The sequence below is a fragment of the Pseudomonas sp. MS15a(2019) genome, assembly GCF_013277805.1.
Taxonomy (GTDB): Bacteria; Pseudomonadota; Gammaproteobacteria; order Pseudomonadales; family Pseudomonadaceae; genus Chryseomonas; species Chryseomonas benzopyrenica.
Map to the genome: position 1 here is coordinate 1 of NZ_VBTN01000010.1, position 225,813 is coordinate 225,813.

Here is a 225,813-nt window from a genome sequence, read left to right on the forward strand (position 1 = left end):
CGGCATCGAGTGCTCAGGTTGGGCAGGTGCTTAGCCGGCTCCGGGTAATGAGGTAGCTAATCCCATTACCCGGGAGAGATACAAGGTTGGGCTGAGACAGCCTCACCGTCGAAGCCCAACACAGGCGGTCGCCGGACAACGCCTGTTGGGCTTCGCTAATGCTCAACCCAACCTACGAAAAGCCCTCACGCTGCCAGGGTCGCGCCGCCGTCCACCACGATGTCCTGCATGGTGATATGGCTGGCCAGGTCCGAGGCGAGGAACAGCACGGTGTTGGCGATCTCGTCGGGCTGAGCGATCTTGCGCAGCGGGATGCCCAGCTTGAAGTCTTCCGGCAGGCCGTCCACCAGGCGCTGATAGCCCTCGGGCGAGCCGAGCATGCCGGCCAGCATGGGGGTCGCCGTGGAACCCGGTGAGACCACGTTGCAGCGCACGCCCGAGCCCGCCAGTTCCAGGGCCACGCAGTGGCTCAACGACACCAGCGCCGCCTTGGAGGTGCAGTAGCCGGCCATTTGCAGGCGCGGCACATGGGCGGCGTTGGAGGCGATGTTGACGATGGCGCCCTGGCCCTGGGCCTTGAACAGCGGCACCAGCTGGCGGAACAGGTAGAAGGGCCCGGAGACGTTAACGTCCAGCAGTGCCTGCCAGTCGTCCAGGCTCAGGCTGTCGCTGGTGCCCAGACGCAGCACGCCAGCGCCATTGACCAGCACGTCCAGCCGGCGCTCCTCGGCCAGCAGGGACTGGCAAACAGTCTCGACCTGAGCCGCGTCGGCGACATCCAGCAGCTGGGTGCGGAACGGATAGCTGCTCTCGGCGAAGTGCCGGTCGAGGCCGACCACCTCGGCGCCCGCTGCCTGGAAGCGCCGCGCCACCTGCAAGCCGATGCCCTGCCCGGCGCCGGTCACCCAGACGCGCTTGCCAGTGAAATCCAGTTGCGTCATCAGAGGCTCCCTAGGCGCGAGCGCGCAACAGATCCAGCCAGCCCTGCAGGGTCGGCTGGGCGGCGAGATCGGCGAAGGTGACCGGCAGGCCGCGCTTCTGCCATTCCCCCACCAGGGTCATGACCTGCACCGAATCCAGACCGAAATCGGTCAGATTGTCGTCCAGCGCCGGCTCCTCGTCGTCGGCATCCAGCAGCGGCTGGACCTGGGCGCGCAGCCAGGCTTCGTCCAGCACGACCGCGCCCGCGCCGGTGACCTGGGTGGTGCTCAGGGTGCTGCCACAGCGAGTGGCCACGTAGCGTAGCGCCATGCGGTGCTCTTCTTCGCTGAAGTCGGCCACGGCGTCGCCGATCAGGAAGGCCTGGATGTCTCTCATGAAGGCGTCGGTACAGGTGGTCAGGCAGCCGATGTGGGCATAGACGCCGCAGACGATCAGCTGGTCGCGCCGCCACTCGGTCATCAGGTCCTGCAGGTTGGAGCGGTGGAAGGCGCTGTAACGCCACTTGGTCAGCACCACGTCACCGTCCTTGGGTGCCAGTTCGTCCACCACCTGCTGCAGTGCGGGATCGGCCTGGGTCAGACCCGGACCCCACATGTCGTTGAGCAGAGCGCGATCGGCCGGCGGCTGGTCGGTGGGCTGGGCGGTATAGACCACCGGCACGCCCTGGGCGTCGGCCCAGGCGCGCAGGGCGGCGATGTTGGCCACCACCTGGTCGATCAGCGGGCTGCTGTCGCCATAGAACTCGACGAAATAGCGCTGCATGTCGTGGATCAGCAGCACGGCGCGGTCGGCCGCGGGCGTCCAGTCGACCTTATTGGCAGGAAAGCCGTCGGGCTGGGGCAAGGGATAGGAGGCAAGACGGGGAATAGCCATGGGAAACCTTAGAGACGCTCGGTGGAAGGGGTCTGCAGCTGCTCGCGCAGGCGGCGCTTGTCGATCTTGCCGACGGCGGTGAGCGGCAGCTGGTCGAGGAACTGGAAACGGTCGGGCAACTTGTATTCGGCCACGCCCTGCTCGCGCAGATAGCGGCGCAGGGCCACCGGCTTGAGCGCCGGATCGCTAACCACCAGGCAGGCACAGCTCTTCTCGCCCATCAACTCGTCGGCGATGGCCACCAGGGCCGCGTGAGTGATACCGGGATGGCGCAGCAGCAGGCCCTCGATCTCGGCCGCGGCGATCTTCTCGCCCCCGCGGTTGATCTGGTCCTTCACCCGGCCGACCACCTTGAGGTAACCGGCGGCATCGCGCTGGACCACGTCCCCGGAAAAGTAGAAACCCTCGGCATCAAACACCTGGGCATTGTGCTCGGGGCTGCGGTAGTAACCGCGGAAGGTGTAGGGACCGCGGGTGGACAGCAGACCAGGTTGGCCATCGGGCACCGGCTGGCCGTCTTCGTCGGTGATGCGCACCTCGTCATCCGGACTCATGGGCCGGCCCTGGGTGGTGAAGAGACGCTCGGGTTCGTCGTCCAAACGGGTGTAGTTGACCAGGCCCTCGGCCATGCCGAACACCTGCTGCAGCTGGCAACCCAGTTCGGTGGGCACCCGCCGGGCCTGGGCCTCGGCGAAGCTGGCGCCGCCCACCTGCACCATGCGCAGGCTGGCCAGTCGCGCGCGTTGCTCAGGCGCCGCCGCGGCCTGCAACCAGAGCGCCACCGCCGGCGGCACCAGGGCCACCCAGTCCACCTGATGGCGCTCGATCAGCGCGAAGCAGCGCAGCGGCTCGGGATCGCGGGCCATGACCACGCAGCCGCCGGCGATGAAGACGCCCAGGGCGCCGGGCGAGCTGAGGGTGTAGTTGTGCCCTGCCGGCAAGGCGCAGAGAAAGCGCGTCGCCGGGGTCAGCTGACAGATCTCGACGCTGCGTCTGAGGCTGTAGTAGTAGTCGTTGTGGGTGCGCGGGATCAGCTTGGGTGTACCGGTGCTGCCACCGGAAAGCTGGAAGAAGGCCACCTCGCCACCCGCGGTGGGCGTCAGTTGATAACCCTCCAGGGGGGTATCCAGGCGCTGCTGCAGGCTGCGTGCATCCTGCGCGCCGTCCAGCAGCACTTCGCTCAGCCCGGGCGCCACGTCACGCAACTCGGCGACAAAGGTATCGTCACGGAACAGGTTGTGCTCGGTGGAAGCGATCAACAGCCGCGGCTGGATCTGCCGCGCATAGGCCAGCAGCTCCAGCTTCTGGTGACTGAACAGCGCATTGACCGGGGCGATGCCGGCCTTGAGTAGGGCAAAGAACACCACATAGAACTCGGCCACGTTGGGCAGCTGCACCAGCGCCGTGTCGTGGCGGCGCAGACCGGCGGCCTGCAGGTGGGCGGCCAGGCGGCTGGAGCGCTCGTCCAGCTCGGCATAGCTCAGCTGGCGCTCGCCACAGAGGATCGCCGGGGCGTCCGGCAGGGCCGCGCGACTGCGGGCCAGGATCTCGGTCATCGGCAGGTCGGACCAGTAGCCGAGGGCGCGATAGCGGGCGGCCAGGTCTTCCGGCCAGGGGGTGAATTCCAGACTCACGTGGGGTTCTCCTCGTCGAGCAAGCCACAGGCGGCGCGCATGGTGCCCAGTTTGGCGGTGACCTCGGCCCATTCCGCCGCGGGGTCGGAGGCCTCGACGATACCGGCGCCGGCGAACAGCCGCAGCCAGTCGCCCTGCACCGTGCCACAGCGGATGGTGACCACCCACTCGCCGTTGCCCTGGGCATCGCACCAGCCGACCATGCCGGTGAACAGGCCACGGTCGAAGGGCTCGATGCGCTCGATCAGCTGGCGCGCGGCCACCGTCGGAAAGCCGCAGACCGCCGGGGTCGGGTGCAGCCGGCAGGCCAGTTGCAGCGCCGAGGTGCGGCTGTCGGCCAGTTCGCCGTCGATGGCGGTGGACAGGTGCCACATGGCGTTGGTGCTGAGCAGCGACGGCGCCTCGGGCACGTCCAGGCGGCTGCACAGGGGCGCCAGCTGCTGGCGGATGTCCTCGATCACCAGGCGGTGCTCGTAATGGTCCTTGCTGGACTCCAGCAGTTCGCGGGCCACCCGCTGGTCGTCCAGGGGATCAGCGCGGCGCTTGGCCGAACCGGCCAGGGGATTGGTATGGACGAGCGCGCCCTGCTTGCGCACCAGCAACTCGGGGCTGACCCCGACCAGCTCGCCGCCCTCGGCGGTAGGGATGCGGAATTGATAGCCGGTGGGATTCTGCCGCGCCAGATTGGCGAGGATGGCCTCCACGTCGGCGGGCTCGGCCAGCTGGATTTCCTGGATGCGTGACAGCACCGCCTTGCTCAGCTCACCGCGGCGGAAGGCCTCGATGGCCTCCTCCACCGCCAGGCAGAAGCCGTCCGCGCTGGGCAGGTTGCGCACCTCGCGCACCTGCGCCGGGGTCACCGGTGCGCTGCTGACCGGTGCCGGGCGCGCCATCCAGGCATGCTCGCGGGGCACATAGAGGCAGGAGGGCTTGGTGGTATCGAAGGGAATGGCGCCCATGATCACCGGCTCGGCGATGCCGGCCTGACGGGCACGAGCGAAGGCCTCTTCCACGGCATGCAAAAACAGACTGTCCCGGTGCGCGCCGCCGCTGGCTGGCGTCTCGACCCGGGCACAGATGCCGCGTCCGCGCAGGACACGGTCACCCGACTGGAACAGGAAGGCGGCCTGCTCCTGCTGCTCGGTGGCGATCTGCCCGACCACGTCAGCCCTTTTACTCGACATTGCTACGGACCTCTACACAAATGATAATGCTTATCAATAAGCAGAAATTAACTTTTGTATCAGCGGAAGTCAATTCGTTAGCTGCCAAACGGTTTCCCTCTACAGCACGCAACCCTTTGATCTGGTCGGCAAATCGCCACTGGGCAGAACATCGGCAAGACTGTCGGACCGCTCTGGCCTTCCGCTTTGCGCGCGCTCGCCCCTGGCCGCCATCGGCAGCCCTTGCTGTAGCGAGGTGCATCTTTGAAAATGAGAGTGATTATCTTACAACCGGAAGGCGTCCATGTTCAGCTCGTCGTCAGTGTTTCGCATTCTCACCCCGCTGATCCTCGCCATTCTGGCGCTGGGCGGTACCGCCCGCGCGGCGGACTGGCCCCGACAGATCAGCGCCGACGGCAATCAGGTGACCCTGCCGGCCAAGCCGCAACGCATCGTTTCCACCAGCGTCACCCTCACCGGCGCCCTGCTCGCCATCGGCGCGCCGGTGGTGGCCAGCGGCGCCACCTCGCCCAACAACAGATTCGCCGATGACCAGGGGTTCCTGCGCCAGTGGGGGCAGGTCGCCAAGCAACACGAGGTGAAGCGGCTGTACATCGGCGAGGCCAATGCGGAGGCGGTGGCCGCCGAGGCGCCGGACCTGATCCTGGTCAGTGCCGCCGGTAACGACTCGGCGCTGCGCCTGGTCGATCAGCTCAAGGCCATCGCCCCGGTACTGGTGGTGGGCTACGACAATCGCAGCTGGCAACAGGTGGTGGAACTGCTCGGCCAGGCCACCGGTCGCGAGGACGCTGCTGCCAAGGTAGTCGCAGATTTCGACCGGCGGGTCTCCGACCTCAAGGCGCGCCTGCAGCTACCGCCGCAACCGGTGTCCGCCTTCGTCTACAACCCGGCGACGCGCCAGGCCAATCTCTGGACCGCGGCCTCGTCCCAGGGCCAGTTGCTGGAAAGCCTGGGCTTCACCCTGGCGACGCTGCCGGCCGGGCTGACCACGGGACACAGCCAGGGCCAGCGCCACGACATCCTGCAGCTGGCCGGCGAAAACGTCGCCACCGGCCTCACCGGCCAGACCTTTCTGCTGTTCGCCGCGGACACCAAGGAAGCCGAAGCGGTACGCGGCAATCCGCTGCTGGCGCACCTGCCGGCGGTCAAGGACAACCGCGTGGAAGCCCTGGGCGCCGAGACCTTCCGCCTCGACCCCTACAGCGCCAACCTGCTGCTGGATCGCCTGGAACAGCGCTACGCCAAGCCTTGAACCGAGAAATCGTGGAAAACGCTACGCGGTTTTCCACACTACGCAAGACGCACCGGAGCGGATCAGGCGCCGAGGCTTTCCGCCCGGCGCAGGCCGCGGGCCAGCGCCCAGCAGAGGGCGGCCACCCCGGTGGCGACCAGACCAAAGACGTAGGCCGCCTGCGCCGGCAGCAGCAGGCTGGCCAGGCCGCCGAACAGCGCTGCGCCGATGGCCTCGCCGCCGATGTTCTGCGCCGTCCACAGCGCATTGATGCGCCCCAGCAGGCGATCCGGGGTCAGGCACTGGATCAGCGCGTACTGCACCAGGGAATTGAGCGCACCCAGGTAGCCGAACAGCACCAGGCACAGCGCTGACAGCCAGAAGCCGGGCAACAGGGCGAACACCGCCACCGCCAGAAAGGTGGCCACCGCGGTCATCAGCAGGGTACGGCCGGGGCGTGGTGCCTGGTTCAGTCGACCACTGGTGAGGGCGCCGATGGCCGCGCCCAGGGGTGCGGCGGCATAGAGCCAGCCCAGGTGTCCGGTATCCAGCCCCCAACTCTCGCCCAGCGACGGATAGAGCACCCGCACCGCATTGGCCATGGTCACCAGGGCGCCGACCAGGGCGACCGCGCCCAGCAGGCGATTCTCGAAGAGGAAGGCGATGCCGCCTCCCAGGGCCTGCCAGGGCGTTTCGCGCGGCTGTTCCGGCGGGGGCAGCGGCGGCAGGCGCAGTAGCACCAGCAGGGTGATGAGGGTGCCGCCGGCGGTCAGCATGTAGTTCCAGGCCACGCCGCTCTGGGCGATCAGCAAGGTGCCCAACGGCGGCGCGACGATGGCCGCCACCCGCACGCTGAGCATATTCAGGGCGCCGGCCTGCACCATGGACTCCCGACCGACCAGGATCGGCGTCACCGCCAGCAACGCGGTGACGCCCAGGGCACCAAAGAAGCCATCCCACAGCGCCAGCAGGTAGATGGCCGTCAGCGATGGCTCGGGCAGGCTGGCGTTGACCGCCAGGCCGATGAAGCCCAGGCCGCAGATGGAGCGGGCGGCGAGGATCAGCCGGCGCCGCTCCAGGCGATCGGCCAGCACCCCGCCGGTGAGCAGGCCGACGAACATGCCGATGCCGGCCATGCTCAGCGCCAGGCCCACCTTGAGCGGCGAGTCGGTCAGGGCCTGGACCTGAATGGGTATCGCCACGGCCAGCAGGCCGAGGGACAGCACGGACACCAGACGGGCGATGAACAGGGTACGAAAGGCGGCGTGGGACCTGAGCAGGCCGAAGTCGAGCAGAAAGGACGTCTTGGACATGAATCACCGGAAAAACACAGGGGACGCTATCGAGCCGCCGAGGCAAGGCTGTTAGCATGTAATACAGACTATCATGTGTTAATACGCCTTGTTCTCATCCACTCCCCTTCCTGTCGGTCGTCCCGGATGACCAGGCGCCGCCTCTTCATCCTCGGCTGCGCCGCCCTCCTGCTGCTCCTGGTGATGGCTGCCAGCCTGGCGCTCGGCTCCACCGCCATACCGCTGGCCGACGTCTGGCAGGCGCTGGGCCACGGTTGCAGCGATCCGGCCTGTCTGATCGTGCGCGAGGCACGGCTGCCACGGACCCTCGCCGGTCTGCTCGCCGGCGCGGCCCTGGGCGTGGCCGGCACCCTGATGCAGGCGCTGACGCGCAATCCCCTCGCCGATCCGGGCATTCTCGGCGTCAACGCCGGTGCCAGCTTCGCCGTGGTGCTGGGCATCGCCCTGTTCGGCGCCAGCGGTCCCGAGCACTACCTGGGCTATGCCTTCGCTGGCGCCCTGCTCGCCAGCCTGGTGGTGCTGCTGGCCGGTATCGCCGGTGGCGGCGGCTTCAATCCCATGCGTCTGGTGCTGGTGGGGGTGGCCCTGGGGGCCATGCTCGAAGGTGTCAGCTCGGGCATCGCCCTGCTCGATCCCCAGGTCTACGATCAGCTGCGATTCTGGCAATTCGGCTCGCTGGACGTGCGTCAGCTGGAGCTGCTGCGCAGCGCCAGCCCGCCGGTACTGGGCGGGGTGGCTATCGCCCTGCTGCTGGCTCCGGCACTGAATGCCCTGAGCCTGGGCACCGACCTGGCCGTGGCCCTCGGCACCCGGGTCCGTCAGACCCAGTTGCTCGGCCTGCTGGCCATCACCCTGCTCTGTGGCGCCGCTGCCGCGGCGGTCGGACCCATCGCCTTCGTCGGTCTGATGGTGCCGCACCTGGGCCGCTGGGCCATCGGCGAGGACCATCGCTGGCTGCTGCCCTTCGTGCTGCTGTTCACCCCCAGCCTGCTCCTCACCGCCGACATCGTCGGCCGCCTGCTGGTCACCAACGAGCTGCGCGTCTCGGTGGTGACCGCCTTCCTTGGCGCACCCCTGCTGATCTGGCTGGCGCGCCGTCAGCGCCAGGGAGGTCGAGCATGAACCGCCCCGGTCGCCTGCGCCTACCCGCCGTGCTGCTGGCCCTGCTCGGCGGCGCGCTGCTGCTGGCGGTGTTCGCCCTGGGTAGCGGCAGCCTGGCCCTGAGCCCTGCCCAGGTAGTGGCCGCCCTGCTCGGCGAGGCGCCGCGCGGCATCGAACTGGTGGTCACCCAGTGGCGCCTGCCGCGGGTGGCCCTGGCCCTGCTGATCGGCGCCGCCCTGGGCCTGAGCGGGGCGCTGTTCCAGTCGCTGCTGCGCAATCCTCTCGGCAGCCCGGATATCATGGGGTTCAACACCGGCGCCTACAGCGGCGTGCTGGTCGCCCTGGTGCTGTTCCAGGCCAGCATCCTCTGGAGCACCACCGCCGCCCTGATCGGCGGCCTGCTCAGCGCGGCGCTGGTCTATGCCCTGACCTGGCGCGGCAGCGGTGTGGATACCCTCAGACTCATCATCGTCGGCATCGGCGTGCGCGCCCTGTTGATGGCGCTCAATACCTGGCTGATCGTCCACGCCTCCCTGGAAGCCGCCTTCAGCGCCGGCCTGTGGAGTGCCGGTTCGCTCAACGGTATCACCTGGGCCAAGGCCTGGCCGGCGGTGGTCTTCATCCTGCTGGCGGGTGCGGCCAGCCTGGCGCTGAGTCGCCGGCTGTTCCTGCTGGAGATGGGCGACGACACCGCCTGCGCCCTGGGCGTGCCGGTGGAGCGCACCCGGCTGTCGCTGCTGGGCCTGGGCGTGGTGCTCACCGCCGCCGGCACCGCGGTGGCCGGCCCCATCTCCTTCATCGCCCTGGCCGCGCCGCAGATCGCCCGCCGCCTGACCGGCACCCAGCGTCTGGCGCTGCCCGCCGCCGCCCTCACCGGCGCGGTCCTGCTGCTGGGCGCGGATCTCATCGCCCAGCGCCTGTTCCTGCCCTATGTCCTGCCGGTGGGCCTGGTCACGGTGAGCCTGGGCGGGCTCTACCTGATCGGCCTGCTCATCTGGGAGTCCCGCCGCTCATGAACGACGCCCCTTCCTCGCGCCTGCACGCCGAGCGCCTGACCCTGGGCTACGGCCGCAAGCTGATCGCCGAGGACCTCTCGCTGACCATTCCCGATGGCGAACTGACGGTCATCATCGGCCCCAACGGCTGCGGCAAGTCGACCCTGCTGCGCACCCTGAGCCGGCTGCTGGCGCCCAGCCAGGGCCAGGTCTGGCTCGACGGCCAGGCGATCCAGAGCTATCGCACCAAGGAGGTGGCCCGCCGTCTGGGCCTGCTGCCGCAGAGCTCTCAGGCCCCGGGCGATATCTCGGTGCGCGATCTGGTGGCCCGCGGACGCTATCCGCACCAGACCCTGTTCGGCGGCGTGCGCGCCGACGACGAGCGTGCGGTGACCCACGCCATGCAGGCCACCGGCGTCTTCGAACTGGCCGACCGGGCGGTGGACACCCTCTCCGGCGGCCAACGCCAGCGGGTATGGATCGCCATGGCCCTGGCCCAGGAAACACCCCTGCTGCTGCTGGACGAACCCACGACCTGGCTCGACATCACCCACCAGATCGACCTGCTGGAATTGCTGGAAGACCTCAATCGCCAGCAGGGCCATACCTTGGTGATGGTGCTGCACGACCTCAACCACGCCTGCCGCTACGCCACCCACCTGGTGGCCATGCGCGGCGGCAAGGTACTGGCCACCGGCCGCCCGCGCGACGTGGTCACCCCCGAATTGATCAAGGCGGTCTACGACCTGGACTGCCTGATCATCGACGACCCGGTGGCCGGGACACCCATGGTGGTGCCCCTGGCACGGCGCTCGGCTGGCTAGAGTCCTTTCAGCGCCCGATTCAGCACCGGACCGATCTGCGCCAGCTGGGCCGGGGCGATGATGTCGACATGGGCGCAATCCACCTCATGGGCCTGCAGGCGGGTGATCCAGGGCGCCCAGGTGGCCTTGACGTCCATTCCCGCGGGCAGGGTGCGGCGGGCAACGAACATCAGCGCTTCGCCGTCGAAGCGAGCGCTGCGCGCCGTGGCCAGCAGCCGAACCGAATCGGCGTAGTTGCCCTCGATGGTGGCGAACAGCTGCGCCCCCTCCCCCAGCGCCGGATCGGCCAGCCCCTGCTGGGCGGCGAGAAAGGCCTCGCGCTCGCGATTCACTTCGGCCAGCACCTCCGGATCCAGCTCGCGCTGGCCCTCGCGCTCCTGCCAGTTCTGGGTTTCCGGCGGATAGGTATCGAGCAGGCCAAGGAAGGCGACCTGCTCCCCGGCCGCCTGCAACCGCGCCGCCAGGCCCTGGGCCAGGGTACCGCCCAGGGAATAGCCGAGCAGATGATAGGGACCCTGCGGCTGCACCTCGCGCAGGGTGCGCAGATGGCGCTGGATGACGGCTTCCAGATCGGCGCCCTGGGCCAGGGGGCCGTCCGGACGCGGCGACTGGATACCGAGCAACGACCAGCGCGGATCCAGGTGCCGAGCCAGCACGCTGAATTGCCAGGCGAAGCCCGAGGCCGGATGGAAACAGAACAGCGTGGGACCGTCGCCCGGGCGCAGCGGCAGCAGGGTCTCGAAGCCGGCACGGGTTTCGCGGGCCGCGTCCTGCTCCAGCTGGCGCGCCAGGCGGGCGACACTGGAGGCCACCATGATCTGGCCGATGGACACCGGCTGCCCCAGCCGCCGCCGCAGATTGGCCGCCAGGGTCATGGCCAGCAACGAATGACCGCCCAGGGCGAAGAAGTCATCGTCCGCGCCACCGATGGCGCAGCCGAGCACCTCGGAAAAGGCCGCCGCCAATTCACTCTCCAGCCCCGGCGCCAGGGGTCGGCTCGCGGCCCTGGCCACGCCCTGGGGCGCCGGCAGAGCCTTGCGATCCAGCTTGCCGGTGGCCCCCAGAGGCAGGGTGTCCAGCTCCACCAGGGCCACTGGCACCAGATGCGGCGGCAGGCTTTCGCCCAGGCGCGTGCGCAGGCGCTCCAGGTCCAGTGCGGCGCCCGGCTGGGCGATCAGATAACCCACCAGTTGGCGCGCATCGCCACCCGCGCTGTTGGCCGCCTCGCCCAGCACCCGGGCATGGGTGACCGCCTGGGCCACGCCTGGCAGCGCCAGCAGGGCATGGTCGATTTCCGCCAGTTCGATGCGCTGCCCGCGCAGCTTGACCTGGTCGTCGCTGCGCCCGAGGTACTCGACGACGCCCTCCGGCAGCCAGCGCGCCACGTCGCCGGTGCGATACAGCCGCTCGCCCTGCCCGTCCGGCGCGGCGATGAAGCGTGCGGCGGTCAGCTCCGGTCGGCCCAGGTAGCCATCGGCGAGTTGCACCCCGCTCAGATAGAGCTCCCCCGCCACACCCGGCGGCACTGGACGCAGGCGTTCATCAAGGATGTGCAGCCCGGTGTTCCACACCGGCTTGCCGATGGGCACGCTGCTGCCGGTAACAGCCGCCAGGGCGGCGCCATGGGCCGGATGGTAGGAGACGTCCACCGCGGCCTCGGTGGGGCCATAGAGATTGTGCAGGGGCGCGCCGACCCGGCGCTCCCAGGTACGGGCCAGCTCGGCGGGCAGGGCTTCACCGCTGCAGAACACCTGACGCAGGCTGGCGCAGCGGGCCACCGCGGCCGGCTCGTCCAGGCTGGCGACGAAGGCCGCCAGCATCGACGGCACGAAGTGCACCGTGGTCACCCGCTCGCGAGCGAACAGCTCCTGCAGCGCCGCGGGATCGCGATGGGCCTCGGGCGGCGCCAGGTACAGCCGGGCGCCCACTAGCAGCGGCCAGAAGAACTCCCAGACCGAGACATCGAAACTGCTCGGTGTCTTCTGCAAGACGGTGTCGCCGGCGCCGATGGGATAGCTGTCCTGCATCCACAGCAGGCGATTGACGATGGCGGCATGGCCGACCACCACGCCCTTGGGGCGACCGGTGGAGCCGGAGGTATAGAGCAGATAGGCCGGATCGCCGGGGCGCGGCCCTTCGAACACCGGATCCTGGTCCAACCCCTTCAGGGGCGCATCCAGAATCAGCACCTGGCTATCGTCCAACCCCGGGAAACGCCCGCGCTGGCTGGCATCGGTCACCAGCACCCGTGGCCGGGCGTCGTCGAACATCAGTTGCAGGCGCTCGTCAGGATAGCCGCTGTCCAGCGGCAGGTAGGCGGCGCCCAGTTCGATCGTGGCCAGCAGCGCCAGGGACAGGAACACCGAACGCGGTAGGGCCACGGCAACGATATCGCCCCGCCCTACCCCGGCCGCGCTCAGCCGTTGGGCCAGGGCCAGCACCTGCTGGCGCGTTTCCCGATAGCTGAAGGCGTGCTGCAGATCGGCCAGCGCGGGCGCCGACGGCGTGCGCGCTGCCTGGTCGGCCAACAGGGTCACCAGGGTGGTCGCCGGTAGCGCGCGCTCAGTGGCGTTGATCGCGGCCAGCCAGTTCCGGTCTGCCGGGGCCAACAGGTCTGCTTCACCCAGGGTAAGGCCAGGGTGATCGGCGAATTGCTCCGCCAGCAGGCCAAAGCGCGCGGCGTGTCCCTGCAGCAGCTCGGCGGCATAGCGCTCGGCATTGCCCAGCAGCTTGATGTCCAGGGCACCGCTCGCCTCCAGGTAGAGGGCGATCTCCAGGTCGCGCACCGGCCCCGAGGCCAGTTCGTGGGTGATGCCCGGCACCCCGGCGAAATCCAGGGCGAAATCGAACAGCTTGAGGTTGATGACTGGTCCGGTCAGCGGCTCGGCATCGCCCGGCCGGCCGAGATCGCGGGCGATCTGCTCGGCGTCGTAACGCTGGTGGCGACGCACCTTCTTGAGCTCGGCGGCCAACCCGGCAGCCAGCTCCGGCAGCCTCTGGGTCGAGTCGGTACGCACGCCCAGCGGCAGGACGTTGAGGGTCGCGCCACCGGATTTGAGCGCCACCGACCCCATGCGCCGCATGAAGATGAAGCCGGCGCTGAAGGCCGGTTGCCCGCTGAGACGGGCGAACCAGGTGGCGGCCAGGGCCACAGCCAGATCCGCTGGCGTCACCCCTTGGGCCTTGCCCTGTTCGGCCAGTCTGGCGAAGACCTCGGCAGGTACCCGGGCGCGCGCCTCCACCACCCGCGGCGTGGGCACCTGTCCCGACAGGCCACCCGGCGCCAGGGAGGCCGCCGGCGGCAAGGTCGCACCGCGTTCGCGCCAGAAGGCTTCGTCGCGCTCGCGGACGGCCGACTGCTGATAGTCCTGATACTCGCGCACCACCTCGGCGAAGGAGACGAAGGGCGAGGCCTCGGCCGTCTCGTTCCGCATCGCGGCGCTGTACAGGGCGGCCACCCGCTTGGCCAGGGCGGCGAAGCCATAGCCGTCGATCAGCAGGTGATGATAACGCTGGTACCAGAACAGGTGATCGTCGCCCAGCTGGTAGATCCGGTTGAGCCACAGCGGACCGCCACTGGTGGCCCGCAGGTCGCCGTCGAGATCGGCGCGGATGGCCGTTCGCGCCGCATGCTCGGGATCCGCCGCATCGCGCAGATCCAGCCACTCGGGCGCAGTGATCACCGCAGTGTGGTCGATCCACTGCACCAGTTCGCCCTCACGCTCGGCGAACCTGAGCTGCAGGCTGTCCAGTTCGCCGAGGCCCTGGACGATGGCCGCCAGCAGCGCCTGGGCGTCGAGCGGCCCGCGCAACTCGACCAGATGGGCCACGGCGAAGGCATTGGCATGGGGCGACAGCTGATCGGCCATCCAGATACCGGGCTGGGCGGCGACCAGGGGCAGCTCGGGAAAGACGCAAGAGGGCGTAGAGGACACAGGAACTCCAGTCAGGAAAGCAGAGAGGCGACCGGGCGGATATCGCGCCAGTGGCTGGCCAGCCAGTCGTCGCAGGCCGCGCGCGGCGCGGGCCCGAACACCGGCGCCCAGCCGGCGGGAACGGCCATAGCCTCCGGCCAGAGGCTGCACTGGCCCCGGGCATTGCGCAGGATCAGCAGCACCTGCGCGGGATCGTCGAAGGGATTGAGAGCGTCCATCGGACCTCCTGGCAGTAGGGATTAGCGGTGGGCGTCGGCGGCGACCAGGGGTTGCCAGAGCCGGACCAGGCCGTCGAGCAGGCCCCCGCGCCACCAGAGGGCATCATGGCCCCCATCGATCTCGCGATAGTCGAGCGCGTGGCCCTGCTCGCGCAGGCGCGGGACCAGGGCCCGGGAGGCTTCGAGGATGGCCGGCTCGCGCAGCCCCGCCTCGATAAACAGCCGCAAGGGATGCCCCCTCCCCTGCCCGCTTTCCAGCGCCTCGAACAGTCGGCCTGGTTTGCCGCGTTGCGGCCACCAGAAGGAACCGGACTGGCTCAGCGCGCAGCCGAAGCGCTCCGGCCAGTGCAAGGCGGCATAGAGCGCCGCCAACCCGCCAAAGCTCTGCCCGGCGACCACGGTCGAGGTGGCCGACTGGGCATGGGCCGCCCAGTCGCGCACCTGGGGTAGCAGCTCTTCCTGCAGCGCCAGCCAGAACTCGGGATTGCAGGGCAACTCGCTACCACGCAGGGCGCGATCGCTGTGGTCGATCAGCAGATAGACCGCTTCCGGCAACTGGCCGGCATCCGTGAGCTCTTGCAACGGCACGCCGATGGGCATCGTCTGGGCCCAGAATTGCCCATCCAGCAGAATGGCCAGCGGCCGTTCCATAGGGGTGGTATTACCGGTAGCGAAGAGCCACACCGGGCGGCTGTTGCCCAGTCTGGCGCTGTCCCACTGGAATTGCTGCAGGCTCGGCCATGCCGCGGGAGACAAGGTGCGATCGGTGTCGAAGGCCGCCCAGGCCGGTTGCGCAGGCGCATCCGGCAGATGCACGCCCGACACCGCCAACCCGCGGCCACCCTGCCAGGCGCGGCGGGGATTGAGCCGGTCGGCCCGGGCCAGGGGAAAGACGCTGCGCCACCAGAGGCGGATGCCCTGCAGATCAGGCTGGGCTTCGCCTTCGAAGGGCGCCGGCTCCCCGCTGGGGATCAGGCAGTAGCTGCCCCGCCAGCGGCCATCCAGTTCGGTCTCCCAGGTCCAGACATCGGTGCCTGGCAGACGCCGCAGGCTCTGCGGCAGGCCCGGTTGATGGTGGTCGGTGACCCCGGTGATATTGAGCCAGACCCGCTGGGTACCGGAGCGCTCGGCCAAACCCTCGGGATCGCGCCAGACAAAGGTCAGGCGATAGCGCCCGGCCACAGTGGGTTCGATCAGCGGCGTGCCGCGGCAGGCGACGGCCTGCCACCAGGACTCGCTGCCCACATCGTCCCGCTGGAAGAGTGAATCTTTCATCGCATCTCAGTGCATCGTGGAAGAGATCGTCATGGCCTGCATCGCGCCGACCGACCCGAGCCTGGCCCGGGTCGGCCTGGACATCAGAAGTCGTAACGCGCGCCGACCATCACGCTACGCGAGGGGCCCTGGAAGTTGAAGGTGGAGACCGAACCTACGCGCGACCAGTATTCCTTGTCGAGAAGGTTGTTCACGTCCAGGGTCGCGGTGAGTTGCTTAGTGACCGGATAGGAGAACTTGGCATCCACGGTGGCATAGCCGGGGGCGGACACGGTGACTCCAGAGGTCTGGTTGGTCTGGGAGAAATCGCTCATCGCGGTCACCCCGCCGCCGATGCTCAGACCGGTCAGCGGACCGCCCGCCAGGGTGTACTTGGTCCACAGCGAGGCCATGTGCTTGGGCATGGCTTCGAACAGGGTATTGCCATCGCCGCTGAGGTTCTGGGTATCCATGTAGGTGTAGCCGGCGAGCATCTCCCACTGCTCGGTGAGCTTGCCGCTGACCTCGATCTCGGCGCCCTTCACCCGGGTCTTGCCGGAGCTGTCGGAATAGGTGGTGATGGCCACGCCGTTGGCGTCGAAGGGCCGGGCCGCCCGGTTCTCGTCGGTCAGCTGGAAGATCGACAGCCGTGCATTCATATCGCCGTTGAAGTAGCTGCCCTTGATCCCGACCTCGTACTGGTCACCCTCGCGCGGATCCAGCGCCTTGCCCTGGCCATCCAGCTCGCTCTGCGGCTTGTAGACCTTGGAGTAGCTGGCGTAGAGGGAATGGTAGTCGTCCAGGTCGTAGACGGTGCCCAGATAGGGGGTGACGAAGCCACTGTGCTTCTGGCTTTCCCCCGCCTCGGCGCCGCTGGCCAGGGTGGTGGTGTAGGCCTCGCCCCTGTACCAGGAAACGCGGGCGCCGCCGATCAGCGCCAGGCGCTCGATGGGCCGGAAGGTCACCTTGGAATAGAGGCCGAACTCGCGATCCTCACTATTGAAGTCGGTCTGGTAGGCGCGCGCCGGCTTGGCGAAGCGGGTTGGCGAATAGCTGTTCACATTGACCGTACCCAGGACGCTGTTGCCATTCTGGTAATCGGTGTCGTAGTGCTTGTAGTCGGTACCCACGACGAATTCGCTGACCTGCCCCAGCGCCTCGAAGGGCTGGCTGTAGCTGGCATCGAGGGAATAGGCGTCCTGCTCGAAGTCCCGGGTGCTGGCGCGGATGCTGGTGTTGCCATTGGCCTGCACCGCCCCGCCGGTGAAGGCATAGAGGTAATCCGCCTCCCGGTGCGATGCCCGGGCGGCGATGCGTCCGTAGCCGCCGTTATCGAACCTGTGGGTCAGCTCGAAGATGCCGTCGGTGGTCTTGCCGTCGAAGTAGTTCCAGTCCGCCCCCAGGAAGCGCGACTGGCTGAAATCCAGCAGATTGCCCTGGGCGTCGGTGGGATAGCCGTTGTGCGGCGTGAGGTTCTTGACCTGATGGATCAGGCCGAAGGAGATCTGGGTGGCGTCGGACAGGTCAATGTCCAGATCGCCGTAGTAACTCTGGTCGGTATTGGCGTTGTAATCCACCTCGCCATTGCTGTCGGCGCGGGAGGCGACGAAGCGGCCACGGACGTTCTTGCTCGCGGTGAGCGGACCGGCCAGGTCGATTTCCTGGTAATTGGTGTCCCAGGAGCCGTAGCGCCCGGTGATATGCCCCTGGAATTCGTCGGTGCCGCGCTTGCGCACCATGTTGACGATGCCGCCCAGCTCGCTGGTGCTGTTGAACAGCCCCGAGGGCCCGCGCATGATCTCGACCCGGTCGAAGGGCGAGAGGATGGGCACGGTGCCGAAGATGCTGGTCATGGGCGCCGGCAGGCCGTCGATGTTGTATTCGTCGTATTCGTAGCCACGCGAATAGATGGAGGAGCGCCCGCTGTCGTTGGTCAGCACCCGCAGGCCGGCGGTGGACTTGGCCAGCTCGTCCAGGGTGTTGAAGTTGCGATCCTTGATGTAGTCGCTGGTATAGGAGGTGATCGACTGGGGGATGTCGCGCAGGGCCGCCGGCGTCTTGGTGCCCACGGTCGCCGAATCCACGGTATAGCCGCCGGTCTGTTCCGAGGGCGCCATGTCGTAGAGGCGATTGCCTTCGATGGTCAGGGTGTCCAGTTCCGTGGCGTTCTGCTCGGCCACCGTGGCGGCCAGGGCCGTCAGCGGAAAGGGAATCAGCGCGCCGATCAGGAGCAACTGACGAAGGGCCGCGCGAGGAAGGCGGATGGGCTGGCAGAGGGTTCCTTGGGTGTTCATGGTGATCCTTGTGACCGTGGCGTTGCAGCCGACGCCGTGCACTTGAAGGCTGCTCTTCGCGGCATCGCGCGAGGGCCAGCACTTTAAATGATAAAAACTCTCATTATCAAATGTTACGTTAAGTAATAGCTGTTTGCATTGCGGCGAACAGGCAGCCGTGATCCACGCCTGGTACTGCGGGCGCAATGAAGAAGAAAGGAGGGAGAAAGCCGCGGTCGGACGTGCACGGTCCGACCGCAGGGGATCAGGCCTGGCTTGAGCAGGCCCCAGAGAAGCCGGCGAAGTCGTTAGAGACCGGACACCGCGGGGGTCTTGGCCGCCACCTGACCGATCACCGGGCTGGGCAGCCGGCAAACGATCTCACCGATGGCATTCATGCGTGCCAGACCACCATCGCCCTTGCAGGCGTGATAGTCGGCAAGGTGTTCGGAAGGCGAGTTGCGCAGCCCCTGATCGAGCGCAACCACCAGAGCGATGACGCCCAGCCCCAGGACGACGAGTTCGAGCGTGCTACGGGCACGATACCAGTGGATCGGTCGCGAAGGGCTCATGGCGGCTCCAGGAAGAGGCGAGTGATGGCGAAGTGACTTCCTACTCTAATCCTCCTAGCCCGGATGTAAACAGCCGTTGCTCGCCTGGGCGATAGCGGTCATCCGCTCGCCCAGGGGTATTGTCCTGCGCCTGGGCAAGGCCTTGCCATGGCCTTCTTACTTCATCCCCTGGGCACTCCGACTCGCGAGGCGCCAGGAGCAGCCCCCGCGATCAGTGACAGCAGCCGCTGTGCCCGCCCGTATCGCGCTCACCTCCCCTCCTCTGCTACCGGCCCGAAACCGACAGCGGACCGAGGACGAGACTCAGGGATTTTCCTTGCTGGGCGTCTTGATGTAGCCGGGCACGGCGGAATCGGGAGGCGAGTGGCGCCCTTCGCTGGCTGCGGCGTCATTGGCCTGGGCACGGTCTTCCTGGGCCTTGGTCTGCTCCTGGGCAGCCCGGTCGACCTTGCCTTCGGCAGCCTTTTCCTCGGCCTTCTGGCTATGGACCTGAGCCTCCCGGGCATGGTCTTCGGAAGTCTTGTCGCACGCCGCCAGGGTTGCGGCGGTAGCCAGTACGAGGGAGCACAGCAGAACTTTCGACATCGGGTATTCCTGTGAAAAGAGACCCTTCAAGGACCTGGGGATGCAGGGGTTGGTTTCTGGCCGGCCGTGTTCGCTTTGCAACCTGAGGTGTCCGTCGCACGGTGGGCGTGGCGGAACCCGCATGCCTGCCCAGCGAGCTGATAGTCGTCGAGCGCCTGAACCGCACTGCCAGGCTCTAGCGCGCGCATCTGATCATTATCGACAACAGCTGGTCGCCCGGCGAAGGCCGCACGTCCGCAGACGATGCGGAAAGGTCGGGTGATACGACTAGGCTGCGGAGCTGTTGGCCATGGACAGGCATCGAGACGCGCCATGACGTCTGCCGCCGTTGGCCTCCTGCCTCAACATCGCCAACAAAGCAGGGAACAACCATGACGCTTCTTCAACGGGTAGTCGGCGGCATCGCTCTCCTGGTGTTTCTGCTGCTGGGCATCGTCGCCGTGAGTTTCAACAGTACCCAGTCCATCCATGAACGGCTGACGGTCATCACTGAGCAGTCCGCCCCGCTCGGCCAGGCGGTCGGCGAAATCAACGTGCAGCTGCTGAGCGCCAACCAAGCCCTGCTCGGTCTGCTAGCCGAGTCCGATACCGCCCAGATCGCCACGCGCGAACAACAATTCCACCAGCAATTCGCCAACTACCTGCAGCTGCACCAGCGCCTGCCGGCGCTGTTGCGCGACCACGAGCAACTGGTCCAGGCACTCGATCAAGAGCAGAAACTGGGCAATGCCTACGGCCAGCAGGCGAAAATCCTCATCGACAGCTACCGCCAGCTGGTCACCGTGCGCCGTGAAACCCGGACCCTGCAGGGCTATGCCACGCCCGAGGCCAATCGACTGTCCAGCTACCTGCAGGCCTACAGCGCACAACGGAAGGCGGAAGGCGCCACTTCGGCGGTCCGCGCCGCCCAGTTGCTGCTGATCGAAACGGACAAGACCTACGCCGCCTTCGCCGCCCAGGCGGCACGCGTGGATCTGTCGAGCCTGGCCATGGCGCTCAACCAGCAGCAGGATGTCATCACCGACCGGCTGCGCGATCTGGCCGCCCTCGACGAGCGCAACGCGCGTATCGTGGGCGTGATGGTCACGCGCCTGCTGCACGAGATGACCGCGCCCGATGGGCTGCGCCTGGCCTACGAGCGGCAGGCTGCGGCCGAAGCCCAGTTCGACGACCAACGCCAGCGTACCAGCACGGCGCTGCAGGCGACCCTGGATGCCCTGCGCACCCTCAGCGGCGGGGCCGTCGCCGTGGCGCAGCAAGCCAAGAACGATACCGATGCCAGCGTGGCCACCAGTCGCCAGGTACTCTTCATCGTCGCCCTGCTGGCGATCTGCGCCGCCGTGCTCATCGGCCTGTGGGTCGCGCGCGGCCTGCGGCGTCCGCTGCAGGCGTTCCGCGAATCGCTGCGCCAGGTCACGGCTGGCGATCTGCGGGTCCAGTTCGATGTGAGTCGCAAAGACGAATTCAGCGAGCTGGGCAGCTATCTCAACGAACTGATCCGCTCGCTGCAAACCACGGTGACCACCCTTACCCAGTCGGCCGACGACCTCCGTCGTACCGCCCAGGCCAATGCCGACATCAGCGCCAGCACCACCCGCGCCGTGGAGGAGCAGACCGAACGCCTCGGGTCCGCCGCCTCGGCGATGACTCAGATGGAAAGCACCGTGGCCGAGGTAGCCCAGCGCGCGCTCGACACCAAGGATGCCGTGGACCACACCTTCGAGCTGAGCACCACGACCGGCACCACCGTCGCCGAGACCATCGACAGCATCCAGCGCCAGGCCCAGCAGATCCAGGTCGCCGCCCAGGCCACCGATGAACTGCAGGGCTATGGCCAGAGCATCGACGGCATCGTCGATGCCATCCGCAATATCGCCGAGCAGACCAACCTGCTGGCGCTCAATGCCGCCATCGAAGCCGCCCGCGCCGGTGAACAGGGGCGCGGCTTCGCTGTGGTCGCCGACGAGGTACGCTCCCTCGCCAGTCGCACCCAGAGCTCCACCAGCGAGATCCAGCAGCAGATCGAACAGATGCAGCAGAAGATCCACTCGGTAGTGGACATCATGGGGGTGAGTCGCGCCCACTCCGGGGAGTGCGTGCAACTGGCCTCCTCCACCCGCGAAGCCCTGCAGAACATGAGCCAGGCGGTCGGCACCATCCGCGAGATGAACACCCAGATCGCCGCCGCGACCGAAGAGCAGAGCGTCACCGTGCAGCAAACCAGCCGCATGATGGTGCAGATCAACGACGCCGCGCTCCGGGCTGCAGAAGGCGCCGAGCGTGCCGCGCACAGCAGCGAGGACCTTTCGCTCATGGCCAGCCGGCAGCGCGAGCTGCTGCAACGTTTCAGTGTCTGATCGGGGATCGACTCATGTTCAAGCCAACGCTTCGTCTCCTCGCCGGTTTCATGCTGGCCGCCACCTGCGTCAACGTGGCCCAGGCCAGTGCCCCGTTGATCGGCGTTTTGACCTCCAAGCGCGACAACTTCCGTACCGCGCTGATCAATAATGTCGAGGAACGCGCCCGTACCCTGGACGCCGATCTGTTCCTGGAAAACGCCAGTAGCGACAGCGCCTTGCAGCTACGCCAGTACCGCAACCTGATCGCCGCCCGGGTCGATGCGGTCATCGTCAATCTCATCGATGACAGCAACACCCAGGAGATGCTGTCCCTGGCGATGAGCAGCAAGGTGCCGCTGGTGTTCATCAACTATCGCCCCAACGTCTCGCCGTTGCCGGCCTATGCGGGCTTCGTCGGTTCGGACGAGGTGGAAGCCGCGACGATGCAGATGGAGGAGCTGGCCCGCCGCGCCGGCTACAAGGGCAAGGTGGCGATCCTGATGGGCGAATCGCACCACCCGGCGACCAAGCTGCGTACCGAAAGCGTCGAGAAGGTGGTGGCCAAGTACCCGGACATGCAGGTCGTGGTTAAGGCCTCGGCCAACTGGCAGCGCAGCGAGGCTACCGATCTCGTCATGCAGTGGGTCAACAAGGGCGTGGCCTTCGACATCGTCGCCGCCAACAACGACGAGATGGCCATCGGTGCGATCCGGGGTCTGGAAAAGGCCGGCAAGCCACTGGCGCAATACCTGGTGGGCGGCATCGACGGCACGCCCGACGGGTTGCAGGAAATGCGCGCGGGCAAGCTGGCGGTCAGCGTCCTGCAGGATGCCAAGGGCCAGGGCGAAGGCGCGGTGGACATGGCGCTGCGCCTGGCCAATGGCCCCACCAGCAACACGCTCACCCAGGTGCCCTTCCAGCTGATCACCCCGGACAACCTGGCGTCTTTCTAGCCCTTGGCCGCAGCGGGGTCGTCCTTCTTCGGCGGCCTCGCCTCGCGCTTAACTGCGCGCCCTGCCCGTTCCGGCACTTGGCACGCCCCGTTCAGAATCGCCAGCTGAGTCGAGCCTTGAGGTCCTGGGCCTTGGTCCGGCCACTTAGTTGCCCGTCATAGCCCAGGCCTAGCGACACCGTCTCGCTCAGCGCCATGTCCAGCGCGCCCTGCATCACGGCGGACTCACGCGCGATGGGCGCCCCCATCAGTTTGAGATCCGGCCCACCGGCGAAGGCCGCCTCGTGCTCGGGCGTGGTATCACCATAGGCATGGCGCCAGCCCAGGGTGGCGCTCGGCACCACCTTCCAGTCACCTAGCGGTTTGCTCGCCAGGCGCAGACCGAGGGTGCTGAAGGTCACGTCGGTGTTCTGCCGCGGATTGTCCAGCGCCAAGGCACCACTGCGCTCGTGGAAGCCGTCGGTCCGCAGGTGCACCTGGGCCAGGTTGGCGAAGGGCGAGAGGTTCAGGCTGCCCGCGTCGATCCGATAGGCCAGTTCGCCAAAGGCCTGGGTGGTGTCGGCGTCATAGTCCGGCGCCAGGTGCTGATTGCTGCCGAGGACCGCCAGGTCGCGCTGCGCCGCCACCGAATGCCAGCTGTGGGCCAGGCCCAGCTTGAGACTAAAGGCATCCCAATGCTGGCCGGCATAGAGCCCCAGGTGGTAGTTGGTGCTGTCGAGCGAGCCGGATTCGTCGCGCAGATCCAGATCGGTATGACCCAAGCCCACCAGCCCCCCGACGCGCCAGCCGTTGTCCAGCGGGATGTCACTGCCAATCAGCAAGCCATGGCTGTGGCTGTCCAGGCTGCTGGCGTCGTGACTGCCGTCGTTGCGGCCCCAGGCACCGAGCGCCTGGGTCCAGACCAGGCCGCGCTCGGGGCTGCCGGCCAAGCCCTGGATGCCGGAACCGGACGGAGCGTCGTCCTGGGCGTCGTGCAGACGCTCGGCCATGGCGTTGCGTACCAGGCGGCTGTCCTCCACCAGCACCGTCTTGGTCGAGGCATGTAGTTCGTTGCCCAGGCTCTGGAAGGTCGAGCGAGCACCAGTGGCATTGGTCGCGACGACCTGATTCCACAGCGCATTGCCGGCGCCGGCCTTATCCAGCCCCTCTGCAGCGGACCGGGCATTGCGGCCATCGGCCAGGTCGGCGAAGGCCACGCCATTGCGTGGCAGGCTTAGGATCGCCTGGTTAGCGCTGTAGCTCAGCGTCGGGGTGAGGAAGGCGAAATCGGATTGGATCTGCCCAAAGCGACCGCTCAGGCGGTTACCGGCGCTGAGTAGCTGATAGCTGCCCAGGGGCTGCCAGTAGGGGCTGGAAACCAGTGCCAGGGTGGCGCCGTTGACGGCGATGCTGCCCGTGGCGACCAGGCGATCGGCGCGGTTGCTGGCACCGGTCTCGACCTGATAGATCGAGCCTTGGTCGAGGGTGGCGTTGCCGTTGACGTCGAGCTGCCCTACCGAGTTGCCGGGAGCGAGAATGCCGCCCTGGGCGACGTGAAGACTGGCCAGACTGCCGTTACCGCCCAGGGTGGCGCCGGTATTGACGGTGACCGCCGAGTTGCCGAGGTTGCCATTGATGGCCAGGCGACCCTGATCGATGCGGGTGGTACCGGCGAAATCGCTATTGCCGGTCAAGCTCAGGGAGCCGACCCCGGTCTTCACCAGGCTGCCAGTGCCATGCAGTCTGTTGGCTAGGCTGTCGTTGACCGACTGCTCCAGTATCAGGGTGGCGTTGTCGGTGATGTCGCCGCTGCCGAAGGCCTGGGCATGGCCACGCAGGGTACCGCCATTGATCAGCGTGCCACCGCTGTAGGTGTTGAGACCAGTGAGGGTGAGTTCGCCACTGCCATTCTTGGTCAGGCTGCCGCTGCCACCGATGTTGTTGCGCCAGGCATCGAGGACGTTGAAGCCACCCTGGCTCGCATCCATGTTGACGCTGACGTTGCCGTTAAAGGCGCCGTAGCCATCGGCCGCAGCCATCAGGTTGAGCCGACCGTAGCCGTTGGATTCGTCGATGACCACATAGCCCGAGGACAACTCGGTGCTAGCCAGGATGTCGCGGCGCTGGCTGGCGCTGAGATAAGGGAAGCGCGTTTCCAGCAACACCTCGGCATTGACCGGTACCACCGGCGCCAGATTGGTCGGGCCAACGGGGGCGAAGCCGTAGGTCATGCGGGCGGTGTACAGCGCCCGGTCCCGCGCGTGCTGCGACTGCTGGTCGGTAGCCGGATCGACTTGAGCCACGCAGTTGTTGATGTCGCCGCCACACTGCTGAGCGAAGTAGGCCTGGGCCTGGGCGAAGGCATCGCTGCGCAACTGGGCGTTGTTGACCAGGTTGTCGATGGCGAAATAGGTAGCGGTGATGCGCCCACCGATCACGTCCAGCGGCGAGTGCATGCCGGCGACGATGCGATTGTTGCCCAGCTCAGAGGCGCGGAAGAGTTCCTCTCCCAGGCGCTGAGGCACGGCGTAGCCGTAGCCGATGCTGGCCAGATAGGCCGCATTGGTATGGCCGCTGGGAAAGCCGCCATCGCTCGCGGGCGTTTGGCTGCGCGCCGGACGCAGGGACGGCGCCACGATGTCTTCGCTGGTTTGCCTCCAGGGCCGAGGATACTGATAGAAGTTCTTCGCCGAACTGGTGGAGGCGTCGTCGCGAATCGCCTTGACCAGTTGGGCGACCTTGCCCAGGCGCGAATGGATGTCGCCCGAGCCATTGCCCTGGTCTTCGTACTTGACCGTCTGGGTCGAGGCGTCGAATTGGGGAATGGTGGTGAAGGCTCCCGCGCCGACTCGATAGGCCTCGGCCAAGGGACCCAGGCCACTGATCAGGCTGTAGCTCTGGTCACGACGGTCGTCGTAATAGGCAGCCACTTCCTGGTCGTGGGTACGGGTGTGGGACAGATCGATCACATACTGCACGTTGCGCTGCAGGATGGGCGCGCCCAGGGCGGTCGGGGATCCAGTATTCCAGGTAGCGCCCGGCGTCCAGAGCTTATTGTATCCCGACAGCAGATCGACCCCATTGGTGGCATTGCTACCCGAGCGGCTAGCGGCCTGCACCGACACCGCCAGCAGTGATGCCGTCAACACGGCCGTGATTACCGCGGGTTTATTGCCTGAACGTTTCACCGACTCTTCCCCTTAGCCTCTTTGATACAACTTGTTACAAGTTGTCTGGGGCGGCGAGCCTAGAGGGCAGATGTGACGCTATGACAATTCTTTCGAGGCGGTTTTACGACATCTTATAGAGTACAGAACGGCGACCCAGGGTCGAGGCAGGAAAGGCATGCCCCGGGTCGCTGCCGATAGTGCTGCTGGCTGAAAGCCCTGATCCTGGCCCGGTCCCGGTCACGCAGTCCAGCGCCTGAGCGCTAGCGGCGCCTCAGGGTGTCCAGATCACACCAGAGGTGCAGCTTGGTGACAAAGGTATTGCCCACAGCGACTGCCAGCGGCTCGCGGCCAAAGACCGTGAAGCCCGCCTGTTCATAGAGCGCCTGAGCGGCATGGTTGCCTTCGGTGACCGTGAGCTGAATGCCCCTGAGCCTGGACAGCTCCTGCGCATGGGCCAGCAGCTCGTCCAGCAAGGCCTTCGCTATGCCCAGGCGCCGGTACTGGATGGGCACGTACATCCCGAACAGAATCGCCTTGTGCCGGCCCTTTTCCCGCGTCTCGAGGCCAAGGCCGACAACGCCCAGCAGATCCGCGCCATGGGTCGCACCCCAGACCCGCTCGCCCGCCTGGGCGCCTTCCTGCAGACGACCCTCCCACCAACTGAGCGGCAGACTCTCCCGCTCCTGCGGGCTCGAAGTGAAGGCCTCCGGATGTGCGGTGTAAGCCTCCAACATCAGCTGCCGATAGGCCGGAGCCCAGGCCGTTCCCAAGCGCTGGATGTCCATCCTGATCTCCTTCCAAGCGACGATCCCTGAAATGGCATCTAAGCCAGCCCTACTGCACGGCCGTGACGTCGCCAGCTCTCGACCTGCGACAATGTCACGATCCGGCACGTCGTGCGACGCCTGTCCGGCGCTGTCGGCCGCGCCTTCGCTCAGTAGTCGTCGTAGCTGACCCTCCAGAACAGGTCGATGCTACCGTCATCGCGATGGGCCACGATCAGGCCTTCGGTCTCGCCAAAGGCTTCCAGCAACAGTGCCCAGTCCTCACGGCTCGCCGCCAGACGCTCCACGTGCACGTGCTTGTCGATGATCCCGCGCGCATTGTTGACCAGCCGCGACACTCGCATCGTCAGGCGCTCATAGGAGGTCGGCTGGGGCGGCTGGCTATGAGCCATGGGCACAGGCTCCATAACTGTCTATTTACACAGTAGCCCTCGATCCAGGCGACTGGCAAGTTTCCGGACACCAGCAGAACCGGTGGTGCGGGCAGAGGTGCCCAGCGCCGAACGGCAATTGCCTAACAAGCGTTCTCCTGCACTGACGCCAGACGAACGCTCCAGGCCAAGCACCTCGATTTGCTGACGGCCCTGAGTCAAGGTCATGGATCCTACTCCGCCTGCGTTCGGCTGATCAGCCCCGAGCCATCAGCCAGAATGGCAATAAGCCGTCTATCCAGAGATAACCACCAGCCATCCCCCCAAAAGCTGTGACATGGATCACTTTTTCACTCTTAAGGTCAGACTAACTCGCAACATTTAGGTTGTCCGTAAAGACGCGCGCCACTGGGCTCATCACTGCACAGATCTGGTAAGCGGCTGGTAGCAAAAAATCACACTCCATCGCGCTAGCTATTCCAGGTGCCCTCTTACACCGATAGGTATTGCGATAACAAAAAATGTATGTCCGGCTGAGGCTCACTCAACCCCGCCCCCTATCCAGGTAGTCACCATGCAGCACAATGGCTGGAATCTTCTCAGCAACATCAGCGTTCGGGCCAAGCTGACGCTTGGTTTCTCCCTACTCATTGGCATGATCCTGCTGGTGGCCTATACCGGATGGCAGGCCACGGACGCTCTGCGCGACCGCAGTGAAAGGATCAGTGATATCTCCGGATTCAGTACCCTGGCGCGCGACATGCGCATCGAGCGGCTCGTCTATATCGTCAAGGCCGACGATACCCAGGCGGCCAAATGGCTGGCCGCGCTCGACAAGATCGAGGCTCAGTTGCAGAGCGTCACGCCCAACTTCAATTCGAAGGCCAACGAAGCCCTGCTGAGCGAAGCCAAGGCCGCCCTCAAGCGCTATCGGGACTTCTACAACCAGGTGGTGACGGCAACCCGCGAACGCGCGGCCGTCCAGCAGGCTGCCACCGCCACGGCGGAAGCGGCCAACACCTATCTGCTGGCCCTAGCCACAGCAGCCAATGCCCAGGAGGGGCGTTTCGAAGACCGCCAGCAGGTGGCGGCCCTCTTCATCGATTTGCAGCAGATGCGCATTGCCCTGCGCAGCTATGCCACCACGCCCGGCAAGGAAAACGAGAGCGCTGCCCACCGCGCCTTGGATGAGATTCAGGCAAAGGTCAAGCTGCTCGGCACGACCAGCGGCCTGCCGACCGAGGCCCTGCAGACACTTGGCAATGAAATCGCGGGCTACCAGCAACGCCTGCAGCAACTGATCACCACCCAGGTACAGGTGGATCAGGGTCAGGCCGGTATCACCACGACCATCACGTCGCTGCTGTCGATTGCCGACAAGCTCACCGCGATCCAGAAGGAATTGCAGCTGACGGATGTAAGCGGTGCACGTCAGCTGTTGCTGGTATGGCTGGCCATCGCGATCGCCCTGGGCCTCATCGGCGCCTGGCTGATCACGCGGTCCATCGTCCACCCTCTGAAGGACACCGTCCTCCTGGCGCAAACGGTCGCCAACGGCGATTTTACCCGTCAGTTGGAAGTGACCCGCAAGGACGAACTGGGCGCGCTACAGATCAGCATGCAGCAGATGACCACCAACCTGCGTGGGCTGATCGGCGAGATGAAGGACGGCGTCGTCCAGGTTGCCAGTGCCGCCGAACAGCTCTCGGCGGTTACCGAACAGACCAGCGCCGGCGTGCAATCCCAGAAGAGCGAAACCGATCAGATCGCCACCGCGATGCAGGAAATGACGGCGACTACCCACGAGGTGGCGCGCAATGCCGGGGCAGCCGCCCGCTCGGCGCTGGAAGCCAGTCAGCAGGCTCAGCAGGGCGACCAGGCCGTCAGCAAGGCCGTCGCCCAGATTGAGCTGCTGGCCAGCGAGATGGTGTCGACCAAGATCGCCATGACCACCTTGCGCGGCCACGCCGACAGCATTGGCGGCGTGCTCGACGTGATCAAGGCCGTGGCCGAACAGACCAATCTGCTGGCGCTCAATGCCGCCATCGAAGCCGCCCGCGCAGGCGAGGCGGGACGCGGCTTCGCCGTGGTCGCCGACGAGGTCCGCGGTCTGGCCCAGCGTACCCGCTCCTCGACGGACGAGATCGCCCAGCTCATCACCGGTCTGCACCAGAGCACCGACCGCATGGCGACGGTGCTCGACCATAACGTGCAGTTGACCGACAGCAGCGTCGGCCTGTCCCGCGAGGCGGGCGAGATGCTCAAGCGGATCACCCAGTCGGTCAAGGACATCGAGTCGATGAACGGCCAGATCGCCTGCGCCGCGGAACAGCAGGGTGCGGCGGGCGAAGAGATCAGCCGCAGCGTCACCACTGTCCGCGACATCTCCGAACAGACCGCTGCGGCCAGCGAAGAGACGGCTTCGTCAAGCCTGGAACTGGCACGTATCGGGGTGCGGCTGCAGGAGACGACCGCTCGCTTCAAGGTCTGAAAAGACCCTAGCCTCCTCCGCGGTGCGGAGGGGGCGAGCCGTCAGGTTCTCCAACTCAACCGCCGGTCATGTGGGCTGAATCTCTAACCGAGAGGCCGGTCACAAAGTGCCATCATATTGCCACCAAACGTCAGCCTTCGGACCTTGCTATTCACCCTGTCAGCCCGGACCCCCTATGAAAACCTCTCCAGAGCTTGGTCGGCTCGTCGATCAGACGCTTGCCGTGCCCGTGGGGCCCTTTTCCTTCGCGCCGGTGCTGGAGCGCTTGTTTCATCAGGACATCCATGAACAGCGTAGCCGCCATCTCACGCGCTGCCTCCTCATCGGGACCCTGAGCTACAACAGCTTCCTGCTCTGGTGGTGGCTGCTGATGGAAGATGCCCTGCCGTGGGCAGCCGGCCAGATGCTGGGAATAGCCACCCCCTTCACACTGCTAGTCATCTGCCTGCTGCGGGTAGTCCCCGTTCGTTGGCGTGAAGCTCTGGCCTTGCTACCGTTCTACGTCGGTCTGCTGGTGGTCTACAACTTGGTGATCAATGGCCCGGCCGGCAAGGAAATGAACCAGACGCTGTTCATTTTCACCTGGCCGCTGATGCTCACCTTCGTCAACACCTGCATGAAGAGCGCTCTGCCGCCTGCCCTTGCGTTCAACGGCTTCGCGCTAACCGTCATCTGCATCGCCGTTCACGAAGCCTCCGTATCGGCCATCGTGGGCGGTTTGATGATCACCAATGCCGTCGTGATGGCGTTCTTTTCCCTTCTGGCCAGTTACTGGCTCAATGTCGAGGGTCGTCGCACCTATCTGTACAAGTTGCGCGAAGAAGTCCGCCTGGCGTCCTTGAATTCGGCCAATCAGGACCTGCAGATCCTCTCGGAAACGGATTCGCTCACCGGCCTCGCCAATCGCCGTCAGTTGCGTCCGCTGCTCGAAGCCTTCTGGCAATCGCGCCTGGCAGGTGAGCAAGGCGCCGTGCTCCTGATCGACGTGGATCATTTCAAGCGCTACAACGATCACTATGGCCACCTCGCCGGAGACGAATGCCTACGCACCGTGGCTACCACCCTGGCAGTAGGCCTAGGCGCTGGCGACCTGGTTGGCCGTTACGGAGGCGAAGAGTTTGTCGTCATCCTAAGGCACGTCGGTCCGGCTCAGGCACTCGCTGCGGCGGAAACCATCCTGCAACGCATTCGTGACCTGCAGATTCCGCATCAGGGGCGTCAAGACGACAAGACCTATGTCACCGTCAGCATAGGCATCGCGCGTAGCGGCATCGTCGGCTTGAGTACCGCGGACGATCTGCTGGATTGCGCGGATCGAGCCCTCTACCGCGCCAAACGCGATGGCCGTGATCGGGTGTTCGAAGGTGGTGTCGAGGCCGTCCTGGGTGCGCCTCTTGAGCATGCGGCATTGCTCACGCCGGACGATGTCCGCAAGGGACTCGCCAGTAATGAATTCCTTCTGCACTACCAACCCATCTATCGCGTTCAGCCGCAGCAGGTGATCGGCTATGAGGCGCTGCTGCGCTGGAACCACCCCACCCTCGGCATGGTATCGCCGGACATCTTCATTCCGCTGGCCGAACAGGGCAACTTCATCATCGCCCTGGGCGAATGGGTAGTGAAGGAGGCCTGCCTGGCAGCCAGCCAGTGGTCGCCTCACCTGAGCGTTTCCATCAATCTTTCACCGCTGCAGTTCGCCGACCCCATGCTGCACGAGCGGGTGTCCGCGGCCCTCAGACTCTCGCGCCTGGCGCCCAATCGCCTGGTGCTGGAAGTCACCGAAGGGGTGGAACTGGTCATAGATACCCGCACCCGCCAGTCCTTCGCCCTCCTCCAGTTGCTGGGCATTCGCATGGCCCTGGATGATTTCGGCAGTGGCTATGCTGGATTGGGCCCCATCCTGGAGCTGCCCTTTCAGCTGATCAAACTTGATCGCCGGATTCTGGCGATCAAGGATGAAGAACAGCGCGGCCAGGTCCTGACTTCCCTGCTGTTGCTCGGCGAGGCCATGAAACTGGAAGTGCTCTGCGAGGGTGTGGAAACTGCTGATCAGTTGGCGCAGCTGCGACACCTGGGCGTGCGGCTCGCCCAGGGCTATCTGCTGGGCAGACCCGAGGCAGATCCGGATGGCCAGGAGCGGCAGCTTACGGCGTCTCTGGAAGCCTGACGCGCAATAACCAGCCACTGCCCTCGACTCGTTCCGAGCGGCGACCACGACGCCCCACCACAGACTGCCTAGGTTTTGTACGAAAAATGCCTACGCTCGGTGACGCTTCGTTGAAACAGGCTTCGGAATGCTCATTTACCGCTCGTAAACTCCGCTTCCTCAGCCTTTTTCGCCTCGCCTGACCTTCGCTCGGCGATTTTTCTTACAGAACCTAGAAGATCGCCATTCCGTCCAGCACCGCCGTGTAGAGCGCGGTTCCGTAGGTCACCACACCGAGAGGCACCCCGACGGCAGCGCCCAGGATCAGTGTGCAAACCAGCAGCGCCAGCAATGGGATTCCGAACACTGGCTGCGCGAGGAAAGAGCCATGACTGCCCTGCTCCACCGTCTTCGCCTGGGGCGTACCGGTCGGGCTGTCGGCTGCGGAACGGGAGCGCTTGGAAGGGTCAGGTTGCTGCCGCCCAGGCCTGGCCTTGCCCTCCATCTCGATAAGATCGGCGATATCGGCGAGCGTGCCGTTGTTGCGGGTGATCTGCTCGTGGGCAGCGCGGAGCGAATCGGGCTTGGCGGTGCGGCCCGCGCCGCGGGGAGGTCTTCGTGAGGCAGTCATACGTACGAGAAAAGGCTGAGAAGGTACTAAGAATGACACAGGTCGATGTTAAGGTTATTAACCTTACCTGTCAGAGTAGCCAATTGCCACTACGTCCTTTTTTGCAGCGAGACTTCGTTGGATACGCCATTCGCTCAATGCCTGCCGGACAGTCAGGCGCTCCTGGCTCCGTTGCCAATCCTCCGCAGGGTGTGAGGACCTACCATCTTGGCTAAAGGCTGATCAAGGCAGCTTTACGAGAACCCTTAGCGCTTGGACCTGGGAGGCAGCCCCTGGTAACTCGCTCCGCTAGCCTCCTCATCAGCTGCGAGCTCCGCCATGGCCAGGCGCGTGGCTTCAATCAGATCTTCTTCGGAGTAATCCGCGAACTCCTCCTCCGGCAGATCCAGTCGCTGCTCATGCTCATCGAACGGATGCAATTCAAGGCCTTCGGCGAGACCCTCTTCAAGATGCCGAATCAGCGTATCCATAGCGCCTTCCTCATTCGCTCCGGCAAGGCAAATGGTCTTGTTCATGCACGCTTGGGGCAAGGAGTCGTAGGCAAGGGTCTGCTCATAAACAGGTACCGCTTCCCCACTGCCCTCGGCGTTGAGGGTCAGCGAAGCCATATCACGCACCAGTTCAAGGGTGTCCACTTCACCAGTTCGGTAAAGCTTCAACAACCGGGCATCTGCGTACCCTAGCAGGAGGAAACCCTCTGTCACTTCGCTGCTATCTGGGCTCATTGCCGTGCTCCGTGATGGTGTGAAGAAAGTGCACCCTGAGGTGGCGGGTCGGTTAAGTAGAACGCACCCAGATCGTAAGATCTTGCGGTATGCAAGCCTTCTTCTCGACTCACGGCCTGACACGGCAAGGATCGTCACGCCTCTGCCACATCATTCAGTGGGCAAGCGGCAGTGTAACCAGGGATCAAACGTACCGATCGCGGCCTTTCAAACACCCTGAAACGCAAAAACCCTCCTTGCGGAGGGTTTCTGGTGAAGATGGTGGGTCGTGTGGGATTCGAACCTACGACCAATTGGTTAAAAGCCAACTGCTCTACCGACTGAGCTAACGACCCGTTAGTGGCCGCCATTCTAGCGATTTTCTCAGGAGAATCAACACCCTAGATGAAATTTTTTTACTGGTAGCGGGTGGGGTCGGAAATCTTGGCCGCCTTGAAGCCTTCGGCGCGCAGGCGGCAGCTGTCGCAACGGCCGCAGGCCTCGCCTTCGCCGTTGGCCTGATAGCAGGACACGGTCAGACCGTAGTCCACGCCCAGCCGGGTACCGGTCTCGACGATCTGCGCCTTGGACAGATACTGCAGCGGGGCTTCGATCCTGAAGGTATCCCCTTCCACACCCGCCTTGGTGGCGAGATTGGCCAGGCGCTCGAAGGCCTCGACGAACTCCGGCCGGCAATCCGGATAGCCGGAGTAATCCACCGCGTTCACCCCGATGAAGAGATGGCGAGCGCCGATCACCTCGGCCCAACCCAGGGCTAGCGACAGGAACACGGTGTTGCGCGCCGGCACATAGGTAACGGGGATGCCCTCGCCCGGCGTCTCCGGCACGGCGATGTCCGGGTCGGTGAGGGCCGAGCCACCGATTCCGTTGAGATCCAGGCCGATCACCTTATGCTCGACGACACCCAGCTGACGCGCTACGCGCTCGGCAGCCTGCAGCTCGGCGCGATGGCGCTGGCCGTAGTCGAAACTCATGGTGTAGCAGGCGAAGCCCTGGGCCTTGGCCATGGCAACGATGGTGGCGGAATCCAGGCCGCCGGAAAGAAGGATGACCGCTTTAGGCTGACTCATGCTCAATGTCCCGGCTCGTCGTTCCAGAGAATCTTGTGCAGCTGCAACTGGAAACGCACCGGCAGATTGTCGGCCACGATCCATTCCGCCAGCTCACGCGGCACCACCTGGCCATGGCTGGGCGAGAACCACACCTCCCCCGCCCGCTGATCCAGGCGATATTCGATCAGCTTGGAAACCGCCCAGTCGTAGTCTTCACGCGAGCAGATGACGAACTTGACCTGATCGTTCGGTGTGAGATGAGCGATGTTGGCGTAAAGGTTGCGCCCCATTTCCCCGGATCCAGGGGTCTTGAGGTCGACGACCTTGCTGACGCGCACGTCCACGCCACTGACATCCAGAGCACCGCTGGTTTCCAGGGATACCTCGTAGCCAGCATCACACAGCTGCTCGAGCAGCTTGAGGCAATTGGGCTGCGCCAGCGGTTCGCCACCGGTCACACAGACATGGCGTGGCCGGTAGCTGGCGACCTGCTCCAGGATGGCATCGAGATGATGGATCTCACCACCGGTGAAGGCATAGGCCGTATCGCAATACTGGCAGCGCAGGGGGCAGCCGGTGAGCCGGACGAAGACGGTGGGAAGACCGACGGTGCGGGCCTCACCCTGGAGCGAATAGAAGATTTCGGTAAGACGTAGGGTATCTTTTTGCATAGAAGCCACGGGCGTGACGGCTAAACAGGCCATCCGCCTCCGTTGCGGGAGATAGAAGAAAAAAGCCTGCGCTAGGGCAGGCTTTTCAGATCCCGCTGCGCCAGCTGCGCAGCGGAGGTTCCGGGATATTGGCTGATGACCTGCTGGTACATGCCCTTGGCCCGATCGGTGCGGCCGAGCTTCTGCTCGACGCCACCCAGTTTGTACAGCGAATCCGGCACCTTGTTGCTGGTGGGATAGGCCTGGCTGACCTTGGCGAATGCCTGGCCAGCGGCCTGCAGATCGCCCTTGGCCAGATTCACTTCACCTAGCCAGTACTGGGCGTTGCCCGCATACTGGCTGTTGGGATACTTGCGCAGAAAGGCGTTGAACGCCTGACTGGCCTTGTCGAAATCCTTGGCCTTGATCAGATCGAAGGCAGCGTCGTAGTACAGCTTTTCCTTCGCCGGATCACCCGGTTCGCTACTGGCGGCCGGTGCCCCCGCGGAAGCAGGCGGAGTCGGCGCGTTGTTTGCCGCGATGGCGCCACCCTGGGCGGCACCGGCAGCGGCTCCGGCACCTGCGTTGGCAGGAGCGGAAGAAAGCTGGGAGAGTCGACCATCCAGATCCTGGTAACGATCCAATCCTTCCTGCTTGAGCTGGCGGATCTCGTTTTCCTGAACCTCGACCTGGCCACGCAGGCGAGCGATGTCATCCTGCATCTGTTGCAACTGCATGAACAGTTGACCCATGCCGGAAACGGGAGCCCCGTTTCCGGCACTGGCCGCGCCTGCGTTGCCATAGCCTTGCCCAGCGGACTGGGCAACACCATAACTACCATCCTGTACGGGAACCTGAGCCGCGGCGACAACCGGTACACCAAGGGTCAGGGCGATCAAGAACTGCAGGCGCTTGGACATCGTTTATTACTTCTTCAGCTCGACGCGACGGTTCTGAGCCCAGGAAGACTCGTCGTGACCGACGGCAACCGGACGCTCTTTACCGTAGGACACCAGCTCCAGCTGAGCCGGGGATACGCCCTGCAGCACCAGGTAGCGCTGAACGGCCTTGGCACGACGCTCGCCCAGCGCCAGGTTGTACTCGCGGGTACCGCGTTCGTCGGTGTGACCTTCCAGAACGACGCGCTGGCCGCTGGCCTTCAGGTCGCGAGCGTGAACGTCCAGAGCGCGCATGGCTTCCGGCTTCAGGTCGGAGCTGTCGTACTCGAAGTAGAAGGTGGTGATGGCGCGCAGAGCGGCTTCATCGCCCATGCTGCCGTCAACGGCACCGGCGTTGGCACCGTAGCCAGCGTTCGGGTCGACAGCACCGGCGCCAGCGCCAGCACCAGCGCCTTCACCGGAGGCGTCGCCGCCCTTGGAGGAACAGCCCACGGCGACAGCCATGGCCAGAGCCAGTGCAGCGAACTTGCCGAATTTCAGCATTTCCATCATGTAACTCCTAAAAGAACCGCAATGTTGGTGTTTCTAAGGACTTTTCTAATTAGCCGTCAGTTCAGGTAAGGAGACCAGGAAGGCTCGCGCACGTCACCCTGGGCGGTGGGAAGAGGAATCCGGACGCGACCATTGATGGAGACAAGCATCAGTACGCCTCGGTCCTGCTGGCGGGTGGCGTAGATTAGCATGGTGCCATTGGGCGCAACAGTGGGCGAATCGTTGAGGCTGGTGTTGGAAAGTACCCGCACAGAGCCGCGCTGGAGGTCTTGTGCAGCGATCTGGAAATTGGTGAAACCTTCCTGGCGATGCACCATGACCAGCGTCTTTTCATCCGCCGAAAGTTTCGGGTTGGCGTTGTAGTTGCCAACGAAAGTCACGCGCTCAGCACCCCCGCCACTGACGCTGGCCTTGTAGATCTGCGGCTTGCCGGAGCGATCGGAGGTGAAGTAAATGGTCTGACCATCCTTGCCCCAGAACGGCTCGGTATCGATGGAGGAGTCATTCGTCACACGACGAATGGCACGGGAGCCCAGGTCCATCACATAGATCTCGGGGTTGCCGTCCTTGGACAGCACGAAGGCCAGACGATTGCCATCGGGCGAGAACGCCGGAGCGCCATTCAGACCTTCGAAGTTGGTCAGCTGCTCGCGACGACCGGTATCGATGTACTGCAGGAAGATGCGCGGACGCTGTTGCTCGAAGGAGACGTAGGCGATGCGCTTGCCGTCCGGCGCGAAACGCGGCGACAGGATGGGTTCTCGCGATTGCAGCAGGGTTACCGAGCGGGCACCGTCATAGTCGGCGCGCTGCAGGGTATAGCGGGTGTTGGTCGCGGAGAAGCGCTCGGCGGTCACATAGAGGATGCGCGTGGAGAAGGCACCTTTCACCCCGGTCAGCTTTTCATAGGCCTGGTCGGAGATGAAGTGCGCCATGTCGCGCAGCTGATCGGTGCTGCCGCCGACATTGCCGGTCAGGACCTGCTGTTCGGTGGACACGTTGAACAGGGCGTAGCTGATCTGCAGTCGACCACCGTTGGGCACGACGTTGCCCACCAGCACATAGTTGGCGCCCAGGGCTTTCCAGTCGCGGAAGATCACTTCGCTGGCCTGGCTCGGCTGGCTCAGCATGTTCTGGCGCGGAATCGGCGAGAACACCCCGGAATTGCGCATGTCGTCGCTGACGATGTTGGCCAGATCTTCCGGCAGTGGCTGACCACCCTGCCACCCGAAGGGCACGACGGCGATCGGGATGGCGCGATCACTACCGCTGGAAATCACCAGCGGATCGGCCGCCTGGGCGGAGCCCACCACCAGGACCAGGCCCAGCAGAATGTAACGGATCAGGGTGTTCACAGACTCAGGTCCTCCGGTTTGAAGATCATGCGGCGCTGACGGTACAGCTGATCGAAGGTCTTGCGATCCAGCTGTTGCAGCTCACGGATACGACCGACGTTACGCACGGCCGATACCGCTGAATTATCGAATTCCTTGTTGCCACTGGAACGGGTCACCGTCGCGCTGGTGATGGTCCCATCCGGCAGCATGTTGATCTGCACTTCGACGCTCATGCCGTTGCGCGCCGATTGCGGACGCGTCCACTGCTCGCTGACCAGACGCACGATCAGGTCATCGAAGCTCGATGCCACCTCGTCGCCCTGCTCTTCGGCCAGGGCCTGCTGCCGCTGGGTATCATCGGACAACAGCTCCGCCAGCGCCTGGGCCTTCTTGTCTTCTGCCGCCTTGCGTGCAGCTGCCTGGGCAGCCTTCTTCTTGGCGTCGTCAGCCGCTTTCTTCTTCGCCGCTTCCGCTGCCGCATCCTTCTTGGCAGCCTCGGCTGCGGCCTTCTGCTTGGCTTCTTCCGCCGATTTCTGCTTGGCCGCTTCTGCCGCCGCTTTCTTGGCCGCTTCGTCGGCCGCCTTCTGCTTGGCGGCTTCGTCGGCTTTCTTCTTGGCGATGTCCGCCTGCTTCTTCTGCTCGGCAGCCTGCTTGGCTTCCGCAGCCGCCTTGGCGGCCTCGGACTGTTTCTCAGCCTCAGCCTTGGCCTCGGCGGCCTTGGCCGCCGCTTCCGCTTGCTGCGCCTTTCGAGCGTCGTCGGCTTTCTTTTGTTCCGCGGCCTGGTGCTGGGCTTCCTTCTGTTGCTGAGCCGCCTTGGCCGCCGCCGCTTCACGCTGGGCTTCCTGCTGCTCGCGACGCTGCTCCAGCTGCTCCTGCTCGTACTGTTTGGCCGCGGTCTTCTTCGCCTCCCCTGCCAACTTTTGCTCGGTCTGGACCTGCGCCGAGCTCTTCGACTTGAGCTGGACCAGGGTCGCTTGAACCACCGGGCGCGACTGGGGCAGTTCAGGGGTAAAGGCGAAGCTGACAAACAGCAGGCCGAAAATCAGCACATGCAGGGCGACTGCCCAGATGACCGGCCAGAAATAACTTTCGGACGACGAACGCTCGCGGTGTCGCATCAAGGCGCCTCGGTAATCAACCCGACGTTGGGCACGCCGGCCTGTTGCAAGGCACCCATGGCACCGGCGACGACACCATAGTTGGCGGCCTTGTCACCGCGGATGAACACCTGGGTGTCAGCACGCTGACGCATGATGGCACCGACCTGCTGACTCAGTTGCGGCAGCGACACGGCGGTCTCGGACTTGGCCTTCTGATCGGTATCCACCTCGGACCCGACGTTCCAGTAGTAGGTACCGTCGGACTTCACCGAGACGGTGAGGATCTGCTTGTCGTTGTCTTGCGGCAGGGCCTGACTGTCGACCTTGGGCAGGTCGACCTTGACGCCCTGATTGAGCATGGGCGCCGTCACCATGAAGATGACGAGGAGCACCAACATCACGTCGATGTAGGGCACCACGTTCATCTCGGCGACGGGCTTGCGTTTCTGGCGGCGAGGAACCATGGGATACCTCTTTATTCGTCGCTGGCGTGGACTTTGCGGTGCAGGATGGCCTGGAACTCGTCCGCAAAGGTGTAGTAGCGGTTGATCAGCATTTCCGAACGGGCGGCGAAGCGGTTGTAGGCCACGACGGCGGGAATGGCGGCGAACAGACCGATGGCGGTGGCGATCAGGGCCTCGGCGATGCCGGGCGCCACGGTGGCCAGGGTCGCCTGCTGCGCCGTGGACAGGCCACGGAAGGAGTTCATGATGCCCCAGACGGTACCGAACAGACCCACGTAGGGGCTGGTGGAACCGACGGTGGCCAGGAACGGCAGGGCCTGCTCGAGCTTCTCTTCCTCACGGGAGATGGCGACGCGCATGGCGCGCGAGACGCCTTCCATCACCGCATCGGGATCCACGCCGGGCTGCTGACGCAGGCGGGAGAACTCCTTGAAGCCGGCGCGGAAGATCTGCTCGACGCCGGAGTCCGGGTCGGGGTTGCTGCCGGCCTGGCGATACAGCTTGGACAGATCGATGCCCGACCAGAATTTTTCTTCGAAGGCATCCAGGGAACGCTTGGCGGCACGCATGGCATTGCCGCGCTGGATGATCATGATCCAGGACGTGACAGAGGCTGCGACCAGGATGAGCATCACCAGTTGCACCACCAGACTGGCATTGGCGACGAGGCTCCACATGGACATATGGTCGACGTTGGGTTGCACGCTTAATCTCCTGATTGAATTGACGCCGGATTTCCGGCAAGAACCGTTCGCATGGCCGTCGGGATCGCCCGGGGCCTGAAGCTGTCAGCACGCACGCAGGCGACCGTCACCCACCCTTCACAGAGCAGGACCTCGTCTTCTGCCCGCCGCACCTCTTGGTAAAACCTGAGGCTGGCGCGCTTCGCCTCGACCACCTCGGCGCCGATCAGCAGTTCGTCATCCAGGCGCGCGGGCGCATGGTAGCGCGCTTCGCTGCTGTGGACGACAAAGAGCAGACCGTCCCGGGCGAGTTCGGACTGGGCATAGCCCAGCGCGCGCAGTCGCTCGGTGCGGGCGCGTTCCATGAACTTGAGGTAGTTGACGTAGTAGACGATGCCGCCGGCATCGGTATCTTCGTAGTAGACACGACACCTGAGGACGGACGGCGACGGGCTCCGCGATTGCGCGTGCATACTCTAGAACCTAGCCTCGCCGTTGCCAATCAGAAATGTTCGCAACTGCATTTAGTTACCATTGACCTCGAACAGATCGGGCGTACCGCCCTGGGCCAGACGCGTCGGCAGGTTGAGTCCGAAGTGCAGATAGGCATGCCGGGTCACCACCCGCCCGCGCGGCGTGCGCATGATATAGCCTTGCTGGATCAAATAGGGTTCCAGCACATCTTCGATGGTGTGACGCTCTTCGCTGATGGCTGCCGCCAGGCTATCCACCCCCACCGGGCCGCCATCGAACTTGTCGATCATGGTCAGCAGCAGACGGCGATCCTGGTGATCGAAGCCCTGGGCATCGACGTCCAGCAGGTCGAGGGCACGACTGGCGATGTCGTGGCTGATATGGCCCTGCCCGCGGACCTCGGCGAAGTCCCGTACCCGCCGCAGCAGGCGGTTGGCGATCCGCGGCGTGCCCCGTGCCCGGCGGGCGATCTCCATCGCCCCTTCGGCTTCGATGGCAAGGCCCAGGATGCCGGCCGAACGCGTGACGATGGTGGCCAGGTCCGCGGTGCCGTAAAACTCCAGGCGCTGGACGATCCCGAAGCGGTCACGCAGCGGATTGGTCAGCATGCCGGCGCGGGTGGTCGCCCCGACCAGGGTGAAGGGCGGCAGATCCAGCTTGATGGAGCGCGCCGCCGGACCCTCGCCGATCATGATGTCGAGCTGGTAGTCCTCCATCGCCGGATAGAGCACCTCCTCGACGATGGGCGAGAGCCGATGGATCTCGTCGATGAAGAGCACATCGCCCGCTTCCAGGTTGGTCAGCAGCGCCGCGAGATCGCCCGGGCGCTCCAGCACGGGGCCTGAGGTGCTCTTGAGGGAAACCTGCATTTCCTGGGCGATGATGTTGGCCAGGGTGGTCTTGCCCAGGCCGGGTGGGCCGAAGATCAGCGTGTGGTCGAGGGCCTCGCCTCGGCCCTTGGCCGCCTGGATGAACAGGCCCATCTGGTCGCGCACTACCGGCTGGCCGATGTAGTCGGCCAGGCGCACCGGACGGATGGCGCGATCCTGGAATTCCTCTCGGTCGCGGCCACCGGCCGAGATCAGGCGATCGGTTTCTATCATGGGATCAGACCATGCCCTTCAGGGCGCGACGGATGAGTTCCTCGCTGGAAAGGTCTTCCCCTTCCACGGCAGCGACGGCGCGACTGGCTTCCTGGGGCTTGAAGCCCAAGGCGACCAGGGCGCTGACCGCATCGGCCTCGGCGCTGGCGGCGCCGGCGGCCTGGTTCGGCAGAACCAGAGGCGCGATGGTCGGCAGATTTTCCCAGGCCTTGAAGCGGTCCTTGAGCTCGACCAGCAGGCGCTCGGCGGTCTTCTTGCCCACTCCCGGCACCTTGACCAGGACAGAGGTGTCCTGGGCCTGAACACAGCGAACCAATTCATCCACCTCGAGACTGGACATCAACGCCAGGGCCAGCTTGGGGCCGACACCATTGAGCCGGATCAGCTCGCGAAACAGCTCTCGCTCGCGTTTTTCGCCAAACCCGTACAGCAGGTGCGCATCTTCCCGTACCACGAGGTGGGTATGCAATGTGACGACCTCGCCCTGGGCCGGCAGCCGATAAAGGGTCGTCATGGGCACTTCGACCTCATAGCCGACTCCGCCCACGTCGAGCAGGAGATGGGGCGGCTGCTTTTCCGCCAGGGTGCCACGTAGACGACCGATCACAGGGATACCTTCCTACTTCTGGAGCGAGATGTTTGAGCGGATGAAACTAGAGACGCAGCCGGCCGCCGCGGCGGCGAGTCGCCAGCAGGCCATGGGGGACCAGGCTCTGCCGGGTATGGGCATGGCACAAGGCAATGGCGAGGGCGTCGGAGGCGTCGATCTGGGGCTTTTCGGTCAGCCGCAGCAGGTGCATGACCATCAGCATCACCTGCTGCTTGTCCGCTCCGCCGTTGCCGACCACGGCCTGCTTGACCTGACTCGCGGTGTATTCGGAGATCTCCAGGCCACCCTCGGCGCCAGCGACGATGGCCGCGCCCCGAGCCTGACCCAGCTTGAGCGCCGAGTCGGCGTTGCGCGCCATGAACACCTGCTCGATGCCCATGGTGACCGGCCCGTATTGGGCGATGACGTCGCGCACACCGCGATAGACGATCTGCAACCGTTCCGGCAACGGACCGTTACCGGTACGGATGCAGCCGGAGGCCACGTACTCGCAGCCCCGTCCAGTGTCTCGCACCACGCCGAAGCCGGTCAGCCGCGAGCCCGGGTCGATGCCCAGCACCAGGGTGCCGGGCGCATCGGGCGGCAGGCGCTCGTAGAGGGACATCAGCCGAGCTGCGCCATGACGTCGTCGGGGATGTCGGCATTGGAATAGACGTTCTGCACGTCGTCCAGGTCTTCGAGCATGTCGATCAGCTTGAGTACCTTCTGCGCGGTATCCAGATCCAGAGTCGCGGAGGTCGAGGGGATCATGGTCACCTCGGCTTCGTCGGCCTTGTAGCCGGCGGCGGTCAGGGCTTCGTTGACGGCGATGAAGTCGGCGAAGCTGGTGAAGACGTCGATGGAGCCATCGTCGTTGGCCACCACGTCATCGGCACCCGCTTCCAGCGCGGCTTCCATCAGGGCGTCTTCGTCCAGGCCAGGGGCGTAGCTGATCTGGCCCTTGCGCTCGAACAGATAGGCGACCGAGCCGTCGGTACCCAGGTTGCCACCGCACTTGTTGAAGGCATGGCGGACTTCGGCCGCGGTACGGTTGCGGTTGTCGGTCATGGCTTCGACGATGATGGCGACGCCGCTCGGGGCGTAGCCTTCATAGGTCAGTTCCTCGACGTTCTCGCCTTCGCCGGCGCCCACGCCACGGGCGATGGCCCGGTCGATGGTGTCGCGGGTCATGTTGGCGGTGAGCGCCTTGTCCACCGCCAGGCGCAGACGGGGGTTGTCGGCTGGAACGCCGCCGCCCTGGCGCGCGGCCACGGTCAGCTCACGGATGATCTTGGTGAAGATCTTGCCTTTCTTGGCATCCTGGCGTTCTTTGCGATGCTTGATGTTGGCCCATTTGGAATGACCGGCCATAAGCTACTCCAATGTCTTGACGAAGACTGCGCCGGCCGCGAGGGCCGCGACGCAATGAAAAAGGGAAACGGAGGGCGCCGACTTGGGCGCCCTCCTCCGGTAAGGCTTATTCCGCCTTGGCCTGCTCGCGCAGGCGGATGTGCAGCTCGCGCAGGGCCTTGGCGTCGACGGCGCCGGGCGCTTGGGTCATGACGTCGGCCGCGCTCTGGGTCTTCGGGAAGGCGATGACTTCGCGAATCGACGAGGCGCCGGTCATCAGCATCACCAGACGATCCAGGCCGAAGGCCAGGCCGCCATGGGGCGGTGCGCCGAACTTCAGGGCGTCCAGCAGGAAGCCGAACTTCTCTTCCTGTTCCGCTTCGCTGATCCCCAGCACCTCGAAGACGGCTTGCTGCATCTTCTTGTCGTGGATACGAATGGAACCGCCGCCCAGCTCGGTGCCGTTGAGCACCATGTCGTAGGCGCGCGACAGCGCGGCACCGGGGTTGGCCTTGAGCTCTTGCGGGCTGCACTTGGGCGAGGTGAAGGGGTGGTGCATGGCGGTCAGGCTGCCATCGTCGTTTTCCTCGAACATCGGGAAGTCGACCACCCACAGCGGCGCCCACTGGCAGGTCAGCAGGTTCAGGTCGTGACCGAGCTTGATGCGCAGCGCGCCCAGAGCCTCGGAGACAACCTTGGTCTTGTCCGCGCCAAAGAACACGATGTCGCCATCCACCGCGCCGACGCGGTCGAGGATGACGTTGATGTTGTCCAGCGGGATGTTCTTGACGATGGGCGACTGCAGACCCTCGACGCCGGCGGCGCGCTCGTTGACCTTGATGTAGGCCAGGCCCTTGGCGCCGTAGATGCCGACGAACTTGGTGTAATCGTCGATCTGCTTGCGCGGCATGCTCGCCCCGCCCGGTACCCGCAGCGCGGCGACGCGGCACTTGGGATCGTTGGCCGGACCGGCGAAGACCTTGAAGTCGACGTCCTTGAGCTGGTCTTCCACGTCCACCAGTTCCAGCGGAATGCGCAGGTCCGGCTTGTCGGAACCGAAGCGACGCATGGCTTCGGCCAGGGTCATGTGCGGAAGCGTACCGAACTCGACGTCCAGCACTTCCTTGAACAGGTTGCGCACCATGGTCTCGGTGATGTCCATGATGTCTTTTTCATCGAGGAAGCTGGTCTCGATGTCGATCTGAGTGAATTCCGGCTGGCGGTCGGCGCGCAGGTCTTCGTCACGGAAGCACTTGGCGATCTGATAGTAGCGGTCGAAGCCGGCGACCATCAGCAGCTGCTTGAACAGCTGGGGCGACTGCGGCAGGGCGAAGAAGCTGCCGGGATGGGTGCGGCTGGGCACCAGGTAGTCGCGGGCACCCTCGGGGGTGGCGCGGGTCAGGATCGGGGTTTCCACGTCGAGGAAACCGTTTTCGTCCAGGTAGCGGCGGATGCTGGAGGTGATGCGCGAGCGCAGCTTGAGCTTCTCGGCCATCTCCGGACGACGCAGGTCGATGAAGCGATAGCGCAGGCGGGTCTCTTCACCGACGTCGGTGTACTCGTTGAGCGGGAACGGCGGGGTCTCCGCTTCGTTGAGCACTTCCAGCTCGTAGCCCAGCACCTCGATGGCGCCGGAGGCCATGTTGGCATTGCGCGCGCCTTCGGGACGCAGGCGCACCTTGCCGGTGAGCCTGACGACATATTCGCTGCGCACGCGGTCGGCCTTGGCGAAGGTTTCGGCGCGATCCGGATCGAACACCACCTGGGCCAAGCCTTCGCGATCGCGGATGTCGAGGAAGATGACCCCGCCGTGGTCACGGCGGCGGTGGACCCAACCGCAGAGGGTGATTTCCTGGCCGTCCAGGCTCTCGTTCAACTGGCCGCAATAGTGGCTGCGCATCATGGTCGTGGTTTCGCTTCTCTAGAACAGGCTGAATGCGTGGAGGCACCGGGCCGCCAGGGCCGGGTGCTCGACTGAACGGGAGATTCTATATCATCCGTCACGATTTTACCGTAGCCGGGCGCGCAGCTCGACACGCGAACACTGGCTAAACGGCCAGCAGTTCTGTGATAGCCTCGGAGCCCTTCGCAACCGACGCACAGGAGCCGTCAGCATGGAAATCAACATCGGAATCGCCGAACAGGATCGTGCCCAGATCGCCGAGGGCCTGTCGCGCCTGCTGGCCGACACCTACACCCTCTATCTGAAGACCCATAACTTCCACTGGAACGTGACCGGGCCGATGTTCAACACCCTGCACCTCATGTTCGAGACGCAGTACACCGAACTGGCCGTGGCGGTGGACGACATCGCCGAGCGCATCCGCGCCCTGGGCTTCCCGGCACCGGGCACCTACGCCGCCTATGCGCGCCTGTCGAGCATCAAGGAAGAGGAAGGCGTACCGGACGCCGAGGCGATGATCCGCCTGCTGGTGCAGGGTCAGGAAGCCGTGGTGCGCACCGCGCGGGGCATCTTCCCGCTGCTGGACAAGGTCAACGACGAGCCCACCGCCGATCTGCTGACCCAGCGCATGCAGACCCACGAGAAGACCGCCTGGATGCTGCGCAGCCTGCTCGCCGCCTGAGTCCGGGCACCGTCGCAGGCGCGGACCTGCGACGGTGCCACGATTGAGTGGCCTTCACCTTTTGGGTTTAATAAGGACGCGCACCTAGCGCCGGGTCACGCCGCTGTCGAGCACTGTTTCGGCAGTTTCGGCAGACCCGTGTTCTCTATCCCAAGGTGATTTCACATTGAACACGTTATCTACTGTCCATGTCGTGGTGGGCGCTGCTGCGCTCCTGTTATCGGCAATTCCCGGACTGCAGTCCGACACCTCGTCCTTCGATCAACCCGAGTCCATCCATCTGGCCCTGCTGGGTCTTGCCACCCTCCTCTTCACGCCTTTCTCCCGTAGCCGCAGCAGCGGTGCCCAGAAACTCGCCAGCGCCCTGCTGGTGATCGCCGTCGTGGCCCAGACCTTTATCCTGCTGGCGCCCCTCGAGCAGATCGGCGGCCTGCCGGCCGAATTGCTGCCGCTGGGGCTGACCCTGGTCGCCGCTCTGGCCAGCCTGCCGGAAAAGTTTCGCCCCACGGCAGGCAACGCCGCGGTGGCCGACAGCGAGATTCGTCCGCGGCAGGCCGCGCGTCCCGCCCCTGCCGCCGCCGCTCCGGCCCGTCCGCTGGCCGATGACCGCGAGCGCGGCACGGTGAAATGGTTCAACACCTCCAAGGGCTTCGGCTTCATCTCCCGCGACACCGGCGACGACATCTTCGTGCACTTCCGCGCGATCCGTGGCGAAGGTCATAGAGTGCTGATGGAAGGCCAGCGCGTGGAATTCTCGGTGATCCAGCGCGACAAGGGCCTGCAGGCCGAAGACGTGGTCATCGCGGCCTGATCGCTGCCGGCAAAAAAGAAAGGCCGCCCTCGGGCGGCCTTTTTCATGGACGACGAGACTACTGCCGCTGAGCCTCGGCAGCCTTGCTGTCGGTCATGCCGGTGGTATTACCCAGCAGGCTGGCGGTCGCGGTCTGGATAAAGGCCTCCAGGCGCTTCTGCAGCTCGGGCGCACTGGCGTCGCCCTTGAGCACCTCGCCACCGGCCTGGGTGCCCAGGTGATAGCGATAGAGCACGGCGTCGCGGTCGCGCGGCTTGACCAGGATGCGATCGCCGGTGACCAGGGCCACGGTCTGGTCGCTGCCCGAGGGCTTGATCACGGCCACGCCCTGATCGCCCTGGGGTAAGCTCAGCAGGTCACGGCCCCAGCACTGGTGCTGAGTCGGCTTGCCGAAGCGCGCCAGCACGGTGGGCACCACGTCGATCTGACTGCCCACAGTATCGCGACGGGCGCCAAAGGTGTCCTGCACGCCCGGACCGATCAGCAGCAGCGGCACGTTGAAGCGCGACAGGTCCATCTCGGTGATCTGCTCGTTGTTGCCGAAGCCATGGTCGCCGAGGATGACGAACAGGGTGTCCTGGTACCAGGGCTCGTGCTGGACCTTGGCGAAGAACTGACCCAACGACCAGTCGGCGTAGCGCATGGCGGTCAGGTGCTCGTCGAGCGAGCCGTGGCCAGTGACCGGCGCGACCGGCAGGTCCTTGGGCAGCGCATAAGGGGTGTGGTTGGACAGGGTCTGCAAGAGCGCATAGAAGGGCTTGCCGTCCGGCGCCTTGGCCAGCTTGTCCAGTTCCTGCACCGAGCGGTCGAACATGTCCTGGTCGGAGACGCCCCAGGTCGGATCCATGAACACCGGATCGACGAAGTCCTCGCGCCCGACGAAGCGGGTCATGCCCTGGTTGCTGAAGAAGCCGGACTGGTTGTCCCACTGGAAGTTGCCGTTGTAGACGTAGACGTCGTCGAAGCCACGGGTACTGAGCAGCTGCGGCAGGCCGGAGAACTGGTGCGCGCCCTCGGGCATGCGCATCAGGTACTCGAAGGCCGGCAGATTGGGGAAGCAGGCCATGGTCGCGAACATGCCCTGGTGGGTATGGGTGCCGTTGGAGAAGAAGCGGGTGAACAGGGTGCCCTGCTTGGCCAGGGCGTCGAAGTTCGGCGTGATGCCGTCTTCATTGCCCAGGGCGCCGATGTAGCGACCGGCCATGCTTTCCATGAGGATCACCACCACGTTGCGCACCTTGGGCAGCTGGCCGTCGGCGGGCGGGGTATAGATCCGGCGGACGGCGGCCTTGTCGGCGTCGATCAGCTCATCGCGCGGAGTCAGCAGCAGCTGCCGGGTGGTGGCCAGGGCCTCGGCGGCCGGCATGGTGGCCTTCCAGCTGTTGTCGCGGTGATCGGAAAAACTGTTCTCGGCGGCGTCGATCAGGGTCAGGGTACCGTTCAGGCCGAGGTGGTTGGCGAACATCGAATCGGTGGTATAGGCGTCGCCCCAGCGCAGCGGCGGCCCGGATCTCAGGGTGCCACGGGCGGCGATGACGGCCACCACCAGGCAGAGCATGAACACCGCACCCCGGCGGTACCAGGCGGCCGGTCGCAGCGCGGCATGGCGCCGGGTGGCTCGTTCGATGCCAAAGAACACCAGGCCCAGCAGCAGGGTCGCCACCGCCCAGGCCAGCAGCAGGCGCACCACCGGGAAACCGTTCCAGATCATGCTGGTGACGGTGTGCAGGTCTTCCTGCAGGTACTGGAACACCAGGCTGTTCAGCCGCTGGTGGAATTCCCGATAGAAGTTCAGCTCGGCGACGCCCAGCAACAGGCAAAGGCTGGCGGCCAGGGTGAACCAGCCGGCTTGCAGCCGGCGCGCGGCCATGGCCCTCAGGCTGAACAGGCAGAACAGCGAGGGGGCGCAGATATAGACCACCAGGCGCAGGTCGAAGCGCGCGCCATTGAAGAAGGCCTCGGCGAAGGTGGCGAAGGGCGACGCGCCGATCAGGTCGGTGTTGTAGCCCAGCAGCGCCAGACGCAGCAGGGTGAACATGACCAGCAGCGCCAGGCCGCAGCCCAGGACGAAGCTCAGGTGGCTGCCCAGCGTCGGCAGCGGGCGAGCGCCCGCGGCGCGCGGGGTTTGGGGGACTTCCGTTTGCGACATGAAAACACCTTGTCAAAAGCAGCAGGGATTCGCGGCGGGTGGCCAGCGGCTCGGGATCGGCCACGCAGAGGCCTCGGGCGCGGTCGGTAGGCGTGGGAGTTTAACCATCCAGCGGTAGCACGCCAGTCTTGCCGCACCGCGCCATGCCGAAGCGAGACCTCTGCCGCGTCGACAGTCGCCCAGCCTGATCAGGAGCACGTCAAAATTTCGTCAAGGGCTGCTCTGGACGCGACGTCAGCGCAGGCATGGGCGGCAGCCGCCGCTTGCAGTAAAATCCAGCACCCTTGACCGCTCCAGCGCCGTATTCAGGATGCCCCATGGCTCATCGTGACGCTCTGCAGGTGCTTCGCACCTACCTGACCAGCCAGATCCTCGGCCAGGAAACCCTAGTGGAGCGCCTGCTCATCGCGGTCCTGGCGGATGGTCACCTGCTGGTGGAAGGCGCCCCGGGGCTGGCCAAGACCAAGGCCATCAAGGACCTGGCGGAAGGCCTGGAAGCAGACTTCCACCGCATCCAGTTCACCCCCGACCTGCTGCCGGCCGACATCACCGGCACCGAGATCTATCGTCCCGACACGGCGAGCTTCTCCTTCCAGCAGGGACCGATCTTCCACAACCTGGTCCTGGCCGACGAGATCAACCGGGCGCCGGCCAAGGTGCAGTCGGCGCTGCTGGAAGCCATGGCCGAGCGCCAGGTGAGCATCGGCCGCACCTCCTATCCCCTGCCTGACCTGTTCCTGGTGATGGCCACCCAGAACCCCATCGAGCAGGAAGGTACCTATCCGCTGCCCGAGGCCCAGCTCGACCGCTTCCTGATGCACGTCAAGATCGGCTATCCCGACGCCTCGGTGGAGCGCCGCATCCTGGCCCAGGCCCGTGGCGAAGCCCTGGACGGCGAGACCCTGCCGACCGAGCGCGTCACCCAGGCGGCCATCAACGCCGCGCGCCGCGAGGTGCTCGGTCTGTACATGGCCGACGCCGTGGAGGAGTACCTGGTCCAGCTGATCATGGCGACCCGTACCCCGGGCCGTTTCGACCAGGACTTGGCGCACTGGATCACCTATGGCGCCAGTCCGCGCGGCTCCATCGCCCTGGATCGCTGCGCCCGCGCCCATGCCTGGCTGGCCGGGCGGGACTTCGTCAGCCCGGAGGACATCCAGGCGGTCGTGTTCGACGTCCTCCGTCATCGCGTCATCCTGTCCTTCGAGGCGGAGGCCGCCGGCATCGACCATGACCGGGTGGTGCAACGCATCCTCGATCTGGTAGCCGTGGCCTGAGATGCCCGAGCGCGACGGCGTGACCCTGGGCCTGGCCGAGCTCATCGAGATGCGCCACCGGGTGGTCGAGGTGCAGCTGTTTTCCGCCGCCGGACGGCGCAGCCCGCTGATCGGCCTGCACCATTCGCGCCTGCGCGGTCGCGGCGTGGACTTCGACCAGGTACGGGCCTATCAGCCCGGTGACGACGTACGGGCCATCGACTGGCGCGTCACCGCCCGCACCCGGGAACCCCATACCAAGCTTTTCCACGAAGAGCGCGAGCGGCCGGTCTATCTGCTGCTGGAGCAGAGTCCGCGCACCTTCTTCGGCACCCGCCGGCAATTCAAGTCGGTGCTGGCCGGACGCCTGGCCGCGCTGATCGGCTGGGCGGTGCTGGAGCACAACGACCGCATCGGCGGCATGATCTTTGGCGGCGAACGCCTGCACGAGGTCCGCCCACGGCGCAGCAAGCAGAATCTGCTGCGCTTCTTCGATCACCTGATCAACGCCAATCGGGCGCTGCAGGATCCGGCCCTGGCCCAGGTGCCGCGCATTACCTTCAACCAGGTGCTGCGCCGCGCCCGTGAGGTGCTGCGCCCCGGCAGCCTGGCGCTGGTGATCTGCGACGAGCGCAGCCTGGACGTGGCCACCGAGCAGCATCTCACCCTGCTCTCGCGGCACAGTGACCTGGTCCTGCTGCCGCTTTCCGATCCTCTGGATCACGAACTACCCCAGGCCGGTCTGCTGCGCTTCGCCAGTGGCCAGGCGGAAGTGGAATTGGATACCGACCGCGCCGACGTCCGCCAGGGCTATGCCGAGCAGGCCGCCCAGCGCCGCGAACGCTGGACGGAACTCAGTCTGCGGCTGGGCATTCCGCTGCTGCCGCTGTCCACCGCGGACGACCTGATCGAGCAGTTGCGGCATCTCTTGCGCCAGCACCGTCCGGGGTACACCTCGTGACGCCCGGGCTGCCAAGTCTGGAGCCGCTACGGCTGCCGCCGGAACCGGCCTTCTGGCCACCGGCGCCGGGCTGGTGGCTGCTGGTATTGGTCGTGGTAGCGCTGGGCTTCTTTCTGCGTCACCGCCATGGTCGGCGGCCCCTGGTCAGCGCGCCCCTCGTCGAGCCGACTACCGAAGAGGACCTGCGCACCACCGCCCTGGCCGAGCTGGCGCGGCTGCCGCGCCCCTATGGTGCTCCGGCCGGGCCCTGGTTGCAGGCCCTGAACGCCCTGCTCAAGCGCCTTTGCCGGGCCAGCTATCCGGATCAGCTCAGCCAGACCCTGAGCGGGCGCGACTGGCTGGCCTTTCTCGATTCGCGCTGTCCGGCGGCCGGTCTGACGCGCTACATGATCCTGGTCGATGGCGGCTATCGCCCGGATTGCCGGCTGGACGACCGCGCCATCGACGGCCTGCAGGACGCCGTCGCCACCTGGATCCGCAAGCATGTTTGAATTTGCCTGGCCCTGGTTGTGGCTGCTGCTGCCGCTGCCCTGGCTGCTGCGCATACTCCTGCCGGCGGCCGACAGCGGCCAGGCGGCCCTGCGTGTGGAATTCCTCGGTGAACTCGAACACCTCGGCGGGCGCACCCGCCATACCGGCGGCCTGGGCGGCGCCCGCCGTCTGCTGCCCTTTCTGCTGGGCTGGCTGCTGATCCTGGGCGCGGCGGCCCGGCCGCAATGGGTGGGACCGCCCCAGCCGCTGGACGTGAGCGGTCGCGACCTGCTGCTGGCGGTGGATGTCTCCGGCTCGATGGACACCCCGGACATGCAGCTGGGCGACGAGAGCGTCAGCCGCCTGAGCCTGGTCAAGCAATTGCTTGGCCGCTTCATCGACAGCCGCCAGGGCGATCGCGTCGGGCTGATCCTGTTCGGTTCCCAGGCCTATCTGCAGGCGCCCCTGACCGCCGACCGGCGCACGGTGCATGCCCTCCTCGAAGAAGCCCAGATCGGACTCGCGGGGCGCAACACGGCGGTGGGCGACGCCGTGGGCCTGGCGGTCAAGCACCTGCGTAAGCGCCCGGACAACAGCCGCACCCTGATCCTGGTCACCGACGGGGCCAGCAACGGCGGCGTGCTGACGCCCGCGGTGGCAGCCAGCCTGGCGGCCAGCGAGCGGGTGCGCGTCTATACCCTGGGCATCGGCGCCGACCCGGATACCCTGGGTGCCGGCACGACGCCCAGCGACCTTGACGAACCCATGCTGCGGCACCTCGCCGAGGTCACCAACGGCGCCTACTTCCGGGTGAGATCCAGCGCCGAACTGGCCGCCGTGTCGCACCAGCTCGACCGTCTCGAACCCATCCGCCAGCAGCCGGACCAGGCCCGTCCCACCCGCGAGCTCTATGCCTGGCCGCTGGCCGGGGCGTTGCTGCTCGGCCTGGCCCTGGCCCTTGGCCGCCTGCCGTGGCCACGGCGCTGGCGGCGCGGAGGCAAGGCCACATGAACGACTGGCTGCCGCTGTTCCTGCGTCCCTGGTGGCTGCTGGCGCTGCTGCCGGTCGCTCTGGTGATGTGGTCACTTCGCCAGCGCCGCCATCGCCACGGGCGTTGGCAGGCCCTGCTGCCGCCGGCGCTGCAACCCTGGCTGCTCAGCGACAGCGAGCGCCAGCGCTCGCCCCTCGGCCTGATGCTGCTGGGTCTGACCGGCCTGCTGGCCTGCCTGGCCCTGGCCGGCCCCAGCTGGCAGCAGGGCGAACAGCAGAACTTTCGCCGCAACGATCCGCTGGTGGTGGTGCTGGCGCTGACGCCCGACCTGCTCGCCACCGACGTCACCCCCAATCGCCTGCTGGCGGTGCAGCGCAAGTTGCAGGACCTGCTCAAGGCGCGCCAGGACGGCGAGACCGCCTTCGTCGTCTATGCCGGCAGCGCTCACACCCTGGTACCCCTGACCGACGATCTGCCGACCATGGACAATTTGCTCAAGGCGCTGCGGCCGTCGATCATGCCGGTGCCAGGCCAGCGCGCCGATCTGGGCATCGCCCAGGCCCTGGAGTTGCTCGGCCCGGCCCCCAGTGCCAGCGCCCGACTGCTGCTCATCGCCAGCGACCTGGATGACCGCGAACGGCAGGGGATCGAGCGTCAGTTGCAGGGTCGGCTGCGCCAGCTGGCGATCCTCGGTCCAGGTACGCCTCAGGGCGCCCCGGTGGCCGCCGAGACCGGCAACTACCTGAGCGACGCCGCCGGCGGCATCCGCATCGCTCGACTGGACGAAGGCCACCTGCAAGGCGTCGCCCGCGAGCTGGGCGGGCGCTATCAACGTCTGCAGCGCGACGACAGCGACCTGCGTCGCCTTGGTCTGCTGGAACGCCCCGACGCTGTGCGGGCCAGCGATGGCCAGGGCCCCTCGGACTGGCGCGACCAGGGCTACCTGCTGCTTCTGCCCCTACTGCTTCTGGTCGCCTGCGGCGCGCGCCGCGGCTGGTTGCTGTGCCTGCCCTTCTGCCTGTTGCTGACGCCGCCTCCCGCCCAGGCCGGCAGCTGGGACGACCTCTGGTTGCGCCGCGATCAGCAGGCCCTGCAGCTGCTGGCCGACGACCAGCCCGCGGCGGCCGCCGACCTCTTCACCGACGAGCGCTGGCGCGGCGTGGCACGCTATCGCGCGGGCGACTTCAGCGGCGCCGCCGCGGCCTTCGCCCGGGATCCGTCGGCGGACGGCCACTACAATCGCGGCAATGCTCTGGCCATGGCCGGACGCCTGGAAGAGGCTCTGCGCGCCTACCGGGCGGCGCTGGTGTTGCGCCCCGATCTGACCGCTGCCCTGCGTAATCGCAACCGTCTCGAACGCCTGCTCGCCCAGCGCGCCGCGGCCCAGGCCGAGGCCGCCGCCCGCAGTCGCAAGGCGCAGAACGCCAGCCAGAGCAGCGCCCAGGCGGACGAGCCGGCCAGCAGCAGTACCTCGCCGTCCACGGCGACCGCCGCGGCCAGTCCGCAGCAGCAGGCCCAGGCCGGCGCGGATTGGCTCGTCGCGCCGGCCTATGCCGAAGATCCCCTGGCGGAAGAACAGCGTCAGGCCGTCGAGCAATGGCTGCGAGAGATTCCCGACAACCCGGCCGAGCTGCTGCGCCGCAAATTCTGGTACCAGCAACAACAACGCGAGGAGAACGCGCTGCAATGAAGTCCCATCCGTTGCTGCTACCCCTCATGCTGCTCGCGCCCCTGGTCCAGGCGGCGGATCTCAGTGCGCGCCTGGAGCGTAGTCAGCTCAGTCAGAACGAGACCCTGGAACTCATTCTCGAGACCACCGATCCCGCCCAGTTCGGCAAGCCTGATCTCGGTCCGCTGGACCAGGACTTCCGGGTACTCGGGGTGCGACAGAACAGCCTGCCGCCCGGCGAGCGGGTGACCACCCGCTGGAACGTGACCCTGCAACCCAAGGCCAGCGGCGCCCTGACCATTCCCGCCCTGACCCTGGACGGCGCCCGCAGCCAGCCGCTGACCGTCACCGTGGAGGCCACTGCCGCCAAGCGCCAAGCCCGCGAACCGGTCTATCTGGAAGCCGCAGTGGAGCGCACCCGGCTCTATGTGCAAGCGGAAACCATCCTGACCATCCGCCTCTACCACGCCGTGGCGCTCTATGACGACCATGTGCTCACCCCGCCCAACCCCAGCGAGGCGCGCGTGGATCTGCTGGGCACCCCGCAGGTCTACGAGCGCGACGTCGAGGGGGTACGGCATGGCGTGATCGAATGGCGCTACGCCATCCATCCGCTGCAGAGCGGCACCCTGGTGCTGCCGCCCCAGACCTTCAGCGCCACCCTGGCCGGCGGTCTCGACGACAGCTCCCGTGCCGGTCAGCCGATCCAGTTACGCACCCCCGCGCTGACCCTGGAAGTCCTGCCGCAGCCGGCCAGCTATCCGCCGCAGACCCCCTGGGTGCCGGCGCGCAGCCTGACCCTGACGCAGCAATGGAATCCCGCGCCGGCAGACGCCCGCGAAGGCAGCGCCCTGACCCGCACCCTGCAGCTGCGTGCCGAAGGCCTGGCGCCCGGTCAGCTGCCCCCGCTGGTATTGCCCGATATCGAGGGCGTGAAGCGCTATGCCGAGCAGCCGCGGCTGTCCCTGCAGACCCAGGCGCGCGGCCTAGTCGGACAGCGCGAGGAACGGGTCGCCCTGATACCCACGTCCACGGGGGACAAGGTCCTGCCGCCGGTGGAGGTGGTCTGGTGGAACACCGAGACCGATACCCTCGAACGCGCCACCCTGCCCGCTCAGCCGCTGGTGGTCGCCGAGGATCCGACCCTGCAGCCCGTAGCGGCTCCGGTCGCTCCCCAGGCCAGCGTCAATGCCAAGGGACTCTGGCGCTGGCAGTTGGCGACGGCCTTCTTCGCCTTGACCACGCTGCTCGGCTTCGGCCTCTGGTGGCGCGCCCGCCGCCAGCCAGCGGTCCTGCCGACGGCCCCCGATCTCGACAGTCGCCTGCAGCGCGAAGAGCTGCGCCGTGCCTGCCAGAGCAACGATCCCCATGTGACCCGCCACGCCCTGGACGCCTGGGCGCGGCAGCAGCCGGAAACCCTGGCGGCCATGGGCGCGCGATTCGAGCCCCTGGCCGCTGCCCTCGACGATCTCAATGGGGCGCTTTACAGCGAAGCCGGTCAGCGCTGGCAGGGCGAGACGCTGTGGCAGGCGATCAATGCCCTGCCGCCGCTTACACCCGCGGCCGTGCACGATACCCTGCCGCCGCTCTATCCGCGCTGAGTGGCCTCCTCCAGCCGCGCCAGGCGCTCTTCCAGGGCGACGACCCGGGCTTCCAATGCCTCCAGTCGGCCTTCGCGTCCTCCTGCGGACGGGCTGCCTTCGGCGGCGCTGCCGAGCTGGGCGACCTGGGCATCGCGTTCCGCCACATGGCCGAACAGATGCAGATAGCGCTCTTCACGCTGACCGGGTTGCCGACCCAGGCCGGTGGCCAGACCGCGAGCGATCAGGCGCTCCAGGTGGTGGCGCACCTGCTCGGTATCGTCGAAGGCATGCATCCGACCGCTGCGGGCAAGGAGCTCACCCAGGGTCTGGGGGCCCCGCAGGAACAGCAGCGCGCAGAGCACCCACTGGGGCGGCGGTAGCTCCAGGGCCTTGTCCAACCGCTGCTCCCAGCGATCCGCACGGCTGCCCATGACCAGGCGCGCCAGGCCGCGCTCTTCCAGACGCCGCAACCCCTGCCCCACTTCGCCCGGGGTGAGGTTGAGCACCGGCTCGCGGCTGGTCTTCTGGTTGCAGGCCAGCACCAGGGCATTGAGGGTCAGGGGATAGCTTTCCGGCGTGGTCAGCTGCTTTTCGATGAGGCTGCCGAGGACGCGGATCTCGCTGGCTTCGAGCGGCTCTTCGGCAAAGGCGGGGGTGACTGCTTGGCTCATGGCGGACTCCGCTGGGATGACGCGCCAGCCTAGCCTGCCCTCTGAGCCTGTTCAACGTCTCGCGAGCTAGAGCCAAGCAAGGCGAAAATGGCTGAGGAAGCGGAGTTTACGAGCGGTAAATGAGCATTCCGACGGGGCTGGCCTTCCAGGCCTTTTCAACGCAGTTTGGCCGACGCGCAGCAGACTTTGATCAGGCTCTCAGCGCCGTCGCCACTGCGGCAGCCCGATCAGCACCACCGCGCCGACGATGACCAGCATGGCCAGCATTTCCGCCGGACCGATCCGCTCACCGGCGAACAGGGTGCCCAGCAGCACCGCTACCACCGGATTGACGTAGGCGTAGCTGGTGGCGGCGGCCGGACGTACCCGCCCCAGCAGATAGAGATAGGCGCTGAAGGCGATCAGCGAACCGAACACCACCAGATAGCCCAGCGCCAGCCAGCCGCCCAGAGCCGGCCAGTGCTGCAGGCGCTCGCCGCTAAGGTAGCTGGCGCCGAGCAGCACCGCACCGGCCACCAGCATCTCCACCGCGCTGGCCATGGCCCCGCGTGGCAACGGCAGATAGCGACTCCAGATGGAGCCGAAGGCCCAGGCCGCCGCCGCGAGCAGGATTACCGCGGCCCCCAGCGGCGTGGCGCTCATGGTATCGCCCAGGTTGAGCAAGGCGATCCCCACCAGGCCCAGAGCAATACCGGCCCACTCCAGCAGGGTATTGCGCTGCCCCCAGAGCAGGCCGAACAGCAGGGTGAACAGTGGGACCGTGGCGATCGACAGGGCGGCGATACCGGAGGTCACGCCCCAGTGCTCGGCCAGGGTCACGCCGCCGTTGCCCACGCCCAGCAGCAGGATGCCGATCACCGCGGCCGCCGCAGTCTCACGCGCCCTGGGCCAGGGCACCCCGCGCAGGCGCAGCCAGCCCAGCAGCAGACTCCCCGCGATCAGGAACCTCAGCCCCGCCATCAGCAGCGGCGGCCAGTGGGCCACGCCGATGCGGATCACCAAATAGGTGGAACCCCAGACCACATAGAGCGCGAAAAAGGCCGCCAGCAAGGGCAGCCAGGTGGGTAGGCGCGGCGCGAGGCAGGGCGAGGCGGAGGTATCCATGCGCGAGAGATTCCTGATGGGTCAGGCTGACATTGTAGGAGCGCACGACCGGACGGCTAAGATACAGTCGAGACAGAAAGGGCCTAACCAGCCTTTGATTCAGCAGACTTTAAGGACAGTGACCTTCGATTCGAAGGCAGGAAACGGAAATGGACCATATTGATCGCCGCCTCATCGACCTGCTGCTGGTAGAGGGGCGCGCCAGCTACGCCGACCTGAGTCGCCGGCTGGGTCTTTCCGCGCCGGCCATCGCCGAGCGCATCGCCAAACTCGAGGACGCCGGCATCATCACCGGCTATGGCGCCCGCATCGATCGCCGCGCCCTGGGCTACGGCACTGAATGCCTGATCTCCCTGCGTCTGCACAGCACCAGCCAGGGACCGTTGTTGAAGAAACTGGAAGCCCTCCCCCAGCTTCTCGCCTGCCACCGGGTCACCGGCGAGGACTGTCTGATGCTACGCGCCGCCGTGCGCGACATGAGCGAACTTGAGGCCCTCATCGATACCCTCACCCAATTCGGCATGAGCCGTACCGTGGTGGTGCTGTCAACACCCTTCGAACGCCCGCTGCCGCTTGCCTCCAGCTGAAAGCGCCGACAAAGAAGCCCTGGGGCCTCATGGCACCAGGGCTGGCTCGACACGACAGGCTAGATGAAGGAATCGTCGTCGCCACTGTCGTCGAGGAAACCGCCGCCGGTATCGCCATAGTCGGCCGCATCCTGGAAGCCGCCGTTATCCTGGTAGCCGGCATCCTGGAAACCACCACCGTTGTCGTAGCTGGCGTTGTCCGACCAGCCACCCTGGGCGCCGGCATCGGCCAGGCCCTGATCGGCGGCTGGGGTCTCGTTGATGACGTTGACGATCTCCTCGGGTTGCGAATGATGGAACAGACCCGAGATGGCCTGGGCCGCCAGCACGCCACCGGCGACCCCGGCCGCGGTCTGCAGCGCGCCGCCCATGAAGCCGCCCATGCGCGAGGGCGCCGCCTGGGGCGCGCCATAGCCCGGGGCAGGCTGGCCATAGCCGGGGTTGGGCTGGGCATAGCCCGGAGTGCCAGGACGTGAGGCGGCCGGACCAGGATCGTTCCAGCCCCGCGACGGCGCGGCATTGACCGGTGCCTGACCACCCGCGGGCTGATTGCTACCGCCGCCGAACAGGCTGGAGAGAAAGCCGCCGCTGCTTGGACGATTCTGCTGGACCTGGGCCATCTGGCTTTCCAGTTCCTTGACGCGCTGGTCCAGGCGCTTGATGGCGGCCTCCTGGATCAGCATCGCCTGGGCCATGTAATAGGGCGCTGCGGGCTGCTCGCGCAGGCGCTGCTGGATCAATGCCTCGGCTTCCCGGTCACGGGGCGCCGTCTGGGCTTCCGTGGTCTTGAGACGGTCGAACAGACCTTCGATCAGCTGGCTTTCTTCGCGTTGCATGATGACCCTCCCGCAGACGGTCTATTGGTGGCCTTCCCCTGGGAATGGCCTGGATGTCGAAAGGCGCAAGGTTGCGCGCCGTTATGCCAGATAAAGGCGCAGCGGTCGCTTTTCAAGTTGAGTCCACACGGCATTCAGCAGGGGTTCAGCCAGTGACCCGTGGATGCCCTTTCCATCTGAAGAGCCGCCTTAATAGGTAGTTCCGGGTGGGCATCCATGACTGGACAACCGGCCGGGGCTGCGGGAATCTGAGCCTTTGTCAGCGAGGCCTCCCATGCCGCCCCTGCTCATCCTGATCGACCAGCAACAGGGGATCCGCGCCCCGCACCTGGGGCCGCGCAACCATCCCGATGCCGAACGGTGCATGGCCGATCTGCTGGCGGCCTGGCGTCAGGCCCGAGCGCCCCTGCTGCATGTCCGGCACCTGTCGCGCAATCCGAGTTCGGTGTTCTGGCCGGGCCAGCCCGGGGTGGAATTCCAGCCAGCTCTGGCGCCCCTGCCCGGCGAGCCGGTGTTCGACAAGCAGGTCCCCGACGCCTTCGCCAACAGTGGTCTGGAGCGCTGGTTGCACCAGCGCGGCATCGCGTCGCTGCTGATCTGCGGCGTAGCCAGCGAGAATTCGGTGGAAGCCACGGCGCGCAGCGCCGGCAATCTGGATTTCACCACCTGGGTCGCCGAAGATGCCTGCTACACCTTCGCCAAGCGCGACTTCGCCGGGCAGCCGCGCAGTGCCGAAGAAGTCCATGCGATGGCCATGGCCAATCTGCACGGCGAGTACGCCACCGTCACCTCCAGCGCGGCCATGCTCGAACGCCTGCGGGCGACCGGGTCACCCTGCTAGACTGCCCTCCTGCCCGTCTGGAAGAGCTGCATGAACCCTGTCGATATCCTGCGCGACTCGCTGTCTTTCTTTGCTCGCAATCTGCGGCCCCTGGCTGTCCTCACCCTCCCCTGGCTGCTGCTCGAGGCTCTGTTGCGCTATCAGGTGCTGGAACGCTTCGGCGTCGACGGCGGGCTGTGGGACATGCTGGTCAGCCTGCTCTGCTATCCGCTGTACACCGCCGCGCTGCTGATCTTTCTGGAAGCACGCACCCAGGGCACCACACCACGCCTGAGCGGCGCCTGGGCCGCCGCCCTGCTGCTCTGGCCACGCTTCGCCCTCCTCGCGGCCCTGACCTCGGGGCTGGTGATGCTGGGCTTTTCGCTGTTGATCGTGCCGGGCTTCCTGATCATGGCCAAGCTGGCCTTCGCCGAGAATCTGCTGGTCCTTGAAGGACGGGCACCGCTGGACGCCCTGCGCGGCAGTCTGCGTCTGAGCCGCGGGCACTTCTTCACCCTGCTGGCCTGCATCCTGGCTACGGTGCTGCCGGCCTGGCTGCTCGACGCCTGGATCACCCGGCAGTTCGCCGAGGCCGCGGTGCCGGAGATCATGCTGCAAACCCTGTCGGGCTTTCTGCAGCTGATCCCCAGCATCGCCGTCTATCGCATCTATATGCTGGTCAGACAGAACGCCTGACCCGCCGCCTTACCACATCAGGTCGTCCGGCACCTGATAGGCCGCGTAGGGATCGTCCGGATCCGGCTCGCCGCTCTGCACGTTGAGCAGCACCACGCGCTTGGGATCGCGTTCCTGGATGCGTTCGGCGGTAGCCCGCGGCACCACCTCGTAGCGGCCTTCGTAGCGCACGATGGCCAGGCTGCCCTTGCTGAGCTTGTCCCTCATCATGACGTTGACCGACAGGCGCTTGACCTTCTTGTCATCGACGAAGTTGTAGTAGTCCTCGGTGCTCAGCTTGGGCAGGCGGCTGGTCTCGATCAGCTGCTTGATCTGCGCCTGCTCGGCCTTGCGCTTCTTCTTCTCTTCCTGGGCACGGTTGAGTTCCTGGTCCTTGGCCAGTTTTTCCGCCTGAGCCTGCTGGACGGCCAGCTCTTGGGAGCGGTCCTTTTCCGTCTGCCCACGATGCTCCATGCGGGTCTGCTTCTGCTTTTGCTTGACGGCCTGCTTGGCCTGCTTTTCATTGACCAAGCCGGCTTTCAGCAGTTGGTCGCGTAGGGACATGCTCATCGATACGACTCGTCTAGATCATCCAAGGGGGCGCGGCTCGGAAGCGGCCGCGCGCCAGGGTGTCCATCCTGCGCAGCCGACGAAGCGAGTGCAAGCCTTTCTCTGGGGTGAAATAATGCAGTCATTACCTATCCGCCCCTGGTTCGGGCGCTGCCGATCACCATTCGCCCATGATTACCTTCGCGATCGTCCTGCTCTTCGTCGCCAGCGTGCTCTTCGTCCATCTTCGCGGACGCGCTCGCCTGCCCTTCCTGCGCCAACTGGTCAACCACTCCGCGGTGTTCGCGCCCTACAACGCCTTGATGTACCTGTTCTCCAGCGTGCCCTCCAAACCCTACCTGGATCGCAGCCGCTTTCCCGAGCTGGACGTGCTCAAGGACAACTGGCAGGAGATTCGCATCGAAGCCCTACGGCTGTTCGACGAGGGCTATATCCGCGCCGCGGAAAAGGACAATGACGCCGGCTTCGGTTCCTTCTTCAAGAAGGGCTGGAAGCGCTTTTACCTGACCTGGTACGGCGAACCGCTGCCCTCCGCCCAGACCCTCTGCCCGCGCACCGTCGAACTGGTGCGGCAGATTCCCAACGTCAAGGGCGCCATGTTCGCCCTGCTGCCGGGCGGCAGTCATCTGAATCCCCATCGCGATCCCTTCGGCGGCTCGCTGCGTTACCACCTGGGTCTGGCCACGCCCAACTCGGACGCCTGCCGCATCTATGTCGACGGCGAGCCCTATGCCTGGCGTGACGGCGAGGACGTGATGTTCGACGAGACCTATGTGCATTGGGTCAAGAACGAGACCGACCAGACCCGGGTCATCCTCTTCTGCGACGTGGAGCGCCCTCTGCGCAATCGTCTGCTGACCCGCGTCAACCAGGCGGTCAGCCGCTTCCTGGGCAGCGCCACGGCGCCGCAGAATGTCGAAGGCGAACGCGTCGGCGGCATCAACCAGGCCTATGCCTTCAGCAAGAGATTCGGGGATCGTATCGGCGGCGGTGTGAAGAAATTCAAGCGGCGCCACCCCAAGGCCTATCGCGTCGCCAAGCCGGTGCTGGCGGTGCTGGTGGTGATCGCGCTCTATCACTGGATAGTCAGCTAAGGCGGCGATCCTGCGGCGGCGGCGGTCAGCCGGAACGCTGCTGGCGCTGCCGATGCAAACGGGCCACCAGCTCGGCTTCGGCCTGGGACAGGCCGCAGGCCTGGGTGAGATCATCAGCGCTGGCGCCCAGTCCAACCAGACGCGCGGCCTGGGAAAACGACAGACTGGTGGGGTCGCTCTGCTCGATCTGGGTCAACCGATCGGGCAAGGGTGCCACCACCTTGGCCAGCCCCTGCACCTGCTCACCCATGCGCACCTGCCCGGCCTGGTAGGTTTCTAGACGCTTGAGCAGGATCTGCATGCGCTTGTCGACCAGGGCCTCCCGCTCGGCCAGCTTGGCCGCCTGCTGCTGCTGGCGTTGCCAGAGCAGCCAGCAGCAGCCACCGAGGCCGGCACAGGCCAGCCCCAGGGCGACGCTGAGCAGGATCAGCCCGACGAGCATCAGATGCTTTCCAGCTCCGACCACTCTTCTTCGGTCATCAGCTTGTCGAGCTCGACCAGGATCAGCAGCTCGCCGTTCTTGTTGCACACGCCCTGGATGAACTTGGCGGATTCGTCATTGCCAACGTTGGGCGCGGTCTCGATCTCCGACTGCCGCAGGTAGACCACCTCGGCCACGCTGTCGACCAGGATACCGACGACCTGCTTGTCGGCCTCGATAATGACGATACGGGTGTTGTCGGTCACTTCGGTGGGCAACAGACCGAAGCGCTGACGGGTGTCGATCACCGTCACCACGTTGCCGCGCAGGTTGATGATGCCCAGCACGTAGCTCGGCGCACCGGGGACCGGAGCGATTTCGGTGTAGCGCAGGACTTCCTGGACCTGCATCACGTTGATGCCATAGGTCTCGTTATCCAGGCGGAAGGTGACCCATTGCAGGACCGGATCTTCGGAACCCTGTGCGGACGTTTTTTTCATGTTCCCTAGCCTCGTCAAATACCGCACGTGCGGCGAAGCGGGCGAACCCGCTGGTTAGTTGCAGCGAGCAGCCCTAGCGACGGCCACCCACCACCTGTTCAGCGAGCGCCGCCACATCCAGCAGCGCACACATCTGATCGATCACCGTACCGGCCAGCCACGGGCGAGTGGCCCGCTGATTCCGCCATTTGACCTCGGCAGGATCCAGCCGTACCGAATGGCTGACGCCATGCACGGCCAGCCCCCAATCCAGGCCTTGCAGCGATATCACGAATTTCAGCCCTTCGCGATAGTCGTCACGATAGCGTTCGGGCATTACCCAACGTGCGGCGTCGAGCACGCGCAGGTTACCAGCCTGGCAGGGTAGCAGGCCCAGAAACCAGTCTGGCTGACCGAACAGCGGCGTCAACTCTTCGGCGGCGAGCGGATAGATGGAGCCCAGGCAGACCAGGGGAGCGGCCAGGGTCAGGCCGGCGACGTCGAACAGCAGGCATTCGAAGGGCTCTTCACCCCACTCGGGTCGACCTTCCAGATATACGGCGCTGGGCGGTACGCCAGCCGCCACTACCGGCTGCACCGCCGGAGTCCCCACGGCAATGCCCTCCACCACCGGACGCACCGGCTCGGCGACTGGCGTCAGTTCGGGGACGCGCCAGTCCAGCTCGATGTCGGTTTCCGGCGCCAGCAGCGCCTGGGGCTCAGGCAGCAGCACCTCGGGCGGGGCGATCCCGGCACGGCGGGTGGCCAGCGGCACGACTCGGGGCTGCCACGCGGCATCCCGTTCGAGCTCCTCACGCACCGCAGCGGCGAATTCGTCTTCGCTCACGCTGACGATCGGCGCGGCCGCAGCCACCACGGGAGCCTCCACTGGGGTGGCCTCGGCGGTGGGCAGTTCCAGGAACGCATCCAGCAACAGGGCATCGAGATAGCCCTGGAGGACACGCTGAGGACGATTGTCGAGGGACGTCGGTTGGCTCATGGCGTTCTACGTGGGTGAGTTGTCCAGCCTATCGGCCGGAGGGGTGGAAAACTTGAATCAGGCCACCTGGCTGCTGGGCGCGCCTTCGAGCAGATGCCGCAGCAACGCCCGGTAGGCGATGACGCCGCGGCTGTTGGCCTCGTAGCGCGATGGCACCTGGCCGGAGCGACTGGCATCGCGCAACCGGGTATCGATGGGAATGAAGGCCTGCCACAGCTGGGCCGGATAGGTGTTGCGCAAGACCTTGAGGGTACCGATGGAAGCCTGGGTCCGGCGGTCGAACAGGGTCGGCACTATGGTGTAGGGCAGTGCCTGCTTGCGCGAGCGGTTGATCATGGTCAGGGTGTTGACCATGCGTTCGAGCCCCTTGAGCGCGAGGAATTCGGTCTGGGTGGGAATCACCAGATGCTGGCTGGCCGCCAGGGCATTGACCATGAGTACGCCGAGCAGCGGCGGACTGTCGATCAACACATGATCGAAGTCGTTCCACAGCTGAGCCAGGCTCTTAGAGATCACCAGGCCCAGGCCGCTCTGACCCGGCGACTGACGTTCCTGGGTAGCCAGCGCGGTGCTGGACGGCAGCATCGACAGCTGTGGATGGCTGGTGGGCAGCAGCAGCCGCTTCGGCAGGCCTTCCGGCACCTGGCCACCGTGCTGGAACAAGTCGAACGCGCTGTGTTCGAGACTGTCCGGATCCTGACCGAAATAACTGGTCAGGGAACCGTGGGGATCGAGATCCACCAACAGGACGCGCTTGCCCTCATCGCCGAGCAACCCGGCGAGGGCAACGGTGGTGGTGGTCTTGCCCACCCCACCCTTCTGATTGGCGACAGCCCAGACTCTCATGTGCAGACTTCCTCCCGACGACACGACCAGCCGGGTCAAGGTGCCGGCGTAGCAGCCGGCGACGAAGATTTGACAGGCGCCACCTTGGGCGCCGGTTCTCCAGGCGATGCTGCAGATTGTGTGCCAGTCGACGAATTTTGCAAGGTGCTCTGCGGCCGGAACAGGTCGAGATTGCGCGAGATCAGCAGGACGACCCGCCGATTACGGGCTCGATTGACGTCACTGGTGTTGTCGACCACCGGCTGATAGGCGCCATAGCCCACCACGGCCAAGCGTTGCGGGGCGATGCCATTGCCGATCAGCAGCCGCACGATACTGGCGGCTCGGGCCGCCGACAGTTCCCAATTAGTGGGGTACAGCGCTGTGCTGATGGGGCGGTCGTCCGTGTAGCCCTGTACCTGGATCGGATTCTTGAACGGCGCCAGAATCTTGGCCACCTTCTCCATGAGACCGAAGGCGGGATTGCTCGGCAGCGAATCGCCACTGGCGAAGAGCAGATTGGAGCTGAGCTCGATTTCCAGCCACATTTCACTGGCCTTGATGTTCAGCTGGTCACCGGCGATGAGATCGCCGAAGGTGGCTCGCACGCTGTCGGCGATCTGCTGCAGCGGATCGCTGGGGGTGCCCTTGGCCGGTTGAGCGGCGCTCGCATCCATCACCGTCGGCGTCACGCCCGCCGGACGCTGGTCGCCGAGGGGGATGGGTTTGAGCGAGCGCTCTGGCTGGCTGAAGATGCCCGAGAGGCTGTCCGAGAGCACCTTGTACTTGCTCTCATTCAGCGAGGAGATGGAATACATGACCACGAAGAAAGCGAACAGCAGGGTGATGAAGTCGGCGTAGGAGACCAGCCAGCGTTCGTGGTTCTCGTGTTCTTCGGGACGGCGACGACGACGAGGCATGCGGCGTCCTCTAGTGTGGTGTATCAGGAGTTCGCACAAGAATTGGCGAGTGATTTTTTGATCTGGGCCAGGCGCCGCGACGAGTCATAGCAGGGCTATGGCGAGGAGTGGCAACACCGCCCAGGCCAAAAAAGCGCCGCCAAAATTGTGTATATAACTTCTGATACACCGCACTAGTCCAGAAAACCTTGCAGCTTCATTTCGATGGAGCGGGGATTCTCGCCCTCGCCAATGGACATCAGGCCTTCCAGCAACATTTCCCGATAGCGGGACTGTTGCTGAGCCAGCGCCTTAAGCTTGTTGCCGACGGGCAGCAACAGCAGGTTGGCGAAGCCGACGCCATAGATGGTGGCGACGAAGGCCACGGCGATGCCGCTGCCCAGTTGCGAGGGATCGGCCAGATTCTGCATGACGTGGATCAGGCCCATCACCGCACCGATGATGCCTACCGTGGGCGCATAGCCCCCCATGGCCTCGTAGACCTTGGCGGCGGCGATGTCACGGTCTTCCTGGCCGTAGAGGTCCACTTCGAGAATGCTGCGCAGGGCTTCCGGTTCGGTGCCGTCCACCAGCAACTGCAGGCCTTTGGCGGCATAGGGATCGGCTTCGCGGGCGACCAGGGGTTCGAGGCCCAGCAGGCCTTCCTTGCGCGCCACGTTGCTCCAGTTGACCACCTTGCGGATGCCGCCGACGAGGTCCAGCCGTGGCGGCACGAACACCCAGGCCAGCATGGTCAGGGCGCGGCGCAGCACCGGCAGGCGGGTCTGCAGCAGGACGGCGCCCAGGGTGCCGCCGACCACGATCAGCGCGGCCGGTCCATTGGCCAGGGCGGTAAAGGAACCGCCCTCCAGCAGGTTGCCACCCATGATGGCGGTAAAGGCCAGCAGGATGCCGATGAGACTGAGCACGTCCACGCTCAATGCCCTTCCGGCCGGTGAACGTCTGGCGTCACGAACAGGCCTCGGTCAGGTGTCTGCCGATGTCGTCCAGGCCATAGATGGCATCGGCCAGATTGGCCTTGGCGATGGCCATGGGCATGCCGTAGATGACGCAACTGGCTTCGTCCTGGGCCCATACCTGGCTGCCGACCTGCTTGAGCATCCGCGCGCCTTCGCGACCGTCGGCGCCCATGCCGGTCAGGACCACTGCCAGCACCTTGTCGGCATAGGCCTTGGCCGCGGAGCCAAAAGTCACGTCGACGCAAGGCTTGTAGTTGAGGCGCTCGTCGCCGGGCAGGATCTTCACCATCCCGCGACCGTCCACCATCATCTGCTTGCCGCCGGGTGCCAGCAAGGCCAGCCCCGGACGCAACTGGTCGCCATCCTCGGCTTCCTTGACGCTGATGCGGCAGAGCTTGTCCAGACGCTCGGCGAAGGCCTTGGTGAAGGCCGCGGGCATGTGTTGGATCAGCACCAGCGGCGCCGGGAAATTGGCTGGCAGCTGGGTGAGCACCCGCTGCAGGGCCACCGGGCCACCGGTGGAAGTGCCGATCGCCACCAGGCGATAGTGCTTGCGCTTGGGCGGCGGCGAAGCCGGAGCCACGGGCGCATGCGCGGACTGGGCGCCGCTGGGCGCCGCCGGACGTGGTGCCGGGCGGGCAGCAGCAGGCGCGGCCGAGGCACCAGTGGGCACCGCCGGCGCGACGCTGGGGGCCACGGCGAAGCGCCGGTTGGAACGGGCGATATGGTGGATCTTCTCGCACAGCAGCTTTTGCACGCTGGCCGGATTGCGCGAGATGTCCTCGAAATTCTTCGGCAGGTAGTCCACCGCGCCGGCATCCAGGGCATCCAGGGTGACCCGGGCGCCTTCATGGGTGAGCGAGGAGAACATCAGCACCGGGGTCGGGCACTTCTGCATGATGTGGCGGACCGCGGTGATGCCGTCCATCATCGGCATCTCGTAGTCCATGGTGATGACATCGGGTCGCAGCGCCAGGGCCTGATCGACCCCTTCGCGCCCGTTGCTGGCCGTGCCCACCACCGAGATGTTGGGATCGGCCGCCAGGATTTCCTTGAGCCGACGCCGGAAGAAGCCGGAATCGTCCACCACCAGTACTTTTACCGGCATACGTTGAAACTCCTAACCTGGGGCGGCGCAGGCCACCCAATGGCGCCGAGAACGGGCCCGACGCCGCTCGTACCTGGCCGACTCAGAGCCCGCGACGGGCGTAGCGCTTGAGCATGCTGGGCACATCGAGGATGAGCGCGATGCGCCCGTCGCCGGTGATGGTAGCCCCGGACATGCCGGGCGTGCCCTGCAGCATCTTGCCGAGGGGCTTGATGACCACCTCTTCCTGGCCCACCAGCTGATCGACCACGAAGCCGATGCGCTGGGTGCCTACCGAGAGGATCACCACATGCCCTTCCCCCTGCTCGACATGGGCTGCATTGGGCACCAGCCAGCGCTTGAGGTAGAACAGCGGCAGCGCCTTGTCGCGCACCACCACCACTTCCTGGCCGTCCACCACGTTGGTGCGGGACAGGTCGAGGTGGAAGATCTCGTTGACGTTGACCAGCGGGAAGGCGAAGGCCTGGTTGCCCAGCATCACCATCAGCGTCGGCATGATCGCCAGGGTCAGGGGCACCTTGATGACGATCTTGGAGCCCTGGCCCTTGGTCGAGTAGACGTTCAGGGTACCGTTGAGCTGGCTGATCTTGGTCTTGACCACGTCCATGCCCACGCCGCGGCCGGAGATGTCGGAGATCTCGGCCTTGGTGGAGAAACCTGGAGCGAAGATCAGGTTGAAGCACTCGGTCTCGGTCAGACGATCGGCCGCGTCGCGGTCGAGCAGGCCCTTCTCCACTGCCTTGTTGCGCAGCAGATCCGCGTCCATGCCCTTGCCGTCGTCGGAGATCGACAGGAGGATGTGGTCGCCTTCCTGCTCGGCGGAGAGCACCACCCGTCCGGCGCGGGACTTGCCGTTCTCTTCGCGCTCGGCAGGGCCTTCGATGCCGTGGTCGACCGCGTTGCGCACCAGGTGCACCAGCGGATCGGCCAGGGCCTCGACCAGGTTCTTGTCCAGGTCGGTTTCTTCGCCCACCAGCTCCAGGTTGATCTCTTTCTTCAGACTGCGCGCCAGATCGCGGACCAGGCGCGGGAAACGGCCAAAGACCTTCTTGATCGGCTGCATCCGGGTCTTCATGACCGAGGTCTGCAGGTCGGCGGTGACCACGTCGAGGTTGGACACGGCCTTGGCCATGGCCTCGTCGCCGCTGTTCAGGCCCAGGCGGACCAGGCGGTTACGCACCAGCACCAGTTCACCGACCATGTTCATGATCTCGTCCAGGCGCGCGGTATCGACCCGCACGGTGGTCTCCGCCTCGCTGGTGGGACGCTCGGCAGGCGCTGCCGCCACCGCAGGCTTGGGCGCCGCGGCCTCGGCGACTGGCGTCGGCTTCGGTGCAGGTGCCGGCGCGGGCTGAGGCGCGGCGACGGGCGCCGGCGCTGCCGCAACGGGCGCAGCCACGGACTCGGCGGCTACCGCAGGACCGCTGAACTTGCCCTTGCCGTGCAATTCGTCGAGTAGGGATTCGAATTCGTCGTCGGTGATCTCGTCACCGCCCGTCGCGGCGGCTGGAGCCGCCGCAGCAGGCGCTGCTGCAACCGGTGCCGCGGCCTCGTCCGCGACGAACTTGCCCTTGCCGTGCAATTCGTCGAGCAGAGCCTCGAATTCGTCGTCGGTGATGTCGTCGCCACCAGCCGCAGCCACGGCAGGAGCCGCAGCGACAACCGGCGCGGTGGCCGGTGCCTCGTTGAACTTGCCCTTGCCATGCAACTGATCGAGCAGGGCCTCGAATTCGTCATCGGTGATGTCGTCGCCACTGGCGGCCGCAGGCGTTGCCGCTGCCGCGCTCGGCTCGCTGCCCAGGGCATCGAGCAAATTCTGGAAATCGGCATCGCTCAGCTCCGGCTCGGCGGCCGCCGGGGCGGTCGGCGCGGGCGCTGCGGCCACGACCGGGGTGGCAGTCACGGGCGCAGCCGGGACCGGCGCCGGCTCGCTGCCAGCGGGCTCGGCCAGGCGGGCCAGGGCCGCCAGCAATTCAGGCGAGGCCGGGGTCGGCTCTTCTCGTTCACGGACTTGACCGAACATCTCGTTGACGGAATCCAGTGCCTGCAGCACCACATCCATCAGCTCGGCATCCACGCGGCGTTCGCCCTTGCGCAGGATGTCGAATACGTTTTCCGCGATATGGCAGCACTCGACCAGGGTATGGAGCTGCAGGAAACCGGCACCGCCCTTTACGGTATGGAAGCCACGGAAAATGGCGTTCAGCAGATCCATGTCATCCGGGCGGCTTTCCAGCTCGACCAATTGTTCGGACAACTGTTCGAGAATCTCGCCGGCCTCTACCAGGAAATCCTGGAGGATTTCTTCATCGGCGTCGAAGCTCATTCCTGCACTCCCCAAGAGGGTCTGGGTCAGAAGCCCAGACTGGATAGAAGATCGTCGACGTCGACCTGAGCGGCCACGACGTCTTCACGCTTATCGGCATGAATCTGCGGACCTTCACCCTTCATCGTCTTTTCTTTTCGATTCTGTTCGATCAGCGCGGTGTGATCGTGACTGAAGCCGGTATAACGATCGACCTGGCTGGCCATCATCACCAGCTTGACGAGGTCTTTCTCGATCTGCCCGACGAGGTTGACCACGCGTTTGATCACCTGACCGGTGAGGTCCTGGTAATCCTGCGCCAGGAGGATGTCGTTGAGCTTGGACGACAGTTGTTCGGCGCTGCTCTCGCTGTGGCTGAGAAAGGCATCGACGCGCTTGGCCAACTCGCGGAATTCGTCCGCGCCCATTTCCCGGCGCATGAACTTCTTCCAGTCGGCATGCACGGCACGGGCTTCGTCACCGAAGTTACCTACCAGCGGGGCACTCTCCTCCACCAGATCCATGGTCCGGTTGGCGGCGTTCTCGGTCATCTTCACCACGTAGGAGAGACGATCGGTGGCATCGCTGATCTGGGAGACCTCTTCGCCGGCCATGCCGCGCGGATCGATCTCGAAGTTGACGATGGCGTTGTGCAGCTCGCGGGTCAGCTTGCCGACTTCCTGGTAGAGCCCCCGGTCACGCAGTTGATTGAGCTCGTTGATGACATGCACGGCCTGGGTGAAATCGCCGCTTTCCAGGCATTTCACCAACTCTTGGGCGTGCTGTTTGAGATTCGACTCGAAGTCGCTGAAGCTGGTGGAGCCAAGCTGATCCATAACGTCCCCGCGGCTTTCTTCAGCCGTTCACCCGCTCGAAGATCTTGTCGATCTTTTCTTTCAGCACCTGGGCGGTGAAAGGCTTGACCACATAGCCGTTCACGCCGGCCTGAGCGGCCTCGATGATCTGCTCGCGCTTGGCTTCGGCGGTCACCATCAGCACCGGCAAGGTCTTCAGCCGCGCGTCGGCGCGGACCTGACGCAGCAGGTCGATGCCGGTCATGCCAGGCATGTTCCAGTCGGTGACGAGAAAATCGAAGTTGCCGCTCTGCAACATCGGCAGTGCGGTGTTGCCGTCGTCTGCTTCGGCGGTATTGGTGAATCCCAGATCGCGCAGCAAATTCTTGATGATGCGTCTCATCGTGGAAAAATCGTCCACGATGAGGATTTTCATGTTCTTGTCCAAGTCGACCTCCGTCCTAATCCGCACACACGCCACGAGGCGCGTCTAAGCAATCGTAGTAGCCTGAGTACCATCCGGTTAACGCGAACGCCATTCCGCCAGCCGCGCCCGCAGGCGTGCCGCGCATTGACTGTGAAGCTGGCAGACGCGTGACTCGCTCACGCCCAGCACCTCGCCGATTTCCTTGAGGTTGAGTTCCTCGTCGTAATACAGCGAGAGCACCAGACGTTCACGCTCCGGAAGATTGGCGATGGCGTCGGCCAGGGCCTTGCGGAAGCGCTGATCTTCCAGACCGCGACCGGGTTCGAGTTCATGCGAACCGCTCTCCTCGAGCCCATGCTCACCACCCTCCATGAGGTCGTCGAAACTGAACAGGCGACTCCCCATGGTGTCGCCAAGGATGCCGTAGTACTCATCCAGACTCAATTTAAGTTCGGCCGCGACCTCGGAATCTTTAGCGTCGCGACCCGTCCGCGCTTCCACGGCGCGAATGGCGTCGGTGACCATACGCGTGTTGCGATGCACGGAGCGTGGCGCCCAGTCACCCTTGCGCACTTCGTCGAGCATGGCGCCGCGGATGCGGATGCCAGCGTAGGTCTCGAAGCTGGCGCCCTTGCCGGCGTCATATTTGCGTGAGGCCTCAAGCAGCCCGATCATGCCGGCCTGCATCAGGTCCTCGACCTGCACGCTGGCCGGCAGACGCGCCAGGAGGTGGTAGGCGATGCGTTTCACCAACGGCGCATAGCGGTTGATGAGTTGCTCCTGCTGGGTACGTTCCGAGGTTTTGCTGTACATGCGAAGCCCGCTGGATGCTGTCATGCGTGGGTACCGATGGCTGGTTGCACAAGGCGCTCGACAAAGAACTCGAGATGGCCGCGCGGATTGGCGGGCAGCGGCCAGCCATCGACTTTCTGGGCCACCGCACGAAAGGCCAGCGAGGCCTTGGCACGCGGAAAGGCTTCAAACACGGGGCGCTGCTTCTGCACGGCTTTGCGCACCGCCTCATCGAACGGAATGGCGCCCACGTATTGCAGGGCGACATCCAGGAATCTGTCGGTCACCTTGGTCAGCTTAGCAAAGAGATTGCGACCTTCCTGGGGCGTCAGCGCCATGTTCGCCAGAACCCGGAACCGGGTGACGCCATGATCGCGATTGAGCAGCTTGATCAGCGCGTAGGCGTCGGTGATGGAAGTGGGTTCGTCGCACACCACCACCAGGACTTCCTGGGCGGCGCGAACGAAGCTGACCACCTGATCGCCGATGCCGGCAGCGGTATCGACGATGAGCACGTCGAGGTTCTCGCTGATGTCGCTGAAGGCCTGGATCAGACCGGCGTGCTGGGCCGGCGTCAGATTGACCATCGCCTGGGTGCCCGAGGCCGCCGGGACGATGCGGATGCCGCCCGGGCCGTGCAGCAACACGTCGCGCAGCTCGCACTCGCCGGAGATGACGTCGGCCAGGGTGCGCTTGGGCGACAGGCCGAGCAGAACGTCGATGTTGGCAAGGCCCAGGTCGGCGTCGAGCAGCATGACGCGCCGCCCGATATCGGCCAGGGCCAAGGCCAGGTTGACCGACACGTTGGTCTTGCCGACACCGCCTTTACCGCCCGTGACCGCTATGACTTGGACGGGATGCATGCTACCCATTGCCTGATACCTTTGATTGAAATCCGTCACACTTTAGACCAAGTGCATTTGGCGTGCCCAGGCATGCGATGCACCACTACCGTTCGTCTGCGCTAACCGGCGCGGCGGGCATTGCTCTGATACAGGCCGGCCAGCATGCCAGCCATGGTTTCTTCGCTCGGCTCCTCGGGTGCCTGCAGGCTCACGGCGCGGCTTACCAACTGGTGGCTGCGCGCCGGATGCAGGTCGTCCGGGATGCGCGGGCCGTCGGCGATGTAGGCCACCGGCAGGCGCTGGCTGATGGCCAAGCCCAGGGCTTCGCCGAGGCTGGCGGCTTCGTCCAGCTTGGTCAGCACGCAGCCGCTCAGGCCGCAGCGCCGATAGCTGTGGTAGGCCGCCTTGAGCACCTGGCTCTGGCTGGTGACGCCCAGCACCAGGTAGTTGCGAATCTTCAGCTGGCGGTTGGCCAGGGCTTCGAGCTGCGCCTTGAGCGCCGGATCGTTGGCGGGCATGCCCGCGGTGTCGATCAGCACCAGGCGCTTGCGCGCCAGGGGGGCCAGGGCCTGTGCCAGGGACTGGCCAGGATCGACCAGGGTGACGGGCACGTCGAGGATGCGGCCCAGGGTCTTGATCTGCTCCTGGGCACCGATGCGGAAGCTGTCCATGCTGACCAGCGCCAGGCTCTGGGGGCCGTACTTGAGCACGTAATTGGCGGCGAGCTTGGCCAGGGTGGTGGTCTTGCCCATGCCGGCCGGGCCGACGAAGGCGACGACACCGCCCTCCTCCAGGATCTTGGCGTCGGTGGTCTTGGCCAGCTGGGCGAAGTTGGCCAGCAGCATGCGCCAGGCATGGCGCGGATCCTGGATCTTGGCCACGCTGTCGAGCAGGTGCCGGGCCAGATCGGCCGGCAGGCCCATGCGCTGCAGGCGACGCCAGAGGCCAGCCTGCTGCGGACGGGTGGACTGTACCTGGGTCCAGGCCATGGAGCCGAGCTGGACTTCCAGCAGTTCACGCAGGCCGCTGAGCTCGCTGCGCATGGCTTCCAGGGCACGCCGGTCTTCCGGCGCGGCACTGGCGGCAGGCGCGGCGGCGGCCGGCTCGGGGGCACGCGGCGGCGCGATCACCGGCTCGCGGCGGCTGTCGGCGGCGCTGATGGCGCCGAGCAGTTGCTTGTCCTTCGGCGCGGCCGAGGGGACGCCCGGCGCACGGATACTGAGGTCGGCATGGGCCTGGGCGATCTTCGCATGGGTCTTGCGCAACTCCGCCTGCAGCTCCGCGTTGGGCGCGGCCGGTGCCGGAGCCTGGTAGTCCAGCGCCGCGGTCAGCTCGACCCCGCCGGCGACCCGGCGGTTGCTGAGGATGGCAGCGTCCGGGCCCAGCTCGTCGCGTACCAGCTTCATGGCTTGACGCATATCGGCGGCGAAGAAACGTTTGACTTGCATGATCTAGACCTCAGCCATTCTGGCCAACGGTAGCGACGATGGTGACCTGCTTGTTGTCCGGAATTTCCTGGTAGGCCAGCACACTCATGTTCGGTGCCGCCATCCGGGCGAAGCGGGACATCATCCCGCGGATCGCACCGGCTACCAGCAGCACCACTGGCTTACCCATCATTTCCTGACGCTGCGCCGCCTCGACGAGGGAACGCTGCAGTTTTTCGGCCATGCCAGGTTCGAGGAACATGCCGTCCTCGGCGCCTTGACCGGCCTTCTGCATACTACTTAGCAACATCTGTTCCAACCTTGGTTCAAGGGTGATAACAGGCAGCTCAGGCTCCATTCCTACGATGTTCTGGACGATTGCGCGGGACAGGGCGACGCGCACGGCACCGGCGATGGCGGCGGGATCTTGACTCCGCGGCCCGACATTGGCGATGGCTTCGGCGATGGTACGGATGTCACGGACCGGTACCTGCTCCTGCAACAGCTGCTGGAGGATCTTGAGCAGGGTCGACAGGGAGACGATGCCGGGCACCAGTTCTTCGGCCAGCTTGGGCGAGCTCTTGGCCAGCACCTGCAGCAATTGCTGGACTTCCTCGTGGCCGATCAGCTCGTGGGCGTGCTTGAAGAGCACCTGGTTGAGGTGGGTGGCGACCACGGTACTGGCGTCGACCACGGTGTAACCGAGGGACTGAGCCTGGTCGCGCTGGGTGACGTCGATCCAGACGGCCTCCAGACCGAATGCCGGATCCTTGGCGGCGACGCCATTGAGGGTGCCATAGACCTGGCCGGGGTTGATGGCCAGCTCACGATCGGGATAGATCTCGGCTTCGGCCACGCTCACCCCCATAAGAGTCAGACGATAGGCGTTGGGCAGCAGGTCCAGGTTGTCGCGGATGTGCACCGAAGGCATGAGGAAACCGAGGTCCTGGGACAGCTTCTTGCGCACGCCCTTGATCCGCGCCAGCAGCTGGCCACCCTGGTTGCGATCGACCATGGGGATCAGGCGGTAGCCGACTTCCAGACCGACCATGTCCACCGGGGTCACGTCGTCCCAGCCCAGCTCCTTGGCCTCGGCCGGGCGCTGCACGGGGGCCAGGTCCTGTTGCTTCTTGGCTTCGACCTCGGCGGTCTGCTTGGCCTGACGCTGGCGCTTGTGGATCAGCCAGGCACCGGCGGCGGCGGCGCCGCCCAGGCCGAGGAACGGCAGGTGCGGCATGCCCGGGACCAGGCCCATGGCGATGATGATGAAGGCCGAGACCGCCAGCGCCTTGGGCGAGGCGAACATCTGACGATTGACCTGCTGGCCCATGTCTTCCGACGAGGACACCCGGGTCACCATGATGGCGGCAGCGACCGACAGCAGCAGCGAGGGAACCTGGGCGACCAGACCGTCACCGATGGTCAGCAGGGCGTAGATGCGCGCCGCTTCGCCGAACGGCAGACCGTGCTGGGCCATGCCGATGGCCATGCCGCCGATGAGGTTGATGAAGAGGATCAGCAGGCCGGCGACGGCGTCACCGCGGACGAACTTGCTGGCACCGTCCATGGAGCCGTAGAAGTCGGCTTCCTGGCCCACTTCGGTCCGGCGCTTCTTGGCTTCGGCCTGGTCGATGATGCCGGCATTGAGGTCGGCGTCGATGGCCATCTGCTTGCCGGGCATGGCGTCGAGGGTGAAGCGCGCCGACACCTCGGAGATGCGGCCGGCACCCTTGGTCACCACCACGAAGTTGATGATCATGAGGATGGCGAACACCACCGCACCGACCACGTAGTTACCGCCGACCACCACCTCGCCGAAGGCCTGGATGACCTTGCCCGCGGCGTCGTGGCCGTCCTGGCCATGCAGCAGCACCACGCGGCTCGAGGCCACGTTCAGCGCCAGGCGCAGCAGGGTCGAAACCAGCAGAATGGTCGGGAAGACCGCGAAATCCAGCGGCCGTAGGGCATAGACGCTGACGAGCAGGACCACGATCGACAGGGCGATGTTGAAGGTGAACAGCACGTCCAGCAGGAACGGCGGCATCGGCAGGGTCATCATGGCGAGCATCGCCAAGACGGCCAGCGGCACGCCCAGGTTGCCGCGCGCCAGACCACGCATGTTGCCCATCATCAGGGATTTGTCGACTTTCACACCCATTCCTCGCTTGCCGGTGCCGGCGTCACGGAAAGTTGACGCAGCGCACTGTTCGCAGGGGCTTGAGCAAGCTCCGGGCCAACTGCTCAAGACCTTGAATCAGCGAGGTTTTCCCGCGGGTGATACAGGACTGGTTACGGATCGCCTGAGCCGCTGGCTGAACCGCGGGCACAGGCCATGAGTCTGTCTAGGGACCCGCGCTAGCGCGCCTATCCGAGGAACATCACCATGAAAATCTGGACCGCGACGCTGTTGGCCACCTGCCTGGTCGGTACCGCCCAGGCGGCCGAATCCCTGACGATCCCGCTGAACAAGGTCACCACCGACGGTGTAGGCGAAAGCGTCGGCAGCGTGCAGGTGACCCGTTCCAAGTACGGTCTGGTCTTTACCCCCGACCTCAAGGGCCTGGAGCCCGGCATCCACGGCTTCCATGTCCATACCAAGCCCAACTGCGGCGCGGCCGAGGTGAACGGCACCCTGACCGCCGGGGGCGCCGCGGGCGGCCACCTGGATCCACGCAATACCGGCAAGCACAGCGCGCCCTGGTCGGACGACGGTCACCTGGGCGAATTGCCGGCGCTCTATGTGACCGCCGACGGCCAGGCCACCCAGCCGGTACTGGCGCCGCGGCTGAAACGTCTGGAAGAGATCAAGGGGCATGCGTTGATGGTGCATGCCGGTGGCGACAACTACTCCGACCAGCCCAAACCCCTGGGCGGTGGCGGCGCCCGTGTCGCCTGCGGCGTCATCAAGTAGGCGCCTTCCCCTCCTCATCCCGCCGCAAATCTGGCGGGATGGGCAGATCGGACAGCTTGGGCTTGCGCCCGCGCCCCGCACGGAACTGCCGGAGCTGATAGACATAGGCCAGGACCTGAGCCACGGCGACGTAGAGACCGGCCGGGATCTCCTGATCCACCTCGGTTGAGAAATACACCGCCCGCGCCAGTCCCGGCGACTCCAGCAGCGAGACCTGGTGCTCCTGGGCGATCTCGCGGATCTTCAGCGCGGTGAAGTCGCTGCCCTTGGCCACCAGTACGGGCGCCCCGCCCTTGGCCGCGTCGTACTTGAGCGCCACGGCGAAGTGGGTCGGGTTGGTGATGACCACATCGGCATTGGGTACCTCGGCCATCATCCGCCGCTGCGCCATCTCCCGCTGCATCTGGCGGATCTTGCCCTTGACCTCCGGCTTGCCCTCGCTGTCCTTGTACTCGTCCTTGATCTCCTGCTTGGTCATCATCAGCTTCTTGCGATTGCTGAAGATCTGAAAGGGTACGTCCACGGCGGCGATGATCAGCAATCCCAGGGCCAGCAGCAGGGTGGCATGCCCCACCACCTGCATGCTGTGCAGCAGCGCCTGCTCGGTCGGCAGCTTGGCGATCTGCAACAGCGCCGTGCGCTCGCTCATCAGCACCAGTACCGACACGCCGAGGATGATGAAGAACTTGCCCAGGGCCTTGAGCAATTCCACCAGGGAATTCTTGGAAAACATCCGGGCGATGCCGGACATGGGATTCATCCGGCTCGGCTTGGGCGCGAGCATCTTGCCGGAAAACAGGAAGCCGCCCAGGGCGATATGACCGATGATGGCGGCGATCACCACCAGGACGATCATCGGCAGCATCCCGATCATCGCCGCCTTGCCCGAGGCCAGCAGGAAGGTGCCCATGAAGCGCTCGTCCATGACCTCTTCGCGCCGCAGTGAGAAGTTGCTGCGCATCACCTCCAGCAGCTTGCCGCCCAGAAAGGCGCCATACATCAGCAGGCCGCCGACTCCCGAGAGCATGACCGCCACCGTACCGAGTTCGCGTGATCGCGGGAGCTGACCCTCCTCCCGGGAATCACGCTTGCGTTTCTCCGTGGGGTCTTCTGTGCGGTCTTCGCCATCGGATTCAGCCATGTGGCGTATCTCCTAGCGGGCTCGGGCGAGTTCGCGCAGCCATCGCAGCGCCTCGCTGGCGAGACTTTCATAATGAGAGAGGATATCGGCGGTACCGAGCCAGACAATGACCATGCCCAGCACCACGATCAGCGGCATGCCGACGGAAAAGATGTTCAGCTGCGGTGCGGCGCGGGTCATGATGCCGAAGGCGATATTGACCACCAGCAACGCGGTGATGGCCGGCAGCACCAGCAGGACGCCGGCGCCTAGGACCCAGCCCAGTCGTCCGGCGATCTGCCAGAAGTGCTCGACGCTCAGGGTATCGCCCACCGGCAGGGTGACGAAGCTTTCCGCGAGGATCTCGAACACCACCAGATGACCGTTCATGGCCAGGAACAGCAGCGTCACCAGCATGGTGAAGAACTGCCCCATGACCGGGGCCGAGGCGCCGTTGACCGGATCGATCATGGACGCGAAGCTCAGGCCCGCCTGAGTGGAAATGATCTGCCCCGCCACCACGAAGACATGGAAGAACAGCTGCAGGCTGAACCCCATCACCGCGCCGATGAGGATCTGCTCGACGATCAGCGGCAGGGCCTGGGGACTGATGGCGTCCACCTGCGGCATCGGCGGCAGGGTCGGCACCAGCACCAGGCTCAGGGCCAGGGCCAGGTACATCCGCACCCGCACCGGGACCAGGGTGGTGCCGATGATCGGCATGGTCATCAGCAGCGCGGCGATGCGGAACAGCGGAAACAGGAAGCTGCCGACCCAGCCGCCGATCTGCGCGTCGCTGAGGGCCAGCATGGCCTAGCCGATCAGCCGCGGGATGTTGGCGACCGAGGTTTGGATGAATTCCATCAACTGCCTGATCATCCAGGGTCCCAGGACGATCAGCGTCAACAGGGTGACGATCAGGCGTGGCAGAAAGCTCAGGGTCTGTTCGTTGATCTGGGTCGCGGCCTGGAAGACCGCCACGATCAAACCGACGATCAGACTCGGCACCACCAGCACCGTTACCAGCAGCGCGGTGAGCCAGAGACCCTGGCGGAACAGGTCGACGGCGACTTCAGGGGTCATTTCGCTTCTCCACGCAAAGGGGGCACCGCTAGACGGTGCCGAAGCTGCTGGCCAGGGTGCCCATGATCAATGCCCAGCCATCCACCAGCACGAACAGCATCAGCTTGAACGGCAGGGAGATGATCATCGGCGACAGCATCATCATGCCCATGGCCATCAGCACGCTGGCGATCACCAGATCGATGACCAGGAAGGGAATGAAGATCATGAAGCCGATCTGGAAGGCGGTCTTGAGTTCGGAGGTGACGAAGGCCGGCACCAGGATCGACAGCGGTGCCTGATCGGCGCTGGGGATGTCGGTGCGCTTGGACAGCCGCATGAACAGCTCCAGGTCCGATTGCCGGGTCTGTCCCAGCATGAAGTCCTTCATCGGCACCTGGGCCCGGGCGATGGCGTCCTGGGCACTGAGCTGCTCGTTGAGATAGGGCTGCACGGCGGTGGTGTTGATACGGTCGAACACCGGCGCCATGATGAACAGCGAGAGAAACAGCGCCATGCCCACCAGCACCTGGTTGGACGGCGTGGTCTGTAGCCCCAGCGCCTGGCGCAGGATGGCGAAGACGATGACGATGCGGGTAAAGCTGGTCATCAGCATGACGAACGCCGGGATAAAGCTCAGCGCCGTCATGATCAGCAGGATCTGCAGGCTGACCGAATACTCCTGCTGCCCCTCGCCATTGGTACTCAGGGTGATGGCGGGAATCGACAGCGGATTGGCCTGCCCGGCCTGCTGCGCCAGCGCCAGGGGCGCGAACAGCAGCACGGCCAGTCCCAGCAACCAGCCCAGGGTACGTCCCAAGGCGGCCGGTAGACGCAAAGGGGTCATGGTTTCGCCTTGGGATCGCGGCTGATGAGTTCCAGCAGGCGCTGGGCGAATTCCGGGGCCGGCGCTTCCGTCTCGCCGAGCCGCACCGGCTCGCGCAGACTGTGCAACGGCGTGATGCGCCCCCCGGCGACGCCGATCAGCAACTGCTCCTGACCGACCTGCACCAGTACCAGCCGCTCGCGCGGCCCCAGGTGCTGGGTGGAGATCACCTTGATCAGCTGCTGGCCGCGTGGCCCCTGCTGCTGTACCCGGCGCACCAGCCAGGCCAGACCGAGAATCAGCGCGATCACCAGCAGCAGGCCGAGCAGCAGCTGGCCGAGCTGGGCCCCCACATCCAGCCCCGGTGAACTGGCTTCGGCAGCACGCGCGGTCAGGGGCAGGAGACCCAGCGGCAGGAGCAGACTCTTCATGGATCACCGCAGCTTCTTGATACGTTCCGTGGGGCTGATGACGTCGGTCAGGCGGATCCCGAATTTCTCGTTCACCACCACCACCTCACCATGGGCGATCAGCGTACCATTCACCAGCACGTCCAGCGGTTCGCCAGCCAGACGGTCGAGCTCGATGACCGAGCCCTGATTGAGTTGCAGCAGGTTGCGGATGGAGATATCGGTGTGGCCGACCTCCATGGAGATGGTCACCGGGATGTCCAGGATCACATCCAGGTTGGGACCTTCCATGCCGCTCACCGCCAACCCCCCACTGCTCTGACCAAATTCTTCCACCGGCGCCTTGGGCGGCTTGGGGGTTTCGACCTGGGTACCCTGGGCCATCAGGGCATCGATGTCGTCCTGGCTGGCGTCGCCGGCCTCGACCAGGGCCGCAGCCCACTCATCCGCCAGGGCTTGTTCTTCGGGGTTGTCTGCCATCGTCTGGGTCTCGTGCTACGCCGGGCCTCGGCCCGGACAAGAAAACGGTTGTCGCTCAGCGGCCGCGGCTGACCGGTTCGAGAATCTGCAGGGCCAGGTTGCCCTTGCGTGCGCCCATCTTGACTTTGAAGGTGGGCATGCCGTTGGCTCGCATGAGCATTTCCTCCGGCATTTCTACCGGAATCACGTCGCCGGGCTGCATGTTGAGGATATCGCGGAGTTTGAGTTGGCGCCGGACAACCGTCGCCTCCAGCGGCACGCGCACATCGAGCAGGTCCTCGCGCAGGGCCTTGACCCAGCGTTCGTCCTGGTCGTCCACGTCCGACTGGAAACCGGCGTCGAGCATTTCGCGGATCGGCTCGATCATCGAATAGGGCATGGTCACGTGCAGTTCGCCGCCACCGCCATCCAGTTCGATGTTGAAGGTGCTCACCACCACCACTTCGCTGGGGCTGACGATGTTGGCCAGCGCCGGGTTGACCTCGGAGTTCATGTACTCGAACTGGCAGTCGAGCATGGCGCCCCAGGCTTCCTTGAGGTCGACGAAGCACTGGTCGAGCACCATGCGCACCACGCGCAGTTCGGTGGGGGTGAATTCCCGGCCTTCGATCTTGGCGTGGCGGCCGTCACCGCCAAAGAAGTTGTCTACCAGCTTGAATACCAGCCGGGCATCAAGGATGAACAGCGCGGTGCCGCGCAGTGGCTTCATCTTGACCATGTTGAGGCTGGTGGGGACGTATAGCGAATGGATGTACTCGCCAAACTTGGTAACCTGCACCCCACCCACGGAGACGTCCGCCGAACGCCGCAGCAGGTTGAACATGCTGACCCGGGTGTAGCGGGCGAAGCGTTCGTTGATCATTTCCAGAGTCGGCATGCGTCCGCGGACGATGCGATCCTGGCTGGTGAGGTCATAGCCCTTGATGGTGCCCGGCTCGGCATCGGTCTCGGTCTCGACGATGCCATCGTCGACCCCGTGCAGCAGGGCATCGATTTCATCCTGAGAGAGCAGATCTTGCACGGCCATGGTGTTACCTATTGCAGGACGAGATTGGTGAACAATACCTGTTCGATGGCAGTCTGGCCGGTCAGTTTCTTCGCCAGCTCCTGAACCTTGCTGGTGGCCTGCTGGCGCAGCATCTCTTTGCCCACCGGGGTAAGGAGGCTGTTGAAGTCCTGGCCGGAAAACAGCATCACCAGCTGGTTGCGGACCTGCGGCAATTGCGCCTTGAGCGCATCCATCTGCCCCTGGTCGCGTCCCATCAGGGTGACCGTGACCTGCATGTAGCGCTGACGACCCTCAGCGTTGTAGTTGACCACGAAGGCTGGCACCAGCGCCTGGTAGACCGCGGCGAGATGCACCGGTGCCGCCGGCGCGGCCGGCGCCGCGTGCTCGGGCTCGGCGCTCTTCTTGCCGAGCAGGAACCAGGTCGCGCCCACCGAGGCCCCGATGACCAGCAGCAGGGCCACGACGATGATGATGATGAGTTTGAGCTTGCCCTTGCCCTTGCCTTCTGCGGCTGCACCCTCTGCCGCAGGGGCCTGCTTCTTCGCCATAAGTACTCGACCGAATCCTGTGCTGCCCGTCACCCTTGCCGAGTGACGCAGCTAACCTATTGATACGAAGGGGATATAGCAGGTGCGGCCGAGGCTGTCACCTGGCAGCCGGCGGCCTGTCACGCGTAGTAGTCGACCAGACTGCGCGCCGCGAGCGTGGCCGAGCCGCGCGTTTCGGCGACGTTCGCCACCGCTTCTTCCTCGCCACCACCTGCCACACCGCCTCGACCCCGACGCGAGCCGTCGTCCTGGCCGCCCTGCTGCGACTGCTGCCAGGCCTGACCGGACGACTGGTCGGAGACGTTGACGTTGGCCAGGTTCATGCCCTGCTGAGCGAAGAGTTCGCGCAGCCGCTGGCTGCCATTGTCCAGGGCCTCGCGCACGTCGGCGTGGGGGCTGGCGAAGGTGACCTGGGTCTGGTCCTGGGTCATGTCGATGCGCACCTCCAGCTTGCCCAGTTGCGCCGGTTCCATCTGGATGTCGGCGGTCTTGAGATTCTGGCTGGACATCCACATGACCTTGTCGACCACCGCCTCGCTGAAGTTGCCGGCCTGCGGACTGAGCGGCTGGCCAGGCACAGTGGCGGTGACCGGGCGAGCCGTCGCCGCGGGCGTACTGAGCGCTTGCGATAGGGAGGTGAGTTTATCGGCAAAGGCCTCGGCCTTGCTCGGTACCGCCGCGTCCTGGCCATCCCCCTGATCCAAGACCGCGACCAGCGCAGCGCTGGCCGCCTGATCCGCTGCGGGGGCGGGCGTACCATCCCCTGGCAACAGCCCCTGCAGCTGCGTTGCTGCCAGGTTGTTGGCGTTGGTGGCGGCCTTGTTGGCATCACCCTGAGCCTGAGGCAGCTGACCCAGCAGTTGCGCCAAGCCGGCATCCGGCGCCTGCTGCTCGCCGGTCTTGGTCGCGGTGGCCGTTGCGCCAGCCGCCACTCCCGTGGCGGTTCCCGGAATGGCAGAGGCCAAGGCGCCGCCCAGCACCGCTGTCGGATCAGGGGTCTCGGTAGCGGTGGCGGTGGTGGTCGCTTCGGCGGTCGTCCCGGTCGGGGCCTGGGCGGTCGCCACCGGCACGGCTACCGGCTGCGGGAGCTGACCGGTCATACCGAACATGAACAGCGGATCCAGTACCGCATCGAGCGGCGCCTTGGCGTCTTCGTCCTTGGCCACCGGCAAGGCCTTGCCGCTGTCGTCGGTGGCGGCTGCCGATTGCTCGCCGCTCTTGGCGGTGCTGTCGGCCTGGGGCTTGGCGTCCGCCGTGCGGTCGTCATCAGCAGCGCGTGGCGTCTGGTCATCGGCATCCCGGGCACGCCCGGATTCGCTCTTGCGCGCCTGGCTGGGCGCCTTGCTATCGCTGGTATCGCGCGGCTTTTCGCTGCGCGCCGGCTCCCGCGGCTGCTCCTGGGCAAAGACGTCGGCGAACCGCTCCTGCGCCGCCGGGCGATCCTGGGAAGGGGTCTTGGCCGCTGCCCTGCCGGTAGCGGCTGGAGAGGTGGCGGTATTCAGAAGGAAATCGGGCACGACTGCCATGGAAAGCTCCGAACGACGGGTTTTCGGATACCTAGCAAGTTACGCGCCAGCCGCAAACGCCAGCGCTTTGACGAGTCAGCCGGCGTAGCGTTGCCGCTCGACCTTGAACAGGATGCGGACAATGGCGAATTCGCGCTCCATGGCGGAGATGCCCATGGCCAGCTCGGCGGTGGAGGCCCGCCGCCGAGCGCCCTCCTCCACCTCCCGACACAGCTGCGCCAGAGGCGCTGCGCCCATGTTGCCGGCACTGCCCTTGAAGCTGTGTGCCAGCTGACGAACCTGCTCAGCATCAGCACCGATCACGCTACGCTTGAGCTCGGCGATACGCTCTTCGCAATCGACCAGAAAGGTTTCGATGAGGTCGACGTACTCCTCCTCCATGCAGTCGCGCAGGGCGGCGAGCGTTTCCGGATCGAGGTGGGAGGAAAACATCGGCATTCTCACTGGCTAAGACAAGGGACGAGGGGCAAGGCCCGGCCTATATATAGGTCGAACGGGCCCGCTGGGCGTACTCGTCCATCTGTTTCTGCTCGCGCTTGTCCTCGACCAGGCGCTGCTCCTGGCGATAGCGCTCGACCAGCTTGCGCAGGCCTTCGAGACGAGCATAACGCTCCTGCCACTGGGTGCGCGCCTTGGCCACCACGTCGCGGTGCCATTGGGCGTTTCGCTCCTGCTGGCCGATCGCCTCTTCCAGCTGGCTGAGAAAGCGCTGATAGCCGATCAGCCACTGCCCGGTGACACCACGGCTGCCATTGACCACCAGCCGTTGCTGGTAATCCTCGCGATAGCGCTGCAATTCCCCCAGCTTGAACTCGGCCTGGGCCAGTTGCTGCTGGCATTGCCCCAGGCGCTGAGCGGCGTCGCGCTCGTCGCGTTCGCTCATCTCCACCACCGGCCCCAGACGTTCGGCTCTGCCTTTCATGATCTATCAGCCTCCCAATACGGCTTGGAGATTGGCGGCGCTCTGCTCCAGCGATTCGCTCTCGCGCAGGCCCTGGCGCAGGAACTGCTGCATGGGCGCATAGCGGGCGATCGCCAGATCGGTTTCGGCATTTCCGCCGGGCACATAGGCACCGACGCTGAGCAGGTCCTTGGCCTGCTGATAGAGCGACCAGAGCTGCTTGACGCGCTGCGCGTTGCGCAGATGCTCCGGACTCACCACCTGGGGCATGACCCGGCTGATGGACGCCTCGATGTCGATCGCCGGATAGTGCCCTTCCTCGGCCAGCCGCCGCGACAGCACGAAGTGACCATCCAGCACGCCACGCGCCGAGTCGGCGATGGGATCCTGCTGATCGTCGCCTTCCGAGAGCACAGTATAAAACGCCGTGATCGAACCCCCACCTTTTTCTGCGTTGCCGGCCCGCTCCACCAGGCGCGGCAGCTTGGCGAACACCGACGGAGGGTAGCCCTTGGTCGCCGGCGGCTCGCCGATGGCCAGGGCGATCTCCCGCTGCGCCTGGGCATAGCGGGTTAGGGAATCCATCAGCAGGAGCACGTTCTTGCCCTTGTCGCGGAAGTATTCGGCGATGCGGGTGCAATACATGGCCGCGCGCAGGCGCAGCAGGGGCGCATCGTCCGCCGGCGAAGCCACGACCACGGCCCGCTTGATGCCTTCCTCGCCAAGGATGTGCTCGATGAATTCCTTCACTTCGCGGCCCCGCTCGCCGATCAGCCCGACCACGATGATCTCGGCCTTGGTCAGCCGGGTCATCATGCCGAGCAGCACGCTCTTGCCCACGCCGGTACCGGCGAACAGACCGAGACGCTGGCCGCGACCCACCGTCAACAAACCGTTGATGCTGCGGATGCCGACATCCAGGGGCTCGCTGATGGGCTCACGCTTGAGCGGGTTGATGGTGGGACCATCCATCGGCACCCAGTCTTCGGCACGCATGCGGCCCTTGCCGTCCAGGGCATTGCCCAGGCCATCCAGTACGCGGCCGAGCATGGACATCCCCATGGGCAGGCGGCCGGTATCCGGCACGGGCACCACCCGGGCGCCGGGGGCGATGCCGGCCAGGCTGCCCACCGGCATGAGAAAGGTCTTGTTGCCGTTGAAGCCCATCACTTCGGCCTCGACTTCCACCGGCTGGTAGCCACCGCCATTGATCAACCGGCAACGACTGCCAACGGCGGCGCGCAGGCCTTCGGCCTCCAGGGTGAGACCGACCATGCGCAACAGGCGGCCTTCGATCACCGGCTGCTGTTCGACCCGGATGGCTTCATCGTAACCGCTGAGGCGGCGTTCGAAACTCAGACGCTCAAGACGCATGGGAGGCATCCTCGATGTCGATGTGCAGATCGGCTTCCTGGGGCTGGGTCGCCTGGTGGCGCTGCTGTTCGGCCAGCTGGGTCAGGGCCTGGGTCAGACGAGTCTCGATGCTGGCATCGATGACACTACTCTCGGTCTCGATCCGACAGCCGCCGGGCATCAGGGTCTCGTCTTCGAGGATGCGCCATTTTTCCTCGTGGCGATCGCGCAGGGCCTTCATCAATTCAAAGTCCTGGGGGCTGACCTGGATACGGATGTTCTCGGCCCCCATGGGCAGCAGCTTCAGCGCCGTGCGCACCACCTGAACCAATTGACTGGAGTCTAGCGTGAGTTCGCGCTGGATGACCTCGCGGGTGATGTGCCGGACCAGCTGCACCATGCCGGCTTCCAGGGCCTGGTCCTGCTCGCCGATGGGATCGAGCAGATGACTCATCAGGGTTTCCAGGCTGGCCAGCCGGGCAGCCAGCGCGGCCTCGGCTTCCTGGCGCGCCCTGAGCTGGCCAGCGTGGTAGCCGTCGCGCTCGCCGGTGGCGAAGCCCTCGTTGTAGGCCTCCTGACGGATCGCCTCCAGCTCTTCGAGGGTGATCGGCTGGACCTCTTCGGCCGGTACCTCTTCGATCTGGGGTTCCGGCTGGGCCTCGGGCTCGGCAGCGGTGGGCGCTGGGATCACCTCGGGCTCGTCGAAGCTGTCGAAGGCTGGCAGGCGCCAGACATCGAAGGCTTCCAGATCCCGCGCTCTGATCAGTTCGCTCGCCGCTTCTTTGCTCATTACCTGTCCGTCAGAAAACCGCTACTGACCAGACCTTAGCAAAGCACAGGCCAATCCTTGCAAGCCGTCAGACCATTTCCTCGCCACCCTTGCCACCGAGGACGATCTCGCCGGCGTCGGCCATGCGGCGGGCCACGGCGAGCACCTCCTTCTGCGCCCCCTCCACCTCGGAGAGCCGCACAGGGCCCTTGGCCTCCAGATCGTCGCGCAGCAGTTCCGCCGCGCGCTTGGACATGTTGCGGAAGAACTTCTCCTTGATGCCGTCGTCGGCGCCCTTGAGCGCCAGCACCAGCACATCGGAAGACACCTCGCGCAAGAGCGCCTGGATGCCTCGATCGTCGACGTCGGCCAGATTGTCGAAGACGAACATCAGGTCCTCAATCTGCCCCGACAGATCCTGGTCCGCGTCGCGGATCGCCTCCATCAGCGGGCCTTCGACCGAGCTGTCCAGGTAGTTCATGATGTCGGCGGCGCGTTTCACGCCACCCAGGGCGGTACGGGTGGTGCTGGCGCTGCCGGAGAACTGCTTCTCCAGGATAAGGTTGAGTTCCTTGAGCGCCGCCGGTTGCACGGTGTTCAGCGAGGAGACGCGCAGGACGATGTCCAGGCGCACCTTGTGATCGAAGTGGCCAAGGACTTCGGCCGCCTGGTCGGGATCCAGGTAGGCCACCACTATGGCCTGGATCTGCGGGTGCTCGTAGCGAATCACGTCCGCCACCGCCCGCGGCTCCATCCACTTCAGGCTGTCCAGACCGCTGGTGTTGCCACCCAGCAGGATGCGGTCGATCAGGCCGCTGGCCTTGTCCTCGCCCAGGGCCTGGGTGAGCATCTTGCGGATGTAGCCGTCGGCGCCCACGCCCAGACTGGTCTGGTCGCCCACCACCTCGATGAAGTCGCCCAGCACCCGCTCGACCTGCTCGCGGTTGACGTTGCGCATCTGGGCCATGGCGGTACCGACCTTCTGCACCTCCTTGGGCCCCATGTGGCGCAGGATCTGCGCGGCATCGGCTTCGCCCAGCGACAGGAGGAAGATGGCGGCCTTCTCTACCTTGGAAAGTTGCGCTTCATTCGTCGCCATTGATCCAATCCTTCACTACCTGGGCGACACGGCCCGGATCATCGTTGACCAGCTGCTTGATGGCGGTCAGTTGAGCGTCATAGCCCTCGCTCGGGCTCGGCAGCAACAGCGGTGCCGGACCGGCCAGGCTCACCTTGTCGTCGGCCAGATCGTCCGACAGGCCATCCAGACCACCGGCACCCAGGGCCCCGGCACCACCGGCAGCGGCCAGGGCGGCGGCGTCCTTGGTGTTGCCGCCGGACAGATTCTTCAGCACCGGACGCAGTACCCCAAAGACTAGCACCAGGATGAAGAGGACGCCGAGGGCCTGCTTGATCACCCCCCAGAACCAGGGCTGCTGGTAGAAGGGAATGCTCTCGATCTCTTCCTGCTGCACCGGGGCGAAGGGTGCGTTGATCACGCTCACGCTGTCGCCACGGCTGGCGTCGAAACCCACGGCATCCTGCACCAGGCGGGTGAAGCGAGCCAGGTCTTCGGGGGTCCAGGGCTGATGGCTGACCTTGCCAGTGGCATCGACCTTGACCTGATCGTCCAGCACCACCGCGACGGAAAGCCGACGCAGACGACCCTGCTGCTGACGGGTATAGCTGATGCTGCGGTCCAGCTCGTAGTTACGGGTGTTCTGCTCACGCTTGTCGGTCGGGTACGGCAGGGTCGCCGGCAGGCTGGTCTTGCTGTCGTAGATGTACTGGTCATTGGCGTCGCGCAGCGGCTGACCCGGCGCGATGTAGTTGGCGCCGCCACCCTGGGCACCGGCCTTTTCCGGGGTCGAGGACGGACCGGGTGGCTGGTTGGACAGGGCACCGGGCACGCCCTGGGCGCCGCCGCCGGAAGTCTGACGCTGCTCGCTGTTCTGCTGCTCGCTGCGCAGCGCCGGCTGATCCGGGTTGAACTGCTCGGAGGTCGACTCCACGGCATTGAAGTCCACATCGGCAGCCACTTCGGCCTTGAAGCGACCGTTGCCCACCACCGGCTGCATGATGTTCTGCACGCGCTGAGTCAGGGAGCCTTCCATCTTGCGGGTGTAGTCCAGCTGCTTGCCGGCGATCGACAGCTCGGAAAGATTCTGCTGATCGGACAGCAATTGCCCCTTCTGGTCGACGATGGTGACCTGGGACTTGTCCAGTTCCGGCACGCTGGTGGCGACCAGATTGATGATGGCCATGACCTGACCGGCATCCAGGGTACGGCCGGGATACATCTCGACCAGCACAGAAGCGCTCGGCTTGCGCTCGTCGCGGACGAACACCGAACTCTTCGGGATCGCCAGGTGTACCCGGGCGCCCTTGATGCCGTTGAGACTGGAGATGGTCCGGGCCAGTTCGCCTTCCAGGCTGCGACGATAGTTGGCCGCCTCCATGAACTGGCTGGTGCCCAGCGGCTGCTCCTTGTCCAGCAGCTCGAAGCCGACATTGCCATCGGAGGGGGTGATGCCGGCTGCGGCCATCTTCATGCGCGCGCGGCCAATGTCATCGGACTTGACCAGCAGGGCGCCGGAATTCGGATCGACCTTGTAGCCGATGTCGGCCGCGCCCAGGGCCTGCAGCACCTGATTGGCGTCGAGACCATTCATGCTGGTGTACAGCGGCCGATAATCCGGCTGCTGGGTCCAGAGCACCACGGCGAAACCCAGGGCGACGCTGGCGGCCAGGCCGATCAGCAGCCCCATCTGCCGCAGCAGCGGCATGTCGGCCAGGTTGTCGAGAAAGCTGAGACCCAGCAGCGACTTCTTGGGCTTGTCTTCAGCCTCGGGCTTGGTCGTGGGGACGGGGGCGTTGGTAAGAGCGTCAGCCATTTTCTAGACCGTCCTCAAATCGACATTTGCATGATGTCTTGGTACGCCTGCACGAACTTGTTGCGTACCTGGGTCAAGGCCTGCACGGAGACGCTGGCCTTCTGCGAAGCGATCATGACTTGAGTGAGGTCGACGCCACCCTGACCCAGCTCGAAGGCCTTGGCCATCTCGCTGGCGGTCTGCTGGGTCTCGTTGACGGAGCCCACGGCCTTGCTGAGCATGTCGGCGAAGCTCGGACCCTGGACCTGTTCCGCGCCGGCAGCAGGCGCTGCGACGGCTTTCGACCGGGCCATGGCTTCGGTCTGCATGGAGCGCATTTCCAGCATCAACCGATTGAACTCGACACCTTGAACCATTTTGCTCTGCTCCTCTGGCACGGGAAATTGACGCCGTACCCACTCGTGTCAGAGATAGAGCAATGCCTGTGCCAGATCCTAAAAATCTAGCTAAAACAATGGCTTGGTAAAAAGGTGCCGAGAACCGGTTAAAGTTTGCCGAAAATCAGTCGACGCTGAGGAGTTCGCGGTTACGCTGCAGCAGGGCCTTGCCGATGCCCTTGACCTCGAGCAGCTCGTCCACGGAGGCAAAGGCGCCATGGGCTTGGCGATGGTCGACGATGGCTTGTGCCTTGACCGCCCCGATACCCCGCAGCCGTTGCAGCGCGGTGGCGTCGGCGACATTGATGTTCAGCGGCGCCGGATCGGCAGATTTGGTCGCGGCAATCGCGCTGGGCTCGCAAGCACCCGCCCAGGGACTGAGCAGGGCCAGCAACGTCACTATCCAGATGAATCTCATAGAGGAACCTCCTTGTTCCGCTGTTTGATTCGAGGAGCTTAACGCAAAGGATCAGGCGGTCAACTCACCAGCGACCGTGCCTGGGCGCGCTCGGTCCTGAGCGCCAGCAGGGTCTGGCGCACACCCTGGCGCCAGTCGCTGGGCGGGATAGCGAAATGCTGCTCCAGGGCGCTGGAATCCAGCATGGAATAGGCTGGGCGCTTGGCCAGGGTGGGAAACTCGGAGGTGGCGATGCCAGTGATCAGCGGCGCACGCTCCAGCATGCCCAGCTCCTGGCCGGCATCGATGATGTAGCGCGCGAAGTCGCACCAGCTCAGGCCGCTGTCGCCACCGAAGTGATAGAGCCCGTAGGCCACCTGCTCGGGCTGAGCCTTAGCCTGGACGGCGATCTGCAACAGGGCGTCGGCGATATGGCCAGCATAGGTCGGGCAACCCACCTGATCGCTGACCACGCGCAACTCGTCGCGATCGGCGGCAAGTCGCAGCATGGTCTTGAGAAAGTTGTTGCAGTGTTCGCTGAATACCCAGGCTGTTCTCAGCACCACCGAGCGCGGGCAAGCGGAGAACACCCGATTCTCCCCTTCCAGCTTGGTCATGCCGTAGACCCCGGAGGGGCTGACTGGATCCTCGACCTGGTAGGGCTCGGTCGCCGTACCGTCGAAGACATAGTCGGTGGACAGATGCAGCAGCGCGATACCGGCAGCGCCGCAGGCCTGGGCCAGAACTGCGGGACCTTCGATATTGCCACGGGCGGCGATCTCCGGCTCCTGCTCGGCCTTGTCGACCGCCGTGTAGGCGGCCGCATTGATCACGACGTCCGGCGCGAATCGCTCGAGATGGCTGGTTACCGAGCCTTCGTCAGCGATATCCAGAGTGGCACGTCCATGGGCCTCCCATGCCAGTTCTGAACGCTGAAGCCGATCGGTCAGACAACGTCCGACCTGACCGTTCGCGCCGGTAACCAGTATCTTCATCTATACAGCTCCGCCAATCGAAGACCTTGTGCATCTTTGGCGGACAGGATGGGATCCGTTACCCGCCAGTCGATATTCAGATCCGGATCATTCCAGATCAAAGACCCTTCATCAGAGGGATCGTAATAATCTGTGCACTTGTATTCAAAATCAGCGGTTTCCGATAGCACCACGAAGCCGTGGGCGAGGCCCGGCGGTATCCAGAGCTGGCGCTTGTTGTCTTCCGAGAGGATCTCGGCGACCACGTTGCCGAAGGTCGACGAACCGCGACGGATGTCGACGGCCACGTCCAGCACCTCGCCGCGCACGACGCGCACCAGCTTGCCTTGCGGCTTGCTGCGCTGGAAATGCAGACCGCGCAGCACATTGCGGGCGGAACGCGAGTGGTTGTCCTGGACGAAGGCCAGGGTGATCCCCGCCTGCTGGGCATAGCGCTCCGCCTGGAAGGACTCCAGGAAGAAGCCGCGGTCGTCACCGAAGACCTTGGGTTCGATCAGCTTGACGTCCGGGATCGCAGTGTCGAAGACCTGCATCAGTCCTGCTCCTTGCACAAACGGGCCAGGTACTGGCCGTAGCCGGTCTTGCTCAGGGCTTCGGCCTGCAATGCCATCTGCTCGCAGGTGATCCAGCCTTTCTGGAAGGCGATCTCTTCGAGGCAGGCGACCTTCAGGCCCTGGCGTTTCTCGATGGTCTGAACGAAGTGGCCGGCTTCCAGCAGGGCATCGTGGGTACCGGTATCCAGCCAGGCGAAACCACGACCCAGCAGGGAAACGTTCAGCGAGCCACGGCGCAGGTACTCGTTGTTGACGTCGGTGATTTCCAGCTCGCCGCGGGGCGACGGCTTGATGTTGGCAGCGATGTCCAGCACGTCGTTGTCGTAGAAATACAGACCGGTGACGGCGTAGTTGGATTTCGGCTTCTTGGGCTTCTCTTCGATGCTCAGGGCCTTGCCCTGCTCGTCGAACTCGACCACACCGAAACGCTCGGGGTCGGCCACGTAGTAGCCGAAGACGGTGGCGCCCTTCTCCACGCTCGCCGCCTTGAGCAGCGTCTCGCTGAAGCGCTGACCGTAGAAGATGTTGTCGCCCAGGACCAGACAGACGTTGTCATCGCCGACGAATTCGCGACCGATGATGAAGGCCTGAGCCAGGCCGTCCGGACTGGGCTGCTCGGCATAGCTCAGCTGCATGCCGAAGTGGCTGCCGTCACCGAGCATGCGCTGGAAGCCGGGCAGGTCGGCCGGCGTCGAGATGATCAGGACTTCCTGAATACCGGCCAGCATCAGCACGGACAGCGGATAGTAGATCATGGGCTTGTCGTAGATCGGCAGCGACTGTTTGGACACGCCCAGGGTAATGGGGTGCAAACGGGTACCGGAGCCACCGGCCAGCAGAATTCCCTTGTATTTGCTCATGGCAATCGTCCTCTGAAAATTGACTGTTGCTGTCGGTCGGACACGCCTGCAGGCGTGCCCGCGATAGGATCGTTAAACGGCGTCGCCGAGACGTTCGAGGCGATAGGCGCCGGACAGTACCCGCTGCCACCACTCACGATTATTCAGGTACCAGGTTACGGTCTTGCGCATGCCGGTCTCGAAGGTCTCTTCCGGCGTCCAGCCCAGTTCGCGACCGATCTTGCTGGCGTCGATGGCGTATCTCATGTCGTGACCGGGACGGTCCTTGACGAAGGTGATCAGGTCGCGATAGCGCTCGACGCCTTCGGGCTTCTGCGGAGCCAGCTCTTCGAGCAGGTCGCAGATGGTCTCGACGACCTGCAGGTTGCGCTTCTCGTTGTGACCGCCAATGTTGTAGGTCTCACCGATCTCGCCCTGAGTCACCACGGTGTAGAGGGCGCGAGCATGGTCTTCGACGAACAGCCAGTCACGCACCTGGGAGCCGTCGCCATAGACCGGCAGCGGCTTGCCGTGGATGGCATTGAGGATGACGTGGGGAATCAGCTTCTCGGGGAAGTGATAGGGGCCGTAGTTGTTCGAGCAGTTGGTCACCAGCACCGGCAGACCGTAGGTCCGGCCCCAGGCACGCACCAGGTGGTCGCTGCCGGCCTTGCTGGCCGAATAGGGCGAACTCGGCGCATAGGGGGTGGTCTCGGTGAAGAGGTCATCGGTACCGTGCAGGTCGCCGTAGACCTCGTCGGTGGAGATGTGGTGGAAACGGAAGGCGGCCTTGGCTTCCGGCGCCAACTCGTTCCAGTAGGCGCGGGTCACTTCCAGGATGACACCGGTGCCGACCACATTGGTCTGGATGAAGGCGGCAGGGCCCTCGATGGAGCGGTCCACGTGGGACTCGGCAGCCAGGTGCATGACGACATCGGGCTGGAAGGACACGAAGACCTGCTGCAGGGCGGCGAAGTCGCAGATGTCCACCTGGTGGAATTCGTAGCGGTCGGAGTCGGCGACTTCGGCCAGGGAGTCCACGTTACCGGCGTACGTCAGCTTGTCGACGTTGGCAACCTTGCATTGGGTTTCGTTGATAAGAAAACGTACCACGGCGGAACCAATGAAACCCGCGCCACCTGTTACCAGTACCTTCATCCTGAATCCTGCCTATATCGATTTGTACATCATCGCGCCCGGCGCTGCGGACGAGACATCGGAGGACGGCGCAGCCATCCCTGGCTCGGGTCACAGCCACAGCCATGCACCCAAAGACCTGAGTTAAACAGTGGCAGGAAAAGAAAGTTCAGCCTAGCGCTGGGAGGCTGCCGCTTCTGTGCTCGGCTTCAAATCCAGGCCGAGGGAAAGCGTGGACGGGATCACTCGATGGATCTCTTGCCGTGCAGCCAGTCGACGATGTCTCCCTCTGGCGAATAGCCGGCGACGGTGTCGCGCAACAGCTGCCGGACGCGAAGGTAATCACCCGCCTCGATCGCGCGATTGAGCTCGACGAGGGCGGTGCGAAAGGCATCCCAGGCCAGGAAATCTTCACTGGCGCGCATGATCTTCGGATGGGAGGTCGGACTGACATCGTCACCGATGAGCAACTCTTCATAGAGCTTTTCACCGGGTCGCAGCCCGGTGAACTCGATGGCGACATCACCATGGGGATTGGTGGGCGAGCGTACGCTCAGGCCCGACAGCTTGATCATCTGCTCGGCCAGTTCGACGATGCGCACCGGCTCGCCCATGTCGAGCACGAAGACATCTCCCCCCTCGCCCATGGCGCCCGCCTGGATGACCAGTTGGGCGGCCTCGGTGATGGTCATGAAGAAGCGCGTGATCTTGGGATGGGTGACGGTGACCGGCCCGCCCTTGCGGATCTGGGTCCGGAACAGCGGGATGACCGAACCGGACGAACCTAGCACGTTGCCGAATCTCACCATGGTGAAGCGGGTGCGATTGACCTGGTGGATGCCGTCGGCCTGACCATGCAGCACAGGCGCCGCTTCACGGCTGAGCGCCTGCAGGATCATCTCGGCCAGGCGCTTGGTACTGCCCATGATGTTGGTAGGCCGTACCGCCTTGTCGGTGGAGATCAACACGAAGCTGGTCACGCCGGCCTGGATGGCCGCCTGGGCGGCATTGAGGGTACCCAGCACGTTGTTGCCGAAACCCTCGGCGATGTTGTGCTCGACCATGGGCACGTGCTTGTAGGCGGCCGCGTGGTAAAGCGTGGCGACCTTCCAGTGTCGCATCACCTGCAGGAGCAGCGGCGCGTTGCGGATGGAACCCAGCACCGGCACCAGGGTGACCGGCAGGGCTTCGCGCTGGATATAGGCCTCCAGCTCGCGGTGGATGCTGTAGAGATTGAATTCGGCATGGTCGAGCAGGATCAGGGTGCGCGGCTTCTGGCCGATGATCTGCCGGCACAGCTCGGAGCCGATGGAGCCCCCTGCCCCGGTCACCATGACCACCTGACCGGTGATGCAGCGCGCGAAGAGTTCGGGCCGGGGGGTAACGGGATCCCGACCCAGCAAATCGGCGATGTCGACCTCCTGGAGATCGTCTACCTGCACCTTGCCGCAGGCCAGGTCGCTGATCCGCGGCACGGTTCTGACGTGCAGCGGATAGGGTTCCAGCAGCCCAAGTACTTCGCGCCGGCGTGCACGCGTAGCGGAGGGTATCGCCAAGAGGATCTCCTCGGCGCCCGTCTCGTCGATCATCTGCTGGATGTGTTTGGGAGTGTAGACCTTGAGCCCGGCGATGATGCGATTGGCGATGCTCTTGTCATCGTCGATGAAAGCTACCGGACGCATGGCCCGGCCCATGCGCAGCGCCGCGACCAGTTGGTTGCCCGCCGAGCCGGCGCCGTAGATGGCGACACGGGGCAACTCGTCCGGCTGCTTGATGAAGGGCACTGTGATAGCGCGATACCAGTCGCCCAGGAAGTACTGGCGCAGCGCGAGACGCAGGCCGCCGATCAGGATCAGGCTGACGATCCAGTAGTTGAAGATCATCGAACGCGGGACGATCTCGGGTAGATCGCGATACCAGTAAATGACTACCGATAGCAGCAGCGTCGACAACGTCACCGCCTTGGCGATGGCGATCAGAGCGTCGTTGCCTAGGTAGCGCATGACCGCGCGGTACATGCCGAAGCGGATGAACAGGGGAATGGCGATGGCCGGCGCAGTGATGAACAGCCAGGCATGCCCGCTGAAGGGCTCGATCATCTGCACGGAACCCAGGCGCAGATAGAAGGCCAACCAGAGCGAGAGCCAGATCAGCAACAGGTCGACCGCGACCTGAATGACTCGTTTTGTACGCCGGTTCAGCTTGACCAGGTGGTCACGCAACATGTCAGTGTCCCTAATCCCTGAATCCGGTGGACTGCGCAGCCATGGCTACCTCATCGGTCCCAGCATGGTATCGAAGGGCCAGGCAAAGCAAAGGCCCATAGGCAAGCAAGAGCCCCAGTATGGCACTTAAAAGCCCCAGCCCCACCAGCAAAGCGATAGGCAGCAACCAGAACAGGTTGATGGCGAGCACCGCCAGGGTCACCGGGCGATGGGCCCCGTGCCGGCGCGACGCCCACTGGTAGGCGTGGGTGCGGTGGGCTTCATAGGGCTTCTTGCCCCGGCTCAGCCGCCGCAACAGGGTCCAGGTCGCATCCACTACGAAGACGCCGAGCAGGATCAGCCAGGCCCAGAACAGCGCCAGGTCGGCCAGTGCCGCCTGCAACGACAGCATGCCGAGGATCAGACCGAGAAAACCACTGCCGACATCGCCCATGAAGATGCGCGCGGGCGGAAAATTCCAGCATAGGAAGCCACCCACGGCCGCCGCCAGCAGCAGCGGTGCGCCCAGCAAGGCGCCATGGCCGGTCATGGCATAGATCAGCGCCATGCCCAGACAGACGACGAGCGCCTCGACGCCGGCGATACCATCGATGCCGTCCATGAAGTTGTAGAGATTCAGCATCCAGACCAGATAGAGGACGCCAAGGGGCATCACCAGCCAGCCGGGCAGCCCCAGAACAGCGGACAGCTGCGCAGGAAGCGCGCCATAGCCGCCCAGCCACAGCAGGACAGCGACCGCCGCCAGGAAGTGACCCAGCAGACGCCAGCCGGCGCCCACGTGCCGATGATCGTCGACGAAGCCGAGCACCGCCACCAGCAATCCCGCCCCGATCAGTACCCCGGAAGAAGCCGCATCGAGTTGCCCCAGCAGCTGCAGCACCACACAGCCGAGCACGAACACCACGACGATCGCCAGACCGCCACCGCGCGGGGTCGGAACCTGGTGCGAACTGCGGGCATTGGGTTCATCCAGCAGGCCACCGGACAGGGCATAGCGGCGGAGCGCCGCCGTGCCTAGCCAGCTGCAGCCGCCGGCCAGGAGCAATAGGAGCAATAGGAGCAGCATCATTTCCGGCCCTCCGCACCGACCCGTTGCGCGCCCAGCGCACGCAAGGCGGCGCGTGCCGACAGCGGGGGCTGCCAGCCCAGCAAGGCCTTGGTGGGCTGGATGTCGACCTGCAGCGACCCACAGAGACGCTGCGCCACCGCACTCCGCCCCAGCAATCTGGCGCCCCATTCGAGCCAGGCAGACGGAACGGCGATCAGCCGGGGTTTCCGGCCCAGGCCTTCACCGAGGGCTTCGAGCAACTCGGCGGTGGAAAGATCGTCATCGTCGCTGACCAGCAGGATGGCACCTGCTGCCTTGGGCTCCGCGATGCACAGGATCAACAGATCGAGCAGATTCTCCAATGCGAGCAGGCTACGCCTGTTGTGCCGAATGCCTCCCAAAGGAAGCGGCACTCCCCGCGCCAGGGTGTCCAGCAGGCGGGCCACATTGGCCTTTACCCCAAGCCCGTAGATCAGCGGTGGACGCACGATGACCACTTCCAGCCCGGTCTCGGCCATCAGCGCCAACAGCTGCTGTTCGGCAGCGGCCTTGGAACGCGCGTAGGCATCGGTGGGTGCGGGAAGATCGTCAGCGCGAAAGGGCTTGCCGGGAAGGGTCCAGTCACCATTGACCTTGATGCTGCTGACGAAGATGAAGCGACGGACGCCGGCAGCCTGGGCATCCCGGGCCAACTTGAGAGTTGCCGCCCGATTCACCTCGTCGTAGCGCGCCTCGCTGGCTGCGCCGGGCTGCTCGCCCAATTGGTGGACGCGGGCGGCGAGGTGGATGACGGTATCCACCCCTGTCAGAGGCGCGGACCAATCGGTAGCGGCGGACAACTCGCGAATCACCGGAGTGACCTTGCCGTCGTCGGAGGCAGCTGCCACCTGACGTTGCGCCGCGACCACCGAATAGCCCTTGGCCTGTAGTTGCCGGACCAGGGCCGCGCCAACGAAGCCCCCCGCCCCTGTCACCAGAATCTTGCGTTCCATCAAGGTGTTGCGCCGTGCAGTCAGCCAGGAAAGGGCGCTTATGGTAAGACATTGCCCCGCAGGGGCCTAGCGACGCAAAACGCAGGCATAAAAAAGCCCGCCGAACCTGAGCGCGGCGGGCCGAAAAAACTTAAGAACCTTAGAAGGTCTTGGCGGAAGTCTGGACTTCAACGGCCTGGAAGCGCGCGGCCGGCTGGGCGACATAGTGACGCGAGAAGCTCTCGACACGCTGAGCGGGCTGCAGGAACAGCGCAACCATCCAGCTACCGGCCAGAGCGGCTACTGCCAGGAAAGGGTGGCCGAAGTGCATGCTGGTGAAGCAGGCGGCGATACCGATCCAGATGAAAAGATAGTGGCGCATGACAACTTCCTCACTCGGCGTGGACTACGAGGTCACCCAAGACCTTATGTGAAGGAAGTCTCATACAAAAATCGGAACCCGTCTACAAAAATATCAAAACGTCTTGACTTTTTTTGTAAACGTCAAAATACCGATAAAGACCTTATCGATAACGCTTTTTTGACAGCTTTGAGGAAAGCAAAAAAGACAGGAAAATCAAAACTTTGGCGAGAGACGAAGAAAAGGCGGGAAACCAGCGACGGCTTTATGGCTCCAGCTCGTTGACCCTGTCCCTCAACTCCTTACCCGGCTTGAAGTGCGGAACGAACTTGCCGTCCAGCAAGACCGACTCGCCAGTCTTGGGATTGCGCCCGGTACGCGGAGCCCGATAGTGCAGAGAGAAGCTGCCGAAACCTCGGATCTCGATACGGTCCCCGGTGGAAAGCGCCTGGGCCATCTGCTCCAGCATGGTCTTGATCGCCAGCTCGACGTCCCTGGACGACAGCTGCCCCTGATAGGAAACGATGCGCTCGATCAACTCCGACTTGGTCATGGATTTTTCCTTCGTTATCAAGCGGCTAGATCACCTTCAAGGACTTTTAGCACGCTGGCCGATTTTTGAAAAGTCAAGCTGGCGGCTTTGGCCTCCACAACTTTTTACGGGTCGTGACCACCCTGCCCGCTTTCTTCCAGACAAAAAAAAGCGACCCCGAAGGGCCGCCTTTTATTCAAGCTCGAACTTAGTTCTGGCTTTCCATCTGCGCCTTGATCAGGTCGCCGATGGTGGTGGGGCCAGCAGCAGGCTCTTGCTTGCTACGCAGGGAGCTCATGGCTTCCTTCTCGTCGTCGACGTCCTTGGACTTGACGGAGAGGCTGATCACGCGGCTCTTGCGATCGATGCTGATGATCTTGGCTTCGACTTCGTCGCCTTCCTTCAGCACGTTACGGGCGTCTTCAACGCGATCACGGCTGATTTCGGACGCCTTCAAGACGCCTTCGATCTCGTTGCCCAGGGTGATGACAGCGCCCTTGGCATCGACTTCCTTGACGGTACCGCGCACGATGGTGCCTTTCTCGTTCAGGGAGGCGTAGTTGGAGAACGGATCGTCTTCCAGCTGCTTGATGCCCAGGGAGATGCGCTCGCGCTCCGGATCAACGGACAGGATCACAGTGTCCAGCTCGTCACCCTTCTTGAAGCGACGCACGGCTTCTTCGCCGGTTTCGTTCCAGGAGATGTCGGACAGGTGTACCAGGCCATCGATGCCGCCTTCCAGACCAATGAAGATACCGAAATCGGTGATCGACTTGATGGTGCCGGAGATGCGGTCGCCCTTGTTGAACTGACCCGAGAACTCTTCCCACGGGTTAGCGCGGCACTGCTTGATGCCCAGGGAGATACGACGACGCTCTTCGTCGATATCCAGAACCATGACTTCCACTTCGTCGCCGACCTGAACGACCTTGGACGGGTGGATGTTCTTGTTGGTCCAATCCATTTCGGAAACGTGCACCAGGCCTTCCACGCCCTCTTCCAGCTCGGCGAAGCAGCCGTAGTCGGTGAGGTTGGTGACGCGCGCCTGAACGCGGGTGCCTTCCGGGTAACGGGCCTTGATGGCGACCCACGGATCTTCGCCCAGCTGCTTCAGACCCAGGGAGACGCGGTTGCGCTCGCGGTCGAACTTCAGCACCTTGACGTCGATCTCGTCGCCGACATTGACGATTTCCGACGGATGCTTGATACGCTTCCAGGCCATGTCGGTGATGTGCAGCAGGCCGTCTACGCCGCCCAGGTCGACGAACGCACCGTAGTCGGTGAGGTTCTTGACGATACCCTTGACTTGCTGGCCTTCCTGCAGGGATTCCAGCAGAGCTTCACGCTCGGCGCTGTTCTCGGCTTCCAGGACGCTACGACGGGAAACGACAACGTTGTTGCGCTTCTGGTCCAGCTTGATGACCTTGAACTCGAGTTCCTTGCCTTCCAGGTGAGTGGTGTCACGCACCGGACGGACATCGACCAGGGAGCCCGGCAGGAACGCGCGGATGCCGCTGACGTCGACGGTGAAACCGCCCTTGACCTTGCCGTTGATGACACCCTTGACCACTTCGTCGGCGCTGAACGCGGCTTCCAGGACCAGCCAGGACTCGGCGCGCTTGGCCTTTTCGCGAGACACTTTGGTTTCGCCGAAACCGTCTTCGACGGCATCCAGGGCTACGTGGACTTCGTCACCCACGTTGATGGTCAGCTCGCCTTGTTCGTTGTAGAACTGCTCGAGCGGAACCAGGCCTTCGGATTTCAGGCCGGTATCGACCACAACCCAGTCGCCATCGATCGACACCACGGTGCCGACGATGATGGCGCCCGGCTGCATGTCGAGGGATTTCAGACTTTCTTCAAAGAGTTCTGCGAAGCTTTCGCTCATGTTTATACCTGTTGTATGGATACCCGATGTATCCGGCTACCGCATGACCAGCCCATGCGGGGTGAGTGGTTACCATCCGGCTGCCGGGATGCGACTGGTTCCCGGCAGCTTTCACCGACGACTCGGATGAGTCTCGGCCTTCATCCCGCCAGGTCGCGTTCGGCGGCCAGGGTCAGGATGCGTTCCAATACCTGTTGTATGGAGAGATGCGTGGAATCCAGCTCGACGGCATCGTCGGCCGGCTTGAGCGGAGCAACGCTACGCTGACTATCGCGGGCGTCCCGCTCACGGATCTCTTCCAGGAGGGCAGGCAAGCTAACATTTTCGCCCTTCTGCTTCAACTGAAGATAACGCCTCTGTGCCCGTTCCTCGGCACCGGCGGTCAGAAAGATCTTCAGCTCGGCGTCCGGGAACACCACGGTGCCCATGTCGCGACCGTCGGCGACCAGACCGGGCGCTTCGCGGAACGCCTGCTGGCGCTGCAGCAGGGCATCGCGCACGGCCGGCAGGGTGGCGACCTGGGAGGCACCGGCGCCGACTTCCTCGGTCCGGATGACATCGGTGACGTCCTCGCCTTCGAGAATGATGCGCTGGCCGTGTTCATGGCCGGCGAGGAACTGGACGTCCAGATGGGCCGCCAGCAGCTTGAGCGACTCCTCGTTGGTGTAGTCCACGCCATGGTTGCGCGCAGCGAAGGCCAGCAGGCGATAGAGCGCGCCGGAATCCAGCAGATTCCAGCCGAGCTGCCGGGCGACCAGCGCCGCGAGGGTGCCTTTCCCCGAACCGCCGGGACCATCGAGGGTGATGACGGGTGCGGTACTGCTCATGAGTGCCCCTCCGTAAGAGAATGATGGGCGGCGACCTGGGCGCCAGCCTGGGTACGACTGGCGAGGATGCGCCCGAAGTATTCGCGCGCGCCGCGCGCATGGGTCAGCACCTCCATGAGGAACTGACCATCGCCGGCCTGGATGGCGCCGCGCAGTTCGTCGAGATCGGTGCGATAGGTGTCCAGCGCCTGCAGCACGGCTTCGCGGTTGGCGATGAAGATGTCGTGCCACATGGTCGGATCGCTGCCGGCGATGCGGGTGAAATCGCGAAAGCCACCAGCGGCGTAGTGGAAGATTTCGCGGTTCTCGCTGCGCTTGGCCAGGGAGTCCACCAGATTGAAGGCAAGTAGATGGGGCAGATGGCTGGTGGCGGCGAGAACCTGGTCGTGGTGCTCGACGGTCATGTGCTCGACATCGGCCCCTATGGCGCGCCAGAGCCGATCGACCTTGTCCAGATCGGTCGGCAGGGTTTCTTCCAGGGGCGTCAGGATGACCTTGTGGCGATTGAACAGCGCCGCATTGGCCGCCGTGACGCCACTGCGCTCGGAGCCGGCGATGGGATGACCCGGCACGAAGCGCAGCGACTGGCCGGCGAAGGCCCGCCGCGCAGCGCGTACCACATTGCCCTTGGCGCTGCCGACGTCGGTGAGGATGGCGCCCTGCAGTGGCAGGGCCGCAAGATCGGCCAGCACCCGCTCCATGGCGAGAATCGGTACGGCGAGCTGGATGACGTCGGCACCCGGGCAGGCCTCGGCCAGCTCGGCGACGCAGCGGTCGACGACGCCCAGTTCGACCGCCAGCCGGCGAGTCTCCGGATCCCGGTCGACCCCGACCACCTCACGGCAGAGGCCGCTGGCGCGGGCGCCCTTGGCGAAGGAGCCGCCGATCAGGCCCAGGCCGACAACGACGAGACGTTCGATCAGGGGGGTGGCCACTTCAGCCACGACCCAGGACCTTGCTCAGCGCCGCCAGGAAACGAGCATTTTCCGCTTCGGTGCCGATGGAGACGCGCAGGAAGGTAGGCATGCCATAGCCGGCGACGGGCCGCACGATGACGCCCTCCTGCAGCAGCCCCTGGTTGATCGGCGCGGCCTCGCGCCCCAGGTCCACGGCAATGAAATTGCCGCGGGAGGGGATCCACTTGAGGTCGAGATCGCGGAAACCGGCTTCCAGCTGGGCCATGCCGGCATCGTTGAGGGCGCGGCTGCGGGCCAGGTAATCGCTATCGGCCAAAGCCGCACAGGCCGCCGCCTGGGCCAGGCTGTTGACGTTGAACGGCTGGCGCACCCGGTTGAGGACATCGGCCACGGTCGGCGAGGAGAAGGCATAGCCGACGCGCAGGGCAGCCAGGCCATAGGCCTTGGAAAAGGTCCGCGAGACGATGAGGTTGGGATACTGGGCCAGGAACGCCAGGCCGTCCGGCAGTTCATCACCTTCGGCGTATTCGATGTAGGCCTCGTCCAGTACCACCAGGACGTGCTCGGGTACGCGGGCGAGGAAGCGCGCCAGGGCCTCGCTGTCGAACCAGGTGCCGGTGGGATTGTTGGGGTTGGCGACGAAGACCACCCGGGTGTCGGCATCGACGGCGGCGAGCATGGCCTCGAGGTCATGCCCGTAGTCCTTGGCCAGGACGCTACGGCCTTCCGCACCGATGGCCAGGGTCACCAGGGGATAGACGGCGAAGGCATGCTCGCTGAACACGGCGTTGTAGCCGGGTGCCAGGTAGGCGCGGGCGACCAGTTCGAGGATGTCGTTGGAGCCGTTGCCCAGGGTGATGCCAGTGGCGGCCACGCCGAAACGCTCGCTCAGGGCCTGCTTGAGGTCGAAGGCGTTGCCATCGGGATAGCGGGTCAGCTCGGCCAGTTCGGCGCGGATGGCGTCGAGGGCCTTGGCGCTGGGCCCGAGGGGGTTCTCGTTGCTGGCGAGCTTGACGATGCTGGCCGGCGCCATACCCAGCTCGCGGGCCAGTTCATCGACGGGCTTGCCGGGCACGTAGGGCGAAAGTTTCTGTACGCCGGGAAGGGCTTGTGCCAGGAAATCGCAGCTCATGGAGACCTCTTCAACTTGCGATGACGACGGTCGGGCCGCCGAAAATGGGCGCCATCTTAAAGCCAAGGCGGGTCGCGGACCAATCGAAGTTGCGCCTGCGCGACGGAAAGCCCCTCGCTGATGGCGCTGTAACGACCCGGTCACGGGTTGATCGTCAGGGTCAGATCGAGGATCGCGCGCCGGTCGGCAATCCGGCCTGGCGATGGAGATTGACCGCCAGGGCGATCATCCGCGTCGCGTTGAGCAAGGCCAGCACGTGTTCCGGCACAGTGTGCCGCTGGGAGGTCATGGGTCCGTCCTGGCGCAAGCGAGAGGCCGACCCCAGGGCGGGTCGGCCGGAAGCCGGTTAGCCGAGTTCGGCCAGCAGCTTCTCCCACTCCTTGGTTTCCTTCTTGGAAGGCGCACCCAGCAACTCGACCGCCTGGCGCAGGCGGAAGCGGGTGAGGTCCGGCCCGAGGATTTCCATGGCATCCAGCACCGAGACCGAACTGGCCTGGCCGGTGATGGCGGCGAACAGCAGCGGCATGACGTCGCGCAGCTTGAGCTGCTGGTGCTCGGCGACGGCCTGGATCACCGCGGTGATGCGCTCCTTGTCCCACTGGCGCAGGGCTTCGAGCTTCCACAGCAGCAGCTGCATGACCAGGCGGACCTGGTCGGCGGACAGCTTCTTGTGCTGGAACAGCGCCGGATCCAGATTCAGGGCGCCACTGAAGAAGAAGCCGGCCAGTGGGGCGATCTGGCTGAAGGTCTCGACGCGCTGCTGCACCAGGGGGGCGATCTTGAGCAGGTACTCGGGATTGAGCGCCCATTGCTGCACCTCGGCGGCGAAGCGCTCGGGGCTCAGCTCGCGCAGCCACTGGCCGTTGAGCCAAGAGAGCTTCTCGACGTCGAAGATCGGACCGCCCAGGGACACGCGCTGGAGGTCGAAATGCTCGACCATCTCGTCTAGGGTGAACTTCTCGCGCTCGTCGGGCATGGACCAGCCCATGCGGCCGAGGTAGTTGAGCATGGCCTCGGGCAGGTAGCCCATGCGCTGGTAGAAGGTCACCGAGGTGGGATTCTTGCGCTTGGAAAGCTTGCTCTTGTCCGGATTGCGCAGCAGCGGCATGTAGCAGAGTTGGGGCTGTTCCCAGCCGAAGTACTCGTAGAGCTTGATCAGCTTGGGCGCCGAGGGCAGCCACTCCTCGCCACGCAGGACGTGGGTGATGCCCATCAGGTGGTCGTCGACCACGTTGGCCAGGAAATAGGTGGGCAGGCCGTCGGCCTTCATCAGCACCTGCATGTCCATGCGATCCCAGGGGATCTCGACATCACCACGCAGCAGGTCGGGAACGACGCAGACGCCCTCCTCCGGCACCTTCATGCGGATCACATAGGGCTGGCCGGCGTCCAGGCGCTGTTGCACCTCGTCCTGGCTCAGGCGCAGGCCGCGACCGTCGTAGCGCGGGGTCTCGCCGCGCGCCTGCTGCTCGGCACGCATCTGGTCGAGTTCTTCGGGCGTGGCGAAGCAGTAGAAGGCATGGCCCTTCTCCACCAGCTCACGAGCGTACTTCCAGTAGATCTCACCGCGTTCGCTCTGCCGATAGGGGCCATGGGGGCCACCGACGTCCGGGCCCTCGTCCCACTCGATGCCCAGCCAGCGCAGAGCATCGTAGATCTGTTGTTCGGATTCGCGGGTCGAACGGACCTGGTCGGTATCCTCGATGCGCAGAATGAACTGCCCCCCGTGCTGACGGGCGAAGCAGAGGTTGAACAGGGCGATATAGGCGGTACCGACATGCGGGTCGCCGGTGGGCGACGGCGCGATGCGCGTGCGAACGGTAGTCATCGGCTTTCTCGAAAAACGCGAAGGGACAAAGGCGGAATGGTAGCAGCGCCGGGGTCGGCGCTGCCAGTTGGAGCAGGCTTACACCTGGACCAGGCGCTCGCGCAGCGCCTGGATCTCGTCACGCAGCTGGGCAGCGGACTCGAACTGCAGGTCGCGCGCCAGTTGCAGCATCTTTTCTTCGAGCTGACGGATGCGCTTGCCGATCTCGCTCGGCGAGCGCAGTTCGGCGGCGTACTCACCCTGATCCTCGGCGGCCTTGGCCACGCGCCGCTTGCCCTTGGCACCCGGGGCCGCGGCGCCTTCCATGATGTCGCGAATGTCCTTCTTGATGCCCTGGGGCACGATGCCGTGCTCTTCGTTGAAGGCTAGCTGCTTGTTGCGCCGGCGTTCGGTCTCGTCGATGGCCCGCTGCATGGAGCCGGTCATGTTGTCAGCATAGAGGATGGCCTTGCCGTTGAGGTTACGTGCCGCCCGGCCAATGGTCTGGATCAGCGAGCGCTCGGAACGCAGGAAGCCTTCCTTGTCGGCGTCGAGCACCGCCACCAGGGAGACCTCGGGCATGTCCAGGCCTTCGCGCAAGAGGTTGATGCCCACCAGGACGTCGAAGGTGCCCAGGCGCAGGTCGCGGATGATCTCCACCCGCTCCACGGTGTCGATGTCCGAGTGCAGGTAGCGCACCCGTACGTCGTGGTCGGCCAGGTAGTCGGTGAGGTCCTCGGCCATGCGCTTGGTCAGGGTGGTACAAAGCACCCGCTCCTCCTGGGCCACGCGCAGGCGGATCTCGGAGAGCAGATCGTCCACCTGGGTGGTGGCCGGGCGGATCTCGATGATGGGGTCGACCAGGCCGGTAGGTCGCACCACCTGCTCGACCACGCGGCCGGCGTGTTCTTCCTCATAGGGACCGGGGGTCGCCGAGACGAAGATGGTCTGGGGCGCACCGGCTTCCCACTCCTCGAACTTGAGCGGCCGGTTGTCCAGCGCCGAGGGCAGGCGGAAGCCGTATTCCACCAGGGTTTCCTTGCGCGAGCGGTCGCCCTTGAACATGGCGCCGATCTGCGGAACGGTGACGTGGGATTCGTCGATTACCAGCAGGGCATTGCTCGGCAGATAGTCATAGAGGGTGGGGGGCGGCTCGCCCGGACCACGCCCAGACAGGTAGCGGCTGTAGTTCTCGATGCCGTTGCAATAGCCCAGTTCGAGGATCATCTCCAGGTCGAAGCGAGTGCGCTGCTCCAGCCGCTGGGCTTCGAGCAGACGATTCTGGCTGCGCAGCCATTCGAGGCGGTCGGCGAGCTCCAGCTTGATGTTCTCGATGGCGCCCAGCAGGGTTTCGCGCGGCGTGGCGTAGTGGGTCTTGGGATAGAAGGTGAAGCGCGGCAACTTGCGGATCACTTCGCCGGTCAGCGGATCGAAGGCCGACAGACTCTCCACCTCGTCGTCGAACAGCTCGATGCGCACCGCTTCCAGATCGGATTCCGCGGGGAAGATGTCGATGACGTCGCCGCGTACCCGGAAGGTGGCGCGGGCGAATTCCATGTCGTTGCGGCTGTACTGCAACTCGGCCAGCCGGCGCAGGATGGTGCGCTGGTCGATGCGGTCGCCGCGATCCAGGTGCAAGACCATCTTCAGGTAGGCCTCGGGACTGCCCAGGCCGTAGATGGAGGATACCGAGGCGACGATGATGGCGTCCTTGCGCTCCAGCAAGGCCTTGGTGGCGGACAGGCGCATCTGCTCGATGTGATCGTTGATGGACGAGTCCTTCTCGATGAAGGTGTCCGACGAGGGCACATAGGCTTCCGGCTGGTAGTAGTCGTAGTAGGAGACGAAGTACTCCACCGAGTTGTTCGGGAAGAAGGCCTTGAATTCGCCATAGAGCTGGGCGGCCAGGGTCTTGTTCGGCGCCAGCACCATGGTCGGGCGCTGCACCTGGGCGATGACGTTGGCGATGCTGAAGGTCTTGCCCGAGCCGGTCACGCCGAGCAGGGTCTGATGCGACAGGCCCGCCTCCAGGCCTTCCACCATCTGGCGAATGGCTTCGGGCTGGTCGCCGGCCGGGGTGTAGCGGGTGGAGAGCTGGAATGCGGACATGGCTGCCTCAGTAGCGCGGAAATGCACGGACACCACCGCGCTGACGCAAGGCCAGGGCGGTGTGGGCGAGGAAAAAGCTGGAAGCCCCTAGATGAGGTCGCATGCGCCCCTTTGCAATCCGCCCGCAGCGCCGCACGTCAGGAAATCTCCTACCGAGGTCGGGTCGCGATGGTGCCTGCAGGGGGCTATACTCCTGGTTCCTAAGCGTTCCGCCCTTCCCTTCACCCCTCATTCGAGCCCCTGCCCCATGAGTTTGTTCTCCGCCGTCGAAATGGCACCCCGCGACCCCATCCTTGGCCTGAACGAGGCCTATAACGCCGACGCCCGTCCGCACAAGGTCAATCTGGGCGTGGGGGTCTACTACGACGAGCAGGGCCGCATTCCGCTGCTGCGCGCCGTGGCCGAGGCCGAGCGCCAGCGCGTGGCCGCTCAGGCGCCGCGTGGCTACCTGCCCATCGAGGGCATCGCCGCCTACGACCAAGCCGTGCAGCACCTGCTGTTCGGCGCCGAGTCGAGCCTGGTGCGCGAAGGTCGCGCCATCACCGTCCAGGCCGTCGGCGGCACCGGCGCCTTGAAGATCGGTGCCGACTTCCTCAAGCGGCTGCTGCCGGATGCCGTGGTCGCCATCAGTGACCCGAGCTGGGAAAACCACCGCGCGCTGTTCGAGGGCGCCGGTTTTCCCGTGCAGAACTATCGCTACTACGACGCCGCCAGCAATGGCCTGAACCGCGCCGGTTTCCTGGCCGACCTCCAGGCATTGCCGGAGCGCTCAGTGGTAGTGCTGCACGCCTGCTGCCACAACCCCACCGGCGTGGATCTGCAACCGGCCGATTGGCAAGCGGTGCTGGACGTGGTCAAGGCTCGCAACCTGGTGCCCTTCCTCGACATCGCCTACCAGGGCTTTGGCGACGGCATCGAGGAAGACGCCCAGGCCGTACGCCTGTTCGCCGATTCCGGTCTGACCTTCCTGGTCTCCAGCTCCTTCTCCAAGTCCTTCTCCCTGTACGGCGAGCGGGTCGGCGCCTTGACCCTGGTCAGCGAAAGCCGCGAGGAAAGCGCCCGGGTGCTGTCCCAGATCAAACGGGTCATTCGCACCAACTACTCCAACCCGCCGACCCATGGCGCCACCATCGTCGCCAGCGTGCTGAGCAATCCCGAGCTGCGCGCCCTGTGGGAAGCCGAGCTGGGGGAAATGCGCCAGCGCATTCGCACCATGCGCAACGCCCTGGTGGAAGGCTTGGCCGCGGCTGGCGCTACCCGCGACTTCGCCTTCGTCAACGCCCAGCGCGGCATGTTCTCCTACTCCGGCCTCACCGCCGAGCAGGTCGAGCGGCTGAAGAGCGAATTCGGCATCTATGCGGTCAGTACCGGACGCATCTGTGTGGCCGCGTTGAACGAGCGCAATCTGCCGCCCACCATCCAGGCCATCGCCGCGGTATTGCAGGGCTGACGACGAGCGTTCGGCGGCCCGTTTTTCTGGTGCCACCGAGGCTTGACTTCCCGTTATCTATCAGTAAGATACGCCCCGTTGTTCCGCGATAGCTCAGTCGGTAGAGCAAATGACTGTTAATCATTGGGTCCCTGGTTCGAGTCCAGGTCGCGGAGCCAAAATCTGAAAAAGCCCGTAGCGGGCGACCGCTACGGGCTTTTTCATGGGCGCGATTTGGTCAGCGCCACAGCTGTCGAGTGCTTAGACAGGATTCATTTGAGCACCGGGCGCTGGGCAACTGCGGTGCAACGCCTCCAGATCCCAGGGTTTGGGCAGAAAGGTCGCCCGCGCCGCGCGAGCAGGGTTGTCGTCGCAATAGCCCGAGGTGATGACGATGGGCAGGTGGGCCTGACGGCCACGCGCCTGGAGTGCCAGATCCACACCACTCAGAAGACCCGGCATCCGCACATCGGTAAAGAGCAGATCCAGCTTGGGCTGCGCTTCCTGCAAGAAGGCGCAGGCGGCATCCGCGCTGCCAAAGGCATACACCTGATAACCCCAGCCTTCGAAGAGTTCCTGCAACAGCTCGCGCAGAACAGGCTCATCCTCGGCGACTAGCACACGCTGGCGATTCATGAGCGGATCCTGTGATTGAAAGGTTGCAATCGTTTGACCATAGCAATCCACTAGCGTCCTGAGCTGTACGACCAAGGGCACTGTTGTACAAGAAACATACCTGACCGATTAACGAGCGGGGGAAACGGCCGAGGCGGTCCAACTCTTGTACAGGCTGCCGCCGTCGGACCGGGCAAAGCCACCTTTGGTGCGCTCATCCCCCTAAGCGAGACCGCTATGCGTTAAGCTTGCGCCGCCGTTGTCTACCCCACAGGTTAGAGCCTTGGATCCGTCGTCTCGTCGTCATTGGATCAGCGATCTCAGCAGCAGGATCCGCGCTCGCCCGGTACTGGCCTACGGCCTCGCGCTGCTGGCGTTCGCCCTGGCCCTGGCGGCACGCTTCGCCCTGGTGGACGTCCTGCTGCAGGGCTTTCCCTACCTCACCTTCTTTCCCGCCGTCATCCTGACCACCTTCTTCTGCGGCAGCCGCGCCGGCACCCTGTGCGCCGTGCTGTCCGGGTTGGCCGCCTGGTACTTCTTCATTCCTCCGGGCTGGACCTTCGATGTCGGCGCCCAGGGCTTTCTGGCCCTGGCCTTCTACGTGGTCATCGTCGGGGTGGACATCGCCCTGATCCACTACATGCATAGAGCAAGCGCCCGACTGCGCGCCGAGCAGCAGGTGATCCACGACCTCTACGACGTCCAGACGACGATGTTCCAGGAGTTGCAGCACCGGGTAGCCAACAACATCCAGTTCATCGCCTCGTTGCTCATGCTGCAGCAACTCAAGTTGCCCGGCGACAGCCAGGCGTCCCAAGCCCTGGAAGAGGCGCGTTCGCGACTGGAGAGCATTTCGCGCATCCACCGGCGACTGCACGATCCGGCCGACGCCGCGCAGCCAGTGGCCCATCACCTGCAGCTGCTGACCAATGACCTGCTGGCCGCCGCGGGACAGGCCAACGTCTCCTGCGCCATCACTGCCGAGCCGCTAAATTTCGACCTTCCCCGCCTGACCACCCTGTCGATGCTGGTGGCCGAGGTGGTGACCAACTCCCTCAAGCACGCCTTTGACGCCAGCCAGCGTGGGTTGATCAGCATCAGCCTGCAACGCGACGACGATCAGCGACTGCTGTTGCGCATCGCCGACAATGGTCGGGGCATGCCGCAGCAGTTCAATCCGCGCACCAGCCAGCGCCTGGGCTTCAAGATCATCAACAGCCTGGCCGAACAGCTCGGCGGCGAAGCCCGCTATCGCAATGACAATGGCACCGTGGTCGAGGTGCAGCTGGCCGCCTAGTGCAACGGCCTCACAGACACCCAGGTGCGGCTAAAACCCTATACAATGCGCGGCTTTTCCAGCCAGGTGTCCTTCGCCATGACCGCTCTGCCGCCCTGCCCCCTCTGTGCTTCCGAATACACCTACGCCGACGGCGCTCAGCTGATCTGTCCGGAGTGCGCCCACGAATGGACGCCCGGTGACACTGGCGCCACGGATGAAGCCAAGGTGATCCGCGATGCGGTCGGCAATACCCTGCAGGACGGCGACACCGTCAGCGTGATCAAGGATCTCAAGGTCAAGGGCTCGTCCCTGGTGGTCAAGGTCGGCACCAAGGTCAAGAACATCCGCCTGGTCGATGGCGATCACGACATCGACTGCAAGATCGAGGGCATAGGTGCGATGAAGCTCAAATCCGAGTTCGTCAAAAAGGTCTGATCGTCGTGCCGGGGTGTTCCCTGGCGGAGCGATGGCCTACCCTTGAAGCTCTTTTCCTTCTGCCAAGGACTCTCCATGTCTCAGCGCTTTCTCCGCCCGGCCCTGTTCCTCGCGCCCCTGCTGCTCGCCGGCCAGGCCTTCGCCCAGTCGGCGCCTGCCAACGCCCAGGAACCCCAGCCGTCGGTCACGGAGAAGTATGGCGACTGGCAGGTGATCTGCCGCATCGCCCGTAATGCGGACCGTTCCGTGCAGCTGTGCGCCATCACCCAGCAGAAGGACAGCGCCAAGGGCCAGCGCATGCTGGTCACCGAGCTGCGCCCCAATCGCGAAGGCGTGGACGGCATCCTGGTGCTGCCCTTCGGCGTGGCGGTGACCAAGCCGATCTCGCTGCAGATCGACAAGCGCAGCCTGGAGAATCGGCCCTTCCATACCTGCATCCCCCAGGGCTGCGTGGTGCCGGTGGAATTCGTCGGTGACGTCTTCAAGCAGCTGCAGCGCGGTGGGCGCCTGACCGTGACCACCCCGGTCGCCAACGGCGAGACCGCCAGCGAAAGCCTGTCGCTCAAGGGCTTCTCCAAGGCCTATGACCGCGCCAAGGAACTGACCAAGCCGCTGTGATCGCTACTGCACCGGCAGGAAGTTGATGAACAGCAGGCTCTGGGCGTAGTTGACGCCGATGCGCCGATAGCGCTCGTCCAGCAACTGGGCGAGCAGGTCCAGGCGAGCGACGATCTTGCCGAACTCGGTGGCGAAGCTGAGGTTGCTGCCCTCCTCCGAGATCTCGTTGGCGAACAGCAGCGGTTCGCCCTCGGCGTTCTTGCGCTGGCCGAGCAGCCAGGTGGCCTTCTCGATGTTGCGGGCCGCGTTGTTGACGAAGCGCGCATTCACCACATCGGTGATGTAGAACTCGGTGCGATTGCCGTGGGCGGCGATGATCATGCTGCCGATGGCATAGATGAAAGCACCGACGCGGTCACCCTGGTAATCGTCACCCAGCACGTAGCTCAGGGCCGCCACGTCCTTGCGTCCGCCCAGTGCCGGCAGGCTGCGCTGCTGCTCGATGGCCATGCGGATCTCGCGCTCGGCGCTGGCGGCATCGGGCAGCCCAGTCTTCTTCCATTCGGCCGGATTGCGCAGGTAGAGCTTGTTCATCAGCCGGTAGAGACTCTGCAGATTGGCCTGCATGGCGAGGGTAGCCATGCGGTCGGAGCTGGTCTGCAGGAATTCGCTGGGGCGGGTCTTGCCGAATTGCCGGGCAATGTCCTGAGCGGACTGGCTGCTACAGCCGGTCAGACTCGCGAGCAGGAGGCCAATCACACACCCGAGACGGGCGACGGCTGTGAAGGTAGGGGCAGGCATGGAAGCTTCGGCAATGGAGGGCAGCCGAAGGGTAAAGCCTTCCCTGGCCGGCCCGCTGTGCGGCAGGCCAAGGAATGAGCCTTTCCGAGCTTATTTAAAGGCTCGCGAGCTAGAGACAAACAAGGCGAAAATGCCTGAGGAAGCGGACCGGGCTGGCGACCCAGGGCATTTTCAACGCCGTTTGGCCGACGCGCAGCAGCCTTTAAACAGGCTCAACCGTTGCTGGGGAAGGCGAACTGCGAAGCCTCCTGGGTCTCACGTTGCGGCCAACGCTGGGTGATGGTCTTGCGACGGGTGTAGAAGCGCACACCGTCGGGGCCATAGGCGTGGAGGTCGCCGAACAGCGATCTCTTCCAGCCGCCGAAGCTGTGGTAGGCCACCGGCACTGGCAACGGCACGTTGATGCCAACCATGCCCACTTCGATCTGATCGGCGAACAGCCGCGCCGCTTCGCCGTCGCGGGTGAAGATGCAGGTGCCATTGCCGTATTCGTGGGCATTGATCAGGGCGATGCCCTCTTCCAGGCTCTTGACCCGCACCACGCAGAGCACCGGTCCGAAGATCTCTTCCTTGTAGATGCGCATCTCCGGGGTGACCTGATCGAACAGGCAGCCACCGAGGAAGAAGCCTTCTTCGTGATCGGCGACCTTGAGGCTGCGGCCGTCCACCACCAGCTTGGCGCCAGCGGCGACGCCATCGACGACGTAGCCGGTGACCTTGTCCAAATGCGCGCCGGTCACCAGTGGGCCCATGTCCAGGCCGCACTGGGTGCCGGGGCCAACCTTGAGCTTCTCGATCTCTGGCACCAGTCGGGCGATCAGGGCATCGGCGACCTGGTCACCGACGCAGACCGCCACCGAGATGGCCATGCAGCGTTCGCCGCAGGAGCCGTAGGCGGCGCCCATCAAGGCATTGACGGTATTACCGAGGTCGGCATCGGGCATGACCACCGCGTGGTTCTTGGCGCCGCCCAGGGCCTGGACGCGCTTGCCCTTGGCCGTGCCGCGGGCATAGATGTATTCGGCGATGGGGGTGGAGCCGACGAAGCTCAGTGCCTTGACCTCGGGGGCGTCGATCAGGCCGTCCACGGCTTCCTTGTCGCCATGCACCACGTTCAACACGCCCTTGGGCAGGCCAGCTTCCTCGAACAGCTGGGCGATGGCCAGGGTAGAGCTGGGATCACGCTCGCTGGGCTTGAGGATGAAGGTGTTGCCGCAGGCGATGGCCAGCGGATACATCCACAGCGGCACCATGGCCGGGAAGTTGAAGGGGGTGATGCCGGCTACCACGCCCAGGGGCTGGAAGTCGGACCAGGTGTCGATGCTCGGACCGGCGTTGCGGTTGTATTCGCCCTTGAGCAGCTCGGGTGCGGCAGTGGCGTATTCAACGTTCTCGATGCCACGGCGCAATTCGCCGGCGGCGTCTTCCAGGGTTTTACCGTGCTCTTCGCTGATCAGCTGCACCAAGCGCTCTTCGTTGCTCTCCAGCAGCTGCTTGAAGCGGAACAGCACCTGGGCGCGCTTGGCCGGTGGGGTGTTGCGCCAGGCGGGAAAGGCGGCCTGGGCGGCGTCGACGGCCTGCTGCAGAGTGGCCGCATCGGCCAAGGGCACTTCGCGGATCACTGCACCCGTGGAGGGGTTGTAGACGGGTGCGCGACGGCTGCCACCGTCGACCAGCTGGCCGCCGATGAGATGCTTGAGGCTCATGAAAGGACTCCTTGTACGAGGGATGGGCGCTCCCGTTGAGGAGCGCCGGAAAGAGGGTCAGTCGAGGCGATTGAGGACATCACCGACCGCGGCGAAGACACGATCCAGGTCTTCGATCCTGGCGTTGAAGGTAGGCCCGAATTGCAGGGTGTCGCCACCGAAACGCACATAGAAGCCGGCCTTCCACAGGGCGATACCGGCCTCGAACGGGCGGATTACCGCATCGCCATCGCGCGGGGCGAGCTGCAGGGCACCGGCTAGGCCGCAATTGCGAATGTCCACCACGTGCTTGGCACCCTTGAGGCCATGCAGCGAGGCCTCGAACTTGGGTGCCAACTCGGCGGCCTGTTGTACGAGGTTCTCCCGCTCCATGAGCTCCAGCGCCGCCAGACCCGCGGCACAGGCCACCGGATGGGCCGAATAGGTGTAGCCGTGGGGAAACTCGACCATGTGCTCAGGGGTGGCCTGGTTCATGAAGGTGTCATAGATGGCGCTGCTGGCGATTACCGCCCCCAGGGGTACGGCGCCATTGGTGACTTGCTTGGCGACGTTCATTAGGTCTGGCGTCACGCCGAAGTATTCGGCGCCGGTGTGACGACCCATGCGGCCAAAGGCGGTAATGACCTCGTCGAAGATCAGCAGGATGTCGTGCTGGGTACAGATCTCGCGCAGGCGCTGCAGATAGCCCACCGGCGGCACGATCACCCCGGCCGAGCCGGACATGGGCTCGACGATGACGGCCGCGATATTGGAGGCATCGTGCAACTCGATCAGCTTGAGCAGTTCATTGGCCAACTCGACGCCGCCGGTCTCGGCCATGCCCTTGGTGAAGGCCATGCCCGGTTGCAGGGTATGGGGCAGATGGTCGACGTCCATGAAGGAGCCGTACAGCTTCCGGTTGCCGCCGATGCCGCCCAGGCTGGTGCCGGCAATGTTGACGCCGTGGTAGCCGCGGGCCCGGCCGATCAGCTTGGTCTTGGCCGGTTGACCCTTGATGCGCCAGTAGGCCCGCGCCAGCTTGACCGAGGTGTCGGCGCTCTCGGAACCCGAGCCGGTGAAGAAGACATGATCCAGACCGGCCGGAGTCAGTTCGGCCATCTTTTCGGCCAGCTGGAAGGACAGCGGATGGCCGTACTGGAAGCCTGGCGAATAGTCGAGGGTACCCAGCTGACGTGCCACGGCCTCCTGGATCTCCTTGCGCGAGTGACCGGCGCCGCAGGTCCAGAGTCCGGAGAGGCTGTCGTAGATGCGCCGACCCTGGTCGTCCGTCAGCCAGCTGCCCTCAGCGGCCACCACGATGCGCGGATCCTTCTGGAAGGCGCGATTGGCGGTGAAGGGCATCCAGTGGGCGCGCAGATTGAGCTGCGCGGCGACGGGTGGGGAAACGGTCAGCGGCTGGTTCATGACAGGGCCTCGGAGCGGTGACGTTGAGCCTGCAGAGTACGTTCAGCTTTGCGTGAGTTAAATGGTTTTTTTCTCACACTTGGATTCAGTAAAAATCACGTTAATTCTCTGGTTCCGTTTTTGGGAAATTTTTTTCCTGCCGCGGTGAGTAGCCTTTTATTTCGGCATATCAAGGATTTACCGGCTGAGCTCAACTGGAGCTGCAGCACTTTTACGGCAGCGCTGCTGAGGAAGCCCGTTGACAGTCCCAATTCGCCACTCCTAATCTGCATGCAGCGCTGAATACAACTACACACACAAAAAAGCTTTTTTGCCTCCTGCCTATAACAATCGTCCAAATGGAGTAGCAGCTATGGCTCGGCGTCTATCGCGTTCGCAATCCCTTCGTGCAGTCCTGGGTAGTCTGGCAATCGCCGGCGCCCTGCTCTGGCAGCCGGCCGCTCAGGCCGAGCAGGCCGGCGTGTGGCAGCAGGTCCAGAAAGCCGGCGTCTTGAAATGCGGGGCCGCAGTCGCCGCGCCCTATGTGATGCGCGATGCCGCCTCGGCGAAATACAGCGGCTACTTCGTCGATCTGTGCCGTGACTTCGGCGAGCGAGTGCTCAAGGTCAAGGTGGAGTTCGTCGACACCAACTGGGACAACCTGGTCGCCGGCCTGCAGGGCGGCAAGTGGGATCTGGCCATGGCACTCAACCAGACACCCGAGCGGGCCCTGGCCGTGGCCTTCAGCACGGCCGCCACCGACTATCAGATCTCGCTGTTGCTGAACAAGGACAACCCCAAGCTGGCCCAGGCCGGCGAGACCTTGACGGACTACGACAAACCCGGCGTGACCTTCGCAGTGATGTCCGGTACGGCCGCGGACAAGGCGATTTCCGCCGTCATCAGGCAAGGGACCGTGATGCGTCTGCCCGGTATGGACGAGACACGTCTGGCGGTGATGTCGCGCCGCGCCGACGTGCTGGTCGATGCCAGCGACACCAATCACCTCTTCGCCATCGCCAACCCCACCTGGGCCAAAGAAGTAATGCCCAAGCCGGCGCTGGCCAAGCAGGGCGTGGCCTTCGGCGTGCGCCGCGACATCTCCTGGGTCGACATGCAGGTGTTGAACATCTATCTCACCCAGCGTCGCGAGACGGGTGAGATCGCCGCCCTCGTGGACAAGGCCTCCGAGCAGGTCAACGCCCAGAAAGCCCCGTAACCCGCCGCTGAGACAAAGGACTCGTCCTGACGAGTCCTTACCGGAGTTCGCCCCTATGAAAGCCGTTTCCATCATGCCGACGCCCCTTGCCACCGCCGCACCGGAGACCCGCCCGGGTCCCGATGGCTTCGTCCAGTTCCAGCACGTGTGCAAGAGCTATGGTCCGGAGCTCAAGGTCATGGACGACTTCTGCCTGGACATGCGTGCCGACGACCGTCTGGTGATCATCGGCCCGAGTGGCAGCGGCAAGAGTTCGCTGCTGCGCGTGATGATGGGGCTGGAAAGCATCCAGGACGGCCGCATCCACTTCCAGGGCCAGCCCTATATAGAAGGTCGCAACGGACGTAGTCAGGTGCTGGATCGAGAACTGCACCGGCAGATCGGCATGGTCTTCCAGCACTACACCCTGTTTCCCCACCTGTCGGTGCTGGGCAATCTGGTCCTGGCGCCCATGAAGGTACGCGGATTGTCGCGCGCCGAAGCCACCGAAAAGGCTCGGCTGTACCTCGCCCGACTGGGCCTGGAAAGCAAGCTGCACGCTTATCCCAGCCAGCTGTCGGGTGGCCAGAAGCAGCGCGTCGCCATCGCCCGCGCGCTGATGCTGGAACCGGCGCTGATGCTCTTCGACGAGGTCACCTCCGCCCTCGACCCGGAAATGGTGATCGAGGTGCAGAACGTGATGCTGCAGCTGGCCGAGCAGCGCATGGCGATGATCATCGTCACCCACGACATGCACTTCGCCAAGCACATCGCGACCCGCGTGGTGTTCTGCGCCAACGGCCGACCGGTCGAGGAAGGCCCGCCCGAGGAACTGTTCAGACGTCCGCGCGAGCCCCGCACCCGGGAATTCCTGGAAAAGGTCCTGCACCTGGATTGAGGACGGCGCCATGAACTACCAATTCGACTTTCATTTTCTCAACGGCACCCTGGGCCCGCTCTGGCAGGGCCTCAAGGTGACCCTGCAACTCGCCCTGGCCGCCAATCTCATGGGCCTGGTGATGGGTTTCCTGCTTTGCCTGCTGACCCTGAATCGCTGGCGCCTGGTACGGCTGCCTGCCCAGCTGTTCATCGAGTTCTTCCGCTGCACCCCGGTCCTGCTGCAGATCGTCTGGTTCTTCTATTGCGTGCCCATGCTGTTCAACGTCTTCGTCGACCCCATCACCATGGGCGTGCTGGCGCTGGGCCTTAACCTCACCGCCTTCAATGCCGAGGCCTACCGCGCCGGCGTACAGGCCGTGCCGCGTGAGCATCTGGATGCCAGCGTCGCCCTCGGCCTGGGGCCCTTGAATCGCACCCTCTATGTGGTACTGCCGCAGGCGCTGCGCAGCGCCCTGCCGGTACTGATGACCAATGGCATCGGCATCCTCCAGCAGAGCGCCCTGGTCGCCATCGTGGCCGTGGCCGACCTGATGTACATCGGCAAGTCCATCGCCACCGAAGCCTATCGCCCGCTGGAAACCTACTCGCTGATCGCCCTGATCTACTTCGCCCTGTCATTGCCGATCGCCCAGCTGGTGCGCCTCGTCGAACGCCGCCAAGACGCGGCCCTGGAGCGCTGAGATGGATATGCAACTCGACTTCTCCATCGTCCTCGGCTACTGGCAGGTGCTGCTCAAGGGGCTGGGACTGACCTTGACCATCACCCTCGGCTGCGCCCTGGTGGGCAGCCTGCTGGGCTTCGGGCTGAGCCTGATGCAGCTGGCGCCCAGCCGCCTGCTGCGGGCGCCGGTCCGGCTCTATGTGGAGTTCTTTCGCGGCACTCCCCTGCTGATCCAACTGTTCTGGGTGTTCTTCTGCTTTCCCGTGGTGTTCGGCCTGTCGATCTCACCCTATGTCTCGGTGGTGATCTCCCTCACGCTGTTCATGGCGGCCATCACCAGCGAGACCTTTCGCGGCGCGCTCAAGTCCATCGCCGGCGAGCAGCACGATGCCTGCGTGGCCCTCGGCCTGTCGCCCGGGGTGAAGGTCCTCTACGTCATCTTTCCCCAGGCGCTGCTGCGCGCCATCCCGCCGTTACTCTCGAACGTCATCAGCCTGTTCAAGGAAAGCGCCCTGATCTCCTCGGTCGGGGTGGCGGACCTGATGTTCGTCGGCCAGAACCTTTCCAACAGCACGGCGCGTCCGGTCGAGTTCCTCTCGGCGGTGGCCGTCATCTACTTCTGCATCGCCTTTCCCCTGACCCGTCTGGTCGGCCTCGTCGAGGCCCGGCTGTTGCGACGCTTCGCCTACTGATCGCCCATCCCGAAGAGGTAATTCCATGAACATGCACGGCATCCTTCCCGCTCTCGTCACCCCCTTCGACCAGGCCGGCCACGTCGATTGCGCGACGCTCGCCTCCATCGTCGAGTATCAGCTCAAAGCCGGGGTATCCGGCTTCGTCGCCCTGGGTTCCACCGGCGAGTACTACGCCCTCGACAACGCCGAACGCCGCCTGGTCCTGCAGACGGTCAAGGAGGTAGCCGAAGGCAAGGGTACCCTGATCGCCAACTGCAACGGAGCCAGCACCCGTGAGGTGATCGAGCAGATTCGCCAGGCCATCGAATGCGGCTTCCGCAACATCCTGCTCGCCCCGCCCTTCTATGCGCTGCCGACCCAGGAAGAGCTGATCAACCATTATCAGGTCGTGCTGGATACCTTCGCCGACATCAACGTCATCCTCTACAACTACCCGATACGCACCAACGTCGAGGTGGGCACCTCGGTACTGGCAGCCTTCCGCGACCATCCGCGTGTCATCGGCATCAAGGAAAGCTCCGGCAACCTGCTACGCGCCATTGAGGTCACCGAGACCTTCAAGGGCGACTACCAGTTGTCCTGCGGCTCGGACGACCAGGCGCTGGACTTCTTTCTGTGGGGCGCCACCAGCTGGATCTGCGGCCCGGCCAACTGCTTCCCAGATCAAATCGTCGCCTTCCACAAGGCCTTCACCGCCGGCGACATCCAGGGTGCCCAGGCGGTAATGCGCTCGCTGTTCCCGGTGATGGCGAGCATGGAACAGGGCAAATTCATCCAGAAGGTGAAATACGGCTGCGAGCTGGCTGGCTTCAATTCCGGCAATGCCCGGCTGCCGCTGCTGCCGCTGAGCGACGCCGAGAAAGCCGAATTCCGCGCCGTCTTCGAAGCCTCTCAGCGCTGACCCAGAGCCTACCCCGCTGCCATGGGGTAGGCGGAGGATTTCCATGAGCCCAAGCTTCAACGGCGCCCAAGGCCAGGTGTGGAGAACGCGAGCGGCGTCTTGCGCCCCTAGCGTGGACGCCTCTGCGCCGGCCTGGCAGGGTTGGCCATCCGGTCCGCGCGTCAGGCAGTCATCCAGCGAGAGAGCACTATGAATCAGGAGTCAGGCGTTCCCAGGACCGCGATCGTCGTCGGGGGCGGTATCGTCGGGGTGTGCTGCGCCCTCTGGCTGCAACGCGATGGCCTGGCGGTCACGCTGATCGATCCCGCCGCACCGGGCGACAGCACGGCCAAGTGGAGCTGCGGCCAGATGGCCGTCAGCGAGGTGGTCCCCCTTTCCAAGCCGGGCATCCTGAAGAGGATCCCCGGCTGGCTGCTGGACCAGCAGGGTCCGCTGGCCCTGCGGCCCAGCGCCTTGCCCAGCATCCTGCCGTGGTTCCTGCGCTTCCTGGCCTGCGCCCGGCCCACGCGCATCCAGGCGATCGCCGCGGAACTGGCGACCCTGACCCGGGAGGTCTACCACGACTACGCCGTGCTGCTGGAGGCCTGTCCTGACAAGCGCCTGCTTGGCGAGCGCCCCATTCTCGAAGTGTTCGACACGCCCCAGGGACTGGCCCAGGAGCGCCATCATTTCGAGCTGCGCGAGCGGCTGGGCTTTCAGGTGGAAGAACTGGACGCCGCCGCCATCGCCGATCTGGAACCGTCCCTGGCCGGCCGCTTCAAGCACGGTCTGTTGTTTCCCGACTGGCGCGCGGTCAGCGACACCGAAGGCTTCATCGCCGCCCTCACCGCCAGCTTCGAGCAGGCTGGCGGACGTCGGATCCGCGAAAGAGTCGCGCGCCTCGACGAACATCAGGGTCAGGCCACCGGGGTGACCCTGGCCGACGGAAGACGACTGCCGGCCGAGCGAGTGGTCATCGCCGCAGGCAATGGCTCACGGGCCTTCTTCGGCCAACTCGGACTCTCCATCCCCCTGGCGGGAATCGCCGGCTACCAGGTGGTCCTGCCAGAGCCCGAGGTCGAAATCCACCACTCCACCATCTATGCCGATGGCGGTTTCTGCTTCGCGCCCATGACGCGCGGGCTGCAGATCGGCGGCACCATCGAATTCGCCGGTGAAGGCGCCAAACCCAACTTCGCACGGGCCGACATCATCCTGGAGAAGGCACGGCGCGTGCTGCCGCAGCTGCGTACGACCGACTTCGAATACGGCATCGGCTATCGCCCCTTCCTGCCCGACACCAAACCGATCATCGACCGCAGCCAGCGCCTGCCCAACGTACTGCTCGCCTTCGGCCATGGCCAACTCGGCCTGACCCTGGGCGCCACCACCGGGCGACTCATCGCCGATCTCGCCAGCGGTCGTGCCACCTCCCTCGACCTCCACCCTTTCCGCGCCTCGCGCTTCTGACAGGACTTCGCCGATGGCTTCCTATGACCACCTGTACATCGACGGCCAATGGGTGCGCCCCCTGCGCGGCGGCACCTTCGAGACCTTCGACCCGGCCCTCGAGACACCCCTTGCCCAGGTCGCCGCGGCGACCGCCGAGGACATCGACCTGGCCGTGCGCGCGGCCCGCCGTGCCTTCGATGAAGGCCCCTGGCCGCGGCAGAGCGGCGCCGAACGGGCGACGGTGCTGCGCCGCATCGCAGCAACGATCCGTGAGCGCCAGCAGCAACTCGCCGAACTGGAAGTGCGCGACAACGGCAAACCGCTTCCCGAAGCGCTGTGGGACATCGGCGACGCCGCCGGTTGCTTCGACTTCTACGCCGACCAGGCCGAACGCCTGGACCGGGATCGCGAGCGTGCCATCACCCTGAGCGATGCACGCTTCAGCGCCGTCGCACGCCAGGAACCCATCGGCGTGGCCGGGGCCATCATTCCCTGGAACTTTCCGCTGCTGATGGCCGCCTGGAAGGTCGCCCCGGCCCTGGCCGCCGGCTGCACCCTGGTGCTCAAGCCCTCGGAACTGACCCCGCTGACCGCCCTGGAGCTGGCCGACATCTGCCACCAGGCCGGGCTGCCTGCCGGCGTGCTCAACGTGGTCACCGGCCTGGGGGCCGAAGCGGGCGCTCCGCTGGCCGAGCATCCAGACGTCGACAAGCTGGCCTTTACCGGCAGCGTGCCCACCGGCAGCCGGATCATGCAGGCCGCGGCCCGCGACATCAAAAACATCAGCCTGGAGCTGGGCGGTAAATCGCCCTTCGTCATCTTCGCCGACGCCGACCTGGAAGCAGCGGTCGAATGGATCCTGTTCGGCATCTTCTGGAACCAGGGCGAGGTCTGTTCGGCCACCTCACGTGTCCTGGTGCAGCGAGATCTCTATGAATCGCTGCTGCAGCGTCTGGCCCAGGAAGCCCAGCGCATCACCATCGGTCCGGGGCTCGAATCCGGCGTGCTGCTGGGCCCCCTGGTGAGCCGTGGCCAGCACGAGAAGGTGCTGGCCGCCATCGCCCGGGGGGAAGAGGAAGGCGCCCGCCTGGTCACTGGCGGTAAGCGTCCCACGCAGCTGCCCACCGGGTACTACGTACAACCCACGGTCTTCGCCGATATGGCCGAGGACAGCTGGATCTGGCGCGAGGAGATCTTCGGTCCGGTGGTCTGCGTGCGGCCCTTCGACAGCGAAGCCGAGGCGGTGCGCAGCGCCAACGATTCCCGCTTCGGGCTGGCCGCCGCGGTGATGTCTCGCGACCTGGACCGTTGCGAGCGGGTGGCCCGCGCACTGCGTGCCGGCATCGTCTGGATCAACTGCTCGCAGCCGACCTTTACCGAGGCGCCCTGGGGCGGCTACAAGCAGAGCGGCATCGGTCGCGAACTGGGTGAATGGGGTCTGCAGAACCACCTGGAAACCAAGCAGATCACCCGCTACGACAGCGACCAGCCCTGGGGCTGGTACATCAAATAGGACGCCCATCATGCGCTGGAAGAAGACCCTGCAGCTGGCGGAAGTCCACTGCGAAGGCGAGATCGGCAAGGTCATCACCGGGGGCGTGCTGGACGTGCCCGGGCGGACCATGCTCGACAAGATGAACCATATCAACGAGGTGGATGACAGCCTGCGGCGCCTGGTGACCTTGGAGCCGCGGGGCTGCCTGCAGATGTCGGTCAATCTGCTGCTGCCGCCGACCCGCCCGGAGGCCCAGGCGGGGTTCATCGTGCTGCAGGCGGACAAGGCCCATCCCATGTCGGGCAGCAACTGCATCTGCGTGGTCACGGCGCTGCTGGAGCTGGGTATCCTGCCGATGCAGGAGCCGCTGACCACCGTGACGCTGGATACACCGGCCGGTCTGGTGGTGGCCCAGGCCGAGTGCCGTGACGGCCGCTGCCTGAATGTCTCCCTGGACATGGTGCCGGCCTTCGTCGAGGCGCTGGATCTGCAGGTCCCTACCGCCCAGCATGGCACCCTGACGGTAGACGTGGCCTTCGGTGGGGTCTACTACGCGCTGATCGATGTCGATCAGGTCGGGCTGAGCATCGCGCCGAAGCATGCCCGCGCCCTGGCGGAACTGGGTGTGGCGCTCAAGGACGAGATCGGGCGACAGGTGCGCGTACAGCATCCCTTGCTGCCCAGCGTGAACGAGATCGCCTACGTGATGTTCCGCAAGCGCCTGGACGCCCGCACCTACCAGACCTGCACCACCCTGCCGCCAGGCCGGGTGGATCGCTCCCCCTGCGGCACCGGCAGCTCGGCGAATCTGGCCACCCTCGCCGCGCGCGGACTGGTCGCGGTAGGCGATCAGCTCACCTCACGCTCGACCATTGGCGGTGAATTCACGCTTGGCTTGCGCGGACTGACCGAAGTGGCGGGTCGGCCAGCGGTCCTGCCCAGGGTCACTGGGCGTGCCTGGCTCTATGGGCTACAGCAACTCGGCATTGATCCGGATGATCCGCTCGCCGCCGGCTTCATGCTCAGCGATACCTGGGGCGCCGGGTTCGGTTAGCGCTGCAAACGCGATGCTAGACTGGCCCTCCAACCTCCGAGCGTGAAGAACTCCTCGATGGCTCCCAAAGACGCTGATCCCACCGTTGCCGCCCGCCGTCACGGTGGGCGTTACATCTATGAAGAGCTGCGCCGGCAGATTCTCACCCTGCAGCTCAAACCAGGGATGCCCCTGGACGAAACATCGCTGGCCACCCAGTTCGGGCTGTCACGCTCGCCGGTCCGCGACGCCCTGGCGCGCCTGGCAAGCGAGGGCCTGGTCACCATCCTGCCCAATCGCACCCTGCTGGTAACGCCCTTCGAGATCGAGGAATTCCCCAACTACGTGTCCGCGCTGGATCTATTGCAGCGCGCCGTAACCCGCCTGGCCGCCATCAGGCGGACACCGCGCGAGCTGGACCTGATCAAACAGGCGGACGCGCGCTACCTGGACGCGGTCGCTAGCGGTGACTTCCAGGCCATGTCGGAACTGAACAAGGCTTTCCACCTGGAGATCGCCCGTGCCGGCAAGAATGCCTATCTCACGGCCAGCTACGACCGATTGCTGGGCGAGGGACAGCGATTGCTACACCTGCACTTCGACTACATCATGAACAGTGCTGGCTCCACCCAGCTCGGTCGCGACCATGATCGTATCGTCGCCGCTATCGAACACCAGGACGGCGACGAGGCCGAAGCCGCAGCCCATGAACACACCATGCTGTTCCGCCAGCGCTTTCTCAGCTTTCTCGAACAGGATCTGTTGCGCGGTATGGCAGTGGGCTGACAATGAGCCCTGCTTGGTGTGCCTGCCAGACCCAACGTCAGCTTCGATCCATGACTGAGAAACCCCTGACCAGAGGTCATGGGCGTGCCAACTCCATTGACAGAAACATCTTGAAAACAACAAATTTGATTAGTAATCAGTAATTTGCCTGAAACACTTTAAGCTGGCCGCCTGCCACCGTAGTCCCGTGGCGCCGAGGCCTCCTCGCCTCACCTCTTTTCCCGGCGCGTAGTCCTGCCGGGCGCGGTAGCCTGTCCGCCGTCTCTGCCGCGTACCCCACTGTCCGCTTTCGCTAACCCGTGCCCCTCCTCCGAGGCAGAGCGCGTGGTTTACCTATTCCTCAAGGAAACCTCTCCATGCTGATTCAGCTCAACTGGATCCGCGGCCTGGCGGCCGTCCTCATCGTTTTCCACCATATGACCGTGGGCAGCTACCAGACCACCGAGCACCAGCAGATCGCATTGAATCTGCTATCGCTGGAAACCACCTGCATCTTCGTCGCCCTCTCCGGTTTCTTCTTTCGCTACAACCTCGGCAAATACAGCTACCAGGTCTATCTGGGCAAGAAGCTGCAGAACGTCATCCTGCCCTACCTGCTGATCTCGATTCCTGCCGTGCTGCTCTATGTTTCCGGGCTCAAGCAGGAGCATGAGTGGATCGACATGAACGCCTTCCATGACTGGCCGCCCTTCGCCCAGACCGCCCTGCTGCTGGCCACTGGCGCCCACCTGGGCCCGCTGTGGTTCATCCCGGCACTGACGCTGATCTTCCTGCTCGCGCCGGTCCTGGAGTGGATCGTCCAGCGTGGCCTGTTGCCGGCGGCGACCATGGTCGGCCTGCTCTATTTCCTGGTGTCCGACCGCCCGGCCAATGATGCCGATCCGCTGCTGGCCGCCCTGCATTTCCTGCCGATCTACCTCTGCGGCATGCTGGCCTGCGAACAGCGCGAACGCCTGCAGCGTCCCCAGGCGCGCTACTGGCTGCTGGCGGCCCTGGTGCTGCTGAGCGGTGCGGCGGTACTCGACAGTGCCTTCTATGGCCTGCAGAAACTGGCGCTGTGCCTGTTGCTCTTCGCCGTCTTCAGCCAGCAGGTCAAGACCACGGGACGTACGGACGGCCGCCTGGCCAAGGGTATGGCCCTGCTCGGTGCCTACAGCTTCGCCATCTATTTTCTGCACGGCTATCTCGCCGGCGCCTATCGGGTGCTCGGCCGCCTGCTGGGTGAGCAGAACTTCGCCCAGTACCTGGGCACTCGCCTGTGCCTGACATTGATCACCTTGCTCTGCTGCATCGCCGCAGTCTGGCTGGTCAAGCAGGTCAGCCAGCAGCGCAGCCGGGTGTTGATCGGCGCCTGAAGCCAGTCGCTGGCGCCGTGCCAAGCGGCGCCTTATGCTGTCCCGCATTTGCGGTGGCAGCCATGAAGACGACGCGCAAGGCCCTGCTCGCCCAAGTCGGCGATTTCGAGATCCGACTGCTGCGGCTGTTCAAGACGGTGGTGGAATGCGGCAGCTTCACCGCCGCCGAAGGTCGCCTGGGCATCACCCGCTCGGCCATCAGCCTGCACATGAACGACCTGGAAAAGCGCCTGGGCATGCGCCTCTGCCAGCGCGGTCGCGCCGGCTTCTCGCTGACCGACGAAGGCCGCGAGGTGCTCAAGGCCAGCCAGTCGCTGTTCGCCGCCCTGGAAGGCTTTCGCAGCGAGGTCAACCAGCTGCACCAGCACCTGCGTGGCGAGCTGAACCTGGGCATCATCAACAACCTGGTGACCCAGCCGCACATGCGCATCACCCATGCCCTGGCGGCGCTCAAGCGTGCTGCGCCGGGGGTGGTGGTCAACATCGGCATGACCCTGCCCGGCGAGATCGAGACCGGCGTGCTCGACGGCCACCTGCACCTGGGCGTGCTGCCGCTGATCAATGCCCTGGCCGGTCTCGACTACCTGCCGCTCTACGAAGAGCGCGCGCTGCTCTATTGCAGCCGCAGTCATCCGCTGTTCGCGGTGGCCGACGCGGCGCTGGACGAGAGCACCCTGGCCACCCAGGATGCGGTAGGCCCCAACCATCTGCTCAACCAGGACGGCCACGAGCGCCATGCCGCGCTGAATTGCACGGCGCGGGCCTCGGATCGCGAAGGCGTGGCCTTTCTCATCCTCACCGGCTGCTACATCGGCTACCTGCCCGACCACGTCGCCCAGCCCTGGGTGGCCCAGGGCCAGTTGCGTGCCCTCGATCCCGAACGCTTCCACTTCGACACCACCCTGGCCGCCGTCACCCGCAAGGGACGGCGGCCCAATCTGGTGCTGGAGCGCTTTCTCGAAGCCCTGGCCGAAACGGTCTAGTTGGCGCTGCGGGTCGGGCGGACCACGATCTCGTTGACGTCCACGTCGTCCGGCTGCTCGATGGCGTAGCGCACGGCCCGGCCGATGGCGTCGGGCTGCAGGGCGATGGCGCGGTAGCCGTCCATCATCGCTCGCGTCGCCGCATCGGTGATGGTCGAGGCCAGCTCGCTTTCCACCACGCCCGGATGGATGCAGGTGACCCGCAGATCGTCACGCTCCTGCCGTAGTCCTTCGGAGATCGCCCGTACCGCGTGCTTGGTGGCGCAATAGACCGCCGCCGTGGGCACCACCGACAGGGCGCCGATGGAGCCCAGGTTGATGACGTGGCCAGCGCCGCGCGCGGTGAATTCCGGCAGCACCGCGGCGATGCCGTTGAGCACGCCCTTGATGTTGACGTCGACCATATGCATCCACTCTTCGGTCTTGAGCGAGGCCAGGGGCGACAGCGGCATGATCCCGGCGTTGTTGACGATGACGTCCACCCGGCCCCAGCGCTCGCGAGCCGCCTCGGCGAAGGCGGCCACGTCGGCGCTGTCGGTGACGTCCAGCCGGCGGCAGGCGGCTTCGCCACCCGCGGCGTTGATCTCGGCTGCCAGGGCCTCCAACCTGTCGATACGGCGAGCGCCAAGCAGCAGCTTGCAGCCGGCCGCGCCCAGTTCACGCGCGATGCCCGCGCCTATGCCACTGGAGGCGCCGGTGATGAGTACGACCTTGTCGATAGTCATGAGGTGTTCCTTTCGAATTGGGGTGGATTGCCTGGACGACCTGCTGGTCAGCTGCGTGCCCTTCCAGCACTGCGCCCTTCCAGGCTTGCCACCACCTTAGCGAAGGCTCATTGTCGTGATAATTCCCCCGCTCCTGACTGCCATGGTTAGCCAGACTCACCAATGCACACTGATCTGAATCTGCTCAAGGTCTTCGTCGTGGTGGCCACGGCCGAGAATTTCCGGGTGGCAGCTGATCGCCTGGGCGTCAGTCGCTCCGCGGTCAGCCAGGCCATCCGCCGTCTGGAAGACGAACTGGGCAGTTCGCTGGTGCAGCGCACCACCCGTAGCGTGCGCCTGACCGAGGCCGGTGAACGCTTGCAACGGCAGGTCGCAGGCCCCCTGGCCGGTCTGCTGGGCGCCCTGGAAGACGCTAGCCACGCCGGACCACCGCGGGGCCTGTTGCGGGTCGCGGTCACCTCCATCGCCGAGCGCTTTCTCGATGGCCCGCTGCTGGCCGGCTTCGTCGAGGCCTATCCGGAGGTGACCCTGGACATCACCGTTACCGACGAGGAATTCGATATCGTCGCCCGTGGTTTCGATGCCGGCGTACGGCTGGGCGAGGTGATCGAGCAGGACATGATCGCCATTCCAGTGACCGGACCGCAGCGCGAAGTGGCGGTGGCGACCCCAGGCTATTTCGCCCGTCATGGCCGACCTCGGCATCCGCGTGACCTGGCGGACCACCGCTGCATCGGCTGGCGCCCGGCACCGGAGGTGGCGCCCTGGCGCTGGGAATTCAGCGAGAACGGTCGCGCCTTCGATGTGGCGGTTGCACCCCGGATCACCACCAACGACATGCTGCTGATGGTACGCACCGCCCTGGCCGGCGGCGGCATCACCTTTGGCATGGAGGACACCTTCAGGCCCTATCTGGACCGTGGCGAACTGGAGCGGGTGCTGGAAGATTACCTGCCGCCCTTTCCCGGCTTCTATCTCTACTATCCGAATCGCCACAACCTGGCGCCCAAGCTGCGGGCGCTGGTGGAGCATGTGCGGGGGTATCGGGCGGAGAACGGGGGGTAGCGCGGGGTTTGGGTGGCGCTCACCCCGGCCCTTTCCCAAGGAGAGAGGAGGCGCACAGGCGGGCCCTGTAGCAAGGAGGTAAATGGCGCAGCCTTTTCCACATGGTCGAGGGTGAGCCTTGTTGGGCTTCGCTGCGCTCAACCCAACCTACAGGACTACCGACACGTAGGTTGGGTTGAGCGCCGCGAAGCCCAACATCACCAACCAGCCATCAGCTCCCCAGGATCCACCGATCGATGGCCTGGGCCAGGCCGTCTTCCTGATTGCTGGCGGTGACCCGGTCGGCCGCTTCCCGCACTCCTGCGCCGGCCTGGCCCATGGCGATGGCCAGGCCCGCCTGGCGGAACATGGGCACGTCGTTGCTGCCATCGCCAATGGCCGCAGTGCGCGCCACGGGCACGCCCGCGGCCTGGGCCAGCTCGATGAGGGCATCGCCCTTGTTGGCCTTGGGGTGGGTGATGTCGAGGTAATAGAGCTGGGAGCGCAATACCGTGGCGCCCTCCCCCAGCCGCTCACCCAGTTCGCCCTCCAGGGCTTCCAGGCCGGCGTGATCGCTACCGGCCGCGACGATCTTGTCGACGCGATCCAAGTAGGGTTCGAAGGAGTCCACGACGGTGGGGCCATAGCCCAGTGCCCGGGTCTCGCGGGGGACGTAGGGCCCCTCCCCGTCGCGGGTCAGCCAGAGGTCGTCGGCGAACAGCCAGACTTCGAAGGCCTCGCGCTCAAGGCGCTCCAGCACCTCGCGGGTGACCTGCTCCGCCAACCGATGGGCGCGGATCAGGGTGCCATCCGCTTCCACCAGATTGCCGCCATTGAACCCGGCCACCGCCTGGTCGATGCCCAGCTGCCGCACCAGCGGCAGCAGCGCCCGCGGAGGGCGGCTGCTGACCAGGGTGATGGCTTTACCAGACGCCTGGAGCCGCTTGACGGCAGCGATCACCGCCTCGCTCAGGCTCTTGTCGTCACGCACCAGGGTGCCATCGATATCCGACACCAGCAGGTCGATGGGGATCAGGTCAGGGGATGCCATGAGCGGCCGTCCTTTTGCAGAAGTTCGTCGGCACCGGCGGGACCGGCGCTGCCCGCGGCATAGCTTTCCACCTCACCGCCCTGCTGCCAGGCGTCGAGGAACGGCTGCACGGCGCGCCAACCGTTCTCGATGTTGTCGGCGCGCTGGAACAGCGTCTGGTCACCGATCAGGGAATCGTAGATCAGAGTTTCGTAGCCGGTGGACGGCTGCATCTCGAAGAAGTCGGTATAGGCGAAGCCCATGCGGATGTTTTCCAGCTCCACCAGGGGCCCCGGGCGCTTGGCATGGAAATCGAACCACATGCCTTCGTCGGGCTGGATCTGGATGATCAGGTAGTTGGGCTTCATCCGGTCAATCTTGGTATCGCGGAATTGCGCATAGGGCGCGTGCTTGAAGCAGATGGCGATCTCGGTGTCGCGCGCGGTCAGGCGTTTGCCGGTACGTAGGTAGAAGGGCACCCCGGCCCAACGCCAGTTATCGACGAACAGCTTGAGCGCCACATAGGTCTCGGTCTGGCTTTGCGGATCGACCCGCTCTTCCTCGCGATAGCCTTTCACCGGCTTGTCATTCATGGTCCCGGCGGCGTACTGACCGCGCACCGAATTGACCAGGGCCTCTTCGGTGGTCTGGGGCCGGATGGCACCCACCACCTTGGCCTTCTCATCGCGCACCGAGGTGGCGTTGAAGGACGCCGGCGGCTCCATGGCGACCATGGCCAGCAGCTGGAACAGATGATTGGGCACCATGTCCCTCAGGGTGCCAGTCTTCTCGTAGAAATCGCCACGCGACTCCACGCCCACGGTTTCCGCTGCGGTGATCTGCACATGGTCGATGTAGTGGTTGTTCCAGAACGATTCGAACAGGGCGTTGGAGAAACGGCTGACCAGGATGTTCTGCACCGTCTCCTTGCCCAGGTAGTGGTCGATCCGATAGATCTGCTTTTCTTCCATGTTCGCCAGCAGGCGCTGGTTGAGCGCCTGGGCGCTGGCCAAGTCGGCGCCAAAGGGCTTTTCCACCACCAGTCGGCGGTAGGCGTCTTCGCGTTCTTCCAGCAGCCCGGCCTTGCCCAGGCGCTCGGCCACATCGCCAAAGAAGCGCGCGGCGGTGGCCAGGTAGAAGACGGCGTTGTCGGTATCGGCCTGGGCGATACGCTCACCCACTGCCTGATAGGTGGCGTCTTCGAGGAAATCGCCCTGCAGATAGCGGATACGTCCGCGCAGCAGGCCCCAGAGATCGGCATCCAGCGCCTCGTCCCGGGACTTGCCCTTGGCTTCGGCCTGGTCACGGATGAAGGCTTCCAGGCGGTCGGCAAAACCTTCGTCGGTGTTGGGATTGTGGTCGACACCGATGATCTGGGTGCGGTCATCGAGCAGACCGTCACGCAGCAGGTTGTACAGCGAGGGGATCAGCAGTCGCTTGACCAGGTCGCCATTGGCACCGAACAGGAAGAGCGTGGCTGGCGGCGCGGTGGGCGCCTTGGTGCAGGAGCGCCGCGCCTGGGCGGCGGTGCTGGGGGTCACAGCAGGAGAATCGGTCATGACAGGGCCTTATCCACGAGGGCGGCTGGTGCCGTCCCCCGGGACGCGGCCCGTGGCCGCTCCACAGGGGAACGGCCGGGGTTTTATTGCGGGATTTCGACGTGGCCGCCGAAGCCGAAACGCATGGCCGACAGCAGCTTGTCGGCGTAGGTGGCTTGCTGGCGGGAGCGGAAACGCGCATAGAGGGCGGCGGACAGGACGTTGACCGGTACCGCTTCCTCGATGGCCGCTTCGATGGTCCAGCGGCCTTCACCGCTGTCGGCCACCGAGCCGGAGAATTTCTCCAGTTCGACGTCACCGGCCAGGGCCTGGGCGGTCAGGTCCAGCAGCCAGGAGGACACCACGCTGCCACGACGCCAGACCTCGGCGATGTCGGCCAGGTCCAGGTCGAAGCGCTCGTCTTCCGGCAGCTTGCTGCTGTTCTTCATCTTGAGGATGTCGAAGCCCTCGGCATAGGCCTGCATCAGGCCGTATTCGATGCCGTTGTGCACCATCTTGACGAAGTGACCGGAACCGGCCGGACCGGTAAAGATGAAGCCGCGCTCGGCCCGCTCATCCGGGGCGTTGCGGCCACGGGTACGCTCGATGCTGCCATAGCCAGGGGCAAGGGCTTCGAAGATGGGCTCCAGGCGCTCGACGGCTTCGGACTTGCCGCCGATCATCATGCAATAGCCACGCTCCAGGCCCCAGACGCCACCGGAGGTGCCGACGTCGACATAGTCGATGCCTTTCTCGGCCAGGGTCTTGGCGCGACGGATATCGTCCTTGTAGTAGGTGTTGCCGCCATCGATGATGACGTCACCGGGAGCCAGGCGGTCGGCCAGCTCGGCGATGGTCTGCTCGGTCGGCTCGCCGGCCGGCAGCATGACCCAGATGGCCCGCGGCTGTGCCAGGGCGGCGATGACACCGTCCAGGCTGTCGGCGGTGATGGCGCCTTCCTGGCCGAGGCCGGCCACGGTTTCGGCACTGCGGTCATAGACCGCGACTTCATGCCCATGCTTCATCAAACGCCGTGCGATATTGCCGCCCATGCGGCCCAGTCCGATGATTCCCAATTGCATGCTGATGACTCCTTGAGGTCAGGCGACCGCCGCCTCGACCAGTTCGACGATTTGTTGCAGGCCGGCGTCGATGTCGCCGCCCTTGATATGCACACGCAGATAGCGCCGTCCCCGTTCGGCCAGCACCTCGAGGTCGCCCTTGGCCTGGGCGGCCTCGACGACACCAAAGCTCAGACTCCGCCCTGGAATCTCCAGGTCGTTCTGGGCATCGGCGGTAATCTGGATGAATACACCCGAGTTGGGACCGCCCTTGTAGGCCTGTCCCGTGGAGTGCAGAAAGCGGGGGCCGAAGCCGCCGACGGTCGCTACGCGCTTGCTGTCGCGAATGCTATCACGCATGGCGCTCAAGGCCTCCTCGTGCACGGCATTGCGCTCCAGATAGGCCAGCACCGCCAGGTAGTCGCCGGGCTGCAGACGTGCCAGGTGCGCCTTGATCGCCGCGCGGGCGGTGTCCTGCCCCTGCAGGTCGGCATCGCCGAACAGGGTCAGGGCGCCCTCCTCCAGCAGCGGCTCATCACCGGCCAGGCGACCGTCGCGCTCATAGCCATCGGTTAGCGCACGGGTCTTGATCTTGCTGGCTTCCACGTCGGGCTGATCGAAGGGATTGATGCCGATGACGGCACCCGCTACTTCGGTAGCCACCTCCCAACGGAAGAATTCCTGGCCGATCAGCTCGGCACGGGCGAGACGGATGTCCACCACCGGATGCCCGGCCGCGGCCAAGGCCTGCAGGCGACTGTCGCGCTCGGCGTCTTCCTCGCCGGCCAGCACCAGGCTGACGAACACCCGATCCGCACCATAGACGTCCGGACTGCCCAGCGGCTCCAGATCCACCGGGATGATGCCCTTGCCCTGTTTGCCAGTGCTTTCGGCCAGCAACTGCTCCAGCCAGGCACCCAGACTGGCGACACCCGGCGAGGCGATCAGGGTGACCTTGTCACGTCCGGCACGCACCGCCTCGCCCAGGACCACGCCGAGACGGATACCGGGGTTGATGGCAGGCGGCGCACTGGGACCGCAGGCCAGCACCATGGGTTGGGTCACCTGGAAGAAATCGGCCACCGAGTGCCCGAGCAGCGCCAGAGGCACCATGCCGAACACCGACAGCACCGAATAGCGCCCACCGATGTGGGGATCGCCCTGGAAAATGGCCCGGTAGCCTTCGGCCGTGGCGCTGGCTTCGAGTTTGGAGCCGGGATCGGTAATGGCGACGAAGCGGCGTTGCACCTCGCCCGAACCCAGAGTCCGCTCGACAGCTTGGTGAAAATAGGCGCGCAGGATTTCCGGCTCCAGGGTCGAGCCGGATTTGCTCGATACCAGGAACAGCGTCTTGCGCAGGTCCAGTTGCTCTTCCAGGGCAGTGATCTGCGCCGGATCGGTGGAATCGAGCACCTTGAGGGTAAGCCCGCCAGTGGCAGTACCCAAGGTATTGGCCAGCACTTCCGGACCTAGGCTCGAACCACCCATACCCAGCAGCACCACGGTATCCAGGCCTTCCTTGCTCACGGCGTCGGCCAAGGCCTCCATGGCCACGGGATCGGCTTGACGCCCCTGGGCGGCGGCTAGCCAGCCGACCCACTGGTCTTCGTCGCGACCGGTCCAGAGCGAGGCATCACCCTGCCACAGCCGGCGCGACCAGCCTTCACGTCGTGCCTCGTCAAGGCGAGCCTCGACGGCTTCATTCAGTTCCTGCGGCAGCCGATAGTCCGCCGCATTCAGGCGCTCGCCGAGAAAATCGAGGCGCTTCTGGCCGACCGCGCCCAAAAGGGCATCGGCGGCGTCCTCGAATTGGCGGGCACCGTCCTTGACCAACCGCTTGGCCACGCCATCGAGATCCAGCCCGAAACGGGCAGTCGCGTCCACCACCCGCTGCGCGGCTTCGATATCGGTGCTCAGCATGGGAGCTGCCGTGCCATGGTCGCGGAAGGCGTCCATGGTCTTGGGCGGCATGGTGTTGACGGTATCCGGACCGATCAGCTGATCCACATAGAGGGTATCGGGATAGGCCGGATCCTTGGAGCCGGTGGAGGCCCACAGCAGACGCTGCGGATGAGCGCCCTTGGCTGCCAGCACCTTCCAGCGTGGCGACTGGATGAGACGCAGGTAATCCTGATAGGCCAGCTTGGCGTTGGCGATGGCGACCTTGCCGCGCAGCTCGGTCAGTTCGCCGTCGTTACCCTTGCGCTCGTCGATTAGCTTGTCCAGCACGCCGTCGACCCGGCTGATGAAGAAGCTGGCGACACTGGCGAGCCGACTGATGTCCTTGCCCTGGTGCAGCCGGGCTTCCAGACCCGCGATATAGGCCTCCGCCACGGCCATGTAGGCATTGCGATCGAACAGCAGGGTCACGTTGACGTTGATCCCCTCCTCGATCAGCTTGCGGATGGCCACCGCCCCTTCGGGCGTGCCGGGCACCTTGACCATGAGGTTGGGCCGATTCACCGCCTGCCAGAGGCGGCGCGCCTCGTCGAGGGTGGCGCGGGTATCCAGCGCCAGATAGGGCGAAACTTCCAGGCTCACATAACCATCGCGCCCTTCGAGCCGGTCATAGACCGGCCGCAGGATATCGGCGGCCTGCTGGATATCCTCGATGGCCAGATGCTCGTAGACGTCCATCGGCTCGGCATCGGCCTGTTCCAGAAAGGCCTTGAGGCTGGCATCGTAGTCGCTGCCGTGGCCCATGGCCTTCTCGAAGATCGAGGGGTTGGAGGTGACGCCCGTCAGGCCGTCACGCTCGATCAGCTTCTGCAGCTCACCCTTGGCGAGGAACTCGCGGCTGACGAAGTCGAGCCAGACCGCCTGGCCCTGCTCCGTCAGTTGTTTGAGTGGATTGCTCATGTGGCGCTCCCTTTGCGTTGCGCCTGTTCCTTGGCCAGCTTGACCACGTTTTCCACGGTGTAGCCATATTTCGCCTGCAGCTTGCCGATGGGCGCGGAGGCACCGAAGGTGCTCATGGTCACCGAGGCGCCTTTGCGCCCAACATAGCGCTCCCAACCCAGGGGACCGGCCTGTTCGATGGCGACGCGGCCCAGGACCTCATCGGGCAACACGGACTGCTTGTAGGCCTCGTCCTGCTCTTCGAACAGCTCCCAGCAGGGCATGGAGACGACCCGCGCCTTCACGCCCTCGCCCTTGAGCTGCTCGTAGGCCTGCATGGCCAGACCCAGCTCGCTGCCAGTGGCCATGAGGATCACCTGGGGCGTACCGCCCTCGGCATCGGCTACCACGTAGGCCCCCTGGGCTACGCCTTCGGCGCTGGCGTATTTGCTGCGATCCAAGGTCGGCAGCGGCTGGCGCGACAGCACCATGCAGGACGGTCTATTGGTTTGCTGCAGGGCGATCTTCCAGGCCTGCACCGCTTCGTTGGCATCGCCCGGACGCAAGGTCAGCAGACCGGGCGTGGCACGCAGCTGCGCCAGGTGCTCGATGGGCTGGTGGGTCGGGCCATCTTCGCCGACGCCGATGGAGTCGTGGGTGAAGACGAACACCACCGGCAGCTCCATGATGGAGGCCAGGCGGATCGGCGGCTTCATGTAGTCGCTGAACACCAGGAAGGTGGCGGTGAAGCTGCGCAGGTAGCAGAGCGCCATGCCATTGGCGATGGAGCCCATGGCGTGCTCGCGGATGCCGAAGTGCATGTTGCGCCCGGACGGCTCACGGGCGGAGAAGCTGCCCGCGCCGTCGAACTTGAGATTGGTCTTGGTCGAGGGCGCCAGGTCCGCTGCCCCGCCGACCAGCCAGGGGATCTGCTCGGCAAAGGCATTGAGCGCCTTGCCACCGGATTCGCGGGAGGCCACGCCCTTGGCGTCGGTGTCGAAGGTAGGCAGCTTGGCGTCCCAGCCCTCGGGCATCTCGCCGGCGCGCATGCGCTGGAGTTCATCGGCACGGGTCGGATCGTCCTGACGCAGGCGATCGAAGGCACGGTTCCAGTCTTCGTAAAGGCCGCTGGCACGTTCCAGCAGGGCGTCGCGCAGGTGGTGACGGGCTTCGTCGGGCACCAGGAAGTCGGCGTCCTCCGGCCAGCCATAGGCCTTCTTGGCCAGCTTGATCTCGTCCGCGCCCAGGGGCTCGCCGTGGGCCGCCGCGGTGTTCTGCTTGTTGGGCGCGCCGTAGCCGATGAGGCTGTCGACCACGATCAAGGTCGGCTTGCCGGTATTGCCCTTGAAGCGATGCAGGGCGGCGGCCAGGGCTTCGGCGTCGTTGGCATCCTTGACGTGCAGGGTGTGCCAGCCATAGCCGCGGAAGCGTTCGGCTACGTCTTCGCTGAAGGCCAGTTCGGTGTGGCCTTCGATACTGATGGTGTTGTTGTCGTAGATCCAGCAGAGGTTGTCCAGGCCCAGGTGGCCGGCCATGGAGGCCGCCTCGCCGGTGACGCCTTCCATCATGTCGCCGTCGCCGCAGAGGACGTAGACGTCATAGTCGAACAGCGTCACGCCCGGCTGGTTGAAACGGGCAGCCAGCCACTTCTGCGCCAGCGCCATGCCGACGCTGTTGCCGCAGCCCTGCCCCAGCGGACCGGTGGTGGTCTCGATGCCGGTGGTCATGCGGTACTCGGGATGACCCGGGGTCTTGGAATCCAGCTGGCGGAATTGCTTGATGTCGTCGAGGCTGACCGCTTCCTTGCCGGTAGCGGTGCCGTGCTCGTCGATTTCCTTGACCCCGGCCAGGTGCAGCAGCGAATAGAGCAGCATGGAGGCATGGCCGACCGACAGCACGAAGCGGTCGCGGTTGGGCCAGTCCGGATGCTCGGGGTGATAGCGGAGGAAGCGGCTCCACAGCGTGTGGCCGACCGGGGCCAGGGCCATCGGCGTACCGGGGTGGCCGGAGTTGGCCTTCTGTACCGCGTCCATGGACAGGGTACGGATGGTATTGATGGTCAGTTGGTCGGCGTTGGAGCTGGAAGGTGCGGTGGAACCCATGGCAAGCGTCCTCGTGCTGGCAGACACGCCACCCGCGGCGAAAACGGTCTTTACGGTCCCTGAAACCGTTTTCAACAAAGGCAGCGCCTAAGAGAAAAAGCAAAGCGGCCGGACGAGGTCCGGGACGGCGGGGGCAGGCATCCTCTGCGACCCCACGCCGCAGTCGCGATCCTTTCTCTAGAACAGCACGCTGGAGGGTTGGTTCCATGGCGGTAGATAGCCGGCTATCGACTTGCGCGCTCAGTGTCCGGCGGCAAGCGACTGCTCGACGTCCAGGCCGGCGTCACGCATCTGCGCCAGCTTGTACCTCAAGGTGCGGGCACTGATGCCCAGGCGTTCAGCGGTCTCCTTGCGCCGACCGCGCTCGGTCCTGAGGGTATCGAGAATCACCTGGAATTCCCGGTCGCGCAGATCGGCGTCCAGCGGGCGCAAGGCCTCGTCAGGGTGTGCCTCGGGTACGGGCGCCGCCCGAGGCGCCAGGGATACACCCGTGGCCAACCAATGCAGCCCGAAATCCTCGGCCTGGATCTGCTGGCCCGGTTGCAGGATCAGCGCCCGCTGCACGGCGTTGTCCAGTTCGCGCACATTGCCCGGCCAGGGGTGCTCGGCCAGGGCCTGGCGCGCACCAGCGCTCAGGGTCGGTACCGGCCGATTCATCCGCGCGGCCTGGACCGCCAGCAGCCGTTCGGCCAGGGGTACGATGTCGGCCGGCCGCTCGCGCAGCGGTAGCCAGGCCAGCGGAAAGACCGACAGCCGATAGAAGAGGTCTTCGCGAAAGCGCCCGGCAGCCACCTCCTCCGCCAGCTTGCGGTTGCTGGTGGCCACCACGCGGATGTCCAGGGCCATCGGCTTGCGCGCCCCGACCCGCTCCACCTCGCGCTCCTGCAGGACGCGCAGCAACTTGGCTTGCAGGCCCAGAGGCATTTCGGAAATCTCGTCCAGCAACAGGGTGCCGCCCTGGGCCAGTTCGAACTTGCCGGGCTGGGTGGCGATCGCCCCGGTGAAGGCGCCCTTCTCGTGACCAAAGAGGATGGCTTCGAGCAGGTGATCGGGAATGGCCGCGCAATTGACCGCCACGAAGGGACCATCCGCCCGTGCCGATTGATCGTGGATGAAGCGCGCCAACACTTCCTTGCCGGTACCGGATTCGCCGGTGATCAGCACCGTGGCCTCGCTCTGGGCCACCCGGCTGGCCAACTCCAGCAGTTGTCGACTCTGGGGATCGGCCGCCACCGGCTGGCGAGCACCGGGCACGCGCCGTCCCTGGGGGCAGCAGCGCGCCAGGGTATCCAGCAGCAGCCGCGGCTCGAAGGGCTTGACCAGGTAGTCCGCCGCCCCGCCACGCATGGCCTCGACGGCGCGTTCGATGCTGCCGAAGGCGGTCATCAGCAGTACCGGCAGCGCCGGATCGCGCAGCCGGATACTGGCCAGCAACTGATGCCCATCGATGCCCGGCATGTTGACGTCGCTGATCACCAGGCCGAAGGGTTCCTCGGCCAGCGCCAGCAAGGCCGCCTCGCCGCTGTCCACGGCGCGATAAGGGTAGCCGCCGAGCTCCAGGGTATCGGCCAGGGCTTCGCGGAGGGCGCGGTCGTCTTCCACCAGCAGGATGGGCAGGGTCATGCCGAGGTCTCCTCGCCCGCCAGCAGCGGCAGGATGAAGGTCACCAGCGTGCCGCGCCCCAAACGCGAGCGCACGGTCAGACGGCCGCCATGGGCCTTGGCCATTGCGAGGGCGACGGGCAGGCCGAGACCGGTGCCGGTGGTCTTGGTGCTGAGAAAGGGTTCGCCCAGCCGTTGCTGGACCGCCAGCGGGATGCCAGGGCCGCTATCGCTGATCGCCAGGCGCAATTCTCCGCCACGGCGATGGAGATGTATCTTGAGGCGCGCCGGGCGACCGCCGCCGGCCATGGCCTGCAGGGCGTTATGGATGAGGTTCAAGGCAGCACCTACCAGCATGTCGCGATTGCAGGCGAGCAGCCCGCCCTGGGTGTCGAGTTGCCAACGCACGGGGCAGTCGCCCAGATGAGGGATGGCGGCCTCGCGCAGGGCATTGAACAGCGCGCTGGGCGTCAGTCGATCCGCCAAGGGCAATTCGCCGCGGGCGAACACCAGCATGTCGCGGACCTGATTCTCCAGTTCGTGCAGCCGTTCCTTGAGGCGGCCGGCGAAACGCTGCTGTTGCGCCAGCGCCAGACCGCCCTCCTCCAGGTGGCTGGCATAGAGCAGCGCCGCGGTCAGCGGCGTACGGATCTGATGAGCCAGCGAGGCCATGGTCCGCCCCAGTGCCGACAGCCGTTCATGCCGCGCCAGTTCGCCTTGCAGATGGCGGGTTTCGGTGAGGTCGTTAAGCAGCACCAGTTGACCCGGCTCACCGTCCAGGGAGCGAATGGCGATGGACAGGCGGCGCCCATCACGCAGGGAGACTTCATGGCCGTCGTCATGACGCGGAGCGAAGGCCCGTGCGATGACCGAGCGCCACAACTCGCCTGCCAGCGGCTCGCCGAGCAGGGCCTCCGCTACGGGGTTGGCATCACGCACGCGCCCGGCGCCGTCCAGCACCACGATGCCGGCGGGCAAGACGTCGAGCAGATTCTGCAGCCGGCTGGCCAGGCGTTCCTTTTCCGCCAGCTCCTGCAAACGCTGAGCAGACACCCACTCCAGTTCACCCTGCAGCGAATTCATCCGGGCTTCGAGCAACTGGAAAGATTCGCTCAGCTGACGCGACATCTGCCCCAGGGCTTCACGGGCCTGCGCCGAAGCGGAGGCCTCCACGGCAGCATCGTTGGGGACAGCAGAAGAAAGGGCTTGCGCAGGCATTGGCTAGGGCTCGCGACGGACAATTGACATTGTCCGGGTTGGAGCAAGACCCATGCCGCTTAGTAGTGACGCCTATTAGGAGAGAAACGAGCCGTAGGTTGGGTGGAGGCGGCTTCATCGTCGAAGCCCAACCGCATGGCCGAGTTGAGCACCGTTGGGCTTCGCTGCGCTCAGCCCAACCTACAAAGAGCCCGCTAGATCTCTTCGTCGAACTCGTCGTCGCGACGGCCCATGCCGTACTTGCGCATCTTCTCGACCAGGGTGGTCCGGCGGATGCGCAGCCGCTCGGCAGCACGGGCCACGACACCACCGGCATCGTCCAACGCCTGCTGGATGAAACTCTTTTCCAGATTGGCCAGGTAGTCCTTTAGATCCAAGCCTTCGCTGGGCAGCAACGCAGAGGACGACACCTCGACGGTGCCGATCCCAGCCATGGCCTCGCGCTCCTGCAACTCCTCGCGCAGGGACTCCACCATGGGATCGGCTTCGTCCTCCACGTAGCGGAACTTGAGTGGCAATTCGGCCACGCCGATGACGCCATAGGGATGCATGATCGCCATGCGCTCCACTAGGTTGGCCAGTTCGCGGACGTTGCCCGGCCACTCATGGCGGCACAGCGACATGATGGCCGCCGAGTTGAAGCGGATGGAGCCACGCTTCTCGTGCTCCATCCGGGCGATCAGTTCGTTGATCAGCAGCGGGATGTCTTCACCCCGCTCGCGAAGGGGCGCCATGTCGATGGGGAAGACATTGAGGCGATAGTAGAGGTCTTCGCGGAAGGTGCCCGCGGCGATCATCTGCTCCAGATTCTTGTGGGTCGCCGCGATGATGCGCACGTCCACGCTCTGGGTCTTGTTGCTGCCCACCCGCTCGTAGGTCCGTTCCTGCAACACGCGCAAGAGCTTCACCTGCATGGGCAGCGGCATGTCGCCGATCTCATCGAGAAACAGGGTGCCGGTGTTGGCCAGCTCGAAGCGGCCGGCGCGGCTGGTGATGGCGCCGGTGAAGGCGCCCTTCTCATGGCCGAACAGCTCGCTTTCTAGCAACTCGGCCGGAATGGCACCGCAGTTGACCGGCACGAAAGGCGCCTCGCGGCGCTTGGAGTGGAAGTGCAGGTTGCGCGCCACCACCTCCTTGCCGGTGCCGGACTCACCGAGGATAAGCACCGTGGCCTCGGTATCGGCCACCTGCTGCATCATCTTGCGCACACCCTGGATGGCGCGGCTGGTGCCTACCAGGCTGCGGAACAGTTCGGGCTCGCGCTGACGCCCGCGATCCCGGGCCTGGTCATACATCTCGCGATAGACCTGGGCACGGTGCAGGGAATCCAGCAGCTTGTTGTAGGCCAGCGGATATTCGAGGGAGACCAGCACACGACGGCGAACGTCGTCCGGCCACTCCGGTTGCGCCGATTCACCGAGCAGCAGCAAGGGGACCATCTCGTCCCAGGCGACGATCTGCTTGAGCAGCTCGACACTGTTGCCGCGACTGTCGACGCGCCCAACCAGCACGCAGCTGACTTGCCGACTGCTGTCGAGCGCTTCGAGGGAGGACTGCCAATCGGAACTGGTGCAGGCGAGATGAGCCTCGCCGAGAAAATCGAGAATGACCGATACCGCCTTGCGCCGCTCGGCTTCATCGTCGATCAGAAGGATCTTGGTTTCACGCCACATGTCCCTGCCCCAATTCGGCTTGTCGGTTCGCTACGCGCAGGTGTCGCCTGCATCCAAGTGCCAACTGGTCGGCATCTTGCGCAAGTTAAGACAAATTGTGATGCGGGGTCAATTTTATGGCGGCGAAATATCCAAACTTTGAATTACCGTCCAACAGATGACAGTCAACCGAACAGTTGATAGACCTTAGCAGCCTGGTTCGATTTGTTGAGCCTGGTCAGCTCCTGGGCGGTGGCGTCCCGCTCTGCCTTGCAGCTCTGCAGCAGGGAGGTATAGAGCGACAGCAGGCGCTCGAGGCTGGCACGCAGGGCTACGGCCTCGTCGCCCGTGGCATACATGGCTTCGTCGACGAACAGGCGGCAATCCAGATCCAGCTCGGCGATCCGCGTCCAGTCTCCGGCCTTGAGCGCAGCGGCCATCTGCTCATAGACGAGCTCGACGCGTTCCACCGGGGTCTTTTGCATGGCGACGTTCATCGGTCGACTCCAGATCAGGGGGCAATGGCATCCCAGCCGGATTTGATCTCGCGGATCAGGCCGGATACTTCTTCCAGGATAACAGGATCATTGTTGCGGTTGGCTTCGCTGAGCCGGCGGATCATGTAGTCGTACAACCGATCCAGGTTGGTGGCGAGCTCGCCACCCTGCTCGAAATCCAGGACGTCCTTCAGACCCGCGATGATGGATACCGCCTTGCCGATCAGCTCGCCTTTCTCAGGCAGCCAACCACGCTCCAGCGCACCTTGCGCCTTGGCCAGACGGTCCAGAGCGCCCTGCATGAGCATCTGGATCAGCTGATGGGGACTGGCTTCGAACACCTGCGCCTGCAGGCCTACCTGCTGGTACTGGCGCATGGCTGTCATTGCGTTCATGTCATGACCTCTGTGTGTTTCCGATACTTCCTTTATCGGTCAGGACGCGAAGAACTTGACCCCTTTATCGACCGGATGGGCCGAATCCGCCTACTTAACTCTTGTTGGCAAATGGCATGGCCGCCAGCTGCTGGGAGAGCGAAGACGCTGTACTCGACAACGACGAGTACAGCTGGTCCATGGTGTTGTACTGCTTGTAGAGACGGTCCGAGAGCGCGGTCATCCGGGTATTCAGCGTCGCGGTCTGGGCGTCGACCTTTTTCAGGGTATCGCTCAGGGAATTCGAACGCTGCTCGAGGATGCCATTGGTCATGGTGTAGGGATCGAGCTTGCCCTTGAGGCGCGCTGCCAGGCCCTGGTCGCCGGTGAAGAAGCCGGGCAGATCGCTGAAGTTGGAGCTGACCATCTTGCTAAGCTTGGTGTCGTCGATGGCCAGGGTGCCGTCTTTCTGAGTCGTGATGCCCAGATCGGCAAGCGCCTTGACCGCGCCCGTCCCCTGCATGGTGCTCAGCTCACTGCGGATGGTGGTGGTGAGGCCGCGGGCGGTCGCATCCCCCACCAGCGCGGCCGTAATGGGCGCACTGTTTTCCCCGACAGTCGTGACCGAGGTCTGGGTCTTGATCACGCCCATGAGCTTGTTGTAGGAATCGACGAACTTCTGGATATTGCCCTTGACGCCCGACTCGTCCTGGCTGACGCCGACGGTCATCGGGCTGCCCGCTGGGGTGGTCGCCTTGAGCGTGAAACTCAGACCATCGACCGCACCGCTCACCGTGTTCGAGGCGCTGGTGATCTTCAGACCATCGATGGTCATCTGGGCGCTTTGGGCTTTGGTGAGCGAATGGGCGGCAGCGGGATCGCTGGACTCGCTGTCACTTGGGTTATAGGCCAACTTGGTCAGGCTCTGTTTGCCCGAACCGTCGTCACCGCTCACCGATACCGAGATGTTGTTACCGTCTCCGGTCTTGGTACTGCTCAGTACCAGTCGTGACCCAGAGTCGTCATTGACGACGCTGGCGCTGAGCCCCTGGCTCTGCCCAGCCTTGTTGATGGCATCGCGGATGCCACTCAAGGTGTTGTTGGTGGCATCGACCTGGATATCCGACAACTTGGTATCGCCGATCTTGATGCTCAGCGTGCCCTTGCCGAAGGTGGTGGGAGACGTAGAGGTAGTTCCGTTGCTGGCAGTCGTGGTAGAGGTGGCCGGCACGGATGCTAGGGCCACCTTGCTGCTAGTAGCCAGCTTGCTGACCTCGACCTGATAGCTGCCGACACTGGCACTGGTACTGGCCGTTGCCGTGAGGTAGTCGCTCTTCGACAGGGTAACGCCCCTAGCCTGAAAGCTGGTGGGGCTGTTGAGCGTGGTCAGCGCGGTCTGGAATTCGCTGATGGCGCCCTTCAGGGACCCGATCGCCGTGAGCTGCGCGGTCGCCTTGCTCTGGGTCTTGGTGAGCTGATCCTGTTTGGGTGCCTTTTCGGCTGCCACCATCTTGGTGACGATGGAGTCGATGTCCAGCCCCGAGCCACCAATCCCGCTGATACCTGCCATTTCACTATCCCCCTGCCAACGTTACGTCGTCGCCTCAGCTTTCAGTGAGCTTGATACAAGTTCCGCGCCAACTAGGCTTCGGCCTTGAACATCAGGCTGCGCATATCATCCAGCTGCTTGGCCAGCTTGAGCACTTCCTCACTGGGCATCTGCCGAATGAGCTTGCCGGATTCGCCGTCCAGCACCTTGACCACCACCTCGCCGGTGGAGTCGTCGATGCTGAAGTCGAGGTTGCGGTGATCCTCTTGAAACTTCGATTTCAGCTTCGACAGGGCGCCATCTACATTGCCGTCTTTCGGCTTTTCGGCATTGTCCCCGTCCACCTTGCTGGCCTGGGAAACCGGCTTGACCGAGGAATCCGCCGTAGGCGCCGAAGTGCTTAAGGACGTCGCGGCCGCAGGGCTCGATTGAGCGCTATAGGGCCTTACCGCTGAAAAACCCGTTGTCTTGACGATGTCCATTGTAATGTCCTCACAACGCATGAAAGGGAGAAGGGGCGTCCCCCTTCTCCCTGCCTAGACCGATCTCTGCCCTTACTGGAGCAGGCTGAGAACCGACTGCGGCAGCTGCTTGGCCTGAGCCAGGATCGCAGTACCAGCCTGTTGCAGCACCTGGTTCTTCGACAGGTTCGCGGTTTCCGCGGCGTAGTCGGTGTCCTTGATGCGGCTACGGGCGGAGGTGGCGTTCTCCGAGATGTTGGTCAGGTTGCTGATGGTGTTGTCGAAGCGGTTCTGCACCGCACCGAGGTCAGCGCGCTGGGAGTCGATGTTGGCCAGGGCCTGGTCGATCACGGACAGGGCCTTCTGAGCGCCGTCAGCGGTGGAGATGTCGACGTCGGAGACCTTGCTCAGCGAGGACTTGGTGTCACCGAAGATCTTGGCGGTGTCACCGGTCATGGCGAAGGTGGTAGGCGAATCGAGCTTGACGTAGCCCATACCCTGGCCGCCGTTGGCCCGCACATCGACACCCGAGCTGAAGGTACCGTCGGACTTCTGCGAGGCGACAGTGATAGCGCCTGCAGCGGTGCCGGTATCCTTGCCGAAAGTGACGTTTTCACCGGTGGCCGAAGTAATGGTCAGCTTCTTGGACTGACTGTCGTAGTTGGCAGTGACGCCCAGCTTGGCGGCGTTGGCGTTGAGCTGGTCAGCAATGTCCTTGGTGCTGGTCACACCGACCAGGTTCAGGGAGTTGCCGCCCACGGTCACCTTCATGTTGGCCGAACCACTGCTGATGCTGTCGGTCACGGTCAGCACGGTACGCGCCGAGGCGGCGAGACCGGGGATCTGGCCGTTCATTGCGCCAGCGATGGTTTTGGCGGAATCGCCAGCCTTGTAGTTGACGTCCTGGCTCTTGCCGCCGCCCACCAGAGTGATCTTGCCGCTGGTGGTCAGAGCACCACCGCTACCGGCAACCACGCTGCCTGCGCTGGTGCTGGCGCCGCTACCAACCTGGTTGGAACCCAGGGCGGTGGCCGAGGTGTCCTTCAGGGTAACGTCGATGGTTTCGTAGGCGTTGGCGCCGATCTGGAAGCTGGTGGTGCCGAAGGAGCCGTCCAGCAGCTTGCGACCGCCGAAGGTGGTGGTCTGGGCGATCCGGGTCAGTTCGTTCTGCTGCGCGGTCACTTCCTTTTGCAGGGCGGAGCGGTCGGCGTCGCTGTTGGAGCCGTTGGCGGACTGCACGGCCAGATCGCGGATACGCTGCAGGATGTTGGTGGACTGCTGCATGGCGCCTTCAGCGGTCTGCGACAGGGAGATACCGTCGTTGGCGTTGCGAGTCGCCTGGTTCAAACCGTTGATCTGGTTGGTCAGACGGTTGGAGATCTGCAGACCGGCGGCATCGTCCTTGGCGCTGTTGATACGGCTACCAGTGGACAGGCGCTGCATGGAAGTGGCCAGCGAGCTGGACGCGTTCTGCAGGTTGCGCTGGGTGTTCAGGGAAGGGATGTTGGTATTGACGGTAAGTGCCATGGTGGCGTCTCCAGTTGAACCTTGTGTGCCTGAGCATGCGAATGGGACCTGCTTGCTCAGACGCCCCTGTATTTCGCATTCATCTTGTTTATCGGCGCCTGTCGCTAGAACTTTAAGGGTGTTTGGCGATTTTCTTCGCCAGACACTTGACAGTGATCAAACGCCGGAGAGTGACATCCAGGTTATCGACGGGAGAGCCGTTTTATTTAATGGCGAAGCGCACTTTTCATCGCGGCGTTCAACCGGGGAGCCACGCGGACTGCCAAACATCCAGATTCGACCCGTCAAGCATCCAACGCCCGAGTACCTGCTCACGCAGCAGATCGCCCTGCCCCGCGGTAGCATCCAGATCGGCCAGCTGACCACGGATGGCATCGCACCAGTCCTTGAATCGGTTGCGTACCCGGATGACCGGCAGGTCGCCCTGATAGGGCTCTATATCCGAGCACACCACCGGGAAACCGCAGGCCCCGTATTCGAGCAGCCGCAGATTGGTCTTGCAGCGGTTGAACAGGTTGTCTTCAAGTGGGGCGATGGCCAGATCAAGATTCAGGCTGGCCAATTTGGCCGGGTAGTCATCAATGAAGACCCCCGGATGGAACTCGTGCACATAAGGCCTGAGCCGGTCAGGGCACATGCCGAAGAAGACCCACTCCACCTCATCAGCAAGCGCCTGGATAACATCCACCACCAACTCCAGATCGCCGGTATGGCTGCTGCCCCCCGCCCAGCCCACTCGCGGCTTGCGTCCCTGTCTACGCTGGGGTTGCCGCCCCGCCCACCAACGTGGAGGCAGGAAGTTCGGTACGACGCGTATATCGGCATTCATACCCGTCAGGGCAACGCCCAGCGCTGGCGTGGAGACCACCAGGCGATCGCAGGTCGCCACAGCCTGACGCAGCGCCTTGAGGATGTCCTTGGGTATCGAAGCGCGGTGCACGCTCTTGAGCGGCAGGTTGGGCAGATAGTCGTCCAGTTCGAACACCGTGAAGGTGCGCGACAGCTTGTGCAAGCGGCGCAGGCTGTCCCGCTGGTCATCGGTGATCTGCCGCTGCAGGACCAGGGCATCGACCGAGAAGCGCTCCAATTCCAGGGGGGTCGGATGCTGGGCGCAGATCAGCCCTTCCACCCGGCCGGCATCGCGCAACGCCATCAGCGGCTGTCGTACCCGGTAATGGCCGCAGCCTGCTTCGTCAGCGGGACAGACCAGAATCTGCGGCAGAACGGCCTGCTGCAGGCGTCGGGTGCCGTATTCGAAGGTGAAGCCGCTGCCAGCCAGGGACAGTTGAGGGTTATAGGCCGGATCACGCGCCAGCACAGATAGCCAGCGCTCCTGCAGCGCTTCGCGCTCGACTGCGCGCTGTCGATCGACGGCGGCAGCGTCCAGACCATCCTGAACGACGGTCACCTGAGGGGTCCAGACGTTGAGATAACCGGCCTGACGCAGCCGCAAACAGAAATCCACCTGGCCATAGGCCAGTGGAAAGCGCTCCCCATCCCAGCCATCCAGCGCCAGGACCAGTTCGCGCCTGAGCAACAGGCAGGTCGCGCCGAGGGCGCTGTAATCCTGGACCAGCTGCAGCCGGCTCAGATACCCCGGAGCCTGCAGGTCTTCTCCGGCGAAAGCGGCACTAGCCGCATCGTCCAGGCCCAGCAACATGCCTGCTTCGAGAATTTGTCCCTGGGCGTCGCAGATCCGTGGCCCGACGGCGCCGACTTCCGGCCGCTGCCCCTGATCGAGCAGGATTTCCAGCCAATCCGCCTGCACGACCACACAGGTGGGTTCGAGCAGCAGCAGGAAATCGGCTGAACTGGCCTGGGCCACGGCGTTGACCAGCGCCGAGCGATTTGGCTCACCGTCAAAGCGCCAGACCTTGACCTGTTCTGCATCCAAGGCTTCCAGGTCATCCAGCCAGCGGCAGGTCGCCGCGTGGCGGCTACTGCAGTCGACCAGCAGGACCTCGAAATGGGGGTAGCGTGTCTGCTCCAGCAGACTGTCCAGGCAGCGCTGGACGTATTCCAACTCATCCTGCACCGGGATGATGACCGACACGCTCGGTGTCGCCTGGTGGCCATAAACGATGTGATAGCGCCGCGGCAGGAAGGCCTCGACCCGGGCGGCCGGATAGCCACGCGCTTGGAGGTGTTGCTCCAGCGCGACCTGTTCCCCCGGTTCCACGGTCAAGGCGGGGGCATCCGCGACCAGCAGGACCTCAGGCAGATGCTCGATACCGGCACCGGCATGGCGCTGGATCAAACGCAACACCAGGTCCAGCGGCGCGGCTATCCCATAAGCCGGTTCCAGACCACCAATCGCCAGCAGACTCTGCTGGCGTACCGCCCAGTGGCGTCCGAACAGCGCCGGAAAGCTCAGCAGTAGGTCCAGGTTGAAATCGGGGCGGAAGCAGGCGCCGATGGCACCTTCGGCCGAGCGCTGTAGTTCATCGGCGAAACAGGCATGGCTGAATGCACCTTCGGGATCCTGCAGTTGCAGACGCGCCAGCGTCGACGTGAACAGCAGCGGACCGCTACGGGTGAATTCGCTGCCGGCCATGACGGTCAGCCACCAGTCGCAGCGGGTCGGGCCCTGTTCCAACATCCGGGCCGCAGCGGCCATCATGATCTCCCCTGCCCCTACCGATAGCCATTCCATACCGGCCTCCAGGGTAGCGGGCGGGGACGCGGTACTAATAACCACCGGTGTCCAGGCCGCACCCAGGGCCTGCTGCAGGCTGCTCAAGGTCCGCTGTACCGCAGCATCGTCCTGGTCATCATCGAGAATCAGGATACCCAACAGCTGCCGGCCGCGACCCAGCTTGGTCAGCGGGCCATTCAACACCTCGCGCTCCGCCGTGATGGGTAGCCGGGCATCCAGCCAGGCCAGCAGCCGGGGGACCAAACCGACGGCCATCTCGCCCATCAGTTGCGCCACGCGTCGAGCGGCATCGCCCTCTTGAGCGACGTTGTAGTAGGGAGCATGGAGCGCGCTGGCGGCGACCTGGCGTGCCCGGGCGGCCGGATCGCGCAGCAAGTGGCCCAGTGCCTCGGGCAATTCCGCTGCAACGACGTCGGCGATACCAGCCTCGGCTGCGTAACAGGGTCCGAAGGGCATATTGCCGGGATGCCGCAGATTGATGGCGGCAGTACCGCACAGCAGGGCTTCCACGCAGTAATTGGAATCCACGGCGATCAGCACATCGGCGACCACCGGCCACAGCGGACCATCCTCGATCAGATAGAAATAGCGGCCTGGATCGGCCTTGCGTTCGCGTAACAGCTCCCCTACCCGCGTCTCGCCGAACTGGAAGTTAGGTGGCCGATCCTTGATCACCGGATTGAAGGTCAGTCCCGCACTGAACAACGTCTCGCAGGCCTCAATGAAGGCCGCCACGGTCCTTTCGAAGATGGCCTGATCACCATGGGCGCTATGACCGCTAGCCCAGGTGGTGCCGAACACCACAATGGGTTCCTCGGCGCGCAGACCGTGCTTGGCGCGCAGGGCCTGCGCATGCTCCGCTCGGGCGACACATCGTTCGGGAATGCCATCCCAGGCCGGGTTGCCAGTGACCCTTAGGCGCTCCGGCGGCACCCCATAATCCAGATAGCCCTCCAAACCACGCTGGCCATAGACGGCGGTGATGTCGGCGACCTGTCGCCCATGCACCGTGTAGGGATCGTTCAGGGCCAGGGCATGGGACAGGTGCAGGGAGGGAATTTCCTGGGTGCGCGCCCAGAGCATGGTCACCTTGGCGATGAGCATCACGTCTTCGCTGCCCAGTATCAGGCTCAGTCGGTAGTCGCGTTGCACGCGGGCAAGGCTTTCCAGCAGCGTCACCACAGTGGGCAACTCGGCTTGCAGGCGGGCATCGATCAGGGTGCGCAGCGCGGACCAGTCTTCGTTGTGCAAGCGCGCCGGGGGGCCCTGGTCGAACCAGAGCTGCAGGCGGGTATGCCAGTGATGGGTGTCGCGCTCAACGGCGAAAACGCCCGCATCGTCCAGTTCCTGATCCAGCACGAAGACCTTGCTACCCGCTTCGTCCAATACGTCCAGCAGCCCCTGGGAGACATAGGGAGACAGGGTGATCAGGGTCAAGGGACCGTGCCGGCGGAAGAACTCCCGCAGCACCGGCAGTTGATTGTCCCAGAGGAAGGCGACGATGGCCGGGGCTTTCACGAGGGCGTTCTCCGTGCCGGAAGATACTGCCGCAACAGCGGCGTCATCAGGGAATAGTCGAGGCCACGCAACAGCTCCTCCTGCTCGCCAGAGCCATGTGCCCAGGCCTCCAGGATCATCATGGCCTGCTGATCGATCGCTTCGGCGGCCTGCCACTCCTGCAATTGTCGCACCGCTGGCGTAGGTAGCAGGGCCAGCCAGTCCAGCTGCGGATAATGCCGCTGCAATACCTCACCGAGCATGAGCAACACCTGCTGGGCACGAAGAGAGGCGGTGACTTCGGCCTGACTCGCTGCCAGCACCTGTGTACCTGGCACCAGGCCCAAGGGATCGCGCAAGGTTTGGTCGCGCTGGGCTAGCTGCTGCAATACCGCGCCGGGATCTACCGGCACGGCGCATTTTTCCGCAGCGATCAGGCAGCGCCCGCTGGCCCGCGGTGCCAGCATGGCGAAGACCTCCTGCTCCAGACGCAACGCCCAGGCCAACAGTGGCTCATCGCTGGCGAGCCAGGACAGTAGACGGCGCCACTTGTGTCTGTGATTCACACCGCGATAGAGCCAGGCGTTGTCCCAGAGCCCGGCATAGGGTTCGACGGCAATGACCGCAAGGCCCTGCGCGCTCAACTGGCTGATCAGTTCGCTGACACTGCAGTACGGCGTTCGCGGATCCTTAGCTGCCAGTCGCCGTCCGAAACTCTGCCAGTGCTCTGCAGGACGGACATCCAGGACCAGTCGACCGCCCTCCTCCAGGGCCGCGGCATACTCACGCCAGCGCTGCTCGGCCGCCACATCGACCGGCAGCGCGGCATAGGCTTGCAGGTTATGGGTTGTGGGTATGGATAACTGCTCGGCGCTCAGCCGCCAGGGTTCGCTACCGGGATGCAGATAGCGCCGGGCGAAGGCATCTTCCACCTGTTGCCGCAGCCGATCGATACCCGCATTACCAAATAGCCAGGGACCGTCGGAAAGTGGAAGGTCGGTCGTGGTCCAGTCCTGGAGTGGCTGGCTGGGTACGTGTTGGAGGGTCATGGTTGACACCGTCTCCCAAAAAAAAAGGTTTCAGCCTCAGCCAGGCCGACGCCGGTATAGCGCCAGATCACTGCGAACCTTCACAGAATGGACGTCACCAGCAGGTCCTGGCGTAAACACAGGCACTACTGATCGCGCTCTTGGAGGTGATGCCAGTCCAGGGCCTGGCCCCGCTTGAGCGGTCCTTGAGCGACGCTATTCAGGACCCGCTCCAGATGCTTGGGCGCCAGGCCCAGGCCAGGACGGATGGCGCGGACATTGGCCTCGCTGAAGGACTCGCCGGCTGCCATGTCGCGTACCACATAGAGCGAGCGGCGGAAAACCAACGACTTGCGTTCGTCGGGCGTAGGTCCGTAGTGCACTTGCCCCAATGCCTGCCAGGCACGCTCGGTCTCCGCCACAAGGGCCTTGAGCTCGTCAGGCTCCAGCGAAAAACTCGCATCCACGCCGCCTTCCGCCCGGGACAGGGTGAAGTGTTTCTCGACCACGCTCGCGCCTAGCGCTACGGCGGCTACTGCCGCTCCTACGCCTGGCGTGTGATCGCTGAGTCCGATCTCGCAGCCGAACAACTCGCGCATGTGCGGAATGGTACGAAGGTGAGTATTGGCCGGACTGGCGGGATAGGTGCTGGTGCATTTAAGCAGGATCAGGTCACGACACCCGGCCGAACGGGCGGCCTCCACACATTCCTGCAGCTCGGCGAGGCTGGCCATGCCAGTGGAGATGATCAGCGGCTTGCCGGTTGCGGCGACGCGCCGAATCAGCGGCAGATCGACGTTCTCGAAGCTGGCGATCTTGTAGGCCGGGACGCCAAGGGACTCGAGGAAGTCCACAGAGGACGCATCGAAGGGTGTCGAGAACACCTCAAGGCCACGCTCGCGGGCGCGCCGGAAGATGGGCTCGTGCCATTCCCAGGGCGTATGGGCTTCACCGTAGAGCCGATAGAGCGAGGTCCCGGCCCAAAGGCTGGCCGGATCACCGATATGGAATTCGCCCTCGTCCAGATCCAGGGTCATGGTATCGGGTGTATAGGTCTGCAGCTTAAGGGCATGGGCCCCCGCGTCGGCTGCGGCGTCCACCAGAGCCAGTGCCCGGTCCAGGGACTGGTTATGGTTACCGCTCATTTCGGCTATGACGAAAGGCGGGGCGTCGCGCCCTACCGGCCGGTTACCAATACGCAAGGCAGTCATGATGAGATTCTCGGCAGAGAAAGCTGAAGTTGATGATCACGCAGCAGGAAACCTGCGCGCTGGAAAAGCTGAAGAGAGGCTAGGTTGCCTGGACGCACCTGTGCCTCTATGGATTCCAGATCGGTCCAATGACGCTGAACAGCCTGCTCGCCGCACCGCAGCAGGTGCTCTCCCCAACCCTGACCAAGGCGTTCGGGCAGTAGGTAGATAGAGACCTCGGCCCCCTGCCCCCGTTGACGGTCGTAGCGCAGTACGCCAACAGGCCCATCGAGCGTCTCGGCAATCAGCAGCAACCGCCGCTCAGGCTGGGCCAGCACCTGTCGCAGCCAGTCCTGATGCTGCTCCCAGCCGATAGGATCGGTATTGACGGAGGCCTGTCGCACCCGCTCGGCGTTGCGGCCACGAAAAAGCAACCGTGTATCCTCGAACGTCGCCGGACGCAGATGCAACTCCATACCCAACAGCGCCGTCGCTACACGGGTGGCGCCCCGGCCATCCACCAGCGTCCTGCCTCGTGCCGCTAGGCTCTGTCGGAGGCCTGGACTCGCCTGTAGCGTCTGCACGGCCGCACGATAGGCCGCGCCACTGACCTGCGCTGCATCGCCTAGGTACAGATGGGCCCCGGCAACCGCCAGGGCCTCGGCATTGGCGCGTTGATTTGGCGCCAGAGAGACGCAGAGACTGGGAATACCCAGGCAGGCCCGCTCCCAAGCCGTGCCGCCGCCGGCACCTATGCTCAGATCAGCTTTCCGTAGCAGGCCAGCGAAGTCTTCAACATGCTGCCAGAGCCGCCAGGTCGGACGTCCCCTGCAGCGTTCGACAAGTTCGATCCAATGGGGATTGGCTGGCCCGGCGACGACATCCACCTGAAGCTCGGACAGGTCGGCAAGGGCAGTCAGAACCTTGAGGGTCTCCCCGGCCGCATCCACACCACCAAAGCTGACCAAGACACGCTTGATCGGGCCCTGGCACTCCGGACGTGGATTGGCGAAGGCCGGTCGCAAGAGGGCGAAACGAGGCCCCGCCAGAACATGTGCCACTTCCGGCAAGGCAATAGTCCGCATTTGCGCCGAGAGATTCTGGTCCAGAAACAGATCGACGGCATGGCGACGAGTATCCAGGTCATCAATGGCCATGACTCGCCGAGCTCGCAGACGTACGGCGGTCTCCCATTCGTGACCGAGCCCATAGTGATCCACCACGCACCAGGCAAAATCCAGCTCCGCTGGTAATGCCTTCCAGAGTGCCTCGATATCTTCCTGCCAGGGCAACGCTGCTTCAAAGTCGCTGCGTCGGTCCGGGACCGATAGCGCATGAGCTTCATAACCGCGGCTGGCGACCAGCGCCAGCAGGTCCCCCGGGCCGGAGCGACAGGCGAAATGTACCTTGCAACCCACCGCAGCCAGAGCGTCGGCCAGGGTGAGACAGCGCATCACATGGCCTGAGCCAAGCGACAGCGAGGCATCGCATCTGATCAGGATGTGCATGAGCGTTCCACGTCGGTCAGCAGAGCCTCATACAGCAGCTCAGCTCGCTGCCAATCATCGAGCGTATCGATGTCCTGCACCCGATGGCGCGGCAGGCGTACCGGCAACGAGTGCGGCGCATGCAGGGGCGCGCCCTGCTCCCAGGCTTCAGTGCGCCCCCAATAGAACTGGCCGGCATCGTGGAAGGCGGGTTCCAGATCCTGGGAACGGGTTTCATAGAATTGTGGATAGAGGGATTCGACACCACCATCCGCACGCAGGCGCAGGGCCCGCTGCACCGGCGAGGCGAAGTCGGTCACGGTGAAGGCATAAGCCTTTTCCGGATGGCCTTCGAGCATGTTCAGACCCCGTGCCAGATCGGCCGGGGTCACGAAGGGCGCGGTGGCATAGAGGCAACAGGCGTAGGTAAAGACCTCGCCCTGCTCGCATAGAAAACCCACCGCATGCTGGATCACCTCGACGGTACCGGTATGGTCATCGGCCAAGGTGGCGGGACGCATGAAGGGTACTTCGGCGCCATACGCTCGCGCCACCTCGGCGATTTCGGCATCGTCGGTGCTGACGATCACCCGGGCGAACAGTCCGCTGTCCAGAGCGGCCCGGATGGAGTAAGCGATCATGGGCCGCCCATGGAATGTCTTGATGTTCTTGCGGGGGATGCGCTTGCTGCCACCGCGGGCCGGAATGATGGCGATGGCGGTCACGCCTGCTTCTCCAGCAGGAACCAGGAGATGTCATCGGCCGGGAACAGCGGATCGCGGTGATAGGCGAAGCCATAGTCCAGCAGCCGCAGGTCGGCATGGCGGTCGAGCAGCTCACCGGCGAAGTCGCGCTTGAACAGCCGCTCGGCGTGGCCGCGATAGCTCACCTCCACCGGCGTCGGATTGTAGTACTCGGCAACCAGGATGAAGCGCTTGCTGGCCTGGTACAGCTTGTCGTAAGCGGCCGGCAGCAGATCCGGTGGCAAATGGATCAGCACCCCCTTGGTGAAGGCCAGGTCGAAAGCCGCGGTCACGGAATAGTCGAACAGCGAACCCTCCCAGATCTCGGCTACTTCCAGTGCCCGCGCCAGGGTACAGGCCTTGCCATTGAGCTCCACACCCTGCAGCTGGGCATGGGGCAACAGGGCCCGCAAGGCTTGCAGATTGAGGCCACGGTTGCTGCCCAGCTCGAGGACGCTATCCAGGGTGCCGGCACGGGCCAGGGCGCGGCCGAAGAAGGCCAGGCTGCTGGCCACGGCCGCAGCGCCGGCGTTGCGATCGACATAGGCGTCACCGAATTCACCCTGCCAGAAGCGCTCCTGGGCGGTCATCTCTCGCATTACTCTCTCCTCTAGTTCAACAGGGTGGCCAGCGTTTGAACCACCCTATCCTGCTGCGCCTCGCTCAGGTCGGCGTACAGCGGCAGGCTCAGGGCCTGGGCGTAGTAACGCTCGGCCTCTGGAAAATCACCGGGCGCGAAACCCAGGGCGCGGTAATAGGGCTGCAGATGCACGGGAATGTAGTGCAGATTGACGCCGATACCGGCGGCTCTCATCCCGGCGAAGACGTGAGCGCGCTGGCCCCCATCCACCCGGATAGGAAAGAGGTGCCAGGCCGACTCGGCTCCGGCCTGGTCGCCGATGAGGCCGACCGGCACTTCTGCCAACAGCTCGCGATAGCGCTGGACCAGCGCGCGCCGGCGCGTGATGAAGGGCACCAGGCGCTCCAGTTGCGAGAGCCCCAGAGCGGCCTGGATATCGGTCATGCGATAGTTGAAACCCAGCTCCAGCTGCTCGTAGTACCAGCCACCCTGTGCCTGGTCCTGCAGCAGCCCCGGGTCGCGGGTGATGCCGTGGCTGCGCAGTCGCCGCAGGCGTTCTGCCAACGCGGCATCCTTGGTGGTGAGCAGCCCGCCTTCGCCGGTGGTGACGATCTTTACCGGGTGGAAGCTGAACACGGTGATGTCGGCCTGGGCACCGGAGCCCACGGGCTGGCCGGCATAACGCGCGCCTATGGCGTGAGAGGCGTCTTCGATCACCTTGAAGCCGTAGCGCCGTGCCAGGACCTGGATCGCGGCCATGTCGCAGCTCTGGCCGGCGAAGGCCACTGGAACCAGGATCTTCGGCAGGCGCCCTGCCCGCTCGGCGCCTTCCAGCTTGGCAGCCAGCGCCGGGACGCTGAGATTGAGGGTGATGGGATCGATGTCGACGAAGTCGACGTCGGCGCCGCAATAGCGCGCACAGTTGGCGCTGGCCACAAAGGTATTGGGCGAGGTCCAGAGCAGATCGCCTGGCCCCAGGTCCAGTGCCAGGCAGGCGAGATGCAGCGCCGCCGTGGCATTGCACACGGCCACGCCATGCGCTGCTTCGCAGCGTCCCGCCACCGCCTGTTCGAAGCGCTCGATCATCGGCCCCTGGGTCAGCCAGTCGGAGCGCAGCACAGCGGTGACCGCGGCGATGTCCGCTTCGCTGATGGATTGCCGACCATAGGGAATGCCGCTCATGGGCAGCGCTCGACCAGCTGTCGGAGCGCCGCGACGTCCAGATAATCGGGGTTGCTGTCGGACAGGTATTCGAAACCCGGTTCGACCGGCCGGCCCTGCTCGCCCAGGCCATCAAGGGAGTAATCGCAGGGCTGGTTGAAACTCATCGCCGGCGCGATGACATAGTGGCGCGCGAATTCCAGGGTATGGGGGCTGTCATCCCGGGAGATCATCATCTCGTGCAGCTTTTCACCCGGACGGATACCGACCTGGCGCTGTGGCAGGTCCGGCGCCAGGGCGGTGGCCAGATCGACGATGCGCGCCGAGGGAATCTTGGGCACGAACAACTCGCCGCCCTGCATGCGCTCGAAGCTGCGCATGACGAAATCCACACCCTCGTCGAGGGTGATCCAGAAGCGCGTCATGCGCGCATCGGTGATCGGCAGATCCTCGGCGCCCTTGGCGATCAGCTTGCGAAACAGTGGCAGCACCGAGCCGCGGGAGCCGACCACGTTGCCGTAGCGCACCACGGCGAAGGAGGTGTCGCGACTGCCGGCGATGTTGTTGGCGGCAACGAACAGCTTGTCCGACAGCAGCTTGGTGGCGCCATAGAGATTGATCGGACTGGCCGCCTTGTCGGTGGACAGGGCGATGACCTTCTTCACGCCGTTCTGCAGCGCCGCGGCGATGATGTTTTCCGCACCATTGACGTTGGTGCGGATGCATTCGGTGGGATTGTACTCGGCCGCCGGCACCTGTTTGAGCGCGGCGGCATGCACCACCAGATCGATGCCGCGCATGGCCTGCTGCAGGCGCTGCTCGTCGCGCACGTCGCCGAGGAAATAACGCATGCAGGGCGCGTCGAACTCCTGGCTCATTTCGTACTGCTTGAGTTCGTCGCGGGAGAACACCACCACCCGCTTAGGCTGGTAGTCGCTCAGCAACCGCTTGACGAAGGCGCGGCCGAAGGAGCCGGTACCACCCGAGATGAAGATCGACAGGCCATCAAACATGTTGCTATCCCTTCGCGATGAGTCAAGCGGCCAAGGCGGCGGAAAACCGGCGCATCTGGCCTATCGGAAGAGTAGCAGCAAAAAATCGGCCAATCCCGATTCTATCGGGCCAGTGACCTTACAGATAATTGAACAGACTCAACTGCGACACCTTCACGAAACTCTGCTGCGTCGCCTGCAGCACCGTGTTCTGCAGCGCGTAGCGTGACAGGGCTTCAGCATAGTCCAGATCTTGAAGATCCGACTGCACCGACTTGTTGACCAGGCTGACGTCGGCGATGAAGTCGCTGGTGGAGTCGATGACGTTGAGGCGCGCACCGACCTTGCCGCGGATACCATCGACCTGGGTATAGGCCGTATCGAGGTTGCTCAGGGCTACTGCAGCACTGTCGCGCATCTTGTACACGCCCTCGGTGCTGCCATCGCCGCTCTCCAGGGCCTTGCGCAAGTCGGATACCACGTTGAGCAGGCTGCGCTTTTCGTTGGCGGTATCGCGGGTGATCTTGAACTCGTCACCGGCCGCCGGAGCGCCGTCCATCTGCACCTTCACCCCGCCATAGCTGATGAACTTGCTGGCTTCCTGGGTGCTGTTCAGGCTGTCCGCCTTGAGCTGGCCAACCGGCGGATTGGCCGGGTCGTAGGCCGCCCATTCGGCAGCGGTAGGCGCCTTGGAGAGGTCGTAGACGACGTATTTCTTGTCATCGAGGAAATGGATACCGACGCCATCGGTCGCGGCCGGCGGATTGCTGGCGGGAAAGGTCTCGTCGTAGGCCTTTTTGTCATCCACCAGTCCGAGCGAGATCCGCCCGGTCCCGGTATTGCCAGGCACCGGCGTGGTCGCGACGCGATTGGCGTTGAAGTTGTTTTCGAAGGCGTCCTTGCCGCTGTCGCTGATGGGCACGAAGGTGGAACTGGCGATCTGCACGCTGCGCTGGCCTTCGTCGCCATTGTAGCTGTAGGTGCCGTCAGCATTGCGTACATAGGGCTGGGTGTCGCCCATGGAGCCGGAGAACAGGTATTTGCCGCTGGCATCCTTGCTGTTCATCAGGTTCATCAGCTCGTCTTCGCGCTGACCGACTTCCTTGGCCAGGGATGCGCGATCGGTTGGATCCAGGGCACCGTTGCCGGCCTGGACGGCGATCTCGCGGATGCGCGTCAGCACTGTTTCCACCGAGGTGAGCATGGCTTCCCCGGTGTTGAGGCTGTTCTTGGCGGCGGTCATGCCGGTGTTGTACTGGCTGTTGAGCGCCTCCTCCTGGCTGATCTGCAACAGCTTGATCGACGCCACCGGATCGTCCGCGGGCGTGAGGATCTTCTTGCCGGTGCTGATCTCTTCCTGGGTACGGGTCACGTTGCCGTAGTTATTCTGCAGGCCACTGATACCGTTGTTGAACGCCTGAGCGGTAGAAATGCGCATGGCCGGTTTCCTTATCTGAAGGCGCCGAGCAGGGTGTCGAACAGCGACTGGGCGATCTTGATGACCTGCGCCGAGGCACCGTAGTACTGCTGGAACTGGACGAGTTTGGCGGCTTCCTCATCGAGGTTGACGGCCGACAGGGAGTCACGATTGTCCTGGGACTGCTTGAGCACGGTTTCGCTGGCGGCCGAATCCACCCGCACCTGGGCGGTCAGGGTACCGACCCGCTCCACCAGGCCGCCGTAGGCGTTGTTGTAGGTGGTGCCGGTGTTGCCATAGCCCCCCATGGTGGGTTTGGTCTGCAAAGCCACCAGGTTCAGGGCGTTACGGTTGTCCGAAACGGCGCCCTTGTTGGTGCTCAGGGTGAAGCTGTCGCCGGATTGCGGCACGCCGCTGAGGTTGAAGTCGTAGGTGTAGCTGTTGTTGGTGGTCGGGTCGGTGTACTGCAGACGGAGCGTATTGGTCTGGCCGCTGGTGAGCACGCCGGCCGTGGGTGACAAGTAGCTGAGCGTTGCGCCGCTCGGCAGAGTGCCATCCAACTGGTTGGTAGTGCTGTTGAAGCTCAGCTTCAGGCCATCGGCCCCGAACAGCCGCCCGAAGTCGGCGGTATTGACCGGCGAGACTGAAGTGGTCAGCGCCGGCTGGGTAATGGCACCGGTACCGCGGTTATTGGTGGTAGCCCCCGCCTTGGCCGTGCCGGCGAAGCCCAGCTGGTCGGCCTGGGCCAGATCCACCTTGAGCTGGGAAGCGCCGCGACGGGTGGGCTGCAGGCTGAACACATCGCCCGCCTGGGCCTTGGCGAGCTCGGCGGCACTGAATTGCACCTTGAAGCCCTGATCGTTGCCGTTGGCATCGGTCAGGGTCAGGGTGACCGGATCGCTACCGCTCTTGTTGACCGTGAGCGCCGCGTTGTCACTGGCACGGCGCGCCGTGAAGCCGGTGCCGTTGTAATCGAGGCGGTAGTCGCTCGGCGAGAGCTTGCTGGTATCGGTGATGCTTAGGGTCGCGTTGGCCGAGCCAGTGTTGGTGGACCGACCCATGACCCGCAGACCGATGCTCTGAGTGTCGTTGATATTGCCGAACAGCGCGGAGCCGGCATTGCCGGACAGGTCCAGGCCCTGCCCCAGTTGCCGGTTGACGGTGTCCGCCAGCGTCAGCGACAACTGTCCCAGGCTGTTGTAGGCATGGTCCAGCGCCGTGTCGCGATAGGACAGCAGACCGCCCATCTCGCCGCCGCTAAGCTGGCTGGTGACGTTCTGCTCGGTCGAGCCCGAGGTCAGGACGATCTGGAAGCGTGAGGGATCGTCGGTACCCGGCTTGGCCGTCATGCTGGATACGGTATTGCCCACCACCAGCGGCTGGCCGGTGCCGACGAACAGGTTCAGCGCGCCGTCGTCCTGTTCCACCACCTGCAGACCGACCATACCCGACAGTTGCTTGATCGCCTGCTCACGGGAGTCGATGAGATCGTTAGGCGCGCCGCCGGCAGCCTTGGAACGGGCGATGGCGTCGTTGAGACTGCCGACGCTCTTGGCCAGGGCATTGACCTGATTGGTCAGCGCCGACAGCTGATCGTTGATCTGGCCGTTCTGCTTGTCGACCTGGTCGTACAGGGTGTTGAACGACTTGGCCATGCCCTGGGCCTGGGCGAGCACGGCCTCCCGCGCCGGAATCGACGAAGGATCCTGGGCAGCGGTCTGCAGGGTGGCGAAGAACTTCTGCATGGCCGGGGTGATACCCGTCGTGCTGTCGGACAGCAGGCCGTCGAGCTGGGAGATCTGGCTCTTGAAGGTCTGCAGTTCGCTGTTCTGGCTGTTGGCCGAGCGTACCTGGCTGGTGAGGAAATCACTGGCGAGGCGACGCACATCCACCGTCTGGGAGCCGGAACCGACATAACCCGAGCCGTTGTACTGGGCGATGTTGGTCTGCTGGATGGTCTCCTGCCGCGAATAGCCAGGCGTGTTGACGTTGGCGATGTTGTGGCCGGTGGTGGTCAGAGCGTTTTGCGTGGATCTCAGGCCCGACAGACCAATGGAAAGTAGATCAGCCATGGCTCACCTCAACCGCGGGACGGACTGGTGCCCAGGGAGGCAACCGTCTGATAGGTGTTCATGTTGCGGGCGATCTGGATCACCTTGCGTGCGTATTGCGGATCGGTGGCATAACCGGCCTGCTGCAACCCCTGCATGAAGCGCTCGGAATTGCCGTTGGTGGACAGCGCCTTGTCGTAGCGATCATTGCTCTGCAGGAAGTTCACGTAGTCGTGGAAGCTGTCGGCGAAGGAATCGTAGGTGCGAAACTTCGCGGTCTCGGTCACCGCCTTGCCGTTGACGAACTCCTGGGTCACCGCGGGAGCGCTGCCGCCATCCCAGCCGTGGGACTTGATGCCGAACAGGTTGTTGCTGTTGCTGCCATCGGCCTGCTTGACCATGTGCTTGCCCCAACCAGTTTCCAGCGCCGCCTGGGCGACCAGGTACTTGGGATCCACGCCCAGGCGCTTTGCCGCGGCCTCGGCCATGGGCATCATGGTGTCGACGAACTCCTGACGGGTACGGAAACGGGTCTTGCCGGTAGCGGCGGTGCTGTCCACGCTGGCGACGGCCTCGGTCGAAGCGGCCGGCTTGCCGGTTGGCGGCGTAGCCTGCCGGCGCCAGGCGCTCTGGGCGGCCGCGACCTCCTGGAAGCTCTGCTTGAGGGCAGCGCCCTGCTCCGCCGCGCCGGAAATGTTGGCGGCGGTACGCTCGGCCAGTCGCCCGGGCAAGGCAAGCCGGCGCGAATTGAGCGCGCTGGAATCGTCGCGCCCGGCGGCGACGGCATTCGCCGGCTTGAGGCCATGGCTCGCCACGTCGTTGAGCTTGGCGTTGCGACCGGCGGCCAGTTGCCCTTCAGTGGGCGCCGCCTGGCCAACCTGAGCGAAGGGATTGGGGCGGGTCGACGGCTGGGCGGTCTTGCTCAGCTGACGCTCCAGGACATTGGCCAGGCCGATACCGCCGCCATCCCGGGACAGGGAGACGGCCAACTGCTGGTCGTACATGTCCTGATACTGCTTAGTGGTCTCACTGGAAAAGGGGCTGTCCTTGTCCGCCAGCGCCTGGTTGGCGCTGCGCATGGACTTGAGCATCTGGTTCAGGAACAACGACTCGAATTCGCCCGCGACCTTCTTGACGTTTTCCGCGCTGTCGCGATCCTTACCCTTCATCTGGGCCAACCGATTCAGGTCGGTAAAGGCCCCCGAATCCTTGACGTTGCCGTAGTTGCCACCCAGACGAGATTCCATCGCCCGTTCTCCTTAAATTACGATCAGATCGGCCTGCAAGGCGCCGGCCTGTTTCAACGCTTCGAGAATGGCCACCAGGTCGCTGGGCGCCGCGCCCACCTGATTCACCGCTCTCACGATTTCGTCCAACGTGGTGCCCGGACCGAACTTGAACATCGGCTTCGCCTCCTGCTTGGCCTTGACGGTCGACTGGGGCGTCACCACCGTCTGCCCACCCGACAAGGGATTGGGCTGGCTTACCTGAGGGTCCTCGCTGATGGTCACGGTCAGGCTGCCCTGGGTCACCGCCGCCGGCGAGACCTTGACGTTCTGGCCGATGACGATGGTCCCGGTGCGGGAGTTGACGATGACCTTGGCCACCGCCTGCCCCGGATCGACCTCCATGTTCTCCAGGATCGAGATGTAGTCGACGCGCTGGCTGGGATCCACCGGCGCCGTGACGCGAATCGATCCGGCATCAACAGCTGATGCAACACCCGCGCCAAGTGTCTCGTTGATCTTGTCGACGATGCGTTTGGCGGTGGTGAAGTCGCTGCGATTCAGGTCCAGCGTGATGCTGTTGCCCTGGTCGAAGCCACTCGGCACCGGTCGCTCGACAGTGGCCCCATTGGGAATACGCCCGGACGACGGAACGTTGACGGTGATCTTCGAACCGTCACGACCTTCGGCGTCAAAACCCCCGACCACAAGGTTGCCTTGGGCGATGGCGTAGATCTGACCATCGATACCCTTGAGCGGCGAGAGCAGCAGGCTGCCGCCTCTCAGGCTCTTGGAGTTGCCGATGGAAGACACCGTGATATCGATGGTCTGACCGGGTTTGGCGAAGGCCGGCAGATCAGCATGGATGGATACCGCCGCGACGTTCTTCAGCTGCGCCGTGGTGCCCGGTGGCACCTTGATGCCGAACTGGGCCAGCATGTTGTTGAAGGTCTGCACGGTGAAGGGCGTTTGGGTGGTCTGGTCGCCGGTACCGGGCAGACCCACCACCAGGCCGTAGCCGATCAGCTGGTTGGTCCGCACGCCTTGGATGCTGGCGATGTCCTTCAGACGATCCGCCTGGGCCAGGGGCATGACCAGGACCAGAGCGGCAGCGACGATGAGGCTCTTGAACATGGCGCTCATCCTCAGAAGGGCATCAAGGGGCTGCCGAAGAGCTGGCTCAGCCAGCCCGGCTGACTGGCATCGGCGAAGGCGCCGGTACCCGAATAGGTGATACGTGCATCGGCTACGCGGGTAGAGGACACGGTGTTGTCGGTGGCGATGTCATCGGCGCGGACCATGCCCTGGATGCGCATGAGTTCGTTGCCGGTGTTGAGGGTCAACCACTTCTCGCCACGTACTACCAGGATGCCATTGGGCAGCACTTCGGCGATGGTCACGGTCAGCGAGCCGGACAGACTGTTGCCTTGGGCCGCCGTGGACTTGCCGGTGTTGGAGCGGTTACCGGAGAAACCGGCGTCCAGACTCAAGTCGCCATCGGCCAGCGGATTGGGAATCGAGGGCTTGGCGCCGAACAGCGAGGTCAGCCCCAGAGTCGCCTTGGTGTTCTTGGCGATGTCGGAACTGGCGTTCTTGCTGGCCTGGGTCCGCTCCTGCAGGGTGATGGTGATGATGTCGCCGATGCGGAAAGCCTTGCGGTCGGTATAGAGATTCTGCTCGAACCCCGACTGGAAGATGGCGCCGTTGTTCTGTGCGGCTGGCACCGGGGTACGCGGCAGCACCGGGGCGTAGTAGGGATCGTCCGGCTTGGCGGCCGGGGCTACGCATCCTGCGAGTACGAGCGCTCCCAGGAGCGGGGCGACGGCGAATAGAGGTTTCATGGAGCGCGTCCTCACAGGGGATTAGAGCTGCTGGGTAACGAAGCCGAGCATCTGATCGGCGGTGGAAATGACCTTGGAGTTCATCTCGTAGGCGCGCTGGGTGGTGATCATGTTCACCAGCTCCTCGACCGTGCTCACGTTGGAGTTTTCCAGGGTGCTCTGCAGCACGGTGCCAAGGCCGTTCAAGCCCGGGGTACCGACCTGAGGCGCGCCGCTGGACGCGGTCTCGCTGAACAGGTTCTGGCCCACGGCCTGGAGGCCGCCCGGGTTGACGAACTGGGCGATCTGCAGGTTGCCGATGACCTGGGGCGCGGCCTGACCGGCGGTGGTGACCGACACGGTGCCGTCTTCGCCGACGGTAAAGGTCTTGGTGTCGGCAGGCAGCACGATGGCAGGCTGTAGTGCGAAGCCATTGGCGGTGACCAGCTGGCCATCGGCATTGAGGTGAAAGGTGCCGTCACGGGTGTAGTTGATGGTCCCGTCGGGCATGGTCACCTGGAAGAAGCCATCGCCGTTGACAGCCATGTCCAGCGGCTGGTCGGTGGTCTGCAGCGAACCCTCGGTGAAGTTCTTCTGGGTGCCGACGATGCGCACACCGGTACCCAGCTGCAGGCCGGAGGGGAGCTGGTTGTCCTGGGTGGACTGGGCACCGGGCTGGCGGCGGATCTGGTACAGCAGGTCCTGGAATTCGGCGCGATCGCGCTTGAAGCCCGTGGTGGACACGTTGGCCAGGTTGTTGGAGATGGTGGTGAGGTTCATGTCCTGGGCGGACAGACCGGTCTTGGCGACCCACAGTGACGACATCATGCTGGTATTCCTCGAAGTGCCGGTTTTACGTCGGCGCTAGCCGTTATCAGGAGAATTGCAAAACCTTTGCCATCGCCGCGTCGTTGTCTTCCGCGCTGCGCATCATCTTTACCTGCAGCTCGAACTGGCGGGACAGCGACAGGATCGAGGTCATTTCCTCCGCCGCATTGACGTTGCTCGACTCGACGAAGCCGGAGACCAGGGAGACGTTGGCATCCATGGGCGGCGCTGCCTGGCCCTGCTTCATGTGCAGCAGGCCGTCGAGCCCCTTTTCCATCTGCTTGGTGTCGGGATTGACCAGCTTGATGCGGTCGACCTGGGCCAGGGCATTGGCCGCCTGGCCGGAGCCGCGCACGGTGATGCTGCCGTCCTGACCGATTTCCACTTTGGAAGCAGGCGGCACGGCAATGGGACCGCCATTGCCGAGCACCGGCAAACCGCTGCCGGTCCGCAGCATGCCAAGGGGGTCGATCTGCAGGCTGGAGGTGCGCACATAGGCCTCCTTGCCGGAGGGATCCTGGACCGCGACGAAGCCCGGCCCCTGGATGGCCACGTCCAGGTCACGGCCCGTCTCCTGCAGCGCGCCAGGGGTGAAGTCAGTCGCCGGCCGCTCACTCATGGAGTAGACGCGCGACGGCATGGTCTCGCCGAACACCTGCATCGAGCGCGCCTGTTCGAGATCCTTGCGGAATCCCGAAGTCGAGACGTTGGCCAGGTTGTTGGCGTGGGCGCGCTGGGCCATCTCGTTCTGGCTGGCGCCGGTCATGGCGACGTACAGCAGCTTGTCCATCTGATCCTCCGACGGCGGCAGATTGCCGCCAAGCTTGCGTTCGGAGGTTCTTTAGCAAGCGCCGTTCCAGAAACTGAAAACCTTTTAAAATCAGTAGCCTGAAAATAGAAAAGCCCCCCGAGGGAGGCTTTTCCTGACGCCGAAGCGGCAAGCCGTCAGAGAAACGACATCAACGCAGGTTGATGATGGTCTGGGTAATGGCGTTCTCGGTCTCGATGGTCTTGGCGTTGGCCTGGTAGTTGCGCTGCGCCACGATCATGTCGACCAGCTCGGTGGAGATGTCCACGTTGGACGCCTCCAGAGCACCGGACTGCAAGGCACCCAGGGTGCCGGAGCGCGGTGTGCCGACTACTGGCTGACCCGATTCCGACGACTCGGTCCAGGAGGTCTTGCCCATGGGGGTCAGGCCCTGGACGTTGGCGAAGTTGGCCAGCACGACCTGACCCTGCACCTTGGACTGACCATTGGTGTAACGCGCGAAGATCTGGCCGGTATCGTCGATTTCCAGACCGGACAGCTGGCCCGTGGTGTAGCCGTCCTGGTTGACGCTGGTCACGGCGAAGGCACTGCTGTATTGGGTCGAGCCGCGCATGTCCAAGGTTATGCCGGCCGGGTTGGCGACAGCGCCATTGGAGGCCCAGGTCGCCGGGGTACCGCCGTTGGAGATGGCCGGGACCCAGTTGTCCAGCTTGAGCACGCCCTCGAAGGTGTTGGTGGTGGCGTTATTGACCTGCTTGAGATCGGTCGAGGCCACCTTGCCGCCATCGAGCGCGCCGCTGCTGGTGAACGGCAAGGTCACGGTGTAGGGCGTAGCAACCTTGGTGGTCGCGTCTTCCTTGGTGGGATCGCCCGGATTGCGGCCGTCGATCAGCACGTTCATGGTCCAGGAGTTGTTCGCGCCCTTGACGAAATACTGCGACAGGACGTGGGCGTTGCCCTGGCTGTCGTAGATGTTCACCGAGGTCGAGGAGTTGTAGCTGGTCGGATCGGACGGATTGAACGGGGTGGTGGTCGGCGTCGTCTGGGTCGAGTTCAGGTTGACCGTCTGCTTGATCGAGCTGGATGCCTTAGGGGCCTGGCTAGCCGTCTCGATGCGCAGGTCGCTACGCACGCCCGGCTGCAGCAGACCCTGGTCGTTGGTGGTGTAGCCCTGCAGCTTGTAGCCGTTGTTGTCGACGATGAAGCCTTGCTTGTCGGTCCCGAAGTAACCGGCACGGGTGTACTGGATGGCGCCATTGTTGCTGGTGACGAAAAAACCGTTACCGTTAATGCCCATGTCCAGCGCGTTCTGCGTGGAATCGATGGTGCCCTGGTTGAACAGCTGGCCGACGTTGCCCAGCAGCACGCCGCTGCCCTGGGCATTCTTGCCGGTACCCAGGACCGAGGCGGCATAGAGGTCCTGGAACTCCGCCCGGGACTGCTTGAAGCCGACGGTGCTGGCGTTGGCGATGTTATTGCCGGTGATGTTGAGGTCACTGGACGCGGCCTTGATGCCGCTCAAACCGATATTGAAAGACATGCTGGATTCCTCTCTTGTGCCGCGCCTTACTGGCCGACCGCCTGGACTTTGGAGATGCCGATACTGCCGACGCCGGCAAGGTTGAGTGTCATTTCGCCGCCGTTCTGCCCGAGCGTCACACTGTCGACGTTGGCTGGCAGACTGGTCTTCATGGCCGTGGTGGTGTCGTTCACGTTCGCCTGGGCCTCGAAGCGGTAGGTGCCGGCAGCCAGCTTCTTGCCGCTGGCATCCGTGCCGTCCCAGGTGAAGTTCACCAGGCCACTGGATTGCTGCCCCAGGTTTAGACGATTCACCTGACTGCCCGCGTCGTTGTAGACGTTGACCCAAACGTTCGGACTGGAAGCGGTCAGGTTGAGCGCCCCCTTGAAGTCCGCACTGGTGTCCACCTTGACCTTGTCGGTATCGACGATCACCTTGCGACCAACCAGAGTGGAAGCCTGCAGTGCCTGGGAAGACTGACTACCAGAGAGAATCGAGCCGACGCTGGTATTCAGGTTGGTGATGCCCTCGACGGTACTGAACTGCGCCAGCTGGGCGATGAATTCGCCGTTGCCCTGCGGCTCCAGCGGATTCTGGTTGTTCATCTGAGCAACCATCAGCTTGAGGAACTCGTCCTTGCCGAGCTTGCCACCCTTCTTGCCATCGCTGGCGGTGGTTTCGGCGGACGTGCCGGTCTTGTTGACGGAGTACTTGTCGAGTACCGATTGAGCGGTGGAGTTGGTCGTGCTGATGGCCATGGCGCCGGTTCCTTACTGACCGAGGGTCAGTACCTTCTGCATCATCTGTTTGGCGGTATTCATCATTTCCGCGTTGGTCTGGAAGGCGCGACTGGCCGAAATCATGTCGGCCATCTCCTCCACCACGTTCACGTTGGGGTAATAGACGTAGCCTTCCTTGTCCGCCATGGGATGATTGGGCTCGTAGCGCTTCTGCACCTCGCTCGGATCCTCGACGATACCCTTGACCTCCACCCCGACCCCGGCCTGGCCCTGGTCGTCGAACAGCGAAGCACCGCCCTGGGCTGCGTTGAACTGGGCAGCGAACACCGGATGCCGCGCCTTGTAGGTCTGATCGACGCTGGAGGAGACGGAGTCGGCGTTGGCCATGTTGCTGGCCACGGTATTGAGGCGCACGTTCTGGGCGCTCATGCCGCTACCGGCGATGTTGAACAGCGAACTCAGGGACATGGCTATTCTCCGCGCAGGGCCGACATCAGCCCCTTGAACTTGCTATTGAGCAGGGTGAAGCTGGCCTGGAAATTCATCGCGTTCTCGGCGTAGTTGGCCTGCTCGACCTGCGCATCCACGGTGTTCTGGTCCACCGAGGGCTGCGTGGGGATGCGATACTTCAAGGCCGAGTCGCCCATGCCCATGTCGAAGCCTTCGGCAGCGATATGGCGGCTGTTGGTGGTTTCCAGCTGATAGTGGCCGGAAGCCCCTGGCGCGCTCTTGGCCGCCTGCTCTGCCATGACGGCGCTGAAATCCAGATCCCGCGCCTTGTAGCCCGGGGTATCGGCATTGGCGATGTTGTTGCCCAATACTTCGGCGCGCTGCGAACGGAAGTTGAGCGCCTGCTCGTGCAACCCGAGTGCTTTGTCGAAACTGATGCTCATGTCGAGAGACCTTTGACGTGGCTTGCAAGCGATTTAGCAAGGCCCGTGCCAGTATCCAACATCCATCTAAATCAAGGGCTTAGCGCGACGCGGCAGTCAGAACGACGGCAAGCGGCAAGGTTTTTCCGCCACCTTTGCCGGCCCCCGAGGCAGGTGCGGCAAAACTTTGGCGCAAAAGAAAGGGCAGACCTGGGTCTGCCCTTTGGGTGTCCATCGACCGGCCTATTTGGCCTTGTAGATGATGCCCGGATTGCACTGCACCATCTGATAGAGATCCGGCAAGCCGTTGAGGGCTTCGGACGCACCCAGGAACAGATAGCCGCCCGGCTTGAGAGTGGCATGGATGCGGGTGAGGATGTCCTTCTTCACGTCAGCGGAGAAGTAGATGAGCACGTTGCGGCAGAACACCATGTCGAACTTGCCGAGGCTGGCATAGCTGTCCAATAGATTCAGGGCGCGGAATTCGATCCGACTGCGAATCGCCGGCTTGACCGCCCAGCGATTTGGCTGGAGCACGTCGAAGTAGCGCTGCAGGCGTTCCTGGGACAGACCGCGACCGATGGCCAGAGAATCGTATTCACCGGATTTCGCCGCCGTGAGAATGGCACCGGACAGATCGGTCGCCACGATCTGCATGCCGCCACGCCCCTGCCCTGCCGCGCTGCGCTCGAATTCGTCCATGGTCATGGACAGCGAATAAGGCTCCTGCCCCGACGAGCAGGCCGCCGACCAGACCCGCAGGCGCTGGCCGAAGGTGTTCTTGGTCAATTCCGGCAGGAGGCGGTTCTTGAGCACCTCGAAGGGATAGGTGTCGCGAAACCAGAGGGTTTCGTTGGTCGTCATCGCATCGATGACCTTTTCCCGCAAACCGCCGCGGGGCTGCATCTGGATGCGCTGCACCAACTCCGACAACGTCTTGATCCCCTCGGTCTCCATCAGCTTGTTGAGCCGACTGGAGACGAGGTACTGCTTGTTGTCACCGAGCAGGATCCCGCTGGATTTCTCGAGGAAATCACGAAAAAGCACAAAATCCGCGTTGACTGCTGACACTGCCGCTCCGCCTTCTGGATACCGGGATAGAGACGCCTTCACCTAGTGACTGTCGACCGCGTTGATGCGCTCGGCTACCCGGGAGGCAAGATCATCGGGACGGAACTTGGCCAGGAAGTCGTCCGCACCGACCTTCTTGACCATCGCCTGGTTGAAGACGCCGGACAAGGAGGTATGCAGCAGTATATGCACTTTCTGCATCCGCGGATCATGACGGATTTCCGCCGTCAGGGTGTAGCCGTCCATTTCCGGCATCTCGATGTCGGAAATGATCATCAGCAATTCCTCTTCCGGGCGCTTGCCTTCAGCCACCATGGCCTGGAGGTAGTTCAGCGCCTGACGACCGTCGTTGAGGGAAATGACCTCTACCCCGACGGTTTCCAGGCAGCGGCTCACCTGCTTGCGCGCCACCGAGGAGTCATCGACGATCAGGACGCGCTTGGTGACGGCCTTGGCCTGTACCATTTCGCTGATGACGCCGGCCGACACCGTTTCGACGGACGGCGCCACTTCGGACAGGATCTTCTCCACGTCGATGATCTCGACGAGTTGGTTGTCGACGCGGGTGACGGCGGTGAGGTAGTGATCACGCCCGGTGCCCTTGGGCGGCGGGTTGATGCCTTCCCAGTTCATGTTGACGATGCGCTCCACCGAACGCACCAGAAAGCCCTGCACCTTGGTGTTGTACTCGGTAATGATCACGAAGCAGTTGTTGATGTCCGGCAACCCGCGGCGACCGGTGGCCATGGCCAGGTCGATGATGGGAAAGGTGCCGCCACGAATGCTGGCCACGCCCCGTACCACCGGACTCGATTTCGGCATCACGGTAAGCTTGGGGCACTGCAGCACCTCCTTCACCTTGAAGACGTTGATGCCGTAGAGCTGCGAGCCGTCCAGGCGGAACAGCAGCAGTTCCAGACGGTTCTGGCCCACCAGTTGGGTACGTTGGTTGACTGCGTCCAATACACCAGCCATTTGGCGACTCCTCTCGTTGCCACAGACCGGTTGAAAAACTCGGCACAGGGCTTGCTTAGATGTGACTCATGAAGATCGAAGCGACGTGTTTCCGACCTATGAAAACCTCTTGCCGCTGGGCTGCGAATCTTGTGTTGATCCTGACATGCCTGGGCGGAAAGGCCTATGCAGAAGGCGACTACACCTCATCTGACGAACTTATCGGCGCTGTCGAAAGTTTTCTTGAGGAGCGCGTGCAGGAATATTTGCTGGAGACCAGTTCCAACGCACGCCACGAAAATCAGATCAACTCGTTGGATCCCCGGTTACGCCTGGCGGCCTGCGACAAACCCCTGACGCTTTCACAGCAAGGCAACCCCACGCCGGTGGGCCGGATCAACATCAAGGTCCGCTGCGAAGGCAGCAGTCCCTGGACGGTGTTCGTGCCGGTCCAGGTCAAGCTGTATCGGCCCGTGGTGGTTACCCTGCAGCCTCTGTTGCGCGGTGCGGTGCTGGATGACCAGAACGTGGCCCTGGTGGAGCGGGACGTCGGCACCCTGACCCAGGGTTATCTGACCAGCCTGGAACAGGTGCTGGGGACCCAGCTGAAACGCCAGGTGGTCAGCGGGCAGGTCATGGCGCCTTCCTTTATCGAGCAAGCAGAACTCATTCGCAAGGGTGAACAGGTGGTCATCAATGCCCGTAGCGCCTCCTTCAGCATTCGCATGCAGGGCGAAGCCCTCAGCGCGGGCGCCAAGGACGAGGAAATCCGCGTACGCAACCTGAGTTCGAACCGGGTGATCCGCGGTCGGGTGGTCGATCAGGGGCAGGTGGAGGTAGCGCTTTAGCGAGAGCGGCAAAAGGAGTACCTTGAACGTCCGCATCCTGAACCTCTGCGTGCCATCCTGTCGAAGGATGTGACACGGCGCACAGGTCTACGGCTAAAGTTTCGGCTCAGCACGCCGATAAGCCGGATATGCGAACGAGACGACACGAGGATCTCCACTCATGGCTCTAGATATCAATCGCCTGAATTCGTCCTCTACTGCAGGCATAGGCAACACCAAGGCCGCCTCTACCAAGGACGTATCCACGGCTCAGACCAGCGACGTCAAGGCCACCCAAGGCACCGCCTCCGGCGAGTCGGTGAGCTTGAGCGCTGAAGCCAAGCAACTGAGTTCCCTGACCGCAGGGCTCAAGGATCTGCCGGTGGTCGACAGCGACAAGGTCAGCCGCCTGAAACAGGCCATCGCCGATGGCTCCTACAAGGTCGACAGCCAGAAGGTGGCCGACAAGCTGATGGCGTTCGAGTCCTGACGCCCGGTTCGGCATGGCCCTTCTGACGATCGCCGTTAACGTTCGAACGGAAACCGCGCCATGCCCAGTGCTACCTTGCTCGACATCACCCGCCACGACATCGACCTGAGCGAGCAACTGCTGGTCCTGATCGAGCAGGAGTTCCAAGCCTTGAGTGAGCGCCAGCTCGATCGGCTGGAAGCGCTGCTGGGCCCCAAGCAGATCCTGCTCAAGCAGCTCGACCAGCATGCCCAGCAGCGCACCGTCCTGCTTCAGGCTCAGGGTTTGCGGGCGGATCTGCCGGGCTTGCAGGCCTATGCCGCCCGACAGCCCGATGGCGAGGAACTGCTGGCTCTCTCCAGTCAGCTCGCGCAGCTCATGGAGCAATGCAAAGCCCATAACGTCCGCAATGGCCAAATCATCCAGGCCAATCGTTTCGTGGTGGGCAAGTTGCTGAATGTGCTGCAGGGTACCTCGGCGCCCACGCTGTACAACCGTCGCGGTAACCAGACCGGCGGTGGCTATCAGCGCCCGCTGAGCTCGGCGTGAGCAGTGGATTTTTCTCACAGCGCGTTTTTCGCTGTACAGCTGGCCGTTAGCCATTATCCTTGCTGACCGCTGTTTACAGGAGTTTCCAGGTGCAAGGCTCTTCCGCTAGCGACAATGCCCCCCAACCCCCCCAGGTCTATCGCTCCAAGGGCGAGATCCTGGCGTGTCTGCGGCCGGCGCAACAGCAGCACATCCCGCTGCGGATCACCTTCAATCGCCAAGGGCAGCAATTCCAGAGCTTCGTCGTCGAGATCGACGAAGCCAAGGGCCTGATCGCGCTGGACGAATTCATTCCCCGTGAGGCCGAACGCCTGCTGGAGCAAGGTCAGTCCTTTCGGGTGGACAGCTTTCACGAAGGTATCAAGGTCACCTGGCAGATCGACCGTCCGGTCGAGTTCAGCGAACTGGACGGCACGCGCTGCTACTGGATCGGCCTGCCCGCGGAGCTCACCTATCACCAGCGGCGCAATGCCTATCGGGTCAAGTTGCTGTTGACCCAGCCCGCCACCGCAGAACTGAGTCAGGGCAGCAGCCAGATCCAGTTGCGTGGCCAGTTGATCGACCTGTCGGCCACGGGCTGCAAGCTGCGCTTTCCCGGCAATGTCACCCATCTGCTGCAGCCGGGTCAGCAGGTGCAGAGCTTTACCGCCGAACTGCCCATCGGGGCCATCAATACCCCGGTGACCATCCGCCACGTGGCCTGCACGGAGCGTATGGAATTCAGCGACGTCGGTGTCTGCTTCAACAGCCTGACGGGCGCTGCGCAGCGTCAGATCGAGCGTTTCATCTATCAGTTGCAGCGAGAAAATCGTCGCTTCGAGTGACCGACCGGACGCCCACGACTACTGGGCGCCCTCCTCCACCTCTCAAGTCGCCTTGGGCTCAGCTGGGTTCTGCGGGAACTCCATCTCCTCCTGCAGAGGTGCCCCCTCCTCGGCAGGTTCTTCCTCCACCACCGGCTCGCTGTGCATCTGCTCCTGCACCACCTGGCTGTCGACGCGGGGATCCAGGGCCGCCGCCAGCGGTGAACTGGTCGATCCTTCGGGCATCTGCACATGGCTCAGCGGCGCTTCGTCGACCAGGTGCTTGCCAGTGACCGCATCCGGACGGATGCGCCAGATCAGGATCGCGCCGCAGAGCACGACGAAGGCATAGAGCATGTTGGGCCCGACCAGATTCATCAGAGCCCCCACCACCAGCGGACCGATACAGGCACCGATGCCAAAGGTCACCAGCAGCATGGCACTCAGGGATACCCGCCGCTCCCCCTCGATATGGTCATTGGACAGCGCCACCGCCAGCGGATAGAGCACGAATTGCAGCAGGCTGGCGATAAGGCCGAGGGGGAGCAGCACCACCGGCGGCACATGGGGCAGCACGGCCAGCGGCAGCGCAGCCAGGGTCAGGGCGATGGCCACCACCCGGATCAGCCAGCTGCGATCATGGCGGTCCGAGAGCCAGCCAATCGGCCACTGGGCGATCAGGCCGGCAAAGATGCAACAGGCCATGAATAGGCCGATGCGTTCGGTGGGCAGGCCCTGGGCGCTGGCATAGAGCGGCGCCAGACCATAGAAGGAGCCGATCACCAGTCCCGCTACCAGGGTGGTGGTCAGCGACTGCGGAATCCGCTGGATGAAGAACGTGGGTTCCAGCGGCGCAGGCTTGAGCGGCGCCGGGTGGATCTTGCCGGTGACCGCTACTGGCACCAGGCACAGGGCGTAGCAGATGGCGACCAGCATCAGCTTGTCGACGCCCAGATCGGGCGAGACCACCAGCACCACCTGGCCCAGCGCCAGGCCGAGATAGGAGGCGGTCATGTAGCCGGAAAAGACCTTGCCGCGCTCGCCAGGGCCGGCCTGCTCGTTGAGCCAGCTTTCCAGCACCATGTACTGACACATCATGCCCATGCCGATGAGCACCCTGAGCGCCAGCCACATCGGTAGCCAGGGCAGCAAGCCGATGCCTAGCACCGCGGCGCCGACGACGCCGGCGCAGGTCACATAGGCACGGATATGGCCGACCTTGGCGATCAGCCGATGCCCGAGCTTGCCGCCTATCACCAGTCCCGCGTAATAGGCGGCGGTCAGGGCACCGACCCAGAGTCCCTGCACCTGATCGGCGGCCAGTCGCAGCCCCAGATAGGTACTCAGCAGACCGGTCCCGATCAACATCAACAGCGTCGCGAAATAGAGCCCGCGAAACGCCGACAGCACACGCACCATTGCCTACTCCATCGTCTCTTGCGCACCCGGCAAGCGCGACGGGATCAGCTTCGTCGTTGCGCCGCCAGCTGGGCGTCCTCGCCCAGGCGTGGGTTGTAGTGGCCTGCACAGGCCTTCATCAGTACCTGCAGCACCGACAGATTACCTCTGACGCTGCTGATCTTGGTGGGTACCTCGCCCTTCGGATAGCGCCGCACGGTGGGGAGTTCCACGCAGCGATAGCCCAATTTCGGTACCCGATAGGAAAGATAGGCCAACAACTCGTAGGTGGTGAACTCGTCGCGGAACGGCGCCACCCGCGGATCCAGCAGCATGGCCCGGCTGTAGGCGCGGAAACCCTGGGTGGTGTCGGTCCAGTGGAAACCCGAGGCCAGGCTCAGCATAGGCGCATGGATGAAGCGAATGGCGAAGTCGCGGGACTTGGGCGTGTTCTCCGCCACACCGCCGGCCAGAAAGCGCGAGGCCTGGACGAAATCGTAGCCCTGCTCGATGGCGTCGATGAAGCGCGGGATGGCGTCCGGATCGTCCTTGTCGTTGCCATCGATGGTCACGATGCCGGTATAACCCTCGTCGAGCACGAAGGCATAGGCGCAGCGCAACTGGGCGCTGAGCTTGCCCGGTGCGGTCTTGACCAGCAGCCCGCGGACGCCCAGTTCCTGCAGCCGCTGCGGCTCTAGCGAGCCATCGGTGCTGCCACCGTCGACGATGATGACATCGGCGATGTCGGCGATCTTGACCGCCGCCATGCGCCGCAGGAGGTTGAGGATCCGCTCGCCTTCGTTGATGACCGGAATCACCACGCAGTGCGGACGGCTGCGACCGTTCCAGAAGGTCGTCGAATAGCTGGGCACCTGCCAGAGGGCGCGCTCGGTGGCGGGAATTGCAGTAGTCATAGGTCCTCCAGGTTCAACCGACACGGGCCGTGATGAGGGCGACGCCGGCGATGATCAGGACGATGCCTGCCGCCGTGGTCCAGGGAAAGGCTTCGCGAAAGATCACCACCGACAGCAGGGCGACGCTAGCGATGGCCCCGGCGGTGAGTACCGGGTGCGCCACGTTCAGCGGCAGCTTGGCCAGCGCGGCGGCATACAGCAGGAAGGCCAGGCCGTACATGAAGAGGCCAAGCCAGAACGGCCAGTTGGCCAGGGCGCCCATGGGATCGCTCAGGCTGGGAAAACGCCGCGGCGGTAGCATGGCCAGCTTCACCAGCACGCTCGCCGAGGCGTTGGAGGCGATGCCCAGAATCAGGATCAGCCACTTCATGCCGCGGCCTCCGGCAGCTCACGATAGGCCTTGACCGCGACCTGGACGCCACGCTCCAGCGCGGCCAGGTTGGAGCCCTGCTTGGCCGGCAGCATCTCGATGCTGACCACCTGCTCCGGCAGTCGCCGGGTCAGGGCAAAGGCGATGCCGTCGTGGTTGGTACCGCCCTCCCCCAGGGTCACCAGATCCGGCTCGCTGGCATGGACATGGCCGATCAGTTCGGCATGCTCTTCGAGCACCCGTGCGGCATCTTCCTCGTTGATGGTCAGGGCACCGGTGTCGAGTTGCATGCGGATCTCCGGATGCTCCACGGCGCGCACCACAGCGGCGGTGGAATCGCTGTCGATCATGAAGTTGGCGCCATAGCGAGGCGGATTCGGCTCCAGGCAGATCTGCACGCCATGGGCCGTGGCCACATCGCCCAGACGGCGGAAGAAATCCCGTGCCTGTGCCAGGGCCTGGTCGTCACTCAATCCCGAGCGATCGCGATTGCGCGGCGAGCCGAACACCAGGCGCGTCGCTCCCAGGCCCTCGGCCACCCGACAGACGCCTTCCAGCTGCGCCAGCAGCGCGCGCTGGATGTCGTCGCTACCGAAGACGTTGAGTCCCGTGGTACCGAACAGCAGCGCCTGCATGCCGGTGATCTCGATACCCCGGGCCTGCCACTGCTGCCGCACTGCCTGGATCTCCTGGGCGGTGGCCGTCTTGGGATCGGCGAAATACTTGCCGGGGGCGATGTCGATGGCATCCACTCGATGCTGTTGCAGGATCTCGGCGACCATGGCGTCGTCGGCCACATCCCAAGCGATATTGGAAATGGCGATGCGCATCACTGACCCTCCGCCTTGATGACCGGGGGTTCCGACTGGGCGTAAGCCCGTACCGCGAGCAGGGTGTCGCGCGCGCTGTACTGGTAACCGTCACGGCCGCCGAAGACCTCGGCATGCACGCTGCGGAAATCGTAGCGCGCGGGCGTACCGTCCAGGGTGTTGCCGAATTCGCGTCCAAAGCCCTGACGGGCGATGTCCGCCACGCTGATGGGCGCGGCAGTCAGGTGCACCAGCTCCAGCCCGGCCGCCTGGGCGGTCTGGATGTCATAGCCCAGGTTGACCATCGGATAGAACTGGAAGACGCCGCGGCTTTCCACCGCGTGCAGGTTGTTGTCGTTGAGCAGGTCGTAGATCACGTTCTTGCGCAGCCCCGGCCCGACCAGGCCCGGCAGGCGAACGATCAGCGCCTTGGCGAAATGCTCACGGACGAACTGTTCCAGTCGATAGCGATTGGCGCCATAGGCGTGCAGCCCCTCTTCGTCCACCGCGGTGGTTTCATCCACGCCGAGTGGCTGCTTGAAGACATCCACGGTGCTGATCAGCACGAAGGAATCGCACTGGATCCGCGAGAGATGATCGATCAGGCCATCGATCTTCTGGCGATCGGCCTCAGGATCGCGGTTGGCGATCCATTTCTGCGCGGGGGCACCGGCGCAGATGACCTGGCCATAGGGCTGGTCGCCGATCTGGTCGATATTGGTGGAGCGAAACAGCGCGCCGAAGGCCTTCTGCTTGAGCAGCGTCGACCCTACGAAGCCGCTGTACCCTATCAATGCGTCGGTCTTCATGTTGCTCACCCCTTGGTCTTGAATCTCAGGCAATAGTCCACTTGGCACTCCTCGACGGGATATCGCGCGTCCAGGTAGGCCTTGAGTCGTGGAAACTTGTCGTGCATGGAAATGTTGTTCAGGTTGAACGACCAGAAGGTCGTCGAATACACCACCGCCGGCGGATCGGCGTGCTGCAGATCGCTGAGCAGGTCGGCCTCGTAGGGTGGCGTGGCATAGACCGGATAGATGTACTTGGTGCAGGCCGGCAGATCGGTCACCCCGTTGATGACCCCGTTGTTGGCCAGGTCGAACACGCACTGGGCGCCACTTTCCTGCAGACGGCGCGAAGCCCATTGCACCCCTGGTGTCGCCAGCGCCGCGTCATCCGGCAAGGCGGTCAGCGCTGGCACCCAGGCGAGCCCCTGGGCCCACACCCGCTCCACCGGCGACTTGTACAGATTGAAGGCAGCGAGCAGCACCAGCAGCGCCGCCAATGCCGGCACCAGCAGCCGCCGGCTGAAGGCCAGCAGGGCACCCGCCAGCAACACCGCGAAGAACGGTGAGGGATTAAGCCCGACCAGCCCGAGCAGCACGGCAGCCACAATGGCGACTGCTGCCGCTCGTGGATGGGCCGAGAGATCCCAGCCGCCATTGCGCGCGAGGCGCTGCCGGCGGGCGGCATAGAGCAGGCTCAGCAAGGGCACCCAGAAACCCATCTGGATATGCTGAAAGTCCGCGCGATTGACCCCGATCTTGAAGAAGATCGCGAGCAGCACCGCCAGGGCGCCAATCAGCGGCAGGTCTTCGCTCCAACGCCACGGCCAGGGCAGGCAGCGGATCAGGGCGAAACCTGCCAGGGCCGTGGGCACTACCAGGAGCAAGCTCAGCGCCAGAGGACGGGCGCTCAGGCCATAGCCCCACTGGGAAGAGGTTTCCAGCAGGAAGGTCAGGTTCTTGACGTAGTCGGTCAGGGCGAAGAAATCGGTACCAAAGCCAAGCCAGGCAATGGTCGCCGCGAAACTCAGGATCGATAGCAGATGCCGCCGTTGCAGCAACAAGGCGAGTACTACCGCCGAGCCGATGGCCAGTACCCCGGCGATGCCGCGGTCATAGGACCAGAACAGATTGAAGCCCGCCGCCAGCCCCAGCGACACCTCGCACACCAGGCGTCGCGGCGTGGTCTCCACCTTGCGATGCAGGCAGAACAGGAACAGCGACAACAGCAGGAAGAGATCGCGATAGCCCACCACCTGGGTCGCCAGGGTACCCACGGCGACCAGTAGGATCAGGCGCGCGCGGCCCTTGGGCACGGGGCACAGCAATACCGCCGTGCCCCACAGCAGCAAGGCCGCGCTGGTGTTGCACAGGCCATAGAGGATCTGGGTCACCAGAAAGGTGTGCTGGGCGCCGAACCAGGTCTGCGCTAGCCATACTGGGATGAAATCCAGCCCGCCATGGATGGTGAAGGCATGGGCGCCCGGCTGACTGTGCAGCAGCGTCGGCAGCGTGGCGAAATATTCCCCCTGGTGGAAGGGGTCGAGAATGACGCCCTTGCCGAACAAAAAGAAGTTGATGATGGAAAAGGCCAGAACGCTGATGAAACCGGCGACGCCGGACACCCCCCTGGGTGTCGCTTCAGTGGAAGGGTTCGGCATCGAGGCGCTCCAAGGCATCGAAAATGTTGTCGATCTTGCCGCCCAGCATCGAATAGCAGCCGGGCAACTGGGGGTGTTGTTCGAAGAGGATGGGACGGCCGTCGTCCCCTTCGTTCTTCATCAGGATGGTCTTCACCTCGAACAGCGAATCCCGGTATTCCACCCGTGCCGCCGCCGACATGTAGCGGGCCACATCCCGCACCATCCAGTCCGCCCGCGAGGCACGGTCGTAGTCGTCGAGCAGCGCATAGGGATCGGTGCCATTGGCGTCTTCCCAGTTGAGGTGCGGGGTGTAGCGCACATGGGACAGGGTGTGCAGACCGCGCGCCGGGAAGGGCATCATGGAAAAGAACGGACCATCCATGACCGTCACGCCGAGATTGCGCAGCTCCGGAGGCATCTCCACCAGGGCCATCTCGGTGATCTCGTGACGCAGACGCGTGGTGGTACCGGGGAAATCACCGCCGTACTGGTTAAGACCGCTGTAGGTGCAGTTGAAGAGATAGCGGCAGTGCATCTCCTCCTGCCCGCCCGCTTCGTCCACCACCTCCACGCCCAGACCACCGGTTTCACCACGGATCGCCGTTACTCGACTCTTGAAGCGCAACTCCACGCCGACGGCATCGAGTTCACGACCGACTTCCGCGGCGAGCACCGCGGAGTTGAAGGCATATTCCTCGGTGAGATACACCGACTCGATCAATCGGTCGTCGAACAGTCGACTTAATTCTTCGGGTGCGGGCTGTAAGGAAGCCTCGATACCCTGGCAGAAACGCTCGAACTGTTTGGCCGTCACCTTGGAGTTGTTGCGGGCGATGGCATACAACTTGGTGAAGTCCCGCACCACCACATCGGGATAGTCGCGCAGGAAGCGCGGCAAGTTGACCCGACTGCGAAAGGCCGTGACGAAACTGCGCGGATAGTGATAGCCGTTATGAACCCGAGCCTGATTATGATAAGAGGCGCGCTTCAACAGCCCCTCTTCCCTTTCGATCAGCGTGACTTTCGCAAAGCCTCTCACCCGCATGAGATACAGGGCCGTCATGGCCCCATAGAATCCGCCACCTATGACGATCGCATCTCTCATGATCGTCAGGCCATGCCGGATTGAGTAGCCGGCCTTGCGGCATTACCGCCCTGCACCACTTCGACATTGAGCTTGTCGCGCCGCGTCATGACCGCACTGGTGAACTCCTGGGCGACATGATAGAGCGGCCCTTCGTTGACTCTGTGGGTCAACTGCAGGACATATTCGCCAAGCACCAGCAGGACCAGCGAAATGAGAAAGAACATGCCGGACTGCTGTAATGAAATCGTCACCCAGCCGGGTGCCACGTCATCCTTGAACACGCCGATGGCGATGACGTAGATGGAATAGAGCAGATTGGACAGGGCCCCCACGATGGACAGGAAACTGACCATGCGCATGGGCTTGCGGGTGGAGGACACCAGCAGTCGAGCACCCCGATCGAAACTGCCGGACAGCCGCTTGGGCTTGGTGCTGCGCGGCGGCATGCTGTATTCGAGGTTGATGCGCGAGAACCCTGCGGTGGCGGGTAAATGCCGGTAGGTCAACGCTGGCGCAGGATGGCGCAGGATGTAGTTGATGACCTTCTTGCTGAGCATTCGGAATTGGGGCGCGTCCTTGGCCAGATCCACCCCGTTGAATCTCTTGTAGAGACTGTTGAAGCCATTGGAGCAAAGGCTGTAAGACAGAGTCTGCCGAACTTTCTGCTGATTGTTGGCAAAGACCACGTCTACCCCACCGGCTGCCTGTTGCAACATGTCGGGCAGGAAAGCGATGTCATCGGTTTCCGGATCTATGACGACTGCGAAGTCGCCCAGGGCATTTTCCAACCCCACCCAGGCGGCGGTATCCGAATCCACTTCCTTGGTCAGGGCATATACCTGCAGATTGGGCAGGCCATTGATACTGGTGAGTTGCTTTAATCGAGCTACGCTGTCATCAGAGGAGGCGTTGTCGACGATGATAAGTTCGTAGTCACTTACCAAGGGACCGATGACAGTTGCGGCGCGCTCAAGCACGTTTTGCAACTCGGTTGCCTGATTACGAACGACGAAGACGACTGAAAGTAGGACGGGATAAAAGGCCATGACGCGAACCTCCAGAGGCGCTCCAGATTCATGCAATGCAGACGGTTAGCCAACGGAGAGTACAGATAAATTCGACAGGTTTTCTTCTGCTGCTCTACGCTGTGATCACAACCACAAATCGCTGCTGGAAGAGCCTGGAAGTCGGACAAGGTCGCTGTTTTTGCCCTATCCTCCGAACTGCTGTAACGGTTCGGCAAGGGTGCTTGACGGCGTCGGGCCGCGAGGAGAGGTACTGGAAAGGAATCTGGTGTCCCAGAGTGGGGTCGAACCACCAACCTTCCCCTTAGGAGGGGGATGCTCTATCCAATTGAGCTACTGGGACAGGAAAGGGCACTCATGTTAACGAGCAGCGAACCGTTTGTCATGTTCCAGCTCGGCTGATCCAGGCGGGCATGCAAGGCTGGCAGAGGAAGGAAGTTCTTCGTTAGCTTTGCAATTTGCCCAGTACGTCGGTAAATTGACGTCAATAAAAACAGACGCCTAGGGACAGGTCGTTACAGAGTCCAAGGTGCCGTGAGTGCTAGCGGAACGAGACGAGGGCTTACGCCTTCACTGATTTTTGACTCCAGATGAAGTACCTCAATGACCCAGGCCATTAGATCCTACTCAAGCCGTACCGCTGACAAATTCGTCGTGCGTCTGCCCGAGGGCATGCGAGAGCGCATCGCGGATGTGGCCCGCAACCATCATCGCAGCATGAACTCCGAGATCATCGCGCGCCTCGAGCAGAGCTTGCAGCAAGAGGGCGCCCTAGGCGACGAACCCGGGCTTCGCCTGGACAGTCCGGAGATCACCGCCAGTGAGCGGGAACTGCTGCAGCGCTTTCGGCAACTCTCGGGTCGACAGCAGAATGCCCTGATCTCGCTGATCGCCCACGACATCGACGCCGCCTCCTGACGGCGTCCGGGCTGCCCCGCACCTGGGCAGCCCGTTGCGGTCCACCCTGCCCTACATCAGGAACAGGGTGGCGAGTCCCAAGAAGATGAAGAAGCCGCCGCTGTCGGTCACGGCGGTGATCAGTACGCTCGAGCCCATGGCCGGGTCGCGACCGAAGCGCTGCAGGGTCATGGGAATCAGCACCCCCATGAAGGCCGCCAACAGCAGATTGAGGGTCATGGCGCCCATCATCACCAAGCCCAGTGACCAGCTGCTGTAGAGATAGAAGGCCACCAGCCCTATCACCCCACCCCAGATGACCCCATTGCACAGGGCGACGCCCATTTCCTTGCGCAGCAGCCGCGTGGTGCTGGTGACGCTGATCTGCCCCAGCGCCATGGCGCGGACGATCATGGTGATGGCCTGGTTGCCCGAGTTGCCGCCGATACCGGCCACGATGGGCATGAGCGCGGCAAGGGCCACCAGCTTTTCGATCGACCCTTCGAAGAGCCCGATGACGCGCGAAGCGATGAAGGCGGTGATGAGGTTGGTGGCCAGCCAGGTCCAGCGATTGCCCACCGATTTCCACACCGAGGCGAAGACGTCTTCGTCTTCGCGCAGACCGGCCATGTTGAGGACTTCGCTTTCGCTTTCCTCGCGGATCAGATCGACCATCTCGTCGATGGTGAGACGACCGATCAGCTTGCCGTTCTTGTCCACTACCGGGGCCGAGACCAGGTCATAACGTTCGAAGGCCTGGGCCGCGTCATAGGCGTCGCCATCCGGATGGAAGGCCACCGCCTCCTTGGCCATGACCTCGACCACCAGCTTGTCCGGATCGTTGACCAGCAATCGCTTGATCGGCAGCACACCCTTGAGGATGCTGTCGTTATCGACCACGAACAGCTTGTCGGTGTGGTCGGGCAACTCCTTGAGCCGGCGCAGGTAGCGCAGCACCACTTCCAGAGCGACGTCGTCGCGGATGGTGACCATCTCGAAGTCCATCAGGGCACCGACCTGATCCTCTTCGTAGGACAGCGCGGAACGCACCCGCTCGCGCTGCTGGGCGTCCAGGGCGTCCATGAGCTCATGGACGACATCGCGCGGCAGGTCCGCGGCCAGATCGGCGAGTTCGTCGGCGTCGAGCTGGCCGGCCACCGCGAGGATTTCCTGATCGTCCATGTCGGCGATCAACGTCTCGCGGACGGCGTCCGAGACTTCCAGTAGGATCTCGCCATCACGCTCGGTCTTGACCAGCCCCCAGACGGTCAGACGATCTTCTTGCGGCAGGGCTTCGAGAATGAAGGCGACGTCGGCCGGGTGCAGTTCGTCCAGGCGGGCACGCAGCTCTTCGAGGCCTTCTTCGGGAATATCGGCGGGGGCTACGGGGGCGCGGTCCTGGTCTTCACGCGCCTCGACAGCGAGGTCGTAGCGCTCCAGCAACTCGACGACCTGGGCGAGCCGCTCTTGCAGCGTCTCGTGGGGCTTTCTGATGTCTGCTTCTTTCACTACGGTCATAGCGCACTCCGGCCCGCCGGCGGAGCGCACCGACGAACCCTATCTCAACAACGGGACGAAAAAGGCGATTGAGTGTTGACTGGGTAAGTCCATAAGGGGGGATGACCACTGCCCCGGCGGGGCTGACGGCGGGGATGATACACCGGACCGGTTGCCGGTGCGAAGGCAAAAGGGTTTCAAAACAGCTATTTGCAAGGGCTTTGACAGGGTATCGAGACGGCGATTTTGGTTCTCGTGCAGCGACCTTTACTTCGCTAAGCTGGAGGCCTACGTCAAGGAGGACGTCCCATGAAGAAGCTGCTCGTGCTCGGCCTGTTGCTGGGCTGCGACCCGGCCCACTCGGCCACGGTCTATCGCTGCGAAGATGCCAGCGGCCACCTCACCTTTTCCGCCAGCGGCTGCGCTTCGGACAGCGACAGCAGCCTGCAACGCGCGGACAACCCACGTCCGGGTGGCGCCAGGCCCACCCTGATGGCGAAACCCAAAGCCGCACCCCGCAAGGAGGTCTCGCGTGCGCCAACGGTGGTGGCCGCCAAGACGGATGGGTGCGGTGATCGGCTCAGCGCCAGCGAGAGGCGGCAGGCGATCATCCGCGGACAGGTCAGGGTCGGCATGAGCCGAGCGGACGTGGAGAACGCCCTAGGACAACCGCGGCGGATTTCCCAGCTGGATACCCTGACCCGCTATCACTACGACGGGCGCCAGCACAAGGAACGCTCGCGCCTGGTGACCTTTGACGAGCACGGTTGCGTGCGCCGACGCTGACGCACGCAACCGATCGAGGACGCCGTCAGAGCACGGCGCGGGGATAGGAGCCAAGGACCTTGAGCGCCACGGCGCCGGTGGACAGGCGCTCCAGCACGTCGCGGATCAGCGGATCGGCCTGGTGGCCGAGGAAATCTATGAAGAAGACGTAGGTCCACTTGCCGCTGCGCGATGGCCGCGTCTCGATCCGGCTGAGGTCGATATTGTTGGTATGGAACGGCAGCAACAGCTCGTGCAGGGCACCCGGCTTGTTCTGCATGGAGACGATGATGGAGGTCTTGTCGTCGCCACTGGGCGGCACGTCCTGATTGCCGATGATGAGGAAGCGCGTGGAGTTGTCCGGGCGATCCTCGATCTTCTGCTGCACCGGGGTCAGGCCATAGAGCGAAGCCGCCATGTCGCCGGCGATGGCCGCACTGTTCCACTCCCCCTTCACCCGCCGCGCCGCCTCGGCGTTGCTGGCCACCGCCACCCGCTCGACGCTCGGGTAGTAGGAGTCCAGCCACTTGCGGCACTGGGCCAGCGACTGGGCATGGGAATAGATGCGGGTGATGCTGTCGGCCTTGGTGTTCTCGCCGATCAACAGGTGGTGGTGGATGCGCAGCTCCACCTCGCCGCAGATCGACAGGTTGTGCTCGAGGAAGCTGTCCAGGGTGTGGTTGACCGCACCCTCGGTGGAGTTCTCCACCGGCACCACGCCGAAGTTTGAGGCGCCGGCGGCGACCTCGCGAAAGACCTCGTCGATGGCCGCCATGGGCCGCGTCACCACGGCCTTGCCGAAGTGCTTGAGCGCCGCGGCCTGGGAGAAGGTGCCTTCCGGGCCGAGGTAGGCCACGTGCAGCGGCTCTTCCAGGGCCAGGCAGCAGGACATGATCTCGCGGAACAGCCGCGCCATGTCTTCGTCGCGGACCGGACCGCCATTGCGCTCCATCACCCGCTTGAGTACCTGGGCCTCGCGCTCGGGTCGGTAGAACACGGGCTTTTCGCCCTCCGCCAGCGTCCCCATCTTGACCCGTGCCACGTCCTGGGCGCAGCGGGCACGTTCGCTGATCAGCTCCTGGATGCGTTCGTCCAGACTGTCGATCCGCAGGCGCAGGGCCTTGAGCTCGTGTTCCGACATGATCAGCCGTGCTCCTTCTCGAATTCGGCCAGATAGGTCACCAGCGCCTGGACGGCTTCCAGGGTGACGGCGTTGTAGATGGAGGCGCGCATACCGCCCACCGAACGGTGCCCCTGCAGATACAGCAGGCCGCGCGCTTCGGCGCCCTCGAGGAAGGCCTTGTCGAGGCGCTCGTCCGCCAGGCGGAAGGGCACGTTCATCCAGGAGCGGTCGTTCTTGGCGATGGGGTTGCTGTAGAAGTCGCTGGCGTCGATGAAGCCGTACAGCAGCTCCTTCTTCTGGCGATTCAGGCGCTCCATGGCGGGCAGACCGCCCTGCTCCTTCAGCCATTTGAACACCAGGCCCGACAGGTACCAGGAGAAGGTGGCCGGAGTGTTGTACATGGAGCCGTTGTCGGCCTCGACCTTGTAGTCGAGCAGCGTCGGGCAGGCGGCGCGGGCGCGACCCAGCAGGTCTTCGCGGACGATCACCACCACCAGGCCGCTAGGCCCGATGTTCTTCTGGGCGCCGGCGTAGATCAGCCCGAAACGCGAGACGTCCAGCGGGCGCGAGAGGATGTCGGAAGAGGCATCCGCCACCAGAGGCACGTCGCCCACGTCCGGAATCCAGTCGAATTCCAGGCCGCCAATAGTCTCGTTGGGGGTGTAGTGAACGTAGGCGGCGTCCTTGGACAGCTGCCATTCGCTCTGCGCCGGAATGGCGAAGTAGTCGTAGCCCTTGGCGCTGGCAGCGACGTTGACGGTGCCATAGTGCTGCGCCTGCTCGATGGCCTTGCGCGACCAGATGCCGGTGTCGATGTAGTCGGCGGTGCCGCCCTCGGGCAGCAGGTTCATCGCCAGCTGGGCGAACTGCAGGCTGGCGCCACCCTGCAGGAACAGCACCCTGTAGTTGCTGGGAATGGCCAGCAACTCGCGCAGATCGGCCTCGGCCTGGCTCGAAATGGCGGTGAAGTCTTCACCGCGGTGGCTCATCTCCATTACCGACAGGCCACGGCCCTGCCAATCCAGCAGATCGGCCTGGGCCTGGCGCAGCACAGCTTCGGGCAGGGCCGCCGGGCCGGCGCAGAAGTTGTAGGCACGCTTGCTCATCGCTCGTCATCCTCGTTCGGAAGGTCGTCGCTCGGCACGTCGCTGGCACCGGGCAGCACATCGTCCTGGTCCGGCTCGTGGCTGTCGACCGGCAATTCCTTGTCGAGCAGTTCGTCGTCCAGTTCGGCTTCGTGGTCCAGCAGCTCTTCGTCCACCGAAGGCTCCTGCACCCGCTCCAGGCCCACCAGTTTCTCGCCCTTGCCGAGCTTGATCAGGGTCACGCCCTGGGTGTTACGGCCGGTACGGGAGATGCCCTCGACCGGGGTACGCACCAGGGTGCCCTGGTCGGAGATCAGCATGATCTCTTCGCCGTCCAGTACCTGGATGGCACCGATCAGGGGACCGTTGCGTTCGTTGATGACCATGGCGATCACGCCCTGACCACCGCGACCACGCTGCGGGTATTCGGCCATGGCGGTGCGCTTGCCGAAGCCATTGAGGCTGGCGGTCAGGATCTCGGCGCCCGGCTCGGGGATCAGCATGGAAATCAACCGCTGGTTCTCGGCCAAACGCATGCCGCGCACGCCGCGGGCGGTACGGCCCATGGTGCGCACATGGCGCTCCTTGAAGCGGATGACCTTGCCACCGTCGGAGAACAGCATGACTTCGCGGGCACCGTCGGTGATGGCGGCGGCGATCAGGCTGTCGCCCTCCTCCAGCTTCAGGGCAATCAGGCCGTTGCTGCGCGGACGGCTGAACTGCACCAGCGGGGTCTTCTTCACGGTGCCGTTGCGGGTGGCCATGAAGATGTAGGCACCGGTGGGCTCGTCCTGCTCGGCGTCGAGGAGCTCGCCCTCTTCGCCTTCGACCTCGACCTCGTCTTCCACCAGCACGGCGTCTTCGATGTCCAGGTTATCGTCCTGCTCGCCCAGGTCCTCTTCACCGATGGGCGCCTGCTGGCGCACGGCTTCCAGATCGACCGGCAGCATGGCAGTGATACGCTCGCCTTCGGCCAGCGGCAGCAGGTTGACCAGCGGCCGGCCACGGGCGGCGCGGGAGGCCTCGGGGATCTCGTAGGTACGCTTCCAGTAGACCTTGCCCAGGCTGGAGAACAGCAGCAGGGTGGTGTGGCTGTTGGCAACCAGCAGGTGTTCGATGTAGTCCTCTTCCTTGACCGCCGAGGCCGAACGGCCGCGACCGCCCCGGCGCTGGGCCTGGTAGGCGTGCAGCGGCTGGGACTTGGCATAGCCGCCGTGGGAGATGGTGACGACGCGGTCTTCCTCGGTGATGAGGTCGGCGATGGTCAGGTCCACCTGGGAGGCGATGATCTCGGTGCGACGCTTGTCGCCGAACTCGGCCTTGACCTTTTCCAGCTCCTCGCGGATGACTTCCATCAGCCGCTCGGGGTTAGTCAGGATGCGGATCAGCTCGCCGATCTGCAGCAGGATTTCCTGGTACTCGGCGATGAGCTTCTCGTGCTCCAGACCGGTCAGGCGGTGCAGACGCAGATCCAGGATGGCCTGGGCCTGTTCCGGCGAAAGGTGGTACTTGCCCTCGTGCAGACCATACTGCTCGGGCAGTTCGTCCGGACGGCAGGAATCGGCGCCGGCGCGCTCGACCATCTCGCGTACCGCGCTGGATTCCCAGGGCGTGGCGATCAGGCGTTCCTTGGCTTCGGCCGGGGTCGGCGAGCTCTTGATCAGCTCGATGACCGGATCGATGTTGGACAGGGCGACCGCCTGGCCTTCGAGGATGTGGCCACGCTCGCGCGCCTTGCGCAGTTCGTAGACGGTCCGCCGGGTGACGACTTCGCGACGGTGGCGAATGAAGGCTTCCAGCAGTTCCTTGAGGTTCAGGGTGCGCGGCTGGCCGTCGAGCAGGGCCACCACGTTGATGCCGAACACCGTCTGCAGCTGAGTCTGGGCGTAGAGGTTGTTGAGCACCACCTCGGGGGTTTCGCCGCGCCGCAGTTCGATGACCACGCGCATGCCGTCCTTGTCGGACTCGTCGCGCAGCTCGGTGATGCCTTCGATCTTCTTCTCTTTCACCAGCTCGGCGATCTTCTCGATCAGCCGTGCCTTGTTGAGCTGGTAGGGCAGCTCGGTGATGACGATCTGCTGGCGATTGGCGCTCTTGTCGATGTCCTCGACCTCGGCGCGGGCCCGCACATAGATGCGCCCACGACCGGTGCGATAGGCCTCGATGATGCCGGCACGACCGTTGATGATGCCCGCGGTCGGGAAGTCCGGACCGGGGATGTACTGCATCAGGTCGTCGACGGTCAGCTCGCTGTTCTCGATCAGCGCCAGGCAGCCATCGATCACTTCGCCGAGGTTGTGCGGCGGAATGTTGGTGGCCATGCCGACCGCGATGCCGCTGGAACCGTTGACCAGCAGGTTGGGGATGCGCGTGGGCATCACCGCCGGGATCTGCTCGGTGCCGTCGTAGTTGGGCACCCAGTCGACGGTTTCCTTGTCCAGGTCGGCCAAGAGTTCGTGGGCGAGCTTGGACATCCGCACTTCGGTGTAACGCATGGCCGCGGCGTTGTCGCCGTCCACCGAACCGAAGTTGCCCTGGCCGTCCACCAGCATGTAGCGCAGCGAGAAGGGCTGGGCCATCCGCACGATGGTGTCGTAGACGGCGGTGTCGCCGTGGGGGTGGTACTTACCGATGACGTCACCCACCACACGGGCGGATTTCTTGTACGGCTTGTTCCAGTCGTTGCCCAGCTCGCTCATGGCGTAGAGCACGCGCCGGTGCACCGGCTTGAGGCCGTCACGCACATCCGGCAAGGCCCGGCCGACGATGACGCTCATCGCGTAGTCGAGATACGACTGCCGCAACTCGTCTTCGATATTGACCGGGAGGATTTCTTTGGCCAGTTCACCCATGAGAAGCCTGGTTCCTTCTGATCTGAAAAGCGCTAGGGCTCGTCCGCACGTCGGCCGAGCCTGATATAGGAGAGGCGAAAGCCCGTCTGGCGGCGGCTGTCACCGGCGGCGCAAAGGGCGCCCCGACCGGTTTTCAGCACTGCATCACCGCCTGCCGAGGGCTTTCGAACAAAGCCTGTGCAAAGAGCGAAATTCTAACACATTCAGGGAGGTATCCGCCCCTGGCGATCACCTCAATGCAGGCGTCGGCGATTCATCAACTCGGCCATCTTCTTGGCGTCCGGACGCTCCACCACGCCGCGCTCGGTGACGATGGCGTCGATGAGATCGGCCGGGGTGACGTCGAACACCGGATTGAAGGCGTCCACATCCGCGGCGATGCGCTGGCCACCGGCTTCGAGCAATTCGTGACCGGCGCGCTCCTCGATGGGGATGTCGTCACCGGACGCCAGATTCATGTCGATGGTCGAACTGGGCGCCACCACCATGAAGCGCACCCCGTGGTGCATGGCGATGACCGCCAGGTTGTAGGTGCCGATCTTGTTGGCCACGTCGCCATTGGCGGTGATGCGATCGGCGCCGACGATCACCCAGGCGACGTTGCGCGTTTTCATCAGGTGCGCCGCCGCGGCATCGGCGTTGAGGCTGACCGGAATGCCCTCCCCGGCCAGCTCCCAGGCGGTGAGCCGCGAGCCCTGCAGCCAGGGACGGGTTTCGTCGGCGTGGACGCATTCCACCAGGCCGTCCAGGTGCGCGGCGCGCAGGACGCCCAGGGCGGTGCCGAAGCCGCCGGTGGCCAGGGCGCCGGTATTGCAGTGGGTGAGGAAGGTCTGCTTGCTGGCGTCGTGCTTGCGGATCAGTTCGACGCCCAGCTGGGCCATGGTCAGGTTGGCTTCGCGATCGCTCAGGTGGATGGCCACCGCCTCGGCTTCCAGCGCCGCCAGGGCGCCTTCCCCGGCCGCGCGCGTCAGGCGCTCGCGCATCCGGTTGAGCGCCCAGAACAGGTTGACCGCGGTGGGCCGCGACGCCGCCAGCAGCTCGAAGTCGGCGCTGACGGTCTCCTCCCAGTCCTCACCCGCCGCGGCGCGCTGCCGGGCGCCGAGCACCACGCCGTAGGCGGCGCTGATGCCGATGGCGGGCGCGCCACGCACCAGCATGTCGCGGATGGCCTGGGCCACCTCGGCGGCGCTGTGACAGGCGACCCAGTGTTCGCGCAGCGGCAACAGGCGCTGGTCGAGCAGGTGCAGGGCACCGTCCCGCCAGTCGATCGCCTTGATCTTTTCCGCCGCCAGCAGACGCTCTCGCATGATCTCTCCTCGACCTGAATCTGTAGCCCGCCAGTATACCGGCATCGGCGCGCGGATTTAGCGGTAGCGCCACAAGGACCGCTATACTGCCGGCTCGCCCCTCTTGGAATCGTCGCCGATGCCCACCCCCGCGCCCCTGGACCTCTTGTTGCTCCCCAGCTGGATCGTGCCGGTGGAGCCTGCCGGGGTGGTCCTGCGCGATTACGCCCTGGGGGTGCGCGATGGCTGCATCGCCCTGCTCGCCCCGCGCGCCGAGGCCCTGCGCCAGCCGGCGAAGGAAACCCTGGAGCTGCCGGGCAAGGTGCTGATCCCCGGGCTGATCAATGCCCATGGTCACGCCGCCATGACGCTGTTTCGCGGCATGGCCGACGACCTGCCGCTGCAGACCTGGCTGCAGGATCACATCTGGCCGGCCGAAGGCCGCTGGGTCGACGAGGATTTCGTCCGCGACGGCACCACCCTGGCCATCGCCGAGCAGATCCGGGGCGGCATCACCTGCTTCTCGGACATGTACTTCTATCCCCAGGTGGCCTGCGAGGCGATCCATCGCACTGGCGTGCGCGCCCAGGTCTGCCTGCCGATCCTCGACTTCCCGGTTCCCGGCGCCCGCACGGCGGACGACATGATCCGTCGTGGCCTGGAGCTGTTCGACGACATGAAGCTGCACGAGCGCATCAGCGTGGCCTTCGGTCCCCATGCGCCCTATACCGTGGCCGACGCCAAGCTCGAAGAGATCCTGGTGCTGGCCGAGCAGCTGCAGGCACCGATCCAGATGCACGTGCACGAGACCGCCTTCGAGGTGGAACAGGCGCTGGAGCAGACCGGCGAGCGGCCGCTCAGCCGGCTGCGGCGCCTGGGCCTGCTCGGTCCGCGTTTCCAGGCCGTGCACATGACCCAGGTGGACGACGAGGATCTGGAAAACCTGGTCGAAACCAACAGCCACGTCATCCACAGCCCCGAGTCCAACCTCAAGCTGGCCAGCGGCTTCTGCCCGGTGGAGCGCCTCTGGCAGGCCGGCGTCAACGTGGCCATCGGCACCGATGGTGCGGCCAGCAACAACGATCTCGACCTGCTCGGCGAAACCCGCACCGCCGCTCTGCTGGCCAAGGCCGTCGCCGGCTCGGCCACTGCCCTGGATGCCCATCGCGCGCTGCGCATGGCGACCCTGAACGGTGCCCGCGCCCTGGGCCTGGAGCGCTGCCTGGGTTCGCTGGAAGTCGGCAAGGCCGCCGATCTGACCGCCGTCGACCTCAGCGGCCTTGCCCAGCAGCCGCTCTACGACCCCGTTTCCCAACTCATCTATGCCACCGGCCGGGACCGCGTCAGCGACGTCTGGGTCGGCGGCGTGCCGCTGCTGCGCCAGAGCGAACTCGTGCGCCTGGACGAGGCCGAACTCATAGCCAATGCGCAGCAGTGGGCCACCCGTATCCAGCAGGGCGCCTGACGCGCCCCGCTCCCTTGCCTCTGGAGAACCCCATGTCCAACGTCGATAACGCCGAGATCGCCAAGTTCGAGGCCCTCGCCTACCGCTGGTGGGATCGCGAGAGCGAATTCAAGCCGCTGCACGACATCAATCCGCTGCGCGTCAACTGGATCGATCAGCACGCCGGCCTGGCCGGCAAGAAGGTGCTGGACGTCGGCTGCGGTGGCGGCATCCTCAGTGAGGCCATGGCCCAACGTGGTGCCCAGGTGACCGGCATCGACATGGCCGAGGCGCCCCTGGCCGTCGCCCGCCTGCACCAGCTGGAGTCCGGCGTGCCGGTGGAATACATCCAGGAGACCACCGAGGACCACGCGCGCAAGCACGCCGGCACCTATGACATCGTGACCTGCCTGGAAATGCTCGAACACGTGCCGGATCCCTCCTCGGTGATCAAGGCCTGCCACGACCTGGTCAAGCCGGGCGGCCAGGTGTTCTTCTCCACCATCAACCGCAATCCCAAGGCCTATCTGTTCGCCATCGTCGGCGCGGAATACGTGCTGCGCCTGCTGCCACGCGGCACCCACGATTTCCGCAAGTTCATCCGCCCCTCGGAACTGGGCGCCTGGGCCCGTGCCGCCGGCCTCAACCTGCGCGACGTCATCGGCCTCACCTACAACCCGCTGACCAAGAGATACAAGCTGGAAGGCGACGTGACGGTGAACTACATGGTGCGCACCCAGCGCGAGGACTAGGCCATGCGTCTGCAAGCGGTCCTCTTCGACATGGATGGCACCCTGCTGGACACGGCGCCGGACTTCATCGCCATTATCCAGGGCATGCGCCAGGACAGGGGCCTCGCGCTCGCCGATGAAGCCCGCCTGCGCGGCGTCATCTCCGGTGGCGCCAAGGCCATGATCCTGGCCGGCTTCGAGGTCGACCCGCTGGGCACCGAACTCGAGCCCCTGCGCCTGGAGTTTCTCGAACGCTACCAGACGCACTGCGCGGTCCATACCCGGCTGTTCGAGGGCATGGACGAGATCCTGCGCGATCTCGACGCCGCCCGGCTGCGCTGGGGCGTGGTGACCAACAAGCCGGTGCGCTTCGCCGAGCCGATCATGCAGCGCCTGGGCCTGGCCGAACGCTCGGCCTGCCTGGTCTGCCCGGATCACGTCACGCACAGCAAGCCGGACCCGGAGATGGTGGTGCTGGCCTGTCGGCAACTGGCTGTCGATCCCCAGACCGCCCTGTTCATCGGCGATGACCTGCGCGACATCGAGTCGGGCCGCGCCGCCGGCAGCAAGACGGTGGCGGCACGCTACGGCTACATCCATCCGGACGACCACCCCGAGCACTGGGGTGCCGACGCCATCATCGACCACCCGCTGGAATTGCGCGCCCTGCTCGATCGCGCGCTGTGCGGCTGCTAGAGGTTCAGATGTTCGACTACCAGGCTCCCGCCGAGCTATTGAAAGACCGCGTCATCCTCGTCACCGGCGCCAACCGTGGCATCGGCGCCGCCCTGGCCAAGGGCTGTGCCGCCCTGGGTGCCAAGGTCATCCTCCAGGGTCGCGATGCCGCGGCGCTGGATGCGGTGTGCCAGGAGATCCAGGCCGGTGGTGGCCAGACCGAGGCCTTGGTACTGGATCTAGAACAGGCTGACGCGGCGGCCTATGCCGCCGTGGCGGAGCGCCTGCAGCGAAGTCATGGCCGCCTGGACGGCCTGGTGCACAACGCCGGCCTGCTGGGACCACGGGTGCCGTTGGAAGAAACCTCCGCCGCGGCCCTGGCGCGGGTGCTGCAGGTGAACGTCCAGGCAGGCTTCGCCCTGACCCAGGCGTTGTTGCCGCTGCTCAGGGCCGCCGATGCGGCCTCGGTGATCTTCACCTCCAGCAGCGTCGGTCGCAAGGGACGGGCGAGCTGGGGCGCCTATTCGGTGTCCAAGTTCGCCACCGAAGGCTTGATGCAGGTGTGGGCCGAGGAGCTTGGAGAAGCCGGCATCCGGGTCAACAGCGTCAACCCGGGCGGCACCCGCACCGCCATGCGGGCGGCGGCCTATCCCGAAGAGGACCCGGCCCGGGTGCCCGCGGCGGAGGCCATCCTGCCGGTCTATCTCTATCTGCTCGGTCCGGCCAGCCGGGGCACCACTGGCCAGGCGCTCAACGCCCAGTAGCGGAGTCGATCAGACGTGGAAGCGCTGCACCAGTCGCGAGAGCTCGTCGCCCAGCTCGGCCAGCTCCCGACTGGCTGACGCCGTCGCCGCCATCGCCTGGCTGGACTGATCGGCGCCGTCGCGAATCCGGGTGACATTGACCGCCACCTCTTCGGCCACGCCCCGCTGCTGCACGGCCGCCGCGGCGATCTGCTGATTCTTCTGCTGGATGCTGGCCACCGCCGTGGCGATACCGGCGAAGGCCCGCCGGGTATCGCCGGCACTGCCCAGGGTCCCGGCCAGCAGGGTCTCGCTCTGCTGCATTCGCGCGACCGCTTCGCCACTGCCCTTCTGCAACACCACGATGAGCTGCTCGATCTCGACACTCGACTGCTGGGTACGGCGCGCCAGGGCGCGGACTTCGTCGGCGACCACAGCAAACCCTCGCCCCTGCTCACCGGCGCGGGCCGCTTCGATGGCCGCGTTGAGCGCCAGCAGGTTGGTCTGCTCGGCCACTGCCTTGATCACGTCCAGCACACTGCTGATCGCCTGGCTGTCGTGGGACACGCCTTCGAGGCGCTCGGCAGCTGCCCGGACGTCCACCCCCAGGGTCTCGATACCGGCCAGACTGCGGCCGATCACCGCCTGGCCGTCGCTGACCTGGCGCTCGGCTTGGTCGCCGGCACCGGCGGCGGCCTCGGCGTCCGCGGCGACGCCCTGGGCGGTGGCGGCCAATTCAGCCATGGCCGCCGCCACCTGATCGGTTTCCTCGCGCTGGCGGGTCACGCCCAGTTGCGCCTCCCGGGCCTGCTCGGCCAGGGCCGCGGCAGACTGGCCGAGCCGGCCGATGCCATTCTGCAGTTGCAGAACCATGCCGCGCAGCGCCGCCACCATGCTGGCGCTGGAACGTTGCAGCTGGCCGATCTCGTCACCGCGATCCACGGTCAACTCGACATCCAGCTGGCCCTGGGCGATGCGTTCGGCGGCAGCGATCACCTTGCGCAGCGGGCGGACAATGGCCAGGGTGATGATCAGCGCGGCCAGGGCACCGACGATCAGCGCCAGCAGCGCGACGCCGCCGATGGTCAGCAGGCGCTTGGTCATCATCGCCTGCAACTCGGCTTCCTGTTGCCCATACAGGGCATCGACCCGCTCCACGGCGGCCTCGGCCAGGCTGGTCATCCGCGCACCGGCGGTCTGCTCCTGGGCCAGGGCGGCGGCATAGTCGCCCAGGCGGCGGATGAATTCCTTGATATTGGTGGAGACGTCCTGGATGACCGAGGAATAGGCCGGATCGCTCAGCTGCGGCTCCACCTTGGCCAGCAGCTCGAGGGCGGCACTGGCCGAGGTCAAGGGCTGGTCGTCCACCTTGTTCTTGCCTGCCCGTGCCTGAGCTTCGTCGAGGCTCTTGAGCATCAGGCGATAGAGTTCGCCGACCTGCTGCGACAGGGTCAGGAGTTCGGCGCCCTGCTTGCCAGCGGAATCCTTGAGCGCATAGGCGCCGTCATCCAGCAGACCGGACTGGAGGATATCCAGGCTGTTGGCCGCGCCTTCCACCAGGAAGACCGCCCCTTCCATGGCCAGACGGCGCGAGGTATTGAGGCGCTCGAAGTCGGCGAAGGCGGCACCATAGGCCTTGGTGGCCTCGCGGGCGGCATCGATATCGGCAGCGTTGGCAGTGCCCACCTCCGCCTGCAACTGCCCCAAACGCTCGAGTACCACCGGCAGGGCCTGCCGCAGGTGCTCGGCCTGGGCGGCCTCGCCACTCAGGCGAAAGCCCTGCTCCAGGGCGCGCACCTGCATCACCTGCCGGTTGATCGCCGCCATGTCGCGCAGGGAACCGAAGCGATGCTCGACATCCTTGAGCGCAAGGCCGCCCTGGAGGGCCACCACCAGTGTCAGCAGCAGCACCAGAGCAAAGCCCACCGCCAGCTTGGTCGCGGTTCGCCAATTGGCCAGGCGATAGCGGGCAATCCCTTTCATACGGCACCCCAACGGAATGAGTTCTACCGACGCTGTCGTCCGCAGAAGCCGATTCTTGAGGGGCTGGGGGGCTAACGAGCCGCTATCCGTCGCACTCGGTTATGCCGACGTCGCTTTGGATGGCGGCCGTTTGCCAGTCGCACGAACGATCAACGACCGGCGCGAGACTCGCGAATATAGAAGCGCGCCTTTTCCGCATTCTTCACGCAACCGGTGTAGGCCTCGACCTGCTGCTGGGTCTTGGCGGTGGACAGCAGCGCCAGCGCCTTGGAATAGCTCACGGTGCCGGAAAAGCCTTCGGCCTTGGCCAGGTCGAGTTCCTGCCAGGCGGAGCGGGTCTGGCTGGCGCAGCTGTCGCGATTGACCACCTTGCCCGAGCATCCCGCGAGCACCACGGTAGCCAACGTAGCGACCAGGACGGGAACCAGTTTCGCTTTCATCTCTTTTTCTCCTTGCGACCTGCGACCGGCCGGAACGGCCGGATAACCGCAGCGTAGACCGCTAACCGTGGCCGCTGTTCAGCCCCGATTGCGCAGAAACTCGACCACCGCGGCCTGGTCGCCGCTGAAGATCACCCGCGACGCCTTGCTCTCGCGCTGATAGGCGTACATGGGATCGTAGTATTCGGCTAGCAGGCCCTTGATCCAGCCACGATGCGCGGCAACGTCGCCTGAGCGCTCCTGCTCGGCCAGGGCGTCTTCGAGAATGGTCGATAGGCGCTGGAAGCGTTCGCCACCCAGGCGCTTGGCGATGCCGGAGAGACTTTTGCGCAGCTGCTCGGCGAACAGCGCGAAGCCCTGCTCCGGCCCGTGCAGGGCAAGGAATTCCGCCGCCAGGTCGATGACGTAGTCGCGCAGGATGCGCTCAATGCGATTTTCCCGGCTGTCTTCCAGCCAGACCAGCGGGTACTGCTGCATGCCCTGGTGCAATTCCAACGGCAAGGAGCAGCGACCGACCAGCCGTGACTCGTCTTCCAGCACGAACTGCCCCTGCCCCGCCTGGCGGCGGCGCAACAGATCGACGGCCAGGCGATTCTCGAAATCGATCTGGCCCGGCTGCGGCGTGGCGCGCTTACCGAAACTGGAACCGCGGTGGTTGGCATGCCCTTCGAGGTCGACGGCGTTGTCGAGTTGGGCCACCACCTCGGTCTTGCCGGTACCGGTCATGCCGCCCACCACCACGAAGCGGCACTCGGCCAGGGCCTGCTGCAGCGTGTCGATAAGGAAGGTGCGCATGGCCTTGTAGCCACCCACCACCCGCGGATAGGCGATGCCGGCCTCGCTGCGCAGCCATTCCTGGCTGATCTGCGAGCGCAAGCCGCCGCGGAAGCAATAGAGATAGCCCTCCGGATGGGCCCGGGCAAAATCGGCCCAGGCCTGGATGCGCGCCTCCTTGACCGCACCGGACACCAGTTGATGACCCAGTTGCAACGCCGCCTGCTGGCCCTGCTGCTTATAGCGGGTGCCCACGCGCTGGCGCTCCAGGTCGTTCATCAATGGCAGGTTGGTCGCCTGGGGAAAGGCACCCTTGCCGAACTCCACCGGGGCACGGACATCGATCAGGGGTACATCGCTCAGGAACAGCGCTCGCAGGTCGCGGGCATCCTCACGCTGGTTCATCAAGCCACCTCGACCGCATGGGCGCGCCGAGCCACCAGTTGCCCTATGGGTTGCAGGGCCAGACCCAGCTCCGCGGCCACGCCAAGGAATTCCGCCTCGCCCTCGGGGGCCACGGCCACCAACAGGCCGCCACTGGTCTGGGGATCGCACAGCAGCTGGCGGCGGGCCTCGTCCAGCGGGGCGATGCGGCTGCCGTAGCTGTCGAAGTTGCGCTCGGTGCCGCCGGGCACGCAGCCCTGTTGCAGATAGAAATCCACCCCGTCGAGACGGGGAATGGCGGCGAAGTCGAGTTCGGCGGTCAGGCCACTGCCGTCGGCCATCTCCACCAGGTGGCCGAGCAGCCCGAAGCCAGTGACGTCGGTCATCGCCGTCACCCCGGCCAGGCGGCCGAAACGGCTGCCGGGACGATTGAGCTGGCACATGGTGTCACGCGCGAGATGGCGATCCTCCGGCCGCAACAGGGCGCGCTTCTCGGCGGTGGTGAGGATGCCGATGCCCAGCGGCTTGGTCAGATAGAGACGACTGCCCAAGGTCGCGGTGTCGTTACGCTTGAGGTGGCGCTTCTCCACGATCCCGGTCACGGCCAGGCCGAAGATCGGCTCGGGCGCGTCGATGGAATGGCCGCCGGCCAGGGGAATGCCGGCCTCGTCGCAGACCCGCCGACCGCCGGCGATGACCTCGCGCGCCACTTCCGGCGGCAGCACATTGACCGGCCAACCGAGGATGGCGATGGCCAGCAAGGGGTCACCACCCATGGCATAGATGTCGCTGATGGCATTGGTGGCGGCGATGCGACCGAAATCGAAGGGGTCATCGACGATGGGCATGAAGAAGTCGGTGGTGGAGACCACCCCACGCTCGTCATCCAGACCATAGACCGCCGCATCGTCGCGCGACGCATTGCCCACCCACAGCCGCGGATCCAGATGCTGGGCGCCGCTGCCGGCCAGGATGGTCTCCAGGGTCTTGGGGGCGATCTTGCAACCACAACCGGCACCGTGGCTGTATTGGGTGAGGCGAATGGGATCGGTCATCGTTACTCCGGTTCAGCGGTGGCGCTGGTTCGACAGCCAGCGCGAAGGGGCGTAATAGTAGCAAATGCCTGTCAGCCGGCGGGGAACGACCGCGCCTAACAGATCGCCAGCCAAAGCAAAAGGACTGTTTTCTGGCGGTAATCCACAGTTGCTGTGGATAACCTCGTGGAAAACCTCCGGCCGACCCCGGACAAGCGAGCGGCGGTGCGGCGATGGACGAACTGGCGATTTTTTAGCCGGTCCGCCAACTATTTTTTCCCGCTGAAGGGTAGCGAACGGAAGCGCCGTGCGTTATGGCCAGGGTGCGCTAGCATTGCCGGTTTCCCCGGTCATAGCAGTGCTCATGTCTTCTTCAGCGACGTCCCACCTCACGCCCTGGCAACGCGGTCTGCTGCTCGCCAGCCTCATGCTCATCGCCCTCAACCTGCGCCCGGCCCTCTCCAGCCTGGCGCCCCTGCTGCGGCAGATCGAAGCCAGCACGGGCCTTTCCAGCAGCGCCATCGGCCTGCTCACCACCCTGCCGGTACTCTGCCTGGGGCTATTTGCGCCCTTGGCCCCGCGCCTGGCGCGCCGCTGGGGCAGCGAACGTACCCTGGGCGCCATCCTGGCGCTGCTCGCCGGCGGCATCGTCCTGCGCAGTCTGCTGCCACCCCTGGGGCTGTTTCTTGGCAGCCTGATCGCCGGCGCCTGCATCGGCATCCTCGGCGTGCTGCTGCCAGCCCTGGTCAAGCGCGACTTTCCGGCCCAGGCCGGCCAACTGATGGGGCTCTACACCATGATGCTGTGCATTGGCGCCGCCGTGGCCGCTGGCGCCACCGCGCCCCTCGCCGCAGCCTTCGACGGCCGCTGGCAACCTGCTCTCGCCACCTGGGCCCTGGTCGCCGTGGTGGCCCTGCTGGTCTGGCTGCCGCAATTGCGCCAGCCGCCCACCATCGCACCGCGCCGGGGTGCCGGCGGTTCGCTGTGGCGCAACCGACTGGCCTGGCAGATCACCCTGTACATGGGCTTGCAGTCGTCGCTGGCCTATATCGTCTTTGGCTGGCTGCCGACCCTGCTGATGGATCGCGGCCTGGGCATGGTGCAGGCGGGTCTGATGCTGTCGGGTTCGGTGATGACCCAGCTGGTCAGCGCCCTCACCGCCCCCTGGCTGGCGACCCGCGGCCGAGACCAGCGCCTGGCCATCGTGGTGGCCATGAGCCTCACCCTCGCCGGCTTGCTGGGCTGTCTCTATGCGCCGCTGGGTAGTCTCTGGCTGTGGGCCGTCGTGCTCGGCCTGGGCCAGGGCGGCACCTTCAGCCTGGCGCTCGCCCTGCTGGTGCTGCGCTCGCGGGATGCGGAAACCGCCGGGCGGCTGTCGGGCATGGCCCAGGGCGCGGGCTACAGCCTGGCTTCGCTCGGCCCGCTGCTGGTGGGCATCCTCCATGACGCCACCCACGACTGGGCACCCATGGGCGTGCTCTTCACCCTGATCGCCGTGCTGGCCACGCTCTTTGGTCTGGGCGCGGGGCGGACCCGCTACGTCAACGACGTCTAGCGGCGATAGAGCCCGGCGGCTCGACCGGCTTCGGTCTGCAGTCGCGGCGCGCGGATTCCCGCCTCGCGCAGGACGCTCTGCCAGGCCATGGCCTGGTCGCCGCCGAGGGTCACCGCCACATCGCCATTGAGCGCCAGGGCCGCCGCCAGGCGGGCGATCCAGGGTTGCTCTGGCGTCCGCTCCAGGACGGGCAGCAGCAGCTGACCGTCGCGTTGCAATTCCTTGAGCAGGGTGGCGGCGCTCGGCAACAACTCGGGCAGGGGCTGGCCGGCCTGCAGCCGCTCGGCATGCAGGTAGCCGCGGCGGTTGCCCCGGGTGATGCCATAGAGCGTCAGCACCGTCTGTGGCTCCGCCAGCTGCAATACCAGCAGACCCTGCTGGTCGTCGGGCCCGAACAGCATGGCCTCGCCCAGCAGGCTGTTGGCGATGACGCTGCTGGCGCCGCAGTCACGCCCCTCGCACCAGTAGAGCAGCGTCGCACCCTGCTGCTGCAGGCGCTGGCGTTCGCTGTCGAGGCGCGCCAGCGGCGGATGTCCAGGGGCCAGCTCGAAGGTCTGGGTCTGGAGTTCGCCCTCCACCTGCAAGGAATCCTCCAGGCGCAGGCGACCGCCGATGCGACTGGCCGGCCCCAGCGGATAGAGGCGTTCGGCAGTTGCCGGTCCGGTTTCGCGAACGAGCTGGGCATGATCCATGGGCGCGATTTCGGGCAGTACGGCGGCCTGCACACCACAGGTGGAAAACAGCAGGCCGATCAGCAGGGATCGGCGGACGAGAGTGGTGCAGAGGCAGAACGGTCGGCTAGGCATGCCGCATTATTCGTCGCGCCCGGTGCTGGCGGCAAAGAAGGCATTGAAACAATCTGCGACGGCCTGGGCGCCCGCGGCATCGTCCAGGTGCAGATGGTGCCCGCCCGGCAGCTCATGGAGGCTGAAGTGTGGCTGCTGCCGTGCCAGGCGCATGGCCTCGGCATGGGGCGCCACGAGGCCGCCCGCGGCCACCACCAGCGCCGTCGGGCAGCGCACGGCGTCCAGGCAGGCAGCCGCCTGCTCCGGCGTGAAACGCATCCGACTGGGCAGCCGCAGGCGCGGATCGGAGCGCCAGGTATAGCCACCCGGCACCGCCATCAAGCCGCGCTCGGCGAGCAACTCGGCGGCTTCGCGACTGACCGTCAGCGCCCCCTTCAGCCGCGCCGCCACGGCGTCTTCCACCGTGGTATAGACCGGCTTGCGTCGATTGGGCAGTTCCAGCTCGGCGAGCAGCGCCTTGCCGAGTTTCTCAGGCACCTCCGCCGCCGGCGTGGTGTAGGGCAGCAGGCCATCGATCAGCGCCAGGCGCTCGATCTGCTCCGGCAGGGCCGCGGCGGCGATGACGCCGACGATGGCGCCCATGGAGTGCCCGAGCAGGCCGAAGCGGTCCCAGCCCAGTTGCCGCGCGGCAGCGAGCACATCCAGTCCATAGTCCTGGATGGCATATCCGACGCCAGCGGGACGATGTGCCGACAGCCCGTGCCCGGGCAGGTCCAGCGCGACGATGCGCAGACCCTGCAGGCGGGGGGCGAGCTGGGCGAAAGTCATGGCATTGTCCAGCCAGCCATGCAGCGCCAGCACCGGATAGCCGTCTTCCGGGCCGAACACCCGGGCGCTCAGCTCGATATGAGGCAGCTCCAGGCGCAGCTCCTGCACCTGGGCCGTCATGTGCTTGCCTCCCCTGCCAGCCAGACGCTGGCCATGTCTAGGAGGCGTCCCGTTGCAGCGGGACCACCGCCACGGTCAGCCGCGATACGCAGGTCAGCCGTCCTTCCTCATCGCTCAGGCGGATGTCCCAGACATGGCTGCTGCGCCCCAGGTGCAGGGGCCGCGCGACCGCCGTTACCCGCCCGGAACGCACGCCGCGCACGTGGTTGGCGTTGATTTCCTGACCCACGCAATAGAAGCGCGAACGATCCACGCAGAGCATGCTGGCGATCGAGCCCACGGTTTCCGCCAGGGCCACCGAGGCGCCGCCATGCAGCAACCCCATGGGCTGGTGAGTACGCCGGTCGACCACCATGCTGGCGGTCAGGCTGCTGTCGTCCCAGGCTTCGATGCGCATGTCCAGGTGTTCTGCGAGGGTATTTTCGAGCGCACGCCCGAGGTCCTCAGGATCCGGAAGGGTCTGCCAGATGCTCATGTACTTTCCTTGCAAGGGCGTCAGCCATGGAAGTGACTGACCAGCTCGAAACCGCCGGCCAGGGACAGCGGCGCCTCCAGGCACAGCAGGGACGCGGTGCCCATGGCTACCGGTGCCTGCCGATGCCCGTGCAGCAACCAGCCGGCCAGTTCAGCGACGAAGGGATTGTGGGTCACCAGCAGCAGCTCCTCCACGCCCAGGCGCTCCAGCTCGTCCAGGGCGCGTTCCGGCTCGCCGTTGGGCGTGGCCCAGGAGGCACTGCGCACCTTGCCTGGCCAGCCCAGTTGCTGCTGAACCAGAGCCGCCGTCTGCTGCGCCCGTACGTAGGGACTGGCGAGGATGAGCTGCAGTTGGGCACCCTGCAGTTGCAGGGCGCTGCGCAACACCTCGGCGCGCCCGGCCATGGTCAGCTCGCGCAGCTCGTCGCTGGACGCCCGCGCCTCGGCTTCGCCATGCCGCAGCAGCCAGAGCTTCATGGCGCGGTGGCGGAGCGATCGTCGGCGGGCTCGGTGGCCGGCCAGTCGGCGAAGGGCCAGGGCTTCACTTCGCTGGCGAAGGTGCCGAAGCGGACGATCTGCGCCAGATAGGCACCCAGGGCCGCGCCAAAGGCGATCAGCCCGGGGTTGGCCTCGCCCTTGATCAGGCGCACCACCAGTTGAACCAGCACCACCACCGCCAGCACGTACTGCGCACCCAGCCAGACGAACAGGAACAGCAGCATCCAGATCAGGCGCAGGCCTAGCAGCTCGCGGGAATGTTCGGGTTGGGACATGGAAATTCCTCTTTTCAGACAGTGTAGCGGCTCAATTGAAGGGGGCATCCGCCACATCGACATCGGTCTTGGGCTCGCCGCCCATCAGGGCCTCGATCACCTGCCCCAGGCTGCGGCCCTCGAACAGGATCGCATAGAGGCCGTTGACCAGGGGCATGTAGACGCCCAGCTCATCCGCTTTTTCCTTGAGCACGCGCAGGGTATTGACGCCTTCCGCGGTCTCGCCGATCTGGGCCACCGCCTCGTCCAGGGTCAATCCTCGCCCCAGGGCATGGCCGACTCGGTAGTTGCGGCTCTTCTCCGACGAGCAGGTCACGATCAGGTCCCCTACCCCGGCCAGGCCCAGGTAGGTGATGGGATTGGCGCCGCGCTGCACGGCGAAGCGGGTCATCTCGGCCAGGGCCCGGGTGATCAGCATGCTGCGGGTGTTCTCGCCCATCGCCAGGGCCGCGGCCATGCCGGCGATGATGGCGTAGACGTTCTTCAGGGCGCCGGCCAGTTCGACGCCGAGGCGATCGGCGCTGGCATAGACGCGGAAGGTACGGCCGTGCAGTGCCGCCTGGACCTGCCGGCACACGGCTTCGTCCTCGCTGGCCACCACGGTGGCGGTGAGCTGATGCTCGGCGATCTCGCGGGCCAGATTGGGGCCGGAGATGATGCCGATGCGCGCGCGCGGCACGATTTCCGCGAGGATCTCGCTCATCAGCATGAAGGAATGCGCCTCGATGCCCTTGGTGGTGCTGACGAGGAAACGCCCCTCCAGTTGCTGGGCGATGGGCGCCAGCGCCTGGCGCAGCGCGCTCGACGGCAACGCTACCAGGATCAGCTCGCAGCCCTGGATGGCGCCCGGCAGATCACTGGTGGCCTCGACCGCGGCGTGCACCTTGATACCCTTCAGGTAGCGGGGGTTCTCGCGCTCCCGGCGGATGGTCTCGGCCTGTTGCGGATCGCGCATCCACAGGCGCACCGGCAGCCCGTTCTCGGCGACCAGATTGGCCAGGGCGGTACCGAAACTGCCGCCACCCAGGACGGCGATGGGGGATTGGACTGTCATCGAAACTCTCGTCATCACCGCGATCGCGCGGCCTCGCCGCCCAGTATACGGTAGCCGCACGAACGCCTCAGGGCCTGTTCACGATCTGCCTCGTTTCGGCCGAACGGTGTTGAAAACGGCTGCGCGATGCACATTTAGCACCGGTAAACAGCTCTTTCTCGGCCCTGCCCGCTTCGCTGACCCAAGGACCGCAAGATCCTGAACGGCCTCCCAGGATGGAGAATTGACTGCGGAAAGTGCACAATGGTCCGTTAACGAGCGGGGCGCTGGCCTGTGACTTTCCCGATGCCCCGGCAGTCTACTGCTACACGAAGCCATACCCAGAGCGACCTTCGGAGTCGCCAGAGCCTGGACCTAGGCCAGCTACAGGAGCTTGCATGACCAAACAACACGCCTTTACCTACGAAGACTTGCTGCGCTGCAGCCGTGGCGAGCTCTTCGGTCCGGGCAATGCCCAATTGCCCGCACCGAACATGCTGATGATCGATCGGATCACGCATATCAGTGAGGTAGGCGGGAAATACGGCAAGGGCGAACTGGTGGCGGAACTCGATATCCGTCCCGACCTCTGGTTCTTCGGTTGCCATTTCGAAGGTGATCCGGTGATGCCGGGCTGCCTGGGCCTGGATGCCATGTGGCAGCTGGTCGGTTTTTACCTTGGCTGGCAGGGCAATCCGGGTCGCGGTCGCGCCCTGGGCTCTGGCGAAGTGAAGTTCTTCGGTCAGGTACTGCCGACCGCCAAGAAGGTCACCTACAATATCCATATCAAACGCACCATCAACAGGTCGCTGATTCTGGCCATCGCCGATGGCACCGTTAGCGTGGACGGCCGCGAGATCTACTCCGCCGAAGGTCTGCGCGTCGGCCTGTTCACTTCCACCGATAGCTTCTAAGGGCTTTTCGCATGCGTCGCGTCGTCATTACCGGTCTGGGTATCGTTTCGTGCCTGGGCAATGATAAAGACACCGTTTCCGCCAACCTGCGCGCAGGCCGTGCCGGCATCCGTCACAATCCGGAATATGCCGAAATGGGTCTGCGCAGCCAGGTTTCCGGTTCCATCGACCTGAACCTCGAAGAACTGATCGACCGCAAGGTCAAGCGCTTCGTCGGCGATGCCGCCGCCTACGCCTATCTGGCGATGGAGCAGGCGATCAAGGACTCCGGTCTGGCCGAAGACCAGGTCTCCAACCCTCGCACCGGCCTGATCGCCGGCTCGGGTGGCGCTTCCACCTTCAACCAGATGGAAGCCCTGGACATCCTGCGCGAGAAGGGCGTCAAGCGCGTCGGTCCCTACCGCGTGACCCGGACCATGAGCAGCACGGTCTCCGCCTGCCTGGCCACCCCCTTCAAGATCAAGGGCCTGAACTACTCCGTAGCCTCGGCCTGCGCCACCAGCGCTCACTGCATCGGCCTGGCCATGGAGCAGATCCAGCTCGGCAAGCAGGACGTGGTCTTCGCCGGCGGCGGCGAGGAAGAGCACTGGACCCAGAGCATGCTGTTCGATGCCATGGGCGCGCTCTCCAGCGACTACAACGAGACGCCGGAAAAGGCTTCCCGTGCCTACGACAGCAAGCGTGACGGTTTCGTCATCGCTGGCGGCGGCGGCATGGTGGTGGTCGAAGAACTCGAACACGCCCTGGCCCGTGGCGCCAAGATCTATGCCGAGATCGTCGGCTACGGCGCGACCTCCGACGGCTACGACATGGTCGCCCCGAGCGGCGAAGGCGCCATCCGCTGCATGCAGCAGGCGCTGTCCACCGTCGACGGCGAGATCGACTACCTGAACACCCACGGCACCTCCACCCCGGTGGGCGACGTGGCCGAGATCAAGGGCGTACGCGCCGTGTTCGGTGACAAGGCGCCGGCCATCAGCTCCACCAAGAGCCTGTCCGGCCACTCCCTGGGCGCCGCCGGTGTCCATGAGGCCATCTACTGCATGCTGATGATGGAAGGCAACTTCATCGCCGGCTCGGCCAACATCGACGAACTGGATCCGGAAGTCGCTGACCTGCCGATCCTGCGCGAGACCAAGGAAGACGCTAAGCTGGACCTCGTCATGAGCAACAGCTTCGGCTTCGGCGGCACCAACGCCACCCTGGTACTCAAGCGCTGGCAGGGCTGATAGCCCTCACTTGTGTGACCCAAACGGCGCCTCTGGCGCCGTTTTTCATTTCTGCGCCGTGCCCCGCTGAACCGGTCACTGGCCCCGCGGTCGAAGGCGCCGGCACTTCGCCTGCGAACCTCCAGGAAGAATGGATTCAGCAGCGCGAATAGCTTAATCTCGCGCCGCTTCGCTGTGTCTGCGCAGCCGCCCTAGACAGCGCTGTCCGAGAATCGCGGGCAGAAACAAGAAACTGTTGTACCCATGGAGCCCCAATGCACAATCAAAACCAGAGCTACCGCGGACCCTTGATCGTCCTCACCATGCTGTTCTTCATGTGGGGCCTGATCACCTCGCTGAACGACATCCTCATCCCCCACCTCAAGGCGGTCTTCACCCTCAGCTACCTGCAGGCCTCGCTGATCCAGTTCTGCTTCTTCACCGCCTACTTCATCGTCTCCTTCCCGGCGGGTCGCCTGGTGGAAAGCCTGGGCTACAAGAAGGGCATCATCGTCGGCCTGCTCACTGCCGGCGTTGGTTGCGTGCTCTTCTACCCGGCGGCCGGAGCCCACTCCTACGGCTTCTTCCTGACCGCCCTGTTCGTACTGGCGGCCGGCATCACCGTGTTGCAGGTAGCGGCGAATCCCTATGTCACCATCCTCGGCAAGCCGGAAACCGCGGCCTCGCGCCTCAACCTGACCCAGGCCTTCAACTCCCTGGGCACCACCGTCGGCCCACTGGTGGGCGCGGTGACCATCCTGGCGCTGGTCGGTGAAGACTCCGCCGCCCATTCGGTGCAGCTGCCCTACCTGATCCTGGCCGGCATGCTGGTCGCCCTGGCGGTGATCATCGGCCTCTTCCGCCTGCCGCAGATCAAGGACACCGAACAGGACAACACCACCGACGAGAACGCCCTGGCCGCCAACAGCGTCTGGGCCTATCGTCACCTGCTGCTCGGCGTGGTCGGCATCTTCATGTACGTGGGCGCCGAAGTGTCCATCGGCAGCTACCTGGTGAGTCTGATGGAAAGCCCGGACGTGGCCGGCCTGAACGCCGCTACCGCCGCCAAGTACCTGTCGCTGTACTGGGGTGGCGCCATGGTCGGTCGCTTCATCGGCGGCGTGATCATGACCAAGGTGCGGCCGAACCTGGTGCTGAGCTTCAACGCCATCGCCATCGGCGTGCTGCTGGCCGTGGCCGTGCTGCAAGGCGGCAAGGTCGCCATGTGGGCCCTCCTGGCCATCGGCTTCTTCAACTCCATCATGTTCCCGACCATCTTCTCCCTGGCGCTCAAGGGCCTGGGCAAGTTCACCTCCAAGGGTTCGGGTCTGCTGTGCATGGGTATCGTCGGCGGCGCCTTGGTGCCGGCCATCCAGGGCTACTTCGCTGATACCATCGGCCTGCTGCCCTCCTTCCTTATCCCCCTGGTCTGCTACCTCTACATCCTGTTCTACGGCGTGATGGGCTACCGTCCCAGCCTGCGTCGCTGATCCACCCCGAAGCGCTGGCGGTCTGCCAGCGCTTCACCCCTCCTCCTGCTATTACCCGGCCCCTTCCCCCTCTGCTTCGGCAACCTGCCTGCGACCACGCAGCCTGGTCACCTTCCCTGCGCCTGCTCGTCCTCCGGCAAGACGACGCTCGCAAGGCCCGCATACAGCGCCCCCCTGCTTTCCACTGCATCCTGGCTGCCACCCAAGAGCGTGATGGAGCCGCAGCTCAGGCACCCTGGCCGGCGGTTGAGGCAACCCCAGCCAATTGATCGCTCGGCGTTTCCGCCAGGGCACAGTGTCTGCGTCCCTCCCTCAGCAAATCCAGCGCAAAAGAAAACGCCCGCATCTTTCGATACGGGCGTTTCGCGAGTGCCGGCGGGACCGCTCCAGGAGCGGTCCTCGCGCTAGGCTCAAGCAGTCTGGCGAGCTTCCTCGACTTCGACGGCGTTCGGGCCGCGAGCGAGTTCGGTCTTCAGGGTCTGCTCGTCCAGCTGGCCACACCACTTGGCGACCACGATGGAGGCCACGCCGTTGCCGACCAGGTTGGTCAGGGCGCGGGCTTCGGACATGAAGCGGTCGATACCCAGAATCAGCGCCAGGCCAGCGACCGGTACGTGACCGACAGCGGACAGGGTGGCGGCCAGCACGATGAAGCCGCTACCGGTGACGCCTGCGGCGCCCTTGGAGGAGATCAGCAGCACCAGCAGCAGGGTGATCTGGTGGGTGATGTCCATCTGGGTGTTGGTGGCCTGGGCGATGAACACCGCGGCCATGGTCAGGTAGATGGAGGTACCGTCGAGGTTGAAGGAGTAGCCGGTGGGGATCACCAGGCCTACCACCGACTTCTCGGCGCCCAGCTTCTGCATCTTGGTCAGCATGCGCGGCAGGGCGGACTCGGAGGACGAGGTACCCAGCACGATCAGCAGTTCTTCACGGATGTACTTGATGAACTTGAGGATGCTGAAGCCGTGCATGCGTGCGACGGCGCCCAGTACCACCAGTACGAACAGCAGGCAGGTGATATAGAAGCAGGCCATCAGGTAGCCCAGCTGCACCAGGGTGCCGACGCCGTATTTGCCGATGGTGAACGCCATGGCACCGAAGGCGCCGATGGGGGCGAGCTTCATGATGACGTTGATGATGTTGAAGAAGACGTGGGAGATGCGGTCGATGAAGTTGAACACCAGTTGACCGGTCTCGCCCAGGCGATGCAGGGCGTAGCCGAACAGCACGGCGAAGAACAGGACCTGCAGGATCTCACCGGTGGCGAAGGCGTTGACGACCGTCGACGGGATGATGTTCATCAGGAAGTCGATGGTGCTCTGCTTCTCGCCAGCTGCCGCGTAGGCCGCGATGCCCTTGGTGTCCAGGGTGCTGACGTCGACGTTCATGCCGGCGCCCGGCTGGACGACGTTGACCACGATCAGGCCGATCAGCAGTGCGATGGTGGAGAAGATCTCGAAGTACAGCAGCGCCATGCCGCCGGTCTTGCCCACGGCCTTCATGTTCTGCATGCCGGCGATGCCGGTCACCACGGTGCAGAAGATGATGGGCGCGATGACCATCTTGATCAGCTTGATGAAACCGTCGCCCAGCGGCTTCATGGCAGCGCCGGTCTGTGGATAGAAGTGGCCGAGCAGGATACCCAGGACGATCGCCACGATTACCTGGAAGTACAGGCTCTTGTAGATCGGCTGCTTGACGGGTCGCTTGGGCGCGGGAGCTGTAGTAGTTGTTGTGTCGACGGTTGCTGTCATGGCTCTTTCCCTTGTGGCCACTGCCTGACGTCCTGTCTGAGTGGGCACCTGACTGATGTTGGCTCTCTCATCCTGAGAGCTTTTTGTTGTGGATCTGGCGGCCGCGCGACGGTGACGCCAGTATCTGGCTAAACCTAAGCAATCGTCGTTCCACTTTTGGCTGCGCAATCAAAAGGCCAGCTTTCATGCACCTTTCAGCCAAAAGTCTAGTAGCCCGCGGCGGGCGGAACCTCGCCACCCGACGAAAAGGGGCGGAAATCCCCCACCGTCCGAGGCGGTTTTCCGCCAGCCAGAGCCGGTAGTCGGCTATCCTTTGCGCGCCCTTCCCTCGGAGCCTGCCGTGATCCGTAGCTACCCTCCACGAGTAGTCGGCTGAGATGCCTGCCTTGCCCCCCGCCGACCTGCCCGGCTGCTGCACAGCGCCCGAGCCGCTACCGCCCCTGGCGGCGGAACTCGCCTCCCTGAGCCTCCTGCACTGCCGCTTCGATCCAACCCAGCTGAGCTTCGAGCGTGACGCCCTGCGCCTGGGCGCCCTACCCCCGGACAACATCCGCCGCGCCGTGGCCAAGCGCCAGGCCGAGTACCTGGCCGGTCGTCTCTGCGCTCGCGAGGCGCTGCGCCAGCTGAGCGGTACTGCTGCGGTGCCCGGTCATCGCACCACGGACCGCGGACCCGCCTGGCCGAGCGGCTGGGTCGGCGCCATCACCCATAGCCACGGCTGGGCCGCGGCAGTGGTGGGCAGCGCCGGGGATTACCTGGGTCTGGGTCTGGACGTGGAAACCCTGCTCGAACCGGCCAAGGCCCTACGTCTGGCCGACCAGATCCTCACTCCGGCCGAACGGGAAAGCGTGCAGGCGTTGGACGAAGATCGGCAGGCCTTTGCCATCACCCTGGCGTTTTCCGCCAAGGAGAGTCTGTTCAAGGCGCTGCACCCCCAGGTCGGGCAGATGTTCTTCTTCCAGGATGCCGAGATCCTTGGCACCGATCCCGGCGGTGCCTTCGACATCCGCCTGCTGATCGATCTCTCGCCGCGCTGGTCCGCCGGGACATCCCTGCGCGGTCACTTCCGCCTGGACGAGCAACAGCGGTTGCTGACGCTGGTCGCGCCTCGGCGCTGAGGGAAGCCTATATAGAGGAAGGGTTCTCTGGTCGATGAGAGCCGCGGAGGTTGGCAGGGGCAGAACGTCGCAGCGGCCATCGAACGTTTTCTTATGGTGGAGAAAGTGCTCATAGCGAACCGGTATATCCCTCGACGCTTTTGTCATGCCGGTTCCGCCACGTTGTACGTTATTTGACCACCTCGCTCTGATCCCAGCCTTCACGCGCACTGACCGGGTACCACCCCCAGGATACCCCCCAGTCCCGAACAGCTTATCCACGTCTTATCCACAGCTGAAAACGTGACAAACGCGACATCTAGTGGCCTTTGCACCCCCGCACCACCATATATAGCAGTTCGTCGGTATAGCCTGGGACGGCGAAACACCCCTCTGTCAAGACTGTCTTCCCTAGCGAGGAGGGCTTATCCTGTCGCCCGAATCATGAATTTCCAGGGTCCCTGACCCCGAACGCCGGCTCCCTCGGGAATCGGTGCCGATACGGCTTTTCGTTGGAATCTTCATTGCTAATGGCGCGACAGGCAGTCGTCGCGCAGGCCCAGGGCCAACACTCTTCCGGATCGCCGGCTCGCCGACGATCCCCTCTTTCCGATCAAGGGAGTTCCGCATGCACACCGACCTGACCCGCGAGCAAGCCCAGCAGGGCCGCCCGGCGCAAGATGACAGCCAGGACCTGGGCGCCACCGCCCCCGGTCAACTGCGCGTCATCAAGCGCAACGGTACCGTCGTCCCCTATACCGACGACAAGATCACCGTGGCCATCAGCAAGGCTTTCCTCGCCGTGGAAGGCGGTACCGCCGCGGCCTCCTCGCGCATCCACACCACCGTCAAGCAGCTCACCGACCAGGTCAGCAGCACCTTCAAGCGCCGTATGCCCTCCGGTGGCACCATCCACATCGAAGAGATCCAGGACCAGGTCGAACTGGCTCTGATGCGCGCCGGCGAGCAGAAGGTCGCCCGCAGCTACGTGATCTACCGTGAGGCCCGCAGCCAGGAGCGCAAGCAGGGCGCCGCCAGCGACATCGCCGAGCCGCACCCGAGCATCCGCGTGACCAAGGCCGACGGCACCACCCAGCCGCTGGACATGGGTCGCCTGAACACCATCATCAGCGAAGCCTGCGAAGGCCTCGAAGAGGTGAACGGCGAGCTGATCCAGAAGGAAACCCTGAAGAACCTGTACGACGGCGTGGCCGAGAAGGACGTCAACACCGCCCTGGTGATGACCTCCCGTACCCTGGTCGAGCGTGAGCCCAACTACTCCTACGTCACCGCTCGCCTGCTGCTGGACAGCCTGCGCGCCGAAGGCCTGAGCTTCCTCGGCGTCGCCGAGTCCGCCACCCACCACGAGATGGCCGACCTCTACGCCAAGGCCCTGCCCGCCTACGTCGCCAAGGGCGTGGAGCTGGAGCTGCTGGACCCGAAACTGGCCAGCTTCGATCTCGAACGCCTGGGCGCCGCCATCGATCACGAGCGCGACCAGCAGTTCACCTACCTGGGTCTGCAGACCCTGTACGACCGCTACTTCCTGCACAGCCACGGCACCCGCTTCGAGCTGCCGCAGCTGTTCTTCATGCGCGTGGCCATGGGCCTGGCGCACATGGAGAAGGACAAGGAAGCCCGCGCCATCGAGTTCTACAACCTGCTGGCCAGCTTCGACTACATGGCGTCCACCCCGACCCTGTTCAACGCCGGCACCCTGCGTCCGCAGCTGTCCAGCTGCTACCTGACCACCGTACCCGACGACCTGTCCGGCATCTATGGCGCCATCCACGATAACGCCATGCTGTCGAAGTTCGCCGGTGGCCTGGGCAACGACTGGACCCCAGTGCGTGCCCTGGGCTCCTACATCAAGGGCACCAACGGCAAGAGCCAGGGCGTCGTGCCCTTCCTCAAGGTGGTCAACGACACCGCCGTGGCGGTCAACCAGGGGGGCAAGCGCAAGGGCGCGGTCTGCGCCTACCTGGAAACCTGGCACCTGGACATCGAGGAATTCCTCGAACTGCGCAAGAACACCGGTGACGACCGTCGTCGTACCCACGACATGAACACCGCCAACTGGATCCCCGACCTGTTCATGAAGCGCGTCTTCGAGGACGGCAACTGGACCCTGTTCTCCCCCGCCGACGTGCCTGATCTGCACGACCTCTACGGCAAGGCCTTCGAAGAGCGCTACGAGTACTACGAAGCCCTGACCGAGTACGGCAAGCTCAAGCTGCACAAGACCATCAAGGCCAAGGACCTCTGGCGCAAGATGCTGTCCATGCTGTTCGAGACCGGCCACCCGTGGCTGACCTTCAAGGACCCGTGCAACCTGCGCAGCCCGCAGCAGCACGTGGGCGTGGTGCACAGCTCCAACCTCTGCACCGAGATCACCCTGAACACCAACAAGGACGAGATCGCCGTGTGCAACCTGGGTTCGGTGAACCTGGTGAACCACATCGTCGACGGCAAGCTGGATACCGCCAAGGTCGCCCGTACCGTCAAGACCGCCGTGCGCATGCTCGACAACGTCATCGACATCAACTACTACTCGGTGCCCCAGGCGGAGAACTCCAACCTCAAGCACCGTCCGGTCGGCATGGGCATCATGGGCTTCCAGGATGCGCTGTACCTGCAGCACATCGCCTACGGCTCGGATGCCGCCGTGCAGTTCGCCGACACCTCCATGGAAGTGATCAGCTACTACGCCATCCAGGCCTCCTGTGACCTGGCCGAAGAGCGTGGCAGCTACTCCAGCTTCCAGGGTTCGCTGTGGTCCCAGGGCATCCTGCCGATCGATTCCGAGAAGCGCCTGATCGAAGAGCGCGGCGCCAAGTACATCGAGGTCGACCTGTCCGAGACCCTGGACTGGGCCCCGCTGCGCGAGCGTGCCAAGAAAGGCATCCGCAACTCCAACATCATGGCCATCGCCCCGACCGCGACCATCGCCAACATCACCGGCGTGTCCCAGTCGATCGAGCCGACCTACCAGAACCTCTATGTGAAGTCGAACCTCTCCGGCGAATTCACCGTCATCAACCCCTACCTGGTACGCGACCTCAAGGCCCGCGGCCTGTGGGACTCGGTGATGGTCAATGACCTCAAGTACTACGACGGCTCCGTGCAGCAGATCGAGCGCATTCCGCAGGATCTGAAGGACCTGTACGCCACCGCCTTCGAAGTGGAGACCAAGTGGATCGTCGAGGCCGCCAGCCGTCGCCAGAAGTGGATCGACCAGGCGCAGTCGCTGAACCTGTACATCGCCGGCGCCTCGGGCAAGAAGCTCGACGTGACCTACCGCATGGCCTGGTTCCGCGGTCTGAAGACCACCTACTACCTCCGTGCCCTGGCTGCCACCAGCACCGAGAAGTCCACCATCAACACCGGCAAGCTGAACGCCGTGAGCGCCGATCCCATCACCGGCGTCCAGGCCAGTGCAGCGCCCGCCCCGGCCCAGAAAGCCGAAGCTGCTCCCGCCCCCGCACCGGCTCCGGTGCCAAAGGCCTGCAGCCTCGACGATCCCGAGTGCGAAGCCTGCCAGTAACACCCCAAGCCCTCTCCCAGTAGAGGGCTGCTCTTTATCCCCTCTCCCCCTGGGAGAGGGTTAGGGTGAGGGCCACGCCGCCCCGCCCCCACCGCACAGCCACCCAGGAGACACCCCATGCTGAACTGGGAAGAATTCGACCAAGACGACGACGCCACCCCCGCCAAGTCCGCGCAGGCCGCTGGCCAGCAGGCGCCCGCTCAGACCGAGCGCCTGGATTCCGAGGGCGACGCCCTGGTCCATGACGCCCGCGCCCTGTCCGCTGACGATTCCGACGCCGTGGCCCGCGCCAAGGCCGCGCTGAACGAGCTGGACATCCAAGAAGGCCTGGACGACCTGGAAGGTTCCTCCGCGCGCGTACACGTCGGCGACAAGCAGATGATCAACGCCCGCGCCGACCTCAACCAGCTCGTACCCTTCAAGTACGACTGGGCCTGGCAGAAGTATCTGGATGGTTGCGCCAACCACTGGATGCCTCAGGAAGTGAACATGAACGCCGACATCGCGACCTGGAAGAGCGCGGACGGCCTCACCGAGGACGAGCGTCGCATCGTCAAGCGCAACCTCGGCTTCTTCTCCACCGCCGACTCGCTGGTCGCCAACAACCTGGTACTGGCCGTCTACCGCCTGATCACCAACCCCGAATGCCGTCAGTACATCCTGCGCCAGGCCTTCGAAGAGGCGATCCACACCCACGCCTACCAGTACTGCATCGAGTCGCTGGGCATGGATGAAGGCGAGATCTTCAACATGTACCACGAGATCCCGAGCGTCGCGAAAAAGGCGAGCTGGGGCCTGAAGTACACCCGCTCCATCTCCGACCCCGAGTTCAAGACCGGCACCCCGGAGACCGATCGCCAGTTCCTCAAGAACCTGATCGCCTACTACTGCGTACTGGAAGGCATCTTCTTCTATTGCGGCTTCACCCAGATCCTCTCCATGGGCCGCCGCAACAAGATGACCGGCACCGCCGAGCAGTTCCAGTACATCCTGCGTGACGAGTCCATGCACCTGAACTTCGGCATCGACATGATCAATCAGATCAAGATCGAGAACCCGAGCCTCTGGGATGCCCAGATGAAGGACGAAGCCACCCAGATGATCCTCCAGGGCACCCAACTGGAGATCGAATACGCCCGTGACACCATGCCCCGCGGCGTACTGGGCATGAACGCGGCGATGATGGAGGACTACCTCAAGTTCATCGCCAACCGCCGCCTGACCCAGATCGGCCTCAAGGAAGAATACCCGGGCGCTACCAACCCCTTCCCCTGGATGAGCGAGATCATGGACCTCAAGAAGGAGAAGAACTTCTTCGAGACCCGCGTGATCGAGTATCAGACTGGCGGGGCGTTGAGCTGGGATTGATGTGACGCTCGTCACAGAGTAGATTAACCTGACGCCTGCCATGGATGTTGGGATCAAAAGACCCCGCCTAGTGCGGGGTTTTTTATTAAGGAAATAAACTATGAATATTAACTTACCATCAAGGTATGAAGATCTTGATACCGCTTACAAAGGTAGGCTGGCTCCTAATCAAGAACTTATTGCACTGGTTGATCGCGCTTATAAGTCAATGAGAATTTCTGGAGGCATTCGATTTCTACCGCTCTTCGGAGAAAGCGGCTCAGGAAAAAGCTCAGCCTCCAGGGAGCTATCTACGCACATGCCATCCGTAATCAGTACAACACTAGAACGAAGCGAAATTGAAACCTTCGATGCTTTGATAAAAAAGATAAAGTACTTAAATAAGATAGATCCAGGAAAATTGATTGTTGCTGTAATAGATCAATATGAAGAGAATGTTCAAGGAAAGGAAAGAATTCCAACCCAGTTTGTTGAACACTTAAGCTTGCTAGATAGAGGCGAATGCAAAGATATACCAGTAGTCTTCATCTGGCTTACTACCAATGAAGATTTTAGAACCATGCTTGCTGAAGCGACCTCAAGAAACAAAAGAATACTCATATCAAAGGACTTTGAAATAAAAGGTCCAGACTCAAAAAACTGGGCACGTATAATCGAAGAAACCTTTTCTTTCCATAACATGGAAAAGCCGCTGTCTGACTACCAGATAATCCGCGATGACATTGAGGAAATTGCTATACACAGTAGCACAATTGGAGAAACAATCGAAAAGGTGGCAGAAAGGCTTGGAGAGGGAATGGATGGATTGCAAAACCTGTCAGAATATCAAGTTACGCTACTATGGCCGGTAAGTGATGGACTACGAAATCAAAGAGTAATGCAGTTCTCAAAACCTCGCGACGAATACAGATTAAACTGGGAGGCCTGGTATATAGAACTTAATGATGAAGACAAAAAAACCTTGCCTCTACATGAATTAAATAAAGCGAGGCTATATTTTGATTTCCGGGTTATCCCGATTCGCGCCGCAGACTTGCATAGACTTTGCCTGGAGCTAGATCGAGATGACAGACCACTTGCAAAGACATTTTTAGATCGCTTTAAGAACACTCACTTCTTTCATGTCATTTCCGGCAATTGGCAAAACTATTCTTACGCCCCGGTAAGGGAACGAGAATCTCAGCGCTCTGATGACGCACATACTTGGTACGAAACGGTAACTAGTACACCCACAGCGCTTGGAAAACGCATTTCAAAAATAATTACAGCTTGCGGGCTGCCAGCGAAACATGAAGTAGATATAAAAACCATATACTCAAGTGTTCGAAGCGATATATATATCGAAAAAACAGAAACAAACAACTTCAATAGAATAATAGAACTAAAGGCTTTTTCAGCAGAAAATACTATGCCCTCAACCATCAAAGAACAAATCAAGATAACTCTAAGAAGACATGCGCATCTTGCAGGATTTCTGCAAAGGCAATAATTCAATATCACCAACCCATGCACGTATAGGCCCGAGCAATTATAAGGTCAGGTAAACAACGAATAGATAAGCAGCATAACTGTATTCAAGGATGACCCCATGCCCCGCTGGACCGACCAACCCGCCACCGACACGGATACAGTCTTCGACCTTATCCTCGCGTTCTCTGGCACGTTCCTGCGGCGCCATGCGTCGCTGCTGGCCAAGGGGCTGCCGCCTACCTTGGGCTTCGGGATGTTCCTGGCCTATCTCGCCCGAAATCATTTCTATCCCAGCTTCGATCTCTTCCAGTTCTCGTCGCTGTTGCTGGCGGCTGCCTGCCTGGGCTTTCTGACCATAGGCGCCTTCGTTGCCGCACTGTTCCTGCCAGGCGCATGGGTTTATTACCGCTTCATCAATACGGCTGCGATCAAGGAAGACATCACCTACGCCCTGCCCTATCGAGGCGAAGGGCGCTTTCGCAAGATCATGCTGTTGATGGCGCTGGTGTTCTTCGTGCCCTATCTGCTGGCGGGGTTCAGTAATGCGGCCATTCTCTTTGTCGATCCTGAATTGTTCCTCAGCGTTGCCTTTCTGGCACCCATCGCCATCACGCTACTGGCGGGCATGGCCATTCAGGGGCTGTTCGACTTGCGCCGCTTCAGCTTCCTGAAGTTCGTCTGGGAGGCTTACCTGCCGACGATGGTCGTCGGCCTGTTCATCTTCTGGATGCTGGCCCAGGCCTATCCGCTGGTGAGCGATTGGCAGCCGCTACTCAAGTGGGGCGCTCTGGCCATCGCCCCCTTCATCATTGCCTTCGTCACGACCATGACATCCATGCTGTTCATCGCCGGCTGGAAGGCGGCGATGATGTTTTCGCTGTTCTTCGCCCTCTTTCTGGCCGGCTATAGCGGCGTACTCACCACCCTCCCCGAGACCATGGTCAAGACGCTGGGTCTGGGTAACTACCAGGCCAAGGCCATCGTGCTCGACACCTCCTATTGCGCCAAGGAACAGGCCAGGGTGCTGCCTACCGATGAGCAGTGCGTGCTCAAGGACGTCCAGGTGGTCTGGTCGCTGGGCGAGGCCTTCGTGCTGCGGCTGGCGGATGGCAGTACGGCGCAGTTGCCGGCATCGGCGATTAGGACGCTGGTGAAACCTCAGTAACGGGCGGGCCACCTGCCCCAGCCGAAGGGCTGGGTTTGAATTAGGTTTATCGGCCCGTCATCATGGCGCGCAATCCTCTGCCTCAAGCCCGCGCATGCCGTGTCGATAAGACTGCGGTGCGGCTCCGCTTTGGCGGGCGCTCGCCCCAAGGCAGGGAGTGCCCTTTTCGTATCCAGACAGGTCCGATTCGCCCATGGCACTCGATGCCCCCACCATGTTGATCCTCACCATCGCCCTGGCGGCTGCCGCGGCGGGCTACCTGGCCATCGAATGGCGGTCGGTGCGCGAGTCGGCGCTGCTGTACTGGAGCGCGGGCTTCGCCCTCATTTGCGTGGGTAGCACCCTGGCGCTGCTTCGTAGCCAGGGGCTGCTGCTGGTGGGCATCTGGTTCGCCAACGGGCTGCTGATCTTCGTGCATGGGCTCTTCCTGATCGGCGTGGCACGCTTCACGGCGCGCCGTCTGAGTTTGGGCTGGTGGGCCTTCGCTGCGACCTGGCTCGGGATGTTGCTGCTGCCCAATGAGCCCTGGTGGTCCAAGGTACTGCTGGTGGTGCAGTCGCTCATGATCGGCATCCTGGCGATACGGGCGAGCCTGCTGCTGCGGCGGCGCAATGCCGAAGAGCGGCAGCTGCGCATGGTGCTGCTGATCCATGGACTCTTCTACCTGATCAAGATGATTCCGCCGCTAACCCCCGGCAGCCTGATCGATCTGGCGGTCTATCGCGGCGTTATCATCCAGATCTCGCTGGTAGAGGGGGTGATGGCGGTGATGCTGATCGCCCTGTCGATGACCGGCACGGTGCGTTATCGCCGCGAGCAGCATATCGAGCGCCTGGCCGGCAGCGATCCCCTGACCGGTCTGCATAACCGCCGAGCGCTGGAGGCCGAGGCGCCGCGACTGTTCGGCCAGGCGACCCCGACCAGACCCGGTGCCCTGCTGCTGATCGACCTCGACAATTTCAAGCTGGTGAACGACCTCCATGGCCACGCGGCCGGCGATGGTCTGCTGATCGCCCTGAGCGACCTGCTGCGCACCTCCCTGCCCCGCCAGGCGCTGGCCGCCCGGCTGGGGGGCGATGAATTCGTGGTGCTGCTGGGTGAGGCGGCCGATGGGGACGTCGTGCGCCTTGCGGAGACCCTGAGACTGCGCTTCAACCAGTTGGCGGCGCAGCGCGTGCGGACGCCCGAGCCCGTCACCCTGAGCATCGGCGCCGTGCTGTTCGATCAGCCGCCGGAAAGCCTCGCGGCCCTGCTGGAGCGCGGGGACGGTGCCCTCTACGCCGCCAAGCGCGGCGGGCGGGATGGATTGCGGATGAGCCTGGGATGAAGGCGCGCCAATAGCTTAGGCTTGGGCGATTGCCTGACCGGAGCCACCATGCCCATCGCCTTCGAATCCCCCGACCAACCCGAGGTGATCGCCCTGATCGCCGAACTGGATGCCTATCAGGACGGCCTCTATCCGCCCGAGAGTCGTCATGCCCTGGATCTGACATCGCTCATGCAGCCGAACGTGCTGTTCCTGGTGACACGTGACGCAGGCGGCCAAGCGCTCGGATGTGCCGCCATGGTGCTCAACGAGGGCTATGGGGAGATCAAGTGCCTGTACGTGAGCCCCTCAGGGCGGGGTCAGGGGTTGGGTAGGCGTTTGCTTTCTCGCCTGGAGGCTGAGGCGCTCACGACAGGATGCGAGCGAGCGATGCTGGAGACCGGTCCTTACCAACCTGAGGCATTGGCCTTGTATGGGGCAGCGAGCTACGAACGGCGCGGGCCTTTCGGAGCGTATAGGGATAATCCGTTGAGTGTGTTTATGGAGAAATGGTTGGCGCTGATAGAGCTGTGAGGCGTCGCCTTGATGGGTGCGAGTGGAAAAGGCTACGGTACTAGGTAATCGACTAAAACCTAAATCTTTTCAACGCCAAGCATTAAGGAGGAAAATAACGCATGTCAATAGTCCAAAAATTAGGAAAATTTGAAAAAATAAAGAAAAGCTGTTATCGCTTCAAAATGTTGATTGAACTGGGAAAAGGGGCTGCCATCTACTGGAGCATCGCGGGCTATGCTGCCATATGCATCAGCGCCTCATATTATTCGCAAGAGCACTTTATAAAAAGCGCAACAGCGATTTGCATATCCGCACTATTAATTAGCCTTAACCTGACAAGAATAACAAAAAAGCTATTCCCTGAGCTCAAGGAAATCCCTTTCCTTAAAATAGATAGGTATGCCACCTACATCTATTTTGAGAGAAAAATCGAAGCCTCTGAACTAAAAGAAAAAGACATAGAAGAGATTATAAAATGGAATGAAATAGAACTCGAAGAACCAAAAAACCACAGCAAAATAACGTCCCACGCAATAACAATTGCACTTATAACAGCAGCTGTAAACCTTATAGCAAACTCGAGTTTAGTTAAAAATAACGCCATTCAAATAGGCTTTACGGCTTTGTATTTTATTATTTGCATAACAGCACTAATGCTATTCCTGCAAAGCATATTCTACTCTAGCAAAAAGCAAAACAAAAAATTCACAAATCTTTTAAAGAAATATCTTATTGATAAAGAACGATTCAATTCCGATATTCTGGAAAAAGTATAGAAAAAACGTACCCAGAAATTCATGCAGAACCGTTCAATACGACTCAAACTCGCCCAATAGAAACTCCACAAAACTCCTCACCGTCACTGACCGCCATCTTGTCTGGGGATAGAGCGCGGTCAGGGGGCGGGTGAGTTCCTGGCCTTGGAAGAGGCGGACCAAATTTCCGGTGGCGACGTCGTCCTGCAGCAGGAAGGCCGGCTGCAGGATGATGCCGAGGCCCTGCAGGGCGGCCAGGCGCAGGGAGGGGCCGTTGTTGAGGTGCAGGCGGCCGGGTGGCAGCGGGCCGAAGGGGGTGCCGGTCTGGGCGCGCCATTGGCTCAGGGCGCGAGGGTCCATGCCGAGGCAGTCGTGAGCTTCCAGATCGGCCAGTCGCCCGGGCGTGCCGCGCTGGGCGAGATAGCCGGGCGCGGCGCAGCACCACATCTCATAGGGCGCCAGGGGTCGCGCCACCAGGGAGGAATCGGCCAGTTCGCCGATGCGGATGGCGATGTCGATGCCCTCCTCCACCAGGTCCTGGACCCGGTCGCTCAGCACCAGATCGAGGGTGACCTGGGGATGCCGCGCCAGATAGTCGCCCAGCCGTGGCGTGAGGCCATAGGTACCGAAAGATACCGGCGCCGACACGCGCAGGATGCCGGCGGGTGCCAGGCGCTGGGTTTCGGCCTGGCGGTCGGTGTCGGCGACCAGGGCGAGGATCTCGCGGCAGCGGGCGTAGTAGCCCTCACCAAAAGCTGTCAGGCGCTGGCGCCGGGTGGTGCGCACCAGCAGTTGCAGACCCAGGCGCTTTTCCAGACCGCGCAGGTGATTGCCGGCCATGGTCGGCGAGATGCCCTGGGCCTGGGCCGCCGCGGCCAGGCTGCCGCGCTCCACCACGGCAACGAACACCTGCATGCTGTCGAGCAGATCCATTCAACACTCCTGTTAAGGGATCCCTACACCTAGGTGGCGTTTATCTCATTTAGATGATGGGTGAGGCTAGTGGTGTGGGTGAGGTCGCGAAGTGTTGGGCTTCGCTGCGCTCAGCCCAACCTACGAAAATCCTTACCCCTGGAGAATCGATCATGGATCTGCAACTGCACGACCGGACTGCCTTGGTTACTGGTGCCAGCATGGGCATAGGCACGGGCATAGCCCGCGTCCTGGCGGCCGAAGGCGTTCGGCTGGCGATCACCGCACGGCGGCGGGACGCCCTGGAGGCCCTGACCGAGGAGATCGTGGCGGCGGGTCATGCCCGGCCGCTGGTGATCGCAGCGGATATCACCGACGCCGAAGACGTCCAGCGCCTGGTACGGGAAGCCGAGGAAGGGCTGGGTCGGGTGGATATCCTGGTCAATAACGTTGGCGGCACAAGACCGCTTTCAATAACGGCGGACGACGCGGCCTGGGACGAAGCCTGGAATCTCAACTTCACCGCCACGCGCCGCCTGACCCAGGCGCTGCTGGGTGGAATGCGCGAAAGGCGTTGGGGACGCATCGTCAATTTCAGCGGCAGCATGGAGCCACGGGACGTGAACGGCGCCGGGACGGCCAAGGCGGCGATCCAGTTCTGGTCCAAGGGGCTGGCTAGTCAGCTGGCGGCCGAGGGCATCACCGTCAACACCATCGCCCCGGGGCGGATCAATTCCGAGCAGATCCTGCAGCGGCTGCATCCGACGCCCGAGGCGCGCCAGGCCTTTATCGCCCGGCACATTCCCATCGGCTATTTCGGCGAGCCGGAAGACGTGGGCCAGGTGGTGGCCTTTCTCGCCTCACCGCTGGCGCGCTACCTCACCGGTGATGTGATCGCGGTAGACGGCGGGATGCATGCCCATGCCCACTAACACCCTCTAGCGCCTGACGCAGACGAACAGCGCATTGCCCGCCTCGCCGGCCCAGGGTTCGATGCGCTGGTAGTCGTGCTCCAGCATCTGGACGTCGAACTGCGCCTCCAGCAGCGCAAGCAGTTCGGGGAAGTCCACCGCCACCATGGGGTGTTCGTCCTGCCAGGTCTGCTGCTCGCCGGCGTGGCGGCGTTCGATGCGCAGGCGGAGCTGCTGGTGTTCGCCCTCGCCTGGGTAGTGCCAGGCGGAGGCGAAGCTGAAGTGGCCATCGGCCCGCGCGACGCTGTGGCCGACGCTGGAGGCATTGTCGATGCGGCGCTTGTCCACGGCGTTGAAGCAGAACAGGCCGCCGGGGGTCAGGGCCGCCTGGACCTGCGCCAGGCAGGCCTGGAGCCGTGCGAGGCTGCCGCTGTAGTGCAGGGAGTAGAGAAAGCAGGTGATGAGATCGACCGGCTGCTCCAGCTCGAAGGCGCACATGTCCTGGCAGGAGAAGTCCGCCTCCGGGCAACGCAGCGCAGCCTGGGCCAGCATCGGCGGATTGAGGTCCAGCCCGCTGCTCTGGAAGCCGGCATCGAGAAAATGCCGCACATGGGGACCGGTGCCGCAGGCGAGATCCAGGTGACGGCTGCCGCCGTTGCCGAACAGTCGCTGCAGGCGCAGCACCGCCTGGCTCTGGGCCTGGTAGTCGATGTCGGCGCAGAGCAGGTCGTAGTAGGCCGACAGGTCGGTGTAGAGGGCGGTGGCGGACATCGCTGGGGCTCGGGGCTGGAGACGCGGGCGCGCATCTTAGTCGGTTTCTGCAACCTTCGACGCCTTATACTGGCGGTTTTCCCGAGAGTCCCCTGACGTGAGCAACAAGAGATACGCCTGCATCGGCCTGAGCAACCCCAAGTCGCCGTCCAACGTCGGGTCCATCATGAGGGCGGCGGGTTGCTACGGGGTGGCCTCGGTGTTCTATACCGGCACCCGCTACGACCGCGCCAAGGACTTCGTTACCGACACCAAGAAGGTCCACCAGGACATTCCGCTGATCAACATCGACGACCTGCGCCGCATCCTGCCGCTGGGGTGCGTGCCGGTGGCGGTGGAGCTGGTGGACGGCGCTCGGCCGCTGCCCGAATACACCCATCCCGATCGCGCCCTCTATCTGTTCGGCTCGGAGGACGGTTCGCTGAGCCAGGAGCTGCGCGACTGGTGCGAGGACGTGGTGTACATCCCCACCCAGGGCTGCATGAATCTGGCGGCCACGGTCAATGTGGTGCTCTATGACCGCCTGGCGAAGGGCAATAACACCCGCTCCGGTCCGCTGTTTTAACCAAACCCCTGGGTCGGCCGGCGCAAGACCGGATCGAAGGGGTTGATGCGCGCGGCGATCACCCCGGCTTCGCGGCGGAGCAGTTCGATCACCGTGGGCAGGCGCTGGGCGTTGAGGCGTTCGCTCAGGGTGCCCACGCTCAGGGCCGCCACCGCCCGGCCGTTACGGTCGAGGATGGGGACGGCAAGGCCCGCCATGCCAGCCAGCACCCCGGTGTTGCGCGCGGCGTAGCCCTGCTGGCGGACGTTGTCGATCTCGGCGCGCAGCAGCACCTCGTCGTAATGATGGGCGTCGCGCAGCCGCGGCAGGTTGTAGCGGATCACCTCTTCGCGTTCTTCCTCGGGCAGGAAGGCCAGGATCGCCAGGGCGCCCTGGCCGCCGCCCAGAGGCACGCGACCGCCGATGTCGCCGGTGAAGGTGCGGATCGGATAGGGCCCCTCGCTGCGATCCAGGCACATGGCGTCGAAGCCGCTGCGCGCCAGCAGGAACAGTGAGTCGCCCAGGGACGCCGACAGCCGCAGCAGACTCGGCCGCGCCAGGTCGCGCAGGTTGCCGACCTGGCCAGCGCTAGCCGCCAGGGCGAAGAAGTCCAGGCTCAGCCGGTATCTCTTGCTGAGGGCGCACTGCTCGACCATGCCCTCCTCCACCAGGCCGCGCAGCAGCCGGTGGGTGGTGGGTTGCGACAGGCCCACGCGCTCGGCCAGACGGGTGACCTTCTCGCCTTCGGGATCGCCCTCACCGAGAGCGCGCACCACGGCGAACACCCGGCTGATGGCGCCAACGCCTACCTCGCCTGCCGCAGCCTTTCTTTCACTGGAATCTTCCATCTGCAGCGCTCCGAAATA

The 225,813-nt window shown here is 64.5% G+C and carries 208 protein-coding genes, 3 tRNA genes and 2 pseudogenes; 63 read left to right on the top strand and 150 right to left on the bottom strand.

What is annotated here, in order from left to right:
- Positions 1-185: 185 nt before the first annotated feature.
- Genes dhbA through FEZ61_RS14445 form a run of 4 tightly spaced genes read right to left on the bottom strand, consistent with a single transcriptional unit; the run spans position 186 to position 4,633 of the window.
- Positions 186-941 carry a 2,3-dihydro-2,3-dihydroxybenzoate dehydrogenase gene (gene dhbA / locus FEZ61_RS14430; protein ID WP_017642150.1) on the bottom strand — a complete coding sequence of 252 codons (756 nt, stop codon included), beginning with the start codon at positions 939-941 and terminating at the stop codon, positions 186-188.
- Positions 942-951: 10 nt separating this feature from the next.
- The gene (locus FEZ61_RS14435; RefSeq protein ID WP_173149207.1) at positions 952-1,815 is read right to left on the bottom strand and encodes an isochorismatase; all 864 of its coding nucleotides are present in this window, start codon (positions 1,813-1,815) and stop codon (positions 952-954) included.
- Between the two features lie 8 nt (positions 1,816-1,823).
- Positions 1,824-3,449, bottom strand: coding sequence for a (2,3-dihydroxybenzoyl)adenylate synthase (locus FEZ61_RS14440; protein ID WP_064308274.1), 1,626 nt, complete (start codon positions 3,447-3,449; stop codon positions 1,824-1,826).
- On the bottom strand, positions 3,446-4,633 hold the full coding sequence (locus tag FEZ61_RS14445) for an isochorismate synthase (RefSeq protein WP_178121574.1): 1,188 nt from the start codon (positions 4,631-4,633) through the stop codon (positions 3,446-3,448). The genes FEZ61_RS14440 and FEZ61_RS14445 overlap by 4 nt, the downstream gene beginning before the upstream one ends.
- Before the next feature lie 283 nt (positions 4,634-4,916).
- Between FEZ61_RS14445 and fepB the strand changes: the two genes are divergently transcribed.
- Entirely contained in the window at positions 4,917-5,885 is a 969-nt protein-coding gene (fepB, locus tag FEZ61_RS14450; protein WP_064308276.1) for a Fe2+-enterobactin ABC transporter substrate-binding protein, read from the top strand.
- A gap of 62 nt (positions 5,886-5,947) precedes the next feature.
- On the opposite strand, the gene entS is transcribed toward fepB, so the two are convergent.
- Complete coding sequence (gene entS / locus FEZ61_RS14455; RefSeq protein WP_173149209.1) at positions 5,948-7,177, bottom strand: enterobactin transporter EntS; 1,230 nt, start codon at positions 7,175-7,177, stop codon at positions 5,948-5,950.
- Positions 7,178-7,303: 126 nt separating this feature from the next.
- On the opposite strand from entS, the gene fepD reads away from it, so the two are divergent.
- From fepD to FEZ61_RS14470, 3 genes are read left to right on the top strand one after another with little or no spacing between them, the layout of a single operon-like run.
- Positions 7,304-8,299, top strand: coding sequence for a Fe(3+)-siderophore ABC transporter permease (fepD, locus tag FEZ61_RS14460; RefSeq protein ID WP_017642144.1), 996 nt, complete (start codon positions 7,304-7,306; stop codon positions 8,297-8,299).
- Positions 8,296-9,294: an iron-enterobactin ABC transporter permease gene (fepG, locus tag FEZ61_RS14465; protein WP_064308277.1), complete on the top strand. Its 999-nt coding sequence runs from the start codon at positions 8,296-8,298 to the stop codon at positions 9,292-9,294. Before fepD ends, fepG begins: the two co-directional genes overlap by 4 nt.
- Complete coding sequence (locus FEZ61_RS14470) at positions 9,291-10,097, top strand: ATP-binding cassette domain-containing protein (protein ID WP_017642142.1); 807 nt, start codon at positions 9,291-9,293, stop codon at positions 10,095-10,097. The genes fepG and FEZ61_RS14470 overlap by 4 nt, the downstream gene beginning before the upstream one ends.
- On the opposite strand, the gene FEZ61_RS14475 is transcribed toward FEZ61_RS14470, so the two are convergent.
- The 6 genes from FEZ61_RS14475 to FEZ61_RS14500 all read right to left on the bottom strand — a co-directional run bounded on the left by FEZ61_RS14475 (position 10,094) and on the right by FEZ61_RS14500 (position 18,934).
- Positions 10,094-14,032 (bottom strand): enterobactin synthase subunit F, encoded by a 3,939-nt coding sequence (locus FEZ61_RS14475; RefSeq protein ID WP_017642141.1) that lies wholly within the window; start codon positions 14,030-14,032, stop codon positions 10,094-10,096. The two genes, FEZ61_RS14470 and FEZ61_RS14475, sit on opposite strands and share 4 nt — an antisense overlap.
- An 11-nt stretch (positions 14,033-14,043) precedes the next feature.
- Positions 14,044-14,250 (bottom strand): MbtH family NRPS accessory protein, encoded by a 207-nt coding sequence (locus FEZ61_RS14480; protein WP_017642140.1) that lies wholly within the window; start codon positions 14,248-14,250, stop codon positions 14,044-14,046.
- A gap of 21 nt (positions 14,251-14,271) precedes the next feature.
- The gene (gene fes, locus FEZ61_RS14485) at positions 14,272-15,525 is read right to left on the bottom strand and encodes an enterochelin esterase (protein ID WP_017642139.1); all 1,254 of its coding nucleotides are present in this window, start codon (positions 15,523-15,525) and stop codon (positions 14,272-14,274) included.
- An 83-nt stretch (positions 15,526-15,608) separates the two neighbouring features.
- Positions 15,609-17,798, bottom strand: a complete 2,190-nt coding sequence (locus FEZ61_RS14490) for a TonB-dependent siderophore receptor (RefSeq protein ID WP_173149211.1) — start codon at positions 17,796-17,798, stop codon at positions 15,609-15,611.
- Between the two features lie 287 nt (positions 17,799-18,085).
- A complete protein-coding gene (locus FEZ61_RS14495) occupies positions 18,086-18,349 on the bottom strand; it encodes a hypothetical protein (protein ID WP_173149213.1) in 264 nt (87 codons plus the stop codon).
- A 303-nt stretch (positions 18,350-18,652) separates the two neighbouring features.
- On the bottom strand, positions 18,653-18,934 hold the full coding sequence (locus FEZ61_RS14500; RefSeq protein WP_017642136.1) for a hypothetical protein: 282 nt from the start codon (positions 18,932-18,934) through the stop codon (positions 18,653-18,655).
- 371 nt (positions 18,935-19,305) lie between these two features.
- Here FEZ61_RS14500 and FEZ61_RS14505 point away from each other — a divergent pair, with 371 nt between their 5' ends.
- Both FEZ61_RS14505 and FEZ61_RS14510 read left to right on the top strand, forming a co-directional pair.
- Complete coding sequence (locus FEZ61_RS14505; protein WP_017642135.1) at positions 19,306-21,291, top strand: methyl-accepting chemotaxis protein; 1,986 nt, start codon at positions 19,306-19,308, stop codon at positions 21,289-21,291.
- Between the two features lie 14 nt (positions 21,292-21,305).
- Positions 21,306-22,226, top strand: a complete 921-nt coding sequence (locus tag FEZ61_RS14510; protein ID WP_093252682.1) for a substrate-binding domain-containing protein — start codon at positions 21,306-21,308, stop codon at positions 22,224-22,226.
- A gap of 91 nt (positions 22,227-22,317) precedes the next feature.
- Here the strand turns inward: FEZ61_RS14510 and FEZ61_RS14515 are convergent, their stop codons facing one another.
- The 3 genes from FEZ61_RS14515 to FEZ61_RS14525 form a co-directional block, all read right to left on the bottom strand.
- Complete coding sequence (locus tag FEZ61_RS14515) at positions 22,318-25,353, bottom strand: autotransporter domain-containing protein (protein WP_346342866.1); 3,036 nt, start codon at positions 25,351-25,353, stop codon at positions 22,318-22,320.
- 281 nt (positions 25,354-25,634) lie between these two features.
- Positions 25,635-26,159: a GNAT family N-acetyltransferase gene (locus tag FEZ61_RS14520; protein WP_173149217.1), complete on the bottom strand. Its 525-nt coding sequence runs from the start codon at positions 26,157-26,159 to the stop codon at positions 25,635-25,637.
- A gap of 149 nt (positions 26,160-26,308) precedes the next feature.
- Positions 26,309-26,551, bottom strand: a complete 243-nt coding sequence (locus tag FEZ61_RS14525; RefSeq protein WP_242455171.1) for a DUF1654 domain-containing protein — start codon at positions 26,549-26,551, stop codon at positions 26,309-26,311.
- Positions 26,552-27,104: 553 nt separating this feature from the next.
- Here FEZ61_RS14525 and FEZ61_RS14530 point away from each other — a divergent pair.
- Together FEZ61_RS14530 and FEZ61_RS14535 are read left to right on the top strand one after the other, a co-directional pair.
- A complete protein-coding gene (locus FEZ61_RS14530) occupies positions 27,105-29,021 on the top strand; it encodes a methyl-accepting chemotaxis protein (protein ID WP_017642129.1) in 1,917 nt (638 codons plus the stop codon).
- A gap of 175 nt (positions 29,022-29,196) precedes the next feature.
- Positions 29,197-31,188 carry a GGDEF domain-containing phosphodiesterase gene (locus FEZ61_RS14535; protein WP_173149221.1) on the top strand — a complete coding sequence of 664 codons (1,992 nt, stop codon included), beginning with the start codon at positions 29,197-29,199 and terminating at the stop codon, positions 31,186-31,188.
- Positions 31,189-31,399: 211 nt separating this feature from the next.
- On the opposite strand, the gene FEZ61_RS14540 is transcribed toward FEZ61_RS14535, so the two are convergent.
- The 17 genes from FEZ61_RS14540 to aspS form a co-directional block, all read right to left on the bottom strand.
- Positions 31,400-31,798 carry a hypothetical protein gene (locus FEZ61_RS14540; protein WP_017642127.1) on the bottom strand — a complete coding sequence of 133 codons (399 nt, stop codon included), beginning with the start codon at positions 31,796-31,798 and terminating at the stop codon, positions 31,400-31,402.
- Positions 31,799-32,043: 245 nt separating this feature from the next.
- Positions 32,044-32,523, bottom strand: a complete 480-nt coding sequence (locus tag FEZ61_RS14545) for a hypothetical protein (protein WP_173149223.1) — start codon at positions 32,521-32,523, stop codon at positions 32,044-32,046.
- 259 nt (positions 32,524-32,782) lie between these two features.
- Positions 32,783-32,858: transfer RNA gene (locus FEZ61_RS14550), tRNA-Lys, on the bottom strand.
- A gap of 60 nt (positions 32,859-32,918) precedes the next feature.
- On the bottom strand, positions 32,919-33,593 hold the full coding sequence (queC, locus tag FEZ61_RS14555) for a 7-cyano-7-deazaguanine synthase QueC (RefSeq protein ID WP_017642125.1): 675 nt from the start codon (positions 33,591-33,593) through the stop codon (positions 32,919-32,921).
- A gap of 2 nt (positions 33,594-33,595) precedes the next feature.
- Positions 33,596-34,246: a 7-carboxy-7-deazaguanine synthase QueE gene (gene queE / locus FEZ61_RS14560; RefSeq protein WP_064308306.1), complete on the bottom strand. Its 651-nt coding sequence runs from the start codon at positions 34,244-34,246 to the stop codon at positions 33,596-33,598.
- Between the two features lie 71 nt (positions 34,247-34,317).
- Positions 34,318-35,145, bottom strand: a complete 828-nt coding sequence (gene ybgF, locus FEZ61_RS14565) for a tol-pal system protein YbgF (RefSeq protein ID WP_017642123.1) — start codon at positions 35,143-35,145, stop codon at positions 34,318-34,320.
- A 6-nt stretch (positions 35,146-35,151) separates the two neighbouring features.
- A complete protein-coding gene (gene pal, locus FEZ61_RS14570) occupies positions 35,152-35,673 on the bottom strand; it encodes a peptidoglycan-associated lipoprotein Pal (RefSeq protein WP_017642122.1) in 522 nt (173 codons plus the stop codon).
- 59 nt (positions 35,674-35,732) lie between these two features.
- Positions 35,733-37,031, bottom strand: coding sequence for a Tol-Pal system beta propeller repeat protein TolB (gene tolB / locus FEZ61_RS14575; RefSeq protein WP_017642121.1), 1,299 nt, complete (start codon positions 37,029-37,031; stop codon positions 35,733-35,735).
- A complete protein-coding gene (gene tolA / locus FEZ61_RS14580; protein WP_242455172.1) occupies positions 37,028-38,134 on the bottom strand; it encodes a cell envelope integrity protein TolA in 1,107 nt (368 codons plus the stop codon). Before tolA ends, tolB begins: the two co-directional genes overlap by 4 nt.
- The gene (tolR, locus tag FEZ61_RS14585; RefSeq protein WP_017642119.1) at positions 38,131-38,577 is read right to left on the bottom strand and encodes a protein TolR; all 447 of its coding nucleotides are present in this window, start codon (positions 38,575-38,577) and stop codon (positions 38,131-38,133) included. Before tolR ends, tolA begins: the two co-directional genes overlap by 4 nt.
- Before the next feature lie 11 nt (positions 38,578-38,588).
- Positions 38,589-39,281, bottom strand: a complete 693-nt coding sequence (gene tolQ / locus FEZ61_RS14590; RefSeq protein WP_026083969.1) for a protein TolQ — start codon at positions 39,279-39,281, stop codon at positions 38,589-38,591.
- 2 nt (positions 39,282-39,283) lie between these two features.
- A complete protein-coding gene (gene ybgC, locus FEZ61_RS14595) occupies positions 39,284-39,733 on the bottom strand; it encodes a tol-pal system-associated acyl-CoA thioesterase (RefSeq protein ID WP_017642117.1) in 450 nt (149 codons plus the stop codon).
- A gap of 51 nt (positions 39,734-39,784) precedes the next feature.
- Positions 39,785-40,837, bottom strand: a complete 1,053-nt coding sequence (ruvB, locus tag FEZ61_RS14600; protein WP_017642116.1) for a Holliday junction branch migration DNA helicase RuvB — start codon at positions 40,835-40,837, stop codon at positions 39,785-39,787.
- 4 nt (positions 40,838-40,841) lie between these two features.
- The gene (ruvA, locus tag FEZ61_RS14605) at positions 40,842-41,444 is read right to left on the bottom strand and encodes a Holliday junction branch migration protein RuvA (protein WP_017642115.1); all 603 of its coding nucleotides are present in this window, start codon (positions 41,442-41,444) and stop codon (positions 40,842-40,844) included.
- Between the two features lie 46 nt (positions 41,445-41,490).
- The gene (ruvC, locus tag FEZ61_RS14610; protein WP_007160336.1) at positions 41,491-42,051 is read right to left on the bottom strand and encodes a crossover junction endodeoxyribonuclease RuvC; all 561 of its coding nucleotides are present in this window, start codon (positions 42,049-42,051) and stop codon (positions 41,491-41,493) included.
- Positions 42,051-42,797: a YebC/PmpR family DNA-binding transcriptional regulator gene (locus tag FEZ61_RS14615; protein ID WP_017642114.1), complete on the bottom strand. Its 747-nt coding sequence runs from the start codon at positions 42,795-42,797 to the stop codon at positions 42,051-42,053. The genes ruvC and FEZ61_RS14615 overlap by 1 nt, the downstream gene beginning before the upstream one ends.
- A 106-nt stretch (positions 42,798-42,903) precedes the next feature.
- Positions 42,904-44,679 carry an aspartate--tRNA ligase gene (aspS, locus tag FEZ61_RS14620; protein WP_173149224.1) on the bottom strand — a complete coding sequence of 592 codons (1,776 nt, stop codon included), beginning with the start codon at positions 44,677-44,679 and terminating at the stop codon, positions 42,904-42,906.
- Between the two features lie 211 nt (positions 44,680-44,890).
- Here aspS and FEZ61_RS14625 point away from each other — a divergent pair, with 211 nt between their 5' ends.
- The 3 genes and pseudogenes from FEZ61_RS14625 (at position 44,891) to FEZ61_RS24440 (ending at position 46,172) form a co-directional block, all read left to right on the top strand.
- A complete protein-coding gene (locus tag FEZ61_RS14625; RefSeq protein WP_017642112.1) occupies positions 44,891-45,361 on the top strand; it encodes a Dps family protein in 471 nt (156 codons plus the stop codon).
- Between the two features lie 166 nt (positions 45,362-45,527).
- Positions 45,528-45,836, top strand: a pseudogene (locus FEZ61_RS24695) (cold shock domain-containing protein membrane protein); the annotation flags it as partial.
- A 120-nt stretch (positions 45,837-45,956) separates the two neighbouring features.
- Positions 45,957-46,172, top strand: a complete 216-nt coding sequence (locus FEZ61_RS24440; protein ID WP_160923550.1) for a cold-shock protein — start codon at positions 45,957-45,959, stop codon at positions 46,170-46,172.
- 58 nt (positions 46,173-46,230) lie between these two features.
- Here FEZ61_RS24440 and FEZ61_RS14635 read toward each other — a convergent pair whose 3' ends face one another.
- Positions 46,231-48,321 carry an LTA synthase family protein gene (locus FEZ61_RS14635; RefSeq protein ID WP_173149229.1) on the bottom strand — a complete coding sequence of 697 codons (2,091 nt, stop codon included), beginning with the start codon at positions 48,319-48,321 and terminating at the stop codon, positions 46,231-46,233.
- Positions 48,322-48,638: 317 nt separating this feature from the next.
- On the opposite strand from FEZ61_RS14635, the gene FEZ61_RS14640 reads away from it, so the two are divergent.
- The 6 genes from FEZ61_RS14640 to FEZ61_RS14665 are packed head-to-tail and all read left to right on the top strand — an operon-like array spanning position 48,639 to position 55,270.
- Complete coding sequence (locus FEZ61_RS14640) at positions 48,639-49,598, top strand: MoxR family ATPase (RefSeq protein ID WP_017642109.1); 960 nt, start codon at positions 48,639-48,641, stop codon at positions 49,596-49,598.
- Position 49,599: 1 nt separating this feature from the next.
- Positions 49,600-50,538, top strand: a complete 939-nt coding sequence (locus FEZ61_RS14645) for a DUF58 domain-containing protein (RefSeq protein WP_064308312.1) — start codon at positions 49,600-49,602, stop codon at positions 50,536-50,538.
- A complete protein-coding gene (locus tag FEZ61_RS14650; protein ID WP_064308313.1) occupies positions 50,535-51,029 on the top strand; it encodes a DUF4381 domain-containing protein in 495 nt (164 codons plus the stop codon). The genes FEZ61_RS14645 and FEZ61_RS14650 overlap by 4 nt, the downstream gene beginning before the upstream one ends.
- The gene (locus FEZ61_RS14655) at positions 51,022-52,020 is read left to right on the top strand and encodes a VWA domain-containing protein (RefSeq protein WP_173149231.1); all 999 of its coding nucleotides are present in this window, start codon (positions 51,022-51,024) and stop codon (positions 52,018-52,020) included. Before FEZ61_RS14650 ends, FEZ61_RS14655 begins: the two co-directional genes overlap by 8 nt.
- On the top strand, positions 52,017-53,690 hold the full coding sequence (locus FEZ61_RS14660) for a tetratricopeptide repeat protein (protein ID WP_173149233.1): 1,674 nt from the start codon (positions 52,017-52,019) through the stop codon (positions 53,688-53,690). Before FEZ61_RS14655 ends, FEZ61_RS14660 begins: the two co-directional genes overlap by 4 nt.
- Positions 53,687-55,270, top strand: a complete 1,584-nt coding sequence (locus FEZ61_RS14665; protein ID WP_173149236.1) for a BatD family protein — start codon at positions 53,687-53,689, stop codon at positions 55,268-55,270. Before FEZ61_RS14660 ends, FEZ61_RS14665 begins: the two co-directional genes overlap by 4 nt.
- Here the strand turns inward: FEZ61_RS14665 and FEZ61_RS14670 are convergent.
- A complete protein-coding gene (locus FEZ61_RS14670; RefSeq protein ID WP_017642103.1) occupies positions 55,258-55,923 on the bottom strand; it encodes a DUF480 domain-containing protein in 666 nt (221 codons plus the stop codon). The two genes, FEZ61_RS14665 and FEZ61_RS14670, sit on opposite strands and share 13 nt — an antisense overlap.
- A 198-nt stretch (positions 55,924-56,121) precedes the next feature.
- Positions 56,122-57,027 (bottom strand): drug/metabolite exporter YedA, encoded by a 906-nt coding sequence (gene yedA / locus FEZ61_RS14675; protein ID WP_017642102.1) that lies wholly within the window; start codon positions 57,025-57,027, stop codon positions 56,122-56,124.
- A gap of 149 nt (positions 57,028-57,176) precedes the next feature.
- Here yedA and FEZ61_RS14680 point away from each other — a divergent pair, with 149 nt between their 5' ends.
- Positions 57,177-57,614 carry an Lrp/AsnC family transcriptional regulator gene (locus FEZ61_RS14680; RefSeq protein ID WP_017642101.1) on the top strand — a complete coding sequence of 146 codons (438 nt, stop codon included), beginning with the start codon at positions 57,177-57,179 and terminating at the stop codon, positions 57,612-57,614.
- Positions 57,615-57,673: 59 nt separating this feature from the next.
- Here FEZ61_RS14680 and FEZ61_RS14685 read toward each other — a convergent pair whose 3' ends face one another.
- On the bottom strand, positions 57,674-58,450 hold the full coding sequence (locus tag FEZ61_RS14685; RefSeq protein ID WP_017642100.1) for a DUF2076 domain-containing protein: 777 nt from the start codon (positions 58,448-58,450) through the stop codon (positions 57,674-57,676).
- 274 nt (positions 58,451-58,724) lie between these two features.
- On the opposite strand from FEZ61_RS14685, the gene FEZ61_RS14690 reads away from it, so the two are divergent.
- Entirely contained in the window at positions 58,725-59,291 is a 567-nt protein-coding gene (locus FEZ61_RS14690) for a cysteine hydrolase family protein (RefSeq protein WP_017642099.1), read from the top strand.
- Positions 59,292-59,321: 30 nt separating this feature from the next.
- Complete coding sequence (locus FEZ61_RS14695) at positions 59,322-59,966, top strand: YciC family protein (protein ID WP_017642098.1); 645 nt, start codon at positions 59,322-59,324, stop codon at positions 59,964-59,966.
- A 9-nt stretch (positions 59,967-59,975) separates the two neighbouring features.
- Here the strand turns inward: FEZ61_RS14695 and FEZ61_RS14700 are convergent, their stop codons facing one another.
- A complete protein-coding gene (locus FEZ61_RS14700; RefSeq protein WP_017642097.1) occupies positions 59,976-60,515 on the bottom strand; it encodes a DUF2058 domain-containing protein in 540 nt (179 codons plus the stop codon).
- A 170-nt stretch (positions 60,516-60,685) separates the two neighbouring features.
- On the opposite strand from FEZ61_RS14700, the gene FEZ61_RS14705 reads away from it, so the two are divergent.
- Positions 60,686-61,609: an aspartyl/asparaginyl beta-hydroxylase domain-containing protein gene (locus FEZ61_RS14705; RefSeq protein WP_173149238.1), complete on the top strand. Its 924-nt coding sequence runs from the start codon at positions 60,686-60,688 to the stop codon at positions 61,607-61,609.
- Between the two features lie 25 nt (positions 61,610-61,634).
- Here FEZ61_RS14705 and FEZ61_RS14710 read toward each other — a convergent pair whose 3' ends face one another.
- The 14 genes from FEZ61_RS14710 to flhA form a co-directional block, all read right to left on the bottom strand.
- On the bottom strand, positions 61,635-62,051 hold the full coding sequence (locus FEZ61_RS14710) for a DUF2802 domain-containing protein (protein WP_007160356.1): 417 nt from the start codon (positions 62,049-62,051) through the stop codon (positions 61,635-61,637).
- Positions 62,051-62,530 carry a chemotaxis protein CheW gene (locus FEZ61_RS14715; protein ID WP_007160357.1) on the bottom strand — a complete coding sequence of 160 codons (480 nt, stop codon included), beginning with the start codon at positions 62,528-62,530 and terminating at the stop codon, positions 62,051-62,053. Before FEZ61_RS14715 ends, FEZ61_RS14710 begins: the two co-directional genes overlap by 1 nt.
- A 73-nt stretch (positions 62,531-62,603) precedes the next feature.
- Complete coding sequence (locus FEZ61_RS14720; RefSeq protein ID WP_017642095.1) at positions 62,604-63,509, bottom strand: chemotaxis protein CheW; 906 nt, start codon at positions 63,507-63,509, stop codon at positions 62,604-62,606.
- A gap of 57 nt (positions 63,510-63,566) precedes the next feature.
- Entirely contained in the window at positions 63,567-64,355 is a 789-nt protein-coding gene (locus FEZ61_RS14725; RefSeq protein ID WP_173149240.1) for a ParA family protein, read from the bottom strand.
- A gap of 35 nt (positions 64,356-64,390) precedes the next feature.
- Entirely contained in the window at positions 64,391-65,254 is an 864-nt protein-coding gene (gene motD / locus FEZ61_RS14730; protein ID WP_017642093.1) for a flagellar motor protein MotD, read from the bottom strand.
- 173 nt (positions 65,255-65,427) lie between these two features.
- On the bottom strand, positions 65,428-66,168 hold the full coding sequence (locus tag FEZ61_RS14735; protein ID WP_026083965.1) for a flagellar motor protein: 741 nt from the start codon (positions 66,166-66,168) through the stop codon (positions 65,428-65,430).
- A gap of 34 nt (positions 66,169-66,202) precedes the next feature.
- Complete coding sequence (locus FEZ61_RS14740; protein ID WP_017642091.1) at positions 66,203-67,321, bottom strand: chemotaxis response regulator protein-glutamate methylesterase; 1,119 nt, start codon at positions 67,319-67,321, stop codon at positions 66,203-66,205.
- A gap of 82 nt (positions 67,322-67,403) precedes the next feature.
- Positions 67,404-69,647 carry a chemotaxis protein CheA gene (locus FEZ61_RS14745; protein ID WP_173149242.1) on the bottom strand — a complete coding sequence of 748 codons (2,244 nt, stop codon included), beginning with the start codon at positions 69,645-69,647 and terminating at the stop codon, positions 67,404-67,406.
- A 26-nt stretch (positions 69,648-69,673) separates the two neighbouring features.
- The gene (locus tag FEZ61_RS14750; protein ID WP_017642089.1) at positions 69,674-70,462 is read right to left on the bottom strand and encodes a protein phosphatase CheZ; all 789 of its coding nucleotides are present in this window, start codon (positions 70,460-70,462) and stop codon (positions 69,674-69,676) included.
- A 19-nt stretch (positions 70,463-70,481) separates the two neighbouring features.
- Positions 70,482-70,856, bottom strand: coding sequence for a chemotaxis response regulator CheY (locus FEZ61_RS14755; protein ID WP_169853335.1), 375 nt, complete (start codon positions 70,854-70,856; stop codon positions 70,482-70,484).
- 87 nt (positions 70,857-70,943) lie between these two features.
- Positions 70,944-71,684: an RNA polymerase sigma factor FliA gene (fliA, locus tag FEZ61_RS14760; protein ID WP_026083964.1), complete on the bottom strand. Its 741-nt coding sequence runs from the start codon at positions 71,682-71,684 to the stop codon at positions 70,944-70,946.
- Positions 71,681-72,511 (bottom strand): flagellar synthesis regulator FleN, encoded by an 831-nt coding sequence (gene fleN / locus FEZ61_RS14765; RefSeq protein ID WP_017642087.1) that lies wholly within the window; start codon positions 72,509-72,511, stop codon positions 71,681-71,683. Before fleN ends, fliA begins: the two co-directional genes overlap by 4 nt.
- Positions 72,512-72,603: 92 nt before the next feature.
- A complete protein-coding gene (gene flhF, locus FEZ61_RS14770) occupies positions 72,604-73,932 on the bottom strand; it encodes a flagellar biosynthesis protein FlhF (RefSeq protein ID WP_173149244.1) in 1,329 nt (442 codons plus the stop codon).
- Between the two features lie 10 nt (positions 73,933-73,942).
- Positions 73,943-76,042 (bottom strand): flagellar biosynthesis protein FlhA, encoded by a 2,100-nt coding sequence (flhA, locus tag FEZ61_RS14775; protein ID WP_231893071.1) that lies wholly within the window; start codon positions 76,040-76,042, stop codon positions 73,943-73,945.
- A gap of 252 nt (positions 76,043-76,294) precedes the next feature.
- On the opposite strand from flhA, the gene sodC reads away from it, so the two are divergent.
- Positions 76,295-76,822, top strand: coding sequence for a superoxide dismutase family protein (gene sodC / locus FEZ61_RS14780; RefSeq protein WP_173149246.1), 528 nt, complete (start codon positions 76,295-76,297; stop codon positions 76,820-76,822).
- Here sodC and flhB read toward each other — a convergent pair.
- From flhB to uvrB, 33 genes and pseudogenes are all read right to left on the bottom strand, one after another.
- Positions 76,815-77,963, bottom strand: a complete 1,149-nt coding sequence (gene flhB, locus FEZ61_RS14785) for a flagellar biosynthesis protein FlhB (RefSeq protein ID WP_064308324.1) — start codon at positions 77,961-77,963, stop codon at positions 76,815-76,817. The genes sodC and flhB overlap by 8 nt on opposite strands.
- A gap of 12 nt (positions 77,964-77,975) precedes the next feature.
- Complete coding sequence (fliR, locus tag FEZ61_RS14790) at positions 77,976-78,752, bottom strand: flagellar biosynthetic protein FliR (protein ID WP_173149248.1); 777 nt, start codon at positions 78,750-78,752, stop codon at positions 77,976-77,978.
- A gap of 3 nt (positions 78,753-78,755) precedes the next feature.
- Positions 78,756-79,025 carry a flagellar biosynthesis protein FliQ gene (gene fliQ / locus FEZ61_RS14795; RefSeq protein ID WP_017642081.1) on the bottom strand — a complete coding sequence of 90 codons (270 nt, stop codon included), beginning with the start codon at positions 79,023-79,025 and terminating at the stop codon, positions 78,756-78,758.
- A gap of 28 nt (positions 79,026-79,053) precedes the next feature.
- Entirely contained in the window at positions 79,054-79,851 is a 798-nt protein-coding gene (gene fliP / locus FEZ61_RS14800) for a flagellar type III secretion system pore protein FliP (protein ID WP_173149250.1), read from the bottom strand.
- Positions 79,848-80,261 carry a flagellar biosynthetic protein FliO gene (gene fliO, locus FEZ61_RS14805; RefSeq protein WP_160923475.1) on the bottom strand — a complete coding sequence of 138 codons (414 nt, stop codon included), beginning with the start codon at positions 80,259-80,261 and terminating at the stop codon, positions 79,848-79,850. The genes fliP and fliO overlap by 4 nt, the downstream gene beginning before the upstream one ends.
- Positions 80,262-80,264: 3 nt before the next feature.
- Positions 80,265-80,720, bottom strand: a complete 456-nt coding sequence (fliN, locus tag FEZ61_RS14810) for a flagellar motor switch protein FliN (RefSeq protein ID WP_017642078.1) — start codon at positions 80,718-80,720, stop codon at positions 80,265-80,267.
- A 55-nt stretch (positions 80,721-80,775) separates the two neighbouring features.
- Positions 80,776-81,747 (bottom strand): flagellar motor switch protein FliM, encoded by a 972-nt coding sequence (gene fliM / locus FEZ61_RS14815; RefSeq protein WP_017642077.1) that lies wholly within the window; start codon positions 81,745-81,747, stop codon positions 80,776-80,778.
- Positions 81,748-81,755: 8 nt separating this feature from the next.
- Positions 81,756-82,277, bottom strand: a complete 522-nt coding sequence (gene fliL / locus FEZ61_RS14820; RefSeq protein WP_017642076.1) for a flagellar basal body-associated protein FliL — start codon at positions 82,275-82,277, stop codon at positions 81,756-81,758.
- Positions 82,278-82,396: 119 nt separating this feature from the next.
- Positions 82,397-83,803 (bottom strand): flagellar hook-length control protein FliK, encoded by a 1,407-nt coding sequence (locus FEZ61_RS14825; protein WP_017642075.1) that lies wholly within the window; start codon positions 83,801-83,803, stop codon positions 82,397-82,399.
- A 75-nt stretch (positions 83,804-83,878) separates the two neighbouring features.
- Positions 83,879-84,235, bottom strand: coding sequence for an Hpt domain-containing protein (locus FEZ61_RS14830; RefSeq protein ID WP_017642074.1), 357 nt, complete (start codon positions 84,233-84,235; stop codon positions 83,879-83,881).
- 46 nt (positions 84,236-84,281) lie between these two features.
- The gene (gene fliJ / locus FEZ61_RS14835) at positions 84,282-84,725 is read right to left on the bottom strand and encodes a flagellar export protein FliJ (RefSeq protein WP_017642073.1); all 444 of its coding nucleotides are present in this window, start codon (positions 84,723-84,725) and stop codon (positions 84,282-84,284) included.
- Between the two features lie 6 nt (positions 84,726-84,731).
- A complete protein-coding gene (gene fliI / locus FEZ61_RS14840) occupies positions 84,732-86,078 on the bottom strand; it encodes a flagellar protein export ATPase FliI (RefSeq protein WP_093254830.1) in 1,347 nt (448 codons plus the stop codon).
- The gene (gene fliH, locus FEZ61_RS14845) at positions 86,068-86,847 is read right to left on the bottom strand and encodes a flagellar assembly protein FliH (RefSeq protein ID WP_017642071.1); all 780 of its coding nucleotides are present in this window, start codon (positions 86,845-86,847) and stop codon (positions 86,068-86,070) included. The genes fliI and fliH overlap by 11 nt, the downstream gene beginning before the upstream one ends.
- Positions 86,848-86,914: 67 nt before the next feature.
- Entirely contained in the window at positions 86,915-87,925 is a 1,011-nt protein-coding gene (gene fliG, locus FEZ61_RS14850) for a flagellar motor switch protein FliG (protein ID WP_017642070.1), read from the bottom strand.
- Positions 87,912-89,720 (bottom strand): flagellar basal-body MS-ring/collar protein FliF, encoded by a 1,809-nt coding sequence (gene fliF, locus FEZ61_RS14855; RefSeq protein ID WP_173149252.1) that lies wholly within the window; start codon positions 89,718-89,720, stop codon positions 87,912-87,914. Before fliF ends, fliG begins: the two co-directional genes overlap by 14 nt.
- Positions 89,721-89,734: 14 nt before the next feature.
- Positions 89,735-90,076, bottom strand: a complete 342-nt coding sequence (gene fliE, locus FEZ61_RS14860; protein WP_173149254.1) for a flagellar hook-basal body complex protein FliE — start codon at positions 90,074-90,076, stop codon at positions 89,735-89,737.
- 145 nt (positions 90,077-90,221) lie between these two features.
- Positions 90,222-90,515 carry a ComEA family DNA-binding protein gene (locus FEZ61_RS14865; protein WP_173149256.1) on the bottom strand — a complete coding sequence of 98 codons (294 nt, stop codon included), beginning with the start codon at positions 90,513-90,515 and terminating at the stop codon, positions 90,222-90,224.
- A gap of 59 nt (positions 90,516-90,574) precedes the next feature.
- Positions 90,575-91,489 carry a dTDP-4-dehydrorhamnose reductase gene (gene rfbD / locus FEZ61_RS14870; protein ID WP_173149258.1) on the bottom strand — a complete coding sequence of 305 codons (915 nt, stop codon included), beginning with the start codon at positions 91,487-91,489 and terminating at the stop codon, positions 90,575-90,577.
- Positions 91,486-92,022 carry a dTDP-4-dehydrorhamnose 3,5-epimerase gene (gene rfbC, locus FEZ61_RS14875; protein ID WP_064308331.1) on the bottom strand — a complete coding sequence of 179 codons (537 nt, stop codon included), beginning with the start codon at positions 92,020-92,022 and terminating at the stop codon, positions 91,486-91,488. The genes rfbD and rfbC overlap by 4 nt, the downstream gene beginning before the upstream one ends.
- Complete coding sequence (gene rfbA / locus FEZ61_RS14880) at positions 92,022-92,903, bottom strand: glucose-1-phosphate thymidylyltransferase RfbA (RefSeq protein ID WP_007160390.1); 882 nt, start codon at positions 92,901-92,903, stop codon at positions 92,022-92,024. The genes rfbC and rfbA overlap by 1 nt, the downstream gene beginning before the upstream one ends.
- Before the next feature lie 72 nt (positions 92,904-92,975).
- Positions 92,976-94,040, bottom strand: a complete 1,065-nt coding sequence (gene rfbB, locus FEZ61_RS14885) for a dTDP-glucose 4,6-dehydratase (RefSeq protein ID WP_017642064.1) — start codon at positions 94,038-94,040, stop codon at positions 92,976-92,978.
- Between the two features lie 221 nt (positions 94,041-94,261).
- Positions 94,262-96,244, bottom strand: coding sequence for a nucleoside-diphosphate sugar epimerase/dehydratase (locus tag FEZ61_RS14890; RefSeq protein WP_017642063.1), 1,983 nt, complete (start codon positions 96,242-96,244; stop codon positions 94,262-94,264).
- Between the two features lie 10 nt (positions 96,245-96,254).
- The gene (locus tag FEZ61_RS14895; RefSeq protein ID WP_026083961.1) at positions 96,255-97,310 is read right to left on the bottom strand and encodes a glycosyltransferase family 4 protein; all 1,056 of its coding nucleotides are present in this window, start codon (positions 97,308-97,310) and stop codon (positions 96,255-96,257) included.
- A complete protein-coding gene (locus FEZ61_RS14900) occupies positions 97,310-98,284 on the bottom strand; it encodes an NAD-dependent epimerase/dehydratase family protein (protein WP_017642061.1) in 975 nt (324 codons plus the stop codon). The genes FEZ61_RS14895 and FEZ61_RS14900 overlap by 1 nt, the downstream gene beginning before the upstream one ends.
- 139 nt (positions 98,285-98,423) lie before the next feature.
- Entirely contained in the window at positions 98,424-98,645 is a 222-nt protein-coding gene (locus tag FEZ61_RS14905) for a hypothetical protein (protein WP_017642060.1), read from the bottom strand.
- A gap of 244 nt (positions 98,646-98,889) precedes the next feature.
- Positions 98,890-99,177 carry an integration host factor subunit beta gene (gene ihfB / locus FEZ61_RS14910; RefSeq protein ID WP_007160396.1) on the bottom strand — a complete coding sequence of 96 codons (288 nt, stop codon included), beginning with the start codon at positions 99,175-99,177 and terminating at the stop codon, positions 98,890-98,892.
- Positions 99,178-99,364: 187 nt separating this feature from the next.
- The gene (gene rpsA, locus FEZ61_RS14915; protein WP_059315566.1) at positions 99,365-101,044 is read right to left on the bottom strand and encodes a 30S ribosomal protein S1; all 1,680 of its coding nucleotides are present in this window, start codon (positions 101,042-101,044) and stop codon (positions 99,365-99,367) included.
- A gap of 140 nt (positions 101,045-101,184) precedes the next feature.
- Entirely contained in the window at positions 101,185-101,871 is a 687-nt protein-coding gene (gene cmk, locus FEZ61_RS14920) for a (d)CMP kinase (RefSeq protein ID WP_007160398.1), read from the bottom strand.
- A gap of 47 nt (positions 101,872-101,918) precedes the next feature.
- Positions 101,919-102,815: pseudogene (locus FEZ61_RS14925) on the bottom strand (prephenate dehydrogenase/arogenate dehydrogenase family protein); the annotation flags it as partial.
- Positions 102,808-103,920 carry a histidinol-phosphate transaminase gene (hisC, locus tag FEZ61_RS14930; RefSeq protein ID WP_017642057.1) on the bottom strand — a complete coding sequence of 371 codons (1,113 nt, stop codon included), beginning with the start codon at positions 103,918-103,920 and terminating at the stop codon, positions 102,808-102,810. The gene hisC and the pseudogene FEZ61_RS14925, both read right to left, overlap by 8 nt.
- A 160-nt stretch (positions 103,921-104,080) precedes the next feature.
- Positions 104,081-104,209, bottom strand: a complete 129-nt coding sequence (locus FEZ61_RS24630) for a hypothetical protein (protein WP_017642056.1) — start codon at positions 104,207-104,209, stop codon at positions 104,081-104,083.
- A 57-nt stretch (positions 104,210-104,266) separates the two neighbouring features.
- A complete protein-coding gene (gene gltX, locus FEZ61_RS14935; RefSeq protein ID WP_017642055.1) occupies positions 104,267-105,748 on the bottom strand; it encodes a glutamate--tRNA ligase in 1,482 nt (493 codons plus the stop codon).
- 78 nt (positions 105,749-105,826) lie between these two features.
- Positions 105,827-107,836: an excinuclease ABC subunit UvrB gene (uvrB, locus tag FEZ61_RS14940; RefSeq protein ID WP_093254813.1), complete on the bottom strand. Its 2,010-nt coding sequence runs from the start codon at positions 107,834-107,836 to the stop codon at positions 105,827-105,829.
- A 247-nt stretch (positions 107,837-108,083) separates the two neighbouring features.
- On the opposite strand from uvrB, the gene FEZ61_RS14945 reads away from it, so the two are divergent.
- On the top strand, positions 108,084-109,286 hold the full coding sequence (locus FEZ61_RS14945) for an amino acid aminotransferase (protein ID WP_017642053.1): 1,203 nt from the start codon (positions 108,084-108,086) through the stop codon (positions 109,284-109,286).
- 82 nt (positions 109,287-109,368) lie between these two features.
- A tRNA-Asn gene (locus FEZ61_RS14950) sits at positions 109,369-109,444 on the top strand.
- An 82-nt stretch (positions 109,445-109,526) separates the two neighbouring features.
- Here the strand turns inward: FEZ61_RS14950 and FEZ61_RS14955 are convergent.
- Entirely contained in the window at positions 109,527-109,901 is a 375-nt protein-coding gene (locus FEZ61_RS14955; RefSeq protein WP_017642052.1) for a response regulator, read from the bottom strand.
- Positions 109,902-110,163: 262 nt separating this feature from the next.
- Here FEZ61_RS14955 and FEZ61_RS14960 point away from each other — a divergent pair, with 262 nt between their 5' ends.
- The 3 genes from FEZ61_RS14960 to FEZ61_RS14970 all read left to right on the top strand — a co-directional run bounded on the left by FEZ61_RS14960 (position 110,164) and on the right by FEZ61_RS14970 (position 112,212).
- Positions 110,164-111,177 carry a DUF4118 domain-containing protein gene (locus FEZ61_RS14960; protein ID WP_064308339.1) on the top strand — a complete coding sequence of 338 codons (1,014 nt, stop codon included), beginning with the start codon at positions 110,164-110,166 and terminating at the stop codon, positions 111,175-111,177.
- 78 nt (positions 111,178-111,255) lie between these two features.
- Complete coding sequence (locus FEZ61_RS14965) at positions 111,256-111,594, top strand: zinc ribbon domain-containing protein YjdM (RefSeq protein WP_026083960.1); 339 nt, start codon at positions 111,256-111,258, stop codon at positions 111,592-111,594.
- 75 nt (positions 111,595-111,669) lie between these two features.
- Complete coding sequence (locus FEZ61_RS14970; RefSeq protein ID WP_144959500.1) at positions 111,670-112,212, top strand: invasion associated locus B family protein; 543 nt, start codon at positions 111,670-111,672, stop codon at positions 112,210-112,212.
- 3 nt (positions 112,213-112,215) lie between these two features.
- Here FEZ61_RS14970 and FEZ61_RS14975 read toward each other — a convergent pair whose 3' ends face one another.
- From FEZ61_RS14975 to FEZ61_RS14985, 3 genes are all read right to left on the bottom strand, one after another.
- On the bottom strand, positions 112,216-112,953 hold the full coding sequence (locus FEZ61_RS14975) for a hypothetical protein (protein WP_051226183.1): 738 nt from the start codon (positions 112,951-112,953) through the stop codon (positions 112,216-112,218).
- Between the two features lie 212 nt (positions 112,954-113,165).
- The gene (locus FEZ61_RS14980; protein ID WP_173149260.1) at positions 113,166-114,659 is read right to left on the bottom strand and encodes a CoA-acylating methylmalonate-semialdehyde dehydrogenase; all 1,494 of its coding nucleotides are present in this window, start codon (positions 114,657-114,659) and stop codon (positions 113,166-113,168) included.
- Positions 114,660-114,716: 57 nt separating this feature from the next.
- The gene (locus tag FEZ61_RS14985) at positions 114,717-116,063 is read right to left on the bottom strand and encodes an aspartate aminotransferase family protein (protein WP_017642046.1); all 1,347 of its coding nucleotides are present in this window, start codon (positions 116,061-116,063) and stop codon (positions 114,717-114,719) included.
- Positions 116,064-116,415: 352 nt separating this feature from the next.
- On the opposite strand from FEZ61_RS14985, the gene FEZ61_RS14990 reads away from it, so the two are divergent.
- From FEZ61_RS14990 to FEZ61_RS15040, 11 genes are all read left to right on the top strand, one after another.
- Complete coding sequence (locus tag FEZ61_RS14990; RefSeq protein WP_064308341.1) at positions 116,416-117,261, top strand: transporter substrate-binding domain-containing protein; 846 nt, start codon at positions 116,416-116,418, stop codon at positions 117,259-117,261.
- 73 nt (positions 117,262-117,334) lie between these two features.
- A complete protein-coding gene (locus FEZ61_RS14995) occupies positions 117,335-118,138 on the top strand; it encodes an amino acid ABC transporter ATP-binding protein (RefSeq protein WP_201973621.1) in 804 nt (267 codons plus the stop codon).
- 10 nt (positions 118,139-118,148) lie between these two features.
- Positions 118,149-118,820 (top strand): amino acid ABC transporter permease, encoded by a 672-nt coding sequence (locus FEZ61_RS15000; protein ID WP_173149265.1) that lies wholly within the window; start codon positions 118,149-118,151, stop codon positions 118,818-118,820.
- 7 nt (positions 118,821-118,827) lie between these two features.
- Positions 118,828-119,493, top strand: a complete 666-nt coding sequence (locus FEZ61_RS15005) for an amino acid ABC transporter permease (RefSeq protein ID WP_173149645.1) — start codon at positions 118,828-118,830, stop codon at positions 119,491-119,493.
- A gap of 25 nt (positions 119,494-119,518) precedes the next feature.
- The gene (locus FEZ61_RS15010) at positions 119,519-120,397 is read left to right on the top strand and encodes a dihydrodipicolinate synthase family protein (protein WP_173149267.1); all 879 of its coding nucleotides are present in this window, start codon (positions 119,519-119,521) and stop codon (positions 120,395-120,397) included.
- A 189-nt stretch (positions 120,398-120,586) separates the two neighbouring features.
- Complete coding sequence (locus FEZ61_RS15015) at positions 120,587-121,846, top strand: FAD-dependent oxidoreductase (protein WP_173149269.1); 1,260 nt, start codon at positions 120,587-120,589, stop codon at positions 121,844-121,846.
- A 13-nt stretch (positions 121,847-121,859) separates the two neighbouring features.
- On the top strand, positions 121,860-123,341 hold the full coding sequence (locus FEZ61_RS15020; RefSeq protein WP_173149271.1) for an aldehyde dehydrogenase family protein: 1,482 nt from the start codon (positions 121,860-121,862) through the stop codon (positions 123,339-123,341).
- A 10-nt stretch (positions 123,342-123,351) separates the two neighbouring features.
- The gene (locus FEZ61_RS15025; protein ID WP_173149273.1) at positions 123,352-124,377 is read left to right on the top strand and encodes a proline racemase family protein; all 1,026 of its coding nucleotides are present in this window, start codon (positions 123,352-123,354) and stop codon (positions 124,375-124,377) included.
- A gap of 57 nt (positions 124,378-124,434) precedes the next feature.
- The gene (locus tag FEZ61_RS15030) at positions 124,435-125,142 is read left to right on the top strand and encodes a GntR family transcriptional regulator (RefSeq protein WP_064308347.1); all 708 of its coding nucleotides are present in this window, start codon (positions 124,435-124,437) and stop codon (positions 125,140-125,142) included.
- Positions 125,143-125,498: 356 nt separating this feature from the next.
- The gene (locus tag FEZ61_RS15035; protein ID WP_017642036.1) at positions 125,499-126,497 is read left to right on the top strand and encodes an acyltransferase; all 999 of its coding nucleotides are present in this window, start codon (positions 125,499-125,501) and stop codon (positions 126,495-126,497) included.
- A gap of 62 nt (positions 126,498-126,559) precedes the next feature.
- A complete protein-coding gene (locus tag FEZ61_RS15040; RefSeq protein ID WP_064308348.1) occupies positions 126,560-127,480 on the top strand; it encodes a LysR family transcriptional regulator in 921 nt (306 codons plus the stop codon).
- Here the strand turns inward: FEZ61_RS15040 and FEZ61_RS15045 are convergent.
- Complete coding sequence (locus tag FEZ61_RS15045; RefSeq protein WP_173149275.1) at positions 127,477-128,205, bottom strand: SDR family oxidoreductase; 729 nt, start codon at positions 128,203-128,205, stop codon at positions 127,477-127,479. The two genes, FEZ61_RS15040 and FEZ61_RS15045, sit on opposite strands and share 4 nt — an antisense overlap.
- Positions 128,206-128,367: 162 nt before the next feature.
- Here FEZ61_RS15045 and FEZ61_RS15050 point away from each other — a divergent pair, with 162 nt between their 5' ends.
- The gene (locus FEZ61_RS15050; RefSeq protein WP_093254797.1) at positions 128,368-129,270 is read left to right on the top strand and encodes a LysR family transcriptional regulator; all 903 of its coding nucleotides are present in this window, start codon (positions 128,368-128,370) and stop codon (positions 129,268-129,270) included.
- 211 nt (positions 129,271-129,481) lie between these two features.
- Here FEZ61_RS15050 and FEZ61_RS15055 read toward each other — a convergent pair whose 3' ends face one another.
- The 34 genes from FEZ61_RS15055 to FEZ61_RS15220 form a co-directional block, all read right to left on the bottom strand.
- A complete protein-coding gene (locus FEZ61_RS15055; protein WP_064308351.1) occupies positions 129,482-130,300 on the bottom strand; it encodes a Cof-type HAD-IIB family hydrolase in 819 nt (272 codons plus the stop codon).
- Positions 130,282-131,838: a glucose-6-phosphate dehydrogenase gene (gene zwf, locus FEZ61_RS15060; RefSeq protein ID WP_173149277.1), complete on the bottom strand. Its 1,557-nt coding sequence runs from the start codon at positions 131,836-131,838 to the stop codon at positions 130,282-130,284. Before zwf ends, FEZ61_RS15055 begins: the two co-directional genes overlap by 19 nt.
- Before the next feature lie 83 nt (positions 131,839-131,921).
- A complete protein-coding gene (gene gnd, locus FEZ61_RS15065) occupies positions 131,922-132,899 on the bottom strand; it encodes a phosphogluconate dehydrogenase (NAD(+)-dependent, decarboxylating) (RefSeq protein WP_017642029.1) in 978 nt (325 codons plus the stop codon).
- An 18-nt stretch (positions 132,900-132,917) separates the two neighbouring features.
- Complete coding sequence (locus FEZ61_RS15070; RefSeq protein ID WP_173149279.1) at positions 132,918-135,737, bottom strand: bifunctional transaldolase/phosoglucose isomerase; 2,820 nt, start codon at positions 135,735-135,737, stop codon at positions 132,918-132,920.
- A complete protein-coding gene (gene tkt / locus FEZ61_RS15075) occupies positions 135,734-137,818 on the bottom strand; it encodes a transketolase (protein WP_173149281.1) in 2,085 nt (694 codons plus the stop codon). Before tkt ends, FEZ61_RS15070 begins: the two co-directional genes overlap by 4 nt.
- Positions 137,819-138,058: 240 nt before the next feature.
- The gene (locus FEZ61_RS15080; protein WP_173149283.1) at positions 138,059-139,441 is read right to left on the bottom strand and encodes a sigma-54 dependent transcriptional regulator; all 1,383 of its coding nucleotides are present in this window, start codon (positions 139,439-139,441) and stop codon (positions 138,059-138,061) included.
- Positions 139,438-140,637 carry an ATP-binding protein gene (locus FEZ61_RS15085; RefSeq protein WP_173149285.1) on the bottom strand — a complete coding sequence of 400 codons (1,200 nt, stop codon included), beginning with the start codon at positions 140,635-140,637 and terminating at the stop codon, positions 139,438-139,440. Before FEZ61_RS15085 ends, FEZ61_RS15080 begins: the two co-directional genes overlap by 4 nt.
- Positions 140,638-140,831: 194 nt before the next feature.
- Positions 140,832-142,310: a sigma-54 dependent transcriptional regulator gene (locus tag FEZ61_RS15090; RefSeq protein WP_017642024.1), complete on the bottom strand. Its 1,479-nt coding sequence runs from the start codon at positions 142,308-142,310 to the stop codon at positions 140,832-140,834.
- A 164-nt stretch (positions 142,311-142,474) separates the two neighbouring features.
- Positions 142,475-142,786 (bottom strand): flagellar protein FliT, encoded by a 312-nt coding sequence (locus tag FEZ61_RS15095; protein ID WP_017642023.1) that lies wholly within the window; start codon positions 142,784-142,786, stop codon positions 142,475-142,477.
- Positions 142,787-142,800: 14 nt separating this feature from the next.
- Positions 142,801-143,181, bottom strand: coding sequence for a flagellar export chaperone FliS (fliS, locus tag FEZ61_RS15100; protein WP_026083956.1), 381 nt, complete (start codon positions 143,179-143,181; stop codon positions 142,801-142,803).
- A gap of 94 nt (positions 143,182-143,275) precedes the next feature.
- Positions 143,276-144,730, bottom strand: coding sequence for a flagellar filament capping protein FliD (fliD, locus tag FEZ61_RS15105; protein WP_017642021.1), 1,455 nt, complete (start codon positions 144,728-144,730; stop codon positions 143,276-143,278).
- A 71-nt stretch (positions 144,731-144,801) separates the two neighbouring features.
- Entirely contained in the window at positions 144,802-145,191 is a 390-nt protein-coding gene (locus FEZ61_RS24445) for a flagellar protein FlaG (RefSeq protein WP_173149287.1), read from the bottom strand.
- Positions 145,192-145,263: 72 nt separating this feature from the next.
- Positions 145,264-146,697 carry a flagellin gene (locus FEZ61_RS15115; RefSeq protein ID WP_173149289.1) on the bottom strand — a complete coding sequence of 478 codons (1,434 nt, stop codon included), beginning with the start codon at positions 146,695-146,697 and terminating at the stop codon, positions 145,264-145,266.
- A gap of 238 nt (positions 146,698-146,935) precedes the next feature.
- Entirely contained in the window at positions 146,936-150,871 is a 3,936-nt protein-coding gene (locus FEZ61_RS24700; protein ID WP_173149291.1) for a glycosyltransferase, read from the bottom strand.
- On the bottom strand, positions 150,868-151,899 hold the full coding sequence (locus tag FEZ61_RS15125; RefSeq protein ID WP_173149293.1) for a hypothetical protein: 1,032 nt from the start codon (positions 151,897-151,899) through the stop codon (positions 150,868-150,870). Before FEZ61_RS15125 ends, FEZ61_RS24700 begins: the two co-directional genes overlap by 4 nt.
- Before the next feature lie 125 nt (positions 151,900-152,024).
- On the bottom strand, positions 152,025-153,089 hold the full coding sequence (pseI, locus tag FEZ61_RS15130) for a pseudaminic acid synthase (RefSeq protein ID WP_173149295.1): 1,065 nt from the start codon (positions 153,087-153,089) through the stop codon (positions 152,025-152,027).
- Positions 153,086-154,576 (bottom strand): UDP-2,4-diacetamido-2,4,6-trideoxy-beta-L-altropyranose hydrolase, encoded by a 1,491-nt coding sequence (pseG, locus tag FEZ61_RS15135; protein ID WP_173149297.1) that lies wholly within the window; start codon positions 154,574-154,576, stop codon positions 153,086-153,088. Before pseG ends, pseI begins: the two co-directional genes overlap by 4 nt.
- Complete coding sequence (gene pseF / locus FEZ61_RS15140) at positions 154,564-155,280, bottom strand: pseudaminic acid cytidylyltransferase (protein ID WP_173149299.1); 717 nt, start codon at positions 155,278-155,280, stop codon at positions 154,564-154,566. Before pseF ends, pseG begins: the two co-directional genes overlap by 13 nt.
- Positions 155,277-155,897: a pseudaminic acid biosynthesis-associated methylase gene (locus FEZ61_RS15145; protein ID WP_173149301.1), complete on the bottom strand. Its 621-nt coding sequence runs from the start codon at positions 155,895-155,897 to the stop codon at positions 155,277-155,279. The genes pseF and FEZ61_RS15145 overlap by 4 nt, the downstream gene beginning before the upstream one ends.
- 11 nt (positions 155,898-155,908) lie before the next feature.
- The gene (gene pseC / locus FEZ61_RS15150; RefSeq protein WP_173149303.1) at positions 155,909-157,060 is read right to left on the bottom strand and encodes a UDP-4-amino-4,6-dideoxy-N-acetyl-beta-L-altrosamine transaminase; all 1,152 of its coding nucleotides are present in this window, start codon (positions 157,058-157,060) and stop codon (positions 155,909-155,911) included.
- Positions 157,057-158,052 carry a UDP-N-acetylglucosamine 4,6-dehydratase (inverting) gene (gene pseB / locus FEZ61_RS15155; protein WP_133862450.1) on the bottom strand — a complete coding sequence of 332 codons (996 nt, stop codon included), beginning with the start codon at positions 158,050-158,052 and terminating at the stop codon, positions 157,057-157,059. The genes pseC and pseB overlap by 4 nt, the downstream gene beginning before the upstream one ends.
- Before the next feature lie 118 nt (positions 158,053-158,170).
- On the bottom strand, positions 158,171-159,469 hold the full coding sequence (gene flgL / locus FEZ61_RS15160) for a flagellar hook-associated protein FlgL (RefSeq protein ID WP_173149305.1): 1,299 nt from the start codon (positions 159,467-159,469) through the stop codon (positions 158,171-158,173).
- Between the two features lie 11 nt (positions 159,470-159,480).
- A complete protein-coding gene (gene flgK / locus FEZ61_RS15165) occupies positions 159,481-161,520 on the bottom strand; it encodes a flagellar hook-associated protein FlgK (RefSeq protein ID WP_173149307.1) in 2,040 nt (679 codons plus the stop codon).
- Positions 161,521-161,528: 8 nt separating this feature from the next.
- Positions 161,529-162,746 carry a flagellar assembly peptidoglycan hydrolase FlgJ gene (flgJ, locus tag FEZ61_RS15170; protein ID WP_173149309.1) on the bottom strand — a complete coding sequence of 406 codons (1,218 nt, stop codon included), beginning with the start codon at positions 162,744-162,746 and terminating at the stop codon, positions 161,529-161,531.
- A gap of 12 nt (positions 162,747-162,758) precedes the next feature.
- Positions 162,759-163,859: a flagellar basal body P-ring protein FlgI gene (locus FEZ61_RS15175; RefSeq protein ID WP_173149311.1), complete on the bottom strand. Its 1,101-nt coding sequence runs from the start codon at positions 163,857-163,859 to the stop codon at positions 162,759-162,761.
- An 11-nt stretch (positions 163,860-163,870) separates the two neighbouring features.
- Entirely contained in the window at positions 163,871-164,566 is a 696-nt protein-coding gene (gene flgH, locus FEZ61_RS15180) for a flagellar basal body L-ring protein FlgH (RefSeq protein WP_017642014.1), read from the bottom strand.
- Positions 164,567-164,587: 21 nt separating this feature from the next.
- Positions 164,588-165,373, bottom strand: a complete 786-nt coding sequence (flgG, locus tag FEZ61_RS15185; protein ID WP_017642013.1) for a flagellar basal-body rod protein FlgG — start codon at positions 165,371-165,373, stop codon at positions 164,588-164,590.
- A gap of 46 nt (positions 165,374-165,419) precedes the next feature.
- The gene (locus FEZ61_RS15190; RefSeq protein WP_017642012.1) at positions 165,420-166,163 is read right to left on the bottom strand and encodes a flagellar basal body rod protein FlgF; all 744 of its coding nucleotides are present in this window, start codon (positions 166,161-166,163) and stop codon (positions 165,420-165,422) included.
- A gap of 169 nt (positions 166,164-166,332) precedes the next feature.
- A complete protein-coding gene (gene flgE / locus FEZ61_RS15195; RefSeq protein WP_017642011.1) occupies positions 166,333-167,682 on the bottom strand; it encodes a flagellar hook protein FlgE in 1,350 nt (449 codons plus the stop codon).
- Between the two features lie 26 nt (positions 167,683-167,708).
- Positions 167,709-168,419, bottom strand: a complete 711-nt coding sequence (locus FEZ61_RS15200; protein WP_017642010.1) for a flagellar hook assembly protein FlgD — start codon at positions 168,417-168,419, stop codon at positions 167,709-167,711.
- 12 nt (positions 168,420-168,431) lie between these two features.
- The gene (gene flgC, locus FEZ61_RS15205) at positions 168,432-168,869 is read right to left on the bottom strand and encodes a flagellar basal body rod protein FlgC (RefSeq protein WP_017642009.1); all 438 of its coding nucleotides are present in this window, start codon (positions 168,867-168,869) and stop codon (positions 168,432-168,434) included.
- Positions 168,870-168,871: 2 nt separating this feature from the next.
- Positions 168,872-169,294, bottom strand: a complete 423-nt coding sequence (gene flgB, locus FEZ61_RS15210; protein ID WP_017642008.1) for a flagellar basal body rod protein FlgB — start codon at positions 169,292-169,294, stop codon at positions 168,872-168,874.
- A 222-nt stretch (positions 169,295-169,516) separates the two neighbouring features.
- On the bottom strand, positions 169,517-170,344 hold the full coding sequence (gene cheR, locus FEZ61_RS15215; protein WP_026083954.1) for a protein-glutamate O-methyltransferase CheR: 828 nt from the start codon (positions 170,342-170,344) through the stop codon (positions 169,517-169,519).
- A 42-nt stretch (positions 170,345-170,386) separates the two neighbouring features.
- Positions 170,387-171,319, bottom strand: a complete 933-nt coding sequence (locus FEZ61_RS15220) for a chemotaxis protein CheV (RefSeq protein ID WP_017642006.1) — start codon at positions 171,317-171,319, stop codon at positions 170,387-170,389.
- Between the two features lie 233 nt (positions 171,320-171,552).
- Between FEZ61_RS15220 and flgA the strand changes: the two genes are divergently transcribed.
- From flgA to FEZ61_RS15240, 4 genes are all read left to right on the top strand, one after another.
- Positions 171,553-172,146 carry a flagellar basal body P-ring formation chaperone FlgA gene (gene flgA, locus FEZ61_RS15225; RefSeq protein ID WP_257705604.1) on the top strand — a complete coding sequence of 198 codons (594 nt, stop codon included), beginning with the start codon at positions 171,553-171,555 and terminating at the stop codon, positions 172,144-172,146.
- 160 nt (positions 172,147-172,306) lie between these two features.
- Complete coding sequence (flgM, locus tag FEZ61_RS15230; RefSeq protein ID WP_017642004.1) at positions 172,307-172,615, top strand: flagellar biosynthesis anti-sigma factor FlgM; 309 nt, start codon at positions 172,307-172,309, stop codon at positions 172,613-172,615.
- A 60-nt stretch (positions 172,616-172,675) separates the two neighbouring features.
- Positions 172,676-173,143 carry a flagellar protein FlgN gene (locus FEZ61_RS15235; RefSeq protein WP_064308370.1) on the top strand — a complete coding sequence of 156 codons (468 nt, stop codon included), beginning with the start codon at positions 172,676-172,678 and terminating at the stop codon, positions 173,141-173,143.
- An 89-nt stretch (positions 173,144-173,232) separates the two neighbouring features.
- Positions 173,233-173,967 (top strand): flagellar brake protein, encoded by a 735-nt coding sequence (locus FEZ61_RS15240; protein ID WP_017642002.1) that lies wholly within the window; start codon positions 173,233-173,235, stop codon positions 173,965-173,967.
- Between the two features lie 42 nt (positions 173,968-174,009).
- Here the strand turns inward: FEZ61_RS15240 and FEZ61_RS15245 are convergent, their stop codons facing one another.
- From FEZ61_RS15245 to FEZ61_RS15285, 9 genes are all read right to left on the bottom strand, one after another.
- Positions 174,010-175,365 carry an MFS transporter gene (locus FEZ61_RS15245; RefSeq protein ID WP_064308371.1) on the bottom strand — a complete coding sequence of 452 codons (1,356 nt, stop codon included), beginning with the start codon at positions 175,363-175,365 and terminating at the stop codon, positions 174,010-174,012.
- A gap of 44 nt (positions 175,366-175,409) precedes the next feature.
- Positions 175,410-176,258, bottom strand: a complete 849-nt coding sequence (locus FEZ61_RS15250; protein ID WP_064308372.1) for a glycosyltransferase family 2 protein — start codon at positions 176,256-176,258, stop codon at positions 175,410-175,412.
- Positions 176,259-176,271: 13 nt separating this feature from the next.
- Positions 176,272-176,628, bottom strand: coding sequence for an SMR family transporter (locus tag FEZ61_RS15255; protein WP_007160456.1), 357 nt, complete (start codon positions 176,626-176,628; stop codon positions 176,272-176,274).
- Positions 176,625-177,458: a sugar phosphate isomerase/epimerase family protein gene (locus FEZ61_RS15260; protein WP_173149315.1), complete on the bottom strand. Its 834-nt coding sequence runs from the start codon at positions 177,456-177,458 to the stop codon at positions 176,625-176,627. The genes FEZ61_RS15255 and FEZ61_RS15260 overlap by 4 nt, the downstream gene beginning before the upstream one ends.
- On the bottom strand, positions 177,458-178,246 hold the full coding sequence (locus tag FEZ61_RS15265; RefSeq protein WP_037064400.1) for an NAD(P)-dependent oxidoreductase: 789 nt from the start codon (positions 178,244-178,246) through the stop codon (positions 177,458-177,460). The genes FEZ61_RS15260 and FEZ61_RS15265 overlap by 1 nt, the downstream gene beginning before the upstream one ends.
- A gap of 5 nt (positions 178,247-178,251) precedes the next feature.
- Positions 178,252-179,883, bottom strand: a complete 1,632-nt coding sequence (locus FEZ61_RS15270) for a hypothetical protein (protein ID WP_178121575.1) — start codon at positions 179,881-179,883, stop codon at positions 178,252-178,254.
- The gene (locus tag FEZ61_RS15275; RefSeq protein WP_026083952.1) at positions 179,864-180,970 is read right to left on the bottom strand and encodes an FAD-dependent oxidoreductase; all 1,107 of its coding nucleotides are present in this window, start codon (positions 180,968-180,970) and stop codon (positions 179,864-179,866) included. Before FEZ61_RS15275 ends, FEZ61_RS15270 begins: the two co-directional genes overlap by 20 nt.
- Before the next feature lie 5 nt (positions 180,971-180,975).
- Entirely contained in the window at positions 180,976-181,998 is a 1,023-nt protein-coding gene (locus tag FEZ61_RS15280; protein ID WP_026083951.1) for a glycosyltransferase, read from the bottom strand.
- A gap of 245 nt (positions 181,999-182,243) precedes the next feature.
- Positions 182,244-182,320, bottom strand: a tRNA-Arg gene (locus FEZ61_RS15285).
- A 260-nt stretch (positions 182,321-182,580) separates the two neighbouring features.
- Between FEZ61_RS15285 and FEZ61_RS15290 the strand changes: the two genes are divergently transcribed.
- The gene (locus FEZ61_RS15290) at positions 182,581-182,895 is read left to right on the top strand and encodes an Arc family DNA-binding protein (RefSeq protein WP_007160462.1); all 315 of its coding nucleotides are present in this window, start codon (positions 182,581-182,583) and stop codon (positions 182,893-182,895) included.
- A gap of 51 nt (positions 182,896-182,946) precedes the next feature.
- Here the strand turns inward: FEZ61_RS15290 and mgtE are convergent, their stop codons facing one another.
- Positions 182,947-184,383 carry a magnesium transporter gene (mgtE, locus tag FEZ61_RS15295; RefSeq protein ID WP_026083950.1) on the bottom strand — a complete coding sequence of 479 codons (1,437 nt, stop codon included), beginning with the start codon at positions 184,381-184,383 and terminating at the stop codon, positions 182,947-182,949.
- 297 nt (positions 184,384-184,680) lie between these two features.
- On the opposite strand from mgtE, the gene FEZ61_RS15300 reads away from it, so the two are divergent.
- Entirely contained in the window at positions 184,681-185,157 is a 477-nt protein-coding gene (locus FEZ61_RS15300; RefSeq protein WP_017641993.1) for a DUF4124 domain-containing protein, read from the top strand.
- A gap of 25 nt (positions 185,158-185,182) precedes the next feature.
- Here FEZ61_RS15300 and pheA read toward each other — a convergent pair whose 3' ends face one another.
- From pheA to mtnA, 4 genes are all read right to left on the bottom strand, one after another.
- On the bottom strand, positions 185,183-186,280 hold the full coding sequence (gene pheA, locus FEZ61_RS15305) for a prephenate dehydratase (RefSeq protein ID WP_173149649.1): 1,098 nt from the start codon (positions 186,278-186,280) through the stop codon (positions 185,183-185,185).
- A complete protein-coding gene (gene serC / locus FEZ61_RS15310; RefSeq protein ID WP_173149317.1) occupies positions 186,280-187,365 on the bottom strand; it encodes a 3-phosphoserine/phosphohydroxythreonine transaminase in 1,086 nt (361 codons plus the stop codon). The genes pheA and serC overlap by 1 nt, the downstream gene beginning before the upstream one ends.
- The gene (gene gyrA, locus FEZ61_RS15315; protein WP_017641990.1) at positions 187,362-190,196 is read right to left on the bottom strand and encodes a DNA gyrase subunit A; all 2,835 of its coding nucleotides are present in this window, start codon (positions 190,194-190,196) and stop codon (positions 187,362-187,364) included. The genes serC and gyrA overlap by 4 nt, the downstream gene beginning before the upstream one ends.
- A gap of 233 nt (positions 190,197-190,429) precedes the next feature.
- The gene (gene mtnA, locus FEZ61_RS15320) at positions 190,430-191,503 is read right to left on the bottom strand and encodes an S-methyl-5-thioribose-1-phosphate isomerase (protein WP_017641989.1); all 1,074 of its coding nucleotides are present in this window, start codon (positions 191,501-191,503) and stop codon (positions 190,430-190,432) included.
- 118 nt (positions 191,504-191,621) lie between these two features.
- Between mtnA and FEZ61_RS15325 the strand changes: the two genes are divergently transcribed.
- Genes FEZ61_RS15325 through FEZ61_RS15340 form a run of 4 tightly spaced genes read left to right on the top strand, consistent with a single transcriptional unit; the run spans position 191,622 to position 195,096 of the window.
- A complete protein-coding gene (locus FEZ61_RS15325; protein ID WP_173149318.1) occupies positions 191,622-192,947 on the top strand; it encodes a TRZ/ATZ family hydrolase in 1,326 nt (441 codons plus the stop codon).
- 32 nt (positions 192,948-192,979) lie between these two features.
- Complete coding sequence (ubiG, locus tag FEZ61_RS15330) at positions 192,980-193,678, top strand: bifunctional 2-polyprenyl-6-hydroxyphenol methylase/3-demethylubiquinol 3-O-methyltransferase UbiG (RefSeq protein WP_059315629.1); 699 nt, start codon at positions 192,980-192,982, stop codon at positions 193,676-193,678.
- A 3-nt stretch (positions 193,679-193,681) separates the two neighbouring features.
- Entirely contained in the window at positions 193,682-194,353 is a 672-nt protein-coding gene (gene mupP / locus FEZ61_RS15335; protein ID WP_173149320.1) for an N-acetylmuramic acid 6-phosphate phosphatase MupP, read from the top strand.
- An 8-nt stretch (positions 194,354-194,361) separates the two neighbouring features.
- Positions 194,362-195,096, top strand: coding sequence for a YciK family oxidoreductase (locus FEZ61_RS15340; protein ID WP_173149322.1), 735 nt, complete (start codon positions 194,362-194,364; stop codon positions 195,094-195,096).
- Positions 195,097-195,105: 9 nt separating this feature from the next.
- Here FEZ61_RS15340 and FEZ61_RS15345 read toward each other — a convergent pair whose 3' ends face one another.
- The 4 genes from FEZ61_RS15345 to selD all read right to left on the bottom strand — a co-directional run bounded on the left by FEZ61_RS15345 (position 195,106) and on the right by selD (position 199,711).
- Entirely contained in the window at positions 195,106-197,058 is a 1,953-nt protein-coding gene (locus FEZ61_RS15345) for a methyl-accepting chemotaxis protein (RefSeq protein WP_173149324.1), read from the bottom strand.
- A gap of 149 nt (positions 197,059-197,207) precedes the next feature.
- A complete protein-coding gene (locus FEZ61_RS15350; RefSeq protein WP_017641983.1) occupies positions 197,208-197,498 on the bottom strand; it encodes a hypothetical protein in 291 nt (96 codons plus the stop codon).
- A 78-nt stretch (positions 197,499-197,576) separates the two neighbouring features.
- Positions 197,577-198,677 (bottom strand): tRNA 2-selenouridine(34) synthase MnmH, encoded by a 1,101-nt coding sequence (gene mnmH, locus FEZ61_RS15355; protein WP_173149326.1) that lies wholly within the window; start codon positions 198,675-198,677, stop codon positions 197,577-197,579.
- Complete coding sequence (gene selD / locus FEZ61_RS15360; protein WP_017641981.1) at positions 198,677-199,711, bottom strand: selenide, water dikinase SelD; 1,035 nt, start codon at positions 199,709-199,711, stop codon at positions 198,677-198,679. Before selD ends, mnmH begins: the two co-directional genes overlap by 1 nt.
- Before the next feature lie 343 nt (positions 199,712-200,054).
- On the opposite strand from selD, the gene FEZ61_RS15365 reads away from it, so the two are divergent.
- Positions 200,055-201,245 carry a CynX/NimT family MFS transporter gene (locus FEZ61_RS15365; protein WP_237509603.1) on the top strand — a complete coding sequence of 397 codons (1,191 nt, stop codon included), beginning with the start codon at positions 200,055-200,057 and terminating at the stop codon, positions 201,243-201,245.
- Here FEZ61_RS15365 and FEZ61_RS15370 read toward each other — a convergent pair.
- The 6 genes from FEZ61_RS15370 to FEZ61_RS15395 are packed head-to-tail and all read right to left on the bottom strand — an operon-like array spanning position 201,242 to position 205,240.
- A complete protein-coding gene (locus FEZ61_RS15370) occupies positions 201,242-202,051 on the bottom strand; it encodes a DUF4892 domain-containing protein (RefSeq protein ID WP_173149328.1) in 810 nt (269 codons plus the stop codon). The two genes, FEZ61_RS15365 and FEZ61_RS15370, sit on opposite strands and share 4 nt — an antisense overlap.
- A 6-nt stretch (positions 202,052-202,057) precedes the next feature.
- The gene (locus tag FEZ61_RS15375) at positions 202,058-202,939 is read right to left on the bottom strand and encodes an alpha/beta hydrolase (protein WP_173149330.1); all 882 of its coding nucleotides are present in this window, start codon (positions 202,937-202,939) and stop codon (positions 202,058-202,060) included.
- Between the two features lie 37 nt (positions 202,940-202,976).
- The gene (locus FEZ61_RS15380) at positions 202,977-203,414 is read right to left on the bottom strand and encodes a hotdog fold thioesterase (protein ID WP_064308386.1); all 438 of its coding nucleotides are present in this window, start codon (positions 203,412-203,414) and stop codon (positions 202,977-202,979) included.
- Positions 203,415-203,434: 20 nt separating this feature from the next.
- On the bottom strand, positions 203,435-203,890 hold the full coding sequence (gene sixA, locus FEZ61_RS15385; RefSeq protein ID WP_173149332.1) for a phosphohistidine phosphatase SixA: 456 nt from the start codon (positions 203,888-203,890) through the stop codon (positions 203,435-203,437).
- Positions 203,887-204,186, bottom strand: coding sequence for a DUF4389 domain-containing protein (locus FEZ61_RS15390; protein WP_093254715.1), 300 nt, complete (start codon positions 204,184-204,186; stop codon positions 203,887-203,889). The genes sixA and FEZ61_RS15390 overlap by 4 nt, the downstream gene beginning before the upstream one ends.
- A gap of 31 nt (positions 204,187-204,217) precedes the next feature.
- On the bottom strand, positions 204,218-205,240 hold the full coding sequence (locus FEZ61_RS15395; RefSeq protein WP_173149334.1) for an NAD(P)H-dependent glycerol-3-phosphate dehydrogenase: 1,023 nt from the start codon (positions 205,238-205,240) through the stop codon (positions 204,218-204,220).
- Between the two features lie 377 nt (positions 205,241-205,617).
- On the opposite strand from FEZ61_RS15395, the gene fabA reads away from it, so the two are divergent.
- From fabA to FEZ61_RS15410, 3 genes are all read left to right on the top strand, one after another.
- The gene (fabA, locus tag FEZ61_RS15400; RefSeq protein WP_007160484.1) at positions 205,618-206,133 is read left to right on the top strand and encodes a 3-hydroxyacyl-[acyl-carrier-protein] dehydratase FabA; all 516 of its coding nucleotides are present in this window, start codon (positions 205,618-205,620) and stop codon (positions 206,131-206,133) included.
- Between the two features lie 11 nt (positions 206,134-206,144).
- Entirely contained in the window at positions 206,145-207,362 is a 1,218-nt protein-coding gene (gene fabB / locus FEZ61_RS15405) for a beta-ketoacyl-ACP synthase I (protein WP_017641974.1), read from the top strand.
- Between the two features lie 254 nt (positions 207,363-207,616).
- Positions 207,617-208,831: a sugar MFS transporter gene (locus tag FEZ61_RS15410; RefSeq protein WP_093254711.1), complete on the top strand. Its 1,215-nt coding sequence runs from the start codon at positions 207,617-207,619 to the stop codon at positions 208,829-208,831.
- 410 nt (positions 208,832-209,241) lie between these two features.
- On the opposite strand, the gene FEZ61_RS15415 is transcribed toward FEZ61_RS15410, so the two are convergent.
- Entirely contained in the window at positions 209,242-210,588 is a 1,347-nt protein-coding gene (locus FEZ61_RS15415) for a dicarboxylate/amino acid:cation symporter (RefSeq protein ID WP_051226179.1), read from the bottom strand.
- Positions 210,589-210,965: 377 nt separating this feature from the next.
- On the opposite strand from FEZ61_RS15415, the gene FEZ61_RS15420 reads away from it, so the two are divergent.
- From FEZ61_RS15420 to FEZ61_RS15455, 8 genes are all read left to right on the top strand, one after another.
- Complete coding sequence (locus FEZ61_RS15420) at positions 210,966-211,706, top strand: 4'-phosphopantetheinyl transferase superfamily protein (protein WP_173149336.1); 741 nt, start codon at positions 210,966-210,968, stop codon at positions 211,704-211,706.
- Between the two features lie 607 nt (positions 211,707-212,313).
- Positions 212,314-215,229 carry a ribonucleoside-diphosphate reductase subunit alpha gene (locus FEZ61_RS15425; RefSeq protein ID WP_173149338.1) on the top strand — a complete coding sequence of 972 codons (2,916 nt, stop codon included), beginning with the start codon at positions 212,314-212,316 and terminating at the stop codon, positions 215,227-215,229.
- 117 nt (positions 215,230-215,346) lie between these two features.
- Positions 215,347-216,597, top strand: coding sequence for a ribonucleotide-diphosphate reductase subunit beta (locus FEZ61_RS15430; RefSeq protein ID WP_173149340.1), 1,251 nt, complete (start codon positions 215,347-215,349; stop codon positions 216,595-216,597).
- A 100-nt stretch (positions 216,598-216,697) separates the two neighbouring features.
- A complete protein-coding gene (locus FEZ61_RS15435) occupies positions 216,698-218,086 on the top strand; it encodes an ATP-binding protein (RefSeq protein WP_173149342.1) in 1,389 nt (462 codons plus the stop codon).
- A 99-nt stretch (positions 218,087-218,185) separates the two neighbouring features.
- Positions 218,186-219,232, top strand: coding sequence for a hypothetical protein (locus FEZ61_RS15440; RefSeq protein ID WP_173149344.1), 1,047 nt, complete (start codon positions 218,186-218,188; stop codon positions 219,230-219,232).
- 193 nt (positions 219,233-219,425) lie between these two features.
- A complete protein-coding gene (locus FEZ61_RS15445) occupies positions 219,426-220,559 on the top strand; it encodes a GGDEF domain-containing protein (protein WP_173149346.1) in 1,134 nt (377 codons plus the stop codon).
- Between the two features lie 48 nt (positions 220,560-220,607).
- The gene (locus FEZ61_RS15450; protein ID WP_173149348.1) at positions 220,608-221,072 is read left to right on the top strand and encodes a GNAT family N-acetyltransferase; all 465 of its coding nucleotides are present in this window, start codon (positions 220,608-220,610) and stop codon (positions 221,070-221,072) included.
- Between the two features lie 101 nt (positions 221,073-221,173).
- Positions 221,174-221,830: a hypothetical protein gene (locus FEZ61_RS15455; protein ID WP_160923402.1), complete on the top strand. Its 657-nt coding sequence runs from the start codon at positions 221,174-221,176 to the stop codon at positions 221,828-221,830.
- Positions 221,831-221,863: 33 nt separating this feature from the next.
- On the opposite strand, the gene FEZ61_RS15460 is transcribed toward FEZ61_RS15455, so the two are convergent.
- On the bottom strand, positions 221,864-222,742 hold the full coding sequence (locus FEZ61_RS15460) for a LysR family transcriptional regulator (RefSeq protein WP_173149350.1): 879 nt from the start codon (positions 222,740-222,742) through the stop codon (positions 221,864-221,866).
- Positions 222,743-222,894: 152 nt separating this feature from the next.
- Between FEZ61_RS15460 and FEZ61_RS15465 the strand changes: the two genes are divergently transcribed.
- A complete protein-coding gene (locus tag FEZ61_RS15465; protein ID WP_173149352.1) occupies positions 222,895-223,653 on the top strand; it encodes an SDR family oxidoreductase in 759 nt (252 codons plus the stop codon).
- Between the two features lie 6 nt (positions 223,654-223,659).
- Here FEZ61_RS15465 and FEZ61_RS15470 read toward each other — a convergent pair whose 3' ends face one another.
- Positions 223,660-224,403 carry a class I SAM-dependent methyltransferase gene (locus FEZ61_RS15470; RefSeq protein ID WP_173149354.1) on the bottom strand — a complete coding sequence of 248 codons (744 nt, stop codon included), beginning with the start codon at positions 224,401-224,403 and terminating at the stop codon, positions 223,660-223,662.
- 97 nt (positions 224,404-224,500) lie between these two features.
- On the opposite strand from FEZ61_RS15470, the gene FEZ61_RS15475 reads away from it, so the two are divergent.
- Positions 224,501-224,968: an RNA methyltransferase gene (locus FEZ61_RS15475; protein WP_059226744.1), complete on the top strand. Its 468-nt coding sequence runs from the start codon at positions 224,501-224,503 to the stop codon at positions 224,966-224,968.
- Here the strand turns inward: FEZ61_RS15475 and FEZ61_RS15480 are convergent.
- The gene (locus FEZ61_RS15480) at positions 224,965-225,795 is read right to left on the bottom strand and encodes an IclR family transcriptional regulator (RefSeq protein ID WP_173149355.1); all 831 of its coding nucleotides are present in this window, start codon (positions 225,793-225,795) and stop codon (positions 224,965-224,967) included. The genes FEZ61_RS15475 and FEZ61_RS15480 overlap by 4 nt on opposite strands.
- Between the last annotated feature and the right edge of the window lie 18 nt (positions 225,796-225,813).

Bases quoted from the DNA above. Each gene is read 5' to 3' on its own strand.
- FEZ61_RS15250 (WP_064308372.1), bottom strand. From the start codon at position 176,258: ATGACTACTGCAATTCCCGCCACCGAGCGCGCCCTCTGGCAGGTGCCC.
- fliJ (WP_017642073.1), bottom strand. From the start codon at position 84,725: ATGAAAGGCAGAGCCGAACGTCTGGGGCCGGTGGTGGAGATGAGCGAA.
- FEZ61_RS15345 (WP_173149324.1), bottom strand. From the start codon at position 197,058: ATGAAAGGGATTGCCCGCTATCGCCTGGCCAATTGGCGAACCGCGACC.
- fliE (WP_173149254.1), bottom strand. From the start codon at position 90,076: ATGGTTCAAGGTGTCGAGTTCAATCGGTTGATGCTGGAAATGCGCTCC.
- FEZ61_RS14690 (WP_017642099.1), top strand. From the start codon at position 58,725: ATGCCGCCCCTGCTCATCCTGATCGACCAGCAACAGGGGATCCGCGCC.
- FEZ61_RS14900 (WP_017642061.1), bottom strand. From the start codon at position 98,284: ATGGAACGCAAGATTCTGGTGACAGGGGCGGGGGGCTTCGTTGGCGCG.
- FEZ61_RS15245 (WP_064308371.1), bottom strand. From the start codon at position 175,365: ATGGTGCGTGTGCTGTCGGCGTTTCGCGGGCTCTATTTCGCGACGCTG.
- FEZ61_RS14695 (WP_017642098.1), top strand. From the start codon at position 59,322: ATGAACCCTGTCGATATCCTGCGCGACTCGCTGTCTTTCTTTGCTCGC.
- FEZ61_RS15290 (WP_007160462.1), top strand. From the start codon at position 182,581: ATGACCCAGGCCATTAGATCCTACTCAAGCCGTACCGCTGACAAATTC.
- FEZ61_RS15350 (WP_017641983.1), bottom strand. From the start codon at position 197,498: ATGAAAGCGAAACTGGTTCCCGTCCTGGTCGCTACGTTGGCTACCGTG.
- flgC (WP_017642009.1), bottom strand. From the start codon at position 168,869: ATGTCCCTGAGTTCGCTGTTCAACATCGCCGGTAGCGGCATGAGCGCC.
- flhF (WP_173149244.1), bottom strand. From the start codon at position 73,932: ATGCAAGTCAAACGTTTCTTCGCCGCCGATATGCGTCAAGCCATGAAG.
- fes (WP_017642139.1), bottom strand. From the start codon at position 15,525: ATGAAAGATTCACTCTTCCAGCGGGACGATGTGGGCAGCGAGTCCTGG.
- FEZ61_RS14685 (WP_017642100.1), bottom strand. From the start codon at position 58,450: ATGCAACGCGAAGAAAGCCAGCTGATCGAAGGTCTGTTCGACCGTCTC.
- FEZ61_RS15365 (WP_237509603.1), top strand. From the start codon at position 200,055: ATGTCTTCTTCAGCGACGTCCCACCTCACGCCCTGGCAACGCGGTCTG.
- cmk (WP_007160398.1), bottom strand. From the start codon at position 101,871: ATGAGCAGTACCGCACCCGTCATCACCCTCGATGGTCCCGGCGGTTCG.
- mtnA (WP_017641989.1), bottom strand. From the start codon at position 191,503: ATGCGAGAGCGTCTGCTGGCGGCGGAAAAGATCAAGGCGATCGACTGG.
- dhbA (WP_017642150.1), bottom strand. From the start codon at position 941: ATGACGCAACTGGATTTCACTGGCAAGCGCGTCTGGGTGACCGGCGCC.
- flgJ (WP_173149309.1), bottom strand. From the start codon at position 162,746: ATGGAATCTCGTCTGGGTGGCAACTACGGCAACGTCAAGGATTCGGGG.
- FEZ61_RS14905 (WP_017642060.1), bottom strand. From the start codon at position 98,645: ATGCGCCACTATCTTTTCATCTGGATCGGTATCGCCGCCTGCTTCACC.
- yedA (WP_017642102.1), bottom strand. From the start codon at position 57,027: ATGGATACCTCCGCCTCGCCCTGCCTCGCGCCGCGCCTACCCACCTGG.
- rfbD (WP_173149258.1), bottom strand. From the start codon at position 91,489: ATGAAGATACTGGTTACCGGCGCGAACGGTCAGGTCGGACGTTGTCTG.
- FEZ61_RS14995 (WP_201973621.1), top strand. From the start codon at position 117,335: ATGCCGACGCCCCTTGCCACCGCCGCACCGGAGACCCGCCCGGGTCCC.
- FEZ61_RS15255 (WP_007160456.1), bottom strand. From the start codon at position 176,628: ATGAAGTGGCTGATCCTGATTCTGGGCATCGCCTCCAACGCCTCGGCG.
- FEZ61_RS15015 (WP_173149269.1), top strand. From the start codon at position 120,587: ATGAATCAGGAGTCAGGCGTTCCCAGGACCGCGATCGTCGTCGGGGGC.
- FEZ61_RS14975 (WP_051226183.1), bottom strand. From the start codon at position 112,953: ATGCCTGCCCCTACCTTCACAGCCGTCGCCCGTCTCGGGTGTGTGATT.
- FEZ61_RS15280 (WP_026083951.1), bottom strand. From the start codon at position 181,998: ATGGCCTTTTATCCCGTCCTACTTTCAGTCGTCTTCGTCGTTCGTAAT.
- serC (WP_173149317.1), bottom strand. From the start codon at position 187,365: ATGAGCAAGCGTGCCTACAACTTCTGCGCCGGCCCGGCGGCCCTGCCC.
- FEZ61_RS15390 (WP_093254715.1), bottom strand. From the start codon at position 204,186: ATGTCCCAACCCGAACATTCCCGCGAGCTGCTAGGCCTGCGCCTGATC.
- fliF (WP_173149252.1), bottom strand. From the start codon at position 89,720: ATGGCTGACGCTCTTACCAACGCCCCCGTCCCCACGACCAAGCCCGAG.
- FEZ61_RS15055 (WP_064308351.1), bottom strand. From the start codon at position 130,300: ATGGCATCCCCTGACCTGATCCCCATCGACCTGCTGGTGTCGGATATC.
- FEZ61_RS14680 (WP_017642101.1), top strand. From the start codon at position 57,177: ATGGACCATATTGATCGCCGCCTCATCGACCTGCTGCTGGTAGAGGGG.
- FEZ61_RS15420 (WP_173149336.1), top strand. From the start codon at position 210,966: ATGCCTGCCTTGCCCCCCGCCGACCTGCCCGGCTGCTGCACAGCGCCC.
- fabA (WP_007160484.1), top strand. From the start codon at position 205,618: ATGACCAAACAACACGCCTTTACCTACGAAGACTTGCTGCGCTGCAGC.
- fliI (WP_093254830.1), bottom strand. From the start codon at position 86,078: ATGCGTCTTGAGCGTCTGAGTTTCGAACGCCGCCTCAGCGGTTACGAT.
- fepG (WP_064308277.1), top strand. From the start codon at position 8,296: ATGAACCGCCCCGGTCGCCTGCGCCTACCCGCCGTGCTGCTGGCCCTG.
- flgM (WP_017642004.1), top strand. From the start codon at position 172,307: ATGGCTCTAGATATCAATCGCCTGAATTCGTCCTCTACTGCAGGCATA.
- FEZ61_RS14825 (WP_017642075.1), bottom strand. From the start codon at position 83,803: ATGGCAGTCGTGCCCGATTTCCTTCTGAATACCGCCACCTCTCCAGCC.
- FEZ61_RS15425 (WP_173149338.1), top strand. From the start codon at position 212,314: ATGCACACCGACCTGACCCGCGAGCAAGCCCAGCAGGGCCGCCCGGCG.
- FEZ61_RS14945 (WP_017642053.1), top strand. From the start codon at position 108,084: ATGAGTTTGTTCTCCGCCGTCGAAATGGCACCCCGCGACCCCATCCTT.
- FEZ61_RS14865 (WP_173149256.1), bottom strand. From the start codon at position 90,515: ATGAGATTCATCTGGATAGTGACGTTGCTGGCCCTGCTCAGTCCCTGG.
- FEZ61_RS14705 (WP_173149238.1), top strand. From the start codon at position 60,686: ATGATTACCTTCGCGATCGTCCTGCTCTTCGTCGCCAGCGTGCTCTTC.
- ruvB (WP_017642116.1), bottom strand. From the start codon at position 40,837: ATGATAGAAACCGATCGCCTGATCTCGGCCGGTGGCCGCGACCGAGAG.
- FEZ61_RS15145 (WP_173149301.1), bottom strand. From the start codon at position 155,897: ATGCGAGAGATGACCGCCCAGGAGCGCTTCTGGCAGGGTGAATTCGGT.
- FEZ61_RS14480 (WP_017642140.1), bottom strand. From the start codon at position 14,250: ATGGACGCTCTCAATCCCTTCGACGATCCCGCGCAGGTGCTGCTGATC.
- FEZ61_RS15395 (WP_173149334.1), bottom strand. From the start codon at position 205,240: ATGACAGTCCAATCCCCCATCGCCGTCCTGGGTGGCGGCAGTTTCGGT.
- FEZ61_RS15235 (WP_064308370.1), top strand. From the start codon at position 172,676: ATGCCCAGTGCTACCTTGCTCGACATCACCCGCCACGACATCGACCTG.
- FEZ61_RS15480 (WP_173149355.1), bottom strand. From the start codon at position 225,795: ATGGAAGATTCCAGTGAAAGAAAGGCTGCGGCAGGCGAGGTAGGCGTT.
- fliP (WP_173149250.1), bottom strand. From the start codon at position 79,851: ATGACCCCTTTGCGTCTACCGGCCGCCTTGGGACGTACCCTGGGCTGG.
- FEZ61_RS24445 (WP_173149287.1), bottom strand. From the start codon at position 145,191: ATGGACATCGTCAAGACAACGGGTTTTTCAGCGGTAAGGCCCTATAGC.
- selD (WP_017641981.1), bottom strand. From the start codon at position 199,711: ATGACCGATCCCATTCGCCTCACCCAATACAGCCACGGTGCCGGTTGT.
- FEZ61_RS14525 (WP_242455171.1), bottom strand. From the start codon at position 26,551: ATGGCTCATAGCCAGCCGCCCCAGCCGACCTCCTATGAGCGCCTGACG.
- rfbA (WP_007160390.1), bottom strand. From the start codon at position 92,903: ATGAGCAAATACAAGGGAATTCTGCTGGCCGGTGGCTCCGGTACCCGT.
- FEZ61_RS14830 (WP_017642074.1), bottom strand. From the start codon at position 84,235: ATGTTTTCCTCCCACCTCGATCCGGAAACGCTCGCCGCCCTGCGCGAC.
- FEZ61_RS15375 (WP_173149330.1), bottom strand. From the start codon at position 202,939: ATGACGGCCCAGGTGCAGGAGCTGCGCCTGGAGCTGCCTCATATCGAG.
- FEZ61_RS14510 (WP_093252682.1), top strand. From the start codon at position 21,306: ATGTTCAAGCCAACGCTTCGTCTCCTCGCCGGTTTCATGCTGGCCGCC.
- aspS (WP_173149224.1), bottom strand. From the start codon at position 44,679: ATGATGCGCAGCCACTATTGCGGCCAGTTGAACGAGAGCCTGGACGGC.
- FEZ61_RS15340 (WP_173149322.1), top strand. From the start codon at position 194,362: ATGTTCGACTACCAGGCTCCCGCCGAGCTATTGAAAGACCGCGTCATC.
- entS (WP_173149209.1), bottom strand. From the start codon at position 7,177: ATGTCCAAGACGTCCTTTCTGCTCGACTTCGGCCTGCTCAGGTCCCAC.
- FEZ61_RS15325 (WP_173149318.1), top strand. From the start codon at position 191,622: ATGCCCACCCCCGCGCCCCTGGACCTCTTGTTGCTCCCCAGCTGGATC.
- FEZ61_RS15265 (WP_037064400.1), bottom strand. From the start codon at position 178,246: ATGAAGACCGACGCATTGATAGGGTACAGCGGCTTCGTAGGGTCGACG.
- FEZ61_RS14635 (WP_173149229.1), bottom strand. From the start codon at position 48,321: ATGTCGCAAACGGAAGTCCCCCAAACCCCGCGCGCCGCGGGCGCTCGC.
- fliN (WP_017642078.1), bottom strand. From the start codon at position 80,720: ATGGCAGACAACCCCGAAGAACAAGCCCTGGCGGATGAGTGGGCTGCG.
- gnd (WP_017642029.1), bottom strand. From the start codon at position 132,899: ATGCAATTGGGAATCATCGGACTGGGCCGCATGGGCGGCAATATCGCA.
- FEZ61_RS14655 (WP_173149231.1), top strand. From the start codon at position 51,022: ATGTTTGAATTTGCCTGGCCCTGGTTGTGGCTGCTGCTGCCGCTGCCC.
- FEZ61_RS14545 (WP_173149223.1), bottom strand. From the start codon at position 32,523: ATGAGCCCAGATAGCAGCGAAGTGACAGAGGGTTTCCTCCTGCTAGGG.
- FEZ61_RS15005 (WP_173149645.1), top strand. From the start codon at position 118,828: ATGCAACTCGACTTCTCCATCGTCCTCGGCTACTGGCAGGTGCTGCTC.
- FEZ61_RS14445 (WP_178121574.1), bottom strand. From the start codon at position 4,633: ATGTCGAGTAAAAGGGCTGACGTGGTCGGGCAGATCGCCACCGAGCAG.
- flgE (WP_017642011.1), bottom strand. From the start codon at position 167,682: ATGTCTTTCAATATCGGTTTGAGCGGCATCAAGGCCGCGTCCAGTGAC.
- queC (WP_017642125.1), bottom strand. From the start codon at position 33,593: ATGAGTCAGCCTAAAGCGGTCATCCTTCTTTCCGGCGGCCTGGATTCC.
- FEZ61_RS15270 (WP_178121575.1), bottom strand. From the start codon at position 179,883: ATGCCGAACCCTTCCACTGAAGCGACACCCAGGGGGGTGTCCGGCGTC.
- FEZ61_RS14755 (WP_169853335.1), bottom strand. From the start codon at position 70,856: ATGAAAATCCTCATCGTGGACGATTTTTCCACGATGAGACGCATCATC.
- FEZ61_RS15450 (WP_173149348.1), top strand. From the start codon at position 220,608: ATGCCCATCGCCTTCGAATCCCCCGACCAACCCGAGGTGATCGCCCTG.
- FEZ61_RS15125 (WP_173149293.1), bottom strand. From the start codon at position 151,899: ATGACCCTCCAACACGTACCCAGCCAGCCACTCCAGGACTGGACCACG.
- fliM (WP_017642077.1), bottom strand. From the start codon at position 81,747: ATGGCCGTGCAAGATCTGCTCTCTCAGGATGAAATCGATGCCCTGCTG.
- fliA (WP_026083964.1), bottom strand. From the start codon at position 71,684: ATGACAGCATCCAGCGGGCTTCGCATGTACAGCAAAACCTCGGAACGT.
- FEZ61_RS15465 (WP_173149352.1), top strand. From the start codon at position 222,895: ATGGATCTGCAACTGCACGACCGGACTGCCTTGGTTACTGGTGCCAGC.
- FEZ61_RS15300 (WP_017641993.1), top strand. From the start codon at position 184,681: ATGAAGAAGCTGCTCGTGCTCGGCCTGTTGCTGGGCTGCGACCCGGCC.
- FEZ61_RS15085 (WP_173149285.1), bottom strand. From the start codon at position 140,637: ATGCCTGCGCAAGCCCTTTCTTCTGCTGTCCCCAACGATGCTGCCGTG.
- pseC (WP_173149303.1), bottom strand. From the start codon at position 157,060: ATGAGCGGCATTCCCTATGGTCGGCAATCCATCAGCGAAGCGGACATC.
- FEZ61_RS14715 (WP_007160357.1), bottom strand. From the start codon at position 62,530: ATGAAAAAAACGTCCGCACAGGGTTCCGAAGATCCGGTCCTGCAATGG.
- FEZ61_RS14495 (WP_173149213.1), bottom strand. From the start codon at position 18,349: ATGAGCCCTTCGCGACCGATCCACTGGTATCGTGCCCGTAGCACGCTC.
- FEZ61_RS15045 (WP_173149275.1), bottom strand. From the start codon at position 128,205: ATGACTATCGACAAGGTCGTACTCATCACCGGCGCCTCCAGTGGCATA.
- fliL (WP_017642076.1), bottom strand. From the start codon at position 82,277: ATGGCGAAGAAGCAGGCCCCTGCGGCAGAGGGTGCAGCCGCAGAAGGC.
- FEZ61_RS14665 (WP_173149236.1), top strand. From the start codon at position 53,687: ATGAAGTCCCATCCGTTGCTGCTACCCCTCATGCTGCTCGCGCCCCTG.
- FEZ61_RS15035 (WP_017642036.1), top strand. From the start codon at position 125,499: ATGCTGATTCAGCTCAACTGGATCCGCGGCCTGGCGGCCGTCCTCATC.
- FEZ61_RS14500 (WP_017642136.1), bottom strand. From the start codon at position 18,934: ATGTCGAAAGTTCTGCTGTGCTCCCTCGTACTGGCTACCGCCGCAACC.
- flgG (WP_017642013.1), bottom strand. From the start codon at position 165,373: ATGATGTCGTCACTGTGGGTCGCCAAGACCGGTCTGTCCGCCCAGGAC.
- FEZ61_RS14520 (WP_173149217.1), bottom strand. From the start codon at position 26,159: ATGGACATCCAGCGCTTGGGAACGGCCTGGGCTCCGGCCTATCGGCAG.
- FEZ61_RS14535 (WP_173149221.1), top strand. From the start codon at position 29,197: ATGAAAACCTCTCCAGAGCTTGGTCGGCTCGTCGATCAGACGCTTGCC.
- FEZ61_RS14890 (WP_017642063.1), bottom strand. From the start codon at position 96,244: ATGTTGCGTGACCACCTGGTCAAGCTGAACCGGCGTACAAAACGAGTC.
- FEZ61_RS15020 (WP_173149271.1), top strand. From the start codon at position 121,860: ATGGCTTCCTATGACCACCTGTACATCGACGGCCAATGGGTGCGCCCC.
- FEZ61_RS15410 (WP_093254711.1), top strand. From the start codon at position 207,617: ATGCACAATCAAAACCAGAGCTACCGCGGACCCTTGATCGTCCTCACC.
- FEZ61_RS15090 (WP_017642024.1), bottom strand. From the start codon at position 142,310: ATGTGGCGTGAAACCAAGATCCTTCTGATCGACGATGAAGCCGAGCGG.
- flhB (WP_064308324.1), bottom strand. From the start codon at position 77,963: ATGGCTGAATCCGATGGCGAAGACCGCACAGAAGACCCCACGGAGAAA.
- FEZ61_RS14435 (WP_173149207.1), bottom strand. From the start codon at position 1,815: ATGGCTATTCCCCGTCTTGCCTCCTATCCCTTGCCCCAGCCCGACGGC.
- rfbC (WP_064308331.1), bottom strand. From the start codon at position 92,022: ATGCAGGTCTTCGACACTGCGATCCCGGACGTCAAGCTGATCGAACCC.
- flhA (WP_231893071.1), bottom strand. From the start codon at position 76,042: ATGATGGGCAACATGCGTGGTCTGGCGCGCGGCAACCTGGGCGTGCCG.
- FEZ61_RS14540 (WP_017642127.1), bottom strand. From the start codon at position 31,798: ATGACTGCCTCACGAAGACCTCCCCGCGGCGCGGGCCGCACCGCCAAG.
- FEZ61_RS14490 (WP_173149211.1), bottom strand. From the start codon at position 17,798: ATGAACACCCAAGGAACCCTCTGCCAGCCCATCCGCCTTCCTCGCGCG.
- FEZ61_RS15435 (WP_173149342.1), top strand. From the start codon at position 216,698: ATGAATATTAACTTACCATCAAGGTATGAAGATCTTGATACCGCTTAC.
- mupP (WP_173149320.1), top strand. From the start codon at position 193,682: ATGCGTCTGCAAGCGGTCCTCTTCGACATGGATGGCACCCTGCTGGAC.
- flgH (WP_017642014.1), bottom strand. From the start codon at position 164,566: ATGAAACCTCTATTCGCCGTCGCCCCGCTCCTGGGAGCGCTCGTACTC.
- ybgC (WP_017642117.1), bottom strand. From the start codon at position 39,733: ATGCACGCGCAATCGCGGAGCCCGTCGCCGTCCGTCCTCAGGTGTCGT.
- FEZ61_RS15095 (WP_017642023.1), bottom strand. From the start codon at position 142,786: ATGAACGTCGCCATGCAAAAGACCCCGGTGGAACGCGTCGAGCTCGTC.
- flgB (WP_017642008.1), bottom strand. From the start codon at position 169,294: ATGAGCATCAGTTTCGACAAAGCACTCGGGTTGCACGAGCAGGCGCTC.
- uvrB (WP_093254813.1), bottom strand. From the start codon at position 107,836: ATGTCCGCATTCCAGCTCTCCACCCGCTACACCCCGGCCGGCGACCAG.
- FEZ61_RS14645 (WP_064308312.1), top strand. From the start codon at position 49,600: ATGCCCGAGCGCGACGGCGTGACCCTGGGCCTGGCCGAGCTCATCGAG.
- FEZ61_RS15220 (WP_017642006.1), bottom strand. From the start codon at position 171,319: ATGGCTGGTGTATTGGACGCAGTCAACCAACGTACCCAACTGGTGGGC.
- FEZ61_RS14955 (WP_017642052.1), bottom strand. From the start codon at position 109,901: ATGAATCGCCAGCGTGTGCTAGTCGCCGAGGATGAGCCTGTTCTGCGC.
- FEZ61_RS14700 (WP_017642097.1), bottom strand. From the start codon at position 60,515: ATGAGCATGTCCCTACGCGACCAACTGCTGAAAGCCGGCTTGGTCAAT.
- gyrA (WP_017641990.1), bottom strand. From the start codon at position 190,196: ATGGGTGAACTGGCCAAAGAAATCCTCCCGGTCAATATCGAAGACGAG.
- FEZ61_RS15010 (WP_173149267.1), top strand. From the start codon at position 119,519: ATGAACATGCACGGCATCCTTCCCGCTCTCGTCACCCCCTTCGACCAG.
- hisC (WP_017642057.1), bottom strand. From the start codon at position 103,920: ATGAGCTGCGATTTCCTGGCACAAGCCCTTCCCGGCGTACAGAAACTT.
- FEZ61_RS15200 (WP_017642010.1), bottom strand. From the start codon at position 168,419: ATGGCCATCAGCACGACCAACTCCACCGCTCAATCGGTACTCGACAAG.
- FEZ61_RS14895 (WP_026083961.1), bottom strand. From the start codon at position 97,310: ATGCTGCTCCTATTGCTCCTATTGCTCCTGGCCGGCGGCTGCAGCTGG.
- pseI (WP_173149295.1), bottom strand. From the start codon at position 153,089: ATGACTGCCTTGCGTATTGGTAACCGGCCGGTAGGGCGCGACGCCCCG.
- FEZ61_RS14710 (WP_007160356.1), bottom strand. From the start codon at position 62,051: ATGCTCGTCGGGCTGATCCTGCTCAGCGTCGCCCTGGGGCTGGCCTGT.
- motD (WP_017642093.1), bottom strand. From the start codon at position 65,254: ATGCCTCGTCGTCGTCGCCGTCCCGAAGAACACGAGAACCACGAACGC.
- flgK (WP_173149307.1), bottom strand. From the start codon at position 161,520: ATGGCTGATCTACTTTCCATTGGTCTGTCGGGCCTGAGATCCACGCAA.
- gltX (WP_017642055.1), bottom strand. From the start codon at position 105,748: ATGACTACCGTTCGCACGCGCATCGCGCCGTCGCCCACCGGCGACCCG.
- flgL (WP_173149305.1), bottom strand. From the start codon at position 159,469: ATGCGCATTTCTACCGCTCAGGCGTTCAACAACGGTATCAGTGGCCTG.
- FEZ61_RS14640 (WP_017642109.1), top strand. From the start codon at position 48,639: ATGGCTCATCGTGACGCTCTGCAGGTGCTTCGCACCTACCTGACCAGC.
- fleN (WP_017642087.1), bottom strand. From the start codon at position 72,511: ATGGGTAGCATGCATCCCGTCCAAGTCATAGCGGTCACGGGCGGTAAA.
- FEZ61_RS14725 (WP_173149240.1), bottom strand. From the start codon at position 64,355: ATGAGAGTCTGGGCTGTCGCCAATCAGAAGGGTGGGGTGGGCAAGACC.
- FEZ61_RS15175 (WP_173149311.1), bottom strand. From the start codon at position 163,859: ATGTTCAAGAGCCTCATCGTCGCTGCCGCTCTGGTCCTGGTCATGCCC.
- FEZ61_RS15070 (WP_173149279.1), bottom strand. From the start codon at position 135,737: ATGAGCAATCCACTCAAACAACTGACGGAGCAGGGCCAGGCGGTCTGG.
- FEZ61_RS14965 (WP_026083960.1), top strand. From the start codon at position 111,256: ATGACCGCTCTGCCGCCCTGCCCCCTCTGTGCTTCCGAATACACCTAC.
- zwf (WP_173149277.1), bottom strand. From the start codon at position 131,838: ATGACCGATTCTCCTGCTGTGACCCCCAGCACCGCCGCCCAGGCGCGG.
- FEZ61_RS15370 (WP_173149328.1), bottom strand. From the start codon at position 202,051: ATGCCTAGCCGACCGTTCTGCCTCTGCACCACTCTCGTCCGCCGATCC.
- FEZ61_RS15030 (WP_064308347.1), top strand. From the start codon at position 124,435: ATGGCTCCCAAAGACGCTGATCCCACCGTTGCCGCCCGCCGTCACGGT.
- FEZ61_RS14745 (WP_173149242.1), bottom strand. From the start codon at position 69,647: ATGAGCTTCGACGCCGATGAAGAAATCCTCCAGGATTTCCTGGTAGAG.
- ybgF (WP_017642123.1), bottom strand. From the start codon at position 35,145: ATGTCCAAGCGCCTGCAGTTCTTGATCGCCCTGACCCTTGGTGTACCG.
- fepB (WP_064308276.1), top strand. From the start codon at position 4,917: ATGTTCAGCTCGTCGTCAGTGTTTCGCATTCTCACCCCGCTGATCCTC.
- FEZ61_RS15440 (WP_173149344.1), top strand. From the start codon at position 218,186: ATGCCCCGCTGGACCGACCAACCCGCCACCGACACGGATACAGTCTTC.
- rpsA (WP_059315566.1), bottom strand. From the start codon at position 101,044: ATGAGCGAAAGCTTCGCAGAACTCTTTGAAGAAAGTCTGAAATCCCTC.
- FEZ61_RS15115 (WP_173149289.1), bottom strand. From the start codon at position 146,697: ATGGCACTTACCGTCAATACCAACATCCCTTCCCTGAACACCCAGCGC.
- ruvC (WP_007160336.1), bottom strand. From the start codon at position 42,051: ATGTCCCTCTACGAGCGCCTGCCGCCCGATGCGCCCGGCACCCTGGTG.
- fepD (WP_017642144.1), top strand. From the start codon at position 7,304: ATGACCAGGCGCCGCCTCTTCATCCTCGGCTGCGCCGCCCTCCTGCTG.
- FEZ61_RS14470 (WP_017642142.1), top strand. From the start codon at position 9,291: ATGAACGACGCCCCTTCCTCGCGCCTGCACGCCGAGCGCCTGACCCTG.
- queE (WP_064308306.1), bottom strand. From the start codon at position 34,246: ATGCAAAAAGATACCCTACGTCTTACCGAAATCTTCTATTCGCTCCAG.
- FEZ61_RS15050 (WP_093254797.1), top strand. From the start codon at position 128,368: ATGCACACTGATCTGAATCTGCTCAAGGTCTTCGTCGTGGTGGCCACG.
- FEZ61_RS14970 (WP_144959500.1), top strand. From the start codon at position 111,670: ATGTCTCAGCGCTTTCTCCGCCCGGCCCTGTTCCTCGCGCCCCTGCTG.
- FEZ61_RS14720 (WP_017642095.1), bottom strand. From the start codon at position 63,509: ATGAGCCAACCGACGTCCCTCGACAATCGTCCTCAGCGTGTCCTCCAG.
- pseB (WP_133862450.1), bottom strand. From the start codon at position 158,052: ATGTTTGATGGCCTGTCGATCTTCATCTCGGGTGGTACCGGCTCCTTC.
- FEZ61_RS15275 (WP_026083952.1), bottom strand. From the start codon at position 180,970: ATGAGAGATGCGATCGTCATAGGTGGCGGATTCTATGGGGCCATGACG.
- FEZ61_RS14990 (WP_064308341.1), top strand. From the start codon at position 116,416: ATGGCTCGGCGTCTATCGCGTTCGCAATCCCTTCGTGCAGTCCTGGGT.
- FEZ61_RS15025 (WP_173149273.1), top strand. From the start codon at position 123,352: ATGCGCTGGAAGAAGACCCTGCAGCTGGCGGAAGTCCACTGCGAAGGC.
- tolR (WP_017642119.1), bottom strand. From the start codon at position 38,577: ATGGTTCCTCGCCGCCAGAAACGCAAGCCCGTCGCCGAGATGAACGTG.
- FEZ61_RS14530 (WP_017642129.1), top strand. From the start codon at position 27,105: ATGCAGCACAATGGCTGGAATCTTCTCAGCAACATCAGCGTTCGGGCC.
- FEZ61_RS14660 (WP_173149233.1), top strand. From the start codon at position 52,017: ATGAACGACTGGCTGCCGCTGTTCCTGCGTCCCTGGTGGCTGCTGGCG.
- FEZ61_RS14980 (WP_173149260.1), bottom strand. From the start codon at position 114,659: ATGAGCCTCAAGCATCTCATCGGCGGCCAGCTGGTCGACGGTGGCAGC.
- FEZ61_RS15380 (WP_064308386.1), bottom strand. From the start codon at position 203,414: ATGAGCATCTGGCAGACCCTTCCGGATCCTGAGGACCTCGGGCGTGCG.
- ubiG (WP_059315629.1), top strand. From the start codon at position 192,980: ATGTCCAACGTCGATAACGCCGAGATCGCCAAGTTCGAGGCCCTCGCC.
- FEZ61_RS14670 (WP_017642103.1), bottom strand. From the start codon at position 55,923: ATGAGCCAAGCAGTCACCCCCGCCTTTGCCGAAGAGCCGCTCGAAGCC.
- FEZ61_RS15460 (WP_173149350.1), bottom strand. From the start codon at position 222,742: ATGGATCTGCTCGACAGCATGCAGGTGTTCGTTGCCGTGGTGGAGCGC.
- FEZ61_RS15000 (WP_173149265.1), top strand. From the start codon at position 118,149: ATGAACTACCAATTCGACTTTCATTTTCTCAACGGCACCCTGGGCCCG.
- tkt (WP_173149281.1), bottom strand. From the start codon at position 137,818: ATGGGTTCCACCGCACCTTCCAGCTCCAACGCCGACCAACTGACCATC.
- fliQ (WP_017642081.1), bottom strand. From the start codon at position 79,025: ATGACCCCTGAAGTCGCCGTCGACCTGTTCCGCCAGGGTCTCTGGCTC.
- sixA (WP_173149332.1), bottom strand. From the start codon at position 203,890: ATGAAGCTCTGGCTGCTGCGGCATGGCGAAGCCGAGGCGCGGGCGTCC.
- FEZ61_RS15040 (WP_064308348.1), top strand. From the start codon at position 126,560: ATGAAGACGACGCGCAAGGCCCTGCTCGCCCAAGTCGGCGATTTCGAG.
- fliO (WP_160923475.1), bottom strand. From the start codon at position 80,261: ATGAAGAGTCTGCTCCTGCCGCTGGGTCTCCTGCCCCTGACCGCGCGT.
- pseG (WP_173149297.1), bottom strand. From the start codon at position 154,576: ATGCACATCCTGATCAGATGCGATGCCTCGCTGTCGCTTGGCTCAGGC.
- fliS (WP_026083956.1), bottom strand. From the start codon at position 143,181: ATGAACGCAATGACAGCCATGCGCCAGTACCAGCAGGTAGGCCTGCAG.
- FEZ61_RS15080 (WP_173149283.1), bottom strand. From the start codon at position 139,441: ATGACCCTGCCCATCCTGCTGGTGGAAGACGACCGCGCCCTCCGCGAA.
- rfbB (WP_017642064.1), bottom strand. From the start codon at position 94,040: ATGAAGGTACTGGTAACAGGTGGCGCGGGTTTCATTGGTTCCGCCGTG.
- FEZ61_RS15470 (WP_173149354.1), bottom strand. From the start codon at position 224,403: ATGTCCGCCACCGCCCTCTACACCGACCTGTCGGCCTACTACGACCTG.
- fliD (WP_017642021.1), bottom strand. From the start codon at position 144,730: ATGGCAGGTATCAGCGGGATTGGTGGCTCGGGGCTGGACATCGACTCC.
- FEZ61_RS14750 (WP_017642089.1), bottom strand. From the start codon at position 70,462: ATGGATCAGCTTGGCTCCACCAGCTTCAGCGACTTCGAGTCGAATCTC.
- ihfB (WP_007160396.1), bottom strand. From the start codon at position 99,177: ATGACCAAGTCGGAGTTGATCGAGCGCATCGTTTCCTATCAGGGGCAG.
- fliR (WP_173149248.1), bottom strand. From the start codon at position 78,752: ATGCTGGCCCTCAGCGACGCGCAGATCGGCGGCTGGGTCGGCAGCTTC.
- sodC (WP_173149246.1), top strand. From the start codon at position 76,295: ATGAAAATCTGGACCGCGACGCTGTTGGCCACCTGCCTGGTCGGTACC.
- FEZ61_RS15260 (WP_173149315.1), bottom strand. From the start codon at position 177,458: ATGCGCATCGCCATTTCCAATATCGCTTGGGATGTGGCCGACGACGCC.
- FEZ61_RS14505 (WP_017642135.1), top strand. From the start codon at position 19,306: ATGACGCTTCTTCAACGGGTAGTCGGCGGCATCGCTCTCCTGGTGTTT.
- fabB (WP_017641974.1), top strand. From the start codon at position 206,145: ATGCGTCGCGTCGTCATTACCGGTCTGGGTATCGTTTCGTGCCTGGGC.
- FEZ61_RS14615 (WP_017642114.1), bottom strand. From the start codon at position 42,797: ATGGCCGGTCATTCCAAATGGGCCAACATCAAGCATCGCAAAGAACGC.
- FEZ61_RS15455 (WP_160923402.1), top strand. From the start codon at position 221,174: ATGTCAATAGTCCAAAAATTAGGAAAATTTGAAAAAATAAAGAAAAGC.
- fliG (WP_017642070.1), bottom strand. From the start codon at position 87,925: ATGGCGACGAATGAAGCGCAACTTTCCAAGGTAGAGAAGGCCGCCATC.
- FEZ61_RS15430 (WP_173149340.1), top strand. From the start codon at position 215,347: ATGCTGAACTGGGAAGAATTCGACCAAGACGACGACGCCACCCCCGCC.
- FEZ61_RS14740 (WP_017642091.1), bottom strand. From the start codon at position 67,321: ATGCCGGTAAAAGTACTGGTGGTGGACGATTCCGGCTTCTTCCGGCGT.
- FEZ61_RS15190 (WP_017642012.1), bottom strand. From the start codon at position 166,163: ATGGACAAGCTGCTGTACGTCGCCATGACCGGCGCCAGCCAGAACGAG.
- fliH (WP_017642071.1), bottom strand. From the start codon at position 86,847: ATGAGCAAAGAAGCGGCGAGCGAACTGATCAGAGCGCGGGATCTGGAA.
- FEZ61_RS15415 (WP_051226179.1), bottom strand. From the start codon at position 210,588: ATGACAGCAACCGTCGACACAACAACTACTACAGCTCCCGCGCCCAAG.
- FEZ61_RS14985 (WP_017642046.1), bottom strand. From the start codon at position 116,063: ATGAACCAGCCGCTGACCGTTTCCCCACCCGTCGCCGCGCAGCTCAAT.
- FEZ61_RS14625 (WP_017642112.1), top strand. From the start codon at position 44,891: ATGGAAATCAACATCGGAATCGCCGAACAGGATCGTGCCCAGATCGCC.
- FEZ61_RS24630 (WP_017642056.1), bottom strand. From the start codon at position 104,209: ATGACCTCCCAGCGGCACACTGTGCCGGAACACGTGCTGGCCTTGCTC.
- mnmH (WP_173149326.1), bottom strand. From the start codon at position 198,677: ATGAACCAGCGTGAGGATGCCCGCGACCTGCGAGCGCTGTTCCTGAGC.
- pal (WP_017642122.1), bottom strand. From the start codon at position 35,673: ATGGAAATGCTGAAATTCGGCAAGTTCGCTGCACTGGCTCTGGCCATG.
- FEZ61_RS15445 (WP_173149346.1), top strand. From the start codon at position 219,426: ATGGCACTCGATGCCCCCACCATGTTGATCCTCACCATCGCCCTGGCG.